General features: G+C 62.0%; 199 protein-coding genes and 7 pseudogenes (2 of these 206 only partly in view). 126 read left to right on the top strand and 80 right to left on the bottom strand.

What is annotated here, in order from left to right:
* A protein-coding gene (gene exaA, locus CCOS864_RS13165) for a quinoprotein ethanol dehydrogenase (protein WP_115086711.1) crosses the window boundary here: on the bottom strand, nt 1-1836 show its 5' portion. The gene continues 36 nt to the left of window position 1, outside the view; 1836 of the gene's 1872 nt are visible here — the first part of the coding sequence; the start codon lies at nt 1834-1836; the stop codon falls past the left edge of the window.
* 260 nt (nt 1837-2096) lie between these two features.
* On the opposite strand from exaA, the gene pedF reads away from it, so the two are divergent.
* Nucleotides 2097-2534 carry a cytochrome c-550 PedF gene (gene pedF, locus CCOS864_RS13160; RefSeq protein WP_010226528.1) on the top strand — a complete coding sequence of 146 codons (438 nt, stop codon included), beginning with the start codon at nt 2097-2099 and terminating at the stop codon, nt 2532-2534.
* Nucleotides 2535-2618: 84 nt separating this feature from the next.
* Here pedF and CCOS864_RS13155 read toward each other — a convergent pair whose 3' ends face one another.
* The gene (locus tag CCOS864_RS13155) at nt 2619-3770 is read right to left on the bottom strand and encodes an acyl-CoA dehydrogenase family protein (RefSeq protein ID WP_115086710.1); all 1152 of its coding nucleotides are present in this window, start codon (nt 3768-3770) and stop codon (nt 2619-2621) included.
* A 16-nt stretch (nt 3771-3786) separates the two neighbouring features.
* A complete protein-coding gene (locus CCOS864_RS13150) occupies nt 3787-4857 on the bottom strand; it encodes an enoyl-CoA hydratase/isomerase family protein (protein ID WP_115086709.1) in 1071 nt (356 codons plus the stop codon).
* Between the two features lie 338 nt (nt 4858-5195).
* On the opposite strand from CCOS864_RS13150, the gene CCOS864_RS13145 reads away from it, so the two are divergent.
* From CCOS864_RS13145 to CCOS864_RS13135, 3 genes are all read left to right on the top strand, one after another.
* Nucleotides 5196-6377, top strand: coding sequence for a porin (locus tag CCOS864_RS13145; RefSeq protein ID WP_115086708.1), 1182 nt, complete (start codon nt 5196-5198; stop codon nt 6375-6377).
* Nucleotides 6378-7010: 633 nt separating this feature from the next.
* Nucleotides 7011-8174, top strand: coding sequence for a nitric oxide-sensing protein NosP (gene nosP, locus CCOS864_RS13140; protein ID WP_115086707.1), 1164 nt, complete (start codon nt 7011-7013; stop codon nt 8172-8174).
* Entirely contained in the window at nt 8104-10683 is a 2580-nt protein-coding gene (locus tag CCOS864_RS13135) for a hybrid sensor histidine kinase/response regulator (protein WP_415842497.1), read from the top strand. Before nosP ends, CCOS864_RS13135 begins: the two co-directional genes overlap by 71 nt.
* On the opposite strand, the gene CCOS864_RS13130 is transcribed toward CCOS864_RS13135, so the two are convergent.
* Both CCOS864_RS13130 and CCOS864_RS13125 read right to left on the bottom strand, forming a co-directional pair.
* On the bottom strand, nt 10661-11668 hold the full coding sequence (locus CCOS864_RS13130; protein WP_115086705.1) for an aldo/keto reductase: 1008 nt from the start codon (nt 11666-11668) through the stop codon (nt 10661-10663). The genes CCOS864_RS13135 and CCOS864_RS13130 overlap by 23 nt on opposite strands.
* Before the next feature lie 127 nt (nt 11669-11795).
* A complete protein-coding gene (locus CCOS864_RS13125) occupies nt 11796-13130 on the bottom strand; it encodes an MFS transporter (RefSeq protein ID WP_115087109.1) in 1335 nt (444 codons plus the stop codon).
* A gap of 161 nt (nt 13131-13291) precedes the next feature.
* Here CCOS864_RS13125 and CCOS864_RS13120 point away from each other — a divergent pair, with 161 nt between their 5' ends.
* Together CCOS864_RS13120 and CCOS864_RS13115 are read left to right on the top strand one after the other, a co-directional pair.
* A complete protein-coding gene (locus CCOS864_RS13120; protein WP_115086704.1) occupies nt 13292-14392 on the top strand; it encodes a sugar diacid recognition domain-containing protein in 1101 nt (366 codons plus the stop codon).
* A gap of 110 nt (nt 14393-14502) precedes the next feature.
* Nucleotides 14503-15666 carry a glycerate kinase gene (locus CCOS864_RS13115; protein ID WP_115086703.1) on the top strand — a complete coding sequence of 388 codons (1164 nt, stop codon included), beginning with the start codon at nt 14503-14505 and terminating at the stop codon, nt 15664-15666.
* Between the two features lie 23 nt (nt 15667-15689).
* Here the strand turns inward: CCOS864_RS13115 and CCOS864_RS13110 are convergent, their stop codons facing one another.
* Nucleotides 15690-16649 (bottom strand): site-specific integrase, encoded by a 960-nt coding sequence (locus tag CCOS864_RS13110; RefSeq protein WP_115086702.1) that lies wholly within the window; start codon nt 16647-16649, stop codon nt 15690-15692.
* 179 nt (nt 16650-16828) lie between these two features.
* On the opposite strand from CCOS864_RS13110, the gene CCOS864_RS13105 reads away from it, so the two are divergent.
* Both CCOS864_RS13105 and CCOS864_RS13100 read left to right on the top strand, forming a co-directional pair.
* Nucleotides 16829-17800, top strand: coding sequence for a DNA-binding protein (locus CCOS864_RS13105; RefSeq protein WP_115086701.1), 972 nt, complete (start codon nt 16829-16831; stop codon nt 17798-17800).
* A 124-nt stretch (nt 17801-17924) separates the two neighbouring features.
* Nucleotides 17925-18509, top strand: a complete 585-nt coding sequence (locus tag CCOS864_RS13100) for a hypothetical protein (RefSeq protein ID WP_115086700.1) — start codon at nt 17925-17927, stop codon at nt 18507-18509.
* Between the two features lie 12 nt (nt 18510-18521).
* Here the strand turns inward: CCOS864_RS13100 and CCOS864_RS13095 are convergent, their stop codons facing one another.
* The gene (locus CCOS864_RS13095) at nt 18522-19034 is read right to left on the bottom strand and encodes a GNAT family N-acetyltransferase (protein WP_115086699.1); all 513 of its coding nucleotides are present in this window, start codon (nt 19032-19034) and stop codon (nt 18522-18524) included.
* Nucleotides 19035-19307: 273 nt separating this feature from the next.
* On the opposite strand from CCOS864_RS13095, the gene CCOS864_RS13090 reads away from it, so the two are divergent.
* The 8 genes from CCOS864_RS13090 (at nt 19308) to CCOS864_RS13055 (ending at nt 28385) form a co-directional block, all read left to right on the top strand.
* On the top strand, nt 19308-20624 hold the full coding sequence (locus CCOS864_RS13090) for a flavin-containing monooxygenase (protein WP_115086698.1): 1317 nt from the start codon (nt 19308-19310) through the stop codon (nt 20622-20624).
* A complete protein-coding gene (locus tag CCOS864_RS13085) occupies nt 20624-21034 on the top strand; it encodes a RidA family protein (RefSeq protein WP_003201555.1) in 411 nt (136 codons plus the stop codon). The genes CCOS864_RS13090 and CCOS864_RS13085 overlap by 1 nt, the downstream gene beginning before the upstream one ends.
* A 10-nt stretch (nt 21035-21044) precedes the next feature.
* Entirely contained in the window at nt 21045-21719 is a 675-nt protein-coding gene (locus tag CCOS864_RS13080) for a DUF1028 domain-containing protein (RefSeq protein WP_115086697.1), read from the top strand.
* The gene (gene argE, locus CCOS864_RS13075) at nt 21712-22875 is read left to right on the top strand and encodes an acetylornithine deacetylase (RefSeq protein ID WP_115086696.1); all 1164 of its coding nucleotides are present in this window, start codon (nt 21712-21714) and stop codon (nt 22873-22875) included. The genes CCOS864_RS13080 and argE overlap by 8 nt, the downstream gene beginning before the upstream one ends.
* A 16-nt stretch (nt 22876-22891) precedes the next feature.
* Entirely contained in the window at nt 22892-24385 is a 1494-nt protein-coding gene (locus CCOS864_RS13070) for an aldehyde dehydrogenase (protein ID WP_115086695.1), read from the top strand.
* An 86-nt stretch (nt 24386-24471) separates the two neighbouring features.
* Complete coding sequence (locus CCOS864_RS13065; RefSeq protein ID WP_115086694.1) at nt 24472-25911, top strand: APC family permease; 1440 nt, start codon at nt 24472-24474, stop codon at nt 25909-25911.
* Entirely contained in the window at nt 25908-27290 is a 1383-nt protein-coding gene (locus tag CCOS864_RS13060; protein ID WP_115086693.1) for an aspartate aminotransferase family protein, read from the top strand. Before CCOS864_RS13065 ends, CCOS864_RS13060 begins: the two co-directional genes overlap by 4 nt.
* 54 nt (nt 27291-27344) lie before the next feature.
* Nucleotides 27345-28385: an ABC transporter substrate-binding protein gene (locus tag CCOS864_RS13055; protein WP_115086692.1), complete on the top strand. Its 1041-nt coding sequence runs from the start codon at nt 27345-27347 to the stop codon at nt 28383-28385.
* Between the two features lie 100 nt (nt 28386-28485).
* On the opposite strand, the pseudogene CCOS864_RS13050 reads toward CCOS864_RS13055, so the two are convergent.
* Nucleotides 28486-29402 (bottom strand): annotated as a pseudogene (locus CCOS864_RS13050) (LysR substrate-binding domain-containing protein); the annotation flags it as partial.
* A 192-nt stretch (nt 29403-29594) separates the two neighbouring features.
* Here CCOS864_RS13050 and CCOS864_RS13045 point away from each other — a divergent pair.
* Complete coding sequence (locus CCOS864_RS13045) at nt 29595-29810, top strand: hypothetical protein (RefSeq protein ID WP_115087108.1); 216 nt, start codon at nt 29595-29597, stop codon at nt 29808-29810.
* Here CCOS864_RS13045 and CCOS864_RS13040 read toward each other — a convergent pair.
* On the bottom strand, nt 29807-30514 hold the full coding sequence (locus tag CCOS864_RS13040; protein WP_038995292.1) for an MgtC/SapB family protein: 708 nt from the start codon (nt 30512-30514) through the stop codon (nt 29807-29809). The genes CCOS864_RS13045 and CCOS864_RS13040 overlap by 4 nt on opposite strands.
* Before the next feature lie 463 nt (nt 30515-30977).
* On the opposite strand from CCOS864_RS13040, the gene CCOS864_RS13035 reads away from it, so the two are divergent.
* The 7 genes from CCOS864_RS13035 (at nt 30978) to CCOS864_RS13005 (ending at nt 37136) form a co-directional block, all read left to right on the top strand.
* Nucleotides 30978-33125, top strand: a complete 2148-nt coding sequence (locus CCOS864_RS13035; protein WP_115086690.1) for an FUSC family protein — start codon at nt 30978-30980, stop codon at nt 33123-33125.
* Entirely contained in the window at nt 33115-33315 is a 201-nt protein-coding gene (locus CCOS864_RS13030; protein WP_115086689.1) for a DUF1656 domain-containing protein, read from the top strand. The genes CCOS864_RS13035 and CCOS864_RS13030 overlap by 11 nt, the downstream gene beginning before the upstream one ends.
* A gap of 3 nt (nt 33316-33318) precedes the next feature.
* Nucleotides 33319-34260, top strand: a complete 942-nt coding sequence (locus tag CCOS864_RS13025; protein WP_115086688.1) for an HlyD family secretion protein — start codon at nt 33319-33321, stop codon at nt 34258-34260.
* Nucleotides 34261-34314: 54 nt separating this feature from the next.
* A complete protein-coding gene (locus CCOS864_RS13020; protein WP_115086687.1) occupies nt 34315-34779 on the top strand; it encodes a sterol desaturase family protein in 465 nt (154 codons plus the stop codon).
* A gap of 138 nt (nt 34780-34917) precedes the next feature.
* Nucleotides 34918-35394 (top strand): RidA family protein, encoded by a 477-nt coding sequence (locus tag CCOS864_RS13015; protein WP_115086686.1) that lies wholly within the window; start codon nt 34918-34920, stop codon nt 35392-35394.
* A complete protein-coding gene (locus CCOS864_RS13010; RefSeq protein WP_115086685.1) occupies nt 35391-36308 on the top strand; it encodes a pyridoxal-phosphate dependent enzyme in 918 nt (305 codons plus the stop codon). Before CCOS864_RS13015 ends, CCOS864_RS13010 begins: the two co-directional genes overlap by 4 nt.
* Nucleotides 36309-37136 carry an AraC family transcriptional regulator gene (locus CCOS864_RS13005; protein ID WP_166675737.1) on the top strand — a complete coding sequence of 276 codons (828 nt, stop codon included), beginning with the start codon at nt 36309-36311 and terminating at the stop codon, nt 37134-37136.
* A gap of 9 nt (nt 37137-37145) precedes the next feature.
* On the opposite strand, the gene CCOS864_RS13000 is transcribed toward CCOS864_RS13005, so the two are convergent.
* Nucleotides 37146-38057 carry a bile acid:sodium symporter family protein gene (locus CCOS864_RS13000; protein WP_115086683.1) on the bottom strand — a complete coding sequence of 304 codons (912 nt, stop codon included), beginning with the start codon at nt 38055-38057 and terminating at the stop codon, nt 37146-37148.
* A 127-nt stretch (nt 38058-38184) separates the two neighbouring features.
* Here CCOS864_RS13000 and CCOS864_RS12995 point away from each other — a divergent pair, with 127 nt between their 5' ends.
* The 3 genes from CCOS864_RS12995 (at nt 38185) to CCOS864_RS12985 (ending at nt 41927) form a co-directional block, all read left to right on the top strand.
* A complete protein-coding gene (locus CCOS864_RS12995) occupies nt 38185-39066 on the top strand; it encodes a Dyp-type peroxidase (protein ID WP_115086682.1) in 882 nt (293 codons plus the stop codon).
* Between the two features lie 25 nt (nt 39067-39091).
* Complete coding sequence (locus CCOS864_RS12990; RefSeq protein WP_167458889.1) at nt 39092-39841, top strand: carbon-nitrogen hydrolase family protein; 750 nt, start codon at nt 39092-39094, stop codon at nt 39839-39841.
* 184 nt (nt 39842-40025) lie between these two features.
* Complete coding sequence (locus tag CCOS864_RS12985) at nt 40026-41927, top strand: potassium transporter Kup (protein ID WP_115086680.1); 1902 nt, start codon at nt 40026-40028, stop codon at nt 41925-41927.
* An 8-nt stretch (nt 41928-41935) separates the two neighbouring features.
* Here the strand turns inward: CCOS864_RS12985 and CCOS864_RS12980 are convergent, their stop codons facing one another.
* From CCOS864_RS12980 to pdxR, 3 genes are all read right to left on the bottom strand, one after another.
* Nucleotides 41936-43192, bottom strand: coding sequence for an MFS transporter (locus CCOS864_RS12980; protein ID WP_115086679.1), 1257 nt, complete (start codon nt 43190-43192; stop codon nt 41936-41938).
* Nucleotides 43193-43222: 30 nt separating this feature from the next.
* The gene (locus CCOS864_RS12975; protein ID WP_115086678.1) at nt 43223-44287 is read right to left on the bottom strand and encodes a TIM barrel protein; all 1065 of its coding nucleotides are present in this window, start codon (nt 44285-44287) and stop codon (nt 43223-43225) included.
* Between the two features lie 105 nt (nt 44288-44392).
* Complete coding sequence (pdxR, locus tag CCOS864_RS12970) at nt 44393-45889, bottom strand: MocR-like pyridoxine biosynthesis transcription factor PdxR (RefSeq protein WP_115086677.1); 1497 nt, start codon at nt 45887-45889, stop codon at nt 44393-44395.
* A gap of 188 nt (nt 45890-46077) precedes the next feature.
* Here pdxR and CCOS864_RS12965 point away from each other — a divergent pair, with 188 nt between their 5' ends.
* From CCOS864_RS12965 to CCOS864_RS12935, 7 genes are all read left to right on the top strand, one after another.
* Nucleotides 46078-47058 (top strand): quinone oxidoreductase family protein, encoded by a 981-nt coding sequence (locus CCOS864_RS12965; protein WP_115086676.1) that lies wholly within the window; start codon nt 46078-46080, stop codon nt 47056-47058.
* A gap of 13 nt (nt 47059-47071) precedes the next feature.
* The gene (locus CCOS864_RS12960; protein WP_115086675.1) at nt 47072-47920 is read left to right on the top strand and encodes a TauD/TfdA dioxygenase family protein; all 849 of its coding nucleotides are present in this window, start codon (nt 47072-47074) and stop codon (nt 47918-47920) included.
* 45 nt (nt 47921-47965) lie between these two features.
* Nucleotides 47966-49018: a beta-keto acid cleavage family enzyme gene (locus CCOS864_RS12955; protein ID WP_115086674.1), complete on the top strand. Its 1053-nt coding sequence runs from the start codon at nt 47966-47968 to the stop codon at nt 49016-49018.
* Between the two features lie 109 nt (nt 49019-49127).
* Complete coding sequence (locus CCOS864_RS12950; protein ID WP_115086673.1) at nt 49128-50444, top strand: MFS transporter; 1317 nt, start codon at nt 49128-49130, stop codon at nt 50442-50444.
* Complete coding sequence (locus tag CCOS864_RS12945) at nt 50441-51094, top strand: DsbA family oxidoreductase (protein WP_115086672.1); 654 nt, start codon at nt 50441-50443, stop codon at nt 51092-51094. The genes CCOS864_RS12950 and CCOS864_RS12945 overlap by 4 nt, the downstream gene beginning before the upstream one ends.
* Entirely contained in the window at nt 51091-51417 is a 327-nt protein-coding gene (locus CCOS864_RS12940) for a Rieske (2Fe-2S) protein (RefSeq protein ID WP_115086671.1), read from the top strand. The genes CCOS864_RS12945 and CCOS864_RS12940 overlap by 4 nt, the downstream gene beginning before the upstream one ends.
* Nucleotides 51414-52424: a YeiH family protein gene (locus tag CCOS864_RS12935; protein ID WP_115086670.1), complete on the top strand. Its 1011-nt coding sequence runs from the start codon at nt 51414-51416 to the stop codon at nt 52422-52424. The genes CCOS864_RS12940 and CCOS864_RS12935 overlap by 4 nt, the downstream gene beginning before the upstream one ends.
* A 184-nt stretch (nt 52425-52608) precedes the next feature.
* Here CCOS864_RS12935 and CCOS864_RS12930 read toward each other — a convergent pair whose 3' ends face one another.
* Nucleotides 52609-53625 (bottom strand): AraC family transcriptional regulator, encoded by a 1017-nt coding sequence (locus tag CCOS864_RS12930; RefSeq protein ID WP_115086669.1) that lies wholly within the window; start codon nt 53623-53625, stop codon nt 52609-52611.
* 277 nt (nt 53626-53902) lie between these two features.
* On the opposite strand from CCOS864_RS12930, the gene CCOS864_RS12925 reads away from it, so the two are divergent.
* The 7 genes from CCOS864_RS12925 (at nt 53903) to CCOS864_RS12895 (ending at nt 64921) form a co-directional block, all read left to right on the top strand.
* Nucleotides 53903-54469, top strand: coding sequence for an RBBP9/YdeN family alpha/beta hydrolase (locus CCOS864_RS12925; protein ID WP_115086668.1), 567 nt, complete (start codon nt 53903-53905; stop codon nt 54467-54469).
* A gap of 86 nt (nt 54470-54555) precedes the next feature.
* Complete coding sequence (locus tag CCOS864_RS12920; RefSeq protein ID WP_115086667.1) at nt 54556-56511, top strand: DUF1302 domain-containing protein; 1956 nt, start codon at nt 54556-54558, stop codon at nt 56509-56511.
* Nucleotides 56512-56533: 22 nt separating this feature from the next.
* Entirely contained in the window at nt 56534-57892 is a 1359-nt protein-coding gene (locus CCOS864_RS12915; RefSeq protein WP_115086666.1) for a DUF1329 domain-containing protein, read from the top strand.
* Between the two features lie 33 nt (nt 57893-57925).
* Nucleotides 57926-59008: a WD40/YVTN/BNR-like repeat-containing protein gene (locus tag CCOS864_RS12910; protein ID WP_115086665.1), complete on the top strand. Its 1083-nt coding sequence runs from the start codon at nt 57926-57928 to the stop codon at nt 59006-59008.
* Nucleotides 59009-59023: 15 nt separating this feature from the next.
* A complete protein-coding gene (locus tag CCOS864_RS12905) occupies nt 59024-61498 on the top strand; it encodes an efflux RND transporter permease subunit (protein WP_115086664.1) in 2475 nt (824 codons plus the stop codon).
* A complete protein-coding gene (locus CCOS864_RS12900) occupies nt 61491-63263 on the top strand; it encodes an acyl-CoA dehydrogenase C-terminal domain-containing protein (protein WP_115086663.1) in 1773 nt (590 codons plus the stop codon). The genes CCOS864_RS12905 and CCOS864_RS12900 overlap by 8 nt, the downstream gene beginning before the upstream one ends.
* Before the next feature lie 11 nt (nt 63264-63274).
* Nucleotides 63275-64921: a fatty acid--CoA ligase gene (locus tag CCOS864_RS12895; RefSeq protein ID WP_115086662.1), complete on the top strand. Its 1647-nt coding sequence runs from the start codon at nt 63275-63277 to the stop codon at nt 64919-64921.
* A gap of 77 nt (nt 64922-64998) precedes the next feature.
* On the opposite strand, the gene CCOS864_RS12890 is transcribed toward CCOS864_RS12895, so the two are convergent.
* Entirely contained in the window at nt 64999-66765 is a 1767-nt protein-coding gene (locus tag CCOS864_RS12890) for a GMC oxidoreductase (protein ID WP_115086661.1), read from the bottom strand.
* Between the two features lie 255 nt (nt 66766-67020).
* Between CCOS864_RS12890 and CCOS864_RS12885 the strand changes: the two genes are divergently transcribed.
* The 8 genes from CCOS864_RS12885 to CCOS864_RS12850 all read left to right on the top strand — a co-directional run bounded on the left by CCOS864_RS12885 (nt 67021) and on the right by CCOS864_RS12850 (nt 83460).
* Entirely contained in the window at nt 67021-67761 is a 741-nt protein-coding gene (locus tag CCOS864_RS12885; RefSeq protein WP_415842516.1) for an efflux RND transporter periplasmic adaptor subunit, read from the top strand.
* Entirely contained in the window at nt 67758-69077 is a 1320-nt protein-coding gene (locus CCOS864_RS12880; protein WP_115086659.1) for an efflux RND transporter periplasmic adaptor subunit, read from the top strand. Before CCOS864_RS12885 ends, CCOS864_RS12880 begins: the two co-directional genes overlap by 4 nt.
* Nucleotides 69074-71173, top strand: coding sequence for a site-2 protease family protein (locus CCOS864_RS12875; RefSeq protein ID WP_115086658.1), 2100 nt, complete (start codon nt 69074-69076; stop codon nt 71171-71173). Before CCOS864_RS12880 ends, CCOS864_RS12875 begins: the two co-directional genes overlap by 4 nt.
* A 114-nt stretch (nt 71174-71287) precedes the next feature.
* On the top strand, nt 71288-71788 hold the full coding sequence (locus CCOS864_RS12870; protein WP_115086657.1) for a GNAT family N-acetyltransferase: 501 nt from the start codon (nt 71288-71290) through the stop codon (nt 71786-71788).
* Nucleotides 71785-72129, top strand: a complete 345-nt coding sequence (locus CCOS864_RS12865) for a DUF6916 family protein (RefSeq protein WP_115086656.1) — start codon at nt 71785-71787, stop codon at nt 72127-72129. Before CCOS864_RS12870 ends, CCOS864_RS12865 begins: the two co-directional genes overlap by 4 nt.
* A gap of 38 nt (nt 72130-72167) precedes the next feature.
* Nucleotides 72168-72707 (top strand): phage tail protein, encoded by a 540-nt coding sequence (locus CCOS864_RS12860; protein WP_115086655.1) that lies wholly within the window; start codon nt 72168-72170, stop codon nt 72705-72707.
* Between the two features lie 93 nt (nt 72708-72800).
* Complete coding sequence (locus CCOS864_RS12855) at nt 72801-81932, top strand: DUF4347 domain-containing protein (protein ID WP_115086654.1); 9132 nt, start codon at nt 72801-72803, stop codon at nt 81930-81932.
* A gap of 52 nt (nt 81933-81984) precedes the next feature.
* Nucleotides 81985-83460: a TolC family protein gene (locus CCOS864_RS12850; protein ID WP_115086653.1), complete on the top strand. Its 1476-nt coding sequence runs from the start codon at nt 81985-81987 to the stop codon at nt 83458-83460.
* A 95-nt stretch (nt 83461-83555) separates the two neighbouring features.
* On the opposite strand, the gene CCOS864_RS12845 is transcribed toward CCOS864_RS12850, so the two are convergent.
* Nucleotides 83556-84170, bottom strand: a complete 615-nt coding sequence (locus tag CCOS864_RS12845) for a LuxR C-terminal-related transcriptional regulator (RefSeq protein ID WP_115086652.1) — start codon at nt 84168-84170, stop codon at nt 83556-83558.
* A gap of 115 nt (nt 84171-84285) precedes the next feature.
* Here CCOS864_RS12845 and CCOS864_RS12840 point away from each other — a divergent pair, with 115 nt between their 5' ends.
* On the top strand, nt 84286-85902 hold the full coding sequence (locus CCOS864_RS12840; RefSeq protein WP_115086651.1) for a hybrid sensor histidine kinase/response regulator: 1617 nt from the start codon (nt 84286-84288) through the stop codon (nt 85900-85902).
* A 7-nt stretch (nt 85903-85909) separates the two neighbouring features.
* On the opposite strand, the gene CCOS864_RS12835 is transcribed toward CCOS864_RS12840, so the two are convergent.
* Nucleotides 85910-86227, bottom strand: coding sequence for a hypothetical protein (locus CCOS864_RS12835; RefSeq protein WP_115086650.1), 318 nt, complete (start codon nt 86225-86227; stop codon nt 85910-85912).
* Between the two features lie 157 nt (nt 86228-86384).
* Nucleotides 86385-87260, bottom strand: a complete 876-nt coding sequence (locus tag CCOS864_RS12830) for a response regulator transcription factor (protein WP_115086649.1) — start codon at nt 87258-87260, stop codon at nt 86385-86387.
* Nucleotides 87261-87438: 178 nt separating this feature from the next.
* On the opposite strand from CCOS864_RS12830, the gene CCOS864_RS12825 reads away from it, so the two are divergent.
* The 12 genes from CCOS864_RS12825 to CCOS864_RS12770 all read left to right on the top strand — a co-directional run bounded on the left by CCOS864_RS12825 (nt 87439) and on the right by CCOS864_RS12770 (nt 98274).
* A complete protein-coding gene (locus CCOS864_RS12825) occupies nt 87439-87630 on the top strand; it encodes a Flp family type IVb pilin (protein WP_115086648.1) in 192 nt (63 codons plus the stop codon).
* A 673-nt stretch (nt 87631-88303) separates the two neighbouring features.
* On the top strand, nt 88304-88495 hold the full coding sequence (locus tag CCOS864_RS12820) for a Flp family type IVb pilin (RefSeq protein ID WP_038995325.1): 192 nt from the start codon (nt 88304-88306) through the stop codon (nt 88493-88495).
* Between the two features lie 29 nt (nt 88496-88524).
* Complete coding sequence (locus CCOS864_RS12815; protein ID WP_115086647.1) at nt 88525-89043, top strand: A24 family peptidase; 519 nt, start codon at nt 88525-88527, stop codon at nt 89041-89043.
* Nucleotides 89044-89057: 14 nt separating this feature from the next.
* Entirely contained in the window at nt 89058-90386 is a 1329-nt protein-coding gene (locus CCOS864_RS12810; RefSeq protein ID WP_115086646.1) for an AAA family ATPase, read from the top strand.
* Between the two features lie 16 nt (nt 90387-90402).
* Nucleotides 90403-91206 (top strand): Flp pilus assembly protein CpaB, encoded by an 804-nt coding sequence (cpaB, locus tag CCOS864_RS12805; protein ID WP_115086645.1) that lies wholly within the window; start codon nt 90403-90405, stop codon nt 91204-91206.
* 109 nt (nt 91207-91315) lie between these two features.
* Complete coding sequence (locus CCOS864_RS12800) at nt 91316-92659, top strand: TadE/TadG family type IV pilus assembly protein (RefSeq protein ID WP_166675741.1); 1344 nt, start codon at nt 91316-91318, stop codon at nt 92657-92659.
* Nucleotides 92660-92667: 8 nt separating this feature from the next.
* Entirely contained in the window at nt 92668-93138 is a 471-nt protein-coding gene (locus tag CCOS864_RS12795) for a TadE/TadG family type IV pilus assembly protein (RefSeq protein ID WP_115086644.1), read from the top strand.
* A complete protein-coding gene (locus tag CCOS864_RS12790; RefSeq protein WP_115087106.1) occupies nt 93138-93641 on the top strand; it encodes a TadE/TadG family type IV pilus assembly protein in 504 nt (167 codons plus the stop codon). The genes CCOS864_RS12795 and CCOS864_RS12790 overlap by 1 nt, the downstream gene beginning before the upstream one ends.
* Nucleotides 93635-94852: an AAA family ATPase gene (locus CCOS864_RS12785; RefSeq protein WP_115086643.1), complete on the top strand. Its 1218-nt coding sequence runs from the start codon at nt 93635-93637 to the stop codon at nt 94850-94852. The genes CCOS864_RS12790 and CCOS864_RS12785 overlap by 7 nt, the downstream gene beginning before the upstream one ends.
* A 3-nt stretch (nt 94853-94855) precedes the next feature.
* Nucleotides 94856-96289, top strand: coding sequence for a TadA family conjugal transfer-associated ATPase (locus tag CCOS864_RS12780; protein WP_115086642.1), 1434 nt, complete (start codon nt 94856-94858; stop codon nt 96287-96289).
* A 2-nt stretch (nt 96290-96291) separates the two neighbouring features.
* A complete protein-coding gene (locus tag CCOS864_RS12775) occupies nt 96292-97278 on the top strand; it encodes a type II secretion system F family protein (protein ID WP_115086641.1) in 987 nt (328 codons plus the stop codon).
* 27 nt (nt 97279-97305) lie between these two features.
* A complete protein-coding gene (locus tag CCOS864_RS12770) occupies nt 97306-98274 on the top strand; it encodes a type II secretion system F family protein (protein WP_115086640.1) in 969 nt (322 codons plus the stop codon).
* An 87-nt stretch (nt 98275-98361) separates the two neighbouring features.
* Here CCOS864_RS12770 and CCOS864_RS12765 read toward each other — a convergent pair whose 3' ends face one another.
* The 4 genes from CCOS864_RS12765 to CCOS864_RS12750 all read right to left on the bottom strand — a co-directional run bounded on the left by CCOS864_RS12765 (nt 98362) and on the right by CCOS864_RS12750 (nt 101868).
* Entirely contained in the window at nt 98362-98622 is a 261-nt protein-coding gene (locus CCOS864_RS12765) for a DUF3613 domain-containing protein (protein WP_115086639.1), read from the bottom strand.
* 2 nt (nt 98623-98624) lie between these two features.
* Nucleotides 98625-99362: a tetratricopeptide repeat protein gene (locus CCOS864_RS12760; protein ID WP_115086638.1), complete on the bottom strand. Its 738-nt coding sequence runs from the start codon at nt 99360-99362 to the stop codon at nt 98625-98627.
* Nucleotides 99363-99388: 26 nt separating this feature from the next.
* Nucleotides 99389-100630, bottom strand: a complete 1242-nt coding sequence (locus tag CCOS864_RS12755; protein ID WP_115086637.1) for a type II and III secretion system protein family protein — start codon at nt 100628-100630, stop codon at nt 99389-99391.
* 326 nt (nt 100631-100956) lie between these two features.
* On the bottom strand, nt 100957-101868 hold the full coding sequence (locus CCOS864_RS12750) for a LysR substrate-binding domain-containing protein (protein WP_115086636.1): 912 nt from the start codon (nt 101866-101868) through the stop codon (nt 100957-100959).
* 122 nt (nt 101869-101990) lie between these two features.
* Between CCOS864_RS12750 and CCOS864_RS12745 the strand changes: the two genes are divergently transcribed.
* The gene (locus tag CCOS864_RS12745) at nt 101991-103346 is read left to right on the top strand and encodes a serine hydrolase domain-containing protein (protein ID WP_244211913.1); all 1356 of its coding nucleotides are present in this window, start codon (nt 101991-101993) and stop codon (nt 103344-103346) included.
* Nucleotides 103347-103775: 429 nt separating this feature from the next.
* On the opposite strand, the gene CCOS864_RS12740 is transcribed toward CCOS864_RS12745, so the two are convergent.
* On the bottom strand, nt 103776-106388 hold the full coding sequence (locus CCOS864_RS12740; RefSeq protein WP_115086635.1) for a hypothetical protein: 2613 nt from the start codon (nt 106386-106388) through the stop codon (nt 103776-103778).
* A 202-nt stretch (nt 106389-106590) separates the two neighbouring features.
* Between CCOS864_RS12740 and CCOS864_RS12735 the strand changes: the two genes are divergently transcribed.
* Both CCOS864_RS12735 and CCOS864_RS12725 read left to right on the top strand, forming a co-directional pair.
* On the top strand, nt 106591-107382 hold the full coding sequence (locus CCOS864_RS12735) for a tyrosine-type recombinase/integrase (protein WP_244211912.1): 792 nt from the start codon (nt 106591-106593) through the stop codon (nt 107380-107382).
* A gap of 625 nt (nt 107383-108007) precedes the next feature.
* Nucleotides 108008-108448, top strand: coding sequence for a hypothetical protein (locus CCOS864_RS12725; RefSeq protein WP_115086634.1), 441 nt, complete (start codon nt 108008-108010; stop codon nt 108446-108448).
* Between the two features lie 357 nt (nt 108449-108805).
* Here the strand turns inward: CCOS864_RS12725 and CCOS864_RS12720 are convergent, their stop codons facing one another.
* Nucleotides 108806-109081: a helix-turn-helix domain-containing protein gene (locus tag CCOS864_RS12720; RefSeq protein ID WP_115086633.1), complete on the bottom strand. Its 276-nt coding sequence runs from the start codon at nt 109079-109081 to the stop codon at nt 108806-108808.
* A gap of 142 nt (nt 109082-109223) precedes the next feature.
* Between CCOS864_RS12720 and CCOS864_RS12715 the strand changes: the two genes are divergently transcribed.
* From CCOS864_RS12715 to CCOS864_RS28430, 3 genes and pseudogenes are all read left to right on the top strand, one after another.
* Nucleotides 109224-109685, top strand: coding sequence for a hypothetical protein (locus tag CCOS864_RS12715; protein ID WP_208644375.1), 462 nt, complete (start codon nt 109224-109226; stop codon nt 109683-109685).
* A gap of 178 nt (nt 109686-109863) precedes the next feature.
* Nucleotides 109864-110625 (top strand): SIR2 family NAD-dependent protein deacylase, encoded by a 762-nt coding sequence (locus CCOS864_RS12710; RefSeq protein ID WP_115086631.1) that lies wholly within the window; start codon nt 109864-109866, stop codon nt 110623-110625.
* A gap of 184 nt (nt 110626-110809) precedes the next feature.
* A pseudogene (locus CCOS864_RS28430) lies at nt 110810-111007 on the top strand (Fic family protein); the annotation flags it as partial.
* Nucleotides 111008-111592: 585 nt separating this feature from the next.
* On the opposite strand, the pseudogene CCOS864_RS12695 reads toward CCOS864_RS28430, so the two are convergent.
* The 4 genes and pseudogenes from CCOS864_RS12695 to CCOS864_RS12680 form a co-directional block, all read right to left on the bottom strand.
* Nucleotides 111593-112030 (bottom strand): annotated as a pseudogene (locus tag CCOS864_RS12695) (AAA family ATPase); the annotation flags it as partial.
* Between the two features lie 457 nt (nt 112031-112487).
* The gene (locus CCOS864_RS12690; RefSeq protein ID WP_115086630.1) at nt 112488-112793 is read right to left on the bottom strand and encodes a Txe/YoeB family addiction module toxin; all 306 of its coding nucleotides are present in this window, start codon (nt 112791-112793) and stop codon (nt 112488-112490) included.
* Nucleotides 112762-113043, bottom strand: a complete 282-nt coding sequence (locus tag CCOS864_RS12685) for a type II toxin-antitoxin system Phd/YefM family antitoxin (RefSeq protein WP_115086629.1) — start codon at nt 113041-113043, stop codon at nt 112762-112764. Before CCOS864_RS12685 ends, CCOS864_RS12690 begins: the two co-directional genes overlap by 32 nt.
* Before the next feature lie 571 nt (nt 113044-113614).
* Nucleotides 113615-113878 (bottom strand): hypothetical protein, encoded by a 264-nt coding sequence (locus tag CCOS864_RS12680; RefSeq protein ID WP_167458888.1) that lies wholly within the window; start codon nt 113876-113878, stop codon nt 113615-113617.
* On the opposite strand from CCOS864_RS12680, the pseudogene CCOS864_RS28915 reads away from it, so the two are divergent.
* The 4 genes and pseudogenes from CCOS864_RS28915 to CCOS864_RS12660 form a co-directional block, all read left to right on the top strand.
* Nucleotides 113862-114116, top strand: a pseudogene (locus CCOS864_RS28915) (IS110 family transposase); the annotation flags it as partial. The gene CCOS864_RS12680 and the pseudogene CCOS864_RS28915 overlap by 17 nt on opposite strands.
* A 350-nt stretch (nt 114117-114466) precedes the next feature.
* Nucleotides 114467-114677: pseudogene (locus CCOS864_RS12670) on the top strand (IS3 family transposase); the annotation flags it as partial.
* Nucleotides 114678-115203: 526 nt separating this feature from the next.
* Nucleotides 115204-116928 carry a ShlB/FhaC/HecB family hemolysin secretion/activation protein gene (locus CCOS864_RS12665; protein WP_115086627.1) on the top strand — a complete coding sequence of 575 codons (1725 nt, stop codon included), beginning with the start codon at nt 115204-115206 and terminating at the stop codon, nt 116926-116928.
* 101 nt (nt 116929-117029) lie between these two features.
* Complete coding sequence (locus tag CCOS864_RS12660) at nt 117030-121988, top strand: hemagglutinin repeat-containing protein (protein ID WP_115086626.1); 4959 nt, start codon at nt 117030-117032, stop codon at nt 121986-121988.
* Nucleotides 121989-122021: 33 nt separating this feature from the next.
* Here the strand turns inward: CCOS864_RS12660 and CCOS864_RS12655 are convergent, their stop codons facing one another.
* Both CCOS864_RS12655 and CCOS864_RS28035 read right to left on the bottom strand, forming a co-directional pair.
* Nucleotides 122022-122318: a hypothetical protein gene (locus CCOS864_RS12655; RefSeq protein ID WP_244211911.1), complete on the bottom strand. Its 297-nt coding sequence runs from the start codon at nt 122316-122318 to the stop codon at nt 122022-122024.
* Nucleotides 122319-122592: 274 nt separating this feature from the next.
* Nucleotides 122593-122928 carry a hypothetical protein gene (locus CCOS864_RS28035; protein WP_148708536.1) on the bottom strand — a complete coding sequence of 112 codons (336 nt, stop codon included), beginning with the start codon at nt 122926-122928 and terminating at the stop codon, nt 122593-122595.
* Nucleotides 122929-123508: 580 nt separating this feature from the next.
* Here CCOS864_RS28035 and CCOS864_RS12645 point away from each other — a divergent pair.
* From CCOS864_RS12645 to CCOS864_RS12610, 8 genes are all read left to right on the top strand, one after another.
* Nucleotides 123509-124186: a thermostable hemolysin gene (locus CCOS864_RS12645; protein WP_115086625.1), complete on the top strand. Its 678-nt coding sequence runs from the start codon at nt 123509-123511 to the stop codon at nt 124184-124186.
* The gene (locus CCOS864_RS12640; RefSeq protein ID WP_115086624.1) at nt 124176-125657 is read left to right on the top strand and encodes an AMP-binding protein; all 1482 of its coding nucleotides are present in this window, start codon (nt 124176-124178) and stop codon (nt 125655-125657) included. The genes CCOS864_RS12645 and CCOS864_RS12640 overlap by 11 nt, the downstream gene beginning before the upstream one ends.
* Nucleotides 125654-126328: an iron-containing redox enzyme family protein gene (locus CCOS864_RS12635; RefSeq protein WP_115086623.1), complete on the top strand. Its 675-nt coding sequence runs from the start codon at nt 125654-125656 to the stop codon at nt 126326-126328. Before CCOS864_RS12640 ends, CCOS864_RS12635 begins: the two co-directional genes overlap by 4 nt.
* Nucleotides 126315-127124: an SDR family oxidoreductase gene (locus CCOS864_RS12630; RefSeq protein WP_115086622.1), complete on the top strand. Its 810-nt coding sequence runs from the start codon at nt 126315-126317 to the stop codon at nt 127122-127124. The genes CCOS864_RS12635 and CCOS864_RS12630 overlap by 14 nt, the downstream gene beginning before the upstream one ends.
* On the top strand, nt 127121-127765 hold the full coding sequence (locus CCOS864_RS12625) for a tetratricopeptide repeat protein (protein WP_115086621.1): 645 nt from the start codon (nt 127121-127123) through the stop codon (nt 127763-127765). The genes CCOS864_RS12630 and CCOS864_RS12625 overlap by 4 nt, the downstream gene beginning before the upstream one ends.
* Before the next feature lie 11 nt (nt 127766-127776).
* Entirely contained in the window at nt 127777-128439 is a 663-nt protein-coding gene (locus tag CCOS864_RS12620) for a response regulator (RefSeq protein ID WP_115086620.1), read from the top strand.
* Nucleotides 128436-129803: a sensor histidine kinase gene (locus CCOS864_RS12615; RefSeq protein ID WP_115086619.1), complete on the top strand. Its 1368-nt coding sequence runs from the start codon at nt 128436-128438 to the stop codon at nt 129801-129803. Before CCOS864_RS12620 ends, CCOS864_RS12615 begins: the two co-directional genes overlap by 4 nt.
* Nucleotides 129804-129997: 194 nt before the next feature.
* Entirely contained in the window at nt 129998-130570 is a 573-nt protein-coding gene (locus tag CCOS864_RS12610; RefSeq protein WP_115087104.1) for a GNAT family N-acetyltransferase, read from the top strand.
* On the opposite strand, the gene CCOS864_RS12605 is transcribed toward CCOS864_RS12610, so the two are convergent.
* The 3 genes from CCOS864_RS12605 to CCOS864_RS12595 are packed head-to-tail and all read right to left on the bottom strand — an operon-like array spanning nt 130559 to nt 133541.
* Nucleotides 130559-131212 (bottom strand): hypothetical protein, encoded by a 654-nt coding sequence (locus CCOS864_RS12605; protein WP_148708535.1) that lies wholly within the window; start codon nt 131210-131212, stop codon nt 130559-130561. The genes CCOS864_RS12610 and CCOS864_RS12605 overlap by 12 nt on opposite strands.
* A gap of 54 nt (nt 131213-131266) precedes the next feature.
* The gene (locus CCOS864_RS12600) at nt 131267-132622 is read right to left on the bottom strand and encodes an MBL fold metallo-hydrolase RNA specificity domain-containing protein (protein ID WP_115086617.1); all 1356 of its coding nucleotides are present in this window, start codon (nt 132620-132622) and stop codon (nt 131267-131269) included.
* A 31-nt stretch (nt 132623-132653) separates the two neighbouring features.
* Nucleotides 132654-133541 (bottom strand): universal stress protein, encoded by an 888-nt coding sequence (locus CCOS864_RS12595; RefSeq protein ID WP_115086616.1) that lies wholly within the window; start codon nt 133539-133541, stop codon nt 132654-132656.
* Nucleotides 133542-133745: 204 nt separating this feature from the next.
* Between CCOS864_RS12595 and CCOS864_RS12590 the strand changes: the two genes are divergently transcribed.
* Entirely contained in the window at nt 133746-134294 is a 549-nt protein-coding gene (locus CCOS864_RS12590; protein ID WP_115086615.1) for a GNAT family N-acetyltransferase, read from the top strand.
* Nucleotides 134295-134353: 59 nt separating this feature from the next.
* Here CCOS864_RS12590 and CCOS864_RS12585 read toward each other — a convergent pair whose 3' ends face one another.
* Entirely contained in the window at nt 134354-135280 is a 927-nt protein-coding gene (locus CCOS864_RS12585; protein ID WP_115086614.1) for a universal stress protein, read from the bottom strand.
* 268 nt (nt 135281-135548) lie between these two features.
* Between CCOS864_RS12585 and CCOS864_RS12580 the strand changes: the two genes are divergently transcribed.
* The 4 genes from CCOS864_RS12580 (at nt 135549) to CCOS864_RS12560 (ending at nt 139556) form a co-directional block, all read left to right on the top strand.
* Nucleotides 135549-136622: an NAD(P)-dependent alcohol dehydrogenase gene (locus tag CCOS864_RS12580; protein ID WP_115086613.1), complete on the top strand. Its 1074-nt coding sequence runs from the start codon at nt 135549-135551 to the stop codon at nt 136620-136622.
* 79 nt (nt 136623-136701) lie between these two features.
* A complete protein-coding gene (locus CCOS864_RS12575; RefSeq protein ID WP_115086612.1) occupies nt 136702-137187 on the top strand; it encodes a hypothetical protein in 486 nt (161 codons plus the stop codon).
* Nucleotides 137188-137442: 255 nt separating this feature from the next.
* Nucleotides 137443-138243: a helix-turn-helix domain-containing protein gene (locus tag CCOS864_RS12565; RefSeq protein WP_115086610.1), complete on the top strand. Its 801-nt coding sequence runs from the start codon at nt 137443-137445 to the stop codon at nt 138241-138243.
* A 71-nt stretch (nt 138244-138314) separates the two neighbouring features.
* Nucleotides 138315-139556 (top strand): MgtC/SapB family protein, encoded by a 1242-nt coding sequence (locus CCOS864_RS12560; protein ID WP_115086609.1) that lies wholly within the window; start codon nt 138315-138317, stop codon nt 139554-139556.
* Between the two features lie 51 nt (nt 139557-139607).
* Here the strand turns inward: CCOS864_RS12560 and CCOS864_RS12555 are convergent, their stop codons facing one another.
* Genes CCOS864_RS12555 through CCOS864_RS12545 form a run of 3 tightly spaced genes read right to left on the bottom strand, consistent with a single transcriptional unit; the run spans nt 139608 to nt 140766 of the window.
* The gene (locus tag CCOS864_RS12555; RefSeq protein ID WP_115086608.1) at nt 139608-140027 is read right to left on the bottom strand and encodes a DUF6691 family protein; all 420 of its coding nucleotides are present in this window, start codon (nt 140025-140027) and stop codon (nt 139608-139610) included.
* 2 nt (nt 140028-140029) lie between these two features.
* Nucleotides 140030-140464, bottom strand: coding sequence for a YeeE/YedE family protein (locus CCOS864_RS12550; RefSeq protein WP_115086607.1), 435 nt, complete (start codon nt 140462-140464; stop codon nt 140030-140032).
* Nucleotides 140461-140766 (bottom strand): ArsR/SmtB family transcription factor, encoded by a 306-nt coding sequence (locus CCOS864_RS12545; RefSeq protein ID WP_115086606.1) that lies wholly within the window; start codon nt 140764-140766, stop codon nt 140461-140463. Before CCOS864_RS12545 ends, CCOS864_RS12550 begins: the two co-directional genes overlap by 4 nt.
* A gap of 211 nt (nt 140767-140977) precedes the next feature.
* On the opposite strand from CCOS864_RS12545, the pseudogene CCOS864_RS28755 reads away from it, so the two are divergent.
* From CCOS864_RS28755 to CCOS864_RS12520, 3 genes and pseudogenes are all read left to right on the top strand, one after another.
* Nucleotides 140978-141085 (top strand): annotated as a pseudogene (locus CCOS864_RS28755) (chromate resistance protein ChrB domain-containing protein); the annotation flags it as partial.
* Between the two features lie 78 nt (nt 141086-141163).
* Nucleotides 141164-142299 (top strand): IS3 family transposase gene (locus CCOS864_RS12525; RefSeq protein WP_208644373.1). Its coding sequence is split into 2 segments (ribosomal slippage): nt 141164-141413 and nt 141413-142299, totalling 1137 coding nucleotides; the frame shifts between segments, so codons are not numbered across the junction.
* Between the two features lie 266 nt (nt 142300-142565).
* A protein-coding gene (locus tag CCOS864_RS12520) for an IS3 family transposase (RefSeq protein WP_420849227.1) occupies nt 142566-143767 on the top strand; the annotation gives its coding sequence in 2 pieces (ribosomal slippage) (nt 142566-142896 and nt 142896-143767; 1203 coding nt in all).
* Between the two features lie 73 nt (nt 143768-143840).
* Here the strand turns inward: CCOS864_RS12520 and CCOS864_RS28415 are convergent.
* Nucleotides 143841-144143, bottom strand: a complete 303-nt coding sequence (locus CCOS864_RS28415) for a YdcA family protein (RefSeq protein ID WP_415842550.1) — start codon at nt 144141-144143, stop codon at nt 143841-143843.
* Between the two features lie 194 nt (nt 144144-144337).
* On the opposite strand from CCOS864_RS28415, the gene CCOS864_RS12510 reads away from it, so the two are divergent.
* From CCOS864_RS12510 to CCOS864_RS12495, 5 genes are all read left to right on the top strand, one after another.
* On the top strand, nt 144338-145273 hold the full coding sequence (locus CCOS864_RS12510) for a cyclase family protein (protein ID WP_115086603.1): 936 nt from the start codon (nt 144338-144340) through the stop codon (nt 145271-145273).
* A gap of 33 nt (nt 145274-145306) precedes the next feature.
* Nucleotides 145307-145459 carry a hypothetical protein gene (locus CCOS864_RS28230; protein WP_167458887.1) on the top strand — a complete coding sequence of 51 codons (153 nt, stop codon included), beginning with the start codon at nt 145307-145309 and terminating at the stop codon, nt 145457-145459.
* Nucleotides 145460-145713: 254 nt separating this feature from the next.
* On the top strand, nt 145714-146403 hold the full coding sequence (locus CCOS864_RS12505) for a class I SAM-dependent methyltransferase (RefSeq protein WP_167458886.1): 690 nt from the start codon (nt 145714-145716) through the stop codon (nt 146401-146403).
* Complete coding sequence (locus CCOS864_RS12500; protein ID WP_166675697.1) at nt 146403-147020, top strand: LysE family translocator; 618 nt, start codon at nt 146403-146405, stop codon at nt 147018-147020. The genes CCOS864_RS12505 and CCOS864_RS12500 overlap by 1 nt, the downstream gene beginning before the upstream one ends.
* A gap of 273 nt (nt 147021-147293) precedes the next feature.
* Complete coding sequence (locus CCOS864_RS12495) at nt 147294-148631, top strand: ferredoxin reductase family protein (RefSeq protein WP_115086600.1); 1338 nt, start codon at nt 147294-147296, stop codon at nt 148629-148631.
* A 59-nt stretch (nt 148632-148690) separates the two neighbouring features.
* Here the strand turns inward: CCOS864_RS12495 and CCOS864_RS12490 are convergent, their stop codons facing one another.
* Both CCOS864_RS12490 and CCOS864_RS12485 read right to left on the bottom strand, forming a co-directional pair.
* The gene (locus tag CCOS864_RS12490) at nt 148691-149563 is read right to left on the bottom strand and encodes a hypothetical protein (protein ID WP_115086599.1); all 873 of its coding nucleotides are present in this window, start codon (nt 149561-149563) and stop codon (nt 148691-148693) included.
* Between the two features lie 29 nt (nt 149564-149592).
* Entirely contained in the window at nt 149593-149871 is a 279-nt protein-coding gene (locus CCOS864_RS12485; protein WP_115086598.1) for a hypothetical protein, read from the bottom strand.
* Nucleotides 149872-149999: 128 nt separating this feature from the next.
* On the opposite strand from CCOS864_RS12485, the pseudogene CCOS864_RS12480 reads away from it, so the two are divergent.
* The 3 genes and pseudogenes from CCOS864_RS12480 to CCOS864_RS12465 form a co-directional block, all read left to right on the top strand.
* Nucleotides 150000-150305 (top strand): annotated as a pseudogene (locus tag CCOS864_RS12480) (PDDEXK family nuclease); the annotation flags it as partial.
* Between the two features lie 13 nt (nt 150306-150318).
* Nucleotides 150319-150810 carry a single-stranded DNA-binding protein gene (gene ssb, locus CCOS864_RS12475; protein WP_115086597.1) on the top strand — a complete coding sequence of 164 codons (492 nt, stop codon included), beginning with the start codon at nt 150319-150321 and terminating at the stop codon, nt 150808-150810.
* A gap of 250 nt (nt 150811-151060) precedes the next feature.
* Nucleotides 151061-151429 carry a hypothetical protein gene (locus CCOS864_RS12465; RefSeq protein ID WP_115086596.1) on the top strand — a complete coding sequence of 123 codons (369 nt, stop codon included), beginning with the start codon at nt 151061-151063 and terminating at the stop codon, nt 151427-151429.
* A 174-nt stretch (nt 151430-151603) separates the two neighbouring features.
* Here the strand turns inward: CCOS864_RS12465 and CCOS864_RS12460 are convergent, their stop codons facing one another.
* Nucleotides 151604-151828 carry a hypothetical protein gene (locus CCOS864_RS12460; RefSeq protein ID WP_115086595.1) on the bottom strand — a complete coding sequence of 75 codons (225 nt, stop codon included), beginning with the start codon at nt 151826-151828 and terminating at the stop codon, nt 151604-151606.
* A 356-nt stretch (nt 151829-152184) separates the two neighbouring features.
* On the opposite strand from CCOS864_RS12460, the gene CCOS864_RS12455 reads away from it, so the two are divergent.
* Complete coding sequence (locus CCOS864_RS12455; protein WP_115086594.1) at nt 152185-152547, top strand: hypothetical protein; 363 nt, start codon at nt 152185-152187, stop codon at nt 152545-152547.
* Here the strand turns inward: CCOS864_RS12455 and CCOS864_RS12450 are convergent.
* Both CCOS864_RS12450 and CCOS864_RS12445 read right to left on the bottom strand, forming a co-directional pair.
* Entirely contained in the window at nt 152522-152746 is a 225-nt protein-coding gene (locus CCOS864_RS12450; protein WP_115086593.1) for a hypothetical protein, read from the bottom strand. The genes CCOS864_RS12455 and CCOS864_RS12450 overlap by 26 nt on opposite strands.
* Nucleotides 152747-152829: 83 nt before the next feature.
* A complete protein-coding gene (locus tag CCOS864_RS12445) occupies nt 152830-153123 on the bottom strand; it encodes a hypothetical protein (RefSeq protein WP_115086592.1) in 294 nt (97 codons plus the stop codon).
* A gap of 125 nt (nt 153124-153248) precedes the next feature.
* Here CCOS864_RS12445 and CCOS864_RS12440 point away from each other — a divergent pair, with 125 nt between their 5' ends.
* The 3 genes from CCOS864_RS12440 to CCOS864_RS12425 all read left to right on the top strand — a co-directional run bounded on the left by CCOS864_RS12440 (nt 153249) and on the right by CCOS864_RS12425 (nt 155872).
* Complete coding sequence (locus tag CCOS864_RS12440; protein ID WP_115086591.1) at nt 153249-153845, top strand: hypothetical protein; 597 nt, start codon at nt 153249-153251, stop codon at nt 153843-153845.
* Nucleotides 153846-153859: 14 nt separating this feature from the next.
* Complete coding sequence (locus CCOS864_RS12435; protein ID WP_115086590.1) at nt 153860-154243, top strand: hypothetical protein; 384 nt, start codon at nt 153860-153862, stop codon at nt 154241-154243.
* A 427-nt stretch (nt 154244-154670) separates the two neighbouring features.
* Nucleotides 154671-155872, top strand: a protein-coding gene (locus CCOS864_RS12425; protein WP_244211909.1) for an IS3 family transposase whose coding sequence is annotated in 2 segments (ribosomal slippage) — nt 154671-154977 and nt 154977-155872 — 1203 coding nt in all. Because the reading frame shifts where the segments join, the coding sequence is not laid out codon by codon here.
* 458 nt (nt 155873-156330) lie between these two features.
* Here the strand turns inward: CCOS864_RS12425 and moaB are convergent.
* Nucleotides 156331-156870 (bottom strand): molybdenum cofactor biosynthesis protein B, encoded by a 540-nt coding sequence (moaB, locus tag CCOS864_RS12420; protein ID WP_115086588.1) that lies wholly within the window; start codon nt 156868-156870, stop codon nt 156331-156333.
* A gap of 213 nt (nt 156871-157083) precedes the next feature.
* Here moaB and CCOS864_RS12415 point away from each other — a divergent pair, with 213 nt between their 5' ends.
* The gene (locus CCOS864_RS12415) at nt 157084-157983 is read left to right on the top strand and encodes a LysR family transcriptional regulator (protein ID WP_115086587.1); all 900 of its coding nucleotides are present in this window, start codon (nt 157084-157086) and stop codon (nt 157981-157983) included.
* A gap of 3 nt (nt 157984-157986) precedes the next feature.
* Here the strand turns inward: CCOS864_RS12415 and CCOS864_RS12410 are convergent, their stop codons facing one another.
* From CCOS864_RS12410 to nosR, 5 genes are all read right to left on the bottom strand, one after another.
* Nucleotides 157987-158940 carry a Dyp-type peroxidase gene (locus CCOS864_RS12410; protein ID WP_115086586.1) on the bottom strand — a complete coding sequence of 318 codons (954 nt, stop codon included), beginning with the start codon at nt 158938-158940 and terminating at the stop codon, nt 157987-157989.
* A 49-nt stretch (nt 158941-158989) separates the two neighbouring features.
* Complete coding sequence (locus CCOS864_RS12405; protein WP_115086585.1) at nt 158990-159439, bottom strand: YMGG-like glycine zipper-containing protein; 450 nt, start codon at nt 159437-159439, stop codon at nt 158990-158992.
* Nucleotides 159440-159530: 91 nt separating this feature from the next.
* Complete coding sequence (locus CCOS864_RS12400; RefSeq protein ID WP_115086584.1) at nt 159531-160802, bottom strand: NTP/NDP exchange transporter; 1272 nt, start codon at nt 160800-160802, stop codon at nt 159531-159533.
* A gap of 4 nt (nt 160803-160806) precedes the next feature.
* Nucleotides 160807-161718: an aldo/keto reductase gene (locus CCOS864_RS12395; RefSeq protein ID WP_115086583.1), complete on the bottom strand. Its 912-nt coding sequence runs from the start codon at nt 161716-161718 to the stop codon at nt 160807-160809.
* A gap of 134 nt (nt 161719-161852) precedes the next feature.
* Nucleotides 161853-163205 carry a response regulator c-di-GMP phosphodiesterase, NosR family gene (gene nosR, locus CCOS864_RS12390; protein ID WP_115086582.1) on the bottom strand — a complete coding sequence of 451 codons (1353 nt, stop codon included), beginning with the start codon at nt 163203-163205 and terminating at the stop codon, nt 161853-161855.
* Between the two features lie 210 nt (nt 163206-163415).
* Here nosR and CCOS864_RS12385 point away from each other — a divergent pair, with 210 nt between their 5' ends.
* Genes CCOS864_RS12385 through CCOS864_RS12365 form a run of 5 tightly spaced genes read left to right on the top strand, consistent with a single transcriptional unit; the run spans nt 163416 to nt 171711 of the window.
* On the top strand, nt 163416-165665 hold the full coding sequence (locus CCOS864_RS12385; protein ID WP_115086581.1) for a GGDEF/EAL domain-containing response regulator: 2250 nt from the start codon (nt 163416-163418) through the stop codon (nt 165663-165665).
* On the top strand, nt 165662-167536 hold the full coding sequence (locus CCOS864_RS12380) for a putative bifunctional diguanylate cyclase/phosphodiesterase (protein WP_115086580.1): 1875 nt from the start codon (nt 165662-165664) through the stop codon (nt 167534-167536). Before CCOS864_RS12385 ends, CCOS864_RS12380 begins: the two co-directional genes overlap by 4 nt.
* 10 nt (nt 167537-167546) lie before the next feature.
* Entirely contained in the window at nt 167547-168506 is a 960-nt protein-coding gene (locus tag CCOS864_RS12375; RefSeq protein WP_115086579.1) for a cytochrome-c peroxidase, read from the top strand.
* Nucleotides 168503-170311, top strand: a complete 1809-nt coding sequence (locus tag CCOS864_RS12370) for a DAHL domain-containing protein (RefSeq protein ID WP_115086578.1) — start codon at nt 168503-168505, stop codon at nt 170309-170311. The genes CCOS864_RS12375 and CCOS864_RS12370 overlap by 4 nt, the downstream gene beginning before the upstream one ends.
* Nucleotides 170308-171711 (top strand): ATP-binding protein, encoded by a 1404-nt coding sequence (locus tag CCOS864_RS12365; protein ID WP_115086577.1) that lies wholly within the window; start codon nt 170308-170310, stop codon nt 171709-171711. The genes CCOS864_RS12370 and CCOS864_RS12365 overlap by 4 nt, the downstream gene beginning before the upstream one ends.
* Nucleotides 171712-172353: 642 nt before the next feature.
* Here CCOS864_RS12365 and CCOS864_RS12360 read toward each other — a convergent pair.
* Nucleotides 172354-173313 carry an HlyD family secretion protein gene (locus tag CCOS864_RS12360; protein WP_115086576.1) on the bottom strand — a complete coding sequence of 320 codons (960 nt, stop codon included), beginning with the start codon at nt 173311-173313 and terminating at the stop codon, nt 172354-172356.
* 3 nt (nt 173314-173316) lie between these two features.
* Entirely contained in the window at nt 173317-173667 is a 351-nt protein-coding gene (locus CCOS864_RS12355; RefSeq protein WP_115086575.1) for a DUF3302 domain-containing protein, read from the bottom strand.
* A 156-nt stretch (nt 173668-173823) separates the two neighbouring features.
* On the opposite strand from CCOS864_RS12355, the gene napE reads away from it, so the two are divergent.
* From napE to CCOS864_RS12295, 11 genes are all read left to right on the top strand, one after another.
* The gene (napE, locus tag CCOS864_RS12350; protein ID WP_115086574.1) at nt 173824-173994 is read left to right on the top strand and encodes a periplasmic nitrate reductase, NapE protein; all 171 of its coding nucleotides are present in this window, start codon (nt 173824-173826) and stop codon (nt 173992-173994) included.
* A 30-nt stretch (nt 173995-174024) separates the two neighbouring features.
* Complete coding sequence (locus tag CCOS864_RS12345; RefSeq protein ID WP_115086573.1) at nt 174025-174285, top strand: chaperone NapD; 261 nt, start codon at nt 174025-174027, stop codon at nt 174283-174285.
* Entirely contained in the window at nt 174282-176786 is a 2505-nt protein-coding gene (napA, locus tag CCOS864_RS12340) for a nitrate reductase catalytic subunit NapA (protein ID WP_115086572.1), read from the top strand. Before CCOS864_RS12345 ends, napA begins: the two co-directional genes overlap by 4 nt.
* Nucleotides 176787-176797: 11 nt before the next feature.
* The gene (locus CCOS864_RS12335) at nt 176798-177283 is read left to right on the top strand and encodes a nitrate reductase cytochrome c-type subunit (RefSeq protein ID WP_115086571.1); all 486 of its coding nucleotides are present in this window, start codon (nt 176798-176800) and stop codon (nt 177281-177283) included.
* A gap of 9 nt (nt 177284-177292) precedes the next feature.
* Nucleotides 177293-177889, top strand: a complete 597-nt coding sequence (locus tag CCOS864_RS12330) for a cytochrome c3 family protein (RefSeq protein ID WP_115086570.1) — start codon at nt 177293-177295, stop codon at nt 177887-177889.
* Nucleotides 177890-178952: 1063 nt separating this feature from the next.
* Nucleotides 178953-179552 carry a paraquat-inducible protein A gene (locus tag CCOS864_RS12320; protein ID WP_115086568.1) on the top strand — a complete coding sequence of 200 codons (600 nt, stop codon included), beginning with the start codon at nt 178953-178955 and terminating at the stop codon, nt 179550-179552.
* Nucleotides 179549-180175: a paraquat-inducible protein A gene (locus CCOS864_RS12315; RefSeq protein WP_115086567.1), complete on the top strand. Its 627-nt coding sequence runs from the start codon at nt 179549-179551 to the stop codon at nt 180173-180175. The genes CCOS864_RS12320 and CCOS864_RS12315 overlap by 4 nt, the downstream gene beginning before the upstream one ends.
* Entirely contained in the window at nt 180168-181820 is a 1653-nt protein-coding gene (locus tag CCOS864_RS12310; RefSeq protein WP_115086566.1) for a PqiB family protein, read from the top strand. The genes CCOS864_RS12315 and CCOS864_RS12310 overlap by 8 nt, the downstream gene beginning before the upstream one ends.
* A gap of 16 nt (nt 181821-181836) precedes the next feature.
* Entirely contained in the window at nt 181837-182382 is a 546-nt protein-coding gene (locus CCOS864_RS12305) for a PqiC family protein (RefSeq protein WP_115086565.1), read from the top strand.
* Between the two features lie 29 nt (nt 182383-182411).
* On the top strand, nt 182412-183548 hold the full coding sequence (locus tag CCOS864_RS12300) for an AI-2E family transporter (protein WP_115086564.1): 1137 nt from the start codon (nt 182412-182414) through the stop codon (nt 183546-183548).
* Between the two features lie 48 nt (nt 183549-183596).
* The gene (locus tag CCOS864_RS12295) at nt 183597-184493 is read left to right on the top strand and encodes a universal stress protein (RefSeq protein ID WP_115086563.1); all 897 of its coding nucleotides are present in this window, start codon (nt 183597-183599) and stop codon (nt 184491-184493) included.
* 3 nt (nt 184494-184496) lie between these two features.
* Here the strand turns inward: CCOS864_RS12295 and CCOS864_RS12290 are convergent, their stop codons facing one another.
* The 9 genes from CCOS864_RS12290 to CCOS864_RS12250 form a co-directional block, all read right to left on the bottom strand.
* Nucleotides 184497-185252: a phytanoyl-CoA dioxygenase family protein gene (locus CCOS864_RS12290; RefSeq protein ID WP_115086562.1), complete on the bottom strand. Its 756-nt coding sequence runs from the start codon at nt 185250-185252 to the stop codon at nt 184497-184499.
* A 23-nt stretch (nt 185253-185275) separates the two neighbouring features.
* On the bottom strand, nt 185276-186097 hold the full coding sequence (locus tag CCOS864_RS12285) for a helix-turn-helix domain-containing protein (RefSeq protein ID WP_115086561.1): 822 nt from the start codon (nt 186095-186097) through the stop codon (nt 185276-185278).
* A gap of 118 nt (nt 186098-186215) precedes the next feature.
* Complete coding sequence (locus CCOS864_RS12280) at nt 186216-187634, bottom strand: aminotransferase (RefSeq protein WP_115086560.1); 1419 nt, start codon at nt 187632-187634, stop codon at nt 186216-186218.
* Between the two features lie 31 nt (nt 187635-187665).
* Nucleotides 187666-188769: a polyamine ABC transporter substrate-binding protein gene (locus CCOS864_RS12275; protein ID WP_115086559.1), complete on the bottom strand. Its 1104-nt coding sequence runs from the start codon at nt 188767-188769 to the stop codon at nt 187666-187668.
* 212 nt (nt 188770-188981) lie between these two features.
* Nucleotides 188982-189683: an NAD(P)H-dependent oxidoreductase gene (locus CCOS864_RS12270; protein WP_115086558.1), complete on the bottom strand. Its 702-nt coding sequence runs from the start codon at nt 189681-189683 to the stop codon at nt 188982-188984.
* 9 nt (nt 189684-189692) lie between these two features.
* The gene (locus tag CCOS864_RS12265) at nt 189693-191327 is read right to left on the bottom strand and encodes an ABC transporter ATP-binding protein (protein ID WP_415842502.1); all 1635 of its coding nucleotides are present in this window, start codon (nt 191325-191327) and stop codon (nt 189693-189695) included.
* An 8-nt stretch (nt 191328-191335) separates the two neighbouring features.
* A complete protein-coding gene (locus tag CCOS864_RS12260) occupies nt 191336-192163 on the bottom strand; it encodes an ABC transporter permease (RefSeq protein ID WP_115086556.1) in 828 nt (275 codons plus the stop codon).
* A 3-nt stretch (nt 192164-192166) separates the two neighbouring features.
* Nucleotides 192167-193126, bottom strand: coding sequence for an ABC transporter permease (locus CCOS864_RS12255; RefSeq protein ID WP_115086555.1), 960 nt, complete (start codon nt 193124-193126; stop codon nt 192167-192169).
* Between the two features lie 54 nt (nt 193127-193180).
* The gene (locus CCOS864_RS12250) at nt 193181-194782 is read right to left on the bottom strand and encodes an ABC transporter substrate-binding protein (RefSeq protein WP_115086554.1); all 1602 of its coding nucleotides are present in this window, start codon (nt 194780-194782) and stop codon (nt 193181-193183) included.
* 215 nt (nt 194783-194997) lie between these two features.
* On the opposite strand from CCOS864_RS12250, the gene CCOS864_RS12245 reads away from it, so the two are divergent.
* Nucleotides 194998-195438, top strand: coding sequence for an Rrf2 family transcriptional regulator (locus CCOS864_RS12245; protein WP_115086553.1), 441 nt, complete (start codon nt 194998-195000; stop codon nt 195436-195438).
* 14 nt (nt 195439-195452) lie between these two features.
* Here CCOS864_RS12245 and CCOS864_RS12240 read toward each other — a convergent pair whose 3' ends face one another.
* From CCOS864_RS12240 to CCOS864_RS12180, 13 genes are all read right to left on the bottom strand, one after another.
* Nucleotides 195453-196868 carry an aldehyde dehydrogenase family protein gene (locus CCOS864_RS12240; RefSeq protein ID WP_115086552.1) on the bottom strand — a complete coding sequence of 472 codons (1416 nt, stop codon included), beginning with the start codon at nt 196866-196868 and terminating at the stop codon, nt 195453-195455.
* A complete protein-coding gene (locus CCOS864_RS12235; protein ID WP_115086551.1) occupies nt 196861-198051 on the bottom strand; it encodes a pyridoxal phosphate-dependent aminotransferase in 1191 nt (396 codons plus the stop codon). Before CCOS864_RS12235 ends, CCOS864_RS12240 begins: the two co-directional genes overlap by 8 nt.
* A gap of 28 nt (nt 198052-198079) precedes the next feature.
* Nucleotides 198080-199687: a 5-guanidino-2-oxopentanoate decarboxylase gene (locus CCOS864_RS12230; protein WP_115086550.1), complete on the bottom strand. Its 1608-nt coding sequence runs from the start codon at nt 199685-199687 to the stop codon at nt 198080-198082.
* Between the two features lie 10 nt (nt 199688-199697).
* Complete coding sequence (locus CCOS864_RS12225; RefSeq protein ID WP_115086549.1) at nt 199698-201788, bottom strand: acetate--CoA ligase family protein; 2091 nt, start codon at nt 201786-201788, stop codon at nt 199698-199700.
* Nucleotides 201789-201802: 14 nt separating this feature from the next.
* Nucleotides 201803-202963, bottom strand: a complete 1161-nt coding sequence (locus CCOS864_RS12220; protein WP_115086548.1) for an acyl-CoA dehydrogenase family protein — start codon at nt 202961-202963, stop codon at nt 201803-201805.
* Between the two features lie 31 nt (nt 202964-202994).
* Nucleotides 202995-203786 (bottom strand): enoyl-CoA hydratase/isomerase family protein, encoded by a 792-nt coding sequence (locus CCOS864_RS12215; RefSeq protein ID WP_115086547.1) that lies wholly within the window; start codon nt 203784-203786, stop codon nt 202995-202997.
* A gap of 256 nt (nt 203787-204042) precedes the next feature.
* Nucleotides 204043-205446: an amino acid permease gene (locus CCOS864_RS12210; RefSeq protein ID WP_115086546.1), complete on the bottom strand. Its 1404-nt coding sequence runs from the start codon at nt 205444-205446 to the stop codon at nt 204043-204045.
* A gap of 202 nt (nt 205447-205648) precedes the next feature.
* Nucleotides 205649-207904, bottom strand: a complete 2256-nt coding sequence (locus tag CCOS864_RS12205) for an ATP-binding protein (RefSeq protein WP_115086545.1) — start codon at nt 207902-207904, stop codon at nt 205649-205651.
* Nucleotides 207901-208674 carry a substrate-binding periplasmic protein gene (locus tag CCOS864_RS12200; protein ID WP_115086544.1) on the bottom strand — a complete coding sequence of 258 codons (774 nt, stop codon included), beginning with the start codon at nt 208672-208674 and terminating at the stop codon, nt 207901-207903. Before CCOS864_RS12200 ends, CCOS864_RS12205 begins: the two co-directional genes overlap by 4 nt.
* A 4-nt stretch (nt 208675-208678) precedes the next feature.
* Nucleotides 208679-209395: a response regulator gene (locus CCOS864_RS12195; RefSeq protein WP_115086543.1), complete on the bottom strand. Its 717-nt coding sequence runs from the start codon at nt 209393-209395 to the stop codon at nt 208679-208681.
* A gap of 72 nt (nt 209396-209467) precedes the next feature.
* A complete protein-coding gene (locus CCOS864_RS12190) occupies nt 209468-210112 on the bottom strand; it encodes a TetR family transcriptional regulator C-terminal domain-containing protein (protein WP_115086542.1) in 645 nt (214 codons plus the stop codon).
* Nucleotides 210113-210257: 145 nt separating this feature from the next.
* On the bottom strand, nt 210258-211013 hold the full coding sequence (locus tag CCOS864_RS12185; protein ID WP_115086541.1) for a class II aldolase/adducin family protein: 756 nt from the start codon (nt 211011-211013) through the stop codon (nt 210258-210260).
* A gap of 75 nt (nt 211014-211088) precedes the next feature.
* Nucleotides 211089-212126, bottom strand: coding sequence for an ABC transporter substrate-binding protein (locus CCOS864_RS12180; protein WP_115086540.1), 1038 nt, complete (start codon nt 212124-212126; stop codon nt 211089-211091).
* A 183-nt stretch (nt 212127-212309) separates the two neighbouring features.
* Between CCOS864_RS12180 and CCOS864_RS12175 the strand changes: the two genes are divergently transcribed.
* Genes CCOS864_RS12175 through CCOS864_RS12165 form a run of 3 tightly spaced genes read left to right on the top strand, consistent with a single transcriptional unit; the run spans nt 212310 to nt 215682 of the window.
* Nucleotides 212310-214259, top strand: coding sequence for an oxidoreductase (locus CCOS864_RS12175; protein WP_115086539.1), 1950 nt, complete (start codon nt 212310-212312; stop codon nt 214257-214259).
* Nucleotides 214260-214305: 46 nt separating this feature from the next.
* Nucleotides 214306-214911, top strand: coding sequence for a helix-turn-helix domain-containing protein (locus tag CCOS864_RS12170; protein WP_115086538.1), 606 nt, complete (start codon nt 214306-214308; stop codon nt 214909-214911).
* A gap of 24 nt (nt 214912-214935) precedes the next feature.
* Entirely contained in the window at nt 214936-215682 is a 747-nt protein-coding gene (locus tag CCOS864_RS12165) for an enoyl-CoA hydratase (RefSeq protein WP_115086537.1), read from the top strand.
* A gap of 111 nt (nt 215683-215793) precedes the next feature.
* On the opposite strand, the gene CCOS864_RS12160 is transcribed toward CCOS864_RS12165, so the two are convergent.
* The 3 genes from CCOS864_RS12160 to CCOS864_RS12150 form a co-directional block, all read right to left on the bottom strand.
* Nucleotides 215794-216048: an acyl-CoA-binding protein gene (locus CCOS864_RS12160; RefSeq protein WP_115086536.1), complete on the bottom strand. Its 255-nt coding sequence runs from the start codon at nt 216046-216048 to the stop codon at nt 215794-215796.
* A 208-nt stretch (nt 216049-216256) separates the two neighbouring features.
* On the bottom strand, nt 216257-216559 hold the full coding sequence (locus tag CCOS864_RS12155) for a DUF6124 family protein (protein ID WP_115086535.1): 303 nt from the start codon (nt 216557-216559) through the stop codon (nt 216257-216259).
* A 414-nt stretch (nt 216560-216973) separates the two neighbouring features.
* Nucleotides 216974-217474 carry a GNAT family N-acetyltransferase gene (locus CCOS864_RS12150; RefSeq protein WP_115086534.1) on the bottom strand — a complete coding sequence of 167 codons (501 nt, stop codon included), beginning with the start codon at nt 217472-217474 and terminating at the stop codon, nt 216974-216976.
* A 161-nt stretch (nt 217475-217635) separates the two neighbouring features.
* Here CCOS864_RS12150 and CCOS864_RS12145 point away from each other — a divergent pair, with 161 nt between their 5' ends.
* Nucleotides 217636-218313, top strand: coding sequence for a DUF3313 domain-containing protein (locus CCOS864_RS12145; RefSeq protein WP_115086533.1), 678 nt, complete (start codon nt 217636-217638; stop codon nt 218311-218313).
* On the opposite strand, the gene CCOS864_RS12140 is transcribed toward CCOS864_RS12145, so the two are convergent.
* Nucleotides 218310-218717 carry an OsmC family protein gene (locus CCOS864_RS12140; RefSeq protein WP_010226866.1) on the bottom strand — a complete coding sequence of 136 codons (408 nt, stop codon included), beginning with the start codon at nt 218715-218717 and terminating at the stop codon, nt 218310-218312. The two genes, CCOS864_RS12145 and CCOS864_RS12140, sit on opposite strands and share 4 nt — an antisense overlap.
* Before the next feature lie 175 nt (nt 218718-218892).
* Here CCOS864_RS12140 and CCOS864_RS12135 point away from each other — a divergent pair, with 175 nt between their 5' ends.
* Genes CCOS864_RS12135 through CCOS864_RS12125 form a run of 3 tightly spaced genes read left to right on the top strand, consistent with a single transcriptional unit; the run spans nt 218893 to nt 222526 of the window.
* On the top strand, nt 218893-220551 hold the full coding sequence (locus tag CCOS864_RS12135) for an alkaline phosphatase D family protein (RefSeq protein ID WP_115086532.1): 1659 nt from the start codon (nt 218893-218895) through the stop codon (nt 220549-220551).
* 47 nt (nt 220552-220598) lie between these two features.
* Nucleotides 220599-221684, top strand: coding sequence for an HNH endonuclease (locus tag CCOS864_RS12130; protein ID WP_115086531.1), 1086 nt, complete (start codon nt 220599-220601; stop codon nt 221682-221684).
* Nucleotides 221685-221695: 11 nt separating this feature from the next.
* On the top strand, nt 221696-222526 hold the full coding sequence (locus CCOS864_RS12125) for a hypothetical protein (RefSeq protein ID WP_115086530.1): 831 nt from the start codon (nt 221696-221698) through the stop codon (nt 222524-222526).
* A 43-nt stretch (nt 222527-222569) separates the two neighbouring features.
* Here CCOS864_RS12125 and CCOS864_RS12120 read toward each other — a convergent pair whose 3' ends face one another.
* Both CCOS864_RS12120 and CCOS864_RS12115 read right to left on the bottom strand, forming a co-directional pair.
* Nucleotides 222570-223868 carry a serine/threonine transporter gene (locus tag CCOS864_RS12120; RefSeq protein ID WP_167458885.1) on the bottom strand — a complete coding sequence of 433 codons (1299 nt, stop codon included), beginning with the start codon at nt 223866-223868 and terminating at the stop codon, nt 222570-222572.
* A 165-nt stretch (nt 223869-224033) separates the two neighbouring features.
* Nucleotides 224034-225410, bottom strand: coding sequence for an L-serine ammonia-lyase (locus tag CCOS864_RS12115; protein WP_115086529.1), 1377 nt, complete (start codon nt 225408-225410; stop codon nt 224034-224036).
* Between the two features lie 146 nt (nt 225411-225556).
* Between CCOS864_RS12115 and CCOS864_RS12110 the strand changes: the two genes are divergently transcribed.
* Nucleotides 225557-226522: a LysR substrate-binding domain-containing protein gene (locus CCOS864_RS12110; RefSeq protein WP_115086528.1), complete on the top strand. Its 966-nt coding sequence runs from the start codon at nt 225557-225559 to the stop codon at nt 226520-226522.
* A 36-nt stretch (nt 226523-226558) separates the two neighbouring features.
* Here the strand turns inward: CCOS864_RS12110 and CCOS864_RS12105 are convergent, their stop codons facing one another.
* Nucleotides 226559-230686, bottom strand: partial view of a dermonecrotic toxin domain-containing protein gene (locus CCOS864_RS12105; protein WP_115086527.1) — the 3' portion only. Its footprint extends 972 nt past the window's final position; the window shows 4128 of its 5100 coding nt (coding positions 973-5100); the start codon falls outside the window, past its right edge — the gene reads right to left on this strand; the stop codon is at nt 226559-226561.

Genomic DNA, 230686 nt, shown 5'->3' with positions numbered 1-230686 from the left:
CTTGAACACCCAGAACGAGCCACCCTGAGCCACCGGCTTGGTCAGCTCGGCCATGTCGCCACCCCACAGCGGTACCGCGCCGCCATAGCCGACCGTCACGCCGATGTACTGCTCACCGTCCTGTTCCCAGGTGATCGGCGGCGAGACGATGCCGCTGCCGGTCTGGAATTTCCACAGCTCTTCGCCCGTCTTGGCGTTGAAGGCCTTGAAGTAGCCGTCACCGGTGCCGGTGAACACCAGGTTGCCCTTGGTCGCCAGCACCCCGGCCCACAGTGGCAGGCGCTCCTTGTGCTCCCAGACCATCTTGCCGGTGGTCGGGTCCATGGCCCGCAGCGAGCCGACGTGATCCTCGTACATGCGCTTGATGCGAAAACCCATGCCCAGGTAGGCCGAACCTTTCTTGTAGTTGACCTCTTCGGTCCAGTATTCCTCTTTCCACTGGTTCGACGGCACATAGAACAGGCCAGTGTCCTGGCTGTAGGCCATGGGGTTCCAGTTCTTGCCACCGAGGAACGGCGGCGACACTTCCACTGGCTTGCCCTTGGTCTGCCCTGGCTCGGGCTTGGCCGGGCGCTGGCCGGGGTTTTCTACCGGGCGGCCGGTCTTGAGGTCGATATGGCTGGCCCAGGTGATGTTGTCGGCGAACGGGAAGGCGTTCTTCAGCTTGCCGTCGGTGCGGTCGACGACGTAGAAGAAGCCGTTGCGGTCGGCATGGGCGGTGGCCTTGTACTGCTTGCCGTCCTTGTCCTTGTAGTCGAACAGCACCAACTCGTTGTTGCCGGAGAAGTCCCAGGCGTCATTGGGGGTGTGCTGGTAGAACCACTTGACCTCGCCGGTGCTCGGGTCGACACCGACCTGGCCGGAGGTGTAAAGGCTGTCGTAGTCGTGCGGGTTGCCGTCTTTGGATGTGCGCGCCCAGGTGTTCCAGGGGCCGGGGTTGCCGGCGCCGACGATGATGGTGTTGGTCTCGGCATCGAAACTTGCGCTTTGCCACGGGGCACCGCCGCCATGGCTCCAGGCCTCGACCTTGCCGGTCTCGGTGGTCGGGTCGTTGGGCCAGGATGGCGCCTTGACGTCGCCGGTGGGGGTACTGTCCTTGCCGTTCAGGCGGCCCATATGGCCTTCGACGAAGGGCCGCATCCATACCTCGTCACCGGTCTCCGGGTCGCGGGCATACAACTGGCCGACCACGCCGAACTCATCGCCGGAGCTGCCGTGAATCAGCAGCACCTTGCCACTCTTCTGGTCCTTGATCAGGGTCGGGGCGCCGGTCATGGTGTAGCCGGCGCTGTGGTCGCCGAACTTCTTCTTCCACACCACCTTGCCGGTGTCCTTGTTCAGGGCAATGACCTGGGCATCGAGGGTGCCGAAGTAGATCTTGTCGTCATAGATGGCGGCGCCGCGGTTGACCACGTCGCAGCACGGGCGAATGTTGTCCGGCAGGCGATGGTTGTAGGTCCACAGGCGCTTGCCGGTCTTGGCGTCGAGGGCAAATACCCGCGAGTAGGAGCCGGTGACGTAGATCACCCCGTCATTGACGATGGCCTGGGACTCCTGGCCGCGCTGCTTCTCATCACCAAAGGAGTACGACCAGGCCGGGGTCAGCTTGAACACGTTCTGGTCGTTGACCTGGGCCAGCGGGCTCCAGCGCTGGGCATTGGTGCCCATGCCGTACTGCAGCACGTTGCCGGTGCTCTTGTGGTCGTCGGCGATGTCTTCCCAGCTCACCGGTTTTGCCAGGGCATGCGGGGCCAGGGCCAGGCTGCCGAGCAGGAGGACGGTGTGCACGGCGGCAGACAGCGGAGAAAGGGCGGCGGGTAACGATCTTATTGTCATGGTTGGAGTTCCCAATGAAGGTTTTGGCCTGTATAGCCTGGAACGCCAAGGGTGGGATCGATACGGAAAATCTCCCGGCTTTCACGGGAGAATTTCCCAAGTCGGACATGATTTGGCACTGCCCCACAAGCGCTACTACCAAGGGAGGAGGCTGCGACCACCAAAGCAGCATGGGGCCCTTGCCAGGGCCTTCCTAAGATGCCGGCACAACCTTTCAGCCGAGAGGTTCTTGCGTGCAAACAGCAGTCGAGGGCAGAACAATGAAAACAGCAAAACACGCCTGGTTGAGCCTGATCGTCGGTGTCGGCCTGATGAGCAGCGCCGGGGCTTTCGCCCATGGCAACGTCACGCCGACCGCGGTCAATACCGGCAACCTGGAAAAGCTCGGTGATCAGTGGCGCGCAGAAAACCCTTACCGCAACAGCAAGGACCACGACGAGGCGGTGTCGATCGGCGCTTCGGCCTACAACCAGAACTGCGCCGCCTGCCACGGCCTGGAGGCCAAGTCCGGTGGCATCGCGCCGGACCTGCGCCTGCTCGATGAAGGCGCCGCCGGTGATGAGTGGTTCGTTGAGCGGGTGCGCAATGGCGCGGTACGCGATGGCCGGGTGTACATGCCGAAGATGGCCGACTACCTCAGCCAGGAGGCGTTATGGGCGGTGCGCAGCTACCTCGACAGTGTGCACGTCGAGGAGTGACTGCAGGAGCGGGCTTGTCCCGCGATGCGATATCACGGTTGAATCGCTATCGCGGGGCAAGCCCGCTCCTACAGTAGGCCGTGTTTACAAGGTGTAGTGCTTCAACTCCCGCGCAATCAGCATGCGCTGGATCTCGCTGGAGCCTTCGTAGATCTGGGTAATGCGCGCATCCCGGTAGTAGCGCTCGACCGGGTAGTCCTCCAGATACCCATAACCGCCATGTACCTGAATCGCCTTGGAGCACACCCGCTCGGCCATTTCCGAGGCGAACAGCTTGGCCTGTGAGGCTTCGCTCAGGCATGGCTTGCCGGCGCTGCGCAGGCGCGCGGCGTGGAGGATCAACAGCCGTGCGGCGTTGATCTGCACCTGCATGTCGGCCAGCAGGTTGGCGATGCTCTGGTGCTCGTTGATCGGCTTGCCGAACTGGATGCGGTCACGCGAATACACCAGCGCCGCCTCGAACGCCGCGCGGGCAATGCCCAGGGCCTGGGCGGCGATGCCGATACGCCCGCCTTCGAGGTTGGACAGGGCAATGGCCAGGCCCTTGCCGCGTTCGCCGAGCATGTTGGCGGCGGGGATGCGGCAATTGTTCAGGGTCACCGCGCAGGTGTCGGAGGCGCGGATGCCCATCTTGTGTTCGCTGCGATCGACCACGAAGCCTTCGTTATCGGTGGGTACCAGAAAGGCCGAGATGCCTTTTTTGCCCAGCTCCGGGTCGGTGACGGCGAAGACGATGGCCAGCCCGGCACGCCGGGCATTGCTGACGAACTGCTTGGCGCCGTTGATCACCCAGTGCTCGCCCTGCAGCTCGGCGCGGGTGCGCAGGTTGTGGGCTTCGGAGCCGGCCTGCGGCTCGGTCAGGCAGAAGCAGCCAATCACTTGCCCGCTGGCCAGGCGTTCGAGCCAGGTCTGTTGCTGCTCGGCGTTGCCATAGGCGAGCAGGGGGCCGCAGCCCACCGAATTGTGGATGCTCATCAGTGCGCCGGTGGCGCCATCGCCGGCGGCGATCTCCTCGACCGCCAGGGCATAGGCGACATAGTCGGTGTAGCTGCCGCCCCATTGCTCGGGCACGACCATGCCGAGCAGGCCCAGCTCGCCCATCTTCTGCACCACGCCGTCATCGATCCAGCCGGCCTTTTCCCAGGCCTGGGCATGGGGGGCGATTTCGCCGCGGGCGAAATCCCGGGCCATGTCGCGGATCATGATCTGTTCTTCAGTCAGTTCCAGGTCTTGCATCTGCGTACTCCAGGCCTCAGAGGCCTTCGAAGAATTGTTCCACGCGCTGGCGGCTGAGGCCGGCGAGGGTGGCGGGGTTCCAGCGTGGCTGCTTGTCCTTGTCGATGATCAGCGCACGCACGCCTTCGATCAGGTCGCCATGCTCGAACCACTGGCGGTCCAGATGCAGCTCCATGGCAAAGCAGTCTTCCAGGCTCAGGTGGCGGCCACGGCGGAGCATCTCCAGGGTCACGGCCACAGCCAGCGGCGAGCGGCTGTCCAGCAGGTCGGCGGTTTTCACCGCCCAGTCGTGGCTGTCGGCCACGGTGACTGCCCGCAACTGCTCCACGATACTGCCAACATCGGGCAGGGCGAAGAAGTGATCGATGGCCGGACGCAGCTTGGCCAGCGGCGCGTCTTCGAGCACCTGGGTGCCGAGTTTGGCCAGCGCCCCTTGCAGGTCCTTGAGCGGGTGTTCACCAAAGCTCAGGGTGTTCAGGCGTTCATCGAGGCTGGCGAGCTTGCTGCTGTCCAGGTACCAGTCGGCCAGGCCGCAGTACAGCGCATCGGCCGCCTGCACCTGCACGCCGCTGACCCCCAGGTAGGTGCCCAGCTCGCCGGGAATGCGCGAGAGAAAATAGCTGCCGCCCACATCAGGGAAGTAGCCGATGGCGGTTTCCGGCATGGCCAGGCGGCTGCGCTCGGTGACCACCCGCAGGTCGGCGCCCTGGGCCAGGCCCATGCCGCCGCCGAGGGTGAAGCCGTCCATCAGGGCGAGGATCGGCTTGGGGTAATGGTGGATGCACAGGTCGAGGGCGTATTCCTCGACGAAGAAATCCCGGTGCAGGCTGTCGCCGGCCTTGTAGCTGTCGTACAGCGAACGGATGTCGCCACCGGCGCAGAAGCCTTTCGGGCCTTCGCCACGCAGCACCACGGCGTGCACCTGGGTATCGGCGGCCCAGGCGTCCAGTTGGCGCTGCAGGCTGCGGACCATGTCCAGGGTCAGGGCGTTGAGGCCGGCGGGGCGGTTGAGGGTCAAGTGACCGATATGATTGCGAACCTCGGCCAGTACATGGGCTTCGGTTGGCGCTTGAGCGTGCGCGGTCATCGCTGTCTCCCTGCTTTGTTATTGATTTTCCACGTGTTTTAACACGGTCTGGATAGGCGCTAGAGGATCGAAGGATCGTATCAGTGCAAATTTGCCCAATACAATCCGTAAATCTGCAGGCTGAGTCTGCATTTTTGCATGGGTAGGCGCGCCTAACGCACCGGGTCTTGCCACTTTAGCCTTGTGACACCGGCGAACAAGGTATTAGTTCCGCCTGCGGGGAGCCAGGCCCGCGGCGCCAAAGCAGCACTCTGTACGTTCCAAGGCAGCGTATGGCTGCCTGGCGCGCATTTCGATAATCCCCTCCGACATTCGTCCCCCCGTTTGCGGAGAGCGCCATGCACAACAATAAAAACGCCAATCGCCGTTTCCTGCCTTTGCTGACCAGCCTCGTGGCCCTGGGCCTGAGCCCCTTGGCCGATGCCGAAATCATGCTCTACGACAAGGAGCAGACGACCTTTTCCACCGACGGCTACATCAACGCCTTCTACGTCAACAGCGACGTCGATCGGGCAGGGGAGCAGTATGATCGTCGCCAGTCGCGGGTGAAGATGGGCTTTCTGCCCAACTACCTGGGCTTCAACATGACCCGCCAGGTGGATGACCTCAAGCTCGGTGGCCGCGCCTCGTTCTGGGTGACCATCAACGACAGCGAAACCAACGGCACCGACACCGCCATCGACGTGCGGCAGTTCTACGGCACCGTCGCCAACCCGGAGTGGGGCGAGGTGCTGATCGGCAAGGACTTCGGCCTGTTCGCCCGCTCCAACATCCTCCTCGACGAGCTGCTGGCAGGCTATGGCCAGGTCAGTGACACCCTGGGCCTGGTGGATGGCGGCGGCGTGTCGTTCGGCAATATCGGCAGTGGCTACCCGTACCCGTTCCCGACCTCGCAGATCACCTACCGCACACCGCTAATGGAAGGCCTGCGCATCGCCGTGGGGATCATGGACCCGGTCGACACCAACGACGACAGCGCGGTGGGCAAGGCCTATCAGGAAAACCCGCGCACCGAGAGCGAGATCACCTACCAGTTCGACCTGGGCGGGGCGCAGGTCTACAGCTGGCTCAACGGCACCTACCAGACTTCGGACAATACCGACAGCAGTGTCGACTCGGTCACCTCCAAAGGTCTCGGCTATGGCGTGCAGGCAAAGATGGGCGGGTTCTCGCTGACCGGTTCGGGTTTTACCGCCAAGGGCATCAACCCGTTCTTCACCAACAATGCCGGCGAGGCGACCTTGCGCGAAGTGGACAGCAAGGGTTACCTGCTGCAGGGCTCGTACAAGGTCGGCAAGAACCGCCTGGCGCTGTCGTATGGCAAGACCAAGGATGACGGCAATGGCGCGGTGAACACCGGCGCCGACTACGAAACCCGTGGTATTGCGTTGTTTCATGACATCAACGACAACCTCAAGCTGGTGGCCGAGTACAACCAGTTCGAGATCGACGGGCATGAGGGCGATGCGCAGAATGAAGACACCGATACCTTTGCCGTGGGGGCAGTGCTGACCTGGTAAACACCAGACCTGAGCGCACAGCCAATCCTGTGGGAGCCATCGAGCGCGCAGCGGTCGTAATCCAGGCGCCGCATGATGTGCTGGCTGTACTGGCCTCATCGCTGGCAAGCCAGCTCCCACAGGTCTTGCACCGCCCCTGGGAGCACTGCCAATCCTGTGGGAGCCGGACTTGCCGGCGATCGAGCGCGCAGCGGTCGCAATCCAGGCGCCGCATGATGTGCTGGTTGTACTGGCCTCATCGCTGGCAAGCCAGCTCCCACAGGTCTTGCACTGCCCCTGGGACCACAGCCAATCCTGTGGGAGCCGGACTTGCCGGCGATCGAGCGCGCAGCGGTCGTAATCCAGGCGACGCATGATGTGCTGGCTGTACTGGCCCCATCGCTGGCAAGCCAGCTCCCACAGGTCTTGCACCGCCCCTGGGAGCACTGCCAATCCTGTGGGAGCCGGACTTGCCGGCGATCGAGCGCGCAGCGGTCGTAATCCAGGCGACGCGTCATGTGCATGGCAAGCCAGCTCCCACAGGTTCCGTTCTACAACCAATGCCACCCACACCCAGTACCCAAGTAGCATTCGGCCCGCTCCCGAGCCTCCATAAACTGCCTGCATCCATCAATGCCCACCCAGGAGGCAGCCATGCAGCAGTTTCAAGCCGAGGGGGTGATCAGTGCCGTGTCGCGGGCCAGCGCCGCCGAGCTCGCCGCCCAGGAGCTGGCCAGCCAGCTGCTGCACCCGCACCTGGGCTTTGTGCTGTTCTTCTGCTCCGCCGAGTACGACCTGCCAGCCCTGGCCCAGGCCCTGCAACAGAGCTTCGGGGGCATCCGCCTGGCCGGTTGCACCAGTGCCGGTGAACTGACCCCCGACGGCTATGGCCGGGGCTGCATTACCGCCCTGGGTTTCGATCACCGGCAGTTTTCCATCGCCGCCGAACTGATCGACGCCATGCCGCAGTTCAGCCTAATCCAGGCCCAAGCCACGGTCGAGCGGCTGGTGGGCGAGTGCCGCAGCAACACCCTGGCGCCGATCAAGGGCCACAGCTTTGCCCTGACCCTGCTCGATGGCCTGTCGAGTCGCGAAGAAACCGTGCTGGCAGCGCTCAGCGCGGCGCTGGGCGACATCCCGCATTTTGGCGGCTCGGCGGGTGATGACAACTACCTCAACCACACCCACGTTTACTTCGACGGCGCCTTCCGCACGGGCGCCGCCGTGGTGCTGCTGGTCAATACCTGGCTGGAGTTCGAGGTGTTCACCACCCATCACATCGAGCCGCGCAGCGAAAAACTGGTGGTCACCCGCGCCGACCGCAACCTGCGCCGGGTCTACGAACTCAATGCCGAGCCGGCGGCGCTGGAATACGCACAACTGATCAATGTGCCGGTCAGCCAGATCAACCACCGCACCTTTGCCGCCCACCCGCTGGCGGTGCGCATCAACGAACGTTATTACGTGCGCGCTATCCAGCAGGTGCACGAGGACCTGAGCCTGAGTTTTTACTGCGCAGTAGAGAATGGCATCGTCCTTACCGCCATGCGCCCAGGGCCCTTGCTGCCCAATCTGGAAAACCTGTTCGAAGGGCTGCAACAGCGCCTTGGCCCCTTGCTGCTGACCATCGGTTGCGACTGTTTCCTGCGCCGCCTGGAACTGGAGGGCAGCGACAGCCTGGCCGAGGTCGGCAGCTTCCTGCGCCAACAGCGGGTGCTGGGTTTCAACTCCTATGGAGAACAGTTCAATGGCATGCACATCAACCAGACCTTCACCGGCGTTGCCATCGGACGGCCCCGTGGCCAGCTTGAACAGTGACCAGCGGCTGGCCGAGCTGCAAAGGGCCAACCACAAGCTGCTACGGATCAACGCCGCACTGATCGAACGCCTGGAGTCCGGCGCGGCGCGGCCGGACGACTCCTATGCGGCGTTCCAGCACTCGGTGGTGCTGGCCGAGCAGGTGCGCGAGCGTACCGATGCGCTGAACCAGACCCTGGTCGAGCTCAAGGCCAGCAACCACCTGCTCAGCGATGCCCGCTTGCGTGCGGAAACCGCTCACCAGCACCTGGTCGATGCCATCGAGAGTATCTCCGACGCGTTCGTACTGTTCGATCCGGACTTGCGCATCGTGCTGTTCAACAGCCGCTTCAAAGCGTTCTGGGCCAACAGTCGCATCCGCATCATCAGCGGCATGCGCCTGGCCGAGGTCAAGCGCCTGATGCACAGCAGCGGCCTGTTCCGCGAAGAGCAGCGCGGTGCCAGCGACGAGCACCTGCTGTATCGCCTGCAAGGTGGACGCTGGCTGCAGGTCAGCGAACGGCCGACCCAGGACGGCGGGCGGGTGATGCTGTTCACCGATATCACCGAGGTCAAGCACAGCGAAACCCGCCGCCGCGAGCAGGCGGTGGCGCAGAAGTCCTACTTGCTGCAACGGGCGGTCGACAACCTGTCCCAGGGCGTGGCCATGGTCAATGCCGATGGCGTGCTGGAGTTGTGGAACCGGCGCTTTCTCGAACTCAGCGGCCTGGCGCCGATCGCCGCGCACCGCAGTTTTACCGAGGTGATCGCCGACAGCGAACTGGCGCTGCTGACCCCGGCCAGCCGCGACGGCAACGGCCGCTGCGTGCATGAGCTGGAACAACGTCTGTTCGATGGCCGCATGTTGGAGATTCGCACCCACCCGCTGCCTACCGGCGGCTTCGTCAATACCTTCACCGACATCACCGAACGCTACCAGCACGCCGAGGCCCTGAGCGAAAGCGAACGCTGGATCCGGCTGATCACCGACCATGTACCGGCACTGATCGCCTACCTCAATGCCGAACTGGTCTACGAGTTCACCAACAAGGTCTACGAGCAGTGGTACTGCTGGCCGCCGGGGGTGATGCTCGGGCAAAAACTGCGCGAGGTGCACAGCCCCGAGCACTACCAGCGCCTGGAGGGCTACATCGAGCGGGCGCTGGCCGGCGAGAGCGTGACCTTCGAGTGCGCCGAAACTCACGTCAACGGCCAGCAGCGCTACATGCTGCGCTCCTACGTGCCCAACCGCCTGGCCGGTGGCGAGGTGGTGGGGATCTTCGTGCTGATCCGCGACATCACCGAACGCCGGCGCACTGCGGAGGCCCTGCACCAGGCCTACCAGAACCTCGAAGTGCGGGTGCGCGAACGCACCGCCGAACTGAGCCAGGCCAAGCAGGAGGCCGAGCAGGCCAACCTGTCGAAGACCAAGTTCCTCGCTGCCGTCAGCCATGACCTGTTGCAACCCTTGAATGCGGCGCGGCTGTTCACCAGTGCCTTGCTCGAACAGAGCAGCGCCAACCCGGCGCTGGTGCGCAACGTCAGCAACTCGCTGGATGACGTCGAGAACCTGCTCGGCACCCTGGTGGACATCTCCAAGCTCGATGCCGGGGTGATCAAGGCAGACCTGGCCAGCTTCGCCGTCAGCGACCTGCTCGACAATCTTGCCGCCGAATATGCCCATGCCGCCGCCAGTGAGGGCTTGCGGATGGCGTACGTGCCGTGCGGCCTGAGCGTGCACAGCGATATCCAGCTGTTGGCGCGGATCCTGCGCAACCTGCTCAGCAATGCCATACGCTACACCCCTGGTGGCCGCGTGTTGCTCGGCTGCCGGCGACGTGGCAAGGCACTGTGGATCGAAGTCTGGGACACCGGCATCGGCATCGCCGAAGACCGCCGCGAGGAAGTCTTCCAGGAGTTCAAGCGCGGTGACGTCCAGCGTCCGGATCAGGATCGCGGCCTGGGGCTCGGGCTGGCCATCGTCGACAAGATCGCCGGGATCCTCGGCCATCGCCTGCAGTTGCGTTCAGTGCCCGGCAAGGGCTCGATGTTTGCCATTGAAGTGCCGCGCAGCCGGCAAGCGCCGGAGCGGGTGGCGGAGCCTGACCTGAGCGAGCCGCTGCGCGAACGCCTGGAAGGCGCACGTATCTGGGTGCTGGATAACGATGCGGCGATCTGCGCAGGTATGCGTACGCTGCTTGAGCAGTGGGGCTGCGAAGTGGTGACGGCCCTGAGCGAGCAGGACCTGGCGCGACAGGTGGCAACCGACAGCGCCGAAGCCGACCTGCTGATTGCCGATTATCATCTGGACAACGGCCGCAATGGCGTCGACGCAGTGGCGGCGATCAACGCCCAACGGCGTACACCGCTAGCGGCGCTGATGATCACCGCCAACTATAGCAACGAGCTCAAGCAGCAGGTGCGCGAACTGGGCCACACCCTGATGCACAAGCCGGTGCGGCCGATGAGGCTCAAGGCCGCGATCAGCCACCTGCTGGGGACCGAACTCAGCGTGGCAAGCGCCCGCTGACGAAGTGCGCGCTGTCGTTGTAGCCGTGAGTCGAGGCGTGGCCGGGGGTGACCAGCGAATCGATGAAGGCTTCGTCTTCAGCGCTGATTTTCACCTCAAGGGCGCCGCTGTAGGTGTCCCACTGGGCCTCGGTGCGCGGGCCGACAATCGCCGAGCTGATCAGCGTGTTATTGAGTACCCAGGCAATCGCGAACTCGACCATGCCAACGCCCTTGGCCTGGGTATAGGCGTGGATCTTCTGGGCGATTTCCAGGGATTCAGGGCGCCATTCGGTTTCCAGGATGCGCTTGTCCTGGCGCCCGGCGCGGCTGTTGGCGTCGGGGCTGGCATTGGGCGCGTACTTGCCGCTGAGCACGCCCCGAGCCAGTGGGCTGAACGGCACGATACCCAGGCCGTGGTAGGCGGCCGCGGTGAACTGCTCGGGTTCGGCCTGGCGGTTGACGATGTTGTACAGCGGCTGGCTGACCACCGGCTTGGCCACGCCCAGGCGCTCGGCCAGGTTGCAGATCTCGGCGATGCGCCAGCCACGGAAGTTGGACACCCCCCAGTGGCGGATCTTGCCCTGGCGCAGCAGGTCGCCAATGGCGCTGACGGTGACCTCAAGCGGGGTGTTGTGGTCTTCGCGGTGCAGGTAGTAGATGTCCAGGTAGTCGCTACCCAGACGGGTCAGGCTGGCTTCGATGGCGTTGAAAATATGCTTGCGGCTCAGGCCGCTGCGGTTGGGCAGGCCCTCGGCAGGGCCGAAACCGACCTTGGAGGCGAGGATCCAGTCCTGGCGGTTGCGGGCGATGGCCTCGCCGACGATTTCTTCGCTGCGCCCGGCGTTGTACACGTCGGCAGTGTCGATGAAATTGATGCCCTGATCCCAGGCCTTGTCGATGATGCGCAGCGAGTCTTCGGTGCTGGTCTGCTCGCCGAACATCATGCTGCCCAGGGTCAGTGCAGACACCTGCAGGCCGCTTTGGCCCAGAGGACGGTAGATCATGATCGAAAGTCCCTTCGCGGTTGGAATTCGATCTGTTTTACACAGTTCCACCTCCGATTTAAAGCATCGCGGGGCAAGCCCGCTCCCACCTATTGCAGGAGCGGGCTTGCCCCGCGATGGGGGTGCCTCAGTTCACCGGTTCAGCCACCGCCCCGGCAGCCCGCACTCGCGAAACCCGCAACGCCACCAGGCTGCCAAACACAATCAAGCCCGCCAGCGAATACAACGCCGCATCGGTCGAGCCGGTCTGGTCCTTGATGAACCCGACCAGGTACGGGCTGAGAAAGCCCGCCATCTGCCCGACCGAGTTGATGATCGCCAGGCCCGCCACTGCGGTGCCGGCGCTCAGCAGCGCGGTGGGCATGGGCCAGAACATCGGCAGGCCGGTGAGGGCGCCCATGGTGGCGATGCTCAGGCCGATGATAGCGATCACCGGGCTGTGGGCGAAGTTGACCGCAATCACCAGGCCCAGGGCACCCATCAGCATCGGTACCACCAAATGCCAGCGGCGCTCGTTGCGCAGGTCCGCCGAGCGCCCGACCAGCAACATGAACACCCCGGCCAGCAGGTAGGGGATCGCGCTCAGCCAGCCGATCAGCAGGGCATCGTTGAAGCCCAGGTTCTTGATGATCGACGGCAGCCAGAAGTTGATCGCGTAAACCCCGCTCTGGATACAGAAGTAGACGAAACCGAAGGTCCAGATCAGCGGGTTGGCGAACACCGACAGTACGCTGTCGCTGGTGGTCGGCGGTTTGCTGGCGGCATCGGCCTTGAGGTCGGCCTCGATCATCTGCCGTTCAGCAGGGCTCAGCCACTTGGCTTTGGCGTAGCCGTCACTGAGCAGGAAAATTGCCAGAAAGCCGAGCAGTACGGTGGGCAGGCCCTGGATCAGGAACATCCACTGCCAGCCGGCCAGGCCATGCTGGCCGGCGGCGAAGTGATTGAGAATCCAGCCCGAGAACGGCCCGCCGAGCAAGCCGGACACCGGGATCGCCGACATGAACAGGGCCATGATCCGCCCGCGCCGGGTCGCCGGGAACCAGCGCGAAAGGTACAGCACGATGCCGGGGAAGAAGCCCGCTTCGGCGGCGCCGGTGAACAGGCGCAGCACGTAGAACTCCATGGGCGTGGTGACGAACAGCAGGCAGGTCGACAGCGTGCCCCAGGCGATCATCATCAGCGCGATCCAGCGCCGCGGGCCGAAGCGGTTGAGCGCCAGGTTGCTGGGCAGCCCGCAGAGCACATAGCCGATGAAGAAAATCCCGGCACCCAGGCCGTAGATGGTTTCGCTGAACTTGAGCGCATCGAGCATCTGCAACTTGGCGAAGCCGACGTTGACCCGGTCCAGGTAGTTGAACAGGTAGCAGATGAAGATGAATGGAATCAGCCGCAGGGTAATGCGCCGATACAGCGCATTGCGGGTGGCGTCTTGGCCTTGGTCAGGGGCAGGGCTGTATGACATGATTCTCTCTCTGTTGTTATGTTTATCGCCGCAGCCTGCATCGAGGCGGCTGCTGCTGCGAGTCTCGGTGAGCGGGCCGTGGCTGTCTTTGTGCTTTTGCACAGCATTTTGCCTGGCCTGCTGTGCCCCGGACCAATCATTGCGACAACAAGGATCCTCCCATGTTCGAACTGGACCATGACCTGGCACAAGACATCGTCGAGCGGGCGATGGCGATTTTGCCGTGCAACGTCAACGTCATGGACAGCCAGGGCCTGATCCTCGGCAGTGGCGAGCCGGAGCGCATCAACACCCGCCACGAAGGCGCGCAACTGGTATTGGCCAATGGTCGTATCGTCGAACTGGATGTGGAAGCAGCCAAGTGCCTCAAGGGCGTGCAGCCCGGGGTCAACCTGCCGCTGCTGCTCGACGGTCGGCTGATCGGTGTGCTTGGCCTGACCGGCGATCCCCAGCAGTTGCGCACCTATGGCGAGCTGGTGCGCATGACCGCCGAAATGCTCCTGGCCCAGCGTCACCTGCAGGTCGAGCAGCAATGGCGGCGCCAGCGCTGCGATGACTTGCTGGCGTTGCTGCTGGGTGGCTCCGGCGATTCACCGCGCCTGGTCGACGAGGCCCGGCAACTGGGGCTCAAGCCACAGCTGCCGCGCATTCCCTGCCTGTTCGAACTGGATGCCGGGCCCGCAGCCGAAGCGCTGGCCAGCTGGTTGATGAGTCGTTATCCGGACAGCTGGTGCGTCAGCCCGGCGCGGCAATCACTGCTCTGGTGCCGGCCCGCCACGGTGGTGCTCGATGAATCGAAGTTGCTGGATCGGCTGCAGCGTCACGGCTGGCAGGTCCAGCGCCTGGCCGCAGGGTCGGCGGCGCAAGGCCTGGAGCAGCTGCGCCGCGGTTATCGCCGGGTTCGCGACCTTCTGGCTTATGGGCGTGAAGTGCTGCCAGCCGAGCGCCTGCTGACCCTGAGCCGCTATCGGCTACCGGCCTTGCTGTGGCGCCACCGCAACGATGACGCCCTGGATGAGTTGCTCGAGCCGCTGCAGCGGATTCGCGCCAAGGACAACAGCGGCCAGTTACTGGCAACCCTGCGTGCCTGGTGCGCCCATGATGGCCAGAGCCAGGCCTGCGCCGATGCCCTGGGCATTCATCGCAACAGCCTGCGCTACCGCCTGGAGCGCATCGCCGAACTGAGCGAAGTCGACCCGCTGCGGCTGGAGGGGATGCTCAGCCTGTACCTGGGGTTGCAATTGCTGCCGGCCGGTAGCTGACTCGACTTTGGCCAAGTGCCAAACAAAGGCCGCCGGTTTTTGTGCATTCGACTGACGAACAATCAAGGCCCAACTGTCAGCATGCAGGCATCTGGATCAGGAGAATCCCCATGAAAATCGTCATCGCCCCCGACTCGTTCAAGGACAGCCTCAGCGCCGAAGGTGTCGCCGACGCCATTGCTGCAGGTTTTGCCCAGGTGTTGCCCCAGGCGCAACTGGTCAAGTGCCCGATGGCCGACGGTGGCGAGGGCACCATGGAGGCCATCGTTGCCGCCTGTGCTGGCGAGCTGCGCAGCCAGCGCGTGCGCGGGCCACTGGGGGAGGCGCTCGAGGCCGGTTGGGGGTGGCTGGGCGACAGTCACACGGCGATTATCGAAATGGCCACTGCCAGTGGCCTGCAGTTGCTCACGCTGGGCCAGCGCGATGCCTGCCGCAGCAGCACCTACGGGACCGGGCAACTGATCAGCGCGGCGCTGGACGCCGGCGCCCGGCGGATCATTCTGGCCATTGGCGGCAGTGCGACCAATGATGCGGGCAGCGGTATGCTGCGTGCGCTTGGCCTGCAGTTGTTTGATGCTGAGAATCAGCCGCTGGCTGAAGGCGGGCTGGCGTTGTCCCGGCTAGCCCGCATCGATGCCAGCGCGCTGGACTCGCGCCTGGCAGAGGTGCAGCTGGAAGTCGCCGCCGATGTCGACAACCCCCTGTGTGGCAGCAATGGGGCCTCGGCCATCTTCGGTCCGCAAAAAGGCGCCAGCCCCGAGCAGGTACAAGCCCTCGACCAGGCCCTGGGTCACTTTGCCGATCACTGCGCGCAACTGTTGGGCACTGACGTGCGTGATTTTCCCGGATGTGGCGCGGCGGGCGGTATGGGGTTCGCCGCCAAAGCCTTCCTGCAGGCCGCCTTCCGTCCCGGGATTGAGGTCGTGGCCGAACTGGCCGGTCTCGAGGCGGCGGTGCAGGGCGCTGACCTGGTGATTACCGGCGAAGGCCGCTTCGATGCCCAGACCCTGCGCGGCAAGACGCCGTTCGGCGTGGCCCGGGTAGCGCGGCGTCACGCCGTACCCGTGGTGGTGATTGCCGGCACCCTGGGCGAGGGCTACGAGCAGCTGTATGCCCATGGCATCGACGCCGCGTTTGCCTTGACCAGCGGCCCGATGAGCCTGGAAGCGGCCTGTGCCAACGCACCAGCCTTGCTCCAGGCGCGTGCTCGCGACATTGCCCGCCTGTGGAATTGCGCCCGCCAGACCTGTGGGAGCGGGCTTGCCCCGCGATGAGGCCAGCACCTTCACTATTTGTGTCAAGCCTGATCCGTCAGTAGCCCAGCGCTGCTGCCACCTTCGAGCAGCGCCAGTTCGCCAAACGACACCGACGCATCGATATAGCGCAGTGCCGACTTGGCATCCTTCCAGCCGACATAATTCATCAGGGCCTTGAGCTCCCAGCCATTGCTGGTCGCCCAGGTAGCAAAACCGCGGCGCAGTGAGTGACCGGTATATAAAGCCGCCGGTACACCCGCGCGCTCAAGGATGCGCCGCAACAGGCCGATCAGGCTGTTGCTGTTGAGCGCCTGTTCGCTCAGGTTGCCCCAGCGGTCGAGCTTGCGAAACACCGGCCCATGGGCAATGCCCGCCACCTCTAGCCATTGCAGGTAAGCCTGTACCGGGCACAGCACCTTCAGCGCCGGCGCCCGGTGACGCACGCCCAGCGCCTGGCGGTCGCCCTTGCTGCGGGGCAGGAAGATCGTCATGCCGACGCCTGCCTGCGCCTGGATATGCTCGACCTGCAGACGCGCCAGCTCATCGCCGCGGAACCCACGCCAGAAACCGATCAACAGCAAGGCCTTGTCACGACTGGCGCGCAGCAGCGCAGGCAGGTCGTGCCGGGCGCGGGCCTGGACAGCGTCATGCTCAATTGCCGCAACGGCTGTTTGCAGATGCTGTATCAGCAGCGGCGCTGCCTGCTTCGGTTCGCCAGGGTGGAGCGTGCGGATGCCCTTCAGCAGTTGGCGCACCATCGGCGCCTTGGTCGGGTCGGGAAAGCCCTGGCTGACATGCCATTGCCCGAGCGCTGCCAGGCGCTGCTTGAGGGTGCTGATCGAGTGGGTCTGGGCGTGGTCGGCGAGGTAGCGGGCGATGCTGTCTGCTGTCGCCGGCAAAAAGCCTCCCCAGCTCACTTCGAAGTGCTCAACGGCGGCCTGATAACTGCGCCGGGTGTTCTCCCGGGTGGCGGCCTGCAGATAGCGTTCGATGGGGTTCATGGCGGTGCTCCTGGCCAAACGTACCGACCTCGGCACTTCAGGCCGACATTTTAACCCTTAACATGCGATAAGCCGTGATTATTTCATCTTAGCACCAGATTCATCGATCACAGAATCAATGAATGAGATAGTATGTAAATACATGGTACGTAACACAGTATGAAATAGTAGGAGCTCACATGGCCCGTGGCGGTATCAATAAAGCATTAGTGCACAAGGCGCGGCAGGCGCTGCTGGCCCGTGGCGAGCATCCAAGTATCGATGCGGTACGTATCGAACTGGGCAATACCGGCTCGAAAACCACCATTCACCGCTATCTGAAAGAACTGGAAAGCCTGCAGCCAGCCGCGCCTACCACCGCGCCAAACCTCAGCGAGGCTCTGGCGACGCTGGTCGAGCAACTGGCTGAGCAGCTGCAGCAGGAGGGCGAGGCGCGCATCGAGCAAGCCCGTAGCGCCTTCGAACACGAGCGCCAGACGCTGCTGGCCCAGGTACAGATCAGCCAGCAGGCATTGGCGGCGCTGCAACAGCAGCATGAGATCCAGGCCGCGGCACTGGCCAGCGAATCAGAAGCTTTGGCCACTACCCGCAGCACCCTGCAAAGCGAGCAGACACGTAACGCCACGCTCAACCAGGCCGTGGGTGAGCTGAACCTGCGCCTGGCGGACAAGGACGAGCAGATCCGCTCGCTGGAAGACAAGCATCAGCATGCCCGCGACGCCCTGGAGCATTACCGCAACGCCAGTCGCGAACAGCGCGATCAGGATCAGCGTCGCCATGAGGCGCAGGTGCAGCTGCTGCAAGTGGAAGTGCGCCAGTTGCAGCAGACCCTGATCGTCAAACAGGACGAGCTGACCCGGCTCAACCGCGACAACGAAGGCTTGCTGGTACAGATCCGCGCGCTCAAGGATGCCCAGCGCGGCTTCAAGACCCAGGGCGAACGTCAGCAGGCGCAAATCCACGGATTGGAGGTGAAGCTTGCGCAGCTCAGCGGATCACGTGACGAACTGGAGAAACAGAACAAGGACCTGGCCTTGAGCCTGGCCGAGCGAGTCTCGGAGCTGCGCCGCCAGTTGCAGCTGATCGGCAAGCAGGAAGCGCAGCTGCGCCAGTTAGAGAAAAAAATTGAGCAACATCGGGACGCTGGATGAGTTTCACCCGCCAGGCAGGTGCGCGGTGGGGACTTTTCCTCATTCTCAGCGATTGGAACCTGAGATTAGCTTGATGGGGCGCGCTTTGCGCTTAGATCAAACTGAAGAACAGAGGAAATTGCCAATGCCGACGTATGATTACCAACCCGAGCGCTCATTTGTTGCCTATGTCCGTTCCACTACAGAGGGGCACGCGGGCACATTGGACACTTGGGAGTATCAGGAGGATTACCGCAATATAAATCCCGAAAAGCGCCTCAAGCAAAGTGACGGTTGGCTGACCTTCAATCTGCCACGGGACGCTGCGGCCCCCATGGGCTTTCTCTTTGCGTGCTTTTTTAACCCTGAAGAACAAAAACTTCTCTACCAGATCTGCGCTTACAATCCTGCAAGCGCCTTCCACGGCTGGTCAGTGGATATCAGTACCAATGACTATCTGGGGCTTTACCGCACGCCATTAGCCTATGGCAAAGGGCAATTCTGGAGCTTGCTCAGCAATGGCAAAGAGGTCGAGGCTCAACGCGGAGTACTATCGCCCGTCAGCCTTGTGCCGGAAGGAAAAAAAGCCATTAGGGTAGACAAACAACAAAAAGGCCCTGCGGTTCACAACACGCATAATCTTTATGCCAGCGTTGGCCGAGGGCAAACAGTCGACTTGGTGCTGGATATCATCGCTGTCAATGTTCCCGATATCCCGATGCCACGCTAGTCTGGCTCGGTATTAGCGAAGGGCAAGCGACATGGCGCAGCGCGCACTCGAATGCTGAGCGACTTCCACTTCCAGTAGCTGCGCAAGCGCGCCGTCCAGGTCGCCATCAGCGAGGCGCGTAAAGCCTAAGCGTGCATAAAAGGGGGCGTTCCAAGGGACGTGGGTAAAGGTCGTGAGCGTCAGTGCAACAAAGCCTTGAGTGCCGGCCCAGTCGCCCACGGCAGCGATCAGTCGCCGACCGTAGCCCAACCCTTGATAAGCCTGAGCCACTGACAATTCAACGATGTGCAGGTTGTGCCCCATGGCTTTCGTACAAATGAATCCTTGGGGCTCATCCTGTTGATCGACCACCACCCACTCCTGGTTTGAGGTGATGAATGCCATGTGCTCGGCGCTACTGAGCAGCGGTCCTTCGGCAATCCATTCCAGTCCTGGATGACAGGCAAAGGCCTGCGCTGCCGAACGTTCGACTGCGGGTAGTAAAGGTGCGTCTTCAGCGCGGGAAAGGCGGATGTTCAGGGACATGACGGCAACTGTGCAGGGTAAAGCTGCAGTGTCGTCAATCGTCGGCCGGTCCGCAACCGCGCTCGATCGCTGGCAAGCCAGCTCCCACAGGAGTTGTGGTGTGCAACATCTCTGTGGGAGCTGGCTTGCCAGCGATGGGCTGCAAAGCCGCCCCAGTTTTTTACTCTCTAACAACCATAAAAATCATAATTTCGCGTTTTCCCGCGCGCTCCCAGAATGCGACCTACACCCTCCCACGGCCATCCGCGTGGGACAACTCAGTAGGGCGCAGACATGACAACCAATAAAACCAAAATCGATACGCTTGTAGTTGGCGCCGGGCAAGCCGGTGTGGCCATGAGTGAACACCTGAGCCGCCTGGGCGTGCCGCACCTGGTGCTGGAGCGCAAGCGCATTGCCGAAGCCTGGCGCACTGGCCGCTGGGATTCGCTGGTCGCCAACGGCCCGGCCTGGCACGACCGCTTCCCGGGCCTGGAATTCGAAGGCCTGGACCCGGACGCCTTCGCCGGCAAGGACCAGGTTGCCGATTACTTCGAAGCCTACGCCCGCACGTTCAACGCGCCGATCCGCACCGGCGTCGATGTCACCCAGGTGGTGCGCAACAGCGATCGCCCGGGTTTCACTGTGCAAACCAGCGACGGGGTGATCGAAGCGCAGCAGGTGGTGGTCGCCACCGGCCCGTTCCAGCGCCCGGTGATCCCGCCGATTGCCGTGCAAGCGTCGAGCGTGCAACAGATGCACTCGGCCGCTTACCGCAACCCGCAGCAGCTGCCTGAAGGCGCGGTGCTGGTGGTGGGTGCCGGTTCCTCGGGCGTGCAGATCGCCGATGAACTGCAGCGCGCCGGCAAGCAGGTTTACCTCTCGGTCGGTGCCCACGACCGGCCGCCACGGGCTTATCGCAACCGTGATTTCTGCTGGTGGCTGGGCGTGCTCGGCGAGTGGGATGCCGAGACCATGCAGCCGGGCAAGGAGCATGTGACCATCGCCGTCAGCGGCGCCCGTGGCGGCCACACCGTCGATTTTCGCAAGCTGGCCCAGCAGGGCATGACCCTGGTCGGCCTGACCAAGGGCTTCGACAACGGGGTGGTCAGCTTCGAGGCCAACCTGGCCGAGAACATCGCCCGCGGTGACGAAAACTACCTGGCGTTGCTCGATGCGGCCGACGCTTACATCGCCCGCAATGGCCTGAACCTGCCGGAAGAACCGCAGGCGCGGGAGATTCTTCCCGACCCGCAGTGCCTGACCCAGCCGCTGCTGGAACTCGACCTGGCCAAGGCCGGCGTCAGCACCATCATCTGGGCCACCGGCTATTCGGTGGACTACAGCTGGCTGCAGGTCGACGCCTTCAAGGACAACGGCAAACCCAAGCACCAGCGCGGCGTGTCCAGCGAGCCAGGGGTCTATTTCGTCGGCCTGCCTTGGCTGTCGCGACGCGGCTCGGCCTTTATCTGGGGGGTGTGGCACGACGCCAAGCACGTCGCCGACCACATCGTAAAACAGCGCACCTACCTCAATTATCGCGACGCTTCGCAGCGCCAAGCCGAGCACCAAGCGTCCAGCCAACCTGTCAGCCTCATGGGAGCCCGTTGATGCCTACTCATACCCGTATTCGCATGTTCAACACTAAAGACACCTACCCCAACCAGACCCTGGACAACGACCTGTGCCAGGCCGTGCGTGCCGGCAACACCGTGTATGTACGGGGTCAGGTGGGCACCGATTTCAACGGCCAACTGGTCGGCCTCGGCGACCCACGGGCCCAGGCCGAGCAGGCCATGCGCAACGTCAAGCAACTGCTGGAGGAAGCTGGCAGCGACCTCAGTCATATCGTCAAGACCACCACCTACCTGATCGACCCGCGCTACCGCGAACCGGTGTACCAGGAGGTCGGCAAATGGCTCAAGGGCGTGTTCCCGATCTCTACGGGATTGGTGGTCAGCGCTCTCGGCCAGCCGCAGTGGTTGATGGAAATCGACGTGATTGCGGTCATCCCCGAATAAGGAGCGTGCCATGACCTTCTCCATCGTTGGGCGCTGCGCCGAAACCGGCCAGCTGGGCATAGCCATCAGCTCATCCAGCATCGCCGTCGGCGCCCGCTGCCCGTGGCTGCGCACCGGCGTGGGTGCGGTGTCGAGCCAGAACATCACCTTGCCGGCCCTCGGCCCGCAAATACTCGACGGCCTCGACGAAGGCCTGGCGCCACACCAGGCCCTGGACCGCGCTTTGACGCGCAACGGCTACAGCCAGTACCGCCAGGTGGCGGTGGTCGATGCCCAGGGCCGCACGGCGCTGTTCAGCGGCAACCATGCGCTGGGCATCAATAACGCCGTGGCCGGTGAGCAATGCGTGGCCGCGGGCAACCTGCTGGCCAACAGCGCGGTGATCGAGCGCATGGTCGAGGCCTTCGAAAACAGCGAGGGCTGCCTGGCCGCCCGCTTGCTGAGCGCGCTGCAGGCCGGCCAGGACGCCGGCGGCGAAGCCGGGGCGGTGCATTCGGCGGCGCTGTCGGTGGTCGGCGAGCTGGTCTGGCCGATCGTTGACCTGCGCGTGGACTGGGCCGAGGAAAACCCCATTGGCGAGCTGAACAAACTCTGGGCCGCTTATCAGCCGCAGTTGCAGGACTACCTGACCCGCGCCCTCAACCCGACCCTGGCGCCGAGCTACGGAGTGCCGGGCGATGAGTGAGCTGCGCAGCCGTGCATTGCTGGCCAGGCTGATTGGCTTTGCCACGGTCAGCCGCGATTCGAACCTGGCCCTGATCGAGTTCGTCCGCGACTACCTGCACGGCCTGGGCGTGAGCTGCGAGCTGATCTACAACACGGAGCGGACCAAGGCCAACCTGCTGGCCAGCATTGGCCCGGCAGTGGCGGGCGGTGTGGTGTTGTCGGGGCATACCGACGTGGTGCCGATCGACGGTCAGCCGTGGACGCTCGAGCCGTTCAGCCTCACCGAGCGCGACGGCAAGCTGTACGGCCGTGGCGCCGCCGACATGAAAGGCTACCTGGCCTCGGTGCTGGCGGCAGTGCCGGTGTTTCTCGCCAGCCCCCTGCGCCGGCCGGTGCACCTGGCGTTCTCCTATGACGAGGAGGTCGGTTGCCTGGGCGTGCGCAGCTTGCTGGACGGGCTGCCCCAGCGCATCCCGCAACCGGCGCTGTGCCTGATCGGCGAACCCACCGAGCTCAAACCGGTGCTCGGCCACAAGGGCAAGCTGGCCATGCGTTGCCATGTGCACGGTGCGCCGTGCCATTCGGCCTATGCGCCTTATGGCGTCAACGCCATCGAGCAGGCGGCGCGGCTGATCGGGCGCCTGGGCGAGATCGGCCAGCGCCTGGCGGCGCCGGAGCATCACGATGCGCGCTTTGATCCGGCGTTCTCGACCGTGCAGGTCGGGGTGATCCACGGCGGCACGGCGCTGAACATCGTCCCGGCCGATTGCCGCTTCGACTTTGAAGTGCGTGCCTTGCCGGCCTTCGCGCCGCAGGCGGTGGTGGACGAGCTGCAAGCCTACGCAGAGCAAACGCTGCTGCCGGCCATGCAAGCGGTCAAGGCCGACACGGCGATTCGCTTCGAAGCGATTTCGGCCTATCCGGGCCTGGCCACCGCGCCTGAAAGCGCGGCGGCGCGACTGGTGGCGCAGCTGTGCGGCAGCGACGCCTTCAGCACCGTGGCCTTTGGTACCGAAGGCGGCTTGTTCGACCAGGCCGGGATCCCGGCCGTGGTGTGCGGGCCGGGCAGCATGGACCAGGGCCACAAGCCGGATGAATTTGTCAGCGTCGAGCAGATGGCGGCCTGTGACCGCTTGATGGACCGCCTGGCCGAATACCTCTCCAACAACGGATAACAACAAGGAGTCTGCGGTGAAGCATTTCAACGAGTGGACAACCCTGGCGCAACAGCAGCGCCTGATCGACAGCGCGTTTATCGAAGGCGAGGCCTGTCAGGCCGCAAGCGGGGCGCGATTCGATGTCATCAACCCGGCCTCCGGCAAGCTGCTGGCCCAGGTTGCCGCCTGCGGCCAGATCGAGGTCGACCAGGCCGTGCACAGTGCTCGCCAGGCGTTCGAGCAAGGCTCCTGGGCGAAGCGCGCACCGGCCGAGCGCAAGGCCGTGCTGCTGCGCCTGGCGCAACTGATGCTGGAGCACCGCGACGAGCTGGCCTTGCTCGACTCGCTGAGCATGGGCAAGCCGGTGATGGATGCCTGGAACATCGACGTGCCGGGCGCCGCCCATGTGTTTGCCTGGTACGGCGAAAGCCTCGACAAGCTCTACGACCAGGTGGCGCCGACTGCCAGCAATGCCCTGGCAACCATCACCCGGGTGCCGCTGGGGGTGATCGGTGCGGTGGTGCCGTGGAATTTCCCGCTGGACATGGCCGCCTGGAAGCTCGCCCCGGCATTGGCTGCGGGCAATAGCGTGGTGCTCAAGCCCGCCGAGCAATCGCCGTTCTCGGCGCTGCGCCTGGCCGAGCTGGCGATTGAAGCGGGCATTCCCAAGGGCGTGCTCAACGTCGTGCCGGGCCTGGGTGAAGAGGCCGGTCGCGCCCTGGGCCTGCACATGGACGTCGATGCCCTGGTGTTTACCGGCTCCACCGAGGTCGGCAAGTACTTCATGCAGTACGCCGCGCAGTCGAACCTCAAGCAGGTGTGGCTGGAATGCGGCGGCAAGAGCCCGAACCTGGTGTTCGCCGATTGCCAGGACCTGGACCTGGCGGCCGAGAAAGCCGCGTTCGGCATCTTCTTCAACCAGGGCGAAGTCTGCTCGGCCAACTCGCGCCTGCTGGTGCAGCGCTCGATTGCCGATGAGTTCATTCAGCGCCTGATCGACAAAGCGCGCCAATGGCTACCGGGCAATCCGCTGAACCCGGCGAGCCGCGCCGGGGCCATTGTCGACTCTCGCCAGGCGCAGCGGATCATGCACTACATCGCGCAGGCCCAGGCCGAGGGCGCCCAATTGGTCTGTGGCGGACGGCAACTGAACTTCGACGGCTCGAGCAACTTCATCGAGCCGACGATTTTTACTGGTGTCACAGCCGACATGACCCTGGCCCGCGAAGAGGTATTCGGCCCGGTGCTGGCGGTCAGCGTGTTCGATGACGAAGACCAGGCGGTGGCCATGGCCAATGACCATATCTATGGCTTGGCGGCTTCGCTGTGGAGCGACGACCTCAACCGCGCCCACCGCGTCGCCCGGCGGCTGAATGCTGGCACGGTGTCGGTGAATACCGTCGATGCCCTGGATGTGACCGTGCCCTTTGGCGGCGGCAAGCAGTCGGGCTTTGGGCGGGATCTGTCGCTGCATTCGTTCGACAAGTACACGCAGTTGAAGACGACCTGGATTCAGCTGCGTGGCTGAGGGCCTGTGGGAGCGGGCTTGACCCGCGATGACGCCAGCACAGGCAACAACTCTGTTCTTCCAATAACAACAACTCGGAGCAACCGATGAACAGCAATGCAAGCGTGCAAACCGGCGCCCTGGCGCCGCCTGCAAGTCGCAAGAAACTCGGCCTCACTGCGCTGTTGGCGGTGGCCATCGGCCTGGTGGTGTCCCAGGGCGTGATGGTGCTGATGCTGCAGGGCGTCGGCATCGCCGGCCTGGGCTTTATCGTGCCCCTGGGCCTGGCCTACCTGCTGGCCCTGAGTTACGCCTGTTCGTTCTCGGAACTGGCGCTGATGATCCCACGCGCCGGCAGCCTGAGCACCTACACCGAAGTTGCCATCGGCCAGTTCCCGGCGATCCTCGCGACCTTTTCCGGCTACATCGTGGTGGCGATGTTCGCGCTGTCGGCCGAACTGCTGCTGATGGAGTTCATCATCGACAAGGTCTACCCGCACTCGATGCCGCCGTTGACCGTGGCCTTGGCGGTACTGGCGCTGTTCACGGTGCTCAACCTGTTCAACATCGACATCTTCGCCCGCCTGCAAACGGTGCTGGCGGTGGTGATGACCGTGGTGTTGCTGGTGATGGGCCTGAGCGCGATGAACAGCGATATTGTCGCGCCCAACCCGGCCCTGTTCGACAGTGCCCACTGGAACCCGTTGGGCCTGGGGGTGATTGCTCTGACGGCGATGGCGGTGTGGGGTTTTGTCGGCGCCGAGTTCGTCTGCCCGCTGGTAGAAGAAACCCGCCGTCCGGAGCGCAACATCCCGGGCTCGATGATGCTCGGCCTGACCATCATCTTCGTGATCATCAGCCTGTACGGGCTGGGCGCCTTGCTCACCGTGCCGCAGGCGGAACTGGCCAGTAACGGCCTGCCACATTACCTGTTCGCCACCACCGTTTTCGGTGAGGCCGGCAAGGTGTTCCTGGTCACCGCCGCGATTACCGCCACCTGCAGCACCCTCAACAGCTCGCTGGCCGCCATCCCGCGCATGCTCTTCGGCATGGCGCGCAACGGCCAGGCCTTCGGCATCTTCAAGCGTCAGGGCAAGCGCACCGGCGCGCCGTGGGTGGCGGTGCTGTTCATCGCTGCGGTCACCGGCCTGCCGTTGCTGCTGATGCACGACCATGCCGATGCGATCAACCAGCTGCTGCTGTCCGCCGCCCTGGCCTGGTTGCTGGCGTACATCATCACCCATGTCAACGTCATTGCCCTGCGCCGGCGTTACCCGCAGGTGGCGCGGCCGTTCCGTACGCCGTTCTACCCGTTGCCGCAGCTGTTCGGCATCGCCGGCATGCTGTTTGCGATCTGGAACGTCTCGCCCAGCCCGGACATGACCTTCTCGATTTTTGCCTACGCCGGCCTGGTGCTGCTGATCGTCTCGATCATCGCCGTGCTGTGGATCAAGGGCGTGATGGGCAAGCCGCTGTTCAAGCCCGAGCCGCTGGAAAGCGTGCTGGGCACTCAAAACGATAAAAACCCGCAAGGAGACTCGCAATGACCGCTCAAGTGAAACCTGTCCGTAGCACCGGCGATTACCAGGCAGCGGATGCCGCGCACCACATTCATGCCTTCCTCGACCAGAAAGCGCTGAACGCCGAAGGCCCGCGGGTGATCGTCCGTGGCGAAGGCCTGGCCTTGTGGGACAACGACGGCAAGCGCTACCTGGACGGCATGTCGGGGCTGTGGTGCACCAACCTCGGCTATGGCCGCAAGGACCTGGCCGCGGCTGCCAGCCAGCAGCTTGAGCAGCTGCCGTACTACAACATGTTCTTCCACACCACCCACCCGGCGGTGGTCGAGCTGTCCGAGCTGCTGTTCAGCCTGTTGCCCGCGCACTACAGCCACGCGATCTACACCAACTCCGGCTCCGAAGCCAACGAGGTGCTGATCCGTACCGTGCGCCGCTACTGGCAGATCCTCGGCAAGCCGCAGAAGAAGATCATGATCGGCCGCTGGAACGGCTACCACGGCTCGACCCTGGGCGCCACGGCGCTGGGCGGGATGAAATTCATGCACGACATGGGCGGGGTGATCCCCGATGTCGCGCACATCGACGAGCCGTACTGGTTCGCCCACGAAGGCGACCTGACCCCGGCCGAGTTCGGCCTGCGCGCGGCGCGCCAGCTGGAAGAAAAGATCCTCGAACTTGGCGCCGAGAACGTTGCGGCTTTCGTTGCCGAACCGTTCCAGGGCGCTGGCGGCATGATCTTCCCGCCAGAAAGCTACTGGCCGGAAATCCAGCGTATCTGCCGCCAGTACGACGTGCTGCTGTGCGCTGATGAAGTGATCGGAGGCTTTGGCCGTACCGGCGAGTGGTTCGCCCACCAGCACTTCGGTTTCGAGCCCGACACCCTGTCGATCGCCAAGGGCCTGACCAGCGGCTACATCCCCATGGGCGGCCTGATCCTGTCCAAACGCATGGCGCAAGTGCTGGTGGAGCAGGGCGGGGTGTTCGCCCACGGCCTGACCTATTCCGGCCACCCGGTGGCGGCGGCGGTGGCGATTGCCAACCTCAAGGCCTTGCGCGACGAAGGCATCGTCAGCCGGGTCAAGCACGAGACCGGCCCGTACCTGCAGCGCTGCCTGCGCGAAGTGTTCGGCAACCATCCGTTGATTGGCGAGGTGCAGGGCACCGGCCTGGTTGCCGCCTTGCAGTTCGCCGAAGACAAGGCCAGCCGCAAGCGTTTCGCCAACGAAAACGACATGGCCTGGCGTTGCCGCACCCTCGGTTTTGAAGAAGGCCTGATCATCCGCTCGACCCTGGGCCGAATGATCATGGCCCCGGCCCTGGTGGCCAGCCACGCCGACATCGATGAACTGGTCGACAAGACCCGTACCGCCGTAGACCGTACCGCCCGCGAATTCGGTCGCCTGTAAGCCCAAAAGCGGCCGGCGCGCGCGGGCGTGCCGGCCTATTAGAGGAACCGCTTCATGTCCAGATCCTTGCGTTGCTGTGTTCCCTTTGCCCTGGTTTTGCTGTGCAGCGCGGTGTCGGCTGCGCCGCAGAACCTCACTGTCATCTCCTTTGGCGGTGCCACCAAGCAGGCCCAGGACAAGGCCTACTTCCAACCTTTCAACGCCAGCGGCGCAGGACGCGTGGTTGCCGGCGAGTACAACGGTGAACTGTCGAAAATCAAGGCCATGGTCGATGTCGGCCATACCAGTTGGGACGTGGTCGAAGTCGAAAGCCCGGAGTTGCTGCGCGGCTGTGACGAGGGCCTGTTCGAGCGCCTCGATCCGGCGCGCTTCGGCGACCCGGCGCAGTTCGTCCCAGGCACCCTCAGCGAGTGCGGGGTGGCCACCTATGTGTGGTCGATGGTCATGGCGTATGACAACGGCAAGCTGGCCAGGGCGCCGAGTTCCTGGGCGGACTTCTGGAACGTCGCCGACTTCCCCGGCAAGCGCGGCTTGCGCAAGGGCGCCAAGTACACCCTGGAAATCGCCTTGCTCGCCGACGGCGTCAAACCCGAGCAGTTGTATGAAGTGCTGGGCACCGCCGAGGGCGTCAGCCGCGCCTTTGCCAAGCTGGACCAGATCAAGGGCAATATCCAGTGGTGGGAGGCCGGCGCACAACCGGCGCAGTGGCTGATCGCCGGAGACGTGGTCATGAGCGCGGCCTACAACGGCCGGATTGCCTCGGCGCAGAAGGAGGGCATGAAGCTCAGTATCGTCTGGCCGCAGAGCCTGTACGATCCGGAATACTGGGCGGTGGTCAAGGGCACGCCGAACAAGGCCCTGGCCGAGGACTTCATCGCCTTTGCCAGCCAGCCACAGACCCAGAAGGTGTTCTCCGAGGAGATCCCCTACGGGCCGGTACACCGCGAGGCGTTGAAGCTGCTGCCGGCGACTGTCCAGCAGCAGTTGCCGACCGCCGAAGCCAACCTGGCCGGGGCGCGGGCGGTGGATGCCGGGTTCTGGGTGGACCATGGCGAGGAGCTGGAGCAGCGCTTTAACGCCTGGGCTGCGCGCTGAGGCTGATTGGCAAGGCTTTGCCTTGCATCGCCGGCAAAGCCAGCTCCCACAGGTCAGGTGTACACCGATCCCTTGTGGGAGCCCGCGTTGCCGGCGATGAGTGCTTCAGTTCAGCCAGGCGGCAAACTGCTCCTTGCAGTAATCGACAAACAGCTGCGCAGGCTTGGTCAGCTGCGCACGCTTGAGCCAGCCGGCCACCAGTGCCGATCCGGTGACATCCTCGGCAATCTCCACACAGACCACTTCCTGGCCGTCATAGGTGCTGTGGCCATGGGGCTTGGTCACCAGCAGGGCAAAGCCAAAGCCCTGACCCACCATGCCGCGCACCATCTCGATCGATGGCGAGCTGAAGACGATGTTCGGGCTCAGTTGCAGCTCTTCGAAAATACTCACGAAATACGTCCGGCTCGGCTGCACATCCAGCAGGATCATCGGCTCCAGGGCCAGGTCACGGATCGACACCTGGGCCTGTCCGGCAAAGCGATGGCCGGCCGGCACCAGCGCATAGGGGCGCTGCGGTGCGGTCAGGGCTTCGGTCTCGATGGTGCTGTCGAGGTCGTGTTCGTAGAAGATCGCCAGGTCAAAACGCCCACCCGTCAGGCCTTGCACCAGTTCCTGCTGCTCGCCGTCCTGCAGGCGGATCTCCACGCCCGGAAAGCGCTCGCGAAAGCCGGCGATCAGGCGCGGCAGGTAGAGCGGGGCGACGGTTTCGAAGCAGCCGATGTCGATTTGGCCGCAGACCACGTCGTTGTCGGCCAGGGCGTTCTGCTCGAACTCGCGGGCCATGCGCAGCAGCTCCTGGGCCTTGCGGTAAAAACGCGCGCCACCGGGTGTCAGCGACACGCCCTGGGCGTGATGGCGGATGAACAGCTGTACGCCGAAGTTGTCTTCCAGGCCTTTGATCGCCGTGGAAATCGACGGCTGGGCAATGTACAGCTTGCGCGATGCCTCGGCGACGCTGCCGCATTCTACGGTGGTGACGAAATACTTCAGTTGTCGCAAGGTATAGGACGCCACAGTGCACCTCTGGCTGATTATTTTGCTACACGATACCCCTTGAGCGGCTGGGTGCTGCAGCGGATTTTGCTGGCCATTGAGCATATTTTCGCGGGTGTACCGTTGATCGCCTGGAAGGCACTGCGGGCCAGTGCCAAGCCTCGAAACTGTACGGCGCGCATTTGCTTGCGCCGCTTTTGCGAGGTAGTTGTCATGAGTCAGCCACGTCCCGAAGATGATCCGCTCTGGAAAGATCCGCTTATCAACCCGCAACGTGAACATGATCCGGTCACCGACCCGAATGTTCCCGGCGAACCGCAGCGGCGCGACCAGCCCCAGGACATCGAGCGCCTGCCCGATGCTCCGGACCAGGATGGCCGCTTGCCCGAGCCGGATCAGCCCACGCCGCTGTCGGACGAACGCCGTTAGTCCGCCGTCAGCTCCTGCACTTGCCAGCGCACCGAGCTGACGCCTTTCTCCAGGCTCACCCGGCTGACCAGGCGTTCCAGCTGGGTGGGTGCATCGGGGCTGCCCATCAGCTCGGCGCGCACTTCCAGCTTGGCCGGGTTGGCCAGGTCTTCGCTGTGCAACGACTGCAGGCGCAGGCCGTCGTTGCCGAAGCTGTGCAGCATCAGGCTGCGCACCTGGATCTCGTCCTCGGCACGGCAGGTAATACGCACTTCGAAACGTTGCTCGGCCTCGTTGGCCGGCAGCACGTCCTGATGATTCAGGCGCTGGGCGATGTCGCGCAGCAGGATGTTGGCGCACAGCACCACGCAGCTGCCCAGCGCCGCCTCCAGCAGCAGCCCCAGGCTGCACAGCACGCCGATGGCGGCGGTGCACCAGAGGGTGGCGGCGGTGTTCAGGCCGCGCACGTTGAGGCCATCGCGCATGATCACGCCGCCGCCGAGAAAGCCGATGCCCGAGACCACATAGGCAGCGACGCGCGAGGCGTCGGTCGCGGCCATGCCCGGCACCGCCTGGGTCATCAGCACGAACAGGCAGGCGCCGGTGCTGACCAGGGCGTTGGTGCGCAGGCCGGTCAGGCGCTGGCGCAGTTGACGTTCGGCGCCGATCAGCGCCCCGAGTACCAGCGCGACGGTGACGCGCAGCAGAAATACTTTCCAATCCATAGCAAACCTCGAATCCACGGCAATACGCCGCTTTGGCACCGAACCCCGGGGGTGATGCACGTGAATAAAGAGAATGCGCAGGGCCACGAACCTTCATCACCATTGAAGGTGCAAGGTGTGCGGGAGGGAGAATGAGGATTTGTCATCCGCAAGGGATGCGAATCGCCACTAACCGCCGTGTTCGGCGTGCCAGTGGCAGAAGGAACCTGCTGAACTAGCGCGCCGTGTGGACCTGTCGCAATCGACTAGAGCTACTGTCCAATGCAGGACTCCTGTGTAGGCATGCAAAAATGCGGGCGAGAAACTAACTCTCGGGCAGCGCAGGGTCAAGGTTAAAAGCATGACAATTTTTGCATCCGCAGCGGATCGTTCCAGATATGCAACGCTGAGGGTCATCTCGTTGTCTTTCCCTGATGGGCTTCAATAGCTACTGTTTCCCTCAAAGGACTTTCGAGAGACCTGTGTGCAACCTTTGATCAATTACTGGCGACTGGTGCTGCACCCAGGCGCAGACACCTTGCGCTTCGCCCTGCGGACCATCGTCGCCTGCCTGTTGACCCTGTACCTGGCGTTCATCTTTGACCTGGACCAACCCAAGTGGTCGATCATGGCGGTGTTCATCGTCAGTCAGCCCCTGGGCGGCATGACCTTGCAGCGCAGCTTCGCCCAGGTGGTCGGCACTACTCTGGGGGCGGCGGTGGCGGTGCTGATCATGGCGTTGTTCCCGCAGGCGCCGTTGCCGTTCATCATTACCCTGGCGCTGTGGCTGGCCCTGTGTACCGCCGGCGGCACCTTGCTGCGCTACACCAGTTCGCATGCCTTCGTGCTCAGCGGTTTTACCGCCGTAGTGGTCGCGATGCTGGCGATCCCGGAACAGGACAACACCCTGATGCTGGCGATTACCCGGGTCACTGAAACCCTGCTGGCAGTGGCCTGCGTATGTGCGGTCAGCCTGCTCAGTGCGCGGCCGCAGGCGGTGGCCAGCGGGTACTTTGCCAAGGTCGACAACCTGATCAAACTCATGGCCAGCCATGCCGCGGCGGCGATTCGCGGCGAAGAGAGCGCTGCCGAGTTCAGCCAGCGGCAGATGCAGATCCTCGGCGAGATCAGCGCCCTGGAAGGCTTGCGTCGGCACCTGTACTTCGACGCGCCGCATTTGCGCGGGGCCAATGGCCTGGTGCAACTGCTGGGCAACCAACTGGTGCTGCTCAGCTCGCGGCTGACGGTGCTGCGTAACCAGAAGCTGATGATCGCCGAGCGCTGGCAAGGCGATTACCCGCAATTCATCAGCCGCCTGCTGGCCGATGAGCTGGCCTTCCTTGACCTGCTGGCGCAACAGGGCCGGGCCTTGCCAGCGGAGGCCCGCGAGCACTTCAGTGCCTTGCAGCGGCGCTTCGACCAGGCCGCGCTGCAAGCCGAGCAACTGCAAAGCGACCTGCCAACCCCGCTGCGCTCGCTGGCCTGGGCCTTGCGCTGGGAGCAGGCGCGCCTGCTTGAACAGCTGGGCGAAATGCTCGAGCTCAGCGATGCCATCCAGGAAGGCCGGCCCGGAGACTGCCTGTACCGCCAAGGGCGCACCAATCCCTTGCACCTGGACTGGCGCCTGGCGGCAATGAACGCCAGCCGCGCCTTTATCGCCCTGGTTGCTGCCGGGCTGATCTGGATAGAGACCGCCTGGGACGGTGCCCGCGCCGGAATGATCCTGGTGGGGATTCTGTGCTCGCTGATGGCGACCTTTCCGCGCCCGCTGATGGCCGCGCAGAACTATGCCCGCGGCCTGGGGTTGGCATTGGTGGTGTCGGCGCTGTACCAGTTCTGGCTGATCCCCCAGGTAGTCGACTTCGAAATGCTCGCACTGCTGTTGTTGCCTTTGCTGTATGTGGTGGCGGTGGGGTTGTCGGGGCCGATGACCGCAGGGATCGGCATGGGCCTGGGGCTGTCGAGCTTTTTGCTGTTCGGCCCGCAGAACATCGGCGCCTGGCAAAACACCGCCATCCAGTGGTTCGAGTTTGCTGGCGCGTATGTCTGTGGCGCGGCGCTGTCGCTGATGGTGTATGCCTGGATTTTCCCGTTTAACCCACAATTACGCATCGAGCGCCTGTTTCGCGAAACCCGTGAACAGGTGTATGCCTTGCTCAAGGGCCCGGCGTCGGATGAACGCCAGTTCGCCTTTGAAAGCCGCATGGTCGACCGCCTGACCCTGATTATCGGCCTGCTGCCGGCGACCCGCGACGAACGCTCGCGGGCACTGTTCGAGGTCAACCTGGGTTGCATGGCCCTGGGCGTTGCCATGCGCCAGTTGCAGGAGCAGGGCAGGGCCAACCCGTTGCTGCCAGAGGCATTGCGCGTGCAGCTTGAGCAGGTGCTGCGCAATGCCGGCCGATACATCGCCGGGCGCACCTCGGTGGTGCTGCCGAGCTTGCTGCAGACCCTGCAGGCGCTGGGTGAAAGCCTCGACAACCTGCACGGCGAACAGCTGCAGGCGCCTGCCGAGCAGCTACGCTCGCTGTTCCGTATCCGTGTCGCCTTGCTGGTGATTGCCGGCTTCTTGCGCCACTACAGCCCCTATCTTGAACCTGCTGCAGAAGGAGCCCCGGCCCTTGCCCATTGATTTCGAGATTGGCGGCGTCTACCTGCCGCCGATTGCCCAGGCCTTGTTGCTGGCGGTGCCGCTGTTGATTGCCGTGCTTTGGCTGCTGCAAAAGCTGGGGGTCATGCAGCGGGTCTGGCATCCGGCCCTGTTTGAAGGCGCGCTGTACGCCTGCCTGTGCGCGTTGATCATCCTGTACATGGGGAGCTGAACCTTGAACGAACGTGTAGCCCAGGTCTCGACCCTGGTTGTGGTGGTGCTGGCGCTGGTGCTCGGCTGGTTTGCCTGGGAGCATTACACCCGTGCGCCGTGGACCCGCGATGCGCGGGTGCGCGCCGATGTAGTGACGCTGTCGGCAGATGTCGCCGGGCGCATCGTCAGCCTCAAGGTGGCGGACAACCAGCACGTGGACAAGGGCGAGCTGCTGCTGGAGATCGACCCCGAACGTTACGCCCTGGCGGTCGAGCATGCGCGCCGCGCCATCGAGGTGGCGCGGGCCAGCGAAGGCCTGGCCCAGGCTGCGATCATCTCCAGCCAGGCCCTGCTCAAGCAGCGCCAGAGCGAAGAGCAACGGCGGCGTACCTTGAAGCAGGGCTTTGCCATCTCCGGTGAAGAATGGGAGAAATCCAGCACCGACGTTGCCGTGGCCCAGGCCGAATTGATGCGCGGCCAGGCCAACCTGAGCCTGGCAACGGCAAACGTGCAACTGGCCAGCGCCGCCTTGACCCAGGCCGAGCTGGACCTGCAACGCACGCGGATCTACGCGCCGGTCAGCGGATATGTGACCAATCTGCTGACCCGTCAGGGGGATTACGCCACTGCCGGCGGGCCGCTGCTGGCGCTGGTCGATAGCGGCTCGTTCCATATCAGCGGTTATTTCGAGGAAACCAAGCTGCCGCGCATTCACCCCGGCAGCAAGGTGGATATCGCCCTGATGAGCGGCGAATGCTTCCAGGGCACGGTGCAGAGCATCGCCTATGCCATTACCGACCGCGAAAACGCCCCCGGCAACCGCCTGCTGGCCAATATCAACCCCAGTTACACCTGGGTAAAACTGGCCCAGCGCATCCCGGTGCGCATCGAGATCGACCCGGACTATGCCGGCAAGGCCAACCTGCGTGCCGGTACCACGGCCACGGTGACGGTGCGCGAATAGGGCCGAGGTGGTAGGCTTTGTGGCGTTTCTGCCCAGCCACGCGAACCTCGACGCATGATCCTCAACCTCGCTGTATTTCTCTGCACCCTGACGGCCATGGAGGGCATCGGCTACCTGGCGCATCGTTACATCATGCACGGCTGGGGCTGGTTCCTGCATCGCTCGCACCATGAGCCGCACCTGGGGGCGCTGGAAACCAACGATGTCTACCTGCTGGCCTTGGCCCTGATCGCCTTGGCCCTGGTGGCGCTGGGCCGGGCCGGGCATGCGCCGTTGCAGTGGGTGGGGGCGGGAGTGGCGGCGTTCGGGGTGATCTACGTGATCGTCCATGACGGCATCGTCCACCGGCACTGGCCGTTCCGGCCACGGCCGCGCAACCGCTACCTCAAGCGTCTGTACCGCGCGCATATGCTGCACCATGCGTTGAAGGGGCGGGACAACAACGTGTCGTTCGGCTTTTTGTACGCGCCGCCGCTGCGCAGGTTGAAGCAGCAGCTGCGGGCGCGGCAGCGCGGCTGAGATTTTCGCCGGCAAGGCCGGCTCCCACAGGGGATCTGTGCACGCCGGACCTGCCAGCGATCGAGCGCAATTTCATACAAGATTCCCACAGCCCAGTAGCAGTAGGCTGGCCAGGTTCCCTTCTCAAGGCCACCTGCCATGTCCGTATCCCCTCATCAGCGCCTCGAACAACTGGGCATCACCCTCACGCCGCCCAGCCCACCGGCCGCCGCCTATCTGCCCTGGGTGCAGAGCGGCAATCTGTTGTTCATCTCCGGCCATATCGCCAAGCACAACGGTGCCCCCTGGGTCGGCCAGCTCGGCCGCGAACTGGACACCGCCACCGGGCACATGGCCGCGCGCAGGGTCGGCCTCGACTTGCTCGGCACCTTGCTTGCGGCCACGGGTGACTTGAACCGCATCGCCAAAGTGGTCAAGCTGCTGTGCCTGGTCAACAGCAGCAGTGAGTACACCGAACAGCACCTGGTCGCCAACGGCTGCTCGGAACTGTTCGAAGAAGTCTTCGGCGAGCGTGGCAAGCATGCCCGTAGCGCTTTCGGTGCCAGCCAGATCCCGCTGGGCGCCTGTGTCGAAATAGAACTGATCGTTGAATTGACCAGTGGAGAAACCTTATGAGCCTGCACATCGAAACCCCGCTGGTGGCGTCACGCCCGTTGAGCCTGGCCAGTGGCCTGGACATCTGGCTCAAGCTCGACGCGCTGCAGCCGTCCGGTTCGTTCAAGCTGCGCGGCATCGGGGCCGCCTGTGAAGCCTATGCCAGGCAGGGCAAGCGCCGTTTCGTCTCCTCGTCTGGCGGTAATGCCGGGATTGCCGTGGCCGTTGCCGGGCGCATTCTGGGCCTGCCGGTAACGGTGGTGGTGCCAGAGACCACCACCGAGCGGGCCAAGCAGCTGATCCGTCAGGAACAGGCCGAGGTAATCGTGCATGGCAAGGCCTGGCACGAGGCCAACGCCCTGGCGCTGTCGCTGATGGGCGAGGACGACGCCTATATCCATCCCTTCGATGACCCGCTGCTGTGGCAGGGCCACGCGACCATGATCGATGAAGTCGCCGCCACGGGTTTCAAGCCTGATGCGGTGGTGGTCGCGGTCGGTGGCGGTGGTTTGTTGTCCGGGGTTTGCGAAGGCTTGGCGCGCAATGGCTGGGGCCAGGTGCCGGTATTCGCCGTCGAGACCGCCGGCGCCGCGTCGCTGGCAGCTTCCATGGCGAAAAAGCAGTTGGTGGCGCTGGACGGCGTCAACACCGTGGCTACTTCGCTGGCGGCCAAACAGGTGTGCCAGCGGGCCTTCGAGTGGAGTCAGCAGCGGCCGGTGTACAGCCATGTGGTCAGTGATCAGGCGGCGCTGGATGCCTGCGAGCAGTTCCTGCTGGACCAGCGCATCCTGGTTGAGCCCGCCTGTGGTGCGGCTTTGGCCCTGGCTTACGCACCAACGGCCGAACTCAAGCGCCACCAGAAAGTGCTGGTGATCGTATGTGGTGGCGTGACCGCAACCCTCGACCAGATCCGCCAATGGCGGGCGGCCTGCTAGTTGGATAGCGTCGTCCATCAGGCCCCCGGGCATCCAGGCGTGCGCCTGATCGATGCCCGCTACCAGCAATTTGCCTTTCCCCGGCATTTTCACCTGGAGTACCACATCGGCCTGATCGTCACCGGCCAGCAGCGCTACGCCGCCGGTGGCACGCGCCAGCTGGCCGGAGCCGGGGACATCCTGCTGATGGCCCCGGAGCATGTGCACGACGGTGCCAGTGCCGATGACCAGGGCTACGGCATCCGCATCCTGACCCTCGACCCAGCCTGGCTGGCCGAGGTGAGTCGCGATCTGAGCGACGGCCGACAAGGTTTGCCCAACCTCAATGCCCTGCAGCTGCGCCATCCGCAGTTGCAGCAGTTGCTCGATGGCCTGCACCGGCAACGCGACCCGCTGGCGTTCCAGAGCCAATTGTGGGAAACCCTGGCGCTGTTGCTCGGGCTGGGCTCGACCCTCAAGGTCAGCGAACACGGGCAGGGCTTCGATCCGCTGCTTTGGCGGCAACTGCGCGAATGGCTGGAGTCGCGCCTGGACCTGCCGCCAAGCCTGGAAGAGATGGCCGCTTTCGCCGACCTCAGCCCCTGGCAGTTGCTGCGCCGCTTTCGCAACCATTGCGGCCTGCCACCGCAGCAATGGCTGACCCAACTGCGCCTGGAACGGGCCTTGCCCAGGGTGCTGGCCGGCCAGCCGTTAAGTGCCATCGCCCTGGACCTGGGCTTCTACGATCAGGCCCATTTCAGCCGCTTGTTCCGCCGAACCTATGGCGCGCCACCCCGCGGCCTGGCGCAGGGCAAAGGCGTTGGCAGGCTGGCGCGCGCTGAAGGGTAGGCGTCGCGGTCAATCGCGAGTCAAGTCGGGGCGCTGCTGCGCCGCTCTTGCCGTCAGGGGCTCATGCCCACGGCTCACCCACCAGCCAAACCCAGCCGCGGTAAAGAACATGATCAAACTGTAAATCGCCGCCGGTATCGCCATGGTCGAGTTGTTCAGCAGGGTTGGGCTCAGCGCCAGGGCAATCGCCAAGGTGCCGTTGTGAATGCCGATCTCCATGCCGATGGCAATCGCCTGACGTTTGGGGATTTTCAGCAGGCGCGGCAGCCAGTAGCCGATGCTCAGGCTCAACAGGTTGAACAACAGCGCGGCGCCGCCTACCACCGGGGCATAGTCGACGACGGTCTGCCAGTCCTTGACCATCGCCAGGACAATCGTGAATACCAGAAACAGTGCGGCAATGATTTTCATCGGCCGCTCCATGCGCGTTGCAAATCCCGGCGCCAGATAGCGAATCAGCATCCCCAGGGCCACCGGCACCAGGACGATGGCAAACACCTGCAGCACCTTGGCGAACTGCAACGGGATGGCCTGGTCGGCGGCCATGAAGTAGGCCAGCGACAGGTTGACCAGCAGCGGCATGGTCAGGATCGCGATCAGCGAGTTGACCGCCGTCAGGGTCACGTTCAAGGCCACATCGCCATGGGCCAGGTGGCTGAACAGGTTGGCGGTGGTGCCACCCGGCGAGGCCGCCAGCAGCATCAGCCCGACCGCCAGCGCAGGCGCCAGGCCAAAGCCGTTGGCGATCAGGAAGCAGATAAACGGCAGCAGCAGGATCTGGCAGGCCAGGCCAATCAGCACGGGCCTGGGGAACTTCACCACCCGGGCAAAATCGGCCAGGGTCAGGGTCAGCCCCAGACCGAGCATGATGAAGCCCAGGGCAATGGGCAGGAAGGCACTGAGCAAGGGTGATGCAGTCATGGCGCAGACTCTTAAAAGGGGCGATGTACGCCAGTGTAGGAAAGGATTTCAATATCCATTACTTATCTTGCGGTTTATGCCCAGCAGACAGTAGCATCGCCGCTTTTACCCCAGGACCCGATTCCCGATGCAGTTTCAGCCAGGCATTCTCGCCGCCCCCGTTCCCGCCCAGGCCCGCCACCTGTTTTTCACCTTGCACTCGCCAGCTGCGCTGCCGGGCGTGCTCGATGCGCTGCTGCAACAGGTCGATGGCAGCCGTGTGGTGGCCGGTTTCGGTGCGCCGCTGGTGCAGGCCCTGGGCCGCAGCATCGACGGCCTGCGCGAGTTCCCACGCCTGACTGCGGCGGTCGACAACCCCTGCACCCAGCACGATCTGTGGCTGTGGCTGCGCGGTGAAGACCGCGGCGACCTGTGGCTGCTCAGCCAGGAGCTGGAGCAACTGCTGGCACCGGCCTTCACCCTGGCCGAGGCCACCGATGCCTTCCGCCACAAGACCGGCCATGACCTGACCGGCTACGAAGATGGCACCGAGAACCCGGTGGAAGACGCCGCCATCGAAGCGGCGATCCTCTCCAGCGATGTGCCGGGCCTGAACGGCTCGAGCTTCGCCGCCTTCCAGCTGTGGCGCCACGACTTGAATTGTTTCAAAGCTTTGCCGCAGGCCGAGCAGGACGACATCATCGGCCGGCGCAAAGCCGACAACGAAGAACTCGACGACGCGCCGGAATCGGCCCACGTCAAGCGCACCGCCCAGGAAAGCTTCGCGCCTGAGGCCTTTATCGTCCGTCGCTCGATGCCCTGGGCAGACGAGCGCGGCGCCGGCCTGGCCTTCCTCGCCTTCGGTCACTCCTTCGACGCCTTCGAAGTACAGCTGCGGCGCATGAGCGGCCTGGAAGACGGCGTGGTCGACGCCCTGTACCGCTTCAGCCGGCCGCTCACCGGCGGCTACTACTGGTGCCCGCCACTGGGCGCCCACGGGCTTGACCTGAGCGCCGTGCTCACGGGTTGAACAGCCCCTCCTTAAGGATGAAAGCATGACAATGACTGTCGCTTGCGCTCAAACCGTTGCCATTGCCCGGGACATTACCGGCAATGTGCAGCGTCATCTGCAGATGATGCAGTTGGCCGCTGAACAGGGCGTGCAGTTTCTGCTGTTCCCGGAACTGTCGCTGACCGGCTATGAACTTGACGCCGCGCCCGACCTGGCCCTGAGCTCGGACGATCCGCGCCTGGACCCGTTGCGCGAACTTGCCCGTAAACAGGCGATGTACAGCGTGGTCGGTGCACCGGTGCGCGTGCCCGGCAGTGGTCAGGTGTTGCTGGCGGCACTGATCTTTCGCCCCGACGGCAGTGTTGGCTTGTACAGCAAGCAGTATCTGCACCCCGGTGAAGACCTGGTGTTCACCCCGGGCAGCGGTGGCGATCTGCTGCCGCTCGGGGGCCAGCGGCTGGCGTTGGCCATCTGCGCCGATGCCATGCAACCCAGCCACCCGGCCCATGCCGCCAGGCTCGGTGCAGATGTCTATGCGGCGGGGATGCTGATTTCCCACAGGGGCATCGTTGCCGAGAGCCAGCAGATGGCCGGTTATGCCGTCGAACATCAGATGATGGTGATGCTGGCCAACCATGGCGGTGAAACCGGTGGCTGGCAGGCGGCGGGGCAGAGTGCGATCTGGGGCAGGGAGGGTGCGTTGATCGGCAGGGCGCAGGGGGCAGGGGAGTGTCTGGTGATTGCTCGGCAGGACGATGGCGGCGCGTGGGCCGGGACGGTGATCGGGCTGTAGATCGATCGCGGGGCAAGCCCGCTCCCACAGTAGATAGGTGTACGTCAGACCTGTGGGAGCTGGCTTGCCAGCGATGAGGCCAGTCCAGCCAGCCGACAAATGTAAAAAAATTTTACGGACTTTTTACGAAGACGCGTTACGCAGAAAGGGATACTGCCCGTGCATTTCTTCGAGACGTCCTACCGTGAGCCAAGCCGCAACTTCCGCAAGCGCCCATCCCCCCGTAAAAACCTCGTCACTGAGCCTGTTGATCGCCGCTGCCGGCGTGGTCTATGGCGATATCGGTACCAGCCCGTTGTACACCCTCAAGGAGGTCTTCGCCGGCCATTACGGCGTACAGGCCAACCATGACGGCGTGCTCGGCATTCTGTCGCTGGTGTTCTGGTCGCTGATCTGGGTTGTCACCATCAAGTACGTGCTGTTTGTGCTGCGCGCCGATAACCAGGGCGAAGGCGGCATCATGGCCCTGACGGCCCTGGCCCGGCGTGCGGCGGCGCCGTATCCGCGCTTGAGCCGGGTGCTGGTGCTGCTCGGGCTGTTCGGTGCTGCGCTGTTCTATGGCGACAGCATGATCACCCCGGCGATCTCGGTGCTGTCGGCGGTAGAGGGGCTGCAACTGGCCTTTGACGGCATCGACCACTGGGTCGTGCCCCTGGCGGTGGTGGTGCTGGTGGCGCTGTTTCTGATCCAGAAGCATGGCACCGCACGCATCGGTATCATTTTCGGCCCTGTCATGGTGTTGTGGTTCAGCGTGCTCGGTGCGCTGGGTATCTATGGCATCGTCCAGCGTCCGGAAGTGCTGCTGGCGATGAACCCGGCCTGGGCGGTGAACTTCTTTATCGTGCACCCGGGCATCGGCGTGGCGATTCTCGGTGCAGTGGTGCTGGCCCTGACGGGCGCCGAGGCGCTGTATGCCGACATGGGCCATTTTGGCCGCAAGCCCATCGCCCGCGCCTGGATCCTGCTGGTGCTGCCGGGCCTGGTGCTCAACTATTTCGGCCAGGGTGCGCTGATCCTCGGCAACCCCGAGGCGGTGCGCAACCCGTTCTACCTGCTGGCCCCGGACTGGGCGCTGCTGCCGATGATCGCCCTGGCCACCCTGGCGACCATCATTGCTTCCCAGGCAGTGATCTCCGGTGCGTTCTCGCTCACCCGCCAGGCCATTCAACTGGGTTATGTGCCGCGCATGTTCATCCAGCACACCTCCAGCCAGGAGCAGGGGCAGATCTACATCGGTACGGTGAACTGGGCGCTTATGGTCGGTGTGGTGCTGCTGGTGATCGGCTTCGAGTCGTCCGGCGCACTGGCGGCGGCCTATGGTGTGGCGGTGACCGGCACCATGCTGATTACCACCTTGCTGTCCTCGGCGGTGGTCTTGTTGCTGTGGAAGGCGCCGCGCTGGCTGGCGGTGCCGTTGTTGCTGGGCTTTTTGCTGGTCGACAGCCTGTACTTTGCCGCCAACGCGCCGAAAATCTTCCAGGGTGGTGCCTTCCCGGTGATCGCCGGCATTGTCTTGTTCATCCTCATGACCACCTGGAAACGCGGGCGCAAGATCATCGTCGAGCGCCTCGACGAGTCGGCCTTGCCGCTGCCGCTGTTCATCAGCAGCCTGGCCGCACAGCCGCCGCACCGGGTGCAGGGCACTGCGGTGTTCCTCACCGCCCGTGCCGACGCCGTGCCCCATGCGCTGTTGCATAACCTTCTGCACAACCAGGTGTTGCACGAGCGGGTGGTGCTGCTCACCGTGGTGTCCCAGGATCGCCCACGGGTGCCAGTGGCCCAGCGTTTTGAAGTACAGGCATTTGGTGAGGGCTTCTACCGGGTCAACCTCAACTTCGGCTTTATCGAAGAACCCGACGTACCGGCGGCGCTGCAGCTGTGCCACCTCAAGGACCTGGATTTCAGCCCGATGGCCACCACCTACTTCCTTAGCCGCGAGACGGTGATCCCGACCAAGCGCATCGGTATGGCGCGCTGGCGCGAGGCGCTGTTCGCGTTCCTGCTCAAGAACGCCAACAGCAACCTCAAGTACTTCAACCTGCCGCTGAACCGGGTGATCGAGCTGGGCACCCAGGTCGAGATGTAACCCGGGCCCTAGGCGGTGGCCGCTGCCGTCAGCGGCGCCGCCTTGCGCACCAGGCGCTGCAGGCGGCTGGCGATGGCAAAGCCGATCAGCGCCAGCAGCATCATGGCGATGAACACGTAGTTGTAGCCTTGCTGGCCGGGGAAGTGGTCAAGGATTGCGCCGTAGCCGACGTAGGCGAACATCCCCGGTGCATAGCCGATCAGGCAGCCGATGCCAAACGCAGAACCGGTGATGTGCGGGGCAATCCCGACTTCGCCCATCGGCGCCCAGAACACCCCGCGCATGGAAAACACGATGAAGGCGAACGACAGCGTCGCGGCCATGCCGGCATAGATGAAGCCCGGGCTCTTGGGCACCAGGAGAATGATCGCCATCATCGGCAGCAACGCCAGAAACGCCCACTTCAGGTAGCGGCTGGGGCTCTTGAAGTGTTTGTCGGCGATGAAACCGCCCGCCGGCCCGCCGAGAATTTTCAGCATGTACTGGTTGATGATGCCGTAGGCGCCGACCAGGGCCACCGGCAGGCCGTAGACTTCCTTCAGGTAGGGGATGAAGTAGGTCAAACCGCAGTAGACGATATAGACCATGAACACGTTGAAGCTGACCAGCCAGATCGCCGGCACCTTGATTGCCTCCATAAGGTTGGCCAGCGGGTTCTTGGCGCTGGTCTGGGCCTGCGCCGGATTGCCTTTGAGCAAGAACCAGGTCAGCACCCCGGCGGCGATGTCGATCAGCGCGTAGAACAGGATCGCCGCTTTCAGGCCGTGTTCGCCGCTGCCCAGGGCAATGAACACGCCCAGCGCGGAAAACGCCACCAGGGTGTCGACCACGCCGCGCCCGCCTTCGAGCAGGCCGAACATGCGCCCTTGTTCCTGGTCGTTGCCCAGGCCGCGAATGGCTTTGAGCAGCGCCGGCCAGTAGATGCAGTCGGCGCACACCGCCAGCAGGCAGAACACCAGCATCAGGCTGCTGAACGGCGGGAAGGTGGCCAGGTACAGGCCCAGGGCGCCGGTACCGATCAGGCCCAGGGGGATCAGCTTGCGGGTGTCGTAGCGGTCAGCCAGCATGCCGCCGACCACGAACAGGCCGGTGGCGATGATGGCGTTGGCGCTGAGCAGCAAGCCGATCTGGGTGTGCGAGAGGCCCATGAACTCCTGCATGGGTACGTAGAACGCGTCCTTGAGGTTGGCCAGCTTGTAGACGGTGCCGCCACCCAGGATCAGTATCAGGAACTTGAACCATTTGGCCTTGTTGTGCGCAGTCATTGTTATTCTCCAGGCGTAGTGGGGTAGGGCTCAAAGGCTGGCAGGGCTGGCCAGGGTCAACTCGGCGAGGGTGCGCAGCTCGGCCAGCAAGGTCTTCACGTAGCTGACCTGGTTGTTGGCCCAGCGTTGTTCGCCGGCCAGCATCTGCTCGAGGGTCAGGCCTGCGGGCAGGGGCGTGTCGCTCATTTCCCGGTAGGCAATGAACGGATCGGCCGGCTCGTTGTGTTGACGGAAGGCCGGGGCGAGGTAGTGGTTTTCCTGTTCGAGGATGAAGGCGATCACTTGGGGCTGCTGTTCACCGAGCATCAGCAACTCGAACAGCATGCGCGCGCCGGGCAGCTCGTCCTCGGCGCTGCCTTGCAGTACCCCGCAGTGGCCAAAGCCCTGGTCTTCGGCCACCACCCGCACGCCCTTGAGGTGGCTCTGGCGAATATGCGGGGCGAGGTTGTGCAGGGCCTGCAGCGGTTGTTCGCAGGCGTTGATCATGTTGCCGAAATCGAACAGGGCATTGAGCCGTGGATGGTTGGCCTGGCGCAGCAACTGGGCGATCTCGTCGCTCTTGAGCTCCTCATGCTGCTCGAAATCAAAATTCAGGTCGTGGGCATCGGCCAGCCGGGCCAGGTACAGCAGGTCGCCACCGATCTGGTCCATGACCTGTGACAGCAGGCCTTCATAACGTGAGTACACGCGAATGTTGCGGCTGCCGATGACCTTGGCCACGGCCACCACCGCATCGACGTCGGCCTTGCGCGTGCTGCTGATTTCCAGGTGCACATCAAGTTGCAGGGCCCGGGCCTTTTCAGCAAAGGCGCACAATTGCGTCGTGTTCATTTGCCCCAGGCTGTTGTGCTCACCGTCGAGCATGTGCAGGCTCAGGCCGGCCAGTTCATGGCGGTAGGCGAAGTCGAGCAGGTCGAACGGGGTGACGCGCCCGTGGGTGAGGTTGGTCAGCAGCGGGTAGGCGTGGGCAAACAGCCGCGCCTGGTCGAGGCGTTCAAGCAGGCGGCTGGCCAGCTCGCGGGTCAGCAGTGGCGCCTGGGCACCCTGGGCATTGTGGTTCAGTAACGTAGCGAAGCGTTCTTGTAATGTGTTCATTCGAGTCGTTCCTGGTGCGGACACCGGTTCTACCGGCGCGTTCTTTATCGCGCCGCGGAGCAACACTCGATAGATCCATTACCAATCAATTGATAAGGCCACTGCTCAGACCTGGTGGCCAATCGCCCTGAGGGCCTGCACCAGCGCCTCGACCTTGGCTTCGGCCTGATCCTGGGGCGTGCCGGCAAAGCCGAGCAGCAGCGCCGGTGGCAAGTAGCGTGTGAGGCAGTAGTCACTCAAGGCGTAGGTATGCACGCCATGCCCGGCCAACTGCCGGGCCAGTGCCTGGTCATCCAGCTGCGGCGGGAGCCAGGCAATCAGGTGCATGCCGGCTTCGACCGGGGCAACCTGCAAAAAGCCGCCCAGGCGCCGTTGCAACACCTCCAGCAAGCACTGCTGGCGGGCCTGGTACAACGTCCGCATGCGACGGATATGGCCAATGAAGTGGCCTTCACTCATGAAATCGGCGGTCACTGCCTGCAACAGGGTCGGCGGGCTGCGGTCGAGCACCGCGCGCAAGGTGCAGAACGGTTCGACCAGTGCCGGGGGCAGAATCACGTAACCCAGGCGCAGGGAAGGGAACAGCACCTTGCTGAAGGTGCCGACGTAGATCACCCGGTCGCCTCGGTCCATGGCGTACAGCGCCGGCAATTGCCGGCCGCGGTAGCGCAGTTCGCTGTCGCAGTCGTCTTCGATAATCCAGCTGCCACTGGCCGCCGCCCAGTCAATCAGTTCCAGGCGCCGGTTGTGGCTGAGGGTCATACCCAGCGGGTGTTGCCGTGACGGGGTGGTGAACACCAGGCGCGCCTCGGGGCATTCGCCAATGGCGTGTTGCACATCGAGGCCCTGATCGTCGATGGGGACGGGCACCACCCGGCAGCCATGGGCCTGAAAGGCGATACGCGCGGCGATATGACCAGGGTCTTCCATCCATACCGGCTCGTCCGGGTTGAGCAGCAGCATCGCCAGCAGGTTGAAGGCCTGCTGGGCGCCGGAGACGATCACCACTTGCTCGGCGTTGCAGTCGATGCCGCGGGCGTCGAACACGTACTCGGCAATCGCCTGGCGCAGCGTCTGCAGGCCTTGCAACTCGCCGTAACCGAGCATGGCCTTGCTCGGCTTTTGCCCGTGGCGGTTGAGCAGGCGCTTCCACAATGCCTGGGGAAAGGCTTCGAAAGCGCCATGACTGGGCAGGAACGAGGTCGGTGCTTGATCGCCGCAGTGGGCGTAGGACACCCCGCGAAAATGATCGCTGCGCAGCGACAGCATCGTCCGGCTCAAGTCCGAGAGCTTGGGCGCGGCCGCTGCTGGCGGCTCGGCGCCGGCGCTGCGCTGCCACTCGTCACTGACATAGGTGCCAGCGCCGGTGCGCGAGACCAGAAAGCCTTCGGCAATCAACTGGTCGAAGGCATTGAGCAGGGTGATGCGCGATAGTTGCAGCTCCTGGCTCAGGGTGCGCGTCGAGGGCAAGCGAATGCCGCCCTGCAGGCGACCGGTAAGAATCTGCTTGCGAATCTGCAGGTACAGCTGGCGGTAGAGCGGGGTGCTGCTGTCACGGTCCAGCTCAATACCTGCAAACAGCAAACCGGCGGGGGACTTCATCGAGCTCTCGCAGACACTAAGAAGGGCCTGGACATGCTACGAGAAAGCCCGCCAGGCGGCCAGCCCAGGGCGCTTGTCATCAAATGAAAACAGCTTGTCGTCCGATGCGAAGCACCTGCCTGGCGTAGGGCATAGAGTCCAGTCAACAAGAATTGACGCACGGCGTCAGGATGACTGGAGTGACATGCATGGCCAAAGTCGTACGCTTCTATGAAACCGGTGGCCCCGAGGTACTGCGCTACGAGGACGCCGAGGTCGGCGAGCCGGGCCCGGGCCAGGTGCGCCTGCGCCAGGTGGCGGTGGGTCTGAACTACGCCGACACCTACTTTCGCAACGGCACCTATCCGATCCCGTTGCCCAACGGCATGGGCGTGGAAGCCTCAGGGGTGGTGCAGGCGGTGGGCGAGGGCGTGACCCAGGTCGCCGTTGGCGACCGGGTGACCTACACCGGTTTTCTCAACACCCTGGGCGCTTATTGCACCGAGCGGTTGATTCCGGCGGCAGCCTTGATCAAGTTGCCGGAAACCATCGCCTTCGAAACCGCCGCAGCGATGACCATGCGCGGCCTGACCTCGGCCTACCTGATGCGCCGCCTGTATGACTTCAAGTCCGGTGACACGGTGCTGCTGCACGCCGCTGCCGGCGGTGTCGGCCTGATTGTCTCGCAGTGGGCGCGCCTGCTCGGGCTGACGGTGATCGGCACGGTGTCCACCGAGGCCAAGGCTGAAGTGGCCCGCGCCCATGGTTGCAACCACACCATCAACTACAGCCATGAAGACGTGGCCAAGCGCGTGCGCGAGCTGACTGATGGCGTCGGCGTCAATGTGGTGTTCGACAGCGTCGGCAAGAGTACTTTCATGGCCTCGCTGGACTCGCTCAAGCGCCGTGGCCTGATGGTCTGCGTCGGCACTGCCTCCGGCACCATCACGCCGTTCGACCCGCAGATCCTGGCGATCAAAGGCTCATTGCACCTGACCCGCCCGGCGCTGGCCGACTACATCGCCGACCCGGCCGAGAAGGCCGACCTTGCCGGCGAGCTGTTCGAGCATGTCAGCAGCGGGCGGATCAAGATCGAGATCAATCAGCACTACGCGTTGCAGGATGCGGTCCAGGCCCACCGTGACCTGGAAGCGCGCAAGACCACCGGCTCGTCGATCTTCGTCATCTGAAGAGGGCAACAGCATGCACATCGAACAACTGACCTGCGCTCTCGGTGCCGAAGTCACCGGGGTCAATCTGGCAGATGCGATTCATGACGACGACCTGTTCGAGCAACTGCGTGCGCAGTTGCTCAAGCACCGGGTGCTGTTCCTGCGCGATCAGACCTTCAGCCGCGCCGAGCACGTCGCTTTTGCCCGGCGCTTTGGCGAGCTGGAAGACCACCCGGTGGCCGGCAGCGACCCCGAGCACCCGGGCCTGGTACAGATCTACAAGCGCCCGGACCAGCCCGCCGACCGCTACGAAAACGCCTGGCACACCGACGCCACCTGGCGCGAGGCACCGCCCATGGGCTGCGTGTTGCGCTGTGTGGAATGCCCGCCGGTAGGCGGCGACACTATGTGGGCGAACATGGTGCTGGCTTACCAGAACCTGCCGGAGGATGTGAAAGCCAAGATCGAGGGCCTGCGCGCCCGGCACAGCATCGAGGCCAGTTTTGGCGCCGCGATGCCGATGGAAAAACGCCTGGCGCTCAAGGCGCAGTTCCCCGATGCCGAACACCCGGTGGTGCGTACCCACCCGCAAACCGGTGAGCAGGTGCTGTTCGTCAATGCTTTCACCACCCACTTCAGCAACTACCACACCCCGCAGCGGGTGCGTTTCGGCCAGGACGCCAACCCCGGTGCCAGTGATCTGCTGCGCTACCTGATCAGCCAGGCCTACCTGCCCGAATACCAGGTGCGCTGGCGCTGGAAGCCCAACAGCGTGGCGATCTGGGACAACCGCAGCACCCAGCACTACGCGGTGATGGACTACCCGCCTTGCCACCGCAAGATGGAGCGCGCCGGGATCAAGGGCGACCGCACCTTCTGAAGGCCCGCAACACCCCAGGACAATAACAAGACCGAGGACTACAGCATGCAATTCTTCGACGATTCGTTGCACCCGGAAAACATGGAAAAGGTGGTGATCACCGTCGCCCCTTATGGCCCGGAATGGATGCCAGAGGACTTTCCCGAAGACATCCCGCTGACCATGGACGAACAGGTGCAAAAGGCAGTCGACTGCTATGACGCCGGCGCCACCGTACTCCACCTGCACGTGCGCGAACTGGACGGCAAGGGCTCCAAGCGCCTGTCGAAATTCAACGAACTGATTGCCGGCGTGCGCGAAGCGGTGCCGGAGATGATCATCCAGGTCGGCGGTTCGATCTCGTTCGCCCCGGAAAGCGATGGCGAGGCGGCCAAGTGGCTGTCCGATGACACCCGGCACATGCTCGCAGAGCTGACGCCCAAGCCCGATCAGGTCACCGTGGCGATCAACACCACGCAGATGAACATCATGGAGCTGCTGTATCCGCAGTACCTGGAAGGCACCTCCCTGGCCCATCCGGCGATTCAGGCCGCCTACAGCGAAATGACCGTACCGGCCGGTCCCGCCTGGGTGCGCGAACACCTGCGCCGTTTGCAGGCGAGCGGTATCCAGCCGCATTTCCAGCTGACCGGCATGCACGCCCTGGAAACCCTCGAACGCATTGTGCGCAAGGGTGACTACATGGGCCCGCTGAACCTGACCTGGATCGGCATTGGTGGCGGCTTCGACGGCCCCAACCCGTTCAACTTCTTCAACTTCATTCACCGTGCACCCAACGGCTGCACGCTGACCGCCGAATCGCTGCTGAAAAACGTGCTGCCGTTCAACACCATGGCCCTGGCCATGGGGCTGCACCCGCGTTGCGGCAACGAAGACACCATCATCGACCAGCACGGCAAGCGCTTCGGTTCGGTGCAGCAGATCCAGCAGACCGTGCGCGTGGCCCATGAACTGGGCCGTGAGATTGCCAACGGCAAGGAAGCGCGGGCCATCTACCGCATTGGCGAGCAGTACAGCAGCATCGAGCAGACCCTCCAGGCCAACGGCATGGCGCCTAACCGCCAGCCGGGCCAGAAGGGTGTGCCGCAGCGCGCCTGATTGGCCAGGCCCGGTACGTGTTTACGTGCCGGGCCGCCGATCCGCAGCGCTGACCGTCGGGCTTTTCAAAAACAATAAAACTCATGCCAGACAACCCCAAGGAGGCAGCATGGCCGCCTATCTCGCCAGCGCCACAGACGACGGCGCCGACACTTCACGGGGCATTCCACGGCGATATGCCTGGATTGTCTTTGCCTTGACCTTCGGCCTGCTGATTTCCGACTACATGTCGCGGCAGGTACTCAACGCGGTATTTCCGCTGCTCAAGGCCGAATGGGCCCTGAGCGACAGCCAGTTGGGCCTGCTCAGCGGCATTGTCGCGCTGATGGTCGGCCTGCTGACCTTTCCCTTGTCGCTACTGGCCGACCGCTTCGGGCGGATCAGGAGCCTGGTGCTGATGGCCGTGCTCTGGAGCCTGGCCACCCTCGGCTGCGCCCTGGCCGACAACTACCCGCAGATGTTCGCCGCGCGCTTTCTGGTCGGCGTCGGTGAGGCGGCCTATGGCAGCGTCGGCATTGCCGTGGTGGTCGCAGTGTTCCCCCGTGACATGCGCGCCACCCTGGCCGGTGCCTTCATGGCCGGCGGCATGTTCGGCTCAGTACTGGGCATGGCCCTGGGCGGCTTGATGGCCCAGCACTTTGGCTGGCGCTGGGCGTTTGCCGGCATGGCCTTGTTCGGCCTGTTGCTGGCGTTGCTGTACCCGCTGATCGTCAAGGAGGCGAAGATCGCCCCGCAGCGCGTCAACGCCCCCGCGTGCAAGATCGCCCGGCCACTGCACACCCTGTACGGCAGCCGTTCGGTGATCGCCGCTTACGTGGGCAGTGGCTTGCAGTTGTTCGTTGGCGGCACGGTGATCGTCTGGATGCCCAGCTACCTGAATCGCTACTACGCCATGGGCACCGACCAGGCCGGCGTGGTGGCGGCAATCATCGTGCTGTGCAGCGGCATTGGCATGATCCTCTGCGCCATGCTCTGCGACCGCCTCGGCCGCCAGCGCCCGGACCGCAAGATCAGCCTGGCCATCGGCTATTGCCTGGGTAGCTGCCTGTTGCTGTCGCTGGCCTTCGCGCTGCCCTCGGGCACGGCGCAACTGGTGCTGATCTGCCTGGGAATGATGGTTGCCGCCGGCACCAACGGCCCGTCCAGCGCCATGGTCGCCAACCTCACCCATTACTCGGTGCACGGCACCGCCTTTGCCACCCTGACCCTGGCCAACAACCTGCTTGGCCTGGCGACCGGGCCTTTGATTACCGGTCGGGTATCCGACCTGATCGGCCTGCACGCCGCCTTTCAGCTGGTGCCGCTGATCAGCATCGGCGCCGCCGCGGTGTTCTTCATCGCCAAGCGTCATTACCACCGTGACATGGCCCGCCTCGACAACCCGCATGCGGTTGAACCCGGTGCGGCCGAGGAGTTGAAACCGTGAAAGAAGTGTTGTCGATCGAAGTGTTCTTTGACTTTATCTGCCCCTGGTGCCTGATCGGCCAGGCTCATCTGCAGCGGGCCCTGGAGCAGTTGCGGCGCGAGCAGCCGGAAGTTGAGGTGAGCCTGCACTGGCGCGGGGTGCAGTTGCTGCCGCAGATCGCCAGGACCGGGCAGCCGTTCGAGGCCTTCTACCGCAAGCGCCTGGGCAGCGATGAGGCGGTACGCCTGCGCCAGGCGCAGGTGCGCGCCGCCGCCGAGGCTGCCGGGGTGGATATCGATTTTGCCCGTATCAGTCGCATGCCCAATACCGCCGACGCCCATCGTCTGCTGCAGCGCGCCGTGGCGCTGGGCTCGCCGGAACGGGCTGAAGCCCTGCTGGCCAAGCTGTTTGCCGCCTACTTTCAGCAGGGCAAGGACCTGGGCGATCCGATTACCTTGCTGCACATCGCCCGCGCCTGTGGCCTGGAGCCGGCCCAGGTTGCCGATTGCCTGCGCGGCGATGCCAGCCCGTTCATTGGCGCCAATGATCGCGCCGCGGATGGCGTGCCGTGTTTTCGTTTCAATCAGCGCCTGCGGGTATCGGGCGCCCAGCCGGTCGCGGTGCTGCTGCAGGCCATGGGCGACGCCTTGGAAGAAGTGGTCCCGGCATGAGCCTGCGCTATCCGGTACCGGCCGACAAAGTGCCGGCGCGTGACGGGCGGGTGCTGCTCGAATGGCAAGGCAAGAGTGTGGCGCTGTTCAACGTCGCTGACACCTTTTACGCCATCGACGACAGTTGCCCGCACCAGGGCGCCTCGCTGTGCGGCGGGCGCCTGGACGGGCGGGTGATCCAGTGCTGCGCCCATGGCTTGCGCTTTGATCTGGCCAGCGGCTACTTGCTCAACTCCAATCAACTCAAGGTTGCCAGCTACCCGGTCGAGCGCCAGGGCGAGCAACTGTTCATCGTCTTAGCGTGCAAGGAACCGGGCCAATGAGCGTGATCGCAATTGCCGCCGTCAACCACCGTGCCCGGGAACTGGCGCCGGGCTTTATCGTCAGCCTGATCGCCGCGGCGGCGGCCAGCTTTCTCAGTGAGCACTACGATGCCCCGGTGATGCTGTTTGCCTTGTTGCTGGGCATGGCCCTGAACTTTCTCGCGGCCGATGGCCGTTGCAAGGCCGGGATTGAATTTACCGCGCGCACAGTGTTGCGCCTGGGGGTGGCGCTGCTGGGCATGCGCATTACCCTGAGCCAGATCGCCAGCCTGGGCTGGAAACCGGTGGCGCTGGTGGTGATCCTGGTGGTGGTGACCATCCTGGTTTCGGTGGTGGCGGCACGTGCCCTGGGCTTTCAGCGCTTGTTCGGCATGCTTACCGGCGGTGCCACGGCGATCTGCGGGGCTTCGGCGGCTCTGGCCCTGGCCGCGGCCTTGCCCCATCACCCGCAAAAAGAGCGCGCCACGTTGTTTACCGTGATCGGCGTGTCGGCGTTGTCGACCCTGGCGATGATCCTCTACCCGATGATTGCCGGCTGGCTGCAGTTGTCGCCGCAACAGGCCGGGGTGTTTCTCGGTGCGACCATTCACGACGTGGCACAGGTGGTGGGGGCGGGGTACAGCATGTCGACCGAGACCGGGGACGTGGCGACCGTGGTCAAGCTGATGCGCGTGGCCATGTTGCTGCCGGTGATCGTCTGTGCGGCGATGATTACCCGGCGGGCCGGCGGGGATGCGAGCGGGCAGCGGCCGCCGTTGCTGCCGTGGTTTGCGGTCGGTTTTGTGCTGCTGGCCTGCGTCAACAGTACCGGCTGGGTGTCGGCGGCGGTGCAGGGTGGGGTCAACGATCTGTCCCGCTGGTGCCTGGTGGTGGCGATCAGCGCCCTGGGAATGAAGACTCAGCTCAAGGAGCTGGCAGCGGTGGGCTTCAAGCCGATTGCGCTGATGGTGGGTGAGACGGTGTTCCTGGTGCTGCTGGTGTTGGCGTTGATGCACTGGGGGTTGTAGACGGTTGCCCACAACCGTTCTGCATGCTCCGCGAACTTGTGGGAGCTGGCTTGCCAGCGATGGTAGTCCAGGCAACGCCTGATGTGCCGGCTGAACTGGCCTCATCGCTGGCAAGCCAGCTCCCACAATGTATCTGTGTACGCCGAACCTGTAGGAGCTGGCTTGCCCCGCGATCGCAATCCATTCAGTGCTGCTCTTGCCGGCGATCATGCTGCGCCCGCCAACTGGCCGGCGGCATGCCGAACTGGGCGATGAACCAGCGGGTAAATGAGCTGGGCATCGAGTACCCCAGCATGTCGGCAATCCGTCCCAGCGAGTAGCTGGGGTTTTCCAGGTAACGGATCACCAGGTCACGGCGCACGCCGTTGATCAGGTCGCTGAAGGTCACCCCGCATTCTTCCAGGCGCCGCTGCAAGGTGCGCACGTTCATGCCCTGGGTCTGTGCCACTTGCTCGATGGTCGCCCGGCCCATGGGCAGCAGCAGGTAGATGGTCTTGCGCATTTCCAGCTCCAGCGACAGCTTGCCACCGGCCTGCAAGGTGTCCAGGTAACGCTGCGCCAGGCGCGCCATGGCCTCGTTGGCCAAGGGGTTGGCGGTGTCGAGGTCGGTAGCCGGGCAGACGATGCCATTGAATTCGCTGCCAAACACCAGCTTGCAGCCAAAAATGCGCCGATGAATCGCCAGGTCCGCCGGGGCGGTATGGGTGAAATTGGCGCTGATCGGGTGCCAGTGAGCCCCCAGCAGCGCGGCGCACAAACGCAACATCACGCCAATCGCCAGTTCCGTTGCCTGCCGGCCGCGCTGGGGCTGGTCGGTGACCACTTCTTCACGAATGATCACGGTCTTGCCGGCTTCTTCGATATGGATGGCCAGGGCGTCGTTGAGCAAGTGCCGGTACTGGACGATCACCTGCAGGGCATCGCGCAGGGTGCGCTGGTGGCTGAGCAGCAGGCTGATTTCGCCAAAATCCGAGAGCTGGCGCAGCTCGGCCATGCGCAGGCCGAAGGTTTCGCAGCCACTGACCCGCGCCGACTCTTCCAGCAGGGTCACCACGCTGGACACCGCAATGCGTTGGTTAGGATCGTCGAGCAGGGCGGTGCTGAGGCCGACCTGGGCCAACAGGGCGTGGGGGTTGAGCCCAAGGTGGCGAGACACCTCAAGGTAGTTGGTCAGGCTTGCAGCACGTACGAGGGCGGTCATTGTTGTTGTTTTCCACGCGTGGTCATCGGGCGTCCCGCTTCTGTGGCGGGTCACTCGTTATAGCGCGGGTGTCGTCAAATGAGAAGCCGCCTGCAGCAGCGCTCCGTCGGCCAACCCCCGCTATTGCTGAGCGCCCGGTCGTTTGCCGACGGCGCTGTCACCAAATGAAAAGTTGCTGACGCGCAATGTAAAGCGCCAGGGGGGAGGGCTGATTACTGTGGCTGTGCAAGCGCTCGAGATTACCTGCGAGCGGACTGTCTTGAGCATAGGTGCCGACGTGGAAAAACTGCATACCCGCGCAACTGTCCTGATCGTCCCCGGCCTGCGCGAGCACGTTGCCGAACACTGGCAGACCCTGCTGGCGGCGCGCCTGGCCAAGGTGCACACGGTGCCACCGCTGCAGCGCAACGGCCTGGACTGCAATGCCCGGGTCGAGGCCATCGAGCAGGTGCTGCAGCAGATCGACGGCGAGGTAGTGCTGGTAGCGCACAGCGCCGGGGTGCTGATGGTGGCCCATTGGGCCGCGCGCTATCAGCGGCCGATCAAGGGCGCGCTGCTGGCGGCGCCGCCGGACCTGCAAGCGGCGTGGCCCGCCGCCTACCCAAGCCCGGACAGCCTGCGCGCCAACGGCTGGAGCCCGCTGCCGATCACGCCGCTGCCGTTCCCCAGCATCGTCGCCGCCAGTAGCGATGATCATCTGGCCAGCCTCGAGGCGGTCAGCACCATGGCGCGCGGCTGGGGCAGCCAGTTGCTCGAACTGGGCGCCGTCGGCCACCTCAACCCGGCAGCCGGCTACGGCCCCTGGCCCCTGGCTGAAACCCTGATCCAGGCCCTGGATCGCTAATGCTGCAGTAGCGCACGGACGCTTGAGCCAAGCCCGCAAACGACGGGCAGCGAAAAAAAACAATAACAATAAGTGGAGTCATCGCGATGCCAAACCCTCGCATTCACCGTGCTGTGAAGCCACAGCGCTGCCTGCTGGCCTGCGCCATCGGCCTGCTGGCGCTACCCGGCGCCCAGGCGTTTGAGGTCGATACCGGCAGTGAAGACTGGGCCGTGCGCCTGGATAATACGGTCAAGTACAACTATGGCGTGCGCACCGAAAGCGCCGACAAGCGCCTGCTGGCGACCCCCAACAACAACGACGGCAACTACAACTTCCGCAAGGCCGGGACCACGGTCACCAATCGCGTGGACCTGCTCACAGAACTGGACGTGATCTACCAGGGCAACATGGGCTTTCGTGTCAGCGCCGCCAGTTGGTACGACAAGGCCTATGACAACACCGGCTCCAACTCCAACCCGTTCGTCAACGGCAACGGTGGCCAGTCGGGCATCAACCCCAGCCTCAACGGCTTGCCTGGCACCGGCGTGCCCTTGGGCAGCCCGCACCTGAGCAACTACGCCCAGCGCTACTACAGCGGCCCGTCCGGGGAAGTGCTCGATGCCTTCGTGTTCATGCGCCGTGAAGTGGGCGACTTATCCGAGATCAGCGGCAAGCTTGGCCAGCACAACCTGTTCTGGGGCGAAACCCTGCTCAACCCGGTGCATTCGCTGAGCTATGGGCAGTCGGGCCTGGACCTGGCCAAGCTGGCCGCGTCTCCCGGCACCGAAGCCAAGGAACTGTTCGTGCCGCGCAACCAGCTCTCGACGGCGTTTCTGGTCAACCCCGAGCTCAGCGTCGGCGCGCAGTACTTCCTCGACTGGGATGCCGCGCGGCTGCCGGAAGCGGGCACCTACTACGGGGGCTCGGACCTGGTGGGCGAGGGCGCTCAGAGCTTCCTGCTCGGCCATACCGGCACTCCGGGGCTGATCCCGGTGCGCGGCGCGCTGACCAACATCCGCCGTGGCCACGACCTGACCCCGGACAAACGCGGCGATTGGGGCGTCATGGCCAAGTGGTCGCCCGACTGGCTGGGCGGCACCCTGGGCTTCTACTACCGCAAGACCTCGGAAATCCTGCCCCAGGCCTGGCTTGATGCCCGTGGCCTGACCGTCGCCAACGGCCCGTTCGGCAACCCGCCGGGCAGCGCCCAGGGCGCGGTGGGCAACCTCTACAACTCGCTGCAAAGCGCTACGTATCAGTTCGCCTATGCCGACAACATCGACATCTACGGCTTGAGCCTGTCCAAGGATGTCGGCGGTATCAGCGTCGGCAGCGACCTGAACATTCGCCACAACATGCCCCTGGCGAGTATTCCGGCGATTCTCAGTGCACCGGGGCAGGCCGGCCTGGGCGGGGGCTTCGGCCTGCTGCCTGCGCGTTTGCCAAGCAGCGGCGTGGTGTATGAACTGCCGTCGGACGGCGACAGCATGAGCGCCACCGGCGACACCCTGCACTGGACCCTCAACGGCCTGATGACCCTTGGCGATACGCCGCTGTTCGATTCGGCGACCCTGCTGGGCGAGCTGTTCTACAGCAACCTGCTCAAGCTCGATAGCCACAACGAGGCCCTGTACAAGGGCAAGGGCAGCTACCGCGGCATCGACCAGCCGACCCGCGACAACTGGGGGATCGCGGTCAACTTCACCCCGACCTGGTACCAGGTGTTCCCTGGCATGGACCTGAGCATGCCGTTGTCGATCAACCTCGGCCTGGACGGCGTATCGCCGGTGCAGGGCGGTGGCGCCGAGAACACCGGCAACTACGCCGTGGGCCTGAGCGCGGCGATCTACAACCAGTACTTCGTCGACCTCAAGTACGTCGATGGCTTTGGCAAGACCCAGTCCTGCGACAACGGCCAGACCGACGGCACTACCCCCAACGCCCTGGACGGCGAACAGGACTACACCTGCTACGGCGGCGGTTACGCCGCGTTCTCTGGCGGCGCTGCTACCACCGAGGACCGTGGCGCGCTGTACCTGACCCTGAAAACCACCTTCTGAGTCACACAGGAAAACAACAATCATGAACTACGTGCACACCCTGTTGGCCACGTGCCTGTCGCTGGCTGCCCTGAACGCGGCTCACGCCGCTGTCTCCACCGAACAGGCCGCGCGCCTGGGCACCAGCCTGACGCCCATCGGCGCAGATAAGGCCGCCAACGCCGACGGTTCGATCCCCGCCTACCAGGGCGGCCTGGTCACCCCACCCGCGGCGTTCAAGAGCGGTGCAAGCATGCGCCCGGACCCGTTCGCCGAGGAAAAACCGCTGCGGGTCATCGATGGCAAGAATGCCGAGCAGTACAAGGGGCAACTGACCGCCACCACCCAGGAACTGCTCAAGCGTTTCCCGAGCTTTCGCGTCGATGTCTACCCCACCCATCGCAGCGTGGCACTGCCGCAGCCGGTGCTCGACAACACCCTGAAGAATGCCGTCGGCGCTCGCAGCCAGGAGGGCGGAAGTGCGGTCGACAACGTGCTGCCGGGTATTCCGTTCCCGATCCCGCAGACCGGCGCCGAGGCCATGTGGAACTTCCTCCTGCGCTACCAGGGCGTGAGCATGACCGCCAAGTACGACTCGTGGAACGTCGATGCTGCCGGCAACGCGACCTTGAGCACCACCGGCCAGGCCAACATCAGCTACCCGATCTACGAAGACATGGCCAAGCCGATCGGCGCCAAGGACACCTACTACCAGATGAAGCTCACCTACACCGCGCCAGCCCGGCGCGCCGGTGAGGCGATGATGCTGCGCGATGCCGCCAACCCGCTGGTGCAGCCGCGCAGCGCCTGGCAGTACCTGCCGGGGCAGCGCCGGGTCAAGCTGGCGCCGAACCTGGCCTATGACACGCCCAACCCGGGCACGTCGGGCTCGGGCACCTACGATGACGTGTTCGTCTTCAACGGCGCCCTGGACCGCTACGACTGGACCCTGGTCGGCAAGCAGGAAATGTACGTGCCCTACAACACCTACCGGCTGACCTACAACACCGACGTCAAGCAGCTGACCACGGCCAATCACCTGGCCCCGCAATTCGTGCGCTGGGAAAAACACCGGGTCTGGGTGGTGGAAGGCAAGCTCAAGGACGGCGCCCGGCATATCTATCACAAGCGCCGCTTCTACCTCGACGAGGACAGCTGGATTGCCCTGGCCTCGGACCAGTATGACGCCCGTGGCCAGCTGTACCGCGGCTCCTTCGCCTTCCTCAGCCAGAGCTACGACAAACAGACCCCGGATGCCACGCCGTTCATGATCTACGACCTGATCGGCGGCACCTACAACCTCAATGGCGTGGTCGGTGCCTACGGCGGCATTCGTTATATCGAGCCGCTGTCGCGCACCCAGTGGTCGCCCGAGTCCCTGGCCGGGGCCGGCATTCGCTGAGCCTGTCGAGCACGCATTTGAGGAGGATCAGGGATGGATATGTTCAAACGCTGCAGCGTGCTGCTGCTGGCCTGGGCCGCGCTGCAGGGCGCGGTCCAGGCCGAGCCTTACGTCGACGTGCTCGACCTGCCAGCGCTGCCCAGTGCGCTTGCCGCGAGCAGCGCCTTGCGCGATGTCACCCGTGCCGGCGCACGGATGGTCGCGGTGGGGCCGCGCGGGCACATCCTGTACTCGGATGACCATGGCAGTCACTGGCAACAGGCACAGGTGCCGGTCAGCGCCGACCTCAATGCGTTGACCTTCGCGACGCCGGAGCTTGGGTGGGCGGTGGGTAACGACGGGGTGATCCTGCACAGCCGCGATGGCGGCCTGAGCTGGGAAAAGCAACTGGACGGCCGGGTGCTCGGTGACCAGGTGCTGGCGTATTACCAGGCCAAAGCCCTGGCCGCGCCCGCGGACCCTGTCTGGGCGAGCTGGGTAGGCGAGGGCGAGCGCCTGGTGGCAGAGGGCGCCGACAAGCCGTTGCTCGACGTGTGGTTCGCCGATGCCCGCCACGGCTATGCAGTCGGGGTGTTCAACCTGCTGCTGCACACCCGTGACGGCGGCCAGCACTGGACGCCCTGGCTCGAGCGCAGTGACAACCCGCAGGGCCTGCACCTGACCGGCCTGGCCAGCGTCGACGGCGCGCTGTACATCAGCGGCGAGCAGGGCCTGCTGCTCAAGTTGAGCGCCGATGGCGAACGCTTCCAGCGGCTGTCCACGCCGTATGCCGGCACTTACTTCGGCGTCATTGGCAAGCCTGGGACGCTGCTGGCCTACGGGCTGCGCGGCCATGTGTTGCGCAGCACCGACGGCGGTGCCCAGTGGCAAGCGGTCAAAACTGATCTGACCAGCAGCATCACCGCCGCCAGCCTCGACGCCAGCGGGCGTTTCTGGCTGGCGAGCCAGGCCGGCGATCTGCTGGTCAGCGGTGACGACGGCGCCAGCTTCAGCCCCGTGGCGCAAACCCAGCGCGCCCCGGTCAGCGGCGCGGCCTTCGATAGCGCCGCCGACCTGGTGCTGGTCGGTGAGCGTGGCATTCGCACCCTGGCCCTCGAACAACCGCAGCAGCCATAACAAGAGAAAACCCTGATGGCCGACATCCAACAAGACACCTTGCCGGTGATCCGCAACCTCGGCGACTTCGACGCGCGCTCCGGCAATCGTCTCGAACGCCTGGTGTTCAACCATCGGCTGCCGTTCATGCTGTGCATGCTGCTGGTCACCGTGGTGCTGGGCTACATGGCCCTGACCCGCCTGGAACTGCGGCCCAGCTTCGAGAAAATGATCCCGCAGGGCCATCCCTACATCCAGAATTACCTGGACAACCGCCAGTCCCTGCGCGGCCTGGGCAATTCATTGCGGGTGGTGGTGGAAAATACCCGTGGCGATATCTTCGACCCGGCTTACCTGCAGACCCTGCGCCAGATCAACGACGAGCTGTTCCTCAGCCAGGGGGTCGACCGCGCCTGGATGAAGTCGCTGTGGAGCCCGGCGGTGCGCTGGACCGAAGTCACCGAAGAGGGCTTCCAGGGCGGGCCGGTGATGCCCGATGCCTACCAGGGCTCGGCCGCCGACATCCAGCAGCTGCGCCAGAACATCGAGCGGGCCAACATCGTCGGCAGCCTGGTGGCCCGCGACTTCAAATCAAGCATGCTCATCGTGCCGCTGCTCGACCAGGCCTCGGCGACCGGCGCCGGCATCGACTACCACGGGTTCTCGGTCAAGCTCGAGCAATTGCGCGCGCACTACGAAGCGGGTGGTGTCTATAAGCTGCACGTGATCGGCTTCGCCAAGCTGATGGGCGACCTGATCGACGGGCTGCTGCAGGTGATGCTGTTCTTCGCCCTGGCGGTGCTGACCACGCTGCTGATCATCTACCTCTACACCCGCTGCGTGCGCAGTACCTTGCTGGTGGTGCTGTGCTCGTTGACGGCGGTGGTCTGGCAGCTGGGTATCGTCGCCTGGCTGGGCTATGCCATCGACCCGTATTCGATCCTGGTGCCGTTCCTGATCTTCGCCATTGGCGTGTCCCACGCGGCGCAGAAGATGAACGGCATCATGCAGGACATCGGTCGCGGCACCCACCGGCAAATCGCTGCGCGCTACACCTTCCGGCGCCTGTTCGTCGCCGGCGTTACCGCCTTGCTGGCCGATGCGGTGGGTTTTGCCGTGCTGATGCTGATCGATATCCCGGTGATCCAGGACCTGGCGATTACCGCCAGCATCGGCGTCGCCGTGCTGATCTTCACCTCGCTGCTGTTGATGCCGGTGGCGCTGTCGTACGTGGGCGTCGGGCGCAAGGCGGCGGAACGGGCCTTGCGTATCGACCTGCGCGCGGCCGAGCACCGTGGCTTCGGCAAACTCTGGGACGTGCTCGACCGCTTCACCGAACGCAAATGGGCCAGCGCCGCGGTGCTGGTGGCCGCATTGCTCGGTGCCGGCGGTTTCTGGCTGAGCCTGCAACTGAAGATCGGCGACCTCGACAGCGGTGCCCCGGAGCTGCACGCCGACTCGCGCTATAACCGCGACAACGCCTACATCACCAGCCATTACGCGCTGTCCAGCGACACCTTTGCGGTGATGATCAAGACCGCCCCGGAAGGCTGCCTGCGCTACCAGACCCTGGTGCTCGCCGACCGCCTGGCCTGGGCGCTACAGCAGAACCCGCAAGTGCAGACCACCCTGTCGCTGACCAACGCGGTCCGGCAGATAACCGCAGGCACCTACGAGGGCAACCCCAAGCTGAGCAGCATCCAGCGCAACCAGGACGTGCTCAACTACGCCGCCCAGCAAGCCTCGGTCAATGCCCCGGAACTGTTCAACAACGATTGCTCGCTGATGCCGGTGATCGCCTACCTCAAGGACCACAAGGCCGACACCCTCGATCAGGTGGTGGCGATTGCCGAGCGCTTTGCCCAGGCCAACAGCGGCGAGGATCGCCAGTTCCTGCTGGCGGCCGGCAGCGCCGGGATCGAGGCGGCGACCAATATCGTGGTGCGCGACGCCAACCGCAGCATGCTGTTGCTGGTGTACCTGGCAGTGACGCTGTTCTGCCTGATCACCTTTCGTAGCTGGCGCGCGACCCTGGTGGCGGTATTGCCACTGATGCTCACCTCGGTGCTGTGCGAGGCGCTGATGGTGACCATGGGTATTGGCGTCAAGGTCGCCACCTTGCCGGTGATCGCCCTGGGCGTGGGCATTGGCGTGGATTACGCGCTGTACCTGCTCAGCGTGCAGTTGCATTACCAGCGCCAGGGCCTGTCGCTGGCCCAGGCCTACAAGAATGCCGTGGCCTTTACCGGCCGGGTGGTGGGCCTGGTCGGCATCACCCTGGCCGCCGGGGTGGTGGGCTGGGCCTGGTCGCCGATCAAGTTCCAGGCCGACATGGGCATCCTGCTGACCTTCATGTTCCTCTGGAACATGCTCGGTGCGCTGATCCTGATCCCGGCGCTGTCGCACTTCCTGTTGCCCGCCAGCAAGGCACGGGCGCCTTCACCCAGCCCCACGGACGTCGAGGGGCTGCACGTCAACAACCCAAAAGCCGAGTGTTCATCGCATGTCTGATTACCTACCACCGTTGCGCGACATGGATTTTCTGTTCAACGAAGTATTCGACATCCCCGGCCAGTGGGCGCGGATCCCGGCCCTCGCCGAGCAGGTCGATAGCGACACCGCGCGGGCAATTCTCGAGCAGGCCGGCAAGCTCATCGCCCAGCAGGTGGCGCCGCTCAACCGCAGTGGCGACGAGCAGGGTTGCCGCTGGCAAGACGGTCGCGTGAGCACCCCGGACGGTTTTGCCCAGGCCTATCGCAATTACGCCGAAGACGGCTGGGTCGGCGTGGCCGGGGCCAGCGAATACGGCGGCATGGGCATGCCCAAGGTCATTGCCGCCCAGGTCGAGGAGATGCTCAACGCCGCCAACCTGTCATTCGCCCTCTACCCGATGCTCACCGCCGGGGCCTGTCTGTCGCTGCTCAATCACGCCAGCGAGACGCTCAAGGCGCGCTTCCTGCCGCCTATGTATGAAGGGCGCTGGTCGGGGTCGATGTGCCTGACCGAACCTCATGCCGGCACCGACCTGGGGCTGATCCGTACCCGTGCCGAACCTGCGGCCGATGGCAGCTACCGGATCACTGGCACGAAAATCTTCATCACCGGCGGCGAGCAGGACCTGACCGAGAACATCATTCACCTGGTGCTGGCCAAGCTGCCGGATGCACCGGCCGGCGCCAAGGGCATCTCGCTGTTCCTGGTCCCCAAGCTGATGGTCGAGGAAGACGGCGGGTTGGGCCAGGCCAACGCGGTGAGTTGCGGCTCCATCGAGCACAAGATGGGTATCAAGGCTTCGGCCACCTGCGTGATGAACTTCGACGGCGCTACCGGCTACCTGGTGGGCGAGGCCAATAAAGGTCTCAACGCCATGTTCACGATGATGAACTACGAGCGCCTGGGCGTGGGTATCCAGGGCCTGGCGTTGGGCGAGCGCTCGTACCAGAACGCCGTTGCCTATGCCCGCGAACGCCTGCAAAGCCGCGCATCTACCGGGCCGCAGGCGCCTGAACAGGCGGCCGACCCGATCATCGTGCACCCGGATGTACGGCGCATGCTGCTGACCATGAAGGCGCTGAACGAAGGCGGGCGGGCGTTCTCCACCTACGTTGCACTGCAACTGGACCTGGCCAAGTACAGTGAAAAAGCCGATGAGCGTGCCCAGGCCGAAGCACGGGTGGCGCTGCTGACCCCGGTGGCCAAGGCATTTTTGACCGATATGGGCCTGGAAACCACCGTGCACGGTCAACAGGTGTTCGGCGGCCACGGTTACATTCGCGAATGGGGCCAGGAGCAGCTGATTCGCGATTGCCGTATCACCCAGATCTACGAAGGCACCAATGGCATCCAGGCCCTGGACCTGCTCGGGCGCAAGCTGGTTGCCGACGGTGGCCGCAGCTACGCGGCGCTGGCGCAGGAGATCAAGGCATTTGCCCAGGCTCTGACGCCGTCACGCGCCGAGTTCAAGACGCCGTTGTTGCTCGCGCTGGCCAACCTGGACGACCTGACCGCCTGGGTGCTCGATCGCGCCCAGGGCAACCCCCAGGAAATCGGCGCGGCGGCGGTGGAGTATCTGCAAGTGTTTGGCTACACGCTGTATGCCTACTTGTGGGCACAGATGGCTGACGTCGTCCTGGATCAGCACGGCACCTTCTACCAGAGCAAGCTGGGCACCGCACGCTTCTATTTTGCGCGCTTGCTGCCGCGCATCCATTCGCTCAGCGCTAGCGTCAAGGCCGGCAGCCAAAGCCTGTACCTGCTGAAGGCCGAGCAACTGTGAAGGACGCGCCCATGACCACCACCCGCATCATGCAACCGGCCCCCGGGGCCTACAGCTACCCGTTGCTGATCAAGCGCCTGCTGCTGTCAGGCGTGCGCTATCAGCCCAGCCAGGAAATCGTCTACGCCGACAAACTGCGCTACAGCTATACCACCTTGCTCGAACGCATCCAGCGCCTGGCCAATGTGCTCACCCGGGCCGGAGTCAAACCCGGCGACACCGTGGCCTTGCTCGACTGGGACAGCCACCGCGCGCTGGAGTGCTTCTTTGCCGTGCCGATGCTCGGCGCGGTGCTGCATACCGTCAACGTGCGGCTGTCACCCGAGCAGGTGCGCTACACCATGAACCATGCCGAGGATCACCTGGTGCTGGTGCATGACGACTTTGTGCCGCTGATCGTCCAGTTGCGCGACCAGTTGCCGACGGTAAAAGGCTACATCCGCCTGAGCGACGGCGTTGATATCAGCAGTGAACTGCCACTGCTGGGCGAGTACGAAACACTGCTGGCCGGCGCGGGCACGCACTTCGACTTCGCCGATTTCGACGAGAACTCGATGGCGACCCTGTTCTACACCACCGGCACCACCGGCAACCCCAAGGGCGTGTACTTCAGCCATCGCCAGCTGGTGCTGCACACCCTCAACGAACTGGGCACCTTCGCTGCCTGCGGGGGCGAGCCGTTGCTGCGCTCGGGCGATGTGTACATGCCCATTACGCCGATGTTCCATGTGCATGCCTGGGGGGTGCCCTACGTGGCCACGGCCCTGGGCATCAAGCAGGTCTATCCCGGCCGTTACGAACCCAACCAGCTGGTGAGGCTGATGCGTGAAGAGCAGGTGACCTTTTCGCACTGCGTGCCGACCCTGTTGCAGATGATGCTCGACTGCGAAGAAGGCCGGCGCACCGACCTCAGTGGCTGGAAAATGCTGCTGGGCGGCAGCGCACTGACCCAGGGCCTGGCGGCGCGGGCCAGCGCCAGGGGTATTCGCGTGCACTGCGGTTATGGCATGTCCGAGACCTGCCCGTTGCTCAGCGTCACCCGCCTCAGCGCTGAAGACCTGGCGCTGCCCATGCAAGCGCAACTGCCCTTGCGCATCAACGCCGGGGTGCCGATCCCGCTGGTTGACCTGCGCATCGTCGACGAACAAGGCGAAGACGTTGCCCATGATGGCGAATGCCTCGGCGAAATCGTCGTCCGCGCGCCATGGCTGACCCAGGGCTACCTCAAGGAGCCGGAGCAGGGTGCCGCACTCTGGGCCGGCGGCTGGCTGCACACCGGCGACATGGCCTGCATCAATGAGCGCGGCATGCTGCAGATCCGCGACCGGATCAAGGACGTGATCAAGACCGGCGGCGAATGGATCAGTTCGGTGGAGCTGGAAAGCCTGATCAGCCAGCACAGCGGGGTCGATTCGGTGGCGGTGGTCGGGGTGGCCGATGCGCAATGGGGCGAGCAGCCCCTGGCCCTGGTGGTCTGCGTAGCCGGTGTCGAGCTGGACCAGCCAGCGCTGGCTCGGCACCTGCAGCCTTTCGTCGACAGCGGTCACCTGAACAAATGGGCAATCCCGCGGCTGGTGCGCTTTGTCAGCGAGATTCCGAAAACCAGTGTCGGCAAGATCGACAAGAAGCTGATTCGCCAACGCCACTGCAGGGCCTGAACATAGCGTGTGGGTATTTTGACGTGCCCCGCGATGGGCTTGACTGGCCTCATCGCGGGGCAAGCCCGCTCCTACTGTCAGACTTCGGTCAGGTCCGAGGTTAGCGGCTGGACGGCATTGATGCAGTGCAGTTGTTGGTCAGCCAGGTCCTGGGCCAGGGCCACCATGGTCATGGTCGGGTTCCACGAACCGCTGGCCGGCCACAGCGCGCCGCCGGTGACGTAGACGTTTTCCACGCCATGGGGACGGTAATCCAGGCCAACGACGCCTTCGTCCTTGTCGCCAATCCACAGCGTCGAGCCTTCGTGCACCAGCCCGGCCACCCGGCGCTCAGGAATGCTTGGCCGCTCGCTGGTCCAATGGCCCAGGTTCGGGTCGCCATGCCAGTATTCGACCTTGCCCTCGGGGGCAAACACCCGTTCCATCATCTGGAAGGTCCCTTGATCCATGGTGTCCCAGGTTTGCCGATCGGTTTCGCTGGCCAGCACCTGCAGGTTGACGTTGGTGGTGGGGTCGGCCTGGCCGTTGAGGTGGAAGTGGTTTTCCGGGTTGCGGAAGTCGATCTCGCCGAGCACGGCGCAAACGAACACCAGGTAATCCTTCGACGATTCCAGTTGTGCCATGGATGCGGTGGCCACCACGTCAGGCATGTAGCGCGCGGCTTTCTGCGCGTTCTTTGCAGGCTCGCGGTCAGACAGCACCGACAGCTGCACGTGATACTGCATGCCGTTGTCCTGGTTCTTGCCGGCCAGGTAGATCGCCGCCAGTTCCAGCTCGGCCAGCTTGGCGGCGAACGGGTAGTCCTTGCGCGGCACCCGCGCCACCACCGAGGTGATGAAGTGCGCGGTAAAGCGATCGCCAGCACGCTTGACCTGCGGGAACGAGTTCATCAGCAAGGTCGCCGGCGGCAGGGTGCCCATGGCCAGGATCAGCTTGGCATTGCCGATGTTGACCACCCCGCGCGAGGTTTGCAGCGCAGTGGCCACGCCATCCTGCTGGTGGATACGTTCGACAATGCACTCGGTAATGATGCGCAGCGGGCTGCCGGTGCCGGCGGCGGCAAGGTCGGCCTGTTTGCCCGCCAGTTCCATGATCGAGGCCGGGGTCGAAAACTTGGCGAAGTCAACGCCGCCAGCACGGTCGGCAGCGGCGGCGAGTGGCGCCGGTAGCCAGCGCGTGGCCGAGTCGATCTTGCCGATGTTGTGCTCGAGCATATTCTGCAACTCAAGCTGCAGGGTGCCGTAGACCGGGCGCTGCTCGGTTACATGGGCGCGCACCTGCGGGTCGAGCTGGGTGTCGATCTTGTCGGCCGGGATCACGTTGAGCAGCCTCTCGGCCGACTCGAAGCGGGCCTCGGCGGCAGCGATGGTCTGCTCGGGCCAGAAGGCCATTTCATCTTTGGTTGGCCGTGGGCACCAGGCACTCCACATGATGCTGCGCCCGCCAAAGAACGGCACCATGCCGTGCTGCCAGCCGATGTTGCCCGGTGGCTGGTTGGCGGTGCGGGCCGAGAGGGTCCAGGGGAAGGTTTCGGAAAAGCCACCGAGGGTTTTCTGGTAGGGGATCGGCAGGTTCTGGAAGTGCTCGGGGAGGAAGAACGGCCCGCGTTCGACCATCAGGATCCGCGCCTTGGGGTTGCTGCTCAGGATCCGCTCGGCGAAGGCCAGGGAGCAGAAGCCGGTACCGATAATGATGAAGTCGAACTGCTCCTCTTCGCGGACCTGTTTCCAGGCGGACTCGGAGAGAAAGAACACATGGTCCAGCACCTTCTGTGCGTTGGGTGTTTGTGGGCCGGGGGTGGGGTAGCCATGACCGAAATTGGTCGAACTGGTGACTGCGCTCATTGTTGCCTCCAATCATTGTTGGCAGAGGGTCTATCGTCCTTGTACCGCAGTTGCATCCCGCGAACGCGGGGATGCGCTGGTGCGCTGCTAACGCTAGCAGAGCAAAGTGGCATTTCAAGATCACTTGGTCGGGGTGGGAAGGGTCATGCAGTCCAGCCGGATGGACCGGCATCCGACTTCCGGATGGCCGAAAAGATTGATAGCATCCGGCCATAACCGCAAGGATGCAGCAACATGAAGCGATCAGCGTGGTGGATGGTGCTGGTGATGGCCAGCGGATGGGCTCAGGCCGCAACGGACCCTGACCCGTTGCTCGAAGGTGCTACCTCCACCGCCAGCGAGGTCCGTGGCGTGTTGCGGGCGCGCTCCCAGGCGCTGTTGGCCAGTGAACTGGCCGGGCGGGTGGTGGAAATACCCTATGCCGAAGGCCAATCGTTCAATAAGGGCGATGTGCTGGTGCGCTTCGACTGCAGCGCCTACCAGGCGCAGCAGAGTGCTGCCGGTGCTGCGGTGCGAGCCACCCGTGAAGAGCTGCGCAACAAGCAGCAACTGGCTGCGCTCAATTCAGTAGGGCGTTTCGAGGTGGCCCTGGCCGAGGCCCGCCAGGCCCAGGCTCAGGCTGAAGCCCAGGTGTACCAGGTGCAGGTTCAGCGTTGCCAGGTCAAGGCCCCTTTCGATGGGCAGGTGGTCGCCCGCAAGGTCCAGGCCCATGAAAGTGTCGCCAGTGGCACGCCACTGCTGGAGATCGTCGACAACCGCTCCCTGGAAGTCCACCTGTTGGTGCCCTCGCGCTGGCTGGGGCGGCTCAAGCCGGAGCAGAAGTTCAGCTTTACCCCCGACGAAACCGGCAAACCCCTCGATGCCTCGGTCAAGCGCCTCGGCGCTCGGATTGATGAAGGCAGCCAGACCTTGTTGTTGATCGGCACGCTGCCGGCCAACAGCCCGGGCTTGCTGGCGGGAATGAGCGGTACCGCGCATTTTGCCGACCAGCCATGAACGCCCCCGTCCCGGGTGTGCTCGAACAACTGCTGGCCCATTACCTGGGCCTGGAGCGCCAGGCCCGGGCCGCTGCCACGGTCGAGGCCCTGGCTTTCGCCATGGTCAACGATGGCCAGGCATTGTTCGGCTACCGCCATGCCGTGTTGCTGATCGCTGGCAAGGTCCGGGCGCTCACCGGCATCAGTGTGGTCGAACCCAATGCGCCGTTCGTGGCGTTCATCGAGCGTGCGGTCGGCTGCCTGGAAGCCGCTAAGCACTTGGCCAATGCCGCGCCGGTGCGCGCCCAGGCGCTGGATGCCGCCAGCCGCGAGGACTGGCAGGCACTGTCGGCGGCCGAAGCGTTCTGGCTACCGCTCAAGGACCGTCGAGGTGAAGTGTTCGGCGGCCTCTGGCTGGCCCGCGACACGCCCTGGAGCGAGGCTGAACAAGCACTGCTGGTGCAGTTGGGGGATTGCTACAGCCATGCCTGGCGGGCCTTGCAGCCTGGCAAGCCGTGGCGCCTGCGCTGGCCGCTACGGACCCGCTGGGCGCTTGCCAGCATCGTGCTGCTGTTGCTGTTCGTGCCTGTGCGCCAGTCGGTGCTGGCGCCGGCCGAAGTCGTGCCGCGCAACGGCCAGGTGGTGGCGGCGCCACTGGATGGGGTGATCGCCGAGTTCCTGGTCAAACCCAACCAGCGCGTGACCATCGGCCAGCTGTTGCTGCGCTTTGACGCCACCAGCCTCAAGGCGCAGGCGGATGTGGCTGAACGCACCCTCGGCGTCGCCGAGGCCGAACTCAAGGCCAATACCCAGCGGGCCTTCTCCGATGCCGAATCCGGTGCCCGGCTTGACCTGCTGGCCGCACGGGTCGAACAGAAACGCGCTGAATACGACTACGCCCGCGATCTGCTGGCGCGCACTGAAGTGCGTGCCGAACGCGAGGGCATCGCAGTTTTTGCAGACGCCCAGCGCTTAACCGGCAAACCGGTGCAAACCGGTGAACGCCTGCTGGAAATCGCCGACCCGGCCGAGGCCGAACTGCGTATCGAATTGCCCGTTGCCGATGCCATCGACCTAGCACCGGGCGCCGAGGTGGCGCTGTTTCTCGATAGCGATCCGTTGCATCGTCATAGCGCACAGCTTGAACGCGCCGCCTATCAGGCCCAGACCACGCCGGCCGGGCAGCTGGCCTACCGGCTGGACGCACGCTTCAGTGCCGGGCCACCGCGGATCGGCTTGCGTGGCACGGCCAAGGTCTTCGGTCAGCGCGCCCCGCTGGCCCTGTACCTGTTGCGCCGACCGTTGGCGGCGCTGCGCCAGGCGGTGGGGGTGTGAGCCTGCCCGCCCTGCGCCCGGACCTGCAGCTCTCGTCCAGCTCAGCGGGGCTGGACGGCGCGCCACAATGGACCCTGGCCGACCCGTTGCGCGGGCGCTATTTCAAGCTCGGTGCCCCGGCAATGCGCCTGTTGCGCCACTGGGCACTGGGCGACCCGGCACAAGTCCTGGCCGCCGCTAATAGCGAAGCGGGGGTGCCGTTGCCGGCGGCGGCCGTGGAAGAATTGCTGCGCTTCTTGCGTGGCCACGACCTGGTCACGCCCGGCGATGATGAACAACGCGGCAGCTACGCGCTCAAGGCCGCGAACCAGCGCCAGGGGATCTGGACCCAGCTGCTGCACAAGTACCTGTTTTTCCGCATTCCGCTCTGGCGCCCGGATGCCTTCCTCAATCGCACCTGGCCGTGGCTGGCGCGCTTCGGGCCCAGGCTTCTGCGCTATGGCCTGCCGCTGGTACTGGGGCTGGGGGTCTTGCTGGTGATGCGTGACTGGGAGCGCTTTCTGGCGACCTTTCCGCACCTGCTCAGCCTCGGCGGCGTGATCGCCTTCGCCATCGCCCTGGGTTTCGCCAAGCTGTGTCACGAGTTCGGTCACGCCTACATGGCCAAACGCGCCGGCTGCCGGGTGCCGAGCATGGGCCTGGCGTTCATGGTGCTGTTACCGATGCTGTATACCGACGTCAGCGATGCCTGGCGCGTGCAGGATCGCCGCACCCGGCTGCTGATCGGCGCCGGCGGAGTCCTTGCCGAGCTGCTGTTGGCCTGCATTGCCTTGCTGGCCTGGTCGTTGCTGCCGGACGGCGCAGGGCGCACGGCGGCCTTCATGCTGGCCACCGCCACCTGGCTTACCACCCTGGCAATCAACCTCAATCCGTTGATGCGCTTTGACGGATACTTCCTGCTCAGTGACCTGTGGGCGGTGGACAACCTGCAGGGCCGGGCCTACGCCCTGTGCCGCTGGCATCTGCGCGAGGCACTGTTCGGCTATCGCGAGCCGGCCCCCGAACCCTGGTCGGCCGGCATGCGTCGGCGCCTGCTGGTCTGGGGCTATGCCTCGTGGCTATGGCGGGCCGTGCTGTTCTTTGGCATCGCTTTGGCGGTCTATCACCTGTTCTTCAAGGTGTTGGGTATTTTCCTGATGCTGGTGGAGCTGGTCTGGTTTATCGGTTTGCCGGTCTGGCGCGAAGGCCGGCACTGGTGGCAACAGCGTGAGCAGGCCCAACCCAGGCGGGTGATGCTGCTAGGGCTGGGGCTTCTGGCATTGCTGGCGGTGTTGCTGGTGCCCTGGCGCAGTGACGTCGAAGCACCGGCGATGCTCGAGGCATCGCGCAGCAGCGCGTTGCATGCGCCGACGGCGGCGCGTATCCGCCAGGTGCGGGTGCATGACGGCCAGCGCGTGGCGAAGGATGAGCTGCTGGTGGAGCTGGAGTCCCCGGACCTGGATTCGCGCCTGCGCATCATTCGCCGCGAAATCGAGATTCTGCAGTTGCAGTTGCGTCGTCAGGCCGGGCGCAGCGAAACCGCTGGCGACAGTGGCATCTTTGAGCAGCGCCTGGCCGAGGCTGTTGCCGAGTACCGCGGCTTTGTCGCCCAACGTGAACGGCTGAAGCTGCGCGCACCGCATGCCGGGATCGTGCGCGATCTGCTCGGCGATCTGGGGCCGGGCCGCTGGGTGGCGGCGCGCTTGCCCCTGGCCGAAGTGGTGGAGCAGGGCACGCGCCTGCGCGGCTACCTGGCCGAAGCCGATCTGTGGCGGGTCCAGCCCGGTGCGCCCGGGCGCTTTGTCGCAGACGACCCGTTGCGCGCCTCGCTGAAAGTGCAGCTGGATGATATCGACACCACCGGAGTCGCCTATATTGACCAGGAAGCGCTGGTTTCCGAGCATCGGGGGCCAATTGCCGTGCGCCGCGATGAGGACAACCGCGCCCAGCCATTGCAGGCGCAATACGGGGTGCGGTTTACCCTTCAAGACGGCGCGCAAACAGGTGTTTCACAGCCTGTCCGTGGCCTTGTGGTGCTTGAAGGTAGTGGCGAATCGCTGGTGGCGACGGCCTGGCGACGAGTAGCCGCACTAGGTGTAAGGGAAAGTGGATTTTAAGCGTGCGATTGTTCAACAATTGGACTAATCTGCCATCAGTTTAATGCCACACTGATCAGCCGATCATTTTGCTCCAGGTCCAAGCGTTCCAACCAAACAGGGAAGTTTGCGTTCATGATGAAGTTCGCGGTGTCCCTTCGAGGGATGGAAGCTGCCGACCTGGATTTCCTGCGGATGCTCTACGCCAGCACTCGCAGCGAGGAAATGGCCCCTAGCGGCTGGTCTGCCGAGGCCATTGCGGTCTTTCTCGACCAGCAGTTCCAGGCTCAGCACCAGTACTATCAAGTACATTTTCACGACGCCGAATTCTACCTCATCGAACAAGACGGGCAGCCCATCGGCCGCTTGTACCTGTTCTGGGGCCAGACCACCCTCAACCTCATCGATATCGCCCTGCTGCCGGCTTGCCGCGGCCAGGGGCTTGGCACCCGCTTGCTCACGGACCTGCTCCAGCGCGCCGATGAACGCGGGCTGGCCGTCGAGTTGTCGGTCGAGCCCTACAACCCGGCGCTGCGCTTGTATGCCCGGTTCGGTTTTGAGGCCATCAATACTTCCGGTGTCTACCTGCGCATGCGCCGCCAGGCACCGGTGCGCGCCGACAGGATTGCCTCATGAGCGAACAGAATCTCTACCTCATCCCCAGCCGCGACGAACTGGCCCAGGCACCCGTGCAGGGTTTCGTACTCTGGCTCGCCGCGGACCAGGCGCTGCCGCTGACGTTGCTGCAAGTGCTCGACGGTACGCCGATGAGCGCGCGTTATGAATGCTATAGCGCGGTTTTTGCCTTGCCTCCCGCCGTGCGGCTGCCCCAGGCGGTGTATCGCCTGGGTGGCCCGGCGGGGCAGCAGTGGGTGTTGCTGATGACCCCGACACTGCCTGAGGCAGACGGGCGCCACACCCTCGAAGTGGTGATCCATCGCGAATGCCAAGCACCGCCCCAGGCGGTCTGCGGCTAGGCCCGAGATTCCAACAACGCAACGTAAGGAAATGCCCGATGAGCGAACCATTTCTCGGTGAAATCAAGATGTTCGGCGGCAATTTCGCGCCTCGCGGATATGCCCTCTGCCAGGCCCAGATCCTGCCTATCGCGCAGAACGCGGCGCTGTTTTCGATCCTTGGCACGATCTACGGCGGCAATGGCCAGAACACCTTCGGCCTGCCGGACCTGCGCGGGCGTAGCCCGATTGGAACCGGGCAGGGGCCGGGCCTGAGCGATATCGATCTGGGCGAGGTGGGCGGGGTCGAGAACATTGCCTTGACCTACAACCAGCTGCCGAGTCACGGCCATGCGCAGGTGATCTCGACGGTTGGCGGCAGCAGCGACGTGGGCAGCGAATCGTTGTACCTGGCGCGCGCGGCCGATACCGCCGGCAACACCGTGAACATCTACGGTAGCGACATGACCGGTGCGGTGACCCTGGCCCCCAACTCGCTGAGCCTGGCCGGCGGCGGCCAGCCATTCGGCAACCGTAATCCGTACCTGGGCGTCACCTACATCATTGCGCTAGAAGGCACCTTCCCTACGCGTAGCTGATCAGCGCAGTTCGGTGGCGGCCCCGCTGGGCCGCCGCCACTTTCCACCGTTTGCTGCCTGTGGGCAGGGCGGTTGCACAGCAGGAGGCGGGGCATGAAGTTCATCGAGCGATTCAAGCGTCAGGCGGCGCAGCAATCCACGCCACTTGCGGGCAGCGGCCAGGCACCATTGCTGTTCGCCCTGGAGCCGCGGATCATGTTCGATGCCTCCGTAGCGGTCGTTGCCCAGGAGGCCGTGGCCGAGGCGACAGCCGAGCCGGCCAAGGACAGCGCTTCTGCCGAGCACAACGCACAGGCTGCGCCGGCCTCCGCCGACATTGGCAGCCAACAGGCCGGACAACGCCACGAAGTGGTGTTCGTCGATGGCCAGGTCAAGGACTCGCAACAGTTAATCAACGGCCTGCTTGCCGGCACCGAGGTGGTAATCCTCGACCCGAGCAAGGACGGCCTGCAACAGATGGCCGACTACCTGAAAGGGCGCGACGGCCTGGATACCATCCACCTGCTGTCCCACGGGGCATCGGGCACCGTACAGCTCGGCAATGTCTGGCTCGACAGCAGCAACCTGGCCGAGCACAGCGCAGCCCTGCAAGGCATCGGCTCGGCGCTCAAGGCCGATGGCGACCTGATGCTGTATGGCTGTCGCGTCGGCAAGGACAGCGCCGGCCAGGCGTTCGTCGATCAGCTGGCGGCGTTGACCGGCGCCGATATCGCGGCCTCCGTCGATGACACCGGGGCCCAGGCCCTGGGCGGCAACTGGACCCTGGAGCGCAGCAGCGGGGTGCTGCAAAGCGCCTCCCTGGGCACCCAGTTGAGCGGCTACCAGAGCCTGCTGGCCACCAGCTTCAGCTCCGGTTCTACCGCTACCTTTCCGGCGCCGCTGTTCGGTGTGCGTACCGTGGCGGGCGATTTTGACGGTGATGGCGATGCCGACATCCTCTACCAGACCGGCGGCAACGGTACGGCCTGGCAGTATGCGCGCAGCAACGGCGACGGCACCTTTACCCTCCTGGCCCAGGCCGCCTCGCCCTTTGCCGGCCTGAGCCTGGGCGACACCGCGGGTAACAACGTGTTCGCCGAGGATTTTGACGGCGATGGCGATATCGACCTGCTGGTCGGGGTGAACGGCGGCCAAGGCAACTACTTTCGCAACGACGGTGGCAGTTTCAGCAGCCAATCGAACGCCACCTTTCCGTCGCTGAGTTTCGCCGTGCGCATGGTAGTGGGCGACTACGACAACGACGGCGACGCCGACATCCTCTACCAGACCGGCGGCAATGGCTCGGCGTGGCAGTATGCGCTCAACAATGGCAACGCTACCTTCACCCACATGGCCCAGGCCGTTTCGCCGTTTGCCGGCCTGAGCTTCGCCGACCACAACAGCAACGCCTACCGGGTCGGCGATTTCGACGGTGACGGTGATCTGGACATCCTCACCGGGGTCAACGGCGCCACCGGCAACTACTACCGCAACGACGGCGGCAGCTTCAGCAGCCAGTCGAGCGCCACCTTCCCGGCACCGGTCTTTGGTGCGCGCCTGGTGGTGGGCGACTTCGACAGCGACGGCGATACCGACATCCTCTACCAGACCGGCGGCAACGGCACGGCCTGGCAGTATGCGCGCAGCAATGGCGACGGCACGTTCAGCATCATGGCCCAGGCCGCTTCGCCGTTTGCCGGCGTGAGCCTGACCGACACCAGCGGCACCAACTACCGGGTCGCCGATTTCGACGGCGACGGTGACGTCGACCTGTATGCCGGGATCAACACCTCCACCGGCACCTACGTCATTCAGAACGACCGCCCGCCCATCGTGGTCAGCTCCACCCCGAGCGACAACGGGGTGAACGTTTCGCCCACGGCCAACATCGTGCTGACCTTCAACGAAAGTGTGGTCAAGGGCAGCGGCAACCTCTATATCGTGCGCACCTCCGACAACGCCATTGTCGAAACCATTGCAGTCGGCAGTGGGCAGATCACCGGTTCCGGCTCGACCTGGACCATCGACCCGTCGATCACCCTGGCGATGGGGACCGGCTACGCCATTCGCTTCGACAGCAAGACCTTCGCCGACCTCGATGGCGCGATTTTCAAGGGCATCAAGAACAACACCACGCTGAACTTCACCACCCTCAGCAATGCCGTGCCGGTGGTCGGCAACCTCAATGGCGATTCGGTCGGTTTCAACGAAGGCGGCACTGCGGTGCTGATCGATGCTGGTAGCAATGCCACCCTCAGCGATGCCGATTCGGCGGACTTCAACGGCGGCAACGTCACCGTAGCGATCGTCGCCAACGGCGTGGCGGGGGAGGACGTGCTCAGTGTCCACAACCAGGGCTCGGGTGCCGGCCAGATCGGCGTATCGGGCAGCAACATCACCTATGCCGGCGTGACCATCGGCACCTGGGCCGGCGGCACCGGGGGCAGCAACCTGGTCATCAGCCTCAACGCCAGCGCGACGCCCGCCGTCGTCGAAGCGCTGCTGCGCAACCTGACCTACAGCAACAGCAATACCGGTGACATCGCCAGCGCCAGCCGGACCGTGCGCGTCACCGTCAACGATGGCGACGGCGGTACCAGCAGCAACGCCAACGTCACCGTCGCCATCACCGCGATCAACGATGCGCCGACGGTAGTGGCGACGCCGAACAACCCGACCTTTACCGAGGGCGGTGGCGCGGCGGACCTGTTCAGCGGCGTCACCGTCAGTGCGCTGGAGGCGGGGCAGAATATCGACCAGTTGATCCTCACGGTCGGCAACCTGGGCAATGGCAGCGACGAGCTGCTGGTGGTCGACGGCACCACCATTGTCCTGCTCAACGGCACGACCGGCACCACCGCCGGCAATAGCATGAGCTACCTGGTGAACATTACCGGCAGCACCGCTACCGTGACCCTGAGCAAGGTTGGCGGTATCACCACGGCGGCGACTCAGACCCTGGTCGACGGCCTGGCCTACCGCAACAGCAGCCAGACCCCTGACACCACCAGCCGGGTGGTGACCCTGACCAGCATCCGCGACACCGGCGGCACCAGCAATGGCGGCGTCGACACCCAGGTGCTGGCGATCGCCAGCACAGTGACGGTGGTGGCGGTCAACGATGCGCCGACGCTGTCCGGCGGGCCGTACGCACTGCCCGGCACCGACGAGAACACAACGACCTCCGGCGTGCTGGTCTCGACCATCCTCGGCGGGCTGACCTATGCAGATGACGATGCCGGTGCGCTGTCCGGGATTGCCCTGACCGGTAGTAGCGGCAACGGCACCTGGCAGTACTCCACCGATGGCCTGACCTGGAACGCGGTGGGCGCAGTCGCGGGCAATGCCGCCTTGCTGCTGTCGAGCAGCAGCTACCTGCGCTATGTGCCCGACCAGGGCAATGGCGAGAACGTCAGCCTGTCGTTCCGCGCCTGGGACCGGAGCAGCGGCACGGCGTCGACCAACAGCACCCGCAATACCGCCGACACCAGCAGCAATGGTGGCAGCCTCGCGTTTTCCAGCGGCATCGCCCAGGCCACGCTGAGCGTCACCACACTCAACGATGCACCGGTGCTGACCCCGGCCGCACCGTCGCTCACACCGTTGAGCGACGGTGCGATCAACAACGCCGGGCAGACGGTTGCCAGCGTGGTCGGGGCCAGCATCAGCGATGTCGACAGCGGCGCGCTGCAGGGTATCGCCATCACCGGGCTCACCAGCGGCAACGGCACCTGGCAGTACAGCCTCGACGGCAGCACCTGGAACGCCGTCGGTAGCGTGGCAGCCAACAGCGCACTGCTGTTGCGGGCCACCGACAAGGTCCGTTTCGTCCCGGACGGTGCCAATGGCACCACGGCCACCCTGACCTACCGGGCCTGGGACCAGTCCGGCCTGACGGCAGGGCAGCAGGGCACCAAGGTGGACACCGCGCTGTCCGGTGGTACCGGCGCCTTTTCGGTCGCCAGCGACACGGCCAGTGTGACCGTCACCGCAGTCAACGATGCCCCGCAGGTCACCACCAGCGGCGGCACCACCGCGTTCAGCGAAGGCAATAATGTCGTCTCGACCCCGGTGATCATCGACAGCGGGTTGACGCTGGCGGATTCCGACAACGCCACCCTGGCCAGCGCCACGGTAAGCATCACCGGCAACCTGCAGACCGCCGAGGACCGCCTGGCGTTTAGCAACAACCCGGCGACCATGGGCAATATCTCCGCCAGCTACAACGTTGCCACCGGCGAGCTGACCCTGACCTCGGCAGGGGCCTCGGCCACGCTGGCGCAATGGCAGGCGGCGCTGCGCGCGGTGAACTACACCAACCTGTCCGACGCGCCAAGCACCGCTAACCGTACGGTCAGCTTCCAGATCAACGACGGCAGCCTGGACAGCACCGTGGCGACCAAGACGGTCAGCGTCACGGCGGTCAATGACACGCCGCAGGTCAGCGCTCCGGCGACGCTGTCGGTCAGCGAAGACACGGCTACCCCAGTCACCGGCATCAGCTTCAGCGATGCCGATTCAAGCACGGCCACGGTAACCTTCTCGGTGGGTTCCGGTACCTTGTCGGCCATCAGTGGCGGCGGGGTGGTGGTCGGTGGCACGGGCTCGGCCCGTACCCTGACCGGCACTATCGCCAATATCAACACCTTCATTGCCGGCAGCAACCTGAGCTTCACCACCGCCAGCAACGCCACTGCCAATGTGACCCTGATGGTGAGCATCGACACCGCCAGCAGCGCCACGGCCTCGACCATCACGACCTTGCAGGTCACGGCGGTCAACGACGCACCGAGTATCAGCGCGCCGGGCAGCATTGCCGTGAACGAGGACCAGCCTGGCGCCATCACCGGCATCAGCTTTACCGACGTCGACGCCGGCAGCGGCGCGGTCACGGTCGTCCTCTCGGTGCCCAGTGGCAGCCTGAACGCAACCAGCGGCAGCGGTGTTACGGTGGGCGGTTCCGGCACCGGCAGCCTGACCCTGGTGGGCGGCCTGGCCGATATCAACGCCTTCATCGCCGCCAGCCAGGTGAATTTCCTCACCGCCGCCAACTCGGTCGCCAACGTCACCCTGACGGTGGCCATCGACGACGGCGGCAACACCGGCATCGACCCCGGCAACTCCGGTACCGGTACCTCCGAGGCGAGTAGCACCACGCTGACCCTGGCGGTGACGGCAATCAACGATGCGCCGTTCAACTCGGTACCAGGCACCCAGTCCTTCGCCCAGGACAGCGTGCTGGTGTTCAATGCCGGCAACGGCAACCTGATCAGCATCAGTGACGTGGATGCCGGCAGCAGTGCGCTGCAGGTCACGCTTGTGGCCAACAACGGGCTGATCACGCTCTCCGGGATTGCCGGCCTGAGCTTCACCACCGGTGACGGGTCAGCCGATGCGACGATGATCTTCACCGGTAGCCTGGCCAGCATCAATGCCGCGCTCAACGGCCTGAGCTTCAGCCCAACCCCGGGCTTCAACGGCCCGGCGTCATTGCAGATCATCAGCAACGACCAGGGCTTTAACGGTAGCGGCGGCGCGCAGATCGACACCGACACCATCAACCTGAACGTGAACCCGCTCAATCCGTTGGTGAGCAACGTCCAGGTCAGCAACCCCAATGGCGGCTACAAGGTGGGCGACGTCATCAATGTGACCGTCACCTTCGACCAGACGGTGGTTGTCGATACCACGGGCGGCGCGCCGAGCCTGTTGCTGGAAACCGGCCTGGTCGACCGCCTGGCGTCCTATGTTTCGGGCTCCGGCAGCAACACCCTGACCTTCAGTTATGTGGTCCAGGCCGGCGACCTGAGCGCCGACCTGGATTACACCTCCACCGGCGCGTTGAGCCTCAACGGCGCGACGATCAAAAGCGTGCACAGCGACGATGCGGTGCTGACCCTGCCCACCGTGGGTGGCGCCAACTCCATCGGCGGCCAGGACAGCATCGTCATCGATGGCGTGGCGCCGACAGTCACCAGTGTCGGCGTGCCGGCCAATGGCAGCTATGTCGCCGGCCAACACCTGGATTTCACCGTCAATTTCAGCGAGAACATGCTGGTCGACACCAGCGGCGGTACGCCACGCCTGGCGATCACCCTGGATACCGGCGCCACGGTCTACGCCAACTACCTGTCCGGTTCCGGTACCGGCGCCCTGGTGTTCCGCCTGACCGTCGCCAGCGGGCAACTGGACAGCAACGGTATCAGCGTGGCCGGTGCCATCGACAGCAACGGCGGGGCCTTGCGTGACAGCGTCGGCAACACTGCAGTGCCCACGCTCAACGGCGTGGGCAGCACCAGCGGCGTATTGGTCGATGCCATCGTGCCGAGCGTGGCCACGGTCTCGGTGCCGGCCGCCGGCGCGTACAACAGTGGCGACGTGCTGAGCTTTACGGTCAATACCAGTGAAGCGGTGAGCGTCGATACCAGCGGGGGGACGCCACGCTTGCTGCTCGACATTGGTGGCGTGACCCGTTATGCAACCTATGTGTCAGGCTCCGGCAGCGGCGCGTTGCTGTTCCAGTACACCGTGCAGGCCGGCGACAACGACAGCAACGGTATCAGCGTGGCGGGCAGCCTGGACCTGAACGGCGCAACCGTGGGCGATGCGGCGGCCAACCCGCTGACGCTGACGCTCAACAACCTGGGCAGTACAGCCTCGGTGCTGGTCGATACCGTTGTCCCACAAGCCACCGGCATCGTGCGCGTCGATGCCAGCCCGAGCGCTGCCGATTCGGTGCGCTACACGGTGACGTTCGACGAAAACGTCAGCGGCGTGGATGTCGCCGATTTCACCCTGGTGTTGACCGGCAACGCTGCCGCTAGCATCGCCAGTGTTACCCAGGTCGATGGCCATACCTACACGGTACTGGTCAACGGCCTGAGCGGGGCGGGCAGCGTGCGCCTGGACCTCAATGGCAGCGCTACCGGCATTGCCGATGCCGCCGGCAACGGCCTGAGCGGTGGCCTGGCTGGCGCTGTCTACAGCATTGACCGGGTCGCGCCGAGCATCACCCATGTCGAGGTACCCGGTAATGGCAGCTACGTTGCCGGACAGAACCTGGACTTCACCGTCCACCTCGACGAAACCGTGGTGGTCGATACGACGGGGGGCACACCGCGTATTGCCGTAACCCTGGATACCGGCGGCACCGTCTATGCCAATTATGTGTCGGGCTCGGGCAGCACCGCCCTGGTGTTCCGCCTGACCGTCGCCAGCGGGCAGCTGGACAGCAATGGCATTAGCGTCGCCGGCACTCTCCAGCTCAACGGCGCCACTCTGCGCGACGGGCTTGGCAACGATGCCGGTACCCCCCTCAACGGCCTGCCCAGCACCAGCGGGGTGTTGGTCGATGCCATCGTGCCGAGCGTGGCCACGGTTTCGGTGCCGGCCGCCGGCGCGTACAACAGCGGTGATGTGCTGAGTTTCACGGTCAATACCAGTGAAGCGGTGATCGTCGATACTTCCGCTGGCACGCCACGGCTGCTGCTGAACATCGGCGGGGTAACCCGGCACGCGACCTATGTGTCAGGCTCCGGCACTGGCGCGCTGCTGTTCCAGTACACCGTGCAGGCGGGCAATAACGACGCCAACGGCATTGGCGTGGCGGGCACCCTGGACCTGAACGGCGGGGCCGTGCGCGACGGGGCGGGCAACAGCCTGAATCTTTCACTCAACAACCTGGGCAGCACCTTGTCGGTGCGGGTGGATACCGTGGCGCCGCAGGTGGCCGATATCGTGCGGGTCGACGTCAGCCCCGTCGCCAGCAGTTCGGTCCGTTACACCGTGACCTTCGATGAAAGCGTCAGCGGCGTCGACAACCCCGACTTCGAACTGATGTTCAGCGGCACGGCCAGCGGGCATATCGCCAGCGTGACCCAACTCAACGGCCGCACCTACACCGTACTGGTCGACGGCCTCACCGGGGTCGGTACGCTGCGCCTTGATCTCAAAGACAGCGGCACCGCTATCGTCGACCTCGCCGGCAACGACCTCAGCGGTGGCCTGCAAGGCAGTGTCTATAGCATCGATCGGGTAGCCCCCTCGGTGACGGCGGTGGAGGTTCCGGCCAGCGGCACCTATGTCGCCGGTCAGTCCCTGGATTTCACCGTGCACCTGGACGAAGCCGTGCTGGTCGATACCGCTGACGGGCTGCCGCGCCTTGCTATCAACCTGGGCAACGGCAAGGTCGCCTATGCCGATTATCTCTCCGGCTCCGGCAGCACGGCATTGGTGTTCCGCATGACCGTCAGCAGCGGCCAACAGGGCAACAACGGCATCAGTGTCGGCTCGCTCATCGAGCTCAACGGTGGCAGCCTGCGCGATGCGCTTGGCAATGACCTCAAGGCTGAACTCAACAACATCGGCAGTACCGGTGCGGTGCTGATTGACGCGCGGGCGCCGCGGCCAAGCACGATCACCCTCGATGGCCCTTCGCCGACGGCGGAACAGACCCTGAGCTTCACCCTGACCTTCGACGAAGCGGTCAGCGGCGTGGACGCCGGCGATTTCAGTGTGGCCAGCACCGGCAGTGCCAGCGGTAACGTGCAGTCGCTGGTGCAAGTCGATGCCCGCACCTACCGCATCAGTGTGGCCAATATCAGCGGCCAGGGCAGCCTTGGCCTGCGCCTGAATGCGCTGGGAAGCGGCATTCAGGACCAGGCCGGCAACGCCTTGGCGGTGTCGCTGACCGGCCCGGCCTATGTCATCAATGCGCAGGATGCCGGCGACCCGGAGTACCGGATCAAGGTCCCCGAGCCGAGCACCGTGCCTCCGAGCACCTTGGCGCAACCACAAGTACCGCTGCTGCCAACGCAGCCGACGACCTCACCCTTGTTGCCGACGCCGTTGTTCGAGGTGCGCACGCTGGGCAGCGGCATCGCCCCGTTGGGTAGCCTCTTCATACACAACGGCGCCAGCGCACCGAGCTTCATCGCCCAGGTATTTGCCAGCAGCAACAATCCTGGCGAGGGCACGGGCACCGGGTTCCTGGGTTTTGGCGGTGGCGATGGCGGGGTGTTTGGCAGTAGCAGCTTCTCGGATATTTTCACCCGGCAAATACCGTCAGAGGCGACCGAGTTGAGCGTTTTCGATGGCAAGCAGTGGCGCGGCGGCGAAGGCCGCGGTGCCCCCGGGGCACCGACCCTGGGCCAGCAGCTGCAGGCAATGAACGAGGCTGACCAGCGTCCTGTACGCGAGTTGGCCCTGGCCCTGGCACAACCGACACAGATCGGACCGCGGGCATGATGTACGGCACCAACACTTTCAAGATCAAGCCGTACCAGGGGGCGGCCCAAGGATGAAAAAAAACCACAAGTTGCTCGGGGTCAGCGTCTTGGCATTAGCTATCAGCGGCTGTGCAGTCACCAGCCAGCCCATCGACCGACAGGTCAGTGAGGACCGGGCACGCACCGATCTCAGCGCCATGTTCAAGGACCAGGAACCGCTGCGGGGGCCATTGACCTTGCATCAGGCGATGGCCCGGGCAGTGAAATACAACCTTGAGGCGCGACTGAAAGTCATGGAAGAAGCGCTGGCCAAGCGCCAGGTCGACCTGGCGAGCTTCGATATGCTGCCGCGCATGGCACTGGAAGCCGGTTATGCCGGGCGTAACAATGTCAGTGCATCCAGCAGCCAGAGTGTGCGAACCGGCACCCAGTCCCTGGAACCCTCGACCTCCCAGGACCGCGATCGTGAGGTGGCCGACCTGACCATGGTCTGGAACGTCCTCGACTTCGGCGTCAGTTATGTCAGCGCCAAGCAGCAGGCCGACCAGCGCCTGATCCTTCAGGAGCGTCGGCGCAAGGTCATCCATACCATCACCCAGGATGTACGCTCGGCCTACTGGCGCGCGGTAGCGGCGCAGCGTCTGCTGTCGCAGATCGACAGCCTCATGGGCCGCATCGCCGAGGCGCGCAACAACAGCCAGCACATGAGCGAGCAGCGCCTGGGCGATCCGGTGCAGGTGCTCAGCTATCAGCGTGCGCTGATCGAAGCGACGCGCCAGCTGGAAGAGCAGCGCCGCGCCTTGTCGCTGGCCAAGACCGAACTGGCGGCCTTGATCAACCTGCCGTTGAACGCCGATTTCAGCCTGGCGCCGCAGGACGGCTATGCGCTGCCGCAGTTCACAGGCGATTTCGCCAAGCTTGAGCAGCAGGCCCTGGCCAGCCGGCCGGAACTGCGCGAGCAGGATTACCAGGCACGCATCAGCGCGGCAGAAACCCGCAAGGCCATGCTGCGCTTGCTGCCGGGGCTGGAGTTTTCCGCCGGCGGGCATTACGACAGCAACTCCTTCCTGGTCAATCAGAGCTGGGCGGACTACGGCGTCAAGGTCACCTGGAACCTGTTCAACGTGCTCTCGGCACCGGCTGCGATCAAGGTTGCCAAGGCCGGTGAGGATGTAGCGGCAGCCCGTCGCCAGGCAATGTCGATAGCGGTGCTGGCGCAACTGTATGTGGCCAATGCCAACTTCAACGAGGCGACCCGGCAGTTCCGTACCAGCGAAGAGCTGGCAAGCCTGGACGGGCAGATTGCCGAGCAACTGCGCAACCGCTATCAGACGCAGAATATCGGTGAGCTGGAACTGATCCAGGGCGAGCTCAACAACCTGCAGACCCAGCTCAAGCGCGACCTGGCCTATGCCGAACTGCGCAATGCCCACGCGCAGCTGTTCGTCAGCGCCGGGACCGATCTGCTGCCCGAGACCCTGCCGGACAACCGCCTCGACACCATTGCCGCGGCATTGCAGAGCAGCGAGTCGCGCTGGGTGCGTTGATGGCTGGATGATTTCGCATACGACTGTGCAGGAGCGGATTTGCCCCGCGTTGAGCCATGCTGCAGTACCGGCCTCATCGCGGGGCGAGCCGGCCCCTATGGGGTGACCGAATACTTCACCGCTGCCGCCGCCCGCGACGGCACGTTGAGGGTGCGCAGCAACGACGACACATGAATACGCACGGTAAACGGCGAGATATCCAGCTCGCGGGCGATTTCCTTGTTGGTCTTGCCCTGGGCGATCAGGCGCAACACCTCTTGCTGGCGCGCGGTCAGGGCGGCGGCGACGGCACTGGTATCGAGCGGCAGCAGCCCGGACGGGGCAAAACGTACCAGCACTTCGCCTTCGCGAATGGCCAGGATGGCTTCACCGATCTGGTCGGGGGCGATGTTCTTGCCGATAAAGCCGTCGATGCCGGCGGCCATCACCTCACCGATCAACTCTTCGTCATCGACCATCGACACCACGATCAAGGTGGTGCGCCGCAGCTGCTGGCGCAGCTCGACCAACTGGCTGATGCAGGTAAGCCCGGGGAAGCGCAGGTCGAGGATCAGGGTGTCTGGTGCTTCGCCGGTGGCGACCAGGCCCAGTACGCTGTCCATGTCGCCAGCCTCTTCGAGATCGGCATCGGGCAACAGGCGCTGGACAGTACGCACCATCGCTTCGCGAAACAGCGGGTGGTCGTCAGCTATGATGATCCGGCATGCCATGTCGAGTGCCTCCCTGGGCCTGGCGTTCCTTACAGGCGTGCTACTTTACCACCGGGCACGGACGCTGCCCGGTGTACGTACTGGATATGACGACTGTCGCACAAGGATGTTCCCGATGAAGTTCGAGAAAAACACCGAGCTCGACCAGGCCAACCTGCGGATCATTGTTGCCGGCCTTGCCATGGTCTATATCAGCGTGTTGGGTTTTCTGCCCGGGCAGCAGGTCAACGCTTACCTGCCGATCATGATCTACATCGTCCTGTTCCTGCTGCTGTCGATCGTCCTGCGCCAGGTCATCGTGCGCTGGCCGGGCGTGTATCCGGCACGGCGCATCTTCAGCATGGTCCAGGACTACACCGGCACCTGTTTCGGCCTGGTGGTGGGCGGCGAGGCGGCGCTGCCGCTGTACGCGGTGATGGTCTGGGTCAACCTGGGCAACGGCATGCGCTACGGCTCGCGCTATCTGGCGATCGCCACCGCACTGGCATTGTTGGCGCTGCTGTGCGTCTATCGGCTGACACCCTACTGGCAGGCGCAGCCGTTCATGGTGCTGATGCTGATGATCACCAGCACGGTCATCCCCATGTACGCGCACCTGTTGCTCGAACGCACGCGCAAGGCCTCCGAAGAGGCTACCGCGGCCAACCTGGAAAAATCGCGCTTTCTGGCCCAGGCCAGTCACGACCTGCGCCAGCCCATTCACTCCATCGGGCTGTTTACCGCCTGCCTGCGCGAAGCACGCCTGGGCGAGGAGGAGCGGCGCCTGGTCGACAACATCGACCGCTCGCTGCACAACGTCTCGCAACTGTTTCGCTCGATTCTCGACCTCTACACCCTCGACAGCGGCCGCCTGCAGCCACGCTTGCAGCGCATACAGCTGGGCGAGTTTCTTCACGACCTGCTGCGCCAGAACGCCGAAGCGGCCCGCTGGGCCGGGGTTGAACTGCGCCTGCGCGCTGGCGAACACTGGGTACAGGTAGACCCGGCGCTGCTGGCCACCATGGTCCAGAACGTGCTGTCCAATTGCTTCAAGTACGCGCCGCAGCGGCCGGTACTGATCGGCGTGCGCAAGCGTGGGGAAGGGCTGGCCATTGTCATTCATGACCAGGGCCGCGGCATTGAAGCCGACGAATTGCCGAAGGTTTTCGAAGAGTTCTACCGCGTGCGTCAGTTGCGCGACAAAGACGTCGAAGGCGTGGGCCTGGGCCTGTCGATTGTCAGGCGCCTGGGGCGGATGATGGGCATGGAAGTGGCGATACGTTCGCGGGTCGGCCATGGTACGGCCGTGAGCCTGCAGGGACTGCGCAAGATTGAGCCACCCAAGCAGCAGATCTACCGTGAAGAGCCGAGCCAGGTCGGCTTGTTGACCGGTCTGAAAGTGTGCCTGGTGGAGGACGATCGCAACGTGCTGCTGGCCACCAAGGCCTTGCTTGAGCGCTGGGGCTGTGAAGTGCAGGCCGAACTGAGCGGCAAGGACCTGGCCAGCGACTGCGACATCATCGTCGCCGACTATGACCTGGGCAACCACGCCACCGGTATCGAGTGCATCGACCGCTTGCGTGCGCAACGGGGCAGGGCCGTGCCGGCGCTGATTCTCACCGGGCACGAAGTGGAGAAGATCCAGGCGGCCCTGCACGACCGCCAGATCGCCATTCTGTCCAAGCCGGTGCGCCCGGCGGAGTTACGTGCCACCCTGCGGGCATTGCGTGAGGCCTCGACAGTGTCGGTTTAGTTCAGGATCAGTAGCGCTGCAGCGGATTCTGCGGCCGGCCACTGTTCTTGTTGTAGCAATGCGCGCTCATGCCCATACCCATGGAGGCGATCCCGATCATGACGCCGCTTGGCAGCTCGCAGTTGTAGTCACCCGAAGCGGTGCTGGCGATGTAATAGGTGGAGCTATGGTCGCTGCGCACGTTGGAAATCCTGGTCACCGGCTCGCCGATGGTGGTCTGCGCAGTGGACTTGAGACGGTCTTCGTTGGGTTTCATGGTCTGGCAACCGGCAAGGGCGACCAGCAGGGCGCTGAGCAGGGTGATCTTGGTGAATGCTGGTTTCATGGTGCATCTTCCTTGGTGTTGTTCTGTTTTACGGGCACAACGATCCCTCACGCCGCATCATCACGGCGTTGGGGAACACTGGGGTTGCCGAGGAATATAGCGCCAGGGAGGAGGGGGGTCGATTAGCACAAATGGGCTAATGGCACGTAGCCATCCGTCAGCGGTTGGCACCCAGTCGCAGGCTTTCGACGACCTCCGAGAGTGCTTCCGTTGAAGTCGATTCTGCTCCGGAGCTTTCAGCTCGAGGGAGCTGCCGATACTCGCTGGGTGTACACCCGACGAATTGCTTGAAGGCACGGGCAAAATAGGAAGGGTCCTTGAACCCGACTTCGTAACCGATGCTGGTGATGGGCATCTGGCTGTTGTCGAGCAGCTCCCTGGCAAAGTCCATCCGTTTGCTCAGGATGTACTCCATGAACCCCACGCCATTGACTTCCTTGAACAGGCGGCTGAAGCGAAAGGTGGTCATGCCGCAGCGCTTTGCCAGTTCTTTCTGGTCGATGCTGTCGCGTAAGTGCTGGTCGATGTAGAGCAATACGTTACTGAGCGCCTGGTGCTTGTGGTGTTCTGCGGTCAGCCGGATGCTGTCCGGCAGCGACGGGCCATGTTCGATCAGTGGCTTCTTGGCATGAATGTGAGTGCTGCGGCGCAGTTCGCAGAGTTGCTGCAGTGCGTGCAGAAAGCGGCTTTTTTCGCTATTGCACAGGGGCAGCACGATGTACTCCCAGACACGCGAGCGCATGGCCCATACGGCAAGCTCCTCGGAGTGCTGTACGGTGAACATGGCGATCGGTATCGAGGGGGACTTGTGCTTGATCTCCAGCAGCAGGTTGAGGCCAGGCATGTCGGGGCGGTCATAGTGAATGCAGACCATGTCTGGCTGGCGCTCCGCCGCAAGCTCGGACAACGAGGCGTTCTTGGCGATACGGCATTCACAGGTCGGGCGAAAATGCGCGACCAACGCCTCGGCCGATCGATCCCGGGTGCGATCGAACCACAGCAGAAATGGCGGGTTGGCCGATTCAGGTTTCATCTTCTCATTCCTTCCTTGCTTCTGTTTTCTCAACCTCGCCGGGCAGTCAGCGCTGCAAAATAATCCTAGTGTTCAATAAAAAACTCCTAACCCCTCGTTATGTCTCCTGACTAGGATTCAAACAGGCGGCACACTAAGTCTCCGCCTCGGCCAATAGAACTTAGATGAGGTGAATAAAATGAATCTGCAATCGATCAAAACGTCGGTGCTGAAATTCATCAAGGACGAAGAAGGCCTGACTATTGTGGAATACGCGGTAGCGGGTGGTTTGATTACACTGGGTGCCGTGGCCGCTTTCGTGACACTGGGGGGTAACGTGAGTACCGCCATTACCAGTTTGGGTTGTGCAGTCAAAGGCACCCCTTGCTAGTGCCACAACACGCATCGTCGGCCCCGCCCGGAGCGCAAGCAGCTTGCTAGCCTCTGGGCCGTGGCGGCGACGAACACCTGGCCACAGGCTGAGGGACGTGTCGCGAGGATAAAAACGCATCATATGGACTCTGCCTGGTTGGTTAACCATGATCCCGTTCGGACAAGGTGGAGTCTTCTCAGCCGCGGCGCTGCAGGCTAAAGGCCTGCGTGCCGAGCCCCCCCAACAATCCAGTCTCTTGGCGCGTCAGACTTCACTGTCCTGGCCCCGCTCCTGATATTTCTTCCTCGTTGACCAGTATCGTCGTTGTGTTGCCTGCGAGCAGATCAAATCCTGATAAGAAAACGCTGGCTTAGACCGTATTGGCGAGATTTGTTTCTCGGCGTATTGGCACTGTTTCGGGTCTTTGCCGGGTAGCGGGAAGCGACCGAGTTTCGCCTGCGATTAGGTTGCAGCGTTATGTAAGTTATTTCCTATTGATCGCTTGCGTTAGGGTTTCAGACGGTGTGCTTAGTGTTTTTTTCTTACGCGGTTAATACCGCAAAAAACTCGCAAAAAACTCCTAGCGTTGAGCAAAAAACTCCTAACCCCTGGGTTGTACTACTGACTAATGTTCACCCAGGCAGTACGAAAAGTGCTGCTCTAAAAAAACAAACTGAATGAGGTGAGCAAAATGAATCTGCAATCGATCAAGACGTCGGTAGTGAAGTTCCTCAAAGACGAAGATGGCCTGACCATTGTGGAATATGCGGTGGCGGGTGGGTTGATCACCCTGGGCGCGGTCACCGCATTCACCACGCTGGGAACTAACGTAAAAACTGCCATTACCAGCCTGGGCTGCGCAGTCACAGGCAAAACTTGCTAACACCCCACCGTCCACAGAGGGTTGCAGTCATGAGCATGGAGCAATCAGTCGCAATTGCATCGTTGCTGGGGCTGCTGGGTATAGCGGTGCTGAGCGATCTTCGCCATCACCGCATACCCAACCTCTTGGTCTTGCTGGGCTTGGGTCTGGGTTTGGCCGGCCAGGTTTACACCTTGGGTGTCATCGGGTTCGGTTATGGGGCGCTGGGCATGCTGATCGGTTTTGCCGTTTTTCTCCCGATGTATGCCTTTGGGGGGATGGCGGCCGGTGACGTCAAATTAATGGCCATGGTCGGCGCCTTTCTTACTCCGCTTGACGCCCTTTGGGCCGCGCTGTTCAGCCTGATAGCCGGCGGTCTATGCGGAATATTGATTGTCCTCGTGCGTGGTCAAGTACAGCAGACCATGGGGCGCTACTGGCTGATGTTGAGAGCCAGGGCCTATTTCTCGCCAGCGGTTGATGAAGTGGCAGGCAAGCCCTTTCCCTATTCAGTCGCAGTCCTGCTCGGCACTTTGACCAGTGTCTTCTGGCTGCCCTTCGGCCAGTAGGTCAGGAGAACACTATGTACGCCATCAGCAACAGCAGCGTCACTCACGATGAGCGCGAACAAGTCGTGCAGCGGTTGGCGCCACAGCCACGCACCATCCGTGAAACCGGGCTGGCGGACAACTTGCTCGGTGATCTGGTCTGCAAGCATCTGCACGATGCCGGCGTGCTGGACATGTCGCGGCTGGTGGAACGCCTGGCACTGACAGGCGCGGTACTTGAAGAAATACTGACCTTCCTGCGCAAGGACGGTCGGGTCGAAATTCTCGGGCAAGCCGGTGGTCAAGCCTTGCGCTACGGGCTGACTGAACGCGGTCGCAGCGCCGCCCGTGATGCATTGGCGCGCAGCGGGTACATCGGTGCGGCACCCTTTCCGGTGAGTAACTATCGCACGCTGCTGAAAATGCAGACCATTCACCACGGTCGTATCAACGCCCAAGACATGCAACAGGCCTTTGGCGGGGTGGTCCTGGCGCAAAGCATGCTCGACCAACTGGGGGTGGCGCTCAATTCTGGCCGCGCAATCATGATTTACGGGCCGGCGGGCACTGGCAAAACCTATGTCAGCAGCCGCCTGATTCGCCTGTTTGATGAAGCCATCTGGGTACCACATGCCATTGCGATCAACGATTCGGTGATCGAGATTTACGATCCGCAGGTACACCGGCGCCTGGGTGGCGACGATGAACTGCAGAACAATCTGCTGCTCGATGAAGGGGTCGATCGCCGGCTACTGCGCTGTGAACGCCCGGTCATCATTACCGGCGGCGAGTTGAGCATGGACCAGCTGGATGTGCGCTACGACCCTTCCACGCGTCAGTACCAGGCACCCTTGCAGCTCAAAGCCAGCAATGGCCTGTTTGTCATCGATGACATGGGGCGTCAACGCATGTCGCCGGCCGAGCTGTTCAACCGCTGGATCGTGCCGATGGAGGAGAAACGCGACTTCCTCAACCTCGGCGGTGGGCGGCACTGTGAGCTGCCATTCGACCTGATCCTGGTGTTTTCCACCAACCTCAATCCGCTGGAGCTGGCCGACGAAGCGTTTTTACGGCGCATTGGCTACAAGCTGCAGTTCGGTTACCTGAAACCCGAAGAATACGAACGCATCTGGCGCCAGGAGAGTGAGCGACTGGGTGTTTCTTACGATCCGCAGCTACTGCATTACGTGCTGCAGGAACTCTACGGCGTTGAAAACATGCCGCTGGTGCCTTGCCACCCACGTGACCTGTTGAACATGGCCATCGACCGCCAGCGTTACCTGGGCGGCAGCGGGCCGTTATCGGCGCAGGAACTGGAGTGGGCATGGCACAACTATTTCGTACAGCTCGACTTCCTTGGATAGATAAGGAGACACCGCCATGAGTTCTCGTACTTTCATCTTGATTGCCTTGTCCGTGATCCTGGGGTTGGGCGCCGCGTGGATGGCCAACACCTGGCTCAGTGCCCGACTCAACGCCAGCCCCGACGATAATCAGCAGAACGTGGTGGTGGCCACCGTGGAAATCGCTTTCGGGCAAATGGTCGAGGCGCAGCAGGTGACACTGGTGCGCATGCCCAAGGACACGGTACCCGACGATGCCTTTGACGCCATCGACAAGGTCGTCGGCAAAATCGCCACGTTCTCCATGTTGAACGGCGATATCGTGCGCGGTGCGCGTCTGGCCGCGCACCTGGGCGGGAGCACGCTGGCCTCGCTGATCGAACCCACCAAGCGTGCGATTTCGGTACGCGTGGATGATGTGGTGGGGGTGGGTGGGTTCCTCTTGCCGGGTAATCGGGTCGATGTCCTGGCGACCAAGCAGACAGGTAACACCGGCAACGCCGAGTCCCGCACCATTCTGGAGGACTTGCGGGTACTGGCCGTGGACCAGACCGCCAGTACCGACAAGACCCAGCCGGTGGTGGTACGTGCAGTCACCCTGGAAATGACCCCCGATCAGGCAGAACTGCTGGTCAAGGGCATGACGGACGGGAAGCTGCAACTGGCCCTGCGCAATCCACTGGACAACAACAAACTGCCCGCGGTCGCCAAGCCAGTGGAGCTGGCCCAGGTTGCGCCAGTGCCACCGGTCAAGCAGATCGTCCAGCGCAAGAGCGAACCTGGCGTAAGTGGCATCACGCTGATCCGCGGTATCGAAGTCAAACGTGTGAACACCCTGTAGCTGACAGGCGCAACCGTTGAAGGCATCGCCCGCCAGGTAGCGTCGTCGCTTGGCGGTGGTGGGCGACGGCACCCTGCAGATCAAGGTCGGCAGAACTCTGGAGGGCTTGATGATGAGAGCACGTATCCACCAACCACTCCGTGCGTTTCCAGGGCAACAGCGCGGAACGATTATTGTGCTGGCGGTGATCGCCATGGCCGCCATCTTGTTGATGGGGGCTCTGGCGCTGGACGGCGGCCATATGCTGGTAAACAAGGCCCGGCTGCAAAATGCTGTCGATGCCGCAGCCCTGAGCGGGGCCAAGACGCTCAGCGAGGTGCACGGTGCGACCGGCGCCGCCAGCCTCACGCAAGCCGCTGCCCTGGACACACTGACACTTAATGCCAATGCCAGTGGCAACAAGGAACTGGCCAACGCGGTTGGTAATAATGCTTCCGGCTTCGCCACGGTGGAGCTGTCTGCCAGTGTCTATGGGCCTTTTTCCTTTCCGGGCCCGGCCAATGCGAGCTATGTACGGGTATCGGTCGCCAGTTACCCGCTGAGCGGTTTTTTCTGGGGCATGCTGAAGGCAATCGGCGACGGCGTTGCCCCGAACAAGGCCGTGGCCGCGGTGGCCACCGCCGGCCCCAGCCCTGCCAGCCCTTGTAATATCACGCCGCTGATGGTGTGTGGCGACCCGAGCAAGAACGACCCCGCTGCCGGGATGTTCTGGGGGTTCAAGTACGGTGATTTGCAAGTGTTGAAAACGGCGGCGAACAACAGCTCGGCAATCGGCCCCGGCAATTTTCAGCTGCTCGACTTCGGCTCGGGTGGCAACACCGTGAGGCAAGGCCTGGCGGGCGGCATCAATCAGTGCAATAGCGTCGGCGACAACGTCCTGACCAAACCGGGCAACACCGTCGGGCCTGCCTCGCAAGGCCTGAATACGCGCTTCAACCAATATTCAGGTGGCCTCAGCGCAGCAGAGTATCCGCCGGACCTGGTGATTACGGCCAACGACAAGTCGTTGACGTACACCGGTACACCGGAACAGATCCAGTACAACAATCAGACCATCACCTCCACCAATGGCAACCTGGTCACGGCCAGTGGTGAAGCCCTGTACGACTACAACGACTGGGTACGGGCCTCTGCCGCTTGTGTTGCCGGCACAGGCGGCGGCTGCCTCGGCAACGGCGCGTTCGAGCGGCGGATTCTGAAAGTGGTGATCGGTAATTGCTCTGGCAAGAACGACGGGGCGTCGTCGATTCCGGTGTTGAGTTTCGGCTGCTATTACGTGATGCAACCGGCCAATCAACAGGGCAACTCGGCGCAGATATTCGGCCAGTTCGTCAAACAGTGCGAGGGCGACAATGTGCCCGGCCCCAATCCTGTCAACGACGCCGGCCCGCAGATCATTCAGTTGTACAAAACCTATATCGATAACAGCCAGACACCGAGTACCGACTCTTAGGAGGCCTTATGGGACACCGTGGACGCAAGCCGCCGAAGGCCCAGCGTGGGCTGGCGATGGTGGAAATGGTGATTACGCTGCCGCTGCTGTTGCTGATGCTGTTCGCCTTCGGTGAGTTCGGGCGCATGTTGTTCCAGTACAACAGCCTGATGCAAGCCAGTCGTGATGCCGGACGTTTTGTCGCCGGCCAGGCCTGGAATGCAACCTTGGGCAAGGTCGAAGTGAGCGACGCGCTTCGCGCCCAGGCCCGGAGCGTCGCGGTGTACGGCGTGCCGGCCAACCCCAACGGCTACCCGGCGGTGGTACCGGGGCTGACCACCGGAAATGTCTCGGTGACGGCGGTGGGCACTGATCACATCCAGGTCAGTATCAACTACACCTTCTTGCCGGTGATCGGTAGCGCAATCCCTGCGTTCTATGGCCAGAGCGAACCGCTTGGCCTGACGTTGACCTCTACCGTGGTGATGAGGGCCTTATGATGAATCTCAAGCGTATGCGCGGTGTGTATGTCGTTGAGTTCGCGATTACCAGCCTGGTGTTTTTCACCTTGCTGTTCGGCGTGCTGGAAATGGGTCGGCTGTACTTCACCGTCAACGCGCTGAATGAAAGCGTACGCCGCGGTGCCCGCCTGGCGGCGGTGTGCGATATCCACGATCCGGTCATTTTGCGTCGGGCCATTTTCAATGCGGCCGGTAACAGTGGCACGAGCAGTCTGATCGGCAACCTGGCCACGGCCAACCTGAACCTGGTCTACCTGGACGAGGACGGTGCGGTGGTCGCCAGCCCCGGCGATCTCAGCGGCGCCAGCGGCTTTCGAGCCATTCGCTACATCCAGTTACAGCTGAGCAACTTCACCTTCAAGCTGTTGATCCCCGGGTTCGGTCAGGGGTTCACCCTGCCGGTGTACAGGTCGACCGTGCCGCGTGAAAGCCTTGGTCGGCAACCCGAGGCGGGAGTCACCCCGGAGATTACGCCATGCTAAATACCAAAGAAGCTCCCGTCGCCAGCGTGACTGAAAAAACAGGCATGCGCCTATTGATCAGTGGACGTGACGTGACTGCGTTGAACCATCTGAAAACGTTGAGCCAGTGCCTGCCCAACCTGAACGTCAACACGCGCCTGGTCAGCAACGGTCACACCGACCCGCTGTATGGGCTGGAACAGATGCCTGATCTGTTGCTGTTGCGGGTCAGCCACTTGTGGCGTGAGGAGCTGGCGGCCCTGCTACAGCATCCGCTCAAAGAGCGACCGCCACTGTTGGTCTGCGGCCCGCTGGATGAACGTGAAGGCATGCGCATGGCGATGCAGGCCGGCGCCCGGGATTTCTTGCCCGAGCCAGTGGCGGCTGACGACCTGCAGGCGGCAATCAACCGCATGTTGCTGGAGGTCCATGCCGAACAGGGCACAGGCGGCAAGCTGGTGGCGGTGATGAATGCCAAGGGCGGATCGGGCGCCACCATGCTGGCCTGTAATCTGGCCCATCAGCTGAGCATCCGCGGTGGCAGAACCCTGCTGCTGGACCTGGACCTGCAGTTCGGCACGGTGGCCCACTGCCTGGATGTACTGCCGACACACAGCCACATGGAAGTGTTGAAACAGGTCGACGAGCTGGACAGCATCGCCTTGCGCGGTTTCTGCAGCCACTTCAGCCCGACCCTGCATGTCCTCAGTGGCCGTACGGGTGAACTGTGCCTGTCGCAGGATGTGCGCCTGGAGCAACTGGAAAGCCTGTTGCGGCTGGCGCGCAGTACCTATGACTGGGTGGTGGTGGATTTGCCGCGGCAAATCGACCACCTCACAGGCGTCACGCTGGAGCAGGCGGACCGGATCTACATCGTGATGCAACAGAGTCTCAGCCACCTGAAAGACGGCACGCGCCTGACACGCATCCTGCGCGACGACTTGGGTGTGCAGGGCAATCGCTTGCAGGTGGTGGTCAATCGCTACAACAAAACCTCGCCGGTCAGCCTCAAGGACATTACCGAGGCCCTGCGCTGCACCGACGTGCAGAAGCTCCCCAACGACTATTCGGTGGTCAGTGAAAGCCAGAACAGCGGTGTACCGCTGGAGGTCCATGCGCCGCGTGCAGCCGTGACTTTAGCCTTGCGTGAGCTGAACCAGAACCTGATCGGGGTGGTGGCCAGCGAGCGGGGGCTGTTTAAACGTACCTTTAGCCGTTTGTTCGGAGGGTAAGCCATGCTCAGCGACTTTCGTAATCGCCTGCGTCAGCATGCCGGCAAAAATGCTCCGGCAGACGCTCAGGATGTACAGACCGGCAGTGAAAACTGCGCCAGTGTGCTCATGGCCTGGGAGGCCGCCATACCGGACGTGCTCTACGAAACCCGGACCAAGCTCAATCAGGTGGAGACCGAGTGGCGGGAGAAGATCTACCAATTACTGCTCAAGGTCATGGACCTGTCATTGCTCGATTCCCTGGAGCCTGCCGAAGCGACGCGGCAGATCCGCGAGATCTGTCAGCGCCTGCTCGACGAGCACTCGGCGCCGGTCAGTGCCAGCAGCCGTCAAATGATCATCAAGCAGATCACGGACGAAGTGCTTGGCCTTGGCCCCCTGGAACCGCTGTTGGCCGACCACAGCGTGTCCGACATCCTGGTCAACGGGTTTGACTCGGTGTATGTCGAGCGGTTTGGCAAGTTGCAGAGAACCGATGTGCATTTTCGCGACAATCACCACCTGCTGAACATCATTGACCGTATCGTCTCCAGCCTGGGCCGGCGCATTGATGAGTCGTCACCGCTGGTGGACGCCCGGCTGAAGGACGGTTCCCGGGTCAACGCCATTATCCCGCCCCTGGCCATCGACGGGCCGAGCATGTCGATCCGGCGCTTTGCCGTGGACCTGCTCAACACTGAGAGCCTGGTGAAAATGGGCACTCTGACGCCCTCCATTGCCCTGATGCTCAAGGCAATCGTTCGTGGCCGCATGAATGTGCTGATCTCGGGCGGTACCGGCAGTGGCAAGACCACCATGCTCAACGTGCTGTCCAGCTTCATCCCGCACAACGAGCGGATCGTTACCATCGAAGACTCGGCCGAGTTGCAATTGCAACAGCCCCATGTGGTACGCCTTGAAACCCGTCCCGCGAATATCGAGGGCAGGGGCGAGGTGAGCCAGCGCGAACTGGTGCGTAACAGCCTGCGTATGCGCCCTGACCGCATCGTGATCGGCGAGGTGCGTGGCGCCGAAGCGCTGGATATGTTGACGGCAATGAACACCGGACACGACGGTTCGCTCACCACCATTCATGCCAACACCGCGCGCGACGCCCTGGGCCGGATCGAGAACATGGTCTCGATGACCGGTGCGACCTTTCCGATCAAGGCCATGCGTCAGCAGATAGCTTCGGCCCTCAGCGTCGTCATCCAGCTGGAGCGCCAGGAGGATGGCACACGGCGCCTGGTCAGCGTCCAGGAGATCAACGGCATGGAGGGAGAAATCATCACCATGACCGAGATTTTCGCCTTCGTGCGCAACGGTATTGGTGAGCACGGTGAAGTCCTCGGTGAATTTCGCCCCACCGGCATGGTGCCGGCGTTTCGCGATGTGCTCGCCAGGCGCGGTATCGAACTGCCGCTGAGCCTGTTTCGGCCTGACTGGATGGAGGGATAAACATGAGCCAAATTCCCAGTGAATTTATTCTGGCGTTCCTCGGCATGGTGTTCACCGCCATGTTCCTGCTCAGTCAGGGCCTGGCGGTTCCGGTGTTTGGTGAGGCCAGCAAGGTACGCAAGCGTATCCGCAGCCGCCTGAACCTGCTGGAAACCGCCAACAACCAGGTGAACATGCAGTCGGTGCTGCGCCAGAAATACCTGCGCCGCTTGTCACCGTTGGAAGCCCGTCTGGAGCAGTTGCCGGCGATGGAGTCGCTGGCACAGATGATCGAGCAAGCCGGGCATGACTATCGCGCCTACCGGGTACTGTTGCTTGGGTTGGTCCTGGCGCTGGCAAGCGGGATCTTGGCTTGGCTGTTCAGCCAACTCTGGTGGTTGGCTGTCCCTGCGGCCATGCTGGCGTTCTGGCTGCCGGTGCTGAAGATATCCCGCGACCGTGGCAAACGCTTCGCCCAGTTCGAGGAAGGCCTGCCCGATGCACTGGATGCGATGTGCCGGGCGTTGCGTGCCGGTCATCCGTTCAACGAAACCCTGCAGTTGGTGGCCGAGGAGCACAAGGGGCCGGTCGCCCATGAGTTCGGCCTGACCTTCGCCGATATCAACTACGGCAACGATGTGCGTCGGGCCATGCTCGGCCTGCTCGAACGCATGCCGAGCATGACCGTGATGATGCTGGTGACCACGGTGCTGATCCACCGCGAAACCGGCGGCAACCTGACGGAAGTACTGGAACGGTTGAGCAGCCTGATTCGTGGGCGCTTTCGCTTTCAACGCAAGATCAAGACATTGTCGGCCGAAGGGCGCATGTCGGGTTGGATACTGGTCTCCGTGCCTTTTGTATTGTCTGCGGCGATTGTACTGTCCAGCCCGACGTACCTGCCCATGCTGCTCAACGAACCCCTGGGCCAGAAAATGGTGATCGGGGCATTTGTGGCGATGCTGATCGGGATTTTCTGGATCCGCAAAATCATCCGCATCCAGGTTTGAACATCGCCAGGTGTCGAGGAGGGGGTCATGAACTATCTGCTGAGTCTGATCAACAGTGCGGTGGGCGACGAGCAACTGGCGCGCCTGTTGTTCGCGGGGGCCATCGGTTTGAGCGTAGTGCTCGCGGTGGCAACGCTGGTGTTGCTGGTGCAGGGGTTGCAAGACCCGGTACAGCGCCGTCTTTTGCTGATTAAACGCGGTCATGGCGGGGAGAGCTACGGGCAAAGCGCGCCCAGCAACCTGCAGCTGTTGCTGGAGCAAGTCGGCCAGCGCTTTTCTTCGGTAGAGGAGGGCCAGCCCTCGGCGACCCGAACGCTGCTGACCCATGCCGGCTATCGTTCGCACGCAGCGGTGCAGATGTACTGGGCGATTCGCCTGTTGTTGCCATTGGCCATGGTGGGCCTTACGGTGCTGGCATTGCCGCTGATTCCAAAACTGTCGCTGACCGTGGGCATCGTCGTGCTGATCACGGCGCTGGGTGTGGCGTGGCTGTTGCCGTCCATTTACGTCAACGCGCGCAAACAGGCACGGATGACCCGATTGCTCGTCGCCTTCCCGGATGCCCTGGACCTGATGGTGGTGTGTGTCGAGTCGGGCCTGGCCTTGCCCCAGGCGATCGAGCGGGTATCCGAGGAAATGGCGGTCAGCCAACCCGATCTGGCCGTGGAGCTGGCGCTGGTCAATTCCGAGATCCGCGCGGGGATCCCCAGTACCGAAGCGCTCAAGCGCCTGGCCGAACGTACCGGCCTGGAAGACATTCGCGGGCTGGTCAGCTTGCTCGCGCAGAGCATCCGCTTTGGTACCAGTGTCGGGGCCACCTTGCGTATCTACGCTGAAGAGTTTCGCGACCGGCGCACCCAGTTGGCGGAAGAGAAAGCGGCTAAGATCGGCACAAAACTGATGTTCCCACTGATTTTCTGCCTGTGGCCGAGCTTTTTCCTGGTGGCTATCGGCCCAGCAATCATTGGCGTGTTCAAGGTCTTCGGAAAGCTGTAAGCAGAGGCGGGCAAGCCTCAACGACATGGGGCCTCTGCCTCCAGCGGGTAAACCCGCTGGAGGCAGAGGCCCCATTGCTGTTAAGGGTTACTTCCTCTGTCCGCCGGAGTACTCCTTGTAGAACGGAGGGATGGGATGTTTGTAACTCTCCAGCCAGCGTTGCAGGCTCAGGTCGCGCTCGCTGGCCGCGGCTGTTTGCCGGATAGGCGAAGCGGCCTGACCGCGAGACTGCAGCAGTAACCAGGCTTCGGTTTCCTGCTGTTGTGGCGATGAAGGACCGGGTTCGATGGCCTGGGCGGCGAGCGGAAGAAGCAACAGTCCCAGGCAGCTGAGTATGTTCTGTTTCATCACTACCTCTGCGTTGTTGGCGGATTGACACCGGATGGCGACGGATCGAGCACCGTTGCTACCCGATCACTGGGTACTGCTACGGCCTTGGCCGAACTTTTGAGTTTTTCGGCGCGTACCTGGGCTTCGCTGACTTGCTCGGGGCTCAAGCCCATGCGACTGACCAACTCCGAGGCTTGCTTCCAGTTGCCTTGATAAATCAGCAAGGTCACCAGGTTGACGGCCGCCAACTGATCGGACTGCTTCAATTCCATGGCGGTAATGAACTCGAAACGTGCCTCTTTGAGTTTCAGTTGCTTGAGGTAGACCACGCCCAGGTCGTTGCGAATTTTCTCGTCAGTGGGGGACAGTTGCGCGGCCCGCTGCAAGTGCTTTAGCGCCTGCTCGGTGTCGGTGTGCGCGGCGGCCAACTGGCCCAGGCCGTGTTCCCCTTCGGCGGCGAGGCAAGTCCCCAGCAAACTGCGGTACAACGGCTCGGCCTCGTTTTGCCCAAGCATGCGGTAGATCTTGGCCTTGCGCAGGCGCACGGCCGCGAGGTCAGGCGGCAGGTTTTGCAGATTGGCCAAGCCTGCGTGCAACTTGCCGTCACTGATCATGTCATCGGCCATGCTCAGCGACAGCTCCTGATCCGGGCTCGGCTTGGCGCACGAGGCCGAGCCCATGCCCGACCATCGTGCGCCTCCATCGGTGGCGCAGCCGCTGAGCATCACCAGTCCCAACGCCGCAATCATTGTCTTCATGCTGTGCTCCTGCAATGTCCTGGTGCTCATTTCGACAAGCCGCTGAGCTTGTCGAAGTTACCGTCTTCGAGGAAATACATACGGAACCAGTTCGGGTCGTAATTACGCAGTTTTTCACCCGGCAATGTAGGCAGTCGGGCACCCGCCGCCAGCGGTTGTACCAGGCGCGGGGTCACGATCATCAGCAGCTCCTTTTCCTCGCGACTGATGGTGGAGTCGCGAAAGAACGCCCCAAGAATCGGAACGTCGCCCAGGCCAGGGAACTTGCTCACCGATGAGGTATTGGTCGAACTGATCAAGCCGCTGATCACGAAGCTCTCACCGTCAGCCAGGGAAATACTGGTGTCAGTGCGGCGCACCCTCAACCCGGGAACGATAAAGTCCTGGATCCTCACGCCGTTTTCATAGTCGAGTTCACTGACTTCCGGTGCCACCTTCAAGGCGATGCGATCGCGGCCAATGATGGTTGGCGTCAGGGTCAGGCGAATCCCGAACTCTTTGTACTCAATGGTGACCGTGTCGCTGCCACTGCTGGGTACCGGGATAGGTATCTCGCCGCCGGCCAGGAAGCTCGCACTCTGACCACTCAACGCCACCAGGCTCGGACGCGCCAGGGTGTAGGCAAAGCCACTGCCTTCGAGCGCGTTGATCAAGCCAAGCACGTTGCCGCCACCGAAACCGATATTGAAACTGCCGTTATCCAGCGGGATACGGGCTGCCGTGTTGCCAAGCTGGCCGGGCGACACGGTCACCAGGGGGACGGTGCCGGGGGAGCCAAACAGGAAACTGCCGCCTTTGCCGAAGATCGACGTGCTGGCCTCTTTCAATTTGGTACGGCTGACCTCGACAAAGCGGATATCGGTCTGTACCTGGCTGGGCAGCGTTGGGTCTTCCGAGGGCGGCATCACCGTGCTCACCAGCGAACCGGCCCCTTTGCCCTGGACAAACACCATGCTCTGGCGAGGTGAGCTGGAACATGCGGTCCAGACCATCAGGCTGGTAGCGCCGGGGGCAATACCGGTCACCAGGAAGTCTTTATTGTCATTGAGGTGCACGTCGGCGATTTTCGGATCGCCGACAGCCAATCGAGTGATGGCCACATCCGAGCTCATCACCGTTTGCATGCCTTCACCGACTTCGAGGACGGCGGGTAGGGGGGCTAGTGTTGCACAGTTGCCGGGGGCTGCCAGGGCCATGCTGGCAGGTAATCCAGTGAAAACCAAAGTCCACGCAGCTCGCTTGAGTACTTGCACGTAATCATTGTTCATTCACTGCTTCCTTGTCTGGTTTAGGTCCGCTTGTACGGATCGTTCACACCTATTGGTCGCCTGGCGATCCCGAGAGGGGACTGCTCTTTTGGTTTGAATAACTGTCGTTGTTATTTGACGTTAGCGCAGAAAGGTCAAAATGCTATGAATTGTAAAAAAACGATTTCCAGTAGCGCCCAGGCCACCCTAAACAGGAGGAGCAGGGGGGCTGTGGCTATCCACCAAAGCCCTTTTTATGCTCGTCACTTATAACTCAACTAAATAGTTATTTAGTTGAGTTATATTTTAAGCTTATAAGAGAGCAGGGCAGTAGAGTGCTTTCCGGCTCAGTCGTGTTCAACGGCCGCGTGGGGAAACTCCTCGCGCAAGGCCTGATTCAACCACTCGATAAACCACACGGCATCTTCCGAAAGTGGTTGTTGCGGTGTCAGTACTTGATAGGTTTCAAGTGCGACCGCCGCATCGGTACAGCGCACCAGGGAGCCGTCTGCCAGCTCATGCTTGACCAGCACATCGGTCGCCAGAGCAATCCCATGCCCACGTCGGGCCAGGTTCAAGGCAATGTCGTTGCTCATGTGCGAGGCATTGGACCTGACCTTGAGCGTTAACGTCAGCGCCGCGAACCAGCTGGTCCACCAGGTACCGTCGTCGACGTGGATCAGGTCACAGGTTGGCAGGTCCTGCACCTGGAGGGTTTCGCGCTGCAATTTCGCCAGGTACGCCGGCGAACAGACCGGGAAAACTGCAGGTTTGATCATGGTCAGAAATACCCCGGCGTGTTCACCTGGCAAGCCATAGCCAATACCCAGGTCGGCTTGACGGGCATCCACCGAAGTGAACGAGGCGTTGGGTTCGATGGCCAGCTTCAGGCCCGGCCGCAGGCTGCGCAAAGCGTCGATATGCGGCGTAAGCCAGCGCGAAGCGAACGCCGGCACGCAGAGGATGCGCAGCCAGCGTTCCTGTTGCCGGCATGCGATCTTCGAGCCGGCATCGGCCAGTATCTTCAGTGCCAGGGTCGCTGCCTGATGCAACTCAAGCCCGGGCGCGGTGAGGGTAACGCCGCGTGGTGTGCGCTCCAGCAGCTTTACGCCAAGCCAGTCTTCAAGGTTTTTCACGTGCCGGCCGATTGCGGGCTGGGTCACGTGCAGGGCCCGGGAAGCGGCGACATAACTGCCCAGGCGAGCAGCCGCCTCGAAGGCACGAATGGCATTGAGCGGAGGAAGCCGGTCGCTTGGCATGGCATTCACTGTTGTTAGTTTTTTTAATATCGACCCGGACTTTATTGTTCTTTTCCAGTTCCAGCAAGTTGATAAGCTCGAAAGCGACTGGCGGAAATTCATTGAACGTCGAGGAAGCGCTGATGTTACGCAGAACAATAAAAAAACAATCCACCCAGGCTTTTTCGGTGCTGGCACTGGCCATCGCCACACTGGGTTTAACTCATAGCAGCGCTAGCCTGGCAGCTGTCGCCCAAGCAGTAGACTGCGGCGTTCCGGGGCTGAAAGTCTGCCCGCAACCCTACGACGAAACGCTGCCCGATCCCCACAACATGCTGACCTGGGACCAGGCCACGCGGGTAGTGGGTTTTCGTAATACCTACCGCCTGTACGAAGGCGATGTATTCAGTAACCAAGGCGCCACACCATCGCCGTTAGCACCGGCCGGCAGCCCGATGCCAGCCATTCACTATGCAATGAACGGCAATAACTACAACATCGATAACTACATCGCCAACCAGAACGTCACCGCCCTGTTGATCCTCAAGGACGGCAAGATTGCCTACGAGTATTACGGCAAGGGCAATACCGAAAATACCCTGTGGACCTCGCGTTCAGTGGCCAAGTCAGTGGTCAGCGTGCTGGTGGGCGTGGCGATAAAGGAAGGCAAGATCAAATCGGTGGACGACAAGATCACCCTGTATATCCCTGAACTCAAAGGCACGGCGTGGCAAGACGTAACCTTGCATCAACTGATGCAGCACACCTCAGGCGTGATCTGGGATGAAAACTACGCATCACCTGACTCCGATTTTTCCCATATGACCCAGTGTGAGGCCAAGCCTGCGCCATACGACTGCGTGCTCAACCTGGTCAAATCGGTCAAACGCAAACCCGGGGTCAAGCCGGGCGAAGTCTGGTCCTATAACACCGGCGGCGCCTGGCTGGTGGGCCGCGTGCTGGAAAACGCCACGGGCATGACCATTGCCAAGTACCTGGAAAGCCGCGTGTGGAGCCGTTACGGCATGCAGCAGGATGGCATCTGGCACGCCTTGGTCAAAGACAAGGTCGACATGGGCGGCCACGGTTTCAACGCCGCATTGCGTGACTGGGGCCGCTTTGGCCAGTTTGTGCTCAGCGGTGGTCAGCTGCCATCCGGTGAGAAAATACTGCCGGATGACTGGATTGCACGTTCGACGCACTGGACGACTGCCAAGGGTTCGGTGACACCATCGGCACCTAATGGTCAGTACGGCTATCAATGGTGGTACTCGGCGCCGGCACCGGACGCCAATGCCGAGCCGAAGAAAACCGCCACCAGCGAGCAAACGTTCTGGGCGCTGGGGATTTACGGCCAGACCATCGCAATCAATCCAGCGGAGAAACTGGTGATGGTGCAGTGGTCGACCTGGAAGAACGCAGAGACACCAAGCTCGCTGTATGACGAGCAGGCGTTGTTCGTGAATGCCGTGAGTCAAGCGCTGGGCGCCGAGCACTGAAGTCGTAGAGGCTGGAGTCGGGTGGTGGCAGGATTGAAATCTGTCCTGCCACCACCCGCGTGCTTCTATAGTTGACTACGCATAATGTATATTATGTTAAATGAGGTGCTATGTTAGAAATGTTCATGAGGCTCGTAAAACACTGATTCGACTCGCGACTGCGGAAATTCGAGACTTTCCTTGCGAAACTCGCACGCACCTACGGTTAATTCGTAGAAATTTAGAACAGCCTCGCCCTAAAATTCTCAATTTCAAAATTTCCTCGCCCTAGGAGCAACCTTCAGATCGTATGTCTTGCGTGTTGAATCCAGCTAGGCTCTAGCAGCACGCATAAACCGGCGTATTACCAAGCAAAGGCGGCAACAATTGTGGCCGCCTCGATATGGCAGCCACAGTAAATCTCGACCCATCTTCCCGAGCGTAAATGCGTCAAACGTTCAATTTTTCAAACCGCTTGCGCAGGCTCGTCAATTCTCGACTCTTGCCGAACTTGTCGGCGATGACTTTCAAATCACTTTCACCCAGCGAAGCTGCATCGACAGTCTTAAGCACGGCCGAGGAGCCTAGCTGGTAAGCCAGCACGGCCAAGTGAGCCTTGACGGCCATCGATGCGCATCGAGGGAGATGAAGCAGCAATACTTTCGCGATATCGTAGCGCTGGGCCTGATCGCTAAAGCGCTCGGCTATTTGTTTAAGATCTGTAATGACGGCAGAGCCTGTCTCCGGAGCGTCAGCCAACTCAAGCAGGAGCACCGCCACCTCGAGCAACTCAAGATCATTCGGCCTCTCCGCCAGTGAAGTGATCTGACGCCACAAGCGACGACGACCATCGTCTGCGACGGCGCCAGCAAGCAGCGCCTGTTTGACGATTTGGAATGCCTGCTTGCCGAGAGATCTCGTCCAAAGTGTGAGACACTGGTCTGGCAAGTTCGACCTGCGAAGCTGTCCTTTGCCCAAAATCAGGTACGTCGCACCGACTTGCTCAACTGCAGTCAACTTGGTCGCAAGATTGCCCCACACCTTCTCCAAGCGCGCGATCTCCTCATCGCTGCTCCACTGGATAGTATCGGGCAACGCAGCCACTTGAGCCCCCGTAAATGTTGCTTTGCAGTTGACCAAGAACGTCTCTGCTTCCGCGGCATGGGTCTGCCAGACAGCGCAGGCCAGTGACGTCAGAACGCTTTGTTGAGCGGAGTCGACTATTCCGTCGTCGATCATGGATTGCAGAGACCGCAGCACGCCCGACTTGGCCTCCGCAGGATACGAAGTCATCGTGGAGATTGCGTCGTTGAAAATGCTCAGCGGCGTATAGCCCGGTGCGTTTTCTGCTGTAGGCCACGTCGTTGCGAAGAACTGATGGAGCAGGTTGAGAAGTGCTGGATAGCTGTTGGCTGTTTTGAAGGTGTCTCGCAGACAGGCACCAACCGTTGCCGGATCGCCGAAAAGGTAGATTTGGCTTAGGCTAGGGAGGATTGCTTTCAAGTCTTCGTCCCCTCGGTTGAGGAACGTCGGCAAGCGGCTCAATACAGCGTTCAAATGAGCCTGCAACTCAGGCTCCTTCCAGTAGCGCTCGGGGATCAGCATCGCCACCTGCTGGTAAATTTGAGAGAAGCGCGGAGACAGGGGCGCCCCTGTCGAACCCGTTTCGAGGAAGTTCGCTATAGCTGCTTTGACCGCCACTGGAAGCCGATCGTAGCACCGGAACATTGCCTCGCAGCATTTCAGTGGAAGCTTTTGAGCTAGTGATTCTGCCCAAGATTCAGAAACTGTGGCCAAAAGACTGCCATCTCGCCGTATCACGCCTTCATAGAGCGGTACCGCATAATCCGCATAGTGCTCACCCGCCAGATTCTGAGCCAGTGCCGCCAGACGCGCTTTGACTTCGTCATCCAGTTCGTCAAACCGACTGCTGGCGCACTGCATCAACCACTTGAAACCCCGGTCGAAGTCAATCTCTGGTTCGGGATGTTTGATGAGCAGGTCAATGACTATGCTCATACAAATCAACAACGCCTCACTGCTCATCAGTTTTTGATGCTGCTCAATAACGGCAAATGCACAGGCGCTCAACTCAACTTCCGGTAGCGTCAGATAACCACCAATGATCTGCCACAGTTCTGCTCTGCTCTCTTCCCCGGCCTGAGCCATTTCTTCAAACTGCGCGGTTACACGGGACGCCGCACGCTTCATGTCAATGTCCTTGCCCCGCCCCGCCTCTACTTCGATACCCAGGAGGGTGACGTAATCAACGCCCAATGTCTTCATCAGCATGGTTTCATGACTGACGATCCAGCTTTCAAGCGTACTGAAAGGAAATGAGTACGACACACCAGCGACAGTGATGTTGCGCTCCTGAAGCCATTTCACGAACGTGCGATCCTGCGTTGCAGAAAGGCCATGCTCTTCCCGCACCGGCAGAATAATCTCCACAGCCCCGGCGGCCATGGATTTTGCGTCATCCAGGCTCGGGGTCTGCATGTTCTCAAGGCTCAACCCAAACTGTTTATCGACCGTACATACATCCGCAACAAGCGCCGCGGCGACTTGACGCTGATCATCACGATTGGCGCTCTTTAGAACAGAAGCAATCTTGGAGACCCCGATCATGGATCTCAGATCGCTCGAAGCGGCTAGCTCGGTACACAGCGGACCGAGTACCAAACGCACAGTACGCTGGGGTAGATCACCCATGAGGTTTGCGAGGACACGCAGGGCATTATGTCGACGGCTCACCGATTCCAGGTGCAGGTCGCTGACCATCTGGTGCAGCAGATGCGCCTGGTCGTCATTGAGCACGATCTTGTCGGCACGCGGGGAAAGGTGTTCAACGATGCCTTTCGTGTCACCCGACATCAAGAGGCCATAGATCACGCTGGTGCCTGCACCAAACTTGCGACTGATGGGGTCTTCCGACAAGAGCAAGAGACTCTGCAGCGAATCAGGCCAGCGGATTCCGACGAGGCTCGACAAGAATTGACGAAGCTCTCTGCATCCTTCCCTGATTCTTGTTGTTTTTCCGTCCTTGCCATCATCTTCGAGCATTACGTACCGCTTGAGCAGCAGTGGCCGTGTGTCTGAAGGAAGCTCAAGGATTGATACATCATGCACGAGCACTGACGTCAGCCGACTCAGTAGTTGCGGGTCATCCTGTAGGTCTCGATGGCATCCCTTTAACATCAAATCCCGCAAAGATTCGGCTGCAGAAACTCCCAACATACAGGAGTATCATGCCGCGAACGGAACATTGAACCAGGTGTATACGGTCTGTAGCCGATTCTATGAGTTTCAAGTTGAAGACGGCTTCGCCCAAACTAACCCATTTCGGCTGCTTAAAAAAGGTAACCGATTCTCCACGCAAGAACTTGAAGTTTCTTCTTCACGGGCACTCACGCCGTTGCAATGGGACTTTGTACTGGATACCGTTGAGGAGATGGCGAATGTCGAGCCTGAGCGGCATGAGCGAACACTATTTATTGTTGCCACGCTGTTCGCTATGTACCTGCGCGTTTCGGATCTCGCGGGACGAAAGAACTGGAAACCCACCATGGGTGACTTCCGCTTAGATGATGAAGGCAACTGGTGGTACCACGCGATTGGCAAAGGCAACAAGTCGGCTAAGATTGCGGTGCGAGACATCTACGTGGAGCGCTATTTAAAGCGTTATCGGCGATTCCTGGGTCTCCCCGAATTACCTCATCCGGGAGAAAGCACGCCGCTGATAAAAACGCTCAATGGTCGAGCTGGCTTGTCTGACCGACAGATCCGCGCCCTCCTCCAAGCTGTTTTTGATAAAACCTTGGAGAGGATGCGCAACGAAGGCCGCGCTAATCATGAGATGGAAAGTCTGCGCTGTGCTTCTGCGCACTGGCTGCGTCACACCTCAGCTACGTTTGACGCCCCGCTACGCAACCCTAAGGACCTGCAGGAGGACTTGCGTCACAGCAACCTCAGTACGACCCAGAACACCTATTATCATTCGCATGACCAAGAGCGCGCTCATTCGGTCAAGCGCATCGGCATGCGAGATCGCGGTTGAGCTTGAATTGCCTAGTCGTCGATGGCCAGCTTGCCGTCCAACATGGATCGAAACCATTTTCTAGGAGCCAACAGTGAAAATTACCGGCTTAGTCAAGGTTGAGGCCATTACTGACGTCAGTTGTGACGTCTGCGGTTGTTCTACGCGCATGACTGCTGGCGGTTACCAGTATGGGACCCTCCAAGCCCATTGGGGTATGGCAGCGACCACGACGGACAGCGATTTGAGGTACACCTCTGCGAGCACTGCTTTTTTCAGACCTTGGCGTACATTAAGCAAGAGCGACGCGTTCAGCACACGTTCAGTCTGGAATCGTCAGGTGAGACTGATGATTTGGGCCTGGTTGCCCAGGACGATTACTTCGAGGACACAGGCCGGCGTTGATTGGTCGACCATTGACCAGCCAGCGGAGAGGTTTCCGTGAAAGTGAGCAACTTGAGCCCACTCTTCGCCTGGCCTCGCCCTTATGAGCGGGCTTCCGAGAGTGCCGGTCACTTTGGGCAAACGGTCGACCAGGACTAGCGTTAAAAAGAAGCCGAATAAGCGGTGATCTATCTCTCGGCGGCCAAATCAGAATTGGCTCGTGGTATCCCCTCCCCCTAATGCTAAGGGAGCGTCTCGCAGAATGCGTGTAACTCGAAAGGCGAGGATTGTTTCCCGCCGAGAGGCCATTTTTCAGTCCAAGGCACAATCCAGGGTCATGGCCAGCGGAGACTGGCTCACCTGGCCAGAGCTAAATGCGCTGTTGCCGGCGGTGGCTAAGGGGCGGAGCGACAGCTCTCCTGGCCGGTATTTAGAAGGTGCGATATTCTCTATTAACTACGAAGGGGTGGAGTATTTCCCACGTTACGCCATCGAATCACGCACCTTGGTTATAGCGCCGCAGGGAATGCAGCGCGTCATAGCTGTGCTGGCCACCAGGATGAGTGGCTGGGGCATGGCTTTATGGTTCGAATCATCCAATTCGTATTTGGGGGGTAAGCTGCCGAAGGACGTCATATCCTCCGACCCCGACACGGTTGTCAAAGCCGCTCTGGACGAGATAGGTGGCAGTTCGCATGGGTAGCACTGCTAGGGGTTGGAGGCTTGGCCGATGAGTGCGCCTCGCTCGCTATACCTGAGAGACAAAACCGCATTATTTAGCTACGCCCTCCTCCATCCATGCTCCCAGCCTGCAGTCTTCGCCAGTGCTAGTCAGGAATCTTCCACGATTCTCGACACGGTGTCCTGTACAGGCCAATGGAAAAACGGGGAGCAGCGGCGGTGGCCATAGGCATTTGGATGTAGAAGGGGCCACCTTAGCCATGGAATGATCTACGCATGACTACGCTGCTCCCCGAAGCGGGTTTCAGTGAGCAGCGATGGTAGTCGATTCAGGGCGGCATGAATACTATAGCGCTCATTTTCGGAGCCGGATCGACGGTCAAGGCTTGAGCGCCTCTTTTTTCACCTGTTTGATCAGCCCGTCGAATCCCACATCCGGGTTCTGGATAAGGTACGCAGATACGATGAGGCTAAGTGGGTGGATACCTATGCGGCCGGCCAGCTCTTCAATTTTTTGAATAGTCGGCGACTTGAGTCCGCGTTCGAGGGAGCTTACGTAGGTTCGACTACTGACTACGGCGAAATCTTCCTGGGTCAGGTCGTGAAGAATGCGCATGCGCCGCAGTGCCTCACCCAGGGATTCACGGATTTCCATCATCATTCCTCAGAAAAGGAATGATGAAGCGCTATCGAATACGATAGGGCTACAATCTATAGTGTTCATTGTGGGATAATTTGAGGTTTACAGCCCTGGTGACTGGTCGCCTAGGGGTATGCAGCGCTCAGTGGAGCCCGTTTTGATCTATTTGTCCGAATCTCACACCCGTACTGTCCGTACGGGTTCCTATTGTGAAATTGAAGGGATGTGCTTTTGGGTAACCTTGCGGCCGCTTTTCAACGGTGAAAGCGAGCGCGCAGCTGTTGTGGAAGATGCCTACGAACTCAACGTCTTTCTCTCCCAGGCAACAGGCGTCGAGATCGCGCAGGTACAAATGCTATGCCCTCCATCCATCAGCGGACGTCCGCACTGGAGCCTGGAAGAGCTTCGTAAAATTGTGATTCACCGTGGGCTTGAGTGCTCGCAAAGCGCAGTGATTTACGAGACCGCGGTGGCCACCTACAAATTAGGGGATCTCGATTTACGCCTGCGGAAACGGTCACACGCGTTGTACTCGGCGCGAAACCTGAAAGCGCGGATCACCAGCGCGGCCCCTCCACCTAAGTCTGCTGACGAACCTCAGTTGTACGCGCACTTTTGATGCAGGAACGCCCACCGTTGTGGATCGGTGAAGTCTGTCCACAATACGGCTTCGGCTTTCCGAGCGTGAGCCTTGCTTTTTCGGCACGAGGCCCCCGAATTGGCTGTTCACTTTCGATGGCGCCAGCAGCCGTTCTCCTGACAGCCTTCCCTGCCCCACGCTAGGATGAGGAGTACCCATGGACACCCTAGCAAAAGCCGCTGAGGCACTGCGGTCTGCGCAACATATCATGGTGTTTACCGGCGCGGGCATTTCTGCCGGCAGTGGCATTCCGACTTTCCGCGACCGACTGACCGGGTTGTGGGAGCGCCAAGACCCGCAGCGTTTAGAAACTGCGAAGGCATTCCGGGAGAATCCGGCGCTGGTTTGGGGCTGGTACCTATGGCGGCGGCAGCAGGTCATGCAAGCGCAGCCCAACGCGGCACATCAGGCGATCCATCGGTTATCTGGCAGCGGTCGAAGTGTGACTGTGGTGACTCAGAACGTTGATGATCTCCACGAGCGGGCGGGCAATCAAGACGTGCGTCATCTCCATGGCAGCTTGATGGTCCCCAAATGTTTCGCCTGTCATCGCTTTGTCGCGGAGTCGCTGGTTTTCCCAATCATCCCAGCGGAGGGCGCATTTATAGAACCGCCCCGCTGCCGTCGATGCAACGGTCGCTTGCGTCCTGCTCTGGTGTGGTTTGGCGAGGATCTTCCGCCAGGCAAATGGAAAACCGCCAATCGAGCAGCACGACAGTGTGATGTGTTGCTTTCAATTGGCACGTCTGGCGTGGTCCGGCCTGCTGCTGACTTACCAGATATAGCGTTGGAGTCTGGAGCAGTAGTCATACACGTCAATACTCTAGATGTATCCATGAACGGGCCGAGTGAAATCATGCTGATAGGCCCCGCCGAGAAAGTACTGCCACATCTGATTGCTCTAGCGCTGCCGAACTGAGTCATGGCAGCGCTTAAGTGTTCGACAGCAACCCACCACGACAAGGGCTTGCCTTTTTGGTACGGGCGGGAATGAAACCATGACCATTATCTAACCGGCGAGGAGGAAGCTCTAAGAACGCGCTAAAACTTTATCACTAGGCTTGCATTAAGGACTCAAGCGGCAAATGGCATTTACCCCGTACATCAACAAGACGCTCCTCTCCCTTGGTGATCAGCGACGCGACGATATCCATGCTCGCCTTGGTGTCAGTGAACGCACTACGCACAGCCTGCTGAGCCAGATGTGTAGAGAGGGGCTGATCACTTTGGAGCGTCGCCAACCGGTATCCCTCAAGCTTTCGCGGCACTCAATAGATTTTCTATTTCCGTCTCTCTGGTAGCTCAGACTGACCCCGAGCATTGCTGGTTATCGAGTAACTAATTCAAAGCCAAGCCGTTGAAGCGTGGTTCGCTCGGAGGCTTTCAATTTCCTCACTGCCCAGACCAAAAGTTTTTTGGGTCGAGAGCTCGCGACATAAGCGAGCCTTGCCGTTTCCGAGTTCTTTGTCACTAATCCAATCTGCCCAACGTGACTGATCCCCGCGACGGGAAGCTGAGACCAGCATAGTGGCTTCGCGGGTTTCACCTTTGACCTCATGTAACGTCGCCAGCCGAGTGCGGCGCTGATGCAGTGCCACTAACGGAAGTCTCTGAGTGACCAGTCGCTCAGAGAGTCCAGCGGGGAATGTAACCCGAGTCTCGCCAATGGTGTAATTGCCGCAGCAATATCCGCGCTGACAAAGGCCTGCATTGGCAGTCCATTCAGAATGACCTTGGCAACGTGAGCGGCGTTTCAAAATTACGCTCAACTCGACCAGCAAACTTGCGCCAATACGATACAGTCATGCCTATTACGTCCTTGTCTACCACTAAGAATTAGCTTAAAGCTGAACAGAGCGCGCCACAGTGCACCCCATCGCATCAATTTAAAAATGGTACTTTTCGAATCGCCGCTTGAAAGCCTCTGCTGACCCTTCCATGATATTTAATACTGCATTGGCGGTATCAGACTGATCGAGCCCGCCTACGGCTAACCGCTCTCCGCGGCCGTTTTTAATATCCAGTGCAAAGATCAAATCAGTGTCAGCATTGACGGGTAGATTGGCATTATGGGTAGCCAAAATCAGTTGCAGACGATTCTTGACCTTACGCAGCAAGGGCACTAGCTCATGGTAGATAAAGTTCGAATCAAGCTCGTCTTCTGGCTGGTCGATGACGATAGGGCCATCACCCTGCGCCAGTAACAGCTTCAGCACGGCCGTGTTCCGCTGTCCCTCTGAAAGCGCACGACTTTGAATGCTTCCGACTAGAGTGCCATCGGCGCGGTACAGTTCTAGATCAACCTGATCCTCGATGCGAGTCAGCCAGCACATCCACGCCGAAGTAACGACGACCTTACCATTACATACATGCATCAGAGAGCTGGATGGCTTCTGCTTGAAGCAATCCAGCTCTTCCAGTACGGCCGTTGCGCAGCGATCGCAAAGCGGACCTGCCGGCGGGACGCCGACCTGGTACCAGCGTTGGTCCCGCATTCGGTGCAGTCAGCTGCACGAACTCGCTGTTTCGTTTCCAGCCGCCTACAGGCGTCCTCCCAGCTTTCGCCAGGACGTGCGCCCGCCTGTATCTGCACGTCAGTGAGTGTGTATTGCGACACACGGCCTCCTACAAATCGGCGCCAGCACCTGATCGAGGCCTGGCTGTGCCGATCACGGCATTAAGTCACAACATCACAAAAGGGGCGGTGCGCGTTTATTCGGCCAAGCGTCCCGGTCCCAGGACGAGGTCGGCAGAACTGCGCGCACGATGCTGCGCTACAACTCAGTCGTCATAGTGTTTGAAGCATTGCATAATGGTGAGTACGTCGGCCTCGTAAAAGTAGACCAGGCGGTGTACTTGGGTAATGCGGCGGGACCAGAGGCCAGCATAGTCGCCCTTCAAGGCTTCAGGTTTGCCGGTGCCTTTGAAGGGAGTGCGGCGGCACTCGTTGATCAGTCGATTAATGCTCTCGTGAATTTGAGGATCTGCTTTCAGCCAGTGGCAGTAGTCATCCCAAGCTTCGTCGGACCATTTCAGCCCTGCGATCTTGCGGGCTTCATCTTTGTTGCTCTGCTTCTTCTTGCTCATTGGTGATCAATTCCTTGGTAACGGCTTTGCCGGCCCGGAGCTGAGCAATGGATGAGCGAAGGCGTGAGGCGTTCTTTGCCGAGGACGTTAGGTACAGTGTCTCGGTCAGTCCGTTGTAATCCTCCAGGGAGAGCATTACGACGGGTTCGCCACGCTGGCGCGTAATGATGGCAGGTTCGTGGTCCCGGCACACATCATCCATTGTCTGCTTCAGTTCGGCGCGAGCCTGGCTAAAAGTCAGTACGTGCATTTCTTTGAAGTCCTTGCTGGGCATGCCCAGACCAGGTGGATACCCCTTAAAGGCGACTGCACGCCGCCTTTAAGGGGTGAGAGATCAATTGGTCATCAGGTCCGCGTCCTTGAACGCGAACGGACCATGTGATGGATAAGCTTTCTGTGCCATGACGTCTATACGACATCTTAAAAAGGTACAGAAGCAAAAGGCCACCTTTCGCTCCAGTGGCAATTATATGGTACAAAACGTCGTACAATCTTGGCAAGGCATATTTTACTGTACGCCACCTAGCTTTCTAAACATCCGCCCTTGGATTTGGCTGCCTTCAGCTGCGTGGTTTTGCAGCAGCTCCCGCACACAGCTCGCATTGCTCCTGAGCGCGTTTTGCTTGAGCGGCCCGCCACACCGACACTTGTTAGCCTCCAGGAAGCTGGCCATCGCTGCGTTGATAGCTGCTCTGTTGTTGCGCCTTTGCCCTTCTCGTACAGGCCATACACCAGCGCGCCGGCAGCGGTCTTGCTCATGCGCAGGCTGAGCCTGGTACGGCGGATGTTGTCCGGTGTGGGTTGCAGCTCCGGCCTGATCGTCATACCTCACCACTGTTGTCCAATGCCGCGATCTGGGTCGCGCTGTCAGCCATGGCTGCACACTGCGCTTTGGTCTTCTCCAGCGCCCAGGCATAGCGTGCGCCTAGCTCATCCTGGGACACAACCGTGGCCACAGGAACTACCGGCCCAATATTCATGCTGAAGATCCGGCCCAGCAGGGTCAGGTACGGCAGCTGGTCGCCTACCTTCACCTCTATGCTGTCGTCTTTGTTGATCTTCACCCCGTTGAACAGGCCAAGCACTGCGCTGGGGGCCTTTTATAGACGCCTTGCGGCTCGAATCGGAAAAGCCAAAGCAGTCACCACCACCGCCCGAAAGATTGTGATCCTGTTCTACAACGCCATGCGTTTCGGCATGAGTTATCGAGATCCGGGAGCGGATCAATACGAACAGAGATATCGGGAGAGAGTAGTGAAAGGCCTGCATCGGCGTGCGGCTGAATTTGGCTACACTCTTCAACCGGCAGAGGGTGTTTCTTAGGAAGGCCACCGCGCTCTTGATGGCCGGGGAGCACGAGCGTTCGCGTTAATTGATCAACTTCGTTCTGAAGAGGCTGTTGATCTGTTGTGCTCGGTATTTGAAGTCACTCCATCTTCCTATTACGCGCACTGCCGCAAGCGCCGATCTCCGGACGTTTAGCGGTTGGTTTTACGTAGCTGCGTGAACGAGCTGCTCACTCAAAGCCGCAGCGCAGCGGGCATCTGCTGGGCTGAGGCCGTAGGAGAGGCGCAATTTTTTGCCTCCAGTTCAAAGGATGAAGTCAATGGCGAAATACAAAGTTGAGCAATTTTCGAGCACGATCAAGGACAACGGTCGTGGCTGCGACAAAATGCCACGACAGTGCTGCTGCAGAGAGCGTTTTCCAGTTATTGAAGCGGGAGCGAGCTCGACGAAAGATCTACGGAACACGTGAAGAAGCCCGCAGTGATTTTCGATTACATCGAGATGTTCAATAACTCTAAACGCCGGCACAGCAGTGCCATGCAGCTGTCGGCAATAGAGTATGAGAAACGCTATTTCCTGAGCTTAGAGAGTGTCTAGGAAACCAGGAGCGATTCAAACCTCGGCGGGTGGAATTTGGAGATTTTGCAAAAGCAGGAAGCCTTCTTCAGGACTTTCTCAAAGCTTCTACCTTAAGTCATTAACATATTGAAACATTTAGCGAAAAAATTTTCAAAGCCCCAAAAAAACCGCTGTGTTATCCTTTCTAAACGCACGCCCTTCGTAGGACTTGCAATACATTTAGACTTTGCGTAAGAACCAGAATTTCCCCTCAAGTTTTTGCTCTATCGAAGCTCTATCCCAGCCCATCGGTTAACTAATTTTAACCTTCGCTGTAACGTTTACCCCTCGACGCACTCAGTTAATTTGCCACAGCCAAACGATATTGGTCGCTCCTGCATTAGATCAGAAGTCTTCATTCCGTAAACTTAAGCCCAATTACTCGATACTACTATCGGTGACCCTCAATACTCATAGAGTGGCACTAAGGCCGAAATCACTAGTCGATCCCGCCTTTCGTAGATCATCTATACACATTGAGTTCTCTTAACCGTAAGGATGCCAAGTGCACCATTCATCACGCACTGAACACCCATTTTCCACCAGCGTCCGTACCTTGTGCCTCGGGTCATTACTGGGCCTGTTGCATATCGCGCCAGCGCATGCCGACGGCTTCCTTTCCGGCCAAGAGACCCTACGTTTGCAACAACAGCAACAACGAGACGTGCAGCAGTTGCAACTGGAGCAGCGCCAGCGGCAGATGCAGCGCGGCAGCTTCAGTAGCACCCCGGCCACGCCCACCCTGCCGGAGCAGACCGCCAGCGACAGCCGCTGCTGGCCCCTGATCGGCACCCGCATCGGTGGCGTCAGTCTGTTTGCCAAGACCCGGCTCAATGACTACATCAAGCCGTACGTGGCGCCGTGCATGGGGGGCAATCAGATCAACCAGCTGCTGGCAGCCATCACCCGTCTCTACGTCGAGGCCGGCTACATCGCCAGCCGCCCCTACCTGGCCAGCACCCCGGCTGCCGGCCACAGCCTGGATATCCTGGTGGAAGAAGGCTACGTCGAAACCATCGAACTGGCCGACCAGAGCCTGCCAGTCTCATTGGGCGGGGCTTTCCCGGGCATGCTCGGCAAGCCCCTGAACCTGCGAGACCTGGAGCAGGGCCTGGATCAACTGAACCGCCTGCGCTCCCTGGACCTGACCGCCGACATCGCCCCAGGCAGCCAGCCCGGTGCCTCGCGGATCATCCTGCGTTCGCGCAGCAGCGCCGCGCGCTGGGGCCTCGGGCTGGGTGTGGATAACCTCGGCAGCGCCAGCACCGGCCGCGACCGGCAGTTGATCAACCTCAATCTGGACAGCCCGTTGCAGATCAATGACGCGCTGAACCTGAACTACAGTGACACCCTCAATCACGGCCCGCGCTACAGCCGCAGCAGCAGCCTGTTCTACTCGGTGCCCTACGGTTATTGGACCTACAGCCTGTTCGCAAGCCACGCCGAATACCGCGCCCCGCTCAAGCTGGTCCGCACCACCCTGTACAACAGCGGCCGCACCGACATGGTCAGCGGCCGCGCCGACCGGGTGCTGTGGCGCGACCAGAGCCACCAGCTCAGCGCCAACCTGCAACTGGCCTACAAGGATGTGGACAGCTACCTGCAAAAAGCCCACCTGCAGATCCAGAGCCCGACCCTGACCGTGGCCGAGGCCGGGCTCAACCTGTTCTGGCTCAACAGCGCGGTATGGAACTTGGATGTCAATTACGCCCAGGGCCTGACCTGGTTCGGCGCCGATCGCGACTCGCAACAGCTGCAACGCAACCTGCCCCAGGCGCAGTTCCGCAAGTACCGCGCCGGCCTCAGCCAGTGGCGCAACGGCCAGTGGGGCGAGCAGCGCTGGCAATGGCAGAGCCAGCTCTCGGCCCAGTACAGCCCGGACCCGCTGCCGGCCATCGAGCAACTGCTGGGCACCGACGATTCCGCGGTGCGCGGCTACCGCATCAACAGTGCCTCCGGCGCCATCGGCGCGGTCTGGCGCAACACCCTGCGCCTGCCCCTGAACAGCGACCTGCCGGTCAAGATCACCCCACGCCTGGGCCTGGACAACGGCTGGCTCAAGGCCGAGCACGGCGCCCAGAGCCGCCATCTCGGCGGTGCCGGCCTGGGCCTCAACCTGGCGTGGAAAAAACTCCAGGTCGACCTGGATTACCAACGCAGCCTCACCACCCCGCAGGGCTTTCGCACGGAGCCGGAAGTCTGGCTGGCCAGGCTCAGCCTGCAAATTTAAACCACCACTGATTAGCCTGAAACCAACGACAAACCTGAGCGCTATTAAGTTCTGCACCCGATAGAGCAATGCCAGGCTCAACCACTCAGAACGAGATTCTCATGTCTGACAACACTTATAGATTCAACCTTTCACCCCAGGGCAAATTACGCTGGACCATCGCCAGCCTGCTGCTAGCGTCCCATCTGCCTCTGGCCGTGGCCGACGGCATCACCGTGGTCGAAGGCCCCGGCGGCACCCCGCAGTTGCAAAACCAGGGTGGCGTGCCCATCGTCAACATTGTTGCGCCTAATACCGGCGGCATGTCCCATAACCAGTTCCTGGACTACAACGTCGGGCAACAAGGCGTGGTCTTGAACAACGCCCTACAGGCTGGGCAATCGCAACTGGCCGGACAACTGGCGGCCAACGCGCAGCTTCAGGGCCAGGCGGCCAGCGTGATCCTCAACGAAGTGATCAGTCGCAACGCCTCGCAACTCAATGGTGCCCAGGAAATCTTCGGTCGCGCCGCCGATTTCGTGCTGGCCAACCCCAATGGCATCTCGGTCAATGGCGGCAGCTTCATCAACACCCCCAACGCCAGCCTGGTGGTGGGCCGCCCGGAACTCCAGGACGGCAAGCTGCAGGGACTCAACACCCAGGGCGCTCGGGGCCAGTTGGATATCCACGGCGGCGGTCTGCGCAATGCCGAAGGCTCGATCAACCTGATCGCCCCACGCATCGACAGCAAGGGCAGCCTCACCGCCCGGGACCAGTTGAACGTTACCGTGGGCCGCAATCAGCTCGACTACCCCAGCGGCAAGGTGCTGAAGGTTGACCCAACCAGCCACACCCAGGATCAACGCATCGATGCCAGCCTGTTCGGCGCTATGCAGGCCGGGCGGATCAACATCGTCAGCACCGCCGAAGGTGCTGGAGTCCGGGTGGGCGCCGTCCAAGTGGATGGCCGCGACGGAGTCAAGCTGAGCTCCGCCGGTGATCTGGACATCCGCGGCGAGGCCGTGGCCAACAGCCTCGACGCCACGCGCACCGGAGTCCGCAGCCAGGGCGATATCGAACTCCACGGCGCCAAGGACCTGACCCTGGCCGCCACCGACGTCAGCGGCCGCAACGTCAAGCTCGACGCTGGGCGCAACCTGACTCTGAGCAGCATCGAAAGCCGCACGCTCCGGGAAAAACGCCAGCAGTGGGACGAGAGCACCATCGGCATCACCTGGGAAACCTACGATCGTACCGAAACCGACAGCGACAGCCGCCAGCACGGCACCAAAGTAGTGGCCCAAAACGACGCCGTACTGAACTCCGGCGCCGAGACTGAAATCCAGGGGAGCAACGTCAAAGCACATAACCGCCTGAGCGCCGACAGCAAGGGCGACTTGCGCCTGACCGCGGCCACCGAAACCCACACCCAGAGCGACCAAGGCAAGCATCGCAAGCACCTGTGGAAAGAAAACTGGGACAGCGCCAGCAGTGAGCAACGCACTGTCGCCAGCCAGCTCAAGGGCGACAAGCAGCTGGATCTGACCAGCAAGCAGAAACTGCAGCTGCAGGGCGCTGAACTGCACAGCCAGGGTGACATCACACTTGCCGCCCAGGATGTGGACATCAACAGCGCCAGCCGCCAGCTGAGCCAGAACAACCAGCGCTACTCCGGCGACCTGGTGGGCGGTGGCTTTTTCGGCAAGAACGCCGACGGCGACCAGGGCAAAACCGAGAACCAGGGCAGCAAGGTCAATGCCGACGGCAAGCTGATCGTGCGCGCCGCCAGCGTGCGCATCAGCGGCAGCCAGGCACGGGGCGGTACCGAGGCCAGCGTCATCAGCGAACAGGGCTCACTGACCATCGATGGCTTGCAGGACACGTCCCACAGCAACAGCCACAGCAATGACAGCAAGTTCTTCGGCATCGCCAAAGACGAAAGCCGTCAGCAGCACAAGGACAAGACCACCGTCAGCAGCCAACTGCGCTCGGACAGCAACCTCACACTGAAAAGTGCAGAGGACCTGAACGTTAGCGGTTCCCAGGTCACCGCGCAGGGCGATCTAAAGGCAAGCGCTAAGGGCACTGTCAAGGTCGTGGCTGGCGAAAACACCCAGCACAACAGCACCAGCACACGAGTCCGCGGCTTAGAGGCCTACGCTAAGGAAAACGCAGCGGATACCGACCAGTACCGAGCCGGCGTTCGCTACCAGGATAAGCAGCAAAACGAGAGCACCACCCGTACTCAGCAACAGGCCTCCAGCCTCACCGGCGGCACCCTGACGGTCAAGGCAGACGAGGATCTGCGTATTGAAAGCAGCGCCCTAAAGGCTACGGCCGGTGAAGGTAACCTGAGCGGGAAAAATGTCCAACTGCTGGCTTCGGACGACAAACAAGAGAAACACAGCGACACCACTACCACTGGCGGCGGTTTCTATTACACAGGCGGCATCGAGCGTGCTGGCAATGGTATCGAAGTTGCCCACAACAAGACTCAGGACAGCAGCAGCAAAAGCACTGCGCAAACCAGCAATATTGAGGCAAAGGGCAACCTGACCATCAACGCCGACAACCGCCTTAGCACTGAAGGTGCAAAAGTTAAGGCCCAAGGCACACTGCTGGTCAACGCCACCGAAATCGACAACAAAGCCGCCCGCAGCAGCGAAACCAGCGACCACAAGGAGAACAACTGGAGTGTGGATGTCGGCGCCAACGCTGAATACAAAGGGCTCACCAAGCCTGTAGCGAAAGCCATTCAAGACATTGCCCAAGGCAATCTTCATGAACTCAGCCTGTTCGATGACTTGGAGCAACCCAACGCTGGTCTCGATATCGACATCGGTCACCAGAACCGTCAACTCAACGAAAGTAGCAACACAGCAGTAGTCAGCCAACTCAGCGGCAGCCAGGTAGAAGTTAATGCAAATGGCCAGCTGAGCGATCAAGGCACCCAGTACCAAGCAACAGATGGCGCTCTGAAGATAAGTGCGCGTAGCCTGCAAGCCAGCGCGACCAGCAATACCCAGCACAGCAGCGAACAGAGCGTGGACGCCACCGTCGGTGTGCGGGTTTATACCAACACCCTCAAAGACGTGAGTATCCGCGGCAGCGGTGCTGGCGGCAGTAGTAACGTAACCAGCAGCACCGAAACAGCCCAAGTGGGCAGCTATGCCGGCAGCCAGGGGGTCAACATTGATCTTAAAGGCGACGGGCGCTTCGAAGGCAGTCAGTTCGACGGGAAACTGGGTGGCGTAAGCATCAAGACCGGCGGTGAACTGGCACTGGAGCAAGCCAACGACCGTAAGAGTAGCAGTGAGTCCAGCTTGACTGGCAACGCCTCATTGAGTTTGGGCCTCAAGCCGGGCGCCAACGAGAAGGACTTCAATCTGGGCGCCAGTCTGCAGTTGGACCACAAGGCCAACAATCAACAGGACACTCAGGCGCGGATCGCTAGCATCCAGGGCCAAGGACCGGTCGAGCTTACCAGTATCAGCAATCTGACATTACAAGGTACCCAGATCGGCAATGCCGAACACCCCACCGGCGATATCAGTCTGAATGCCGGTGGCAAGCTTGACCTGCAGGCCGCTGTCGATACTCACAGTAGCAATGCCAGCAACCTGGGTGGTGGCTTCACGGCTGGTGGCGGTAAAACCAGCGGCGAAGAGAGCAGTAGCAAAAACGTCAACTTCAGCGCCAATTTCAACATTGGCCAGGGCGTAGAAAATGACCAGACCCAACTCGGCTCAAAGCTGTACAGCAACGGTCAAGTTCTGCTGAAGAGCAACGCTAAAGGCGACAATGCGATTCACCTTCAAGGCACGCAGATTGAGGCGCCTGAGGTAACCCTGACAGCCACTCAAGGAGGCATCTACCAAGAGTCAGCGCAGTCCAGACAATCACACTCCAACTGGGGCGTAGACCTAGGTGGCGGTATCAAACTCGGCAAAACCACCATGGCCGATGCACTCGCACATGACTCGCCGAAGGTCGACCTTGGAATCAACGCCTCTGCCAAAGTCGATGTCGACTTCACTCAAGGCGTCACTCAGCATAACAGCGTAATCAAGGCCAACCAGGTCACACTTAACAGCGACGGCGACGTCTATCTGGCTGGTGCACGCATCGATGCACAACAGGTCAACGGAGCCATCATTGGCAATCTGAATATCCTGAGCCGTCAAGACTATCTGAACAGCACCCAGGTCGATTTCGACGCCAAACTGGAGGTGGAGAAAAATCAGCCTGGGCTGGTGAACAAGATAACCGGCGCGACAGGTCCTCTTGAGGACACCTTGCAAGCCAAGGCAGAGGAAGCTTTCCAGTCAAATCGCGAGAAGCTGGAAAACACAGTCGACACGGGCGTCGACAAACTCGGCTCGGCCAAGGACAGCCTGGTCGCCAAGGCCAGCAACGCGAAGGAGCGCCTGGGGGAGAAACTCAGCCGCAGCGGCAGCTACGACGTCAACCCTGAACCACGCGGCGCCATTGGCAACGGCGTGGACAAGGCCAAGAACTACCTTGCCGACAAAGCCGACGCCGTGGGCGACCATCTCTCCAGTCTGAAAGAGCGTTTCTGGCCAAAAACCAGCGACAGCTATTCGGTCAGCGAGAAGAACACAGCCGGCAGCAAGGTGGCCAATATCGCTGAAGACGTGCTGTTTGGCGACAAAAGTGGTAAGACCTCCTATACCCCGAGCTTGAACCTGAACGTCAGCCACGAGAGCAAGAACCGCGTGGAACAGGCCTCGGGGATCAAGGCTCAGCAGGGAATCAACCTGCAGGTCGGCGGCGAAACTTGGCTCACCGCTGCGCGCATCGGAGCCAGCGAGGGTCAGGTCGACCTGGGCGGTTCCAAGGTCACGAGCACGGCTCTGGCCGGTTCGGACTACCGCGCGAATGTCGGGCTCAACCTGTCCAAGTCGCTGCTCACCCAGACTACGGGCAGCATCAAGGAATTGACCCGCAACCAGGACGAAGCCACCCAAAAGGACCAGTTGTTCAACCTCGGCCCGCTGCGTGTAGGCGGCCACAGTGACAGCCAGTTGCTACAAGCCGGTATCGACCAGACAATACCATGAGGCTAGGGCCGCCCTCCTGTTCGGCGGGCGGCCTTAATTGACCCGTGCAATCAGTTCTGCCGACTGATCACTGCGACCCGATGAGCTCTGGCAATCGACGCCTAGGATTGCAGCGACCTTCTCTCGTGGCAGCTGCTCAGCGAGCAGAGCCTCAAGTTTGCCGAGCCGCTCCAGGACGACGTGGGCACGGTCCCACCGAATGCTGAACCGCTTGGCCGCGACCTTCTGCTCGACAAGTACTCGATGACGGCTGCGGTCGTAAGTATAGCGCATGGAGATCTTGCTCGACGATCCGTCATCATCTGCCTCTAGGGAGGTCAGATCGAACACCAGCCCCTGCGAGGTTTTGCGTGCAGAGGACTCGACATAGTCGTCTTCGAAGAGATTGTCGATTCATCATTCAGCTTCTCAATGCTCAGATCGATAACGTCCATCGACCATTCGGTAGACAGGGCTACGCTGCGCTCTACCTATTCTCGGTCCTTGAACTCGAGGACTTGCTCCCTTAGCCACATTGAGTGACGACGTAGAACCCAGCTGTCGAACCGGCCTGTTGATACCTAAAGAACGTTCAATAATATGGACAACTGCCCCGGCGATTACATCAGGGCTTAGAGCGCTGTTCTTGAAGTCTGCGGGGAGGATTTATTCTGACGGGGAAATCACCAAACTCGTCGATGATGCCCAAGTAGTCAGGATGTAAGGCCTTTAGGCCGAGGCGGTTATCTAACCAAGCATTCAACTCAAACAACTTTACTGGAGCGGCGCATAAAAAGTCGCGAAGCGCTGCGGTCACTTCGTTGCGAAATCCGGCATCGGATTGCACGCCCCTGCTTTCGACATACTGATTGATAAAGCAACCAATTGAGCAATGTTCGGAGCTCGAGATGATGATTTGACCTACGCTGCTCGTATAAGGCCTTGCGGGGTGAGGTGACACCGTGAACTCCTGTGCTGAACGTCCGTAAGATGGGGCGGCTTCCAAATCGTCGACCAAAAATGGATCAGAAAAGCGCGGCGCACATTTTACTTAATTCCCTATAAAAAGCATGACAAAGCAGACTCCTCCGATAGGCGGCATCTCAAACACCATTTCCAAGTCCTAAGTGCTGACCTTTTGCTTTTCATTCCCACGCTCCAAAACGGAGGAGCTCGAGTTGGCCCATATGCATATGAAAGATCCTAGCCTTGGGCAACCGTATCCATTTGGATACTAGCCCACCAGTTGCAGAAATTTCGGTCTGTAAGCTACATGAGGCGGTCACTCGAACCCAGTAATGCATCGCTGTGTTGCTGGAGCTCCAACGCATACCTGTCGTTGCTCTCAGCGATGGTTTGCCCCCCGCAGAAGCTCCCCTACCGAAGACTGCAGCACTCAATCGCCACAGTTTCCCTGAGCAGTTTCCGAAGGCATTCGCTACACAGAAAACGACCGAACTTTCAGTGGGCCTCACCTTCAGACTTCGTTAAGAAATACCCTGGATACTCCTCCCCAATCTATACAGGGAGGCGATCTGCCCATGCCCCATTTCGACTGGAACACCCCCCTGCCCCTGCGCTTCGGCCAAGCCGAGACGCCGCAGCTGACATTGACCGGTGCCATTCCAGGCGACAGCCTGCGACCCGCATTCGAAGCGTTTATTCAGCAACGCTTTCGCAAGGCTCACGGCGCCGACATCCGTCATTTCATGCCACAGCTGTTTGGCATGAGCAAAGCCTATGGCGAGTTATGTGCGGTCGCCGGGGTGCGCCTTGCACATGACGAACCACTGTTCCTGGAACGTTACCTGGACGAGCCCATCGATCCGCTGATCAGTGCTACTGCCGGATACCCGGTGGGTCGGGCCAGCATTGTCGAGGTCGGTAACCTGGCTGCCTGCGATACCGGCAGTGCAAGACTGAGCATCATCGCCATCACCTGGCTACTGGCCATGGGCGGCCTGGAATGGGTGGCATTTACCGGCAACATCGGCTTGGTCAATAGCTTCCATCGCCTCGGTCTGAAACCGGTGACGTTGTGTGCAGCCGACCCGGGCCGACTGGGTGACGATCGCTACAGTTGGGGCAGCTATTACGAGAGCAAACCCTGGGTACACGTCGGTAACATTCGCGCGGGATTCATCCATTTGCGCAACAGTGGTCTGTTCACTCGGCTGGGTCTGCCGTCATCCATTGAGGGCACTAGCCATGTCGCTTGAGTTACAACGTTTCCAGAAGATCCTGCATAGCCATATGGAACGCAACCCACACGCGATTGCACTTTGGGATGATCGGGTGAGACTCGATTACGCCACTCTTTACGCCGAAGTGTCGTACCGCCAGCAACGACTACGCGACGAACACGTTCAGGTTATAGCCCTGGCACTGGATAACGGCGTTGAAGCAATACTCTGGGATCTTGCCGCGCTGTTCGAGGGCTTGACTTGCGTAACCTTGCCGCCCTTCTTTAGCCCTACACAGCGCGCCCATTGCCTGGAGCAAAGTCAGGCGACAAGGGTGATTTCGGAACCGGAGCTGGATGCTGAATTGCTTGCCTTGGGCTATGAAAAAAGCGGCGAGTTCTGGCGCCGTACATTCGCCGGCCCGAACCGGATGCCCCCAGGCACGGCCAAACTGACCTTCACCTCCGGTACCACCGGTACCCCTAAAGGCGTGTGCCTGAGTGCTGAAAACCTACTACAAGTAGCAAGAGAGCTGGATCAAGCCAGTAAACCTGCTGACCCGCAGCATCACTTGGCATTGTTGCCACTAGCAATCCTGCTGGAAAACCTCGGTTGCTACGCCGCACTGTACGCTGGCGCAACCTTGAGCTTACCGAGTCAGAAAGCTTTGGGCATTCAAGGCGCCAGCGGCGTCAACTTACCCCGGCTACTCGAGCACCTTACCAAGCGCGCACCCGAGAGTCTGATTTTGGTGCCGCAGTTGCTGCAGATGTTGGTCAGCGCCACTGAGCAGAAAGCCTTCGACCCACAGAAATTGCGCTTTGCTGCTGTAGGAGGAGCGCGCGTCTCTGAGGACTTGTTGCTCCGAGCTGAGCGCGTCGGTCTGCCGGTTTACGAAGGTTACGGATTATCTGAGTGCGCCTCGGTGGTGTGCCTCAATCGTCCCGGTGCACAGCGCCCGGGAAGCGTTGGTAGACCCTTGCCTCACATCCAGGTGAAGCTGGCAGACGATGGTGAAGTACTGATCAAGGGCTCGGCACTGCTCGGCTATCTGGGCGATGCACCTTACGCCGAGGATTGGTGGCCCAGCGGCGACCTCGGAGAGCTAGATCCGGAAGGCTTCCTTTACCTCAAAGGTCGCAAGAAGCATCAATTTGTCACTAGTTTCGGACGCAACGTCAACCCGGAATGGGTAGAGGCCGAACTCACCCAACGCTGCCACATTGCCCAAGCCTTTGTGTACGGGGAATCGCTTCCACGCAATCACGCCCTGTTGTGGCCCCATCGTACCGATTGTACGGATGCAGAACTTGCTGGGGCTGTAGCGGAAGCAAATGACGCATTGCCCGACTACGCCCAAGTTCATAGCTGGACGCGCCTGCCCTATCCCTTCACGGCTGCCAACGGCTTGCTGACTGCCAATGGCCGACCGCGCCGCGACGCTATTGTCGAGACGTTTCACGCGCAACTTACCGAATCTGCCGTATCTGAGGAGTCTGCATCATGAGTTTTTTCGACACGCTTCAAGAAGCTACACATCAAGAGCGCCACGAACTGTTCAACCTGCCGATAATCCTCGACGCACTTGAAGGTAAGGTCAGCCTTGAGAGCTATCGGGCATTTCTTGCGCAAGCCTACTACCACGTCCGCCACACTGTGCCACTGATGATGGCCTGCGGCGCGCGACTGCCAAGCCACCTCGAATGGCTACGCAAAGCGGTATGCGAGTACATCGAAGAAGAATACGGCCATGAGCAGTGGGTGCTTAACGATATAGCGGCCTGCGGTGGCGACCGTGACGCCGTGCGCGACGGCCAACCCTCAATGCCGATTGAACTGATGGTCAGCTTTCTGTACGACTTGATTGCCCGAGGCAACCCGGTAGGCCTGTTCGGCATGGTCAATGTGCTGGAAGGCACAAGCATTGCCCTGGCCACCCATGCAGCGGGCAGCATCCGCGAGCATCTGGGTCTTCCAGAAAGCGCCTTCAGCTATCTCAGTTCCCACGGTTCACTGGATATCGAGCATATGCAGACCTACCGCCGCCTGATGAACAGGCTGGAAGACCCCGCAGACCAGGCGGCTGTCATCCATGCGTCAAAAGTGGTGTATCGGCTGTACATCGATATGTTTCGTGGCTTGCCCCGGGCTGCGGAGGTTCATCATGCAGCTGCATGATGCCCGGGTAGTTTTGACTGGCGCCAGCGGTGGGATCGGCCAGGAAATTGCCAGGGCTCTGTGCGCCGCCGGCGCCCAGGTGCTGGCGGTAGCTCGACATCAGGAATCCCTGATGCCGTTGCTTGAGCGCTATCCGCAAAACTTGTTCTGGGTAGCCGCCGACCTCACGCTCCTCAATGATCGTCGCAAAGTACTGGCCGCCGCCGAAGCCATTGATGGCATCAACTTGTTGATCAATGCTGCCGGCGTCAACCACTTCGCCATGCTCGAACAGCTGGATGACAATGAAATCAACGCGATGTTGAGCGTGAACGTCAGCGCCCCAATTTGCCTGACCAAACTGCTTCTACCGTTGCTCAAGCAGGCCGACAGCGCCATGGTGGTCAACGTCGGTTCAACCTATGGCTCGATTGGCTACCCTGGATATGCCAGTTACTGTGCCAGCAAGTTTGCACTTCGCGGCTTTTCCGAAGCCCTGCGCCGGGAGCTTGCCGACACCCGGGTCGGCGTCCTCTATGTCGCACCACGCGCCACCCGTACCTCGATGAACAGCTCTGCCGCCCAAGCGCTCAACGATGCACTCAAGGCAAGCGTCGATGATCCACAGGCGGTGGCAGCGGCGGTGATCCACGCCATTGCTGGTGACCGTCGCGATCTCTATCTGGGGTGGCCGGAGCGATTTTTTGTGCGGTTGAACAGCCTGTTGCCCAACTTGGTGGATCGTGGCCTGCGCAAGCAATTGCCGCTGATCCGGCGCCTTAGTCACACCCACGAAAATGAGCACCTCAAACCATGAAAAAGACCGTTGCCTGCCTGCTGCTCGGCATGTTGAGCCAAGGCGTCTGGGCGCTCGACAACGCGGATCAGCAACGCCTTAATGGCATTCAGCAAAGCTGGGCGCACATACAATATGAACTGCCAGAGCAACAGCGCGTAGCGGCGTTCGCGCAATTGGCGGCACAAACATCGTCGTTCACGCGAGATCGCCCAGTGTTAGCCGAAGCGTGGATCTGGTCAGGAATCGTTACCAGCAGTTGGGCGGGTGCTCAAGGCGGGCTGGGTGCCCTAGGCAAGGTCAAAGATGCCAAGACCGATCTGGAAAAAGCCCTAACTCTAGACGCCGATGCCTTACAAGGCTCGGCCTATACCAGCCTTGCTGCACTCTACGACAGAGTACCCGGCTGGCCGATCGGTTTCGGTGATGCTGACAAGGCAGAGCAACTGCTTCAGAAAGCGTTGCAACTCAATCCTGCCGGCATCGATAGCCTATATTTCTGGGGCGATCACCTCTACCGCCAGAAGCGCTACGCTGAAGCCAAGGTTGCCCTGCAAAAGGCACTACAAGCGCCTCCACGGCTGGGCCGGGAAAGTGCTGACGTTGGACGGCGCAAAGAAATCGCCGCGCTACTGGAAGACGTTAACAAGAAACTCGACTGACTGGAGTTTGCGTGCGTTTATTGCTGATCGAAGATGATGTCGCCCTGGGCGAGGGTATTCATCAAGCGCTAGGGCGTGAAGGTTACACTGTCGATTGGCTCAAGGACGGGAGTAGTGCTCTGCACGCCATGCTCAGTGAGACCTTCGACTTGGCAGTGCTTGACCTTGGTTTGCCACGTATGGACGGACTAGAAGTACTCAGGCGCCTGCGCGATAGCGGTTCCAACCTGCCGGTGCTGATCCTCACGGCCCGTGATGCAACAGAAGACCGTATCGCCGGGCTGGACGCAGGCGCCGACGACTATCTGATCAAACCGTTCGACCTGGCCGAACTGAAGGCCCGTCTACGTGCGTTGTTACGCCGCAGTGCCGGACGAGCACAGATGTTGATCGAGCATGCGGGCATCTGTCTGAACCCTGGCACCCAGCAAGTCAGCTACCAGGGCCTGCCTGTAGCCCTGACACCCAAGGAATATCAGTTGCTGCATGAATTGCTGTCACCTCCTGGTCGCGTGATGACCCGAGATCAACTGATGCAATTGTTGTACGGCTGGAACGAAGAAGCCGAAAGCAACACGCTGGAAGTACACATCCATCACCTGCGCAAGAAGTTCTCGACTGATCTGATTCGCACAGTTCGCGGCGTGGGATATCTGGTGGAGGAGCGTCGATGACGTCAATCCGACGTCGCACACTCACCCTGATAATCGGCTTGATGCTCTTGGGGTTTGCGGTGATCAGTGCGCTTAATTTTCACGACAGTAATCACGAAATCACGGAAGTCTACGACGCTCAGCTCGCACAAAACGCACGGCTTCTACAGGGTGTCATGCGCATGCCGCTACAGAGAAAGGAGTACGCCGAGCTCTATCAGGCCTTCAATACAGCATTAGGCGAAGCCGTACCCAGAGTCGACGGACATCCTTACGAAAGCAAAATCGCGTTCCAAGTCTGGAACAGCCAAGGTGAGCTCCTTGTGCATACGGCGAGCGCCCCCTCTTTTCACACTCTGCCTGGCAAGCCCGGTTTCAGCGATGTCGTGGATCTGAACAATCGGAATTGGCGCGCTTTCATGTTGGAAGACAAACGCAACGGTATGCGGATTTGGGTGGGCGAGCGCGATGATGTGCGAGCTGACCTCGTTGAGCGTATTGTGCGCCACACCTTGTGGCCCAACGTTTTGGGCAGTTTGATTCTTGCGGCAATGGTTTGGCTTGCCATTGGATGGGGTCTCAGGCCGCTCGCGAATATGGCTTCTACCCTTCGTGCTAGACACAGCGGGTCACTGGAGCCACTTCAATTGCCCCCCCTTCCGAGCGAGCTGGAGCCAATGCAGGCAGCGCTCAACCGTATGCTGGCGCAAATTCAGGAAGTGCTTGGGCGTGAGCGACGTTTCATTGCCGACGCTGCGCATGAAATGCGCACCCCCCTGGCGGTGCTAAAGGTACATGCCCAGAACTTGTTGGAAACACAGAGTGAAGAAAGTCGGCGCGAGTCACTAGAGCATTTGATTGCAGGTGTGGATCGTACCAGTCGATTGGTCAACCAGTTGCTGACGATGGCTCGTATCGAGCCGCAATCAGTATCCACTACGCCATCAACCATTGATCTTGCAGCCACTGTCCGCGACAGCCTGGTTCAATTGACGCCTTGGCTGCTGAGCCAGGGACTTGAACTGGTATTCGATGTCAGCGACGACACCTACAACGTCAGAGTTGATCCGACTGCCATCAATATTGCGTTAAACAATCTGGTAACCAATGCGGCAAATTTTTCTCCGGCACACGGCCTGATCACGGTGCGTCTTGGAAGAAAAGGCGACCACTACGAACTGTCTGTCGAAGACGACGGCCCGGGTATCGATGAGTCCGAGTATGGCCGGCTCCTTGAACGTTTCTATAGTCGAGGTAATGACCAGGGAGCAGGACTGGGGCTCGCTATCGTGAAAACAATTGCAGATCGTATGGGAGGGCAGATAACGCTAGAAAATCGTAGTCAGGGAGGTATGCGTGCAACGTTAGACCTACCCTTCAAGTAATAGTCTCGGATTCGCAATCAGTCTCCCGTCGGTGGGCCCAGTGGCTGGGCGCGCGTCGGACAAAGCCTTGAAAGTAGCCACCCGTAAATTGGTTGGGAAGACTCATGTTTGACATACATCAAACGGGGGCGCCCCGACAGGTGTAGATAAGAATGATGATTTACGAACCTCTCCATCCCTTCGGAGTAAATCCCATGGCACCTGTTCAATCTAACGCGCAAACACCATCTACTCCCGCCTTTCCTCCTGAAAAAGGCGAACACTGGATCGAGCCGCTAAAGGATGGCGGGCACGTCCTCATCAGACCTCTGCGTGCAGAGGATCGCGAGCGAGAAAAGGCCTTCATCATGCGCCTTTCACCAGAGTCGCGACACTTTCGCTTTTTGTGCCAAATCAAAGAGCCAGGTGAAGCCATGCTTGATCAGTTGATGACCGTCGATCAGCGGGAGAAAATGGCATATGTGGCTTTGGCACATGTAAAAGGCGAGCTCATAGAGGTCGGTATTAGTCGTTACGCAGCCGGCGCCCAACCAGATGAATGTGAGTGTGCGGTTACCGTTGATGATCAATGGAAGCATCGCGGCCTAGGAGCACTGCTACTTAGCCACCTGATCGATAAGGCTCGGGCGAATGGGTACAAAGAGATGTACTCAATCGACTCGGCGGCCAATACGGCGATGCATGATCTAGCTCGTGACCTCGGCTTTTCCACTGCACGTGATCCCAGCGATGCCTGCCAGGTTATCCATCGCCTTTCATTGACTTGATGAGCGCTGCGGAGCTGCAGACTGTCCACCTGAAATCACACGGTTCAAACATTGCTGCTCGTCCTCCTCAGTGATGCCTTGGAAATCACTTACTTCAAAGACTGAAGTGTTGAACAGGGCGAGCCGCAATACACCATTTCTTTCCAGAAACACCTCAGACAAACACAAGCAGATGGGCGAAGAAATAGATACCGACCTCCCATCCTCCCCCAGGAACGCAAGCTGATCGTTGAGGTTCGTTTCGCAGGCAGCGACGATGGTACGAATTGATCGAGCTGCGTAGTACAACGTTGTGGGATATCCCACCCCTATGGCTATCAGAAAACACAAAACCAGGTTCGATTCCTTAGCGTAGGTCGAGATACGATCAACCTTATGCCGCCACCCTGTTGAGCCAGGACTGAAAATAGCTTTACCAACAAGCAGGGTGTAACGATGTTGCACAATGGCCCCAACGCACAGACTGATCGCAACAAAGCCCAGTAAGATCCAGGGCTTGGCCGTAAGCAACTCAACAGCACCATCGAACCAGCCTGCAATAGATACCAACACTACGAAGCTCACCACTCCAGCAATTATGCCGAAGCTAGCTCGTGGCCTTTTCAACCAGGCTTTAAGCTTCTCTTTACTGGTTGCGTTCATGGTCAATACCCTCACATTAGTCCGTGCCAAAGTAGGCTATACGGTGCTGGGCAACTAAAGCTCTACGGTTTCAAGGTGCTCTGACACTGACACCGACCAACCAAGCTCAAGGCTGATTCGGCGCCGCAGCGTATCAGCTGCATGGGGTTCACCATGCACCACAAAGGTATGCCGAGGGGGCCTCTTGAAGCCCCGCAACCACTGCATGATTTCATCAGCATCGGCATGCGCCGACAGACTCTCCATGGCAGAAACCTGAGCGCGTATCGGGACATCCTCACCGTGCATACGGATTGTCCTAACTCCAGCAATGATGTCCGCTCCGCGAGTACCACCGGCCTGAAACCCAGAAAACAACAACGTATTGCGGGGGTTGGGAGCCAGCGCCTTCAGGTGATGCAGTACCCTGCCCCCGGTTGCCATGCCACTGGCTGCGATGATCACCGCAGGGTCGCGAAGCTGGTCAAGGTGTTTTGATTCGTCGACTGTACGAATGATATGGGTGCTACGGCACATCGCTGCGCACTCCTCGGCAGACAGGCGATGCTCTTGGTGAAAGCGCTGATACAGGGCGGTGGTATCTGATGCCATTGGACTATTGAGGTAAACCGGAATGTCTGGGATTCGATGCTCTCTTTTGAGCGCATACAGGTAGTACATCAATAATTGCGCACGCCCAACGGCAAATGACGGAACCAGGGTGATGCCGTGCCTTAGCAGTGTTTGATTAATGACATTGGCGAGATACGTCTCTGGAGCCTCCTTCGGGTGCTGTCGGTCACCATACGTAGATTCGACCAAAAGAATGTCTGCGTTCTCGATCAGCTCCGGGGCTCGCATGATAGGGTCGTTGGGGCGCCCTAGGTCACCAGAAAACACTATGGTTTGGTCTCCTGCATTTATTTCGACAGTCGCGGCACCTAAAATGTGACCTGCAGAGCGAAGATAGACCTGCAGACCGTCGACGATTTCAACCGAGTGATGTAGTTCCAGTGGGCGGAGATGTGCAAGTGCTCGCTTCGCCTCCTCTTCAGTGTACAGCGCCTGGGCGGGGTGGTGCTTGGAGTAGCCACGTCGGTTTGCATAGTCGGCTTCCTCTTCCTGTAGACGACCACTGTCGAGCAACAGGATCCTCACCAGCTCACAAGTGGCCGCAGTCGCATAAATCGGCCCACGAAACCCATTCCGAACCAGAACTGGAAGGTAACCGCTGTGATCGAGGTGCGCATGGGTAAGGACTACCGCATCGATTTCATCCACTGGTATAGGCAAAGATTGCCAGTTGCGTAAGCGCAACTGCTTGTATCCTTGGAACAGTCCACAATCGACAAGCACCTGCGTCGAGTTGTGCTGGAGTAGATACTTGCTTCCGGTAACCGTACCCGTCGCACCGAGAAATGTGAGCTGCATGATTCTGACCTCGATTGCTGGCTGGAGGGCTCTAGTTGCCGGAATTAACTGCCAGTACGCTGCAATGTGCCGAGTTCACTATCCGGTCTGTCGTATCACCGAGCAGTTTGCCCAAGCCTTTAGGTTGCACTATCCCCATAACCACAACATCAACAGCCAAATCGCGCACCAGATCGCTGATAGCGATCACTGGCGGCCCTTGGACAAAATGTCGACATTCAGTAGGAACGCCGTAGAAGTCGGCCAGTTCATCATAAGGTTCGCGTAATACAGCAATTAGCTCCTCAACCCAGTCCAAAGCCGCATTCGAATCGGCAACAAAGATTGGTGAAATGTCATAGGCAGAAAGTAGGTGCAACTGAGCATTGCATTGCAGCGCCATGGCCGTGGCTGCGCGGATTATTTTGTGATTGAAGTCGTTTCCTTGCTCCGAATTGGCCGTATCGACGGCTGCAAGGATTACGTTGGGAAGAGGCACATTGCCATGCTGGACAAAATGTACAGGTACCGGACTGGCGTGCATCAGCTCGCTATCGAAAGAGACCCCAAACACCCGCTTGAGCACTGAAACCTCATCAATGTCCTTGATGACCATGTCGGGACGAAGCGTGTGAATGCAGTCAACCACGTCCTTGACGGGATCGTCGGTCAATGCTGCCTGGCTGGTAGCGCACGCATCGTCTATGTGTATTGCCCCAACCGTTTCCGTCAATCGATCACGGTATTGTGAGAACTGCTCGGCGATTTGCTGTTCAACCTCTACTTCTTCTCGCCAGTTGCTAAGCCCATGAGGTTCAAATAAACCCAAGACATGCAACCCTGCCCCCGTCGTTCTCGCCAAAGCCTTGGCGCGTTGTGCCGCTGGCGAGGTCAAATCGGCATCCAGGGCAAGCAGCAACAATTGTTGGTACTGACTCATCGCAAACCTCCAATCATGTCATCGCCTACCGGAAATTGAAGCTCAGGTACTAAATTCTGTGCCTTGACCCCGCTTCAGACTTGATTCAGATCAGAAAGGCTGCGACACGCAACGAACTTGATTCAAGTCAGAACGAGGATGCTGGTGAGCAGTACAACAGTAATCGGCAAGCTCCCTTTGATGACTGTAAGCCCGGAGAGCGCGATGAATAACGATATCGATTTTGGCGATCTGTCCAAGGAGCACTGGATAGAGTCGTTGAGCGACGGTACTCCTGTACTGATTCGACCACTGCGTGAGCCCGACCGTGAGAGGGATCATGAGTTTGTAGGGCATGTGTCTTACGAGTTGAGACGCTTTCGCTTCCTAGCAGGGTTTAGCGGGGAGGCATCATCGTTTTTCGAACGGTTGATGAATGTGGACTACCACCACCGCATGGCTTACGTTGCGTTGATGCATGACGGTGGCCAACTATGTGAAATTGGCGAAAGCCGCTATGCGGCAGTCCCCGGCAGCAAGAACTGCGAGTGTGCGGTTGCCGTGAGCGAGCCATGGCAGCGCAAAGGCTTGGGTAGACTGTTAATGAATCACCTGATCATCGCCGCACGCAGCAATGGCTATGAGCGCATGATCTCGCGGGATCTCTCGAACAACTACGGGATGCATCGACTTGCGAAAGCGCTCGGCTTTTCCTCGCACTACCTGGCTGGAGATGTAACTGAAATCATCCATGAGCTCGACCTACATGGATGAACATTTACCTCAGCGCGGCATTATCCGGGCCCCGAAACCGCGCTGAGGCAAGCCCTATGTCAGATCACTGGAGATTCCGGGGTGATGACCAGGACACTGCTAGGCATCTTGTAAAGTACCCTTTCAACCGTGCTGCCGATGTACTTGGCTAAACCACGGTGGTGCACCCGCCCCATCACTACGATATCGGTACCTTGGGCTTCGCAGAAGATGCTCAAGACTTTTGCTGGGTCGCCCATGATCATATGGCAACTCTCCGGATCAATGCCGTTGCGCTCAGCCAGCTCGCGAAAGGCATCGCTTTGGGCTTCATGCAGACTTTCGGCAACATTTGAGCCAAACAAAAATGATTTACGCCCGAGGTTCTCTGCATCCGTTTGCATAGAGGTCAGATCATAGGCATACAAGATCTCCACCTGCGCCTTACATTGCATGGCCAATTTCAACGCTTCATTGATGATGCGGTCGTTGAACCCTTGGTACTGATCCTCGGGACGCGATAGGTCAACGGCAGCGAGGACTTTGCGAGGCATAGCATGGCTGGCCTTGTCGACAAAATGCAGTGGCTCCGAACACTCCCGTAACAGCCGGATATCAAGTGTCGTGAACATCGCCCGCATCAGGCGCGACTCATGCTCTATGTCCTTGACCACCATTGCAAACGGCTGCTCCCTTAGATGGGTCAGGATTTCATCCAGGACATCGTTCACCCAGACAACCTCTGTGGTTACCGTAAGCCCGTTCCTACGCAGGGGTACGGCTTGGGTTTCAAGCCACTGGCGGTGCTTTTCGACATAGGCCTGGCGCATCACTGCCAGTGCCTGTTCATTGACCAGCCCTGCGGTGGCAAGCCCCTCAAGGTAATCAAAAGCCACTATATGTAATGCAATGCCTTTGGCTTTTGCCAAAGCAGCAGCACGGTCAAAGGCGTCAGTGCGCTGCATCAAAGGGGGGGCGATGAACAACAAGCGTTGATAGTCGTACATGACACACCTCGCACTAAGCGATGAGTAGGTACGCACCATCCTGCATCCGTCCAAGGCTGTGTGTTTGACTTGCATCAAAATCGGATGCACACCACCTCAAAAGGACACGGAGATTGGCTGTAGCACACGACCATCGGCGCAGTCCGACGCACGGTAACCTAACTACAAAAAATGGATTTGATTCCTTGATCCCGGTCAATTGATTCAATGATTTTCAGCGCACGCTAAGCAAAAGTGAATGCCACCATCCCAAAGAGGAACCGCTGCCATGGCTACCATGAAAGCTGCAATTTTTGTGGAGAAAAACCGGATAGTACTGGACGAAAAGCCAATTCCGGACATTGGCCCTGCCGATGCGTTGGTGCGGCTCACAACCACGACGATCTGCGGAACCGACATCCATATCCTCCGTGGTGAATACCCTGTCGCTAAAGGGTTGACCATAGGTCATGAACCCGTTGGTATCATTGAAAAGCTCGGCGCCCAGGTTCAAGGCTTTAGCGAAGGACAGCGGGTCATTGCTGGCGCAATAACCCCAAGCGGCCACAGTAATGCGTGCCTGTGTGGATGCTCATCCCAGGATGGGCCGGGCACCCTTCATGGATTCAAGGCTATTGGTGGTTGGAAGTTCGGCAACACGATTGATGGCTGCCAGGCCGAGTATGTTCGGGTGCCTGACGCCATGGCCAACCTTTCACTGATCCCCGATAACCTTAGTGACGAGCAAGTTTTGATGTGCCCAGACATCATGTCTACCGGGTTCAGCGGTGCAGAACGGGGTGATGTAAAAATCGGTGATACGGTCGCCGTATTTGCGCTAGGGCCCATTGGTCTTTGCGCGGTGGCCGGTGCCCGCTTGAAAGGTGCAGGCACGATCATCGGTGTCGATACCGTAAATACGCGTATGACCGTTGCCCGTCAGCTAGGTGCTACACACGTAATCGACTTCACACAAGGCAATGTCGTCGAGCAGATCATGGCGATAACTTACGGCCGTGGGGTCGATGTCGCAATTGAAGCACTTGGAACCCAATCGACATTTGAATCAGCGCTGCGGGTGCTACGTCCCGGAGGAACCTTATCCAGCCTTGGCGTTTACTCTTCAGACTTGCGGATTCCCCTCGATGCCTTTGCTGCTGGCCTAGGCGACTACAACATCGTGAGCACATTGTGCCCCGGCGGCAAAGAGCGTATGCGACGCTTGATGGAAGTCATCGCCAGCGGGCGCATTGATCTGGCGCCACTGGTGACGCACCGGTTCAAGTTGGACGACATTGAAGCCGCCTACGAACTATTTGGACATCAACGGGACGGTGTCATGAAAGTAGCCATTACGCCCTGAATTACATGTGCTTTCAGCAGCTTGAACACCTGATGGCATGGACGCCGTTCCTGATTCGATCGAATGTGGAGCGCGTCAAATGTTCAAATTACTCCTTCTGGCCATCCTGCCGCGACTAGCCCCTGGTGCAATGCTCAACCAGACTAGAAAACGCTTGCTTGGTCTCGTCGGCGGCAAACGGAGCTACCGCGCCCCAGACCTAGAACTCATGTTGCGCCGCGAAGTGGGATTTCCCTACCAACCTGTCCTGTTCGCCAGGAACATCGGGGATCAGTTCATCGTCACCGCAGACTTGCAGTCTGTAGGTATCGACAGATTGCAGATTGGGATTACAACGCAGCAATTCACCTTAAGCGGTTGGGTGGTGCCGGATGCTGCCGACGCCTCGACGACAGCTATCTCATCTGAGTGTGGGTGGTTTAGTTCTTCACGAACCATTCCGCCGTCAATGGATCTTGACCATTTCACTCTCAATTACCATCAGGGTTTGTTGGTATTCAGCGTACCTAGAAAGCACTCACTAAACCGGCGTCCTTTGCATTCCACTGCATCGATTACGGAGTAGCATCAATGAACGTCTACATTGAAAATCATCCGCGTCAAAACCGTTGGTGGGTTCACCTGGACGTATGGATGGTGAGTTTTCGCAGTATTGACGAAGCGACAGCCTTCGTTGATCGACTTAATACTCGATTGAACGCCCCACACTCCCTGGCGATGATTGCTAGCTATCCTCTGGTACCTGGCAAGCTCATAAATCGCGACCTGCATGACCCTATTGCCCCATCAGGATCTGCTACCCCGGTATCGGAGGTGAGAAATGCATAGCCTCCTGAACGTTGCCACTGACCTAGAGGAACGTAATCCCATAGGGGTGGTACCCCCCATCAATGTAAACCCATACAGGGCGGCTTGCGTGGATTGCAGGGTCAGTTCGTTGTGTCTTCCAACTGGCTTGTGCAAACACGGAAACGACCGTTTCAGTGAGCTGATCAGACAGCGCATACGGATCAAGAAAGGTTACGGCTTGTATCACGCCAACGACCCGTTGGAATACCTCTATGCAGTACGCCTCGGAAGTTTTAAGACCTGCTTTGCAAATGCGGAAGGACAAGGGCTGGTAACCAACTTCTGGATGCCAGGAGACACAATGGGGTGCGATGCGATCAGCACCAACCGGCATGTATGCAGTGCGTTTGCTCTTGAGGACAGTGAAGTTTGCCTTATTCCTTATCAACGCCTGGAGTCGTTAGCCCATGAGTTCCCGTTCCTACAACAAAGCCTCAATAGGCTGCTCAGCAGTGAAATTGTTCGAGAGCATAAGCGGCTGTTAATGATGTGCAACCTCACCGCAGAAGAACGAATGGCCAGCTTTCTACTAGGCTTGTCCAAACGATACGTAGAACGCGGGTTTTCCGCCCATAGCTTTGTTTTGCGCATGTCGAGAGATGACATTGCGTCCTACCTGGGGTTGAGACTTGAAACCGTCTGTAGATGCATAGCACACCTGCGCCACCTGGACATAGTGCAGTTCAGCGGACGTACAGTGGAAATTTTGAATTTGCCTGGCTTGAAGGTTCTAGAACATGGCTACAGTAAAGGCTCAGCGGCAAATCAATAAGCTGGGATGTATTTCAGCCCGTCCCAAGCAGCCTCGACAACTGCCCTCCCCCGCGCATCGATGCAGCAGTCATGCTTGAAACCCTGGACATTACCCATCTCGCTGCTGCCTTGGGTATAGGTATGCTCGTAGGCCTGGAGCGTGAACGCAAAAAAGGTACCGGGGAGCATCGTGCGTTTGCCGGACTTAGAACCTTTGCCATCACGTCTGTACTGGGTTACGTATGCATGGCCGTAGCGGGTACGATGTTGGTCGCCATCATGAGTATTGCCTTGGCAATCATCGTTGCAGTCGCCTACTGGAAACACTCTGGCAAGGATCCAGGCATCACCAGTGAAATTGCTCTGCTTTTCGTCTTGCTACTCGGCGCCTTGAGTTATGACCAGCCCGAACTGGCTGTCGCTGTCGGGGTCGTGCTTACGGTTGTTCTCGCATTCAGGCAAGAACTGCATCGATTTGTCCGCAATCAACTGACTGAAAGCGAAGTCCGCGATGGGTTGGTACTGCTGATAGCCGTGTTGGTCATTCTCCCCTTGGCACCCGATCGCTTCGTCGGCCCATTTGGTGCCATCAATCCCCGCACAATCTGTACCCTGACCGTACTGCTGATGGGGGCTGGGGCATTGGGTCATATTGCCTTACGTGTGGTAGGCAAGCGCTATGGCTATACCCTCAGTGCCATCGCATCTGGGTTTGCTTCAGGCTCGGCGACCATCGCCCTGATGGGACATCTGGCCCGAAGTGAACAGTCGTCTGTCAAAGCGTTCAGCGCCGCAGCGATATTCTCTAACCTAGCGACTATAGCGATGTTGGGTCTGGTGCTGGGTACAGTCGATCCGGCTTTTTTGGGGGAATTATGGGCTTCTATTTTGCTGGCTGCGTTCACAACAGTGGCATATGGTTCGCTGCTCCTCGCCCCATGGAACCCTGCGCTTGTGCAGGCCGCAACCCAAGTCGGCGACAGTGCTTTCAATCTCAAGGTCGCCCTCGTTGTGACTGTGGCCGTAACGGGCATCACGTTGCTGTCCTCGGCACTGCTGCATGCCTTTGGACACAATGGTGTACTGATTGCGTCGGTATTTAGCGGCCTGGCTGATGCTCACGCAACGGCAGCATCTATCGCGTCGGTGGTAAAGTCCGGGCAACTATCAATGGCCCACATTGCGGTGCCCGCGCTGACCGCAATGAGCAGCAATACACTTACCAAATGTGTTCTAGCCTGGATCAGCGGGGGCGCAAAATTTGCCGCTTATGTCATAGTCGGTCAGTTGGCGATCATTACTTCGATGTGGGCTGGATTGCTGCTCCAGTAAAGGATCCGCCCCCTTCTCTCAAGGCTGAGACACGATGACACTCATGGATCTTTAACGAGCACGCCAGCTTTCAAGCAGGCTGAAGAGCGCCATTCCCACCAACATCGCAAGTACGAATACTAGTATTTGCCAGTGGCCACTTAACACCAGGGCGAGTGCAGGCCCCGGGCAGATACCGGCAATACCCCAACCGACACCAAATACCAGGCTGCCCACCACCAACTGCCGATCTAGTGCCCGCATCCGAGGCATTTGCATCGGCAAACCAAGCATCGAGCGTGTTTGTTTGCTGCTCCACTGCATGGGCAAAAGTGCCACCCCGATAGCACCCACCATTACCAACCCGAGTGATGGATCCCAGCTTCCTGCCAGATCCAGAAAGCCGATTACCTTGGCTGGATTAACCATGCCCGCCAACAACAAGCCAAGGCCAAACACCACACCGCAGATAAAAGCCATTACCCATCGCATGCTCATACTCCTGCCAGGTGACGGCTAACGAATACAACTGCAAATCCCGCGCACATAAAGCACAGTGTTGCGACAAGTGAACGAGGCGACAGACGCGCCAGTCCACAGACACCATGCCCACTGGTGCAACCTGCCGCGTAACGTGTTCCCAGGCCAACCAGCAAACCGGCCACAAGCAACCCTACCCAGTCTGTCTGAAACTGTACGACCGGCCGACCCGCAAATAACCACCACACTAGGGGGGCGACCAACACCCCCAGGAGAAACAGTGCTTTCTCGCCTCTGCCCTCGCCCTTCTTTTGCAGCAAACTGCCCAGCAGCCCGCTAATACCGGCAATACGGCCATTCACAAGTGCAAACAGGCTCACGGCAAGCCCGATCAACGCACCGCCGAGCAAGGCCGACCAAGGTGTGAAATTGACCCAGTCGATAGTCATTTCGGCTCCTTCGCACAGAACCATTGATACAAGGTTTTAATCACCGCCAGGGCAGCTGGACTATCGATGCGATAGAAAATCTGCTTACCTTCACGCCTTGTCGCCACCAGATCTTCGCGCCTCAAAACCCCTAATTGCTGAGACAAGGTGGGCTGCTGAATGCCAAGCAGGGACTCCAGCTCACTTACACTGCGCTCACCTTCAGACAACTGGCATAGCAACAGCAGTCGCTCTGGATTTCCCAGGGTTTTAAGCAACTGAGCTGCTGCTTCGGTGTTGCCGCGTAACTGCTGAACATCCATCGCCAGTCCTTCTATGACTGTAATCTCGCTCACATGATACATCTAAATATATTATATAAAATAATATAATATAATACAAAACCTGCAAGTACCACGACCGATCAGGTTCCGACGATATGCCCCGGCGACGTTGGTGCCGAAGGTCTCAAAGGGCCTGCCCATGCCTTGGAAGGCCAATAGAAATTAGCGCAGCCAACAGCACGAATGCCGAGGAAACCAACCTTCCGAGGCACCGGGTATCGAGCGTGTCCTCGCCGGCTTGAGAGAGTGCATCGGCGATGACGATCAACTGACAACTGAATCGCCCCGGGCTTTCTAGACACCTTGCAAGCTCTTTTGGACTGCCCCCGGAAAGGTAGACATCCCCGGCCTATGCTTTGAGCATAGGAGGAAGTCTATGAGTACCCAGCGATACACCCCGGAATTCAAGGCGGAAGCCGTCAGGCAGGTGGTTGAACGCGGCTATTCAGTCGCGGAGATTGCCGCACGCCTCGGCGTCTCGACTCACAGCCTCTATAAATGGGTGAGCGCCGTCACCCCTGATAAATCAGAAAAGCAGGCCAGCGAACTGCTCGAAGCCAAGAGTGAAATCCTGCGGCTACGGGCCCAAATGCGCCGCCTTGAAGAAGAGCGGGATATCTTAAAATAAGCCGCGCGGTACTTTGCCAGAGAGCCCGAGTGAAGTACCGCTTCATGAACGAGCATCGTCATCAGTATGCAATTACCACGATGTGCAGGGTATTGCGGATCGCTCGTGCCGGGTTCTACCAATGGCTACACAAGCCCGTTTCTGAGCGCGACCAGGATAACGACCGCTTGCTGAAACTGATCCGCGATTCCTATGCGGCTAGCCGAGGGGTTTACGGTGCTCTACGCGTCTATGGCGACTTGCGGGAAGCCGGCGAGAGTTGCGGCAAACACCGCGTTGCGCGGTTGATGCGTGCCAACCGGATCAAGGCGTTGAGGGGCTATAAGGCGCCGCGCCCAATTGCCGGGCGGCCGTCGATCATTGCACCCAATCATCTCAACCGAGCATTCACAGTTGATGCCCCCAACAAGGCTTGGGTGACCGACATCACCTACATCCGCACATGGCAGGGTTGGCTGTATTTGGCCGTGGTGGTGGATCTCTATGCGCGCAAGGTCGTGGGCTGGTCGATGAAGCCGACATTAGCCCGTGAACTCGCGCTGGACGCGTTATTGATGGCGCTCTGGCGCCGTCGGCCCAAGGAGCGCGTACTGGTGCATTCCGATCAGGGCAGCCAGTACGGCTGTGATGACTGGAAGCGCTTTTGCTTGGCCAATAACCTTGAGCAGAGCATGAGTCGGCGTGGCAACTGCTGGGATAATGCCGTGGCCGAATCGTTTTTCAGCAGTTTGAAGAAAGAACGGATCCGTAAGCGCATCTACAAAACCCGTGACTTGGCCAGGGCCGATGTGTTCGATTACATCGAAGTGTTTTACAACCGTACTCGCCGTCATAGTCACTTGGGCGGCGTCAGTCCTGAGGCCTTTGAAAGCGCCTCGTTATGAGGCCGGAAAATGTCTATTGGAATGGGGGTAGTCCAGTTTAAGGCAAAGAGGTGTCTACGAAACCCGGGGGGATTCAGACCGATGGATGGCTTAATAGCAAATCAGGAGCCCTGAGGGCATTTTTTAGTACCCCGGAATTCAGTCCTTGGCACCCTAGATGCACTGCAGTTACGTTAAAAATGGCTTATCTACGGACAGTCCCCAACGCACCCAAGACGTTTGTCAAGACCCATCAGACCCGCTGGGAGCAGGTTTGAACTGGCCTAATGATTTTGGACACCTTCGTCGGGCGCTATTATGGCGCCCAATTGGAGGCAAAATCAGTGCGAAAATCTTACTCGAACGAATTCAAAATCAAAGCTGCCGAGATGGTGCTGGACGATGGTGAGTCAGTCCCTGATGTCTGCGAGAGCCTTGGCCTAGGGCGGACCGCGCTTCGTCGCTGGGTCGAGCAACTGCGCCAGGAACGAGAAGGTCAAACACCAGTCGGCGCCAAGGCCATCACTCCAGAGCAGCAGCGAATCCAGGCGCTGGAAGCGCTAGTCCGGCAAAAGGACCGGGATATCGAAATCCTAAAAAAGGCCAGTGCTCTCCTGCTTCGGGACTCCAAGGATCGTTCTCGTTGATCAACGAACTGAGTGAGCAATTTGGTGTTTTCGACTGCTGTCGCGTCCTTGGAGTTCGGCGCAGCAGTTTCTACGCATGGCGAAAACGCCAGGGACGAAAGGATCCGGTCAGAGAGGATCTGCGTTCAACGATGGCCAGCCTTTTCAAGGCCTCTCGTAGCTCTGCTGGGTCGCGAACGCTGGTTCGGGAATTGCGTCGTGCTGGCCATAAAGCCGGGCGATACAAGGTACGTATGCTGATGAAGGAAGCCGGTCTGCAATGCAAGCAACGCAGGCCGCATCGTTACCGATCATCGGGCACAGAAGCATTGATCGCGAGTAACCAGCTCAAGCGAAACTTCAACGTCTCGACGGTCAACCAGGTGTGGTGCGGCGATGTCACCTACATCCAGGTAGGCAAGCGTTGGCTGTACTTGGCGGCTGTGATCGACTTGTATGCTCGCCGAGTGGTGGGCTGGGCTTTCTCAATGATCGCCGATGCCCGGCTTGCCTGCGAGGCGCTACGAATGGCGGCCGAATCTAGAGGTAGACCGGCTGGAGTGATGTTCCACTCGGATCAGGGCTGTCAGTACACCAGCCATAAATTCAGGGCTGCTCTTGAGGAGTACGGTCTGGAACAGAGCATGAGTCACCGAGGCCAGTGCTGGGATAACGCCGTCATGGAGCGCTTCTTCGGTGCATTGAAGTCTGAGTGGATGCCAGCAGAAGGTTACGAAACCGAAGCGCAAGCACAGTTAGACATCCAGGCTTATCTGATGCGTTACAACCTTAAGCGTCTCCACAGCTACAACGGCTATGAAACCCCGGTAGCCATGGAGAAAAAGCTCAAGGTTGCGGCATGAACCTAAACCGGTGTCCAAAATCTGTTGACCAGTTCAGCTTGCCAGCGATGAGGCCAGCAGCCAATGCACCCTCTCACCGCCGCCGATAACTCTTCTTGCCACTGGGCGTCAGGCAATACACCCCACCCCGCGGCCCAGTGCAGAAGTTCCCGGTCCCACAACCACAACCCTCACTCGCCCCGCGCAACGGCTGCAACGCAGGCCGTGCAGCACTGCCGCCCATGTACGCCGTGCAACTACGTTTCGACGCACTGATCGACCCGTCATTACACAAAAACAGATCGCCATCACACCCGGCAATCCCACCCTTGCGCCCGGAGCAAGGCGTGTTGGCCGCCAACGCCGTGGACGCCACCAACACCAGTACCAGGGCCAACCCTACCCGCCCGGAAAAACAACGCGCCACAGCATTCCCTCCCTAGAATATGGCCCAATGCTATCAGCCTTGCCATAGCACAGCAAAACTCACCCATCCGTGCCCCCAGCGCAAAACTGATTGTCCCCAACCCGGCTGTTTCCCCGGCCCCACCTTGCACAGAATCGGCCCCCTCAATTGCACAGGACCGACTCATGAAGCCTCTCAAGCCCCTGCTCCTCGCCACCGCCCTGGCCATCACCAGCCAAACCACCCTGGCCGCCGACTGGTACCCTTCCGCCTACGGCGCCAACGACGAAATCGGCGCCGCCAACCTGCTCACCCCTGAAGTGGTCAAAAACGCCATCGGCCTGGTCACCACCGGCAAGACCTACGCTCTCGGCGTACCGGTCAGCAAAGACCTCCCGGCCTTCCGCCACCGTAGCTTCCACCTCTACAACGTCCAGCCGGGTGAACAAGCCGGGCAGACCCTGGGCAAAAACAAATTCACCTTCAACGACGAACTGGTCAACGGCTGGACCGGTGTCGGCACCCAGCTCAACGGCATCGGCCATATCGGTATCGACAACGTCTACTACAACGGCCACAAGTCCGCCGACTTCGTCACCGTCGAAGGCGTCACTAAGCTTGGCATCGAAAAAGTCCCACCCATGGTCACCCGCGGCGTGGTACTGGACATGACCGCCCACTACGGCAAAGCCATCGTCCCGGGCGGCACGGTATTCACCGTGGAAGACGTCAAAGCGGTGCTGAAGCAACAGAACATCACCCTGCGCAAGGGCGATGTGGTGCTGTTCAACACCGGCTGGCTAGAGCTGATCGGCAAGGACCACCAGCAGTTCCTCGCCACCGAACCCGGCATCGACATGCCCTCCGCGCAGTGGCTGGCCGACCAGGGCATCGTCGCCTTTGGCGGTGATACCTGGGCTTCGGAGGTGTACCCGAACCCGTCGGGCGAAGAGTTCCCGGTCAACCAGTTCATGCTGGCCAAACGCGGCATCTACAACCTCGAACTGATCGACACCCGCGCGCTGGTGCGCGACAAGGCCTGGGAGTTTCTGTTTGTGCTGGGCCAACCGCTGTACAAAGGCTCGACCCAGGTGAATATCAACCCGGTGGCGATCCGCTAAGGAAACGCCGAAGCAGTTGCTCAGCAAACGGCAGTGAGCGGTTTGCTGATTCAGGCCAACTCGCTTTCGGGCGCTGAGCGTCAGTTGGACAAACTGGTGCATCAAGGTGAGTTCGTACAGCGCTTCCTGCCGATTCAGGATCGCGGAAATGACCTTGCAAAACGCTGCGTTGCACTTATTCTATGAATTCAGGACGTTTATTTCCGTTTTCTCTAGCGCCCCCTAATGGCCTAGCGCGTGTTTCTGTCAAGCGCTAGAAATGGAGGCATTTACCAGGGTAAGCCGGCGATATATCCCCGATGTTGCTCAATACAAGTGAAGGAACACTTATGTACATTGAGTCAGATGGTGCAAGGTACGAGTTTGCAAAGTCACGCTCCGATAATTATAGAGCGGCCGTTGGGTCGATAGGGCGTGTGTGGGATGAGGATCTGGATGCCATGTATGCGTATCTCGATCCGGAACCTGGTGACAATATTCTGGAGGTGGGAGCAGGCTCTGGATTCTTTAGCTTCCCCATCTCGCGTGGGATTGGCGAGCAAGGGCTGTTGTATGTAACAGACCCCTCCATTGAGCAACTTCAATCTGTGCTGGAACAACAATCGGCCAACATGATCATTCTGGCGCAGGGCGCGGAAGAGATTGCTCTGGGGGAAGGTGCTCCTGCCATCGACAAGATCTGGTCACGGGGTGCGTTTCATCACGTGCGTGACAAGACCGAAACATTCTCTCGCTGGAGGCGTTTGGTTCACGGAAACTCGAGGATGGCCATTTTCGACATCTTCAGCCATAACCGTACCGCCAGATTCTTCGATGGGTTCGTCGCGAGGTCTTGCGTGACGGGCCATGAAGTCTCTTACCTGAGCAAAGACTTCGCGACCAGCCTGTGTGCAAATACCGGCTGGCGTGAACCCGAGTTTCATGACATCGACTTGAAGTGGAGCTTTGAAAACGAACAGCACCTGGGGCGTTTTCTGGGGCTGCTGTTGGCCAATAAAGCTTCCTTCTCCGAGGCTGACTCGGTCGCTGCGGCCAAGCACTATCTTGGCGTGCGGGATACCGATGACGGCTTGAGCCTGGATTGGCCGATGACGATGATGACCAGCTCTGCGCTGCCAGGTTACGAATGATGCTTGCGTCAACACTTCTGACCTACTTCCTGACCTGTGCAGTGGCGGCAGCCACCCCAGGCCCTGGGACAATCAGCGTGATTACCTACAGCGCCTTCCTCGGGTGGCGTAGAACCCTTCCGGTCATCCTCGGTATTCAGGTTGGCATGCTGGCCATGGCGGGACTGGCGCTTTCCGGTGTTGCCGCTGTGTTGATTTCGTCTCCGCTGTTGTTCGTTACCCTGCAACTGGTGGGGGCCTTGTACATTGCTTATCTGGGCGTTTCCTCCATCCGCTATGCCCGGCAGGGTGTTGAAATCATTGCCCAGCATGACGACAGTGGTAACTGGCGAAATTTCAGGCACGGAGCGGTTGTAACCTTTGCCAGCCCGAAAACGCTGTTGTTCTTCACGTCGTTCTTCCCGGTGTTCATCGATCCGACAAAAAGTGCGCTCTCGCAAATGCTGTTGCTGTTGGCGCTACTGTTGCTGATCACCTTGCTGGTTCATCTCGTTTATGCGTATTTCATGAAGTACCTGAAGGACATATTGGTACGTTACAGTTATACGTTTAACGTGGTGGTCGGCGTGACGTTCATCTCCTTGGCGGTGTATATGGGCGTGCAGTCGTTGAAATGACGTTCTCTCGGAAATGGGTCGAACCTTGCCAATGATCGCTTTTTGGCGGTGTCGGGGTCATGCAGCACAGGTCAGATGGCCTGTGCTGACTTGATCGGCGTATCCCTAAAGGCGTAATGAGTAACGTTCACAGCAAAGTCCAGCGAAATATTCAACTTTATTCGCTAAGCGATTGATCCATATCAATATTTAACTAGTTAACCAGTTAAGAGATGTCCGCAATTGCCCACTTAATGTCGACAATGTCTCCACCCTTTACGGTGGAGAGTAGAGTTGAAGCGCATCAAGATAGTGTTGTGGACGTTGTTCATCGGGTTAACCCTGCTATGGGCACTGGCAGATACCTTTGTGCCCACCCCACTGACTTATTTCTCGCTACGTTCGGTACTGGTGCAATACACCGGCGTCATCGCCATCGCCGCCATGAGCGTGGCGATGATGCTGGCCGTGCGCCCGCGCCGCCCGGAGCCGCTGCTGGGCGGGCTCGACAAGATGTACCGGCTGCACAAGTGGCTCGGCATCAGCGCCCTGCTGTTCGCCAGCGTGCACTGGGTCTGGGCCAAGGGCACCAAGTGGGCGGTCGGCTGGGGCTGGCTGGTCAAGCCGGCCAAGGGCGGCGGTGCGGCGCCGGAACTCGGCGCGATCGAGCAGGCGCTGCGCAGCCAGCGCGGCCTGGCCGAAACCCTGGGGGAATGGGCGTTCTACGCCATCGGCGTGCTGATCATCCTGGCCCTGATCAAGCGCTTCCCGTACCACTGGTTTGCCAAGACCCACACTGTGCTGGCGGCACTCTATCTGGTGCTGGTGTTCCACACCGTGGTGCTGCTCAAGTTCGACTACTGGCTGCAACCTATCGGCATCGTCACCGCCCTGCTGCTGATCGGCGGCACGCTGGCGGCATTGCAGGCGTTGTTCAAGCGCATCGGCAAGCAGCGCAAGGTCCAGGGCCACATCCAGACCCTGATCCGCTACCCAGAGGCGAACCTGCTGGAAACCCATATCGCCCTGCAAGCGGGCTGGCCCGGGCACCAGGCCGGCCAGTTCGCCTTCGTGACCTCATCCGAGTCGGAGGGGCCGCACCCTTACACCATCGCCTCAGCCTGGGACCCGCAAGCGGCGCAACTGCGCTTTATCACCAAAGGCCTGGGCGATCACACCCGCCGGCTGCCAACGCGCCTGAAAGAAGGCGACCGGGTGACGGTGGAAGGCCCGTACGGCTGCTTCACCTTCGAAGACCAAAAGCCGCGGCAGGTCTGGATCGGTGCCGGCATTGGCATCACGCCCTTCATGGCCCGGCTGAAGCAACTGGCGCTGGAGCCGGACCGGCAACACAGTATCGACCTGTTCCATCCGTGCGGCGTGTATGCAGCCGACGCCATCGACAACCTGCGCGCCGACGCAACGGCTGCGGGCGTGCGTTTGCATGTGTTGGTGTCGGGCCAGGATGGCCGGCTCAATGGCGAACGCCTGCGCCAGGAAGTTGCCGACTGGCAACAGGCGAGTTTCTGGTACTGCGGGCCTGCGGACTTTGGCCAGGCCCTGCGTGACGACCTGGTGGCCCATGGTCTGAAGCCGAAAGACTTCCATCAGGAACTGTTCCAGATGCGCTAGGCCACCAATCGCACACCGCCCCGGTAGGAGCGGGCTTGCCCCGCGATGAGGCCATCAAATCACCTACCAGCCTTACGCAACCGCAACCGCCGCACCACCGCAAAGCGCTTACAAAACTGCCGATGGTGATGACTGTTCAGCAAAACCAGCGCCACCAACGGCAGCGCAATCGACGTCGCGGTAAACAACGGGTGGATTCCGGCTGCAACACTTGCGATGGCCATGAGCAGACTCGTCACCGCAACCGCGACGAGACACCACACTCCCCAGGCAAAACCGTTGGCGATCAGACCGGCGCCTACGCCACACACAGCCGCCCCGACCAGAATCACAATCACCACATACCCCATGTTCTCGAGATGCTGGGCAAAATAGGCGTACTCCACCTGTACCGTTGCCAGCGCAATGGAGGCCATGGTCAAGAAAAATGCGGCGAAAGATCGGCCCATGAAACGCCTTAAAAACGCCGCCATCCCCGGATACCGCAGCACATCCACAGGTTCACCCGGCAAGCGCTTGGCGCGGGGCGCCTTGCTGATCTCGACGAGCCTTGCATATATCCGTCGATAACCCTGGCTGTTGAGCACCAGCAGGCCAGCCAGGGGACAGAAAAGCGCCAGGTAATAAATCAGCCCAGGTGGACGCTGGGTATACAACCCCAAAGTGACCAGCAAGCAACACACCAGCAGTGCCGCCAGCCACCAGATCAACCGGGTGCTCCCCCACACCAGCAAGAGGTGCAGCATGGTCGGGATAACCACACCGTTTTTCACGTTGCGCAGGATGTCGGATGAACTCATGGAGCTCGGTGAGTGTGTGCCGTTAATCACCAGCATCAGGCTCATGAGGGAGGCAACTGCCAGCAACCAGCTCAAGGTCAGGAGCGGGAAATTGCGGCGTAGACAGGCGTTGATTTGTTCTTGGTGATTCATCCGTGAACCTTTGTTGTTGGGGTTCGATTTTATCGTTTGCCAGACACAGGCTTGAAGTGATTGCGCCGGATATCCGACAGGGTTTTGCTCATCTCCCGATAACGGCGGCTGTTATACGCCAGCAACGACAACAAGGGGGCGATCACTGAAACCACTGCCAGGAGTGAATCGTGAGAAAAGGGATAGGTCAGCACGCCGGCAATAAGGCAAATGAGCAACAGCCCAACCACTGCACGGTTCCCGGCCGAATAGCCACGGATTACGACGAACTGGCCGATGCCGAGGGTGAATGAGCCTAGAATGAGCATAATAACGATGTATATCGGCCGATTAGGGTCACCTGCGAAATAGGTCTCTCCCAGGCGGATGAACGCAGCGGTGAAGGAAATGACAGCTAGGAAAAATCCGGTCCATAGCGTGAGGTAGTAGCGACGTATACTCGCCTGACGCCCTGGTAGGCGACGACGGCCTCACCGAGATCAAGACCAAGCTGCCCAAGTTTCAGGTCGGCGTGATCTTGGCAGGCGATGTTCCAAAGGAGCACGTCGCCCAGTGCCAGGGCGGCCTCTGGGTATCCGAGCGCGAGTGGCTGGACTTCATCAGCTACTGGCCCGGAATGCCGCTCTTCGTCAAACGCGTGTATCGCGACGAAGCCATGATCCGCAAGCTCACCGAACGGGTGAAGACTTTCTACGAAATCCTCGACGAGCGCATGAACAAGGTGCTCGGCCTGGCCGCATAACCAAGGAATCACGATGCCTACTCTTACCGATATCGGCCGCCTGGGCCGCGACGCTGAACTGCGCTACACGCCTGAAGGGAATGCCGTCTGCAACCTGGCTCTGGCCTGCGAATATGGCCGCAAAGGCCAAGGTGGTAATCGCCCCACTCAGTGGGTCGACGCCACGCTCTGGGGCAAACAGGCCGAAGCCATGGCGCCATACTTGCTCAAGGGCCAGCAGCTGCACTTCACCATCGACGACGCCCACGTCGAGACCTACACCAAGGCCGACCACTCCCAGGGCGTGAAGCTCACCGGCCGCGTGATCATCATCAAGTTCGCCGGCAGCCCACCACAACAGGCGCAGCAAGGAAGCCAGCAGCAACAGTCTCGGCCTCAACCTCAGCGCCAGCAGAGCCGCCCGCAGGCCCAGCAGCAGAACCAGCAAGGCGCCCCGGGCCCGGACTACGACAGCTTCGACGACGACATCCCCTTCGCCCCGCTGCATCACCTGGCCGGGGCGTAGCCATGAAGGCCCGACGGCTCCGCCTCATCTACCCCACGGCCTATTACCAGGGCCGGGCCTGCCGCCAAGACGGAAAGTGCCGCCTCTCCCAGCCCTACGGAAACATGACCGTAGACGGCGGGTGGTGGCTTGCGGGCTGGCATGACACTGATATGGAGCTATCCCATGAAACTCAAACGAATGGCCCTGCAGCGCCACCAGCGCCGGGTACAGGTTCACTTGCCGCCTAGCGGATTGAAGGAGGTGATGTATGGCGATGACGCCGCAGGAGCGCGACGAGAAGCGCAAGAAGAAGGAGGCCAAGGCCGGTATCGAAGACCTGCGGATGAAAGCCGGACGAGGCACCCGCCAGGCCCTGACAGAGATCATGCAGTGGGCCGAGGTTGAGGAAAACGGTGAGGCCATGACCCTGCTGATCCACCGAATCCATGAACTAGGGCCTGAAGCGGCCCGCCACTTCCTCAGTGCGCCGCGCCACGAAATCGTCATATCGGATTTTGTGGCGCGAAGACTTGACCAGTTCCGCCTCGGTCGAGAGCTGCGCGCGCCGGACCTGATGCTTGGCGACGACCCGGACGACAAGGGCGTTTACGTGATTGAGCACATGCAGAGCGCCTGAGCCCATCCAAACCAAATCGCCGTGTGGCGTCAGGATAGATTGCCGTCCCCACTGACACCCCGCTCGAAGACGCACAGACTGCGCCGGTCTTCGCAGCAGTCGGTGCCTTGAGCCAGCAGAAGGCAGCATGAGCTCAGTTTCTGACTTCTGGCCGATGTACCTATAGAGTTCGCTTCAGGATTCACTTCGTTGCTGGGCTGCCAACAAGTCCGCATACGCCTTGTGGAGTTCGGCAGTTGCCATTGCTCCCAGTTCGCCCCTTTCGAAATGCTGGGAAGCTTTCGAGATAAGAGCTGCAGTATGGTCCACAAAAACCTTTAGGTCTAAGCCCTGCAGCGTTGCTGTAGTCAGCAGCATTCCGAGCGCAAGCTCCAATGCACTTTCACGATCATCAGTCATGCAACCCCCTCATGATGTCGCCATGCGAGAAAATCAGTTGGTGCTGACCCGCCTCAAAACTCGATATAAGCGGCGAAGGTGTTGTGACCTTGTTAGTCGCGATCCATGCCCTAGTGCGAGCGACGTCAAACAACTGTTTCCGCCCCGCCATTGTGTCAACCAATGTTCTTGAAACCCTGTAGCGGCCGCAGCGAGCACAGTTTCGCTCATGCCAGTCCCCTCCAGAGTCGTACGTTTCCGCAGCACCGCTGCAAATCAAACAAGTCACCTCTCGTTCCTCCTTGCGAATGACAATTCAACTGTAGTTGATCCTTCGCCACTCATTACATCCGGGCATCGCCCGGCGAGGTATCGCAATGGCCGAGAAGAAGACAGGGGCAGCCAAGCACTCAGCGGACTACCGCGACAGGGAGAAGAAGGAGGCGGAACGGCTGGGCATCGAGAAGATGACGCGGGTTACCGCTACACGCACCAAGCTGGGCATGTCCGAAGCGATGCAGGTCTACGGTTTCAGTCAGTTGCAGGAGCTGCTGCAGGACCTACATCTATCGCTCCTGGCGTGCGACCGTGAAGAGCAAGCTCGCCGACTGAAACGGCCTGACGCGCCAGCGTTTGAGCTATTGCCAAAGCTAGCGCGACAGTTCGAGGAAGCCACTAGGGCTGAGCTAAAACGTGACCCTGGCGACGAAGTTATTACGCCCTTGTTGGCAGCCGGGTGAGCGCCTCGGCGTGGGCGTTGCTGATTTCACGGATCGCGTTACCGACATGCGGATGCTCAACATATCGCAGACTGTTGTTGCCCAATAGCAGCGCAGTGGCGCGCTCGACGATGTTCCTCTCGTCCAGGCCGTCGAATTTCGCAGCTCCAATTACTGCGACAAGTGCCTGCTCCAAAGCAATTTCACGATCAGTTGTCATTTCAATTCCTTTTGACCCGGCCCCATGCCGGTCACCCGTAATACCCCATCCCAAACCAAATTGCCATCGGTCACAACTGGCTACTACGAACGCTCGTACTCAAAGCCTTCTTTCGTTTTTTTGAACTTCGTACCAGGTTCTGTAAGGCGATGGACTGCGTAGCAAGTTCCTGCTATGGCGGCGATGCCTAGTGCTACCTTCGGATTCTTGCCGATGAAGCTAAGAACCTTTGTCACCACCTTGACTGTGTCCGCACTCTTCAATACGACGGGGACGGCCACCGCAGCACCAGTGGCAGCTGCAATTTTTCCAGCATTTTTTTCCAAGAAACCTTCACCAACTGCTTCACCAGTTTCGTGGTCATAAGTCCTGCTCATAACTCGTCCTCCTGCATTGAGAGCTCAAGTTTAGGACATCTCTGAGCAGCGGAACAGGCTGATCATGCCATTTTGCCACTATGCCGCATCCGGCCACGGAGGGCGGCGCATGCATGGAGAAAGCCATGGACAAGCACACCAAGATCCTAATCGCCGAGATCCCTGGCGAATGGACAGAGCGCACCCGCTCCGGCCACACCAACATCTGGAACGGGAAGAATCACGACCGGCCGCACCGCAACGGCTTGCCGGAAGTGAAGCTTGAGCCGCCGGAAAAAGGCCTGTACGCCGAGCGCATCGACGGCGCCTGGTACTGGATTTCGGGCTGCAACAAGTGCAACGGCACAACGGGAAAGTGGAGCTACATCGTCTGCGACAAGCACAACGCCTGTCACCACTGCGGAATCCATCGCTCGAAGCTCACCGAGACTCCCTGGGGACATTCCGAAGGCTTCACCTGCAAGCCTTGCCAGGATCGCATCGACGCTGCAACCAAGGCGGAGGCCCTGGCCAAGTTTGCCGAAGCGGAGTTCGGCGACTCGGACTTCGAATATCAGGACGAGTGCAAATGCCCGCACTGCGCGACGGCCATTCACTTGGAATCGGAAGACCACAAAGACCAGGAAATGACCTGCGACGTATGCGGAGGCCGCTTCGAGGTGACCCTGAACTACGAGGTCACCTATAGCACTGCCGTCATCGGCGAGCGCGTCACAGCCTGATCAAGGAGCGATCCATGAGCAACTACAACTGCGACTACGTTCGCCGCACCTATGACGTGCCAGCCGAGGTCGGTCGACGTGTGATCGCCAACGGCGAGCCCGGCATCATCATGGCGGACCGCGGCCACTACATCGGCGTCATTCTCGACAGCGACCCGAAGAAGCGCATCCGCAGCTACCACCCGACTTGGGAGATGCAATACGGCGAGATGGCCGACAAGCTTCCACTCAAACGCTACCAGGTGCTGGTCAACGGCTGGGGTTGGTGGGGCATCACCAATCGCACAATCGTCGATGTTTTTGCCAGCACGCCTTCCCAGGCCAAGTACAAGGCATACGAGCGGTGCGAGTACCACGACATAGAGTGCATGTTCGGGTTCAAGGTCCGCCGGGCCTAACACGGGGCTCTGGATGCTAGTCACCCGTTCCGTATATTTCCTCCGATGAAGGCCGAGGCGCACCAGTGTCTGCGGCGGACTCAATCTGGCGAGTCGCAATTTGAAGATGATCGCGAATATCAGACACCGAGCCGGCCCACTGCTTGTAAGTCTCCCGCTTTACCATCACTTCGCTTTGAGTCCATCTAGGCTGACTTAGCCTGTATTTCGTCTGCCCGGAAAAGATATGTATCAAGCCAAGGGCTCGAGCAAGCCGCTTCGCTGCATGACTAGGCAGGCCCAACACCTGATAAAGATCATCAGTTGTGATCGTCGATGCAGCCGATTCGATCTCGCCCAGCAGAGTCAACAGGTGCGGGTCACTTTTCTCGTACTCGTCATCATTAAATACAAGCCAGGCGTATAGGAGTGAGACTGAACTGGCCTAATGATTTTGGACACCTTCGTCGGGCGCTATTATGGCGCCCAATTGGAGGCAAAATCAGTGCGAAAATCTTACTCGAACGAATTCAAAATCAAAGCTGCCGAGATGGTGCTGGACGATGGTGAGTCAGTCCCTGATGTCTGCGAGAGCCTTGGCCTAGGGCGGACCGCGCTTCGTCGCTGGGTCGAGCAACTGCGCCAGGAACGAGAAGGTCAAACACCAGTCGGCGCCAAGGCCATCACTCCAGAGCAGCAGCGAATCCAGGAGCTGGAAGCGCTAGTCCGGCAAAAGGACCGGGATATCGAAATCCTAAAAAAGGCCAGTGCTCTCCTGCTTCGGGACTCCAAGGATCGTTCTCGTTGATCAACGAACTGAGTGAGCAATTTGGTGTTTTCGACTGCTGTCGCGTCCTTGGAGTTCGGCGCAGCAGTTTCTACGCATGGCGAAAACGCCAGGGACGAAAGGATCCGGTCAGAGAGGATCTGCGTTCAACGATGGCCAGCCTTTTCAAGGCCTCTCGTAGCTCTGCTGGGTCGCGAACGCTGGTTCGGGAATTGCGTCGTGCTGGCCATAAAGCCGGGCGATACAAGGTACGTATGCTGATGAAGGAAGCCGGTCTGCAATGCAAGCAACGCAGGCCGCATCGTTACCGATCATCGGGCACAGAAGCATTGATCGCGAGTAACCAGCTCAAGCGAAACTTCAACGTCTCGACGGTCAACCAGGTGTGGTGCGGCGATGTCACCTACATCCAGGTAGGCAAGCGTTGGCTGTACTTGGCGGCTGTGATCGACTTGTATGCTCGCCGAGTGGTGGGCTGGGCTTTCTCAATGATCGCCGATGCCCGGCTTGCCTGCGAGGCGCTACGAATGGCGGCCGAATCTAGAGGTAGACCGGCTGGAGTGATGTTCCACTCGGATCAGGGCTGTCAGTACACCAGCCATAAATTCAGGGCTGCTCTTGAGGAGTACGGTCTGGAACAGAGCATGAGTCACCGAGGCCAGTGCTGGGATAACGCCGTCATGGAGCGCTTCTTCGGTGCATTGAAGTCTGAGTGGATACCAGCAGAGGGTTACGAAACCGAAGCGCAAGCACAGTTAGACATCCAGGCTTATCTGATGCGTTACAACCTTAAGCGTCTCCACAGCTACAACGGCTATGAAACCCCGGTAGCCATGGAGAAAAAGCTCAAGGTTGCGGCATGAACCTAAACCGGTGTCCAAAATCTGTTGACCAGTTCAGACCGGCTCCCACAAGGTCGGCGCAATACCTGTGGGAGCTGGCTTGCCAGCGATGGGGCCACTGAAACCAGCACATCAGTTGTGGGTTGAGTTACGACCGCTTCGCGCTCGATCGCCGGCAAGACCGGCTCCCACAAGGTCGGCGCAATACCTGTGGGAGCTGGCTTGCCAGCGATGGGGCCACTGAAACCAGCACATCAGCTGTGGGTTGAGTTACGACCGCTTCGCGCTCGATCGCCGGCAAGACCGGCTCCCACAAGGTCGGCGCAATACCTGTGGGAGCTGGCTTGCCAGCGATGAGGCCACTGAAACCAGCACATCAGCTGTGGGTTGAGCTACGACCGCTTCGCGCTCGATCGCCGGCAAGACCGGCTCCCACAAGGTCGGCGCAAGACCTGTGGGAGCGGTGCCCCGCGATTAGTTCACTGGCGCGATTCGCACAGCTTGCCAGGCTTGAGGTGGGCAACGAAGTTGCAAGGCCGATGGCGGGCATCCAGTTGTTCGGCGAGGATGCCTTCCCAGGCGGTGCGACAGGCGCCGGTGGAGCCCGGCAGGCAGCACACCAGGGTGCCATTGGCCAGGCCCGCCAGGGCGCGGGTCTGTACGGTGGAGGTGCCGATGTCGAGGATCGACAAGGCGCGGAACAGCTCGCCAAAACCGTCGATGTGCTTGTCGAACAAACAGGCCACCGCCTCCGGGGTACTGTCGCGGCCGGTAAAGCCGGTACCGCCGGTGATCAGCACCACCTGCACGTCGTCTTCGGCAATCCAGCCCGCCACCTGGGCGCGAATCTTGTACAGGTCATCTTTGAGCAACACCCGATCAACCAACCGGTGACCCATCTCCACCGCGCGGCTGGCGAGCAGTTCGCCAGAGGTGTCGTTGTCAAAGCTGCGGGTGTCACTGACGGTCAGCACGGCGATATTCAGCGGCACAAAGGCCGCGTCCAGTTTGATACTCATGCAAAGCCCCTTGGCAGCAGTCAGGAAGTTGCGAGCAACGCTAGAACTAAACACCGACAGCGTCCAATCGATAGATCCGACCGGCTTATCGAGTGGGTCTATCGTCTACTGATCAAGCGCCTCTATCACCCGGTCACTAATGCTCATTGGACGGGCCTGGCCCTTTGCTTTACCGTTTTCCCACCCGCCCCCACTGACTTGCCAGGCTGTGCCATGGATATCAAACAACTCAAGTTTCTCCTCGCCCTGGACCAGACCCGCCACTTCGGCCAGGCCGCGGCGCTGTGCCATATCACCCAGCCGACGTTGTCGATGCGTCTGCGCAACCTGGAAGACGAACTGAACCTGGTGCTGGTAACCCGTGGCCAGCGTTTTGAGGGCTTCACTGAGGCCGGCGAGCGCATCCTGGCCTGGGCCCGCACCTTGCTTGCCGCCTATGACGGCTTGCAGGCCGAAGCCGCCAGTTGCCGCGGGCAGATCGTCGGCAGCCTGCGCCTGGGCATGGTGCCGCTGTCGAGCTTCAACCCCATGCAGTTTCTCCAGCCCCTGGCCCAGCGCTATCCGGAGCTGCAGTTCCAGCTGTCATCCTTGAGCTCGGAGCAGATCACCGATGGCCTGAGCCGCAACCAGCTGGACCTGGGTATCTGCTACCTGGACCAGATCAACAGCGCCTATTTCGACGTGATCGAACTGGGCACCACGCGCATGGGCCTGTTGTACGACGTGCGTCATTTCCAGTTCGAGCAGGCTGAACTCCCCTGGGAAGCGGTCAGCGAAGTGCCCCTGGGGCTGTTGAGCAAGGGCATGCATTATCGCCAGTCGGTCGACCTGAGCTTTCGCAGCCGCGGCCTGCAGCCCCATGCGGTGCTGGAAAGCGATTCCAGCTACCAGTTGATCCAGGCCGCCTGCGCCGGCATGTGCTGCGCGATCATGCCGCTGGATTACGGCCTGGAAGGCTTGAGCGAGCACCTGCGCATCGTGCCGATCAGTGCTGCCAGCGTGCATGCCCCCATCGGCTTGCTGCTGCGGCGTACCGAGCCGCGTTCGGCAATCGCGGAGAAGTGCTTTGCCGAGGTTAAATCACTGCTCGACAGCGAATTGAAACCGGCGTAGGCACTAGTCTGGTGTCCGCTCGGCCAGGTCTTCGAGCAGCTCGGCCGAGGGCACGAAGAACAGCCCGCCGGTGACCGCCGTGCTGAAATCCAGCAGGCGGTCATAGTTGCCGACCGGACGGCCGACGAACATGTTCTCGAGCATCAGTTCGATCGGTGCCGGCGAACGTGCATAGCCGATGAAGTAAGTACCGAACTCACCCGCGCCGGGGCGGCCGAACGGCATGTTGTCCCGCAGGATCTTCAGCTCTTCGCCGTCCGCGCCGGTGATGGTGGTCAGGGCGCTGTGGGAGTTGCTGGGCTTGACCTCGTCACCGAGCTCGATGTCCGACAGCTTGGTGCGGCCGATGACCCGCTCCTGCGCCTCCACCGGCAGCGCGTTCCAGGCGGTCATGTTGTGCAGGTACTTTTGCACCAGCACATAGCTGCCGCCACTGAAGGCCGGGTCTTCATCACCGATCAGGGTGAACTTGGGTACCTGGCGACCGACCGGGTTCTCGGTGCCATCGACGAAGCCGACGATGCTGCGCATGTCGAAATAGCGAAAGCCCTGCACTTCATCCACCACCTTGACCGCATCGCCCAAGGCCGTCATCAGCTGGGTGGCCAGTTCAAAGCACAGGTCCATCTGGTCGGCGCGGATGTGCAGGAGGATGTCGCCGGGGGTGGCCGGTGCGCGGCGCCCTTCTACGCCAAACTCACGGAACGGGTGCAAGGCCGCTGGCCGCGGCCCGCCGAACAGCTGGTCCCAGGCACTGGCGGCAAAACCGCACACGCACGACAGGTTGCCCGCCGGCACGCGCTTGCCGACCGAGCGGGTCAGGCCGGCGATATCGGCGCACCATTCGCGCACGGTGTGCAGCGCGTCACGGTCGGGCGCCAGGGTGGCGACCATGAAAATCGCGCTGCTGGTGATCGGGCTGCACACCGCTTGGGGTTCAGGAATATCGTTGTTCATGGCTGCCTGCACACGGATCAAAGCCAGCAGACTAGCAGATCAACGGCGCCTATGGCGTGACCTGGTACCCCCTGTTCTGCAGGCAACTGGTGTAGGCCGAGGCGCTGGTTGCCTCGCTGGTGCGCCGGTCCTCGCGGCGTTCCTGACGCTGCCGGGCGCCGCCGACTACCGCACCGGCAGCGGCGGTTTCACCGGCACGGTTCTGCCGGTATTGCTGTTTGACATCGTCGTCGACCCGGTCGTACACCTCATCGTGCTGACGACCCCGCACCTCAGCGCCTGCAGCTCCGGCGGCAGCGCCCACGGCCGCGCCGCGTACCCGGCCACCGACATGGGGCTGGCTGGTCGTGGAACTGGCGGCGACGTTATGGCAATCGTTGATATCAGTCTGTACCTGCTGGGCGCTCTGGCCCTTGATCGGCACCACGGTTTCGGCCCAGCCCTGGGCACACACAGCCGACAAAGCCAGGCACAGGCCAATGGATGGCAACCTGTTCATGATGGACTCCGGAATCAGACAGTAGAAACAGTGTAGCTGGCAACTTGTGGGAGCGGGCTTGACCCGCGATGGGGCCGGTTCAGCCAGCACATCAATGGCGCCCATCCTCGCGCCGGCGCTGCTGACGCCCCAGCCACCATCCGGTCCCCGCCCAGCCCAAGGCAATACCCGCGCCGATCAACATCGCCAGTTGCGGATGATCGCCCATGACATCCAGCCCACGCTTGAGCCAGCCACTCACGGCATCGCCGCCGCGATAGACCACGGTGTCGGTAAAATTCTTGGCCTTGTACTTCTGCTCCGGCTCCACCACGGTGTAGAGCATCTCGCGCCCCGGCCGCACCAGCGCGTACTCACCCACCCGGCGCACCACCATGACCAGCACGAACACGGCAAACAGCGGCGTCAGGGCCAGCCAGATAAACCCCAGCACCATCACCAATGGCACCGCCACCAGCAACACCCCGACCCCGAGCTTGCGCGCAATATGCCCGGTGACGAACACCTGGGTAAGAATCGCCAGGGCCTGCACGGCGCTGTCGATCAGGCCGAACACCTGGGTCTGTTCGGTGCGGCTGGTAAAGTGCTCGGCCACCAGCCGCGCCTGCTCGAAGTACAGGAAGGTGCTAACGCTGGCCAGCAACACCACGAACACCGCGATGCCCAGCAGGTAGGGCGAACGCAACACCTCGCTGGCACCCGCAAAAGGATTGCCGCCCAACGGTTTTGAACGGGGATGCTCAGTTTGCGCCGGTAACGGATACAGGTCGCGCCAGTGCTGCAGGTACATGGCCGCGACCACGCTACCGAGCAGGAACACCGTGGCCAGCACCACCAGCCCTGCATGGCCGATCAGCCCCACCAGCAAGGTCCCGAGCAACGGCCCGAGCAAGCCGCCGAAACTTGCCCCCGCCGCCAGCAAACCAAACAGACGCTTGGCCTGCTCGCTGGAGAACAGGTCGGCGAGCACGCTCCAGGCCAGCGAGATGGTCAGCAGGTTGAACATCGACAACCAGATGTAGAACGCCCGCGCGCCCCACAGGTTGTCGGGTTGCACGGCAAACAAGGTGGCGAACAGCAGCAGGTTGCTGGCCATGAACGCATAGGTCCAGGGCAGGATACGCCGGCGCTGTACCTTGGAAGCCAGCCAGCCGAACAACGGCAAGGCAATCAGGGTGACGATGAAGGTGCCGGTGAACAGCCATTGCAGGTTCTCGACGCCACCGGCCACGCCCATGGTCTCGCGCACCGGGCGCAACATGAAGTAGCCGGCGAACAACAGAAAGAACAAGGCCAGGCCAGCGACCACCGCCGGCGATTCGCCGGGCCTGACATTCAACAGCCGGGTGCTCAGGCGTTTCATGACCTTAGCCGAACTGCTTGATCAGTTCTTGTTGTTGCTGGGCCCCGAGCAGCGGCCCGCTGCCGGCCTTGAGCTGATCCAGTTGGCGATCCGGGCGGCTGGTGGCCGGGATCACGGTGGTCACTGCCGGGTGGCTGATGGCGAACTTGAGAAACAGCTGCGCCCAGCTGCCGATCCCCGCCTCCGTCGCCCAGCCGGGCAAGGCCTGGCCCTTGACCCTGGCAAATAGCCGGCCGTCGTCGAAAGCGCGGTTGATCAATACCGCCACGCCCTTGTCCTGGGCCAGAGGCAGTACCGTACGCGCGGCATTGGGAGCATTGACCGAATAATGGATCTGGATGAAGTCCAGGGCTTCACTGCGCAGGATCTGCTCCAGCTCATCCAGGCCGCTGTCAATGTAGTGGGTTACGCCGACATAGCGGGTCAGGCCCTGGGCCTTGAGTTCGCGGGCATAGGGCAATTGGTGCCGCCAGTCGCGCAGGTTGTGGATCTGCAGCAGGTCGACCTTGTCGGTACGCAGCTTTTGCAGGGACCCGGCCCACTGCGCTTCGGCCCCCGCGCGGCTGTCAGCAGCGATCTTGGTGGCGATGAAGGTGTTATCCCGCCAGCCACCCTCCTCCAGCAACTGGCCAAGCATTGCATCGGCGCCGCCGTAGTTGGGCGAGGTGTCGATCACTCGGCCGCCGCCGTTAAAGAACACCTTGAGCACTTCCTTGAGCTGTTGGTACTCGGCGGAACCGGCCTCGACCTCGAAACTGCCGGAGGTACCGGCACCGATTACCGGCAGCGCCTCGCCCGTTGCAGGAATCTTGCGGGTCAGCAATCCCGTGCGGGGCTGGGCAAAGGCCGCGCGGGTGAAAGCCAGCCCTGCGGCCAGGGTGGCACTGGCCGCGAGAAAGTGGCGACGGGTAGGCATGGCACACCTCCTGAGAAGACCTGAGCTCAAGGGCTAAAAGCTTAGTGCCACCTGCATAAGCATGCCGAAAGCAGTGCACCGGCATTCGTTACTGCATGTAAAACCGCCACGGAGTACATTTGTACTCCACCGTATCAAGCCGTGGTTTGCGCAACGGCAGGCAATACCAGTTCCTCGGGAGCTTTGACGAAAACACTGTACTTGCCGCCCTCCATCTCTTCGAAGGCGATCAGCTTGTCCACCAGTGCCGCGCTCAGCACTTTGCCGGCATTGAGCAGGAGCATGCCGTTGTCGGCATTGAGATTGCGCGCCAGCACCATGCCGCCAGCCAGATCGCGGGTGCTCAGCACCTTGACCGTCGGATCGGCCAGGGTCACATCACTGAGGAACTCGGCGCAGACCTTGACGAAATCCTCCACCAGCCCCGGGTCGTATAGCTTGCCGGCGTACCTGCGGATATACACCAGCGCTTCATCGCTGTTCATTTGCCGTTCAAGGATCAAGCCGCGTTGCAGCTCGATGAAATCCACCGCCAGTTTCAGCCAGCGCGCATCCTGGGGAATGGCCTCACCCTTGAGACGGCCGGGAAAGCCGCTGCCATCCCAGCGTTCCTGGTGGTGAAGGATGATGCGCGCCGCTTCCTTCATCGGCTCCAGGGTCATTACCAGCGACTCGCTGTGCTTCGGATAGGCCCGGTACAGATCGCGCTCGGTATGCGGCAGCAGGTCCGCCGGGCACGTCAGCATGCTGTCGCTCCAGCTCATCTTGCCGATGTTGTACAGCGCCGCCGCCATGGTCAGGTCGCGGCTGCGGCCTTCGTCCAGACGGTGGCGGGTGCAGCACACGCGGATCAGTTCGATGACCTGGCGGTTGGTCTGCTTGGCTTTAGGCAGGCGCAGGTTGGCCAGCAGCGAGAACACTTCGGTGCCGGTCACGTAACTGCGCTTGAGTTCTTCGTAGGCCAGGTCGAGCATGTCGGCGGTCTGCTGCAGTTCGGCGGTACGCGCCGCAACGCGCTGTTCGAGGCTGGCGTTGAGCGCCTTGAGTTGCTGGTTCTGCGTCTGGGCCAGCTGTTCCAGGCGTCGCCGTTCGCTTTCCGAATGCTGGTAGGCCAGCGCCTGGCGCAGGGTTACCAGCAATTCTTCGTCATTCCAGGGTTTGCTGATATAGCGATGGATCTGACCGTCGTTGATGGCTTTGGCGATGGTGTCCATGTCGGCATAGCCAGTGAGCAGGATGCGCAAGGTCGCGGGAAAACGCTGATGGATGTGCGCCAGCAAGGTGGCGCCGTCCATGTTGGGCATGCGCGCATCGCTGATCACCAGGCTGACCGGGCGCTGTTCAAGCACTTCCAGGGCCTGGGCGCCGCTTTCAGCCAGCAACACCTCGTAAGGCTGGTTGCGCAGCAGGCGGCGCAAGCTGTTGAGAATCGAGGTTTCGTCGTCGACCAGCAACACGACGGGTTTATCCGCTACGGGTTCTTCCATGGTCCCCTCCCTGCACCTTGGGCCTGCGCACCAGCTCCTGAACACAGGCTAGATGACATTTGCCGAAACGGTCGACCTTTGTGCCCGGGTTCGCGCATGGGCATTTGCCTGACTATGCTGACCCTGAAGGTGTTCCATGAGCATTGCTACCAGGGAGGGTTGCCCGATGCACGTCCACTTGCCGGTTGCGCGCGCCATCGGAGCGTTGCGATGAGCCAGCCACCGACCGACATCAATCGCCGGATTCTGATCGTCGACGATACGCCGTCAATTCATGAGGACTTTCGCAAGATCCTCGACGCCGGCTCCTGCACCCACGACGCGCTAGGGGAAACCGAGCACGCGCTGTTCGGCGCCCCGCCGACGGCGCCAGCCCAGCACTTCGACCTCGATTCAGCCTTCCAGGGCGAGCAGGCGCTGGCCAAGGTCGAGGCGGCCCTGAATGCCCAGGCGCCCTATGCCATGGCGTTCATCGATATGCGCATGCCGCCCGGCTGGGACGGCCTGCAGACCATCGCACGGCTCTGGCAGGTCGATCCCAAATTGCAGGTTGCGCTCTGCACCGCCTATTCCGACTATTCATGGGAAGACATCGCCGGCCAGCTTGACCTGGGTGACCGCCTGCTGATCCTGAAAAAGCCTTTCGATGCCATCGAGATCCGGCAAATGGCCAATGCCCTGACGGTCAAATGGCAGATGACCGAACAGGCCGCACTCAAGGCCGAACGCCTGGAGCAGGCGGTCGAAGCGCGCACCCGCGAGCTGGCCGATGCCAATATCATCGTGCAGAACAGCCCGACCATTCTCTACCGGCTAAGGGGCGAGCCGCCCTTTGCCCTGATGTACATCTCGCACAACATCACCAAGTTCGGTCACTCGGCAGCCCGGCTGGTCGGTGCTGCGGATTGGGCCAGCACCCTGGTGCATGCCGATGACCTGGGCAAACTCGACGAGGCCATGGCGCGGGTACTGGACCGTGATGCCGCCGCAGCCTCCATCGAGTTCCGCCTGCGCACCGCCGATGACACCCTGCGCTGGGTCGAGAACCGCTATATCCCGGTACGCAACGCCCAGGGCCAGCTGGTGGAAATCGAAGGCATCATCCTCGACATTACCGAGCGCCGCCTGGCCGAAGAGAAATTCGCCCTGATGGCACGTACCGATGGCCTCACCGGCCTTGCCAACCGGGCCATGCTGATCGAGCGCCTGCACCAGGCGTTTGCCGCCGCCAGGCGCGGTGCAACGCCATTTGCGATGTTCTACCTGGACCTGGATCATTTCAAACGGGTCAATGACACCCTCGGCCATCCGGTCGGTGACTTGCTGTTGCAGGAGGTGGCACGACGGCTCAGCGCCTGCACCCGCGAGAACGACGTGGTTGCCCGCCTGGGTGGCGACGAGTTTGCCATTCTGCAACTGGACGTCGACGAGCCGACCCGCTGTGCCGCCCTGGCCAGCAAGGTCTGCGATGCCCTGGCCCAGCCCTACTACCTGGACAACAATGCCGTGCGCCTGTCGTCGAGCATCGGCATCAGCCTGTACACCCCCCAGTGCCTGAGCGCCGATGGCTTGCTGGCACAATCGGACATGGCCTTGTACCGGGCCAAGGAAAAAGGCCGCAACCAGTTCCAGTTCCATAGCGAGGAGATCACCCGCGAAGTCGGCGAGCGGGTAACCCTGGCCAACGACCTCAAGCACGCGCTGGAGCACGACGAGCTGCAGTTGCAGTTCCTGCCGGAGATCGACCTGGGGAGTGGCAAGGTGCTCGGCATGGCGGCCCGGGTGCGCTGGCTGCACCCCGAGCGCGGCTGGCTGGCACCCGAGGTGTTCATGCCGGCGGCGGAAAAAACCGGTGTCAGCATCGCCCTTGGCCATTGGCTGCTGGACCAGGCGTGTCGGCAGATGCGCCAGTGGCATGACCAGGGCATCGCGCCACCGTTGATCGCCATGGAGGTTTCACTGACCCAGCTCAAGTCGGGCGCGGACCTGATCTACGACGTGTTGCGCACCACCGCCCGCTGGAACATCTGCCCCTGGGAATTGCGCTTCGACGTCACCGAAGCGACCCTGGCGCAAACCAAGTGGACCCACAACGATATCCTTCCCCGGCTGTGCCAATTGGGGGTGAAGATCGCCATCGACAATTTCGGCAGCGAGTATTCCTCGTTCGACTACCTCAAGACCTACCGGGTCAACCATCTCAAACTGGCCCCGCAACTACTCGACTGCGCCAGCAACGACCCCGATTGCGCGCAGACCTTGCGCGCCATCATCAACTTTGCCCGTGACGTCGGTATCGGCATCATCGCCGACCGGCATGAACTGTCGCAGCCACATGACCTCCTCGGAAGCGACGCTGCCCAGCCGATCAGCCATGCCTTCAGCCGCTCGCTGGACAGCGCCCAGGCGCTGGAACTGCTGAAGCTCGACAGCATGCCACTGCCGCAGGTGAGGCGATGAACCCGCTCAGCCAACCCGCCAACCGGCGAATCCTGATCATCGACGACACCCCGGCAATCCATCAGGATTTTCGCAAGATCCTCAGCCCCGAGCCGCTGGGCCGGGAGTCGCTGGAAGCTACCGAGGCGCTGCTGTTCGGCTCATCCGCCAGGCGACGCCTGCAGTTCGAACTCGATTCCGCCTACCGGGGTGAAGACGCGCTGGAGCTGGTCACCCGCGCACGTGCGCAAGGCCGTCCCTACGCCATGGCATTCACCGACATGCGCATGCCCCCTGGCTGGGATGGCCTGGAAACCGTCAAGGCATTGTGGAAGGCCGACCCGCACCTGCAAATTGCCCTGTGCACGGCGTTCTCGGACTACTCCTGGGACGAACTGGCCGAGCACATCGAGTTCGGCGACCAGTTGCTGATCCTGAAAAAGCCCTTCGACAGTCTGGAAATCCGCCAGATGGCCAATGCCCTGAGCTGGAAGTGGCAACTGGCCCAGGACGCCACGCGCAAGCTGCATGATCTGCAACGCACCGTCGAGGAGCGGGTGCAGGAGCTGCTGCAGGTGTCCCGACTGCTGCACTACGACGCCCTTACCGGTTTGCCCAACAGCACACTGCTCGGTGACCGCCTGACCCAGCATCTGTTGCATGCGCGTCGTCACGAGCGCAAGGCCGCGGTGATGTTCCTTGGCCTGGACCGCTTCAAGCGCATCAACAATGCCCTTGGCCATCCGGTCGGCGACGAAGTGCTCAAACAGGTCGCAGCACGGCTGACCAGCAGCGTACGCGAGTCGGACTCGGTGTTCCGCTACGGCGCCGACGAGTTCGTGGTGATCCTCTGCGACATTGTCCATCCGCAGCAAACCCAGGGCGTCGCCGAAAAGCTCCTGGCCTCGATCAGCATGCCGCATGCCCTGGCGGGCCATGACCTGACGGTGACCGCGAGCATGGGTATCAGCCTTTATCCCGATGACGGTAGCGACCCGGTGTGGCTGATCAAGAAGGCCGAGACCGCGATGCGCAATGTCAAGGACAGCGGCCCCAACGATTTCAACTTTTTCATCGACGACATGAACCTGCGCGCGCGCCGCCAGCAGTCTATGGAAAGCGGCCTGCGCCTGGCCCTCAAGCGTGACGAGTTTGTCCTGCACTATCAGCCCAAGGTGGACTTGCGCCACGGCACCATCGTCGGTGCCGAGGCGCTGGTGCGCTGGCAGCGTCCCGACCACGGCTGGGTGTACCCCGCCGATTTCATTCCGGTGGCCGAGGACAGCGGCCTGATTATCGCCCTCAGCCAGTGGGTGCTACGCCAGGCCTGTGGCCAGGCACGCGCGTGGCAAGCGCAAGGAATGGCGCCATTGCGCGTTTCGGTGAATGTCTCGGCCATGGACTTTCGCCAGCGCGGCTTTGTCGACAACCTGGCCGGCGTGCTCAATGACACCGGCCTTGACCCGTCGCTACTCGAACTGGAAATCACCGAAAGCGTGCTGATGCGCAACGTCGACGCCACGGTCGTCACCCTGCAGGCGATCAAGCAACTGGGTGTGCGCCTGGCCATCGATGACTTCGGCACCGGGTATTCGAGCCTCAGCTATCTGCAGAAATTCCCCGTCGATGTGTTGAAGATCGACAAGTCTTTTGTCCGCGAGATGGGCAGCGACAACAACGATGCCCGGCTGGTCAGCAGCATCATCAGCCTGGGCAAGAGCCTGAACCTGAACATTATCGCCGAAGGGGTTGAAACCGCCGAGCAACTGAGTTTCCTCAAAGCCCAGGACTGTGAGCAAGGCCAGGGCTACTACTTCAGCAAACCGCTAGACCCTGCAGCGTTCGCCCGGCTGCTGCACACCTACCCACAACGCATCGCACCCCACGATTGAGAGCGCATGGATGGCACAACCCCTCCCCTTGCTGGTAGTTGCAGCAACCCTTGGCGCCAGCGCCGTGGCCCTGGCACAAAGCGTTGGCGGGCCGTTCATGCCGCTGCCGGCCCTACCGGTACTGGCTGCCGAGCGGGTCGAACTGGGCCGCAAGCTGTTCAACGATCCACGTCTGTCGAGCAACAACAGCCTGTCCTGCGCCAGTTGTCATCAACTCGACCATGGCGGTGCCGACCGTTTGCCGCGCTCGCTCGGCGTCGATGCCAAGCCCTTGCCGGTCAATACCCCCAGTGTATTCAACGCCAGCCTGAATTTTCGCCAGTTCTGGGATGGCCGCGCGCAAACCCTGGAGCAGCAAGCGCACCTGGTGGTGCAAAGCCCGACGGAAATGGGCAGCGACTGGACGGTAGTGGTGCAACGCATTGCCGCCGACCCGCAGTACCGCAGCGGCTTTGCCCAGGCCTACAGCGAAGGCGTGAGCGAGCACAGCATCCAGAATGCCCTGGCCACCTTCCAGCGCACCTTGCTCACCCCCGGCTCGCGCTTCGACCGTTACCTGCAAGGCAACACCGAGGCCCTCACAACCGAAGAAAAATACGGCTATCAGCGCTTTCAGGAGTATGGCTGCATCGCCTGTCACCAGGGGGTGAACATCGGCGGCAACATGTTCCAGAAATTCGGTGTGCTGGGTGACTACTTCAAAGACCGCGGCAACCCGAGCGAGGCAGACCTGGGGCGCTACAACGTCACCGGTGACGAGGACGACCGGCATGTGTTCAAAGTGCCCAGCCTGCGCAATGTCGCGGTCACCGCACCGTACTTTCATGACGGCTCGGCAGCGACCCTGGAAGCGGCGGTCGAGGTCATGTTCCGCTATCAGCTCGGGCGCACGCCAAGCGCCGAGGACCAGGCGCTGATCGTCCAGTTCCTCAAGACCCTGACCGGTGAATGGGAGGGCAAACCGTTATGAGACTGACCCACCGGCACGGTCTGTTCCTGTTGGGCGCCAGTGCGGCGCTGTTGGCCTCGGTACTGGTGTACCTGTACATCATGTCCAAGGCCGATGAAACCGAAACCTACGCCCGGGCCCGCGACCTGGTCCGGCAGATCAAGCAATACGACTCGCAATGGGAAAACGAGATCCTCAAGGCGCGCATCACCATCAGCTACAACTATGACCCGCTGGTGTCGCCGCTGGTGGAGATGACGCGCCTGTGGCAGGCGTTCGAAACCACAGAGGCCCTGCATGGCCACAGCGATACACCCGCCTGGCGCACGGCCTACGCCGATTACCAGGGCGCCCTGGCGCAGAAGTCGCGGCTGGTGGAACAGTTCAAGTCGCATAACGCCGTGCTGCGCAATTCCCTGGCCTTTTTACCGACCGCCGAAGATGGTATCCAGGCCCAGCTAGGGCAGCTTGCAGATGCCGACAAACTGCGCCTGCACAACATTGCCACCGACACCTACGACCTGATGCTCAGCAGCCTCGAGTTCGCCCAGATGACCACCGATGACAAGGCCGCCGACATACTGGTCGGGTTGAACAAGCTGGCCATCAACAAAGAGCGCCTGCCTGTCGAGTTCCACGCCCCCATCGATATCCTCAGCAACCACATTGCCTTGATCCTGCGCGAGCAACCCAAGGTCAACCAACTGCTTGAACAGATCGAGGCAGTGCCGGTGGCCGAACGCCTGGACGACATCACGTTGATGCTCGATCGCGACGAGCGTGCCGCCACCCTGGTCGACCAGCAGTACCATTTCTACCTGCTGGTGTTCTCCACCCTGCTGGTCCTGCTGTTGATCTACATGGGCATACGCCTGATGCGCAGCTTTGGCGAGATCAACCGGGTCAACCGCGCGCTGGTCAGTGCCAACGACGAGCTCGAGCAACGGGTCGAGGAGCGCACCCGCCAGCTCAAGGACACCCAGAGCGAACTGCTCGACACCGCGCGCCAGGCCGGCATGGCGGAAATCGCCACCAACGTTCTGCATAATGTCGGCAACGTGCTCAACAGCGTGAACATTTCCGCCGACCTGGTGACCCGCAAGCTGCGCAACAGCAAGGCTCTGGGCCTGGGCAAGGCCATGCAGCTGATCAATGAGCACCCCGACGACCTGGGGCGTTACCTGAGCGAAGACGCCAAAGGCAAAATGCTCCCTGGTTACCTCAACCAGCTGGTCGAGGCGATCAGCCTGGAGCAGAAGGAAATGGCCGATGAGCTGACCCAGTTGAGCAAGAGCGTCGATCACATCAAGGACATCGTCGCCACCCAGCAATCCTATGCCGGGGCCAGCACGTTGCTGGAGCCGCTGGTGGTCAGCACGCTGCTCGAAGATGCCCTGCGCATGAACGCCGGCGCCCTCACCCGCCACCACGTTACGGTGCTCAAGGAGTACGACGAAGTACCGCGGATCATGGGCGATAAACACCGCCTGCTGCTGATTCTGATCAACCTGATCAGCAACGCCAAATACGCTATGTCGGACGTGTGCAATCACGCCCGCAACATGACCCTGGGGGTCAACCGGCTCGACGACACCCTGCAGATCAGCGTCACCGACGAAGGCGAAGGCATTGCCCCGGAAAACATGACGCGGATCTTTGCCCACGGCTTTACCACCCGCAAGGAAGGCCATGGTTTCGGCCTGCACAGCTGCGCCCTGGCCGCGGTGGAAATGAACGGCCACCTGGCGGCCTACAGCGACGGGCCGGGCAAGGGTGCCCGCTTCGTCCTGCAAATCCCGTTGATAATCGCCGAAGGTGAATCATGACCGAGCCCTGCAACCGGCGCATCCTGCTGATCGACGACACGCCGGCGATCCATGACGATTTTCGCAAGATCCTGGCCCCGGAATGCGCCTCCAACCCCGATCTCGATGCCCTGGAAAACGCCCTGTTCGGCGAAGCACCCAAGGCCGTCACCACCGTGTTCGAACTCGATTCGGCCTACGGTGGCCAGGAAGGCCTGGGCAAACTGCTCGATGCAGCGAGCCACCAGCGGCCCTACGCCCTGGCCTTCGTCGACATGCGCATGCCCGATGGCTGGGATGGCGCGCAGACCATTGAAGCGCTGTGGCAACACGACCCGTTGCTGCAGGTGGTGGTGTGCACGGCGTATTCGGACTACTCCTGGGACGAGTTGCTCGACCGCCTGAACGGCCATGACCGCCTGCTCATCCTGAAAAAACCGTTCGACAACATCGAAGTCCTGCAGATGGCCAACACCCTCACCACCAAGTGGGAAATGACCGCCCGTGCCCAGTTGCAGATGAACCAACTGGAACAGCGGGTCGAGCAGCGCACCCTGGCATTGACCCAGGCCAGCGCCGCGCTGCAACGGGAGATCGACGAGCGCAAGCTGCTGGAAAGCCAACTGGTGCAATCGGAGAAACTTGCGTCCCTGGGCCAGTTGGCGGCAGGCGTCGCCCACGAGGTCAACAACCCGATTGGCTTCGTATCATCCAACCTGGGGGCGCTGGACGACTATTTCAGCCGCTTGCAGGACATGCTCAAGGCCTACCGCGACGCCGAGACGGCCATCGACCCGACAGCGCTGAGTGCAAGCCTGGCGAAACTGCGCACCGAGATCGAACTGGACTACATCCTCGAGGACATTCCCCAGCTGATCCGCGAGTCCAAGGACGGCATCAGCCGCGTTGGCCAGATCGTCAAGGACCTCAAGGACTTCTCCCGGGTGGACTCCAGCCAGGACTGGCAGTGGACCAATCTGCAGCAGGGTATCGAGTCGACCCTGAACATCGTTGCCAGCGAACTCAAGTACAAGGCCGATGTGCTCAAGGACTATGCGCCGTTGCCCGAGGTCGAATGCCTGCCCTCGCAGATCAACCAGGTGATCATGAACCTGGTGGTCAATGCCGCCCAGGCCATTGGCCCGGAGCGCGGCACCATCACCCTGCGTACCGGCTGCGAGGGCGAGCAGGTATGGATTGAAGTGGCCGACAATGGCTCGGGCATAGCCGCCGACAGCCTGCAAAAGATCTTCGACCCCTTCTACACCACCAAGCCGGTTGGCCAGGGTACGGGGCTGGGATTGTCGTTGTCGTACGGGATCATCAAGCGCCATCGAGGGGAAATCCGCGTGCACAGCGAGCTCGGTGCCGGCACTACATTCAGGATCGAACTGCCAATACGTCAGGCGCGGGCGGCCTAGCGCTGCAGCAATGGCCTCATCGCGGGGCAAGCCCGCTCCTACAGATATAGCGCCAATCCTGTGGGAGCTGGCCTTGCCAGCGATCGAGCGCGAAGCGGTCGTAATCCAGGCGACACCTGATGTGCTGGCTGTACCGGCCTCATCGCTGGCAAGCCAGCTCCCACAGTGGATCCGTGTACGCCGGACTTGTGGGAGCTGGCCTTGCCAGCGATCGAGCGCGAAGCGGTCGTAATCCAGGCGACACCTGATGTGCTGGCTGTACCAGCCTCATCGCTGGCAAGCCAGCTCCCACAGTGGATTTCTGTACGCCGGACTTGTGGGAGCTGGCCTTGCCAGCGATCGAGCGCGCAGCGGTCGTAATCCAGACGACACTTGATGTGCTGGCTGTACCGGCCTCATCGCTGGCAAGCCAGCTCCCACAGTGGATCCGTGTACGCCGGACTTGTGGGAGCTGGCCTTGCCAGCGATCGAGCGCGCAGCGGTCGTAATCCAGGCGACACTTGATGTGTTGGCTGTACCGGCCTCATCGCCGGCAAGGCCAGCTCCCACAGAGGTCGTAATCCAGGCGACACCTGATGTGCTGGCTGTACCGGCCTCATCGCTGGCAAAGCCCGCTCCCACAGGTCGCACATTTGCACGCCGTCAGTGGAACGGGAAGATGTAGTTCATCCACGCGGCCATGCGCAGGAGGATCTTGCGCATGGTGGCGATATGCGGAAAGTGCTTGCTGTACAGCGCTGCCTGGCCATAGGCACCGCCGGGCATCTGCTTGGCGTACTGGGCGAACGCCGGGTCGTCGATTTCGATGATCACCGGTACCCGCCCTGCCGGGGGGGAGCCTGTGTAGCTGACCAGGTTGCCGGAGGGCTGGACCTGGCCTTCGCCTATCACCGCGATGACATTCTTGACCTTGCCGTGAAACACCTTGCCCGGAATGCCGTCGAAGGCCACTTCCGCGTCATCGCCGGGCACCAGGCGCAACAGGCTGTTCTGGCGCATCCAGGCGGCGAAGTACTGGCCCTCTTCAGGGATGAACACCATCGACGGGCGCAGCGGCAAGGCACTGGCCATCATCCCGGCGCGCAACGATACATGGGTGACATAGCCCTTGCTCGGCGCCCGCACCACGGTGCTGTCGAGTTCGAACTGGGCGTTGTCCAGCTGCGCCTGCAGGTCGTCGACCCGGGCGATGGCCGCTTCCTGCTCGCGGCGGGTGCCGAAGTTGCGTTTGATCAGCTCGTTGATGCGGTACAGATCCCCCCTGGCGGCGACGATCTGCGCCTTGAGCGAGCGCAAGCGGTGCTCGAACGGCGCCGGGTCGATGCGAAACAGCACATCGCCCTTCTCCAGCGGCTGGTTGCCCTTGACCGGCACCTCGATCACTTTGCCGGTGACCACCGGGATCACCGGCACCGAGACGAAATACGAACGCGCTACCTCCGAATACGGGTGGTTGTAGTTCATGGTGAAGATCAGCGCACCGATCATGACGATGCCACCGAGTACCGCAGTGGGCACGGTCCATTTGTTCAGCGGGATGCGAAACAGCTTGAAGATCGCCACGCAGATCGCGGCGTAGGTAAGGATCAGTAGCAGGTCCATGGCTCAGATGCCTTCGCCGCGTTCGTCAGCGGCGGATGTTCCTTCGAGTCGGTCGAGGCGTTGTTGCAGTTCGAGTACCTGTTGTTCCAGGCGCAGCACATGGTTTTGCGGCGACTTGCCGTCGCCGAACCCCCAGCCGCGATCTTCGCGGTAGAGCATCGCCCAGATCCACAGGAACGGCCACAGCGCATGCAGGGTGAACAGGCTGACCCAGCCGGTGGCATGGATCGCATCCTGGTGCGGATGATTGCGGTGCACGGCAATTTCGTAGGGGATGTCGTGCAACACAATGATCCCGTAGAACAGCACCAGGCCGACGAAAATCAACAAACCCAAGGCGAAGTAATCGAGCATGATCGCTTACCGGCGCTGTGCTGTGAGCAGTGGCTTGAGTGTAGATCACCGATTGCCTTGTCAAGCTGCAGGCCGTGTATACCGTTGGTCGCGCCACACGGCCGGCGCATGGAAGGCTGGACTAGGCTCAGTTCACTTTCGACTGGAGATCGCTCCATGTCACTGGCTGAAGAACAGAAGATTGCGCGCAGAAAGGAAACCCTGCTGTTCGTGTTTCTGGTTGTCTGCCTGTTCCCCTTGCTCTCGGTCGCCATTGTCGGCGGCTATGGCTTTCTCGTCTGGTTTTACCAGCTGCTCTACGGCCCGCCCGGCCCACCCAACGGATAGCCCGCGCCCGCAGACTACTGGAGCCAGCCCATGGATGAAGCCCTGCACATTGCCAGCCTGGTGGTACACGCCCGCCCCGAACTGCTCGAGGCGGTGAAAGCCAACCTGCGCCTGCTCGACCACCTCGAACTGCACCGGCAAAGCGCCGCCGGCAAGCTGGTGGTGGTGCTCGAGGCAAGCGATGAACAGCAGATCCTGCAACGCATCGAACAGATCAACAGCCTGCCCGGCGTGCTCAACGCCGCCCTGATCTACCACGAACTCCTCGCCCCAGAAGGAGACAGCCCATGAGCATGACCCGCCGTGAATTCGCCAAGGCCCAGGCCGCCGCCATCGCTGCCGCCGCAGCCGGCCTGCCGATCTTTACCGATGCCAGCAACCTGGTGACCGAGGCCGACCTGGTCACCCTGAACTGGAACAAGGCGCCGTGCCGGTTTTGCGGCACCGGCTGCAGCGTGATGGTCGCCACCCGCGACAACCGCGTGGTGGCGACCCATGGCGACGTCAAGGCGGAGGTCAATCGCGGCCTCAACTGCGTCAAGGGCTACTTCCTGTCGAAGATCATGTACGGCAACGACCGCCTGACCCAGCCGTTGCTGCGCATGCGCAACGGCCAGTACGACAAGCAGGGCGAGTTCCAGCCGATCAGTTGGGACAAGGCCTTCGACATCATGGCCGCCAAGTACAAGGAAGCACTGAAAAACAAGGGCCCGGAAGCGATCGGCATGTTCGGCTCCGGGCAATGGACGGTGTGGGAAGGCTACGCCGCCAACAAGCTGATGAAGGCCGGCTTTCGCAGCAACAACATCGACCCCAACGCCCGCCACTGCATGGCCTCGGCGGTGATGGGCTTCATGCGCACCTTCGGCATGGACGAGCCGATGGGCTGCTATGACGACATCGAAGCCACCGACGCCTTCGTGCTCTGGGGCTCGAACATGGCCGAGATGCACCCGATCCTCTGGAGCCGGGTCACCGACCGCCGCCTGAGCCAGCCGCAGGTCAAGGTGGCGGTGCTGTCGACCTTCGAGCACCGCAGCTTCGACCTGGCCGACATCCCCATGGTGTTCAAACCACAAACCGACCTGCTGATCCTCAACTACATCGCCAACCACATCATCGAAAGCGGCGCAGTGAACAAGGACTTCATCAGCAAGCACACACGCTTTGCCCGGGGCGCCGACGATATCGGCTACGGCCTGCGCGCCGACGATCCACGGGAAGCCAAGGCCAAGAACGCCGACAAGGCCAACACCTGGAGCGATATCGACTTCGAGCAGTTCGCCGCGTTCGTGCGGCCCTACACCCTGGAGCGCGCGGCGAAGGAATCGGGCGTGCCAGAGGAGCGCCTGAAGGCGCTGGCCGAGCTATACGCCGACCCCAAGCGCAAAGTGGTGTCGTTCTGGACCATGGGCTTCAACCAGCACACCCGTGGGGTGTGGGCCAACAACCTGATCTACAACATCCACCTGCTCACCGGCAAGATCAGCGAGCCGGGCAACAGCCCCTTCTCGCTCACCGGCCAGCCCTCGGCCTGTGGCACCGCCCGCGAGGTCGGGACCTTCTCGCACCGTTTGCCCGCTGACCTGGTGGTGACCAACCCCAAGCACCGCGCCACCGCCGAAAAGATCTGGAAGCTGCCTGCCGGGACCCTCCAGGAAAAGGTCGGTTTTCACGCCGTGCAGCAGAGCCGCATGCTCAAGGACGGCGTGCTCAATGTGTACTGGACCCAGGCCAGCAACAACATGCACGCCGGGCCCAATATCATGCAGGAGGTGTTGCCGGGCTGGCGCAAGCCGGAGAACTTCGTGATCGTCTCGGATGTCTACCCGACCGTGTCGGCCCAGGCCGCCGACCTGATCCTGCCCAGTGCCATGTGGGTGGAGAAGGAAGGCGCGTTCGGCAACGCTGAACGCCGCACCCAGTTCTGGCATCAACTGGTGACGGCCCCGGGCGAGGCCCGTTCGGACCTGTGGCAGCTGATGGAGTTTTCCAAGCGCTTTACCACCGACGAGGTCTGGCCCGCCGAGTTGCTGGCCAAGGCCCCCGAATACAAGGGCAAGACCCTGTTCGAGGTGCTGTATAAAAATGGCCAGGTCGATCAGTTCCCGGTCGAGCAAATGGAGGCCGGCTACCAGAACGATGAAGCCAAGGCCTTTGGTTTCTACCCGCAAAAAGGCCTGTTCGAAGAGTACGCCCAGTTTGGCCGTGGCCACGGCCATGACCTGGCCGCCTTCGACCGCTACCACAGCGAGCGCGGCTTGCGCTGGCCGGTGGTCGACGGCAAGGAAACCCGCTGGCGCTACCGCGAAGGCCTCGACCCCTATGTCGAGGCAGGCAGCGGCGTGCAGTTCTACGGCTACCCGGACAAGAAGGCGATCATCTTCGCCCTGCCCTACGAGCCGCCGGCCGAAGCGCCGGATGCCGACTATCCGTTCTGGCTCAGCACCGGCCGGGTACTCGAACACTGGCACACCGGGACCATGACCCAGCGCGTCGAAGAGCTGTACAAGGCGGTGCCGGATGCCTTGGTGTACATGCATCCGGAGGACGCCAAGGCCCTCAACGCCCGGCGTGGCAGCGAAGTGAAGCTGGTCAGCCGGCGCGGCGAGATTCGTGCACGGATCGAGACCCGTGGCCGTAACAAACCGCCACGGGGGCTGGTGTTCGTGCCGTTCTTCGACGCCAACAAGCTGATCAACAAAGTCACCCTGGACGCCACCGACCCGATCTCCAAGCAAACCGACTACAAGAAATGCGCCATACGCATCGAGCTGATCAGCGTGGCCTGAGGAGAACCGTCATGCCTATTCGCAGCCTGCCCTTGCTGATGTTTGCGGTGATCGGCCTGGTGGTCGCCGCCGAGGTCGACTACCCCCTCGATGCCCCAGGTCCGGACGGTCGCCGCCCTGGCGGTACCCTGACCCAGAGCATGCCGGCGCCGCCGCTGGCCAACGACGAGAACAAGGACCTCAAGCGCGAACGCAACTATCCCGACCAGCCACCGACCATTCCCCACACCATTCGTGGCTATCAGGTCGACATCAACGGCAACAAGTGCCTGTCCTGCCATAGCCGCGCCAACAGCGCGCGCAGCCAGGCGACCATGATCAGCATCACCCACTATATGGACCGCGATGGCCAGGCCCTGGCGGCGGTATCGCCGCGGCGCTACTTCTGCACCCAGTGCCACGTCGCGCAAAAAGAGGTGCAGCCGCTGGTGGGCAACAGCTTCGAAACCATCGACAAGCTGCTGCAAGACGATGCCAACGCCGCGCAGAAACCCTGAGGAGGCGCCATGCAAGCACTGTTCAGGCTATTCAAGGAATACTGGGGCATTCTCTGGCGGCCAAGCGTCTACTACAGCCTGGGTTTTCTGACCCTGGGCGGGTTCGTCGCCGGGATCATCTTCTGGGGCGGCTTCAACACCGCCCTGGAAGTGACCAACACCGAAAAATTCTGCACCTCCTGCCATGAGATGCGCGACAACGTCTTCGTCGAGCTCAAGGACACCATCCACTACAGCAACCGCTCCGGCGTGCGCGCCAGTTGCCCGGATTGCCACGTGCCGCACGAGTGGACGCACAAGATCGCGCGCAAGATGCAGGCCTCCAAGGAGGTCTGGGGCAAGCTGTTCGGCACCATTGACACCCGCGAGAAATTCCTCGCTCATCGCCGCGAGCTGGCCGAACACGAATGGGCGCGGCTCAAGGCCAACGACTCGCGCGAATGCCGCAACTGCCACAACTTCGAGTTCATGGATTTCACCCGCCAGAGCAAGCGTGCCGCAGCCATGCACTCGACCTCGCTGGCCAGTGGGCAGGCGACCTGCATCGATTGCCACAAGGGCATTGCCCATAAGCTGCCGGACATGCGCGGGGTGCCGGGTTGGTAACTCAGCGCGCCACACAGGCCTCATCGCGGGGCAAGCCCGCTCCCACAGGTTGGGTGTACACACATCCATTGTGGGAGCTGGCTTGCCAGCGATGAGGCCAGCCCAGCCAACACGTCAGGCGGCGCCTGGATTACGACCGCTACGCGCTCGATCGCCGGCAAGTCCGGCTCCCACAAGTCCGGCGTACACAGCACTACTGTGGGAGCTGGCTTGCCAGCGATGAGGCCAGCCCAGCCAACACATCAGGCGGCGCCCGGATTGCGACCGCTTCGCGCTCGATCGCCGGCAAGGCCAGCTCCCACAGGTCCGGTGTACACAGCACTACTGTGGGAGCTCCAGCCAACACATCAGGCGGCGCCTGGATTACGAGCGCTGCGCGCTCGATCGCCGGCAAGGCCAGCTCCCACAGGTCCGGTGTACACAGCACTACTGTGGGAGCTCCAGCCAACACATCAGGCGGCGCCTGGATTACGACCGCTACGCGCTCGATCGCCGGCAAGTCCGGCTCCCACAAGTCCGGCGTACACAGCACTACTGTGGGAGCTCCAGCCAACACATCAGGCGGCGCCCGGATTGCGACCGCTACGCGCTCGATCGCCGGCAAGGCCAGCTCCCACAGGTCCGGTGTACACAGCACTACTGTGGGAGCTGGCTTGCCAGCGATGAGGCCAGCCCAGCCAACACATCAGGCGGCGCCTGGATTGCGACCGCTACGCGCTCGATCGCCGGCAAGGCCAGTTCCCACAAGTCCGGCGTACACAGCACTACTGTGGGAGCTGGCTTGCCAGCGATGAGGCCAGCCCAGCCAACACATCAAGCGGCGCCTGGATTGCGACCGCTACGCGCTCGATCGCCGGCAAGGCCAGCTCCCACAAGTCCGGCGTACACAGCACTACTGTGGGAGCTGGCTTGCCAGCGATGAGGCCAACACAACCAGCACACCAGGCAGCGCCTGGATTACAAGCGCCGGCAAGCCCGCTCCCTCAGAGGTTAAATAATCCGCAGTCCCGCGCCAGCGCCGACTATATTGAGCTAGTCCCCGCCCGCAGCCAGAGCGCGCGCCATGCTGGATACCCATCAGCTGATCATCTGCGAACATTGCGATTGCGTGTACCAGAAGGTCAGCCTCGGCAAACACCAGAAAGCCCTGTGCCAGTGCTGCGGCGCCGTGCTGCAGCGCTATAACGGCCTGAGCGTGCAGCAACGCCTGGCCCTGAGCGTCACCGCGCTGATCCTCTGGGTGTTCGCCAATTTCTACCCGATCATGAGCATCAGCCTCAAAGGCTTGCACAACAGCGCCACCCTGTGGGACTCGGTCCGGGCCCTGGCCACCGGCCCCATCACCTTTATTGCCCTGGTGGCGGCCATCTCGATCATCATCGCCCCGGTGTTCCAGCTGCTGCTGTTGATCTGGGTACTGGGCTTTGCCCTGGCCGGCGGCCGTGCCCCGGGCTTCAGCCTGTGCATGCGCTGGCTGGAAACCCTGCGCCCGTGGAGCATGCTCGAAGTGTGCCTGCTCGGCGCCATGGTCGCGGTGTTCAAGCTGGCCGGCATGCTCGATGTGCTGCCGGGCATCGGCCTGGTGGCGCTGGCAGTGCTGAGCCTGCTGATACTGCGCATCGCCGGGCGCGATATACGCGAACTCTGGGACCTGCTGCCATGAGCCGCCCACCGCGCGCCGCCGAGCTCAACCTGGTGCTCTGTCACGCCTGCGGCATGGCCTGCGACAACAGCAACCAGCCGCACGACTGCGAACGCTGCGGCGCCCCCCTGCATGCGCACAAGCCCGATTCCCTGACCCGCACCTGGGCCTACCTGATCGCCTCGCTGGTGTTCTACATCCCCGCCAACCTGCTGCCGGTGATGAACACCACGCTGTTCGGCAGCGGCGCCGACAGCACCATCATGAGCGGGGTCATGGAGTTCTGGGAGCATGGCGCCTGGGACATCGCCCTGATCATCTTCATCGCCAGCATTGCGGTACCGGCGACCAAGTTCGTCGCCCTGGCCCTGCTGCTGATCACCGTGCAACGCCGCAGCACCTGGGCGCAGAGCCAACGGGCGCGACTGTTTCGCTTCGTCGAGCTGATCGGCTACTGGTCGATGCTCGATGTGCTGGTGGTGGCCCTGGTAGCGGCGCTGGTCAAGTTTCAGGCCCTGGGCGATATCGAACCGCGTCCGGGCATTCTGTTTTTCGGCATGGTGGTGGTGCTGACCATGCTCGCGGCAATGAGTTTCGACCCTAGACTGATCTGGCAGCGCGACAAGGAGCAGGCCGATGACTGATACCCGCCAAGACAGCCCACAACCCGGCCAGCCCGGGGTCAAGACCCGCCGTTTCAGCATCTCGCTGGTGTGGATCGTGCCGCTGGTGGCGGTGCTGGTGGGCTTGTCGCTGGTGGTGCACAACGTCATGCAGCAAGGCCCGACCATCGAGATCACCTTCAAGACCGGTCAGGGCCTGGAAGCCAACAAGACCGCGGTCAAGTACCGCAATGTGGTGATCGGCCAGGTCACCGCCGTGGAGTTGAGCAAGGACCAGAAGAGCGTCACCGCCACGGTCAAGCTGGTCAAGCAGGCCGACAATTTCACCCGGGTGGATTCCAAGTTCTGGGTGGTGCGGGCACGCATCGGCGCCGGCGGCGTGTCGGGTATCGATACCCTGCTGTCCGGTGATTTCATCGGCGCCGACTCCGGCGAATCGAACACCCGCGCCAAGGCCTTCATCGGCCTCGAATCGCCACCGCCGATCACCTATGGCGAACCGGGCAAGCGCTTTTTCCTGCACGCCAGCGATCTCGGTTCGCTGGGGGTCGGTTCGCCGGTGTACTACCGCAAGATCCCGGTGGGCCAGGTGGTCGCCTACGGCCTGGATGAAAACGGCAAAGGCGTCAGTATCGAAGTGTTCATCAACTCGCCCAACGACGCCTTCGTCACTGACAACACCCGCTTCTGGAACGCCAGCGGTGTCGATGTCGAAGTCGGCGCCAACGGCTTTGCCTTTCGCACCGAGTCGCTGTCGTCGGTGATCGTTGGCGGTATCGCCTTTCGCGCCCCGGACTACAGCCCCGACGATCAGGTGGCCGCCGAAGACCGCCAGTTCGAGCTGTTCGACGACCGCGCCCGGGCGCTCGCCCCGCCCCATGGCAAGGCACAGTACCTGAGCCTGCGCTTCGACCAGGCCCTGCGCGGCCTCAAGGTCGGTGCCCCGGTGGAATTCCTCGGGGTGGAAATCGGCTCGGTGGTTTCGGTGAACCTCGACTTCGACGTCGAAAAACGCACCTTCCCGGTCAATGTCGGCATCGTCATCTATCCGCAACGCCTGGGCCGGGCCCACACCAAGTTGCTCAAGGCACTGAACCACGACCCCGACGACGAAAAGGCCGCCGCGCAGTTGCTCGGCTCCTTCGTCGACAACGGCCTGCGCGCCCAGGCCCGCAGTGGCAACCTGCTCACCGGGCAGCTGTACATCGCCCTGGACTTCGACCCCAAGGCGCCCAAAGTGGTGTTCGACCCGACGGCCCGGCCGATTACCATCCCCACCGTGCCGGGTAGCCTGGAGCAACTGCAGGAGCAGTTCCAGGTCATGGTCGAGCGGCTCAACCGCCTGCCCATCGAGCGCATCGCCAACAACCTCGATGCCAACCTGGTGGAGCTGCGCAAAGGTTTGCAGCAGTTCAACAGCCGCACCTTGCCGGGCGTCCAGGGCACCTTGCAGGAGGTCAGCAAGACCCTGCAGTCGGCCAACTCGACCCTGGCCGAGGATTCGCCCCAGCGTGAGCAGCTGACCCAGACCCTCGACGAGCTGGGGCGCATGTCGCGCTCGCTGCGCGAGTTGGCCGATTACCTGGGGCGCAACCCCGAGTCGCTGCTGCGTGGCCGGCCCAAGGATGCACCCGCTGACTCGCTAAAACCTTCGTCGCGCAATTGACCGCAGGAGCACACCCATGGCGCATGCCTCCCCGTTTGCAGTGTTGAGCCTGGCGGTGTTGCTGGCCGCCTGCCGCAGCGACCCGATCCACTACCACACACTGATCCCGCAGCAACCGGTGCCGGCCAGCAGTGTCGATGTGCAACTGGAGCAGGTCAGCGTGCCGCCCCAGGTCGATCGGCCGCAGGTGGTGATTCGCCAGGGCAACAGCGGCCTGGCGATCCTCGAGACCGAATGGTGGGGCGCAAGTCTCGCCGACGAGTTGCGCAATGCTCTGGTCAACCAGTTCGTCAGCAGCACTGCCCAGCCGCGTCTGGGCTTGCGCGTGGAGGTGCAGCGCTTTGACTCGGTGCCGGGGCAATACGCCCTGTTCGATGCCCGCTGGCGTTTGCGTGCCGGCAACGGCAGCGCGCTGCTGAACTGCCGCAGCGTGATCCAGAGCCCGGCCGGCGCCAGCATCGACGAACTGGTGCTGGCCCATCAACAGAACCTCAAGCGTTTCACCGAACTGGTCAGCCAGGCGGCCCGCGGCGGTGCCAGCCGTTGCCCGGCCGTTCACTGAAACCCGCTCGCCTGCCCGAGGGCCCACTCATGGCCAATAATCGCCCGGTTCACCTGGGCACTGCCCGGGAACTGCTCGACGTGCTGATCCGCGCCGGGCTGATCGCCGTGCTGGTGCTGTTCTGCTTCGACATCTTCAAGCCGTTCCTCAACCTGATGCTGTGGGCGGTGATCCTGGCGATCACCCTCTATCCGCTGAGTCAGCGCCTCGGTGGCTGGCTCGGCGGGCGCCCGCGCTGGGCTGCCGTCGTCCTGGTGATCATCGGCCTGGCCTGCCTGATCGGGCCGCTGAGCCTGCTGGGCGCTTCGGTGGCCGACACCGTGCAACAAGGCATCACCGGCTTCGAGGATCAGCGCATCGAAATCCCGCCGCCACCGGCCAACGTCCGTGACTGGCCGCTGATCGGCGCGCCGCTGTACGGCATTTGGGCCCATGCCAGCAGTGACCTGAGCTGGGCGGCGACCCAGGTCGCGCCGCACCTCAAAGGCCTGAGCAAGACCCTGCTGACACAACTGGCCGGGATTGGCTCGGGCATCCTGATGTTCCTTGTGGCCCTGGTCGTCGCCGGCCTGATCATGGCCAAGGGTGCAACCGGCCAACGCGCGGCGGTGGCGATTGCCACCCGCGTCGCCGGCCCGCAGCGCGGCGAACAACTGGCCGCATTGTGCACCGCTACCATCCGCGCCGTAGCCCAGGGCGTGGTCGGCATCGCCTTCATCCAGATGCTGCTGGTGGGTGTCGCCCTGGTCATTATGGGGGTTCCTGCTGCCGGGGTGCTGGCCCTGCTGGTGCTGCTGCTGGGCATCACCCAGCTGCCGGTGTTGTTGATCACCCTGCCGGTGGCGATCTACGTGCTGGCCCATGACGGCGTCAGTGCCAGCACGGTGATCTTTGTCATCTGGATCTTGCTTGCCGGGCTCGCCGACAACGTCCTCAAGCCCATGCTGCTGGGTCGCGGCGTGGCCGTACCGATGCCGGTGGTGTTGATCGGCGCCCTGGGCGGCATGCTGACCAACGGCATCATCGGCCTGTTCATCGGCCCGGTGGTGCTGGCCGTGGGCTACGAGCTGTTCATGAGCTGGGTGGCGCAGCCGCTGGCCGTCGACAGCCCGGCCGAGGAGCCTGCACCGGACCCGCCAGGCACTTCGGGCAGCACCATGGACTAGACTTCAAGCACGGGGGGGCTGGCAACACAACGCTACCGGAGGTGCCCCATGAGCCAGTACCAACGCCTATTCCTGATGGTCGGCTGCGACCTGCGCCACACACCGGCACTGGAACGTGCCGCCGCCCTGGCCCGCGCCACGGGTGCCGCCTTGCATATCTGCGCCTTTATCGACGAGATCGACACCCTCGGCCTGATGAGCGGCGACGAACACCACCTCGACACCCTGATGCTGGACAACCGCCAGTGGCTGGCCGATGAGGCGACCTTGCTGCATGAAAACGGCATTCGCGTCAGTACCGAAGTGATCCTGGCCCGAGACGTGCTTCAAGCGGCCTTGACCCAGGTCGCCGAGATCGACCCCGACCTGTTGATCAAGGATGTACAACACGAACCGCTGCTCAAGCGCCTGGTGGTCGCGCCGCTGGACTGGCAACTGCTGCGCGAATGCCCGTGCCCGGTGCACCTGGTAACCGACGTGCATTGCCCGCTGCCACGTATTGTCGTTGCCGCCGTCGACCCGACCCACCCCGAGCACCCGCACAACGACCTCAACGAAACCGTGATCGAAGCCGCGGCCGACCTTGCCCGCCAGTGCAACGCCGAGCTGCACCTGTTGCATGTGTGTGACAGCGCCCACACCCATATCGCCGACTTCGGCGCAGGGACCGTGACCATGCCGGGCTTTGGTGATGATGTACGCAAGTCGATCCACAAGGCCTTCGAGCACTTGGCCCAGCGTCACGCAATACCCGTGGAGCGCCAGCACTTTTTGTCGGCGCCGATTACCCGCAGCATCGCCGAGTTCGTCAGCCACAGCCGCGCCGACGTGCTGGTGATGGGCAACCACCCGCGCAAGCTGCTCGAACGCCTGACCGGCAGCACCACCGAGCACGTGCTGGAACACCGGCTGTGCAACGTGCTGGCAATCCGCGGGGCGAGCTGAGGCTCAGTCGTACTCGGTTTCGGCGTGTTCGCCCAGCAAGCGGCGCTGGCGTGGCGTGGCAGCGGCCAGCACCGCCGGGTTGAACTGAAAGTGCAGGTAGGGCGAGAACTTCTGCGCGACCATGCGTCGGCCGTAATGCACCTGCAGCAGGTAGCGGCTGCGGTCTGCGCTGCGGTTGTCGCTGCCGGCGTGCCACAGCTCACTGCGAAACACCAGGGCGTCGCCGGCCTGGCATAGCACCACCTGCGGCGGACGGCCCTGCCAGCTCTGCTCATTCTTGCGCGGCGCGCGCCCTGCCCTGTGGCTGCCCGGTACCACCCGGGTCGGACACAGGTCGGCGTCGATGTCATCCAGGTACAACTGCACGGTGCAGATCTGCATTGGCAGCTCGAAGGCCGGGTCGGCCATCAGCGCCGGGGCAACGTCCATCATCAGGTAGTCCAGGTGCAAGGACATGCCCTGGTAGCCCGGATGACAGCGCCAGGCGGTCTGGCCGATGATATGGCAATCCTCACCCAACGCCGCCTCGGCCAGCTCGATCACCCCGGGCAGGTCGAGGAACGCCAGCCACAGCGGGTCGCGGTTGAACACGCACTTGTAGTGTTCGATCAGGCCGCCGCTGTAGTCCCAATGAAACGCCTGGAGCCCGTCGATGGCATGACGCAGCAGCTTGACCTGGGCACTGTCGAGCACGCCCGGCAGCAAGACGAAGCCGTCGTTGCCCAAGGCCTGCAGGTGTTGCTCGGTAGAGCGGTTCATCAGGGCCTCCACAAGGCCGAGGGTCAGCCTTGGCGCAACCAGTCGATAAAGCGCGCAAACAGCTCGGACTGGGAGTTTATCTCCAGTTTAAGGTAGAGGTTCTTGCGGTGCATGCGCACGGTTTCCGGGGAGATGCCCATCTCGCCAGCGGTGGATTTCACCGAGTGGCCGCGCAGGATCATCTGCGCCACTTCACGCTCGCGTTCGGTCAGCACGTTGCAGCCAAAGCTGTCGAAGGCCGCCTGGACGCTGCCCTGGCCAGTGGCTGCGCTGTTCTGCTCAAGGCCGTGCTGGGCGAAGCGGCTGATCAGTTCACGCACCATGGGCTCCACCGCCTGCAGCAGGTGCAGTTGTTCGACGCTCAGGCTGCTGCCACCGCAGCCCTGGAACAGGCTCAGGGAGATCTTGCTGTGGTGGTCGATATCGACGATGTAGTAGCTGTCTTCGGTGCAGCCAGTGCCCAGGTAGTAGGTCTTGTAGTAGTCGCTGTCGAAGAAGTGGTCCGGGGCGATGTCCTGCAGGTGGTAAAAGCCTTGCGCCAGGCCCTTCTCCACCGCCAGGCAGAACGGGTCGAGCAGGTAGCCGGCGGTGAAGTAGCGGTTGAGGATGGCGTCGCGGTGACGCTCGGGGATGCCTTGCTGGTAGAGCAGTTGCGGCGGCTGGCCCTGGCGTTCGAGGCTGACCATCATCGACTCGACCGCCACCAGCTGGCTCAGGGCGGCGGCGAGGCTTGCCAGGGCGTCGGCCTCGCCGCTGCGGGCAAAGGCGTGCTGCAGCGCTGCATGCCATTGCTGCAGGGCAGAGAAAGACAGGCAGATCGGAGTGTCGGCGGTGGCTCGGCTCATGCCCGGCAGTCTAACCCGCCTGGGGGCTGCGATGCAGCCCATCGCCGGCAAGGCCGGCTCCCACAGTGGGTTGGTGTACACCGCACCTGTGGGAGCTGGCTTTGCCTGCGATGGCTGCTCATGCACCCACGTGCACCCCTTCCTGGCGCAGCTCTTCTGCCGTTTCGACAATGCACTGGCGCAAGGTCTCGACGATTTCGTCCACCTGCTGACGGGTGATGATCAGCGGCGGCGACATCACGTTCAGGTGCATGATCGGCCGTACCAGCAAACCCTTGGCCTGGGCCCGGCGGTGGATGCGCTCGCCGATGTTCACTTGATCGGCAAACAGCGCCTTGCTGCGCTTGTCGGCGACGAACTCGACACAGGCCATCAGCTTCATGCAGCGCACCTCGCCCACCAGCGGCAGCCCGGCCAGGGTCTGCAGGCGCTGCTCCAGGTAGCCGCCGACCTCATCGACATGGGCCAGCAGGTTCTCCCGCTCGATGATCTCGATGTTCTTCAGCGCCGCGGTGCAGCACACCGGATGGCCGCTGTAGGTAAAACCGTGGGTAAAGCAGCGGCCCTTGCCCGGTTCGGCGATGACCTTCCAGATGCGCGCGGAGAAGATGCACGCGCCCAGCGGCAGGTAGGCCGAGGTCAGGCCCTTGGCAGTGGTGATGATGTCCGGCTGCACGCCGAACAGCGCCTCGGACGCAAAGAACTTGCCCAGGCGCCCAAAGGAGGTCACCACCTCGTCGGCAACGAAGAGGATGTCGTAGGTCTGGCATACCTGCCACATGCGCAGGAAGTAGTCCTTGGGCGGAATGATCACCCCGCCCGAGCCCATGATCGGCTCGGCAAAGAACGCCGCGACATTGTCGGCGCCCAAGGAGAGGATCTTGTCCTCGAACTCGGCCACCAGAAAATCCAGAAACTCCGCCGCGTCCATGTCATCCGGTGCCCGATACGGGTTCGGGTTGGAGACGTGGTGGATCAACTCATGGGCGTAGTCGAATTCGGGCACCCGGTCGGCGGCCTTGTTGCCGATCGACATGGTCAGGCAGGTGGAGCCGTGATAAGCGTTGTAGCGGGCGATCACGTGCTTTTTTTGCGGCTTGCCGCGGCAGTTCTGGTAGTACTGGATCAGCCGGTAGGCGGTATCGACCGCCGTCGAGCCGCCGGTGGTGAGGAACACATGATCGAGATCGCCCGGAGCGAGGCTGGCGAGTTTTGCGCACAGTTCGATAGCGACGTTGTTGGCCATGTCCGAAAACGGGTTGGAATAGGCCAGCTGGCGCACCTGATCGGCGATGGCCAGGGCCATCTCTTCGCGGCCCAGGCCGATGTTGGTGCACCACATGCCGCCGACGGCATCGAGGAAGCGGTTGCCATCGGTGTCGTAGATGTAGGCGCCCTCGCCTTCGACGATATTCAGCGCGCCTTGCTCGGCATGCTCATCGAACACGTGGTAGCCGTGCAGGTAGTGGGCTTTGTCGGCCGCCACCAGGGCATCATTGGCGGCGGGTGCTACGAAGGCTTTGTTTGGCGTGGCCATGGCAGTGTCCTTGGCTAGGGGAAAATAGAAATCAGCTACCGGTCTTGACCGTGCTCCAGACCCGGGTAATGGCGCGCATGTCCTTGCCGCTCTGGGTTTTCTGCGCGAACAGGCGCTGGCGGGTGACGTCGTCCGGGTAGATCGCCGGATCGTCGCGAATCTCGGCCCGCACCAGCGGCGTGGCAGCGGCATTGCTGTTGGCGTAGTGGATGTAGTTGGTGACCTGGGCGATGTTCTGCGGCTGCAGGAGAAACTCGATGAAGCGATGGGCATTGGCCGCGTGCGGCGCGTCACTGGGCAGGTAGAGGTTGTCGAACCAGATCAGCGAGCCTTCCTGGGGGATGAAGAACGCCAGCTTGATGTTCTTCTTCGCCTCCTGCGCCCTTGCCTGGGCGGTGGCGTAGTCGCCGGACCAGGTCAGGGCCAGGCAGGTATCGCCATTGGGCAGGCTGGTCAGGTAATTGACCGAGTCGAATTTCTTGATGTATGGCCGCACGCCGAGCAGCAGTTCCTGGGCGGCCTTGAGGTCATCCGCTGTGGCGCTGTTGGGGTCGCGCCCGAGGTATTTGAGGGCCAGCGGGATCACTTCGCTGGGCGCGTCCATCAGGGTCACGCCGCAATCGGCAAAACGCGAGACGATCTTCGGGTCGAAGAGCATGGCCAGCGAACCGATGGGCGCATCGGGCATGCGCGCCTTGATCTTGTCGACGTTGTAGGTCACCCCGGAGCTGCCCCAGGTGTAGGGCGCCGAATAGGCAAGGCCGGGGTCGTAGCCTTGCAGGTCACTGAGCACTTGCGGGTCGAGGTTGTTCCAGCTCGGCAGCTGCTTTTTGTCCAGCGGCTGGAACACCTGGGCCTTGATCAGCGGCGGGACCAGGGAGGCGTTGAGCACCACCAGGTCGTAGCCCGAGCGCCCGGTCAGCAGTTTGGTCTGAACCGTTTCGTAGCCGTCGAAGGTGTCGTAGATCACCTTGATGCCGGTGGCTTTTTCAAAGTCGGCGAGGGTCGTTTCGCCGATGTAATCCGTCCAGTTGTACAGCCTGAGTGTGTTGGCCGCCTCCCCGCCGGCGGCGAGCGCCGCCGTTGCCAGGGGCGCGAGCAACAGACTGGAAATCACCTTCAGTGTCTTTCGCATAGCCACTCCGTCGTGTCACCAGGATCTGCTCGGTGTGAGCCGACGGGGTTACTATCGAGGGAGCCGGTGATGGCGACCATACCCCGAATGGGTAGGTGCGCAGCATTTACCTTACGGCCAATCGCCGGCAAGGCCGGCTCCCACAGTTTGAGTGACCTGCACTACCCCTGTGGGAGCCGGCCTTGCCGGCGATGAGGCCACTGCATCCACCCTCAACCCAACGGATACAACGCCTCGTCAAACTGCGCCAGGCGCGGAAACACCAGCGGCTGCTCATCGGACAAATGCGCCAGGCGCTGCTGGTAGCTACGCAAAAAGTCCTTGCGCGCCTCGTCGCTGATGTACGGCACATGCCAGGCCACGAACGGCTCCAGCACCTCGAAGCCGACGTAGGCCAGGGTGCCACGCAAGATCGGCCGCAGCATGTCCTCCAGCGGCCCGTGAATCGCCCCTTCGCCGAACATGTGCTCACGCCCGCCGAGGGTGACGGTCACCAGCGCCTGCTTGCCCACCAACCCGCCCTGGTCATAGAAACGCTTGCCGCCATAGCACACCCCCGAGACCAGCACCCGGTCGATCCAGCCCTTGAGCATGGCCGGCGCCGAGAACCAGAAGATCGGGAAATTCAGCACCACCAGGTCGGCCCACAGCAGCTTGTCCAGCTCCTGCTGAATGTCGGCGGCAATCGACTGGCTCTTGACCCCCAGGCGCTGCTCCAGGGCATACACCAGGTAATCCGGGTTCTCGCGGCTGACGAAGTCATCGGCGCTGGCCACCGGATTCCAGTTCATCGCATACAGGTCGCTGACCTGCACCTGATGGCCCTGGGCAGTAAAGGTTTCGACAGCCTGGTCACGCAAGGCGGCGGTGAAGGATTGCGGCTCGGGGTGAGCGTGAACGATCAGTACATTCATGGGGAGTCCTTAAACGGTTTGCACAGTGGAAGTCAGCGCCCGCTTGGCCAGCAGGCGGTCGAGCCAGTCCGGGTCCATTTCCGGCTCGCTGGAGAACAGCAGGCCGGTGTAGTCGCGGTGCGGCGGGGTGAAGATCGCCTCACGGCTGCCGTGATCGACCACCTGCCCGCGCTGCATCACCAGCACCTCGTCGGCAATGGCGCGCACCGTGGCCACGTCGTGGGTGATGAACAGGTAAGCCACGCCCAGTTGCTGCTGGATACGGTTGAGCAGCTTCAAAACACCTTCGGCCACCAGTTGGTCGAGGGCCGAGGTGACCTCGTCGCAGATGATCAACTGCGGCTCGGCAGCCAGCGCCCGGGCGATGCAGATGCGCTGCTTCTGCCCGCCGGACAGCTCGCGGGGTTGACGCTCCATATACAGCGCCGGGTCCAGCTCGATCATTTCCAGCAATTCTGCGACCCGCTGGCGCAGGGCCTGGCCCTTGAGGCCGAGGTAGAAACTCAGCGGCCGGCCGATGATGTCGACGATCCGCTGGCGCGGATTGAGCGCGGTGTCGGGGATCTGGTAGATCATCTGCACCCGGCGCAACTGCTCTTTGCTGCGCTGGCGATAATCGGCCGGCAGGGCTTCACCGTCATACAGCACCTGGCCTGCAGTCGGCGGCAACAGGCCGGTGATCAACCGTGCGGTAGAGCTCTTGCCACTGCCCGACTCGCCGATCACTGCCAGGGTCTGGCCGCGATGGAGCTTGAGCGAGACCTCCTGCAGCACCGGCTGGTGGCCGTAACTGGCGCTGGCCTTGCGCACCTCAAGCAGCGGTGTCGCCTGTTGCGGGCACGGCTTGGGTTCAGTGCGAAAACTGCGTACCGCCCACAACGATTTGGTGTAGTCCTGCTGCGGGGCGTCAAGCATGCTGCGGGTGTCGGCCTCTTCGACCAGCTTGCCGTGGCGCAGCACCATGATGCGGTCGGCCATCTGCGCCACCACCGCCAGGTCGTGGCTGATGTACAGGGCGGCGCTGCCGTAGGTTTTCACCGCATCGCGAATCGCCGCCAGCACTTCGATCTGGGTGGTGACGTCGAGGGCGGTGGTCGGCTCGTCGAAAATGATCAGGTCCGGGTGGCAGGCCATGGCCATGGCGGTCATGACCCGTTGCAACTGGCCGCCGGAGACCTGGTGGGGGTAACGCTGGCCGATCTGTTCGGGGTTGGGCAGGCGCAGCACGCGGTACAGCTCCACCGCTTCGGCTTCGGCCCGGACGCGGTCGATACCGCCGTTCCTGACCGCCGTCTCGACATGCTGGTCAATCAGCCGGTGCGCCGGGTTGAACGACGCGGCGGCGCTTTGTGCGACATAGGCGATGCGCAGGCCGCGCAGCGTGCGCAAGGCTTCAGGTTTGGCGCCGACCAGCTCCTGGCCGTCGAAACGCACCGAGCCGCCAGTGATGCGGCAACCGTCGCGCACATAGCCCATGGAGGCCAGGCCCAGGGTCGACTTGCCCGCCCCCGACTCACCAATCAGGCCCAGTACTTCACCCCGCTGCAAGGTCAGGTCGATGCCCTTGATCAGCGGATGCCAGGCGTCCTGGTAATGGCCTTCGATGTGCAGGTCGCGGATTTCCAGCAGCGGCTTTTCACTCATGGTCATACTCAGCACTCCTTCAGGCCGCTGGACTTATGCAGCACCCAGTCCACGACAAAGTTGACGCTGACGGTGATCAGCGCCACCGCCAGGGCCGGCAACAGCGGGCTGATATCGCCGAAGGTGATCAGCACGGCGTTGTCGCGGACCATGCTGCCCCAGTCGGCAGTCGGCGGCTGGATGCCCAGGCCGAGGAACGACAGCGCACTGATGAACAGAAAGACAAAGCAAAAGCGCAGGCCGAACTCGGCAATCAGCGGCGCTGCGGCATTGGGCAGCACCTCGCGGCTGACCAGCCACCACAGCCCCTCCCCGCGCAGGCGCGCGGCCTCGACAAAGTCCTGGACCACCACGGTCATCGCCACCGCCCGCGACAGGCGAAACACCCGGGTGGCGTCGAGCAGCGCGATCACCAGCACCAGCGACGTGGCGTTGGTGCCGACCACGCTGAGGATCAGCAAAGCGAAGATCAGCTGCGGGATGGCCATGAGGATATCCACCAGCCGCGACAAGCCCTGGTCGATCCAGCCGCCCCTGATCGCCGCCACCAGGCCGCAGAAACCGCCGACGGCAAAGGCCAGCAGCGTGGTCAGGAAGGCAATCCCCAGGGTGTTGCGCGCGCCATACACCAGGCGGCTGAACATGTCGCGGCCAAGGTTGTCGGTACCCAGCAGGAACTGCCCGCCCCAAGGTGCAAAGCCCTCGCCGACCACTTCGGTCTCGCCAAACGGCGCCAGCACCGGCGCAAACAGCGCCACCAGGATGTACAGGACGATCACCAGCAGGCCGAACTGGGCGCTCAAGGGGGCCCGCAACAACGGTTTGATCAGGCTCATGGCTTACCCCTTCGGATGCATCAGGCGTGGGTTGCTGGCAATCGACAGCACGTCGGCCGTGGTATTGAGCAGGATGTAGGTGGCCGCGAAGATCAGGCTGCAGGCCTGCACCACCGGGATGTCGCGCTTGGCCACCGAGTCGACCAGCAACTGGCCGAGCCCCGGGTAGACGAACACCACTTCGACCACCACCACGCCGACCACCAGGTAGGCCAGGTTCAGCGCCACCACGTTGATGATCGGTGCCAGGGCATTGGGCAAGGCGTGGTGGAAGATGATCCGCGCCTGGCTGATGCCCTTGAGCCGGGCCATCTCGATATACGGGCTGGCCAGCAGGTTGATCAGCGCCGCACGGGTCATGCGCATCATCTGCGCGATCACCACCAGGCTCAGGGTCAGTACCGGCAGCAGCGAACGCTCCAGCACCTCGGCGAAGGACGCGCCCGGGGCCAGGTTGGAGATGCTCGGCAACCAGTTGAGCTTGACCGCAAACACCAGGATCAGGATGTAGGCGACGAAGAACTCCGGGAACGACACTGCGCTCAGGGCGCTGGTGTTGAGCAGGCGGTCGAACCAGCTGTTGCGGTACAGCGCCGCGAGCATGCCCAGCAGCAAGGCCGCCGGTACCGACACCAGCGCCGCCAGCAAGGCCAGGGTAAAGGTGTTGCCCAGGCGTGCGCCGATCAGCTCGGCGATCGGCCGCTGGTTGGCCAGCGACAGGCCCAGGTCCCCGTGCAGCAGTTGCCAGGCCCAGTGGCCGAAGCGGGTCAGCGGCGGCAGGTCCAGGCCCAGTTGGGCGCGGAACGCCGCGACGGTCTCGGGAGTTGCCGCCTGGCCGAGCATGGCCTGGGCGACGTCGCCCGGGAGCATGCCAACGGCCAGGAAGATGATCACCGACACCGCGAACAGCGACAACAGGCCCAGGGCCAGGCGCTGGAGCAGCAGTTTGCAAAGACTATTCACCGTACAGCTCCTCGAACAGGCTCAACCAAGAAAGGTGCAATCCGCTCGTGCGGCTTACGCCTGCCACCAGCGCTCGATCAGCCGCAAGCCGTCGAGTTCGCCGTAGGGCGCGGTCAGCCCGCCGTGGGCCACACGCTTGGAGCGCGCGGCCACGGAGCTGGCGAACAGCGGCACGATCGCCCCGCCCTCGTCCCGGCACAGGGCCTGCATTTCGTTGTACATCTCCTGGCGCAGCGGCGCGTTCATCTCGCCGCGGGCGGCATTGAGCAGCTGGTTGAAGCGGGCGTTGTCCCAGTGGGTCTCGTTCCAGGCCGCGCCCTTGGCGTAGCCGATACTGAACATGCGGTCGGCGGTCAGGCTGCTGTACCAGAACGAGGTGGTGAATGGCTGTTTCATCCACACATTGGAGAAAAAACCATCGGCCGGTTCGCGCACCACGTCGATGTCGATGCCGGCCTGGCGCGCCTGTTCCTTGAACAGCACCGAGGCGTCCACCGCACCGGTGTAGGCGGCGTCCGAAGCCTGCAGGCGCACCTTGAGCGAATCGACCCCGGCCTGGCGCAGGTAAAAGCGCGCCTTGTCCGGGTCATAGCCACGCTGCTCCAGGGCGCTGTTGATGAAGCGGCTGCCGGGCTGGATCGGGTGATCGTTGCCGATCTGGCCATAGCCGTAGAGCACCGAGGCCAGCAGGGTTTCGCGGTTGATCGCGTGCTTGAGCGCCAGGCGGATGTTGTTGTCCTGGAACTGCTGGCTGTCGGTGAGCATCGGGAAGGTGTAGTGCTGGGCGCCCTTGGTCTCTTCGATGACCAGGTTGGGATTACGCTTGAGCAGCGCGACGGTTTTCAGGTCGACCTTGTTGATCACATCGACCTGGCCGGTGACCAGGGCATTGACCCGCGCCGCGCCGTCGGCGATGGCCAGCAACTCGGCACTGGCGAAATGCGCGCGGCCGGCTTTCCAGTAATCCGGGCTGCGTTCGAGGTCCATGCGCACGCCGGGCTCGAAGCCCTTGAGGCGATAGCCGCCGGTGCCAACCCCGGCCTGCCAGTCGGCACCGCCGTCCTTGGCCGGCATGATCACCAGGTGATAATCGGCGACCACATAGGCGAAGTCGGCGTTACCCGAGTGCAGTACGAACACCACCGCATCGTTGCCCTGGGCCTGGACCTTGGCGACATCGCCAAGCACGGTCTTGGCCGCCGAGGTGGATTTGTCGCCCAGGTGATGCTGGATCGAGGCAACCACGTCGCCGGCATCGAGGGTCTTGCCGTTGTGGAAGGTCACGCCCTGGCGCAGGGTGAAGGTCCAGATGCGGGCATCGGGGCTGGACTCCCAGCGCTCGGCAAGCTCGGGGATCGCCGTGCCGTCGACGCTGATTTCGCTCAGGGTGTTGTACACCGCCGAGAAGCCGACAAAGGTAAAGGTGTCGCTCCACGAGCCCGGGTCGCGGGAGTCGGTGGTACTGCCCCCGGCCAGGCCCATGCGCAGCACGCCGCCGGCCTTGGGCGTGGCCTCCTCGGCCCAACCGTGCAGCGGCAGGCCGAGCGAGAACGCACCGGCAATGGCCGCCGCCGTCGCGCTGTACTTGAGAAAATCCCGACGCGGCAAACCGCTGTCGTGCATCGCTTGAGTAATCTTGTTGTTGTTATCGCTCATGGCATTGCCCCTGTAGAACTGCAGAGAAAAGGATTCAGCCAACCTCGCACGCATCGATGCAAATATTTGTAATTGTCATCGTGACAAATACATTAAACTCAAAATCAGTTCGCTGCCAATCCCCTTCCTCTGTAGGAGCGGGCTTGCCCCGCGATAGCGTTTTGTCTGTAACATCGATCGCGGGGCAAGCCCGCTCCTACAGGGATTTTCGCCAGATGAGCCAGTCGACCCGCCTGATCACCGCCTCGTACATCCTCTCGTTCGTGGCCGCCAACGCGCCGCAAAAACTGCGTACCGAGACCATCGCCAAGTGGGTCAAGACCCATCCCACGCGGGTGCGCAGCCTGGTGTCGCTGATGGTCAAGGCCAACATCCTCAAGTCCTGGCGCGGCGCCCATGGCGGCCTGACCCTGGCCCGCCCGGCCAGCGAAATCACCCTGCGCGAGGTCTACGACGCGGTGCAGGAAAGCTCGCTGATCGCCGAGAAGATCGACAACCCGTTCTCCGGCCTGGAAGACCACTGCAAGGTGTTCGAGGTGTTCACCCGCCTGTTCGCCATGCTCGAAGCCAACATGCGCCTGGACCTGGGCGCTATCACCGCCGACCAGTTGTTCGTGGCCTTCGACAAACCGCAGGACAACGTCGGGCAGGCCTGAACCTGCCCGCCACTTCAGAGCTGAATAGCCTTGGTCTCGACGAACTCGGCCAGACCCTCCTCGCCCCACTCGCGACCATTGCCCGAGGTCTTGTAGCCGCCAAACGGCGCCTGGTAGTTGAACGCCGCACCATTGATGAAGCACTGCCCGGCGCGCAGTTGCCGGCCCAGTTGCAGGGCCCGCTCGCGGTCCGCCGCCCACACCGCGCTGGACAGGCCGAAGGGTGAGTCGTTGGCCAGGGCAACCCCTTGCGCCTCATCGGCATAGGGAATCAGGCACAGCACCGGGCCGAAGATCTCTTCCTGGGCAATCCGCATGCGGTTGTCGACGTCGGCGAACAGGGTCGGCGCCACGTAGAAACCGCGCTCAAGGCCTGACACGGTGTCACCGCCACACAGCAGCCGTGCGCCCTCCTCCTGGCCAATGCGGATGTAGTCCAGCACGGTGCGCCGCTGCGCCGCCGAACACATGGGGCCGAGGAAGCTGTTCGGGTCTTGCGGGTCGCCCATGACCAGTTGGCGGGTTTCATCCAGGGCGATTGCCAGGGCCTCTTCATAGCGGCTGGCGGGCAGCAGCATGCGGGTCAGGGCCGTGCAGGTCTGCCCGGAGTTGATCATCACGTCCTGCACGCCATAGCGCACCGCGGCGTCGAGGTCGGCATCGGCGGTGATCAGCAGCGGCGACTTGCCGCCCAGTTCCAGGCACACGCGCTTGACCGACGGCGCCGCGGCCTGGGCCACGCGCACGCCAGCACCGGTGGAGCCGGTGAACGAGACCATGTCCACCTGCGGGTGACGGGCCAGCGCCTCACCGACCTTGGAGCCCGGCCCGCTGACCAGGTTGAACACCCCGGCCGGCAAGCCAATGGCCTCGATCATTTCGGCCAGTAAAAACGCGTGCAGCGGGGTTTCCTGGCTCGGCTTGACCACCACCGTGCAACCCGCGGCCAACGCCGGGGCCAGTTTGCCGATCAACTGGTGCAGGGGGTAGTTCCAGGGGTTGATGAACGCACAAACGCCCACCGCCTCGCGCACTACCAGCGAATTGCCGACTTCGCGTACCTCGTCCATCAGCCCGGCCAGTTCGATGTACTGCTCAAGGCCGACAATCGGCCCGTCGACCTGCACCGCCCGGCACCACTGCACCGGCATGCCCAGCTCGCGGGTGATGACGGCCGCCATCTCATCGGCGCGGGCCTTGAGCTGTTCGGCCAGGGCGCGAATGTAGCCGGCGCGCACACTGGACGGGGTTTGCGACCAGCTGCCAAAGGCGTTGCGCGCCGCTGCCACCGCCCGGTTGACGTCTTGCTCGTCGCCCAGCGGCACCCGGCCTGCCACTGCTTCGGTGGCCGGGTTGATCACTTCGGCCAGGCCCTGGCCCGACGGCAACTGCCAGCTGCCATCGATAAACAGCCGCGGGTAGTCACGCATGGGCTTTGCCCTCCATCAGTTCAGCCGCGCAACGGGCAATGCGCTGGCAGGCCTCGCGCAGCGGTTCGGCGCCGAGCACCAGGCCCAGGCGGATATGCCCGGCGGCGCTGGGGCCGAAGGCTTCGCCGGCGAGCACCGAGACGCCGTGGTGATCGAGCAGGCGATAAGAGAACGCCTGGGCGCTGAGGCCGGTTTCACGGATGTCGACCATCACGAACATGCCGCCATCGGGCTTGAGCGCACGCAGGCCCGGGCAGTCGGCCAGGCACGCGCAGACCAGGTCGCGGCGCTGGCGGTACGCTTCACGCATGGCCGCCAGCTCCGGCAGTTGTTGCTCCAGGGCGACCACTGCCGCGTCCTGGATGAAGTCCGGCGAGCCGTAGAGCATGCACAGCGCCAGGTTCTCCAGGTGCGTGGCCAGCGCTGGCGAGCCCACTACCCAGCCGACCCGCCAGCCAGTCATGGCATGGGACTTGGACAGGCTGTTGAGGGTCGCCGTGCGCTCGGCCATGCCCGGCAGGCTGCCGGGGCTGATGTGCTCGCCGTCGTACAGCAGCTCGCTGTAGACCTCATCGGAGATCAACCACAGGTCATGGGCAATGCACAACTCGGCCAGCGCCTCCCAGGTAGTGCGCGGCAGGCTGGCGCCGGAGGGGTTGTGCGGGCTGTTCAGGGCCAGGGCGCGGGTCTTGCTGGTGATGCGCGCGGCGACATCTTCGGCCTGGACCCGGAAGCCGTGCTCCGGGCGCACCGGCACCGGGATCACCGTGGCGCCACAGGCGCCGAACACGGCCTCATAGGTGACGTACATGGGCTCGGCGACAATCACTTCGTCGCCGGGGTTGAGCACGCACTGGGCCACGCAGAACAGCGCACACTGGGCCCCGGCCAGTACCGTCACCTGATCGGCACCGGTCGGCTGGCCGCTGCGTTGCTGATGCCGGCGGGCAATCGCCTGGCGCAGGGCCAGCTTGCCGCGTACGTCGGAGTAATGCGTGTGGCCGTTCTGCAGGCTGTCGATGGCGGCCTGGACGATCGGCGCCGGGGTGTCGAAATCCGGGTCGCCAACCGACAGCAACAGCACGTCTTCGCCTTTTTCCAGCAGTTCCAGGGCGCGGTAGTGGATGTCCCAGGCAGCGGCGCCGTCACCGGCGATACGTTGGGTCAGATCGGAAAAGCGCATGGCAGTCTCCCAAAAAAGCGGTTGAAGCTCAGCGCGCGCAAGCGTGCTTGAGCTCGATCAGGGTTACGCCGTTGCGGGCAAAGCCGCTGCGCAGTTCCCGTTGCAGGTCATCCAGGCTGTGCGGCTGCGCCACGCTGCAACCAAAGGCCCGGGCCAGGCCGATGAAGTCCGGGTTGCGCGGCAGCACGCCGATCGGCTCGATATCCAAACCGAGCATGTCATCGCGAATCTGCCCCAGGGCATCGTTGTTCCACAGCAGCACCACCAGCGGGCGCTCCAGCTCTTCGACCGCGGTGGCCAGTTCCTGGGCGGTGTAGAGGAAACCGCCATCGCCGACCAGCACCAGGCCTGGGCGATCATCCGTGGCGAACATGCCGCCAATCCCGGCCGGCAAGCCGTAACCGAGGGTGCCGTAGCCGGTCGGGTGCAGCCAACTGCGGGGGGCGCGGCTGGCATAGACATAGTTGCCGGTGTAGGCCAGCTGGGTCATGTCGGTGCTGATGAACGCATTGGCCGGCAGCTCGGCCGCGACCCGGTCAAGGATCGCCTGGTGAATCGCCTGCAGCGGGCCATGGCTGGCCTTGACCGCCTGGCGCAGGCTGGCGACAGCACCCATGGCAGCGCCGGCATCGCGCGACGTTTGCGGCAAACGCTCGAGCAAGGCGGCGACGGTCTGCCGGGCATCGCCCTGCAGGGCCACGGCGCAGGGATAGAAATCGTTGAACTTGCGCGGATCGATATCCACCCGCAGCAACTCGCCATTGAGCTGCAGCCGCTCGCGCCAGAAGTCGGTGTCGGCCATTTCGGTGCCGACCGCGAGGATCACGTCGGCCTCGGCAATCAGTTGCCAGCCCGGCTCCACGCACAAGGACGAACCGGCATTGAGCGGCGCATCCGGTGGCAGCAGACCTTTACCGGCAACGCTGGTGAACAGCGGCGCGGCCAGGCGCGTGCTCAGTTGTTGCAGTTCCTGGCCAGCGGCCAGGGCACCGCCACCGGCGATGATCATCGGCCGCCTGGCGCCTGCCAGTTTGCCGGCTGCCTGATCCAGCACACTGCTGGCCGGCACGCCCCGGCCCGGGCGGCGCACCACTTCATTGCTCCAGTCGCGGGCGACCGGTGCGGCCAGCACATCCAGCGGCACCGAGATATGCACCGGACGCGGGCGTTCGCTGTCAAATACCGCATAGGCTCGGGCGATCAGCCCAGGCAGGTCCTCGGCGCTCAACGCCACGGCAGAAAACGCCGTGATCGGCGCGGTCATGGCGCGCTGGTCCTGGGTTTCGTGCAGGCAGCCCCAGCCTTTGCCCAGGCTGGCGGTGTGGTTGACGCTGGAAATCACCAGCATCGGGATCGAGTCGGCATAGGCCTGGCCGATGGCGGTGGCGGCGTTGGTAACGCCGGGGCCGGTGATGACGAAGCACACCCCCGGCTTGCCGCTGACCCGCGCATAACCGTCGGCCATGAAGCCCGCGCCCTGTTCATGGCGGGTCAGCACGTGGCGGATGCCGCTGCCGGGCAGGCCACGGTACAACTCCAGGGTGTGCACCCCGGGAATGCCGAACACGGTATCGACGCCGTAGTTGGCCAACAGGCGCACCAGGGCCTGGCCACCGGTCAATGAGCTGTTGTGCATGTTCATCTCCTTACACCTGGCCGAGGCGAATCAACGCATCGACCGCGGTGGTGCCCTGGGCACCGACCATTAATGGGTTCACATCCAGTTCCAGCAATTGCGCAGCGTTTTCGCAGGCGTAGTCGGCGACCGCACGGATCGCTGCCACCAGCGCCTCCAGGTCAGCCGCCTCGCGGCCACGAAAACCCTGGAGCAAGGCCGCGCTGCGCAGGCCGAGCACGGCCTTGCGGATGGCGCCGTCGGTGGTCGGCAGCAACAGGCTCTTGCTGTCCTTGAGCAGCTCGACGAGGATCCCGCCGGCACCGATCACCAGGGCCAGGCCGAAGTCGTTCTCGCGCTTGATGCCGACGATCAGCTCGGCCAGCGGCGCGCTGGCCATGGGCTCGAGCAGCAGCTGATCGAACGCGACACCCGGCGCATAGGCGCCGATCCGTGCGCGCATCTGCTCCAGCGCCGCGCCCAGGGCCTGGGCGTCGCGCAGGTTGAGGGCGACGGCACCGGCTTCGGTCTTGTGCGGCAGTTGCGCACTGACCGCCTTGAGCACCAGCGGGTAGCCGACTTGCTGCGCATTGGCCAGGGCCTGCTCCGGCGTGCTCAACACGCCCTTGGGTACCGGCAGGCCAAACGCCTGCAAGGCTTGTTTCGATTGCCATTCGTTGAGCAGCTCGCTCTCGCCTTGCAGCGCCTGCGGGCACAACGGCGGCAACGCTGACTCGCCCAGGTCGAGCAGCGCCTGGCGTTGGCCCTGGTATGCGGCAATCCGCCCCCAGGCCGCCAGGCCATCCTCGACGCCCTGCAGCGCGGCAATGCCATGGGCATGCAGGCGCTCGCGGGCGAAGGCCGGCAGCAGTTCGGGCAAGGCCGAGGTGACAAAGCCGGTCTTGCCGTGACGCTTGAGCGCCGCGCAGTACAGCTCCAGCAGCAGGTCGCACTCCTTGCGCTCGCCGGTAAACTCCGCCGGGTAGTCGAGCACCAGCATGGCGGCATCGGCCTCGGTGCGCAGGGCGCTGTCGAGCATGCGCTCAAGCGCGGCGCCGTCGCCCCAGATCGCCGTGGTGAAGTCCAGCGGGTTGACCAGGTTGGCATAGGTTGGCAGCACCTGGGCCAGCTCGCGGACCTGGCCATCATCCAGCTTCGGCAGGCTCAGATCGTTGCGTTCGGCATAGTCGGCGATCAGCCCGGCATCGCCACCGGAGCAAGCCAGGGCGATCAGGCTGCCGCCCTTGGGCAAGTGGCCGCAGGCGGCGGCCTTGAGGGTTTCGACAAAGCTCACCGGGCCGCTGACGCGGATCACCCCCAGGCGCTCGAACAGGCTGTCGTACAGCGCATCGGAGCCGGACAGCGAGCTGGTGTGGCTCAGCGCCAGTTCCGCACCGATTTGCGACACCCCGGTTTTCAGGGCGATGATCGGGATGCCCTTCTCCAGCGCCTTGTGCGCCGCGCGGGCAAAACCCGGCACATTCTTCAGGCCTTCCAGGTGCAGGCCGATGGCAGTGACCCGCGGCTCATCGAGCAGCGCGTCCATCAGTTCGGCAATGCCGATCTGCGCCTGGTTGCCCACCGAAGCCATGTAGGCCACCGGCAGCGAGCGGTCGCTCATGGACAGGTTGTAGGCAAAATTGCCGCTCTGGGTCAGCACCGCCACGCCCTTCTCTACTGCCTTGCCGCCATGGGCCACCGGCCACAGCGCAGCGCTGTGCAGGTAATCGAGCAGGCCATAACAGTTAGGGCCGAGCAGCGCCATGTCGCCGGCGGCCTCAAGCAGTTGCTGTTGCAGGGCCTGGCCTTCGGCGCCGGTTTCGGCAAAGCCCGAGGCGTAGCAGATCGCCCCGCCGGCACCCTTGGCCGCCAGCTCGGCCACGCAGGTCAGGGTCAGCTCGCGGTTGGTGGCGATGAACACCGCATCCGGTGCACAGGGCAGTTCGCCGACGCTGCGCACGCACGGCACGCCATCGAGGCTGTCGTGCTGCGGGTTGACCAGCCACATCTGCCCCTGGTAACCGCCCTCGGCGCAGCGCTTGAGCGCCCGGGCCATGCTGCGCCCGCCGACAAACGCCAGGTGGCGCGGGGCGAGCAGGCGTTTGAGATTGTCTCGTAACATGAGCAGGCTCCTGATCAGCGCAACAGCGGGCGTAGCAGTTCACGGGAAATGATGTGCCGCTGGATCTCCGAGGTACCCTCCCAGACCCGCTCGATCCGCGCATTGCGCCAGATCCGCTCGACCGGCCCTTCGTCCATCAGGCCCATGCCGCCGTAGATCTGCACCGCCTCGTCGGCAACCTTGCCCAGCACTTCACTGGCAAACAGCTTGGCCATGCCCGCCTCGCCATCGGTCATCGTGCCCTGGTCCATCTTCCAGGCCGTGTGCAGGGTCAACAGTTCGGCGGCGCGGATCTGCGTGGCCATGTCGGCGAGCTTGAACGAGATACCCTGGTAGGTGCCGATCGGTTGGCCGAACTGCTTGCGGTCGGCCGCCCATTGCAGCGACACGTCCAGGGCGCGCTGGGCCTGGCCAACACAGTTGGCGGCGACCATCACCCGCCCGGCGGTGAGCCAGGCGTTGGCCACTTCCCAACCCTTGCCGACTTCACCCAGCACCTTGCTGGCCGGCACCGTGCAGTCATCGAAGAACAGCTCGAAGGTGTGATAACCGCGGTTGCTCACGCACTTGGGCCCGCGGCGGATGGTCATGCCCGGGGTGCCGCGGTCGACCAGGAAGGCGGTCACCGCGTTGCGCGTCTTGCCGTTGTGCTCGTAGGTGTCGGTGACGGCAAAGACAATGGCGAAATCGGCGTGGCCGGCATGGCTGATGAAGTGCTTGCTGCCGTTCAGTACGAAGTTGTCACCCTCGCGCACGGCGCGGGTCTTGATCGCATTGGCATCGGAGCCGGCACCCGGTTCGGTGAGGGCAAAGCAGTCGGTCTTCTCGCCCTGGATGCACGGCAGCAGGTAGTCGTTGATCTGTTCGTCCTTGCAGGCCATGAGGATCTTCGACGGCCGCGCGACAAACACATGCAGGGCCCACGACACCTTCGACAGCTCGCGCTCGATCAGCGCCTGGGACAGGTAATCGAGACCGCCACCGCCGACTTCCTCAGGCATGTTGAAGGCATAGAAGCCAGCGGCGATGGCCTTGCCGCGAATCTGCGCGGCGAGCTCCGGCGACACCTCGTCGGCGCGGTCGACCGCCTCTTCATGGGGCAATAACTCCTTGGCGACAAAACTGCGTACCGCTTCCACCAACATTTGTTGTTCTTGGGTCAGTTGGAAATTCATGAGTCGATCCTGAAGAAGTGCTTGTAAGTTGTTATTTACCAACGAAATTAGCGGTGCGCTTTTCGACGGCAGCACGCAACGCTTCGGCGCCATCCTCGCTACGCCCGCACAGCAGCCCGGCAGCAAGCTCGGCCTGTAGCTGCTCGCCCAGGGTGCGCTGGGCGCCGTCGCGAATCAGCCGTTTGGTCTGGGCGAAGGCGAAGGTCGGGCCCTTGGCCAGGCGCCCGGCCAGCTCGGCGGTCACCGCCAGCAACTGCTCATCGGCGCACACCTCGCCCACCAGTCCCGCTGCCAGGGCGCGCTCGGCCCCCCAGAGTTCATCGAGAAACAGCAGGCGCTTGGCCTGTTCGCTGCCGATCAACCGTGGCAGGTGCCAGCTGGCGCCGGCATCCGGGCTGTAGGCCATGCTGGTGTAGCCGGCCTTGAACCGCGCCGAGGCGGCGGCCACGCGCAGGTCGCAGCACAGGGTCAGGTCCATGCCGGCGCCGACGGCAGTGCCGTTGATGGCGGCGATGGTCGGTTTGTCGAGGCTGTGCAGGCGCTGCATCAGGGCGTGGGCGGTTTCGGTCCAGCCGTAGCTTTCAAGCGCGCCGCGGGCTTCGGCCTCGGCCCACTCGGCAAGGTCGGCGCCTGCGCAGAAGCTGCGGCCGGTGCCGGTCAGCACCACCACGCGCACCGCCGGGTCGGCGTTATGGGCCTCGAGCAAGGCATGCAGGTTTTTCAGGCTGGGGATGTCCAGCGCGTTGCGCTGATCCGGACGGTTGAGGGTGATCCAGGCAATGCCGGCTTCGACCTGGCTGAGCAGCGACGCAGGAGGGGTCATGGGGGGCCTCGAATTATTGTGGTTGGCGTGAGAGGTATGACGTGAGGCCATACTAAACGAGTGTTCAACAAGGAGACAATCGGCTGGATTACTTGCTGTAACAGATGAAGTTACAGAGCTAATTGCTTGTTTTTATAAGATTTAAATATTTACTTTGAGAAGTAATGGCCGCGCCTGTTACAACTTTGTACAACCTATCGCGGGGCAAGCCCGCTCCTACATTTACAGGTAGGAGCGGGCTTGCCCCGCGATGGGCTTACACCGACGGCGCCAACACCACCTGGCGCTTGCGGTGAATGATGAAGTACGCCGCGTAACACACTGCGATGAAACCAAAACCCCAGTACAGCGACGGCCGCTGGGTCTCATCCAGGGCCAGGAACACGAACAGCGAACTGCACAGGGCGATGCACAGCAGCGGCACCAGCGGGAACAGCGGCGCGCGGTACTTGAGGTCGCTGAGCTTGCCGCCGCCCTGCAGGTAGGCGCGGCGGAACTTGTACTGGGCCAGGGCAATGACGATCCAGGTCACCGTGCCGGACATGCCGCTCACCGCCATCAGCACCATGAACAAGGTGTCGGCGGCGACAAAACTGGTCATCAGCGACACCAGGGCAAAGCACAGGGTGATGCTCAGCGCCCGCAACGGCACGCCGCGCTTGCTCAGCGGCGACAGGCTTTTCGGCGCCATGCCGGTCTTGGACATGGCCCAGAGAATGCGCGTGGAGGCATACAAGCCGGAGTTGCCCACCGACAGAATCGCGGTAAGGATGACGAAGTTCATCAGGTCCGCCGCGTAGGGAATGCCGACCATGTCGAACACCTGCACGAACGGGCTCTCCATCAGGCCGGCCTGTTGCCACGGCACAATCGCCGAGAGCACGACGATGGCCAGCACGTAGAAGATCAGCACACGGAACACCACGTTGCGCACTGCGCGGGGGATGCTTTTTTCCGGCTGGTCGGTTTCACCGGCGGCCACGCCCATGATCTCGCAGCCCTGGAAGGCATAGACCACGGTCATCATCACCGCGAACACCGCCGACAGGCCGTTGGGGAACATCGAGTCGCCGATCAGGTTGTTCATCATCGGCGCCGGCTCGCCACTGGTCAGCGGGATCGCGCCGAAGATCACCAGCACGCCAACGATGATGAAGCCGAGGATCGCCGCCACCTTGATCCCCGAGAACCAGTATTCGGCTTCGCCAAAGGCGCGGGTGGCCAGGGCATTGAGGCCGAACAGCACCACCACGAACAGCGCCGACCAGTACCAGATCGGCACCTCGGGGAACCAGCGCACCATCAGCATGCCGGCGGCGGTGAACTCCAGGCCCACGGTGGTGGCCCAGCTCATCCAGTACACCCAGCCGATCATGAAGCCGGTGGCCGGGCCGATGAACTTGGTGGCGTGGGTCTGGAACGAGCCGGACACCGGCATCTGCACCGACAGCTCGCCCAGGCAGACCATCACCAGGTACATCAGAAAACCCGCCACCAGGTAGGCGAGGATCGCGCCCATGGGCCCGCCCTGGTTGATGGTCACCCCCGAGCCCATGAACAGCCCGGTGCCGATCACCCCGCCCAGCGACAGCATGAAGATATGCCGGCTTTTCAGCGCGCGGGTCAGGTGGATGCCTTTACGTTCGGTAGAGTCAGTCATGTCGGCACCTCAACAGTGGTTGAAGCGCGGGAGGGACAGGCGATGGTGCGGGGACGGCTGAGCTTTACGGCAGTTCATTATTATTATCTCCAATAAGCTTCGAAGACCGCGGGCAGCGGTTGCCGTCGATTATTGGAAAGCGATGTAAGGTGGCGTTGTACGTAAAGATCGAAGATGTAAAAAGTCGTAAGGTTTTTGTACGTCAGCGCTGGATCAGCTGTTTCAGGGTTTCGTCGGCCAGGCGCAACTGCTCGGCCAAGGGCGTTTGCAGGACCTGCAAGGCTGCCGGGGCCTTGTTCAACGCCGCCTCTTCCAGTTCCCGCAGTACCGTCGCCAGGCCGCGAAAACCGAGGGAATCACTACTGCCGGCGAGGCGATGAGCCAGATGCGCGACGTCGGTGCAGTCGCCGGCCTTGAGCGCTTCGGCCAGGGCATCCTGATGCTGCTCGATAGCGTCGCGCAGCACCGTCAGCAAACCCTGGACTTTCTGTTCACCGAGCAAGCTGCGATGGGTATCGAGCAGCGCCCAGTCCATGCCCTGCCCGGCCACCGGGGCCTCGACCACCTGCCGCTGTTGCGCCAATGCCTGGCGCAAACTGTCGAGCTTCAGCGGCTTGGCGAGGATGCCCTGCATGCCCGCCGCCAGGTAACCGCGCACCAGCGCCGGCTGCACGCTGGCGGTCAGCGCCAGGATCCGGCAAGCGCGGTTTGGCCCGGGGGTGCGGCGGATCTGCCGGCACAGCTCGACCCCGCTGATACCCGGCAGATGCACGTCGAGCAGGATCAGGTCGTAGCACCGCTGCGCACAGAGGACCATGGCCTGTTCCCCGTCCTCGGCCATCCACAACCGGTGCCCGTCGCGCTGCAACAGGCCGCGCACCACCTCGCGGTTCAGTTCGACGTCTTCGACCACGAGGATATCCAGGGCGTGCACCGGCTCTACCGGCGGCACGGTTGCAGCTTCGGCTGCCGCCGTGTGCAGGCTCAATTCGAACCAGAAACAACTGCCCTGCCCCTCGGCACTGTCCAGGCCGATGCGCCCGCCGAGCAGTTCCACCAGGTGTTTGCAGATCGCCAGGCCCAGGCCAGTGCCGCCATAGCGCCGGGCCACGGCTTCGCTGGCCTGGACGAAGCGATCGAAAATCCGCCCTTGCACCGCCGGGTCGATGCCGATGCCGTTGTCGCGAACACTGACCCGCAGCTGCTGCTGGCCTTGCTCCTGGCCCAGCACCTGGACCTCGACACTCACCTCACCGGCCTCGGTGAACTTGATGGCGTTGGCCAGCAGGTTGCTGAGCACCTGGCGCAGGAACTGTTCGGCGCCGTGTTGACGTGGCGCCAACTGGGTATCGATGCGACAGCGCAACACCGTGTCGTTGTTCAGGGCCCGCGGTTCGAGCAGGGTCATGACCTCGTCGCACAGTTGGCGCAGGGAGAAATCCACCGCTTCCGGGTGGCTTTCGCCCTCCTCCAGGCGGGCAAAGTACAGCACTTCGTTGAGGATGGTCAGCAAGCCTTCGCCGGCCTTGTACAGGGCATCCAGGCGCTTGCGGTCCTGGGCGTCGAGATCAGCCTCGCGCAGTAATTCGGCCATGCCGAGGATGCCGTTGAGCGGGGTGCGCAGTTCATGGCTCATGGTCGCCAGGAAGCGCGACTTGGCCAGGTTCGCCGCTTCGGCATCATCCTTGGCGCGCATCAGGCTGGCAGTGCGCCGCTCGACCATCTTCTGCAGCTCGTCGCGCTTGTCCTGCAAGGCCAGGCGGTCGACTTCACGGCGGTCGATATCACTGAGAATGGCCCGGCGCATGTCGTCCAGGGCGTGGGCCACGGTGTCGATTTCGTCTGCGCGGGCCGAGCGGCGTTTGTCCAGGCGCAGCGGCTCTTGCCAGTCGCCCGCGCCGATGCGCCGGGCAAACTCGGCCATCACCTGCAAATGGCGAGTGACCAGGCGGTAAAACAAGCCCGACAACGCCACCGCCAGGCCGCAGAGGAACACGCTCATCCACAGCAGGCTGGTCAGCCCGGTGGCGAACAGGCGCCGGTGCACCGCACCCAGGTCGATGCTGACCTCCAGCTCGCCAAGGTGGCGCAACGGCCCGGAAGGCGGTTGATAGTCCAGGGCGAAACGCTCGATGCGCAGCGGCCCTTGTGGCGTCGCTTCGCCCTGCAGCAAGTCGAAGTCGGCACTGCTCAGGCGTACCCGCGCCACATCTGAGAAGTCCACCAGGCCGCGCAACTGCACCTTCAACTGCTCCTGGTTGAGGTCCCAGAGGCTGCGTTCAAGGCTTGCCAGGTAACCGGCGCGAATCAACGCCATGCGCGCGTCGATGTCGCGCATCTCGCGGCGGTACTCGAAATACAGCTGCACGGTGCTGGCCAGCACGGTAAAGCACAGGCTGAACAACAGGATGAACAATAGCAGGCGCCGCAGCAGGCCACCGGGTTGCAGGCGCATCATTTGGCGTCTGCCGGCAGGTTGACCATGTCGCGGTAGGTGACTTCGCTCTGCTCCAGCCAGCGCTGGATCTCGCCGTTGTCGGTCATGCGCTGCAGTTGCTCGTCGATCTGCGCCATGTGCTGGCTCAAGGGCGAATGCCGCGATACCGCCACCCGCAGGTAGTCGACGCTCAGCGCGGTGGGCAAGGCCTGGATCTCCTCGGCGCCGGGCAAATGCTCGACGAATAGCTGGCCGGTGCGCCGTTCCTGGATGACGAAGTCGATACGCCCGCGAATCAGCTTGCCGAAGTTCTGCTGGCTGTCGGAGACCCATTCGATGTTCTGGTGACGGGCGACGAAGCGGTCGAAGTCAGGCCCGTAGCTTTCGCCGAACAACAGCCCGCCGCGGTAGCTGGCCAGGTCTTCAAGGCGCTCGAAGGTCACCGGCCGCTGGCGATTGAAGAACACTGCCACCTCCTCGCGCAGCACCGGCACCGTGGAAAAGCGCATGCCCTGGTCGCGCTGGTCGCTGTTGTAGGCCAGCACCACGTCGACCCGGCCTTCGGCGGCATCGAGCAGGCAGCGCTTCCAGTTGCCCAGCACGACGATCTCCACCTCATAGCCCAGGCGCGCGAACAGCTGGCGCACCACGGTCGGCGCCAGGCCGCGCACCTGTTTGCCGTCGCTCCAGGAAATCGGCGGGTACACCGGGTAGTCGCAATAGCGGATGCGCTCGGCCGCCTGGGCCTGGGCGCCGGGCATCAGCATGGCGAGCCAGAGCAGCCGCCACATGTGATCAGGCCGCCACGCTGGCAGTAAACAGGTAACCGGCGCCGTGAATGGTAATGATCAGCTGCGGTTCGGCCGGGTCGTCGTGCAGCTTGCGCCGCAGGCGGCCGACCAGCACGTCGATGGAGCGGTCGTTGGGCACCCATTCGCGGTTGCGGATCTGGTCCATCAACTGGTCGCGGCTCAGGGTATGGCCGCTGTTGCGCAGGAACACGCTGAGCAGCTGAAATTCGCCGTGGGTCAGCAAGGTTTCGCCGCCCTGCGGGTCGATCAGGCGCCGCCGGTCGGTGTCCAGGGCCCAGTCGGCAAACTGCTTGAGCGGGTGATTGGCGGCGCCGGGCGGCTTGCCGGCCTGGGCATGGCGCACCCGGCGCACCAGGTTCTTGGCCCGTGACACCAGCTCGCGCGGGTTCAGCGGTTTGATCACGTAGTCGTCGGCGCCGCATTCCAGACCGACGATACGGTCGATGTCGTCGTTGCGCCCGGTGATGAGGATGATGCCGACTTCCGAGCGCACCCGCAGTTCGCGAGTCAGGGTCAGGCCGTCCTTGCCCGGCAGGCGGATGTCGAGCATGACCAGGTCGACAGCCTGCTCGGCGAGAAAATGCTCGGCCTGCTCCGCCGTGGCGGCGCAGTGCACGTCGTAGCCTTCCTGGGACAGGTAGGCGTGCAGCAAGTCGCGAATAAGCGGATCGTCATCGACGACCAGTACCCGAGGCGTCATTGCGTGTTGTCTCTTGTTATAGGTGTTGTTGTGAAACCCGCGACAGCAGCGTACCCATTACTGAACGACCGATCAACAGCCCTCGGTCAGGGTGAAGCGCCGGCGGCCACCGGCCTGCAGGCCATCGACCCAGGCCTCGCAGATTTGCACGCCCTGCTCCGGGGTGAAGGTGCCCGGGTTGAGCCCGGATTCCAGCCACAGACCGTCGAGCAAGGCGCTCAGGCTGATGGCTGCCAGGTCGGCGTTGAAGGCCTGCCAGCCCTCTTCCGCGGCCAGCTCAGCCAGCAGCCGGCCCAGTTCGTTGCGGTATTCGCCGTAGGAGTGATCGTGCACCTGGTTGATCGCTTCGGCGGTTTTCACCGCGCCCCAGAACGCCAGCCAGGCATCCAGCAACTGCGGGTCGAGCAGTTCGGCGCAGAAGGAGGCGCGAAAGAACGCCGACAGCCGCTCGCGGGCATTGGGCGCGGCTTGGGCCATGGCTTCGCGGATCAGGCCCATGACCCGGCCGGTGACCGCCATGTAAGCCTCGGCGACCAGTTCGTCCTTGCCTGAATAGTGGTGGCTGATCAGCCCCACCGAGACGCCGGCCTCGGCGGAGATCTTGCGAATCGAGGCGCCCTGGAAGCCGTGCCGCTTCAAACACACCAGGGTCGCTTCGACCAGGTTGGCCTTGCGTAGCTCTGGGACCATGCGGCTGTAACGGGCTTCCTGGGTCATGGGGTTCTCATCGGCAGTGGTATTGAACGACTGTACAACAAGTGCGAGCCACGAACCATGTGGGAGCCGGTCTTGCCGGCGATGGCTGGGTTGCGACCGCTGCGCGCTCGATCGCTGGCAAGCCAGCTCCCACAGGGTATGTGTGTCAGTCGCGATAGCCCGGCGCCACCCGCTCGAGCAAGCGCAGCAACGCCGACCAGGCCAGCTGCATGCCGTCCGGATCACTCAACTCGCCTTCCTTCAAGGCCCGCGCCGGCTCGTTGAACTGGCGTTCGGTGTGGGCGCAGACTTCTTCCGTCGGCAACACCAGCTCGCCGGCGGCCATCGCCGTCAGCTGGATCTCGCAGGCTTTTTCCAGGTAATACATGCGCAGGAACGCCTCGCTGACACTGCGCCCGACGCTGAGCAAGCCATGGTTGCGCAAAATCAGCACCGCCTTGTCACCCAGGTCATCGACCAGACGCGCTTGCTCGGCCATGTCCAGGGCGATGCCTTCGTAGTCGTGGTAGGCGACCTTGCCATGGAACTCCATGGAAATCTGGTTCACCGGCAGCAACCCGCACTTGAGCGCCGCCAGCGCGCAACCGGCCTTGGTGTGGGTGTGCAACACGCACTGGGCATCCTCGCGGGCACCATGGATGGCACTGTGAATGACGAAACCGGCCGGGTTGACCGGGTACGGCGACGCCTCCACCGCCTTGCCCTGCAGGTCGATCTTGACCAGGTTGGAGGCGCTGATTTCATCGAACATCAAGCCGTAGGGGTTGATCAGAAAATGATGCTCGGGGCCGGGAATGCGCACCGAGATATGGGTAAAGATCAGGTCGGTCATGCGAAAGTGCGCGATCAACCGGTAGCAGGCGGCCAGTTCCTGGCGCAGGTGGATTTCGGTCTCGGTCATTATTGTTGTCCTCAGGCGAAAGGCTGGCCAGACAATAGGGCTGGACATCGTTCGATGTCCAGCCGCAGCGAGGGTTCAGCGGCTGGCCCAGGCGTTGAAACGCTCCTCGAGCTCATCGCCATGGTCGACCCAGAACTCGACATTCATCGACAACGCGCCTTCAAGGTTTTGCCTGGAGGTCGGCACCCAGCTGGCCAGCTTCGGATCAAGTTCGGCAGCGGCCTGAGTGTTGGTCGGCCCGTAAGGGATTTCCTTGACGTAGCGCACCTGGGTGTCGGGCTGGTTGGCGAAGGCGATCAGGCGCTTGGCCTGGTCAACATGCCTGGAGCCCTTGATGATCGCCCAGTAGTCCATGCCATACAGGCTGCCGGGCCACACCAGGGCCAGCGGGCTGCCCTCCTGGGCGGCGACGGCGACCCGGCCGCTGTAGGTCGAGGTCATGACCACGTCACCGGCGCTCAGCCACTGCGCCGGTTGCGCGCCGGCTTCCCACCACTGGATGTAGGGCTTGAGCTCGCTGAGCTTGTTGAAGGCGCGGTCGACCCCCTCGGGGGTGGCCAGGACCTTGTACACGTCCTCGACCTTGACCCCGTCGGCCATCAGCGCGAACTCCAGGTTGTACACCGCACGCTTGCGCAGGCCGCGCTTGCCGGGGGTTTTCTTGACGTCCCAGAAATCCGCCCACGAGGTCGGTGCCTGGGCCAGCTTGTTGCGGTCGTAGGCGATCGCCACGCTCCACACCAGCACCGCCGAGCCACACTCCTGGGCGGCATCGGGGATCAACTGCTCGGCGCGGCCGAGCTGGGTCCAGTCGAGGCGCTCGTACATGCCCTCGTCGCAGCCGCGCATCAGGTCCGGGCCTTCGATCTGCACCAGGTCCCAGTCGACGTTGCCGGTATCGACCATGACCTTGATCCGGGCCATTTCGCCGTTGTACTCGCTCTGGATCAACGTGCTGCCGTCCTGGGCACTGAAAGGCTTGAAGATCGCCGCATCCTGGGCTTTCTGGCCGGCGCCGCCGTAGGCGACCACGACCATGTCCGGTGCTGCCTGGACGGCGCCGACAGCAAGGGCGAACAACCAGGGAGAGCGCTTGAGCAGGTTCGATTTCATCAATGGTTCCTCTTGCCGGTACCACGTGATGCGTGGCCCGTTTTCTTGTTGTTGTGAGGTGTGCCCCAGGACCCGGGGTGATTGCACGCTAGTCAAAGGCCAGTAAAAAAACAAGTTGATTTTTTACTGGCGGTACACTTCTATAGAAAAATAATAACAACACCCCGCTGGAGCCTGACCCGCATGTCGACCTTCGCGCACCTGTTCGAACCGCTGCAAATCCGTGGCAAACGCCTGAAGAACCGCATCATGTCCAGCGGACACGACACCTCGATGCCCACCGACAACCTGGTCAACGAGCGCCTGATCGCCTACCACCAGGCCCGCGCCGCCGGCGGCGTCGGCCTGATCGTGCTGCAGGTGGCCGGGGTGCACGACAGCGCCCGCTACACCTCCCACGTGCTGATGGCCACCGACGACGCCTGCATCGAGGGTTACCGCCAGCTGGCCGAGACCTGCCATGCCCATGGCACCGTGGTGCTGTCGCAGATCTTCCACCCGGGGCGGGAAATCATGGAGTCCAGTGATGGCCTGCTGGCGGTGGCCTACTCGGCATCGGCGGTGCCCAACGAGCGCTTTCGGGTGATGCCGCGGGCACTGGACCAGGGGATGATCGACGAGATCGTCGCCGGTTACGCCGCCGCGGCCCGGCGCCTGCACCAGGCCGGCATCGATGGCGTCGAGGTGGTTGCCAGCCACGGTTACCTGCCCGCGCAATTCATCAACCCACGGGTCAACCGCCGCAGCGATGGCTACAACGGCGAGTTGCAGCAGCGGCTGCGCTTTGTCCGCGAAGTGATCGCGGCGGTACGTGCGGCGACGGCAGACGATTTCATCATCGGCCTGCGCATCAGCGCCGATGAGCGCGATGCCGAGGGCCTGACCGAGGATGAATCGCTGGCGGCGGTGAAGATGCTGCAGGCCGAGCTGGATTATGTGCATATCGTCGCCGGCACCTCGGCGTCGCTGGGGGGCGCGGTACATATCGTCCCGCCCATGGCCATCGAAGCGGCGTACCTGGCGCGTGAGGCCGGGACCTTCAAGGCGCAACTGAGCATTCCGCTGTTCGTCACCGGGCGCATCAACCAGCCCCAGGAAGCGGAGCTGATCCTCGCCCGTGGCCAGGCCGATGTCTGCGGCATGACCCGCGCGCTGATCTGCGACCCGCAGATGCCCAACAAAACCCGCAGCGATCGCGCCGAAGACGTGCGCGCCTGCATCGCCTGCAACCAGGCGTGCATCGGACATTTTCACAAGGGCCTGCCAATCTCGTGCATCCAGCATCCGGAAACCGGGCGCGAGCAGCAGTTCGGCACCCTGCAGGCAGCGACTACACGCAAGCGGGTGATGATCGCCGGTGGCGGCCCGGCCGGCATGAAAGCCGCGGCGGTGGCCGCAGCGCGTGGCCACGACGTCACTTTGTATGAAGCCAGCGCCCAGCTCGGCGGCCAGGTGTTGCTCGCGCAACTGCTGCCGCGCCGGGCCGAGTTCGGCGGTGCCAGCACCAACCTGCAACGGGAGATGCACCTGGCCGGGGTCAAGGTGGTGCGCAACACGCGCGTGGATCGCGCCCTGGTCGAGCGCGAGCAGCCCGACCTGGTGATCGTCGCCACCGGCGCCGAACCTTACTGGCCGGCCTTCGAGCGCGGCGGCGAACTGCAGGTGGTCGACGCTTGGCAAATCCTGCGCGGCGAGGCCAAGCCCGGGCGCTCGGTGCTGGTGGTCGACTGGCGCTGCGACTGGATCGGCCCGGGCATCGCCGAGCGCCTGGTGCGTGAAGGCCACCAGGTGCAACTGGCGGTCAACGGCACCCACTGCGGCGAAAGCCTGCCACTGTACGTACGCGACCAGATGGCCGGCGAGCTGCACAAGCTGGGCATCCCGATCACCCCCTATGCACGCCTGTACGGCTGCGACGACAACACCGTGTACCTGCAACACACCGCCAGCGGCGAACCGATGATCTTCGAAGACATCGACACCCTGGTGCTGTGTCAGGGCCATCAGCCGGTCGATAGCCTCGCCGCCGAGCTGCACGGCCTGGTCGAGGTGAAACGCATTGGCGACTGCCTGGCCCCGCGCACGGTGGAAGAAGCCGTCTACGACGGTTTGAAGGTCGCCTGGAGCCTGTAAGCCTGTTTATACTCCGGGGCTTTGACAGTGCGGTTCGGAGCACGCCATGAGCAACAGCAGCAAGACGCCGCCCGCCGCCAGCCAGGAAGGCACCAGCGCCCCGCATTTTCTCGGCACCCGCATCCGCGGCCTGCGTAAGCGCCGCGGCATGACCCTGGCCGAGCTTGCCGAGCAAAGCGAGCTGACTGCCGGCTACATCAGCCAGCTGGAGCGCAACCTTTCCTACCCGTCGATCCCGGCGCTGTTCAATATTGCCCGCAGCCTCGGCGTGACCATCCAGTGGTTCTTCGCCAGCGAAGCCAGCACCGCCCCGGAAGACAACGGCTACGTGGTGCGCAAGAACAGCCGCCTGAGCGTGCATTACGAAGACGGTATCGTCGACCAGTTGCTGACCCCGCAACCCAACCGCCAGCTGGAGATTCTGCATTCGCGCTTCCCGCCGGGCACCTACAGCCAGCAAAGCTACAGCCACGACGGCGAAGAAGCCGGCTACCTGCTGTCCGGCAGTTTCGAGCTGTGGGTCGGCGAGCGGCATTTTCAGCTGAGCGAAGGCGACAGCTTCAGTTTTTCCAGCCAGGAGCCGCACCGTTACGGCAACCCTGGCGAGGTGGATGCGGTGGTGATCTGGGTGATCACCCCGCCGACGTTCTGATACCTACAACAACAAAGGCAAGCCATGAACGAGTTGATCACACGGGACCTGCACCAGGGCCTGCTGACCCTGACCTTCAACCGCCCAGACAAGCTCAATGCGCTGAACACCGCGATGTATACGCAACTGGGCGATCAGTTGCTGGCAGCGACTGAGGACGCTGAAGTCGAGGTTATCCTGCTGACCGGTGGCCCGCAGTGCTTTTGCGCCGGCAACGACCTGAAGGACTTTCTCGACAACCCGCCCAGCGACATGGACAGCCCGGTGTTCCGCCTGATGCGGCTGGTCATGGCCCTGGACAAGCCATTGATTGCGGCGGTGGCGGGGCCGGCCATCGGCATCGGCACCACCCTGCTGCTGCACTGCGACCAGGTGCTGGTGAGTCGTTCGGCCAAGCTGCGCATGCCGTTCGTGCCACTGGGCTTGTGCCCGGAGTTTGGTTCCAGCCTGTTGCTACCGCGGCTGCTCGGCCATGCGCGTGCGGCGCGGTTGTTGCTATGCAATGAACTGCTCACGGGCGAACAGGCCGTTGAATGGGGCCTGGCCAATGAACTGCATGAGGATGGTGAGCAGTGCCTGGCAGCGGCGCGCAAACTGGCCGAGCGCCTGCAGGCCTTGCCGCAGGATGCGCTACGGATCAGCAAGCGCTTGCTCAAGGATGCCCATCGGCAGGAGCTGGAGGTCACTGTTCAACGTGAAGGCTTGCTGTTTATCGAGCGTCTGCACACGCCCGAGGCGAAAGCGGCGTTGCGGGCGTTGGTCAAGGATTGACGATTGCGGCCTCATCGCGGGGCAAGCCCGCTCCCACCGGTTTGATGTGATCCTGTAGGAGTGGGCTTGCCCCGCGATGCTATACCGAGTCCACCCGAAGACTTGGACATCTCACGCAAGATTACTGACAAAATCGATATAACGCTGCTTGGCTTCATCTTGAGCGGTGCCCTTCAAACTATTCCAGGCATCCCATTTCGCCTTGCCGCTAAAGTCCAGCATTCCAGGACGGAGCGTATTGTTATCCCCGTCGATGGCTTGTTTGCTCAACCCGTAGAGTTCAAGCAACTGACCATCCGTTGGCCTCGATTCTAAGTTAGATACTTTGTACTTTGCTTCATTGAACTGATCATCCAGAACACTCATCACCCACCTCACAGAAATCAATTGCCCAGGCCCACGCCGAGGTCCCCAGTATCAATGCCTGGGGCTTAAGCACAACTGACAAAAGTGATAGTTCTTTACAGTAAAGCTGAATACCCCTTATCGCCAGACAACGACAGAATTAACATCATCGCGGGGTCAGCACCACCCGGTGGGAGCAGGCTTGCCCCGCGATCCAGGCAACGCCGAATCAGTCTTTCATCACCCTCAACTCAATCCCATCCAACAACGCATCCACCAGCGCCCTGGCCAGCTCCACCGATTGCTGGGCCGACCAGACAAACCCTCGTCCTTCCTCACTGCAGTGCTGCACCGCCTGGCCAATAGTGGCGCTGGCGCTCTTGAGGTACAGCAAGGCATGCACCAGCGCGTCTTCGGCGCTGACACCTGCGCACACGCTGAACAAGGGTGGGTGCTCCGGGCAACTATTGACAGGGGTTTCGACGGTTTCAGCGAGGTGCAGGCTTGGGGGATCGGGGACGAGCTTTTTCATGGTCAACTCCTAACTTGTGGAGCCGCCACGCTTTCGTCGCCAAACAAAATGGGTGGCAGCTGTACGCGGGTTGGCGAACCGGTAAGTTAGGAACCCGGCAGGGCCGAAGCCCTCCCGCGCACAGCCACCATAGAGAGTCATGGTGATGTCTTAACTTGTCCGGGTCGCCAAACCCGATCACCGAACATTCAGTGACCGAGCGAGCCTAGTGTGCAGACCTTCCCCGGGCAAGCGCGTGATATCGACAGACTGCGTAGGATAGGTCCTAGGACCTGAGATTGGCTAGCGCTGTGCCGGCCTCATCGCTGGCAAGCCAGCTCCCACAGTGGCCGGCGTGACGCTGAACTTGTGGGAGCTGGCCTTGCCAGCGATCGAGCGCGAAGCGCTCGTAATCCAGGCAACGCCGACTTTGAATCAGCACCTCAACTCATACCGCAACCGCGCATTCGCCCCACCCGCCGCAGCCACCCGCCTGAACCCCAGCCCTTCCGCCAGCCGCTGACAGGCCACATTCGCCGGCGACGTGGTCAGCCACAGCAGCGAACCTTCCAGCACCGGCAACAGCGTTTCCAGCGCCTCGGTCATCAAGCCCTGCCGGGCATGGCCCTCGGCGATCCAGTAGCCCAAGCCGACCTTGCCCTGAGCATCCGGCCGCACGCCCAGGCAGCCGATCAGTTCGCCGCTGGCCAGGAACAGGTAATAGCGTTTTTCGCCCTGGGGCGCTGCCCAGTTCTGCCGGGCCTGAAGCAGGCTTTGTCGCGCTTGTTCCAGGGTCCAGTCGTCGCGGGCCCAGGGCAGAAATTCACGGTGGAAGCCGTAGTTGGCGTTGAGCACAGCCTGCAGTTGCGCGGCAAAGGTCAGTTCCGGGGCGTGGAGTTTCAGCTGTTTGCTGCGCAGGCGGCGGGGCAAGTCCATTGCGGGGTCCTGAGGCGGGTAAGGACCGACAAGTATTGCATAGACCTATCCTTTACGAGCGCTTTGCGCTTGATCGCTGGCGACCTGGCCAAGAGCTGCTAGCGTTGTTCAGGCGATCAATCCCCTGCCCCGTGCGGTCATTGCCAAGGATACGAAAGTCGATGAAACCCACCTTGCGCTCCACCCTGCTCTGCTCCGCCCTTATCGTATTGGCCGGTTGCGCCAGCTCCCGGGTCGACCCCAGCCAGTATTCCGGGTTTCTCAAGGACTATAGCCGCCTCAAGCCCGCCGAAAGCATCTCCGGCCAGCCGGTGATGCGCTGGATCGACCCGCAGGTGAAAGCCGCGCGCTTCACCAAGGTGTATATCGAGCCCAGCCAGTTCTACCCCAAGCCCCAGCCCACTGCGGCGATATCGCCGCAGACCCTGGGGCAGATCACCCAGTACTACAACACCGCGCTCAAGCGTGAACTGGGTGCCGAGCTGCCCTTGGCTCAGGGTCCGGGCCCGGGTGTGCTGGTGGTGCGCCCGGCGATCACCGCCGTGTCGACCAAGACCGAAGGCCTCAAGCCCTACGAAGTGATCCCCATCGCCCTGGTGGCCGCCGCCGTCAACACTGCCGCCGGTGGCCGCGACCAGGAAGTGGACATCGCCACCGAGGCGGCCTTCCTCGACGGTAGCAACAACAAGGTGATCGCTCAGGTGGTACGCAAAGGCACCGGCGAGGCCTTGGAAAACAACACCTCCAAGCTGGCCCTGGAGAACGTCAAGCCAGTGCTGGACGGCTGGGCCAGCGACCTGCGCAAAAGCTTCGCCAAGCTCAAGAGCGAATCACGCTAGTCGCTCAGTTCACTGTCGATGACGATGCTGCCGCTGAGCAGCTTGTGCACCGGACAGGCATTGGCCACGCCCAGCAGGCGCTCGCGCTGGGCCGCATCGAGATCACCGTGCAGTTCGATCACACGCTTGATCTCGGTGCGCACTTCAGGGCTTTTCACCTCACTGACGATGTCCAGCTGCACATGCACATGGTGCAGCGGCCACTCCTTGCGTTTTGCATACATCGACAAGGTGATTGCGGTGCAGGCGCCAAGGGCCGACAGCAGCAATTGATGCGGATTGGGACCGCTGTCGTGGCCGCCCAGCTCGCGGCCCTCATCAGCCAGCCACTGCTGGGCACCGGCAGCCAGGCTTACCTGATACGGGACATCGCCAAGGTCGGCGTAAACGGTTGATGCGCTCATGAGCTTCCTTAATCGGAGATGGGTACACCCGCCTACCCTAGCGCCCAAGACCCGCCGCCGCCAGTCGCGCGGTTGAACTTCAGCGTCCTGCGCGCAGAACGACGCACAATGGCAGAACCAGGCCAATCCGCTTTACTTGCCGGAACAACAACTTGACCTGATAAGGAAATCGACCATGTCCCAGCTCCTGGACCCCACCTCCAACGAAAGCAAGTACGCCAAGCTGGCCAGCGCCGCGATCATCGGTGCGATCACGCCAACCAGCGTTCGCTTGTGGTTTCGCGTGTACATGCCCGGCGAGTGGGTGCTGGTGGTCACCACCACGCCGTTGAGCGGCGACCTGCAGCGCCTGGATGAGCTGCCCGTGGCCGATTTCCTGAAAAAACACAAGATCAAGCCGGTGTTCGTCCAGGCGCAAAAATTCAGCTTCGACAGCGACCTCACCGGTGTCTTTGCAGTGACAGGCCTGAAGGCGCAAAGCACCTATTACTACGCGCTGATCAGCAGCGAAACCGACCACCAGATCATTCGTCGGCGCACCGAAATCGGCGCCGACTCGCCGAAAAACTTCATCACCCCGGCGATCAATCCCGAAACCCTGACCTTCGGCTTCTACAGCTGCCACGACCCGATCAGCGCCGACGGCAGTGCCGGCGCCTGGCCGCTGCTGCACCAGCAACTGATCGACCAGCGCGCGCAGTTCGTCATCGGCGGTGGCGACCAGATGTACGTCGACACCAACAAGAAAAACGGCTTCCTGGATATCTGGGAATGGCTGAAAGAAAACAAGCAGGCCCTGCTGGCCCATTACAAGAAAGGCAACAGCTACGACAAACCCGGCATCGAGCAGTACCTGCTGAACATCTACCGCTGGTATTACCGGGTGTACTGGAACATCCCGACCCTGCGCGAGGTGTACGAGCAGTTCCCGCAGTACATGATCTGGGACGATCACGAGATCATGGACGGTTGGGGCTCGCTGACCAACAAGGAGCGGCAAAAACGCATCTCGCTGCTGTTTGAAAGCACCAGCAACGGCCCCACCAACCAGATGCTCGTCGATCTCATGTGGCGCGCCGCCTGCCGCGCCTATTACGAATACGAGCACAGCCACAACCCGGTGACCTCGATCAACCTCGACAAGCCCGACGACTGCCACTGGGACTACGCCTTCGAGCAAGGCGGCTCGGCCTTCTATGTGCTGGACATGCGCGGCCATCACGATATCGAGGCCAACGACCCGCACAAGATCCTCGGCAGCGCGCAAATGAAGCGCTTCAAGGACTGGTTGAACAGTGCCGTGGTGCAGAGCGCCAAGGCGGTGTTCATTGTCTCGCCGGTGCCGGTGATGCACTGGAAGAACGCGGTCACCAACGGCGCCGATTTCGGCTCGCTCAAGGACGATTGCATGGATGAGTGGGACCACAAGACCAACCGCGCCGAACGCAAGGTGCTGCTCGATCAGGTCTACGCGGCGCTGGGCAAGAGTGCCAAGCCGGTGGTGTTTCTCAGTGGCGACGTGCACTGCGCGGCGGTGTTTCGCCTGTTGCACAAGCAATACCCGGCGGCCAAGGTGTACCAGGTCACCTCCAGTGCCATTTCGCGCATACCGGCGCCGGACATGCTGAAGTTGGCCATCAGCGGCGGTGGCGAGATGCCGGGCATTGCCAACATGGTCTGCGAGCGCTGGTACGCCATGGCCGGTTCAAAGAACTTCGCCCTGCTCAGCGTGCGCCCGTCACTGGACGGCAAACAGACCGAAGTGCTGGTGGAGCTGCACTGGCCCAGTGGCGAGGATGGTGAGCTGACCAAGCGACGGGTGTTGCTCAAGTAGCACTACACTGAGGTGATGTCACCTTTGCCCGACTCCAGTGGCGTGCCATGCGACCTATTCTCAAGCCAACCAGCCATGCACATTACTTGCTGCCCCAGAGCCTTGACTTCGGCGGTGCGGTCTCAGGCTTACTGCAGCAGGTTGTGGCTATCAAAGCACCTACCGCGATGTACAGAGTGTCTCTGATATATGTGTTGAAATTGCTGCTCAAACACTCCCGAGGTTTGAAACTCAGCAATCTTACGCCAATGCAACAGGACGCCCTGATTACCGGCCTCAAACAACGAGTTGCGCAAATCTACAAGACAGCAGCGGCCCCCTTGGCACAAGAGCTTGGCGCCTTTTGTGCCTATTGCGGGACAGCCTTGCCTGGCCTGGTCGAAGTAGAACATGCCGTACCAAAAGCGCATTACCCAATGTTCGCCACGAGCTGGGAAAATTTTCTGCCCGCCTGCAGTCCATGCAATACAGCAAAAGGTAATACGCCTGATCGCATCAAGGCGGCCAGGTCGACAGGCATACATGCCCCTGGCGAACAGGACTTGCGCAACGCCATTCGCCGACGCAACTACATCTGGCCCGACCTGGCCGCCGACAGCTGGCAGCGGTTTCCCAACAAACTGCGCTATCACGATCCAGCGCGTCCCGGCTGGGTTGAGCTGAATATTCAAGACTCCGTTGCCAGTGGCAACCAGCTTATTGCCTATGACGTCATACAGCACCAGGTACTGGCCGACCTCATGGTCAACAACATCTTGCTCAGCAACGTTCAAGTTGCAGTATTCGTCGATTGTGATCCGCACGACGCTGTGGCGGTCGAAACTATCGACCTTATCGGTTTCAATGACGACTCTCCCGGCACCTATGACCGACGCCAGATGAATCGCACGCGTGCCTGGTTCGACGCCCTTGAGGAATGCCGACTGCTGCTGCAAGCAAATGGTCCGTTAGCGCGCGATCAACTGTGGGAGAACACACCTCGACGTGCAGCAAGCTCCGGATTTTATGCAGTATGGCTGAGTGTGATGAGCGCCTTCGACGCCACGTATGGATGCCGATACGCGTCACGCTTCGTCCTCGCCACCAAAGACCCGCTCTACTATCCCGGCACAAATACCCAGCAACTCCCCTGAACGAGGTGCCTATGCGTCCCCTTGATCGCCCAACGTTGCCCGCACAGTTGCTCCAGGTTCCAGCCGCGAGGCTGCTGGTAAGCGCATTTGGCAACTTCTGTGCGTTCTGCGAACGGCCGCTGCTGGATAACCTCTGGGTATGGAATGCCCGAACCGGCCACAGCCTGGAGGGCGACAGCTGCGGAGCCGAGGATTGGGAGCATCTCTACCTGCTCGACCATAATTGCCATGCAGCACAGCAGCACGCCGATCCTGCGGACTTGCCGCTACTGCTACTGCCGACTGATCCTGAAGCGCGTTACCGCGCTGGGGAAACACCAGCACTGCAATATTCGCTGAAAAAACTGCAACAGGTACTGATCGACGAACATCAGCACATAATCCGCAATGACCAGGTCCATTGTGTGGTGGTTGGTGCAACCCACCCCCGCGCCCAGGCAACAATTCGCTATTTTGCCCTTAACACAACGTATCTGGATGAAGACAGACTGGTAATCCCCTGGGAGGATCATCAGTCATTGCTCGATCGGCGGATGCATCAACGCACCGACGCTTGGCATAAAGCGACCAAGGTGGCTGACCTTTTGAGGGAACACATCACGCCTGGTGTGGCCGATGCCATGAGCGAGCAACTGCGTCAGATCATCGGCTCAACTGGATTTTGGGCAAGCTGTTGGGCAAGTGTTGCTCAAGTTATTTGGGACCAGCAAAGGCTGCAGCAGATATTCGCTGCGAATCAGCCTGCCACTCCGCCGCCAATTGCCTGTCTTCCTGCGAAACACGCCGTTCACTTTCTGGGCAACGGCCCGCATCAGCCCTTCCCCGGCACCGCCCCGTTCTAGGCAGTCGGCTGCACACAGCATCAAGCGGTGTGCAGCCGTTCACTCAGGCAAAGAACGAATACAGAATCGCCGACAGGGTAATCAATCCGATCAGCACCACAAACACGTTCGAGGCCTTGCCCGAGTATTTGCGCAGCGACGGCACTTTGTGGATGGCGTACATCGGCATCAGGAACAGCAGGCAGGCGATGATCGGCCCGCCGAGGTTCTCGATCATGCCGAGGATGCTCGGGTTCAGGGTCGCCACGGCCCAGCAGGTAACCACCATGAACAGCGCGGTCATCTGCTCCAGGCGCTTGGCCGACACTTGTTTGCCACGGCTGCGCAGGGTTTTCACGATCATGCCCTGGAACCCTTCACTGGCACCGATGTAGTGGCCGAGGAACGACTTTGTGATTGCCACCAGGGCAATCAGCGGCGCGACGAAGGCGATCACCGGGGTCTGGAAGTGGTTGGCCAGGTACGACAGGATCGAGATGTTCTGTTGCTTGGCGGCAGCCAGGTCTGCCGGGCTCAGGGCCAGCACGCAGCTGAAGCAGAAAAACATCACCGTCAGCACCATCATCACATGAGCGCTGGCGAGGATCTTGCCGCTCTTGGCATCGGCCTGCTCGCCATAGCGGTGCTTCTGGTCAACGGCAAAGGCGGAGATGATCGGCGAATGGTTGAACGAGAACACCATCACCGGGATGGCCAGCCACAAGGTCTTGAAGAACAGGTCCAGGGGCATGCCTTCGCTGGCCTGGGCGAAGAAGGCGCCGTTCCAGTTGGGGATCAGGCTCACGGCCAGCAGCAACAGCGCGGCCACGAACGGGTAGACCAGCAGGCTCATGACCTTGACGATGATGCCCTGGCCGCTGCGCACCACGATCATCAGCCCGCAGATCAGCAACAGGGCCAGCAGCGCCCGCGGCGGCGGGGTCATGTGCAGCTGGTGTTCCATGAAGTTGCCCAGGGTGTTGGTCAGGGCGACGCTGTACACCAGCAGGATCGGGAAGATGGCGAGGAAGTACAGCAGAGTGATCAGCTTGCCGGCGCCGACGCCGAAGTGTTCTTCGACCACTTCGGTGATGTCTTCACTGGCGCCGCGCTTGCCCGAGAGCACGAAGCGGGTCAGGCCGCGGTGGGCGTAGAAGGTCATGGGGAAGGCCAATACTGCCAGGACCAGCAGCGGCCAGAAGCCCCCTACCCCGGCGTTGATCGGCAGGAACAGGGTGCCGGCGCCGATGGCGGTGCCATACAGGCCCAGAACCCAGGTGGTGTCGTAACGTCTCCAGGCACGGCTTTGCGCAGGCGCAGCCGATTCCACACGAACGGTCGTGGTGCTATTTACATCAGTCATCGATATTGCCTTGTAGTTGTTTTTGTTGCGTATGAACGAACTGCTTTGTTGCTGGGTAAAACCTGGGGCTGCTGTGCAGCCCATCGCCGGCAAGACCGGCTCCCACAGGAATGGTGCAATCCCTGTGGGAGCTGGTTTGCCAGCGAAGCCTTGCTTTTTAAGCGATCAACACTCGACGAACGCGACCGCCAGGCCGCCGCGCGAAGTCTCCTTGTAGTTGGCATGCATGTCGGCACCGGTATCGCGCATGGTGCGGATCACCCGGTCGAGGGAAATAAAGTGCTCGCCATCACCACGCAAGGCCATCTGCACGGCGTTGATGGCCTTGACCGCGGCAATCGCGTTGCGCTCGATGCACGGCACCTGGACCAGGCCGCCAACCGGGTCACAGGTCAGCCCGAGGTTGTGCTCCAGGGCGATTTCAGCGGCGTTTTCCACTTGCATCGGCGTGGCCCCGAGCACATCGGCCAGGCCCGCAGCGGCCATGGCGCAGGCCGAACCCACCTCACCCTGGCACCCCACTTCCGCGCCGGAGATCGACGCGTTCTTCTTGCACAGGATGCCCACGGCGGCAGCGCTGAGCAGGAAGTCGACCACGTCGTTGTCGCAGGCATCGGGGTTGAATTTCATGTAGTAATGCAGCACTGCCGGGATGATGCCGGCCGCGCCGTTGGTCGGCGCGGTGACCATGCGCCCGCCGGCAGCGTTCTCTTCGTTGACCGCCAGGGCGAACAGGTTGACCCATTCCATGGCGCTCAGGGTCGAGCCAATGACGTTGGGCTTGCCCAGTTCCTGCAGGCTGCGGTGCAGCTTGGCGGCGCGGCGCTTGACCTTGAGCCCGCCCGGCAGGATGCCCTCGTTGCGCAGGCCGTTGTCGACGCACTCGCGCATGGCCGCCCATAATTTGAGCAGGCCGCTGCGCACCTCGGCTTCCTCGCGCCAGGCCAGTTCGTTGGCCATCATCACCTGGCTGACCCGCAACTGGTGCTGCTTGCACAGCGCCAGCAGCTCGGCGGCGCTGTCGAAGTCATAGGGCAATTGCACCTGCTCGGCGCCGTTGCCCGCCTCGCCCACTTGCGCCGCCTCGACGATAAAACCGCCACCAACCGAATAATAGGTTTGCTGCAGCAACGAACCCGTTGCACTGCTGGCTTCCAGGGTCATGGCGTTGGGGTGATACGGCAGGCTTTCATCGAGCAGCAGCAAGTCGGTTGCGCAATCGAACGGGATCGCCCGGCTGCCGTCGAGCATCAGCACCTGGCTCTGCTGCAACTGGGCGATCAGCGGCTCGATGCTCTGCGGGTCGATCTGGTCCGGCCATTCGCCCATCAGCCCGAGCAGGCAGGCGCGGTCGGTGGCGTGGCCAACACCGGTGGCCGACAACGAACCGTACAGGCGCACCTCGACCCGGCTCACCTGCGCCAGCACACCTTGCTCACGCAGGGCCTGGGCAAAGGTTGCCGCCGCACGCATGGGGCCTACGGTATGGGAACTGGAGGGCCCGATGCCAATCTTGAAAAGGTCGAAAACACTGATAGCCATGCTAATGCCTGACCGAGGCAACAATCCATGTCACGCAACGGCACTGTTAAAAAATTGATGGATGTCGCGAAGTTGCGCGATACTGCCCGGTCACTGCCGTGTTGACCAACGAAACTTTCTAAGCAAGCCTTTAGCAGAACTAAACAATGAAGCGACAAATGAATGGCCAGATGTACGTCTGGCTGCATGTGTTTGCCTGTGCGGCGCGGCATCTGTCGTTCACCCGCTGCGCCGAAGAACTGCACATCACCCCGGGCGCGGTCAGCCAGCAGATCCGCCAGCTGGAAGAGCGCCTGGGCTTTCGCCTGTTCCTGCGCCGCGCCCGCGGCGTGGAGCTGACCGCCGAAGGCCAGCGCCTGGCGCAAACCGTCAGCGAAGCCTATGGCAGCATCGATGCCGAGCTGCGCCGCCTGGACGCTGGCGAAATCCGCGGCACCCTGCGCCTGCGCTCGATTCCTTCGTTTTTGGCCAAATGGCTGACCCCGCGCCTGCCGCGCCTGCAGCAACGCTACCCGGATATCCAGCTGCGCCTGGTGGCCGAAGACAGCAGCCAGGCCCTGCACGAAGGCGACTTCGACCTGGCCATCGACCTCAACGACGGCAGCTACCCGGGCATGCACTCAACGCCCCTGCTTGACGAGCAGATCTTCCCGGTCTGCGCCCCCTCCCTGCTGCGCGGCCGCCCACCGCTGCACGGCCCGGCGGACCTCGCGCACTACCCGTTGCTGCACGACATCACCGCCTGGCGCGGCAGTTCGGAATACGCCGAGTGGGAGTTCTACCTGGAGGGGATTGGTGCCAGCGGCCTGGACGTGCGCCGTGGGCACACCTTCAACCGCAATCACCTGACCATCGAGGCGGCGATTGCCGGCATCGGCGTGGCCATTGCCCGTCGCACCCTGCTCAATGACGAGCTGGAACGCGGCGCCTTGATCGTGCCGTTCGGCCTGCCGATCGCCAACCACAAGCGCTATGTGCTGCTTTACCCGCCCGGTGGCCTGGCGCACCCGGGGGCACGGGCAGTGCACGACTGGCTGGTGGAGGAAGCCGAAGGGTTTCGGGCGCTTCACGCCCAGGACGGGGCACCTGCAAACGCGCTTGCCTCCCGCTGAAATTGCGCCAGCGGGAGGCAAGGCCGTTCTACAACCTTACACTTCGCTGCTGCGCGTCAGCTCAAGGATGAGCCCGTGCTCGGCGGCGCTGCTGACTTCTTTCAACTGGCGTTCAGCCATGAAGTAACGCCCTTCCGAAAGCGGCAACCGTTGCAGTTGCCCCTGCCCGTCCACCGGCGCATCGGGCAGGATCTGCTGCACGGCACTGCGCACCTCGGGCGCCAGCGGCCCGTCGAACTCGTGCCAGTCGTACAGGCAGCTCAACAGGTAATCCGCTGCATCTCGCCATTTTTGCTCGAACGTTTCGAAGCGTTGCCCGTGCAGGTTGCGCAAGTAACGTTTCCAGCCCTGCTGCAGCGCCATCCACTCCTGCCTTGGTTCCAGCTGACTGCTCAGGCGTCGGACTTCACGCGCGACGTTCTTGATGATGCGCTCATCGACATCCGCCCTGTGCGCAAACAGCATGCCGCTGGACGGCTCGGGGAAGTCGAGCTTGTCGGCCAGTTGCTGACGCAACCTCAGGCGGATCTCCACCGGATCGGATTCATGCTCCAGATCCAGGTCGGTAATGTTATCCAGCGGATCGAAGGCAGGAAGTGGCCGAGTACCGGCACGAATGCCATTGCGGCGCAGGTCACGCGCCAGGCCGATACGCTGGGCCAGGGAATTGACCAGGTCGCGGCGGTAGAGCTGCTTGTACAACCCGACCACGGCCGCAGTGCGCTGCAGCGGATCGAGCGCCTCCTGGCTCCGACGATAGGCGAGGAACTCGATCTCCAGGGCACTGAAGCCGTCAGCCCCGGCGTCACCGCAGGTTGGCGGATAGGCTTCGGCCACCGCCTGCAGATCACTGAACAGCTGATCGGAACGTGCCGCCGCTCGCAATAGCTTCCAAACCCTGGCGGATATATTGGCGAAATCGAACCTGCCCTCGCTGGACTCCAATGCCCGGTCAAGCACCAGCAACAGCGGACGATGCGTGTCGTCATCCGGGAACAAGGTGTCCCACAGTTGTTGCTGATCGACGCTGGCCTCGCGCAGCCAGCCGGCTGCCAGGCCGCTGGCGCGACGACTGAACGGCATGCCCAGGCCGCGCAAGTGAGCAGCAGCGGCTTCACTGAGCGGATTCTGGTTCAACTGGATCCAGCGGCTGCGCTGGCCGTCGGCACGCAGGTCCGCTCCATAGGCCGTGGTTGCCAGGTCGGGGAGCTGGGTCAGCGCGTTGTTGCTCAGGTCGACCGTGCGCAACCGATACCCCCGCGGCTGCATCAATTCCACAAGCCCCTCGGGCCAGTCTTCGAGTTGGCAGCCACTCAGGCTCAGGTGCTCCAATGCCTTCAGGGTACCCAGCCGCGGAGCTCGGCCCAGGGGGTTGTCGGCCAGGTTGAGTTTGCGCACCCGCACCAAGCCTGCAAAGGCTTCGGCAGCGGCCGCGTCCAGCTGGATGTTGTTATGGCCAAGGTCCAGTTCCTGCAACGGGATTGCCGCCAGGGCCTGCAGTTGCTCGGCATCAAGGGTCGCGCCATTGGCACGCAGGCTCAGGGTGCTCAGTCTGTCGAGCTTGCCCAGCGTGCCGATGGCTTCCATGGGCAGCGTGGCCATCTGGTTGCCGGTGAGGCTGAGCCCGCGCAAGGCCCGCAAGGTTTGCAGCGGGTCGAACATACGGGCATTGACGCTGACCTGATTGCCCTCAAGGCTGAGCAAGCGCAGCTTGGTCCTGGTGCCGAGCGCAGCGGGAATTTCAGTCAAACGGTTGTGATCCAGATTCAGCTCCCTGAGTTCAGAGAACGCCGAGAGGAAATGCTCCGGCACTGCCGTCAGCTCCATTCGATGCAAAAACAACCGGGTGACATGGCTGAATCGCGCTTCAATGACAGGTAAACCGCCAGGCACCCAGGCGGACAGCTCCAGCTCATGCTTGTGCTCGCCCCCTACCTGGCGCCAGGCGGCCTTGAGCCGGTCGCGCAGCCGCTCACGGTCCACCCGCTCGCGAGCGCCGGAAGTTTGCGCCACCCAGTGATCGAGGCTTTGCCCGAGCTGGCGATACTCATCCTCCAGGCGCTGGATGGCAGCGGCGAGGTCTTCATTCTCGACTCTCAGCCGATGCTTGATCTCGGTGATTTCGCTTTCGCGAAGCTCAGGGTACAGCGCGCTCAAGCGACGATACTCGGTAGAGCGCAACGTCCCCACTGCCCCACCCAACGGATAGCCGCGACGCCCGTCGGCCAGTTTAAGCGGCGAGTGCAGCCAGGGACGCGAGGGTTGCTGGCCGATCAGCGTCGAACTGCGTGCGCGATCGCCCAGGGCTTGCCGGGCAAGGCGCTGGCGCAGTTGCGTGGACTCGTAGATCTCTACCCCCAGTGACCTTCGCACGGTGTCTGGCAGCGCACGCAACAGCGCGGCAAAAAAATCATCGCTCACGCCCAGCTCATTGCCCCGGGCATCGAAGACGCGATAGCCACCGTCGTACTTGAGCAACGACCTGAGCTCTGCCCCGGCGTCACCGACGCTGGCCAGCACTTCGCTGCCCAGCGTTTGCTCGTGCAACTCAAGGCGAACATCGGCGTTCCAACCCGGCAAATCTGCCAGCAATTGCAGCCCCAAGCGCTCGCTGTCCAGCGCCAGGTGCGCTGGGAACACCAGCCCTTCCAGCGCACGATTCAGGCGCAGCTGACGCTGATAGGCCCGGGCTTCTTCTGCCAGGCGCCGAGGCACCCGCGCCTGCTCGCCGATCAATTGCGCACGCTCCTGGGCAGTGGCATGCCGGGCGATCTCTTGCGCCAGTGAATCAGGCAGCAGCGCAAAGTCGCGCTGCAGGGTCTTGACCCCCGGATCGGACGAACCTTCGACACTGGCATACAGGCTGTCGAACACCGCGCTGCGCCTGCGTTCCGCCAGCTCGGCCATTTGTTCGCGCAAGGCCGGCACACGCGCAGGTTGCGGCAGGTGCTGGCCCAGCAGCTCGCTGCCTTGCACCTCGCTCAAGGCCTGCAACAGCACTTCGGCCAGCCTGCCGCTGCGTACATCACCGGCCAGGACCTTGATTGCGTGGCCCTGCGGCCAGCGTTCCAGGCCGTAGGTCTGCGATTGCCCCCAAAGCTCCGGCCCGTTGAACACTTGCAGTACGCGGTTGGCTGGCCAGTTGGGTAGCTCGACCAGCAACGCCACCGGGTAGGTCATGCCCGGCTCCAGCGCCGCACCACTGCGAATATCGGCGACCATCCGGGCGATGCGCCGGTCCAGTTGCAGGCGCTGCAAGGTATCGGCCAGCAGCGGTGCGAGCGGCCCCTGCTCGACATGCATATGCCGCAGCATATCGTCGTCGATACCGCTGATATCGGCAGCCTGTGCCAGGGTGGCATCGTCCAGCCCCTCGGCCAGAACGCCGATACGCCGCAACAGCTGGCTGCGTTCCCAGTGCAGCGGTTGCTCGCCCTGGAACTGCCAGGCGCCGTCGCCATATTGCTTGAGCACAGGCTGGAAGGCATCACCCTGGCGCGGGTGTTTGAGGCGCCATTGCTGGCCATCGGCATCGTAGCGCTGCTCATACAGCTTGCCGTCCAGGCGAATGTACAGCCGCTCGTTCAGCGCGTATTGCCCCAGGTCATTGGGTGCCAGGCGCTCGGGCAGTTGCACCGGGCTTTCATAGCCGCTCAAATCGGGCTTCCACAGACGCACTTGGCCATTAGGCAATTCGATGCGCTCAAGACCATCGACAAACAGCGACGGCTCGACCGCGCTGCCGGCCGCACCCAGCGCAGCGATCAACCCCAGGTTGACTGCCAGCGACTCGACCTGGGCCAGGGCTTCAGCGGCTTCGCCGGCCTCCCAGGCTTCTACCCCATGGAACACATTGCCCATCAGTTGCGCGCCGGTAACCGCCAGCATCAGCGGGTTGAGCGCCGGGATGACAAAGGCCGCGGCGTTGAGCACGTTCAAGCCGATGTCCAGCCAGTGCTCCAGGCGCGCCAGGCGCGTGGCGCGATCTTCATCGTCGGTGGGTACCGCCAGCACCCGGGCATTGGCCTTCAGTCTGCGCACTTGCAGGCGCTGCAAGCGGCTCCACAGTTCGCCGCCGAGCGCATGCTCCTGCACCTGCAGGCGCAGATTGAGGATCGGCTGGCGGACTTTTTCCTCGCCCTGATAGCGTTCGACGAACAGCGC

The organism is Pseudomonas wadenswilerensis (assembly GCF_900497695.1).
In the GTDB taxonomy this organism is placed as follows: domain Bacteria; phylum Pseudomonadota; class Gammaproteobacteria; order Pseudomonadales; family Pseudomonadaceae; genus Aquipseudomonas; species Aquipseudomonas wadenswilerensis.
This window is presented reverse-complemented; position numbering and strand designations above follow the sequence as displayed.

Coding starts and splice junctions, on each gene's coding strand:
- CCOS864_RS12400 (WP_115086584.1), bottom strand. CDS start 160,802: ATGAAACGCCTGAGCACCCGGCTGTTGAATGTCAGGCCCGGCGAATCG.
- CCOS864_RS12830 (WP_115086649.1), bottom strand. CDS start 87,260: ATGAAACCTGAATCGGCCAACCCGCCATTTCTGCTGTGGTTCGATCGC.
- CCOS864_RS12510 (WP_115086603.1), top strand. CDS start 144,338: ATGAAGCCTCTCAAGCCCCTGCTCCTCGCCACCGCCCTGGCCATCACC.
- CCOS864_RS12135 (WP_115086532.1), top strand. CDS start 218,893: ATGTCCCAGCTCCTGGACCCCACCTCCAACGAAAGCAAGTACGCCAAG.
- CCOS864_RS12615 (WP_115086619.1), top strand. CDS start 128,436: ATGACGTCAATCCGACGTCGCACACTCACCCTGATAATCGGCTTGATG.
- CCOS864_RS12225 (WP_115086549.1), bottom strand. CDS start 201,788: ATGTTACGAGACAATCTCAAACGCCTGCTCGCCCCGCGCCACCTGGCG.
- CCOS864_RS12490 (WP_115086599.1), bottom strand. CDS start 149,563: ATGAATCACCAAGAACAAATCAACGCCTGTCTACGCCGCAATTTCCCG.
- CCOS864_RS12780 (WP_115086642.1), top strand. CDS start 94,856: ATGCTCAGCGACTTTCGTAATCGCCTGCGTCAGCATGCCGGCAAAAAT.
- CCOS864_RS12305 (WP_115086565.1), top strand. CDS start 181,837: ATGGCGCATGCCTCCCCGTTTGCAGTGTTGAGCCTGGCGGTGTTGCTG.
- CCOS864_RS12560 (WP_115086609.1), top strand. CDS start 138,315: ATGCTTGAAACCCTGGACATTACCCATCTCGCTGCTGCCTTGGGTATA.
- CCOS864_RS13130 (WP_115086705.1), bottom strand. CDS start 11,668: ATGATCTACCGTCCTCTGGGCCAAAGCGGCCTGCAGGTGTCTGCACTG.
- CCOS864_RS12840 (WP_115086651.1), top strand. CDS start 84,286: ATGAAGTTCGAGAAAAACACCGAGCTCGACCAGGCCAACCTGCGGATC.
- CCOS864_RS12120 (WP_167458885.1), bottom strand. CDS start 223,868: ATGACTGATGTAAATAGCACCACGACCGTTCGTGTGGAATCGGCTGCG.
- CCOS864_RS12345 (WP_115086573.1), top strand. CDS start 174,025: ATGGATGAAGCCCTGCACATTGCCAGCCTGGTGGTACACGCCCGCCCC.
- CCOS864_RS12580 (WP_115086613.1), top strand. CDS start 135,549: ATGGCTACCATGAAAGCTGCAATTTTTGTGGAGAAAAACCGGATAGTA.
- CCOS864_RS13100 (WP_115086700.1), top strand. CDS start 17,925: ATGCCGACGTATGATTACCAACCCGAGCGCTCATTTGTTGCCTATGTC.
- CCOS864_RS12555 (WP_115086608.1), bottom strand. CDS start 140,027: ATGCGATGGGTAATGGCTTTTATCTGCGGTGTGGTGTTTGGCCTTGGC.
- CCOS864_RS12720 (WP_115086633.1), bottom strand. CDS start 109,081: ATGGAAATCCGTGAATCCCTGGGTGAGGCACTGCGGCGCATGCGCATT.
- CCOS864_RS12930 (WP_115086669.1), bottom strand. CDS start 53,625: ATGACCGCCCTCGTACGTGCTGCAAGCCTGACCAACTACCTTGAGGTG.
- CCOS864_RS12795 (WP_115086644.1), top strand. CDS start 92,668: ATGGGACACCGTGGACGCAAGCCGCCGAAGGCCCAGCGTGGGCTGGCG.
- CCOS864_RS12745 (WP_244211913.1), top strand. CDS start 101,991: ATGTTACGCAGAACAATAAAAAAACAATCCACCCAGGCTTTTTCGGTG.
- CCOS864_RS12265 (WP_415842502.1), bottom strand. CDS start 191,327: ATGAGTGAAAAGCCGCTGCTGGAAATCCGCGACCTGCACATCGAAGGC.
- CCOS864_RS13145 (WP_115086708.1), top strand. CDS start 5,196: ATGCACAACAATAAAAACGCCAATCGCCGTTTCCTGCCTTTGCTGACC.
- CCOS864_RS12235 (WP_115086551.1), bottom strand. CDS start 198,051: ATGCGCTTTTCCGATCTGACCCAACGTATCGCCGGTGACGGCGCCGCT.
- CCOS864_RS12920 (WP_115086667.1), top strand. CDS start 54,556: ATGCCAAACCCTCGCATTCACCGTGCTGTGAAGCCACAGCGCTGCCTG.
- CCOS864_RS12415 (WP_115086587.1), top strand. CDS start 157,084: ATGGATATCAAACAACTCAAGTTTCTCCTCGCCCTGGACCAGACCCGC.
- CCOS864_RS12385 (WP_115086581.1), top strand. CDS start 163,416: ATGAGCCAGCCACCGACCGACATCAATCGCCGGATTCTGATCGTCGAC.
- CCOS864_RS12595 (WP_115086616.1), bottom strand. CDS start 133,541: ATGAGTCAGTACCAACAATTGTTGCTGCTTGCCCTGGATGCCGATTTG.
- CCOS864_RS12590 (WP_115086615.1), top strand. CDS start 133,746: ATGAATAACGATATCGATTTTGGCGATCTGTCCAAGGAGCACTGGATA.
- CCOS864_RS12885 (WP_415842516.1), top strand. CDS start 67,021: ATGGTGCTGGTGATGGCCAGCGGATGGGCTCAGGCCGCAACGGACCCT.
- CCOS864_RS12180 (WP_115086540.1), bottom strand. CDS start 212,126: ATGAAATCGAACCTGCTCAAGCGCTCTCCCTGGTTGTTCGCCCTTGCT.
- CCOS864_RS12220 (WP_115086548.1), bottom strand. CDS start 202,963: ATGAATTTCCAACTGACCCAAGAACAACAAATGTTGGTGGAAGCGGTA.
- napA (WP_115086572.1), top strand. CDS start 174,282: ATGAGCATGACCCGCCGTGAATTCGCCAAGGCCCAGGCCGCCGCCATC.
- CCOS864_RS12250 (WP_115086554.1), bottom strand. CDS start 194,782: ATGAGCGATAACAACAACAAGATTACTCAAGCGATGCACGACAGCGGT.
- CCOS864_RS12440 (WP_115086591.1), top strand. CDS start 153,249: ATGGACAAGCACACCAAGATCCTAATCGCCGAGATCCCTGGCGAATGG.
- CCOS864_RS12435 (WP_115086590.1), top strand. CDS start 153,860: ATGAGCAACTACAACTGCGACTACGTTCGCCGCACCTATGACGTGCCA.
- CCOS864_RS12410 (WP_115086586.1), bottom strand. CDS start 158,940: ATGAACAACGATATTCCTGAACCCCAAGCGGTGTGCAGCCCGATCACC.
- CCOS864_RS12190 (WP_115086542.1), bottom strand. CDS start 210,112: ATGACCCAGGAAGCCCGTTACAGCCGCATGGTCCCAGAGCTACGCAAG.
- CCOS864_RS12550 (WP_115086607.1), bottom strand. CDS start 140,464: ATGACTATCGACTGGGTCAATTTCACACCTTGGTCGGCCTTGCTCGGC.
- CCOS864_RS12950 (WP_115086673.1), top strand. CDS start 49,128: ATGGCCGCCTATCTCGCCAGCGCCACAGACGACGGCGCCGACACTTCA.
- cpaB (WP_115086645.1), top strand. CDS start 90,403: ATGAGTTCTCGTACTTTCATCTTGATTGCCTTGTCCGTGATCCTGGGG.
- CCOS864_RS12865 (WP_115086656.1), top strand. CDS start 71,785: ATGAGCGAACAGAATCTCTACCTCATCCCCAGCCGCGACGAACTGGCC.
- CCOS864_RS12295 (WP_115086563.1), top strand. CDS start 183,597: ATGAGCCAGTACCAACGCCTATTCCTGATGGTCGGCTGCGACCTGCGC.
- CCOS864_RS12125 (WP_115086530.1), top strand. CDS start 221,696: ATGCGTCCCCTTGATCGCCCAACGTTGCCCGCACAGTTGCTCCAGGTT.
- CCOS864_RS13155 (WP_115086710.1), bottom strand. CDS start 3,770: ATGCAAGACCTGGAACTGACTGAAGAACAGATCATGATCCGCGACATG.
- CCOS864_RS12935 (WP_115086670.1), top strand. CDS start 51,414: ATGAGCGTGATCGCAATTGCCGCCGTCAACCACCGTGCCCGGGAACTG.
- CCOS864_RS13045 (WP_115087108.1), top strand. CDS start 29,595: ATGAGTCAGCCACGTCCCGAAGATGATCCGCTCTGGAAAGATCCGCTT.
- CCOS864_RS13115 (WP_115086703.1), top strand. CDS start 14,503: ATGAAAATCGTCATCGCCCCCGACTCGTTCAAGGACAGCCTCAGCGCC.
- CCOS864_RS13055 (WP_115086692.1), top strand. CDS start 27,345: ATGTCCAGATCCTTGCGTTGCTGTGTTCCCTTTGCCCTGGTTTTGCTG.
- CCOS864_RS12860 (WP_115086655.1), top strand. CDS start 72,168: ATGAGCGAACCATTTCTCGGTGAAATCAAGATGTTCGGCGGCAATTTC.
- CCOS864_RS12890 (WP_115086661.1), bottom strand. CDS start 66,765: ATGAGCGCAGTCACCAGTTCGACCAATTTCGGTCATGGCTACCCCACC.
- CCOS864_RS12260 (WP_115086556.1), bottom strand. CDS start 192,163: ATGAGCCTGATCAAACCGTTGTTGCGGGCCCCCTTGAGCGCCCAGTTC.
- CCOS864_RS12460 (WP_115086595.1), bottom strand. CDS start 151,828: ATGACTGATGATCGTGAAAGTGCATTGGAGCTTGCGCTCGGAATGCTG.
- CCOS864_RS12820 (WP_038995325.1), top strand. CDS start 88,304: ATGAATCTGCAATCGATCAAGACGTCGGTAGTGAAGTTCCTCAAAGAC.
- CCOS864_RS12505 (WP_167458886.1), top strand. CDS start 145,714: ATGTATGCGTATCTCGATCCGGAACCTGGTGACAATATTCTGGAGGTG.
- CCOS864_RS12115 (WP_115086529.1), bottom strand. CDS start 225,410: ATGGCTATCAGTGTTTTCGACCTTTTCAAGATTGGCATCGGGCCCTCC.
- CCOS864_RS12455 (WP_115086594.1), top strand. CDS start 152,185: ATGGCCGAGAAGAAGACAGGGGCAGCCAAGCACTCAGCGGACTACCGC.
- CCOS864_RS12380 (WP_115086580.1), top strand. CDS start 165,662: ATGAACCCGCTCAGCCAACCCGCCAACCGGCGAATCCTGATCATCGAC.
- CCOS864_RS12310 (WP_115086566.1), top strand. CDS start 180,168: ATGACTGATACCCGCCAAGACAGCCCACAACCCGGCCAGCCCGGGGTC.
- CCOS864_RS13095 (WP_115086699.1), bottom strand. CDS start 19,034: ATGTCCCTGAACATCCGCCTTTCCCGCGCTGAAGACGCACCTTTACTA.
- CCOS864_RS12300 (WP_115086564.1), top strand. CDS start 182,412: ATGGCCAATAATCGCCCGGTTCACCTGGGCACTGCCCGGGAACTGCTC.
- CCOS864_RS12320 (WP_115086568.1), top strand. CDS start 178,953: ATGCTGGATACCCATCAGCTGATCATCTGCGAACATTGCGATTGCGTG.
- CCOS864_RS13120 (WP_115086704.1), top strand. CDS start 13,292: ATGTTCGAACTGGACCATGACCTGGCACAAGACATCGTCGAGCGGGCG.
- CCOS864_RS12640 (WP_115086624.1), top strand. CDS start 124,176: ATGTCGCTTGAGTTACAACGTTTCCAGAAGATCCTGCATAGCCATATG.
- CCOS864_RS12565 (WP_115086610.1), top strand. CDS start 137,443: ATGCATAGCCTCCTGAACGTTGCCACTGACCTAGAGGAACGTAATCCC.
- CCOS864_RS12995 (WP_115086682.1), top strand. CDS start 38,185: ATGCAGTTTCAGCCAGGCATTCTCGCCGCCCCCGTTCCCGCCCAGGCC.
- CCOS864_RS12145 (WP_115086533.1), top strand. CDS start 217,636: ATGAAACCCACCTTGCGCTCCACCCTGCTCTGCTCCGCCCTTATCGTA.
- CCOS864_RS12960 (WP_115086675.1), top strand. CDS start 47,072: ATGCACATCGAACAACTGACCTGCGCTCTCGGTGCCGAAGTCACCGGG.
- CCOS864_RS12155 (WP_115086535.1), bottom strand. CDS start 216,559: ATGAAAAAGCTCGTCCCCGATCCCCCAAGCCTGCACCTCGCTGAAACC.
- pdxR (WP_115086677.1), bottom strand. CDS start 45,889: ATGAAGTCCCCCGCCGGTTTGCTGTTTGCAGGTATTGAGCTGGACCGT.
- CCOS864_RS13110 (WP_115086702.1), bottom strand. CDS start 16,649: ATGAACCCCATCGAACGCTATCTGCAGGCCGCCACCCGGGAGAACACC.
- CCOS864_RS12870 (WP_115086657.1), top strand. CDS start 71,288: ATGATGAAGTTCGCGGTGTCCCTTCGAGGGATGGAAGCTGCCGACCTG.
- CCOS864_RS12160 (WP_115086536.1), bottom strand. CDS start 216,048: ATGAGTGTTCTGGATGATCAGTTCAATGAAGCAAAGTACAAAGTATCT.
- CCOS864_RS12545 (WP_115086606.1), bottom strand. CDS start 140,766: ATGGATGTTCAGCAGTTACGCGGCAACACCGAAGCAGCAGCTCAGTTG.
- CCOS864_RS13000 (WP_115086683.1), bottom strand. CDS start 38,057: ATGACTGCATCACCCTTGCTCAGTGCCTTCCTGCCCATTGCCCTGGGC.
- nosR (WP_115086582.1), bottom strand. CDS start 163,205: ATGGAAGAACCCGTAGCGGATAAACCCGTCGTGTTGCTGGTCGACGAC.
- CCOS864_RS12330 (WP_115086570.1), top strand. CDS start 177,293: ATGCAAGCACTGTTCAGGCTATTCAAGGAATACTGGGGCATTCTCTGG.
- CCOS864_RS12290 (WP_115086562.1), bottom strand. CDS start 185,252: ATGAACCGCTCTACCGAGCAACACCTGCAGGCCTTGGGCAACGACGGC.
- CCOS864_RS12710 (WP_115086631.1), top strand. CDS start 109,864: ATGGACACCCTAGCAAAAGCCGCTGAGGCACTGCGGTCTGCGCAACAT.
- ssb (WP_115086597.1), top strand. CDS start 150,319: ATGCCTACTCTTACCGATATCGGCCGCCTGGGCCGCGACGCTGAACTG.
- CCOS864_RS12855 (WP_115086654.1), top strand. CDS start 72,801: ATGAAGTTCATCGAGCGATTCAAGCGTCAGGCGGCGCAGCAATCCACG.
- CCOS864_RS12750 (WP_115086636.1), bottom strand. CDS start 101,868: ATGCCAAGCGACCGGCTTCCTCCGCTCAATGCCATTCGTGCCTTCGAG.
- CCOS864_RS12335 (WP_115086571.1), top strand. CDS start 176,798: ATGCCTATTCGCAGCCTGCCCTTGCTGATGTTTGCGGTGATCGGCCTG.
- CCOS864_RS13065 (WP_115086694.1), top strand. CDS start 24,472: ATGAACAGCAATGCAAGCGTGCAAACCGGCGCCCTGGCGCCGCCTGCA.
- CCOS864_RS12215 (WP_115086547.1), bottom strand. CDS start 203,786: ATGACCCCTCCTGCGTCGCTGCTCAGCCAGGTCGAAGCCGGCATTGCC.
- CCOS864_RS12605 (WP_148708535.1), bottom strand. CDS start 131,212: ATGAACGCAACCAGTAAAGAGAAGCTTAAAGCCTGGTTGAAAAGGCCA.
- CCOS864_RS12980 (WP_115086679.1), bottom strand. CDS start 43,192: ATGACTGCGCACAACAAGGCCAAATGGTTCAAGTTCCTGATACTGATC.
- CCOS864_RS12775 (WP_115086641.1), top strand. CDS start 96,292: ATGAGCCAAATTCCCAGTGAATTTATTCTGGCGTTCCTCGGCATGGTG.
- CCOS864_RS12990 (WP_167458889.1), top strand. CDS start 39,092: ATGACAATGACTGTCGCTTGCGCTCAAACCGTTGCCATTGCCCGGGAC.
- CCOS864_RS12685 (WP_115086629.1), bottom strand. CDS start 113,043: ATGCACGTACTGACTTTTAGCCAGGCTCGCGCCGAACTGAAGCAGACA.
- CCOS864_RS12465 (WP_115086596.1), top strand. CDS start 151,061: ATGGCGATGACGCCGCAGGAGCGCGACGAGAAGCGCAAGAAGAAGGAG.
- CCOS864_RS12500 (WP_166675697.1), top strand. CDS start 146,403: ATGCTTGCGTCAACACTTCTGACCTACTTCCTGACCTGTGCAGTGGCG.
- CCOS864_RS13060 (WP_115086693.1), top strand. CDS start 25,908: ATGACCGCTCAAGTGAAACCTGTCCGTAGCACCGGCGATTACCAGGCA.
- CCOS864_RS12975 (WP_115086678.1), bottom strand. CDS start 44,287: ATGAACACATTACAAGAACGCTTCGCTACGTTACTGAACCACAATGCC.
- CCOS864_RS12760 (WP_115086638.1), bottom strand. CDS start 99,362: ATGAAGACAATGATTGCGGCGTTGGGACTGGTGATGCTCAGCGGCTGC.
- CCOS864_RS12130 (WP_115086531.1), top strand. CDS start 220,599: ATGCGACCTATTCTCAAGCCAACCAGCCATGCACATTACTTGCTGCCC.
- CCOS864_RS12765 (WP_115086639.1), bottom strand. CDS start 98,622: ATGAAACAGAACATACTCAGCTGCCTGGGACTGTTGCTTCTTCCGCTC.
- CCOS864_RS12905 (WP_115086664.1), top strand. CDS start 59,024: ATGGCCGACATCCAACAAGACACCTTGCCGGTGATCCGCAACCTCGGC.
- CCOS864_RS12285 (WP_115086561.1), bottom strand. CDS start 186,097: ATGAGCCGAGCCACCGCCGACACTCCGATCTGCCTGTCTTTCTCTGCC.
- CCOS864_RS12940 (WP_115086671.1), top strand. CDS start 51,091: ATGAGCCTGCGCTATCCGGTACCGGCCGACAAAGTGCCGGCGCGTGAC.
- CCOS864_RS12240 (WP_115086552.1), bottom strand. CDS start 196,868: ATGCGTGACTACCCGCGGCTGTTTATCGATGGCAGCTGGCAGTTGCCG.
- CCOS864_RS13085 (WP_003201555.1), top strand. CDS start 20,624: ATGCCTACTCATACCCGTATTCGCATGTTCAACACTAAAGACACCTAC.
- CCOS864_RS12395 (WP_115086583.1), bottom strand. CDS start 161,718: ATGCCTACCCGTCGCCACTTTCTCGCGGCCAGTGCCACCCTGGCCGCA.
- CCOS864_RS12230 (WP_115086550.1), bottom strand. CDS start 199,687: ATGCACAACAGCTCATTGACCGGTGGCCAGGCCCTGGTGCGCCTGTTG.
- CCOS864_RS13040 (WP_038995292.1), bottom strand. CDS start 30,514: ATGGATTGGAAAGTATTTCTGCTGCGCGTCACCGTCGCGCTGGTACTC.
- CCOS864_RS12895 (WP_115086662.1), top strand. CDS start 63,275: ATGACCACCACCCGCATCATGCAACCGGCCCCCGGGGCCTACAGCTAC.
- CCOS864_RS12630 (WP_115086622.1), top strand. CDS start 126,315: ATGCAGCTGCATGATGCCCGGGTAGTTTTGACTGGCGCCAGCGGTGGG.
- moaB (WP_115086588.1), bottom strand. CDS start 156,870: ATGAGTATCAAACTGGACGCGGCCTTTGTGCCGCTGAATATCGCCGTG.
- CCOS864_RS12365 (WP_115086577.1), top strand. CDS start 170,308: ATGACCGAGCCCTGCAACCGGCGCATCCTGCTGATCGACGACACGCCG.
- CCOS864_RS12205 (WP_115086545.1), bottom strand. CDS start 207,904: ATGATGCGCCTGCAACCCGGTGGCCTGCTGCGGCGCCTGCTATTGTTC.
- CCOS864_RS12625 (WP_115086621.1), top strand. CDS start 127,121: ATGAAAAAGACCGTTGCCTGCCTGCTGCTCGGCATGTTGAGCCAAGGC.
- CCOS864_RS12450 (WP_115086593.1), bottom strand. CDS start 152,746: ATGACAACTGATCGTGAAATTGCTTTGGAGCAGGCACTTGTCGCAGTA.
- CCOS864_RS13125 (WP_115087109.1), bottom strand. CDS start 13,130: ATGTCATACAGCCCTGCCCCTGACCAAGGCCAAGACGCCACCCGCAAT.
- CCOS864_RS12815 (WP_115086647.1), top strand. CDS start 88,525: ATGAGCATGGAGCAATCAGTCGCAATTGCATCGTTGCTGGGGCTGCTG.
- CCOS864_RS13015 (WP_115086686.1), top strand. CDS start 34,918: ATGTCCGTATCCCCTCATCAGCGCCTCGAACAACTGGGCATCACCCTC.
- CCOS864_RS12610 (WP_115087104.1), top strand. CDS start 129,998: ATGGCACCTGTTCAATCTAACGCGCAAACACCATCTACTCCCGCCTTT.
- CCOS864_RS12445 (WP_115086592.1), bottom strand. CDS start 153,123: ATGAGCAGGACTTATGACCACGAAACTGGTGAAGCAGTTGGTGAAGGT.
- CCOS864_RS12825 (WP_115086648.1), top strand. CDS start 87,439: ATGAATCTGCAATCGATCAAAACGTCGGTGCTGAAATTCATCAAGGAC.
- CCOS864_RS12195 (WP_115086543.1), bottom strand. CDS start 209,395: ATGACGCCTCGGGTACTGGTCGTCGATGACGATCCGCTTATTCGCGAC.
- CCOS864_RS12275 (WP_115086559.1), bottom strand. CDS start 188,769: ATGCGAAAGACACTGAAGGTGATTTCCAGTCTGTTGCTCGCGCCCCTG.
- CCOS864_RS12880 (WP_115086659.1), top strand. CDS start 67,758: ATGAACGCCCCCGTCCCGGGTGTGCTCGAACAACTGCTGGCCCATTAC.
- CCOS864_RS12140 (WP_010226866.1), bottom strand. CDS start 218,717: ATGAGCGCATCAACCGTTTACGCCGACCTTGGCGATGTCCCGTATCAG.
- CCOS864_RS12810 (WP_115086646.1), top strand. CDS start 89,058: ATGTACGCCATCAGCAACAGCAGCGTCACTCACGATGAGCGCGAACAA.
- CCOS864_RS12110 (WP_115086528.1), top strand. CDS start 225,557: ATGAAGCGACAAATGAATGGCCAGATGTACGTCTGGCTGCATGTGTTT.
- CCOS864_RS13080 (WP_115086697.1), top strand. CDS start 21,045: ATGACCTTCTCCATCGTTGGGCGCTGCGCCGAAACCGGCCAGCTGGGC.
- CCOS864_RS12585 (WP_115086614.1), bottom strand. CDS start 135,280: ATGTACGACTATCAACGCTTGTTGTTCATCGCCCCCCCTTTGATGCAG.
- CCOS864_RS12845 (WP_115086652.1), bottom strand. CDS start 84,170: ATGGCATGCCGGATCATCATAGCTGACGACCACCCGCTGTTTCGCGAA.
- CCOS864_RS12485 (WP_115086598.1), bottom strand. CDS start 149,871: ATGCTCATTCTAGGCTCATTCACCCTCGGCATCGGCCAGTTCGTCGTA.
- CCOS864_RS12690 (WP_115086630.1), bottom strand. CDS start 112,793: ATGAGCAAGAAGAAGCAGAGCAACAAAGATGAAGCCCGCAAGATCGCA.
- CCOS864_RS12370 (WP_115086578.1), top strand. CDS start 168,503: ATGAGACTGACCCACCGGCACGGTCTGTTCCTGTTGGGCGCCAGTGCG.
- CCOS864_RS12755 (WP_115086637.1), bottom strand. CDS start 100,630: ATGAACAATGATTACGTGCAAGTACTCAAGCGAGCTGCGTGGACTTTG.
- CCOS864_RS12790 (WP_115087106.1), top strand. CDS start 93,138: ATGAATCTCAAGCGTATGCGCGGTGTGTATGTCGTTGAGTTCGCGATT.
- CCOS864_RS12185 (WP_115086541.1), bottom strand. CDS start 211,013: ATGACCGAGACCGAAATCCACCTGCGCCAGGAACTGGCCGCCTGCTAC.
- CCOS864_RS12575 (WP_115086612.1), top strand. CDS start 136,702: ATGTTCAAATTACTCCTTCTGGCCATCCTGCCGCGACTAGCCCCTGGT.
- CCOS864_RS13090 (WP_115086698.1), top strand. CDS start 19,308: ATGACAACCAATAAAACCAAAATCGATACGCTTGTAGTTGGCGCCGGG.
- CCOS864_RS12725 (WP_115086634.1), top strand. CDS start 108,008: ATGCGTGTAACTCGAAAGGCGAGGATTGTTTCCCGCCGAGAGGCCATT.
- CCOS864_RS13150 (WP_115086709.1), bottom strand. CDS start 4,857: ATGACCGCGCACGCTCAAGCGCCAACCGAAGCCCATGTACTGGCCGAG.
- CCOS864_RS12200 (WP_115086544.1), bottom strand. CDS start 208,674: ATGTGGCGGCTGCTCTGGCTCGCCATGCTGATGCCCGGCGCCCAGGCC.
- CCOS864_RS12915 (WP_115086666.1), top strand. CDS start 56,534: ATGAACTACGTGCACACCCTGTTGGCCACGTGCCTGTCGCTGGCTGCC.
- CCOS864_RS12315 (WP_115086567.1), top strand. CDS start 179,549: ATGAGCCGCCCACCGCGCGCCGCCGAGCTCAACCTGGTGCTCTGTCAC.
- CCOS864_RS12210 (WP_115086546.1), bottom strand. CDS start 205,446: ATGACTGACTCTACCGAACGTAAAGGCATCCACCTGACCCGCGCGCTG.
- CCOS864_RS12900 (WP_115086663.1), top strand. CDS start 61,491: ATGTCTGATTACCTACCACCGTTGCGCGACATGGATTTTCTGTTCAAC.
- CCOS864_RS12770 (WP_115086640.1), top strand. CDS start 97,306: ATGAACTATCTGCTGAGTCTGATCAACAGTGCGGTGGGCGACGAGCAA.
- CCOS864_RS12165 (WP_115086537.1), top strand. CDS start 214,936: ATGAACGAGTTGATCACACGGGACCTGCACCAGGGCCTGCTGACCCTG.
- CCOS864_RS12360 (WP_115086576.1), bottom strand. CDS start 173,313: ATGGACCTGCTACTGATCCTTACCTACGCCGCGATCTGCGTGGCGATC.
- pedF (WP_010226528.1), top strand. CDS start 2,097: ATGAAAACAGCAAAACACGCCTGGTTGAGCCTGATCGTCGGTGTCGGC.
- CCOS864_RS12965 (WP_115086676.1), top strand. CDS start 46,078: ATGGCCAAAGTCGTACGCTTCTATGAAACCGGTGGCCCCGAGGTACTG.
- CCOS864_RS13105 (WP_115086701.1), top strand. CDS start 16,829: ATGGCCCGTGGCGGTATCAATAAAGCATTAGTGCACAAGGCGCGGCAG.
- CCOS864_RS12660 (WP_115086626.1), top strand. CDS start 117,030: ATGTCTGACAACACTTATAGATTCAACCTTTCACCCCAGGGCAAATTA.
- nosP (WP_115086707.1), top strand. CDS start 7,011: ATGCAGCAGTTTCAAGCCGAGGGGGTGATCAGTGCCGTGTCGCGGGCC.
- CCOS864_RS12405 (WP_115086585.1), bottom strand. CDS start 159,439: ATGAACAGGTTGCCATCCATTGGCCTGTGCCTGGCTTTGTCGGCTGTG.
- CCOS864_RS12150 (WP_115086534.1), bottom strand. CDS start 217,474: ATGGACTTGCCCCGCCGCCTGCGCAGCAAACAGCTGAAACTCCACGCC.
- CCOS864_RS12280 (WP_115086560.1), bottom strand. CDS start 187,634: ATGGCCACGCCAAACAAAGCCTTCGTAGCACCCGCCGCCAATGATGCC.
- CCOS864_RS13135 (WP_415842497.1), top strand. CDS start 8,104: ATGGCATGCACATCAACCAGACCTTCACCGGCGTTGCCATCGGACGGC.
- napE (WP_115086574.1), top strand. CDS start 173,824: ATGTCACTGGCTGAAGAACAGAAGATTGCGCGCAGAAAGGAAACCCTG.
- CCOS864_RS12740 (WP_115086635.1), bottom strand. CDS start 106,388: ATGCTCGAAGATGATGGCAAGGACGGAAAAACAACAAGAATCAGGGAA.
- CCOS864_RS12800 (WP_166675741.1), top strand. CDS start 91,316: ATGATGAGAGCACGTATCCACCAACCACTCCGTGCGTTTCCAGGGCAA.
- CCOS864_RS12170 (WP_115086538.1), top strand. CDS start 214,306: ATGAGCAACAGCAGCAAGACGCCGCCCGCCGCCAGCCAGGAAGGCACC.
- CCOS864_RS12600 (WP_115086617.1), bottom strand. CDS start 132,622: ATGCAGCTCACATTTCTCGGTGCGACGGGTACGGTTACCGGAAGCAAG.
- CCOS864_RS12355 (WP_115086575.1), bottom strand. CDS start 173,667: ATGCTCGATTACTTCGCCTTGGGTTTGTTGATTTTCGTCGGCCTGGTG.
- CCOS864_RS12785 (WP_115086643.1), top strand. CDS start 93,635: ATGCTAAATACCAAAGAAGCTCCCGTCGCCAGCGTGACTGAAAAAACA.
- CCOS864_RS12645 (WP_115086625.1), top strand. CDS start 123,509: ATGCCCCATTTCGACTGGAACACCCCCCTGCCCCTGCGCTTCGGCCAA.
- CCOS864_RS12270 (WP_115086558.1), bottom strand. CDS start 189,683: ATGAATGTACTGATCGTTCACGCTCACCCCGAGCCGCAATCCTTCACC.
- CCOS864_RS12850 (WP_115086653.1), top strand. CDS start 81,985: ATGAAAAAAAACCACAAGTTGCTCGGGGTCAGCGTCTTGGCATTAGCT.
- CCOS864_RS12175 (WP_115086539.1), top strand. CDS start 212,310: ATGTCGACCTTCGCGCACCTGTTCGAACCGCTGCAAATCCGTGGCAAA.
- CCOS864_RS13010 (WP_115086685.1), top strand. CDS start 35,391: ATGAGCCTGCACATCGAAACCCCGCTGGTGGCGTCACGCCCGTTGAGC.
- CCOS864_RS13020 (WP_115086687.1), top strand. CDS start 34,315: ATGATCCTCAACCTCGCTGTATTTCTCTGCACCCTGACGGCCATGGAG.
- CCOS864_RS12245 (WP_115086553.1), top strand. CDS start 194,998: ATGAGCCAGTCGACCCGCCTGATCACCGCCTCGTACATCCTCTCGTTC.
- CCOS864_RS12955 (WP_115086674.1), top strand. CDS start 47,966: ATGCAATTCTTCGACGATTCGTTGCACCCGGAAAACATGGAAAAGGTG.
- CCOS864_RS12910 (WP_115086665.1), top strand. CDS start 57,926: ATGGATATGTTCAAACGCTGCAGCGTGCTGCTGCTGGCCTGGGCCGCG.
- CCOS864_RS12375 (WP_115086579.1), top strand. CDS start 167,547: ATGGCACAACCCCTCCCCTTGCTGGTAGTTGCAGCAACCCTTGGCGCC.
- CCOS864_RS12835 (WP_115086650.1), bottom strand. CDS start 86,227: ATGAAACCAGCATTCACCAAGATCACCCTGCTCAGCGCCCTGCTGGTC.
- CCOS864_RS12635 (WP_115086623.1), top strand. CDS start 125,654: ATGAGTTTTTTCGACACGCTTCAAGAAGCTACACATCAAGAGCGCCAC.
- argE (WP_115086696.1), top strand. CDS start 21,712: ATGAGTGAGCTGCGCAGCCGTGCATTGCTGGCCAGGCTGATTGGCTTT.